Raw genomic sequence first — 229,513 nt, forward strand, 5'->3', positions numbered from 1 at the left:
GCCCGCAGCCAGCTGATGTACGGCTCGGTGTGCGCGGGCCTCGCGTTCGGCGCGGCGGGCACGGCGGCCGCGCACGCGATCCAGTATCCCGTGGGCGCGCTCACGCACACGCCGCACGGGCTCGGCGTGGCGGCGCTGCTGCCCTACGTCATGCGCTTCAACGCGAGCGCGTGCGAGGCGGAGCTCGCGCGCATCGGCGCAACGATCGGCGTGGCCGGATCGCCGCAGGCGCGCGCGCACGCTGCGATCGAGCGCACGCAAGCGTTGTGCGCGAGCATCGGCATTCCGCGCACGCTGGCCGATCTCGGTCTGCGCCGCGATCAGCTCGACTGGGTCGCGGAACAGTCGATGCTGGCCGCGCGCCTCATCAACAACAATCCGCGCCCGCTCACGCTCGACCACGTAAAAACGCTCGTGCGCGACGCCTTCGAAGGCGTGGCGACCGACACGCGCGCCCTTGCCTGATTCGTTTATCAACGGAGATCGACTCTCGTGCTGACCCCAACCCGCGAACCTCACGAAGTGCCGAACGAGCTGTTTATCGGCGGAAAATGGCTGCCGTCCACGTCCGGCAACCGTATCGACGTATTCGACCCGTCCATGGAAAAGCTGATCGCCACGGTGCCCGACGCCACGCTCGAAGACGCTGCCGCCGCGCTCGACGCGGCTCACGCCGCCGCCGCGTCCTGGGCCGCCACGCCGCCGCGCAAACGCAGCGACATCCTGCGCCGCGCCTACGAGCTGATGCTGCGCGACGCCGAAGCTATCGCCGTGCTGATCTCGCGCGAAAACGGCAAGGCGCTCGCCGACGCACGCGGCGAAGTGGCCTACGCCGCCGAGTTTTTCCGCTGGTATGCGGAAGAAGCCGTGCGCATCAACGGCGAGATCAGCGTCGCGCCGAGCGGCCAGGCCCGCACGCTGGTGCAGTATCAGCCGATCGGCATTGCGCTCCTCATCACGCCGTGGAATTTCCCCGCGGCGATGGCCACGCGCAAGATCGGCCCGGCGCTCGCGGCGGGCTGCACCTGCGTGCTCAAACCGGCCACGGAAACGCCGCTCACGGCGTTCTTGATCGCGCAACTGCTCGCCGAGGCGGGCGTGCCCGACGGCGTCGTTAACGTGCTCACCACGTCCACGGCGGGCAAACTCACCAACGCGATGCTCGACGACCCGCGCGTGCGCAAACTCTCGTTCACGGGCTCGACCGAAGTGGGCCGCGTGCTGCTGCGCAAGGCCGCCGACTCGATCGTGCATTGCTCGATGGAACTGGGCGGCAATGCGCCCTTCGTGGTGTTCGAAGACGCCGATCTCGACGCCGCCGTGGACGGCGCGATGATCGCCAAGATGCGCAACGGCGGCGAGGCGTGCACGGCGGCGAACCGCCTGTACGTGCATCGAAACGTGATCGGCGAATTCAGCGCGAGGCTCGCGCAACGCATGAGCGCGCTGGTGGTGGGCGACGGCGCGCACGCGACCACGCAATGCGGGCCGCTCGTGAATCGCGCCTCGCTGAACAAGGTCGCCGCGCTCGTGGACGACGCGCGCGAGAAAGGCGCGCGCGTGCTCACGGGCGGCGCAAGACTCGATCGCGCGGGCTACTTCTACGCGCCCACCGTGCTCGCCGACGTGCCCGCGAACGCCGCGTTGCTGTGCGAGGAAATCTTCGGGCCGGTCGCGCCGATCGTCGCGTTCGATCGCGAAGACGAAGCCGTGCGCCTCGCCAACGACACGGAATACGGCCTCGTCGCCTACGTCTACACGCGCGATCTCGCGCGCGGTCTGCGCGTATCCGAGCGTATCGAAAGCGGCATGATCGCGCTCAATCGCGGCCTCGTGTCCGATCCGGCCGCGCCGTTCGGCGGCGTGAAGCAGAGCGGCCTCGGGCGCGAAGGCGCGCATCACGGGCTGCTCGAATTCATGGAAGCCAAATACATCTCGACGAACTGGTGAGCGCAGCGGCGCGCGCCGCCGCATGGCATCGGGACAAGAAACTATGACGTTCAGTGCAAACACCTATTCGATGTCGGCGGGCAATTTGACGCCCGTAGACTCGGATTCAAATCGAACTGCCACCCAGAGGTCGGAATGATCGTATCGGTCGACACCGTGCGCGCCACGCTCGAAGCCGCGCTGCGTCATGCGGGCGCGAGCGCCCCGCACGCGGCGCTGCAGGCGGCGCTGCTGATCGAAGCGGAAATGCGCGGTCTCGCTTCGCACGGTTTGCTGCGCCTGCCGCGTGTCGTCGAGCGCATTCGCAACGGCGTGTGCGCGCCCAACGCCGAAGGCGCGCACACGTGGCGCGCTTCGCACGTGCTCGACGTGGACGGCCAGCAGGGTCTCGGTCCCGTGGTCGCCATGCGCGCGCTCGACGCCGTATGCGAACGCGCGGCCGAGGGCGGCGTGGCCGTCGCCTGCATTCGCAACAACAATCATCTGGGCATGCTCGCGTGGTACGCGCAAACCGTGGCCGAACGCGGCTATACGCTCATCGCGCTTTCGACCAGCGAGGCGCTCGTGCATCCCTGGGGCGGACGGCGCGCGATGCTCGGCACGAACCCCATCGCCATTGGCGTGCCGGCCGGCGGCCCGCACGCGCCGCGCCCGCTCGTGATGGACATGGCGACAAGTCTCGTGGCCATGGGCAAGATCCACGACTACGCTAGCCGCGGCGCGCCGCTCGAAGCGGGCTGGGCGCTCGATGCCGATGGCGAACCCACGCTCGACGCCCAGGCCGCGAAACACGGCGCGATTGCGCCGTTCGGCGGCGCGAAAGGCTACGCACTCGGCCTCGCGTTCGAAGTGCTGGTCACGGCGCTCACAGGCAGCGCGATCGGCACGGACGTCACCGGCACACTCGACTCGCACACGCCGTGCAACAAGGGCGACGTGTTCGTGGTGATCGCGCCGCAACGCGATCCGGCGTTGCACGCCCGCGTGGCCGCGTATCTGCGCGCCGTGCGCGCGTGCGAACCCGCCAACGCGCAGCGCCCCGTGAGCGTGCCGGGCGACCGCGCCGCCGCGAGCCGCGAGCACGCGCTCGCGCACGGCATCGACGTGAACGACGCGCTCTGGGACACGCTCGAGACGCTCGCCGCCGCGCACGCCGTGTGACCGCTCGTCGGCACGCGTTTCGCCGCACCGGTCGGCGCGCGCCGCCCGCCCGACCCGCCCATCGACATCGCTTCTCAACCCGGACTTAGCTCATCACCATGAACGCACCCGAGTTTGCCGCCACCGGTACGCCACGCCGCACGGGCATCGACAGTCCGCACCGGCTCAAGATCGGCCTTTTTTCCAGCAATCTTTCCGGCGGCCTCGCCGTGACGACCGTGCCCGAAAGCTGGTCGGGCAACTGGGCCGACAACCTCGCGCTCGCGCGCCTCGCCGATCAGGCGGGCCTCGACTTTCTGCTGCCGGTCGCGCGCTGGACCGGTTACGGTGGCGCGGGACACTACGCGCAGTCCGTGCTCGATCCGGTCACGTGGGCGGCGGGCGTGCTCGCGGCCACGCGCGACATTTCCGTGTTTTCGACGATCCACACGGCGTTTCATCATCCCGTGGCGGTCGCCAAGCAGATCGCCACGCTGCAGGAAATCGGCGCGGGCCGCGCGGGCCTGAACATCGTGTGCGGCTGGAACAAGCAGGAATACGAGATGTTCGGCATCACGCTGCCCGACGACCACGGCACGCGCTACGGGCTCGGCCAGGAATGGTGGGACGTGATCTCGAACCTCTGGTCGAGCGAGTCCCACTTCGACCACGCTGGCCCGCACTACACCTTGCGCGGCGTGGCAGGATTGCCGCGCCCGGCCGCCGACAAGCCCGTGCGCGTGCTCAACGCGGCGTCTTCGGCGCAGGGCCGCGAGTTCGCCGTGCGCAATGCCGACGTGCTGTTCACCGTACTCACCGAACTCGAAAAGGGCCGCGCCGACGTGGCCGCGATCAAGCAGGCGGGCACGGCCGCGCAGCGCGAGCTGGGCGTATTCACGCCGTGCTACGTGGTGTGCCGCCCCACGCGCGCCGAGGCCGAGGCGTATCACCGCCATTACGCCGATACCCACGCGGACCACGCCGCCGTCGAGCGCCTGATGGCGCTGCAAGGTGTGCATTCGCAGTCGTTTCCGCCCGACGTGTACGAGCGGTTTCGCATTCGCTTCGCGGGCGGTTCGGGCGTGTATCCGCTGATCGGCTCGCCCGACGACGTGGCCGCCGAACTCGCGCGCATCAGCGCGGCGGGCTTCGACGGCGTCACGCTGTCCTTCGTCGACTACCTTGCCGAACTGCCCTATTTCGCCGCTGAAGTGCTGCCGCGCCTCGCCCGGCTCGGCGTGCGCGAGGCGCTGGAGGTGGCGGCATGAACGCGCCGGAAGCCATTGCCGCTCCCGGCCTCGCCGCTGCCGAATTCAAGCGCGGCATGCGTCAGCTCGCGGCCTCGGTGAGCATCATCACCGCGCACCACGCGGGCCAGCGCGCCGGACTCACGGCCACCGCGGTCACCTCGGTATGCGCCGACCCGCCCACCTTGCTCGTCTGCGTGAACCGGTCGAGCCAAACCTTCCCGCTGATGCGCGCGGCGGGCCGCTTCAGCGTGAATCTGCTCGCCGCCGAACACAGCGACGTGGCCGCGCGTTTCGCCGATGCCGCCCTGCACGGCGAGGCGAAATTCGCGCACGGCGTGTGGCACGCCGGCGACAACGGCGCGCCGCGCCTGCATGCCGCGACGGCCACGTTCGAGTGCGAAACGCGCTCGCTCAGCGAGGTGGGCACGCACGGCATTTTCGTGGCCGCCGTCACGCGCATTCACGTGGATACGGGTCGCGCGCCGCTGCTCCATTTCGACGGTGCGCTCGTCACGCTGCCCCCCGCCGCGAGCGCGTCCGCGCGGGGCTGACACCGCCCGCGCGCGACGCGCGCTTCACGACCATCCCGAGCCCGTCCCGCCACGCTGTACCGTGGCGCGGACGGGCATTTCGCGTGGTTTCCGTTTGGCTTTCAATCATCAGGATTCCGATCTATTTTGTTACCCGGAACGCTGCGGGAAAACCCGCCTGGGGCTCGCTAGGTATTTGCATCTAGCTACTTAGATAGCCAACCCAGTTCGCTGCTTTTTTTTTCCGCAATACGCTTGCTCACATGCCACAAAAACGTCGATACAACGACGATCGAACGCAAAACGGCGCGCGAAAACCCATCCCCCGAACCGTACCAGGAGCAAGAGAGTGAAAGAAAGCGAAGACTTGTCCACCCAGATGGAAGACCACGCGCTCGAATCCGTGCCGGAAGGCGCGCGCCAGGGCTGGGTGAAGCTGTCGTGGAACACGGCGGGTATCGTCACGACGCTCGTGCAGATGTTCATCGGCGCGCTCATCAGCTTCGTCGCGGGGCTGAAGATCGCGCTGCTCGCAGGCGCGTTCGTGACCATCGTCGGCTCGCTGCTCGGTTGGGGCGTGGGTCACGTGGCGTATCGCACGGGCCTCTCCAGCACCGTGCTCACGCGCAAGCACGGCTTCGGCACGCGCGGCTCGGCCATCACCGCGTTCTCGTTCGCGTTCATGATCACGGGCCTCGCCGCGCTCGAAAACGTGCTGCTCTACAAAGGCTTTCGCTTCTGGTTCAACTTCGACGACACGCTCACGAACCGCACGCTCGTCTACGGCGTGCTGAGCCTCGCGTGGATCCTGCTCACGGCGTTCGGCTTCAAACTCGTGTCGAAAGTGTCGAGCGTCACGCTCGTCGCCATGCTCGCGCTGCTCGCCTTCATCGTGTTCCGGGTGGTGGACGGTTCGGGCATGAGCTGGGCGCAAGCCATGAGCTTCGGCTCGCAAATGCCCGCCGACGTGCTCAAGTCGATGGGTGCCGTGAGCGACTTCGGCAAGTTCACGTTCTGCGTGAACGTGCTGATCGGCACGGCGGGCGCGCTCGCCATGATCGACGCCGACCTCGGACGCTACGCGATTTCCTCGCGCGACGTGGGCATTTCGGCGCTGATCGGCAATCTGTTCCTCGACTTCATCATGATTGCGGTGGGCGGCATCGTCATGTATGCGGGCACGGGCCAGCTGGTCGCGCACTACGTGGCCAACGGCATGAGCCAGGCCGCCGCGAGCGCCGCCGTGCTGCACAGCCCGGACAGCGTGGCTTCCGCGTTCATCGTGTTCGGCGGCGTGCTGGGCGGCGTGCTGATGGTGCTCGCGCAGTCCAAGGCGCAGGTGCTCAACACCTATAGCTCCTCGCTCTCGCTCACGAGTTTCTTCGACTCGACCGTCAACTGGCGCCCGGGCCGCTTCACCTTCGTGGTGCTCGGCAACGTGATTTCGGCGCTGTTCCTGATCGGCTCGATCCTCGACTGGTTCAACGCCTTCATCACCGTGCTGGGCGTACTCATGACCTGCTACGCGGGCATCATTCTCGCCGATTACTTCATCGTCTCGCGCGGCCGCACCACGAGCACGCCCGCCGTCAACTGGCCCGGCGTGAGCGCCACGGTGGTGAGTTTCGTGCTCGCGCACTACGTGCTCAACACGCTCGTGCCGATCGAATTCTTCACTTCGCTGATCGGCGCGCTCGTGCTCTACCCGTTGTTCTGCCGCCTCATGCCGCGCCGCCAGCTCGATCTGCAGGCGCAGTCCTGAGCACACGCGCCCGGCGCGGCGGGTGCCGCCCCGGGTTCGCGTGCCGCATGGCTGGCTGTCTCGCTCGCAGCCTCGTCCGCTGTTCCTTTCGATAACGAAGCGCCGCCTTGTCACGCGGCGCTTCGCGGGGGGACGCGCGCGCCTGACGCCTAAAAGTCACGTCGTTTTTATTCTGCGCAGTTTTTGCCGACTCTTCGTCCACACATGAAAAAAACCGCCTTAGCCCTCGCCCTCATGGGCCTTTCCTATCCGGTGTTCGCGCAAAGCTCGGTCACGCTGTTCGGCCTGCTGGATGCGGGTATCACGTACACGAGCAACGTTGGCGGCCATAGCCAGGTGGCCGAACAAAGCGGGATTCAGGCGCCCGATCTGATTGGCGTGCGCGGCACCGAAGACCTCGGTGGCGGTTATGCCGCGATCTTCCTCATGGACGGCTCTTACTCGATCAACACGGGCGCGATGAGTGGCGGCGGCGTGTTCGGGCGCGAATCGTACGTGGGGCTGTCCTCGCCGTGGGGCGCGCTCACGTTCGGGCATCAGTTCGACTTCATGTACGACAACCTCTCGCTCGCGCGCTGGGGTCATCAGATTCCGTACGTCAGTCTTTACCAGTTGCCCGACGGCCCGTTCTCCGCGCTCGGCTCGCCGCTCGGCACCTTCGATTACAGCCGCATTGCGGGCGGCGCCGCTACGCCCAACACAGCCAAGTTCGTCTCGAAGGACTTCAACGGGCTGAATTTCGGCGCGATGTACGGCTTCTCCAACATCGCGGGCGCGGGCGGCAACAGCAACATGTCGAGCTTCGGCGCGAACTACGAGCACGGCCCGCTGCGCCTGAATGCGGCCTACACGTTCGCGCGCGATCCCTCGATCAACAACGGCGCGGACGGCATCCGCAACTTCGGTTTTGGCGGGCGTTACGACTTCGGGCGTTTCGCGCTGGACGCGCTCTACACCAACACGCACAACACGTTCAACGGTGCGCACGTGGATACGTATGAACTCGGCGGCCTCGTGACCTTCGCGCCGGATTTTTTCGTGTACGCGCAATACATCTACGCGAACGGCAACCAGGCCGTGACCAACAATCACGTGAATCAAGGCGGTGTGACGCTCGATTATCTGCTCTCGAAACGCACCGACGTGTATTTGAACTACATCTATCAGCACGCGAGCGGGAATGAAAATGTGTTCGCGTCGATTTCGGGATCGTCGGGGGCGTCGAGTAATGGCACACAGTCGATCGTGCGGCTGGCGATCCGGCATTTGTTCTGATTGCCGGCTCGCACCACCGAAATAAAAACGCCGCGGTATGCGGCGTTTTTATTTCGTCATCCCAACTATTTAACAACGATTCCATTCAATACACCGCCCGCACTCCCTCAAATACCGCATCGTTGCCGCGCTCCGGCCGCGCATACGCCAGTGCGCTCTGCACCAGTCCCATATCGAGCCAGTTCTCGAGCGCCTTGAACGCGCACCAGCCCGGATTCAGCACCGGACACGGCAGCGTCGAAGCGAGATGCGCGTGCGCCTGGTACATCGTCGTCGAGCCGAGCACGATCGTATCCGCGCCATCTTCGTCGATACAGCGCCGCGCCGCCGCTTCGAGCCTCGCGAACACGAACTCCTCCTTACCGGAAAGCAACTCGCTCGTATCGGGCCGCACGCCGATGTGCCGCACCGAAGCGAGCCGGTCCCGCATGCCGTATCGCGCCGCCATCTCCAGCATATGCGCGCGCCACGGTTCCCACATCGTCACGATCGAAAAGCGCTTGCCGATCAGGCACGCCTGCGCGAACGCCGCCTGCGCCGCGCCCATCACCGGAATCGTGAGGCGCGAGCGCAGCGCGGGCACGCCCGAATCGCTCATCGAAAAGCTGCATACGCCGTCGTAGCCTTCCGCTTGCGCGGCAATGCCCGCGTCGAGCACGAAGGCGTCGGCGAGCGTCCATTCGTACGGGCTGTCGAGCAGACTCGCGCCCGCGCGGCAACCGGCGAAGTCGATCTGCACGCCGGGTCGCCGCAATCCTTGCGGGATCTGCGCCGCAAAGTGCGCGAGCGCCGCCGCGGGCAAGGGCACCGGAAGAATCATCTTGATACGCGTCATGGCGATAAGCCTCGTAGAAGAAAACGTCGGACCAGCCTCAACGGCTGGCGCGAATCAGATCCGCCGCTTTTTCGCCGATCATGATCGTCGCCGCATTCGTGTTGCCGGAGACGAGCGTCGGCATGATCGAGGCGTCGGCCACCCGCAGTCCCGCCACGCCGCGCACGCGCAATTGCGCGTCGACCACGGCTTGGGCGTCGTTGCCCATGCGGCAAGTGCCGACCTGATGCGAGACGCAGCCGCCGTTTTCGCGAAAGTACCGTTCGATCTCCTGGTCGGAGTCGATGTCGATGCCGGGCAAATGTTCCGACTCGATGAAACCCGCGAGCGGTTCCGCTCGAGCGAGCTTGCGCGCGAGCTTGAGGCCGCGAACGAGCAGTTCGCGGTCGTGCGGATCGGCGAAATAATTCGGATGAATTTGCGGCGGCGCGGCTGGATCGGGCGATCGCAAGCCAAGCCAGCCACGGCTGCGCGGCCTGACCGGACAAATGAAGTTCGCGAAGCCCGAGAAGCGGTACAAACCGTTTTCGTAATAGCCGCCGCTGAACGTCTGAAACAGGAATTGCACGTCGGGTCGCGCCGCGTCAGGTCGGGCCGCGTCGGGCCGAGCGGCTTCGTCGCCGAGACTCGCGAACACGCCCGCTTGCCCCGCGGGCACCGAGAACGGGCCGTCGCGGCGCAATAGCCAGCGCAAGCCCGTGGCGTAGGTACGCCAGCGGCTCGCCATGATGTCGTTCATCGTGATGGGATAACGGCAGCGCCACGTGATCTGGCCGCCGTAGTGGTCCTGCAGATTTTGCCCGACGCCTGGCAAATCGACGTGCGGCTGCACGCCCGCTTCACGCAGCGCGTTGGCATTGCCGATGCCGGAGAGCATCAGCAGTTGCGGAGAATTCACGGTGCCGCCGCAGAGCACGACTTCGGCGCGCGCCTGCACGCGTTCGATCGTACCCGCGCGCGCGAATTCGAGTCCCGTCGCGCGGGCGCCTTCGAGTAGCACGCGTTGCGCAAGCGCGCCCGTCGCAACCTGCAGATTGGGCCGCGACATCGCCGGATGCAGATACGCACGCGCCGCCGAGACGCGTTCGCCGCGCCGGATCGTCGCCTGGTAGTAGCCCGCACCCGCCTGGCGCGCGCCGTTGAAGTCGTCGTTGCGCGCGAGACCCACGGCGCCCGCGCTTTCGATGAAGGCGTCGCAGAGCGGATTGCGCTCCACCAGATGACTCACGTGCAGCGGGCCGCCCGCGCCGTGATAGTCGCTCTCGCCATCGGCATGATCCTCGGCGCGGCGGAAGTACGGCAACACGTCGTCGTAACCCCAACCCGCGTTGCCCTGCGCGCGCCACGCGTCGTAATCCTCGGCCTGGCCGCGTATGTAGATGAGACCGTTGATCGCCGTCGAGCCGCCCAGCACCTTGCCGCGTGGCCAGAAGATGCGCCGGCCGCCGAGCGCTTCAACGGGATCGGTCTGATAGCACCAGTTCACGCGCGCGTCCGCGATCGTGCGCCCATAGCCCACCGGAATCTTGAGCCAGAACGAACGGTCCTCGCCGCCCGCCTCGATCAACAGCACACTCGTGCGCGGATCTTCCGAGAGCCGCGCCGCGACCACGCAACCGGCCGCGCCCGCGCCCACGACGATGTAATCGAAGGTCTTGCCATCGAGCGTCATAGGCGGATCACCGCGGACTTGATGCGCGTATGCGCGAGCACCGATTCCTCGCCGAGATCGTGGCCCACGCCCGAGTCCTTCACGCCGCCGAACGGCAGCGCGACGTCGAGCACGTTGTGCACGTTGACCCACACGTTGCCCACGTTCAGCCCTTTTACGAAACGATGCACGCGAGAGACGTCGCGCGTCCAGATGCTCGCGCCGAGACCGTAGTCGTTGCGGTTCGCGCGCGCGAGCGCTTCGGCTTCGTCGCGAAACGGCATGGCCACGAGCACCGGGCCGAAGATCTCCTCGCGCACCACGCGCATGCTTTCGTCGACGTTCGCGAGCACGGTCGGCTGCACGTAGCAGCCCGCGCTGTCGGGCGCGCCGCCGCCGGTGAGCACGCGCGCGCCAGCCGCGCGGCCGTCGTCGATATACGCAAGCACGCGGCGCTGCTGCGCGCGGCTCACGAGCGGCCCCATCTGGCTCGCGGGATCGAGGCCGGGACCGAGCCTGAGCGACGCGGCAATGGAGCACACGCCGTCGAGCACGCGGTCGAACACGCGCTCGTGCACGTAGAGACGCGACCCGGCGCAGCAGTTCTGGCCGTGATTGCCGAAGATGGCCAAGGCCGCGCCCGGAATCGCGGCGTCGAGATCGGCGTCGTCCATCACGATCACGGGGGACTTGCCACCGAGTTCGAGGTTGTACTGGCGAAAGCTGCCCGCGGCTTGCTGCGCGATCTTGCGGCCCACCGCGGTCGAGCCCGTGAACGAAATGCGCGCGACATCAGGGTGCGCCGCGAGCGCCGCGCCGGCCACCGCGCCCGTGCCCGTCACCACGTTCACGACGCCCGGCGGGAAACCCGCTTCGAGCGCGAGATCGGCGAGACGCAGCGCGGTGAGCGGCGTTTGCTCCGCGGGCTTGAGCACCACCGTGCAGCCCGCCGCGAGCGCGGGAGCCAGTTTCCACACGGCCTGGCACAGCGGCACGTTCCACGGCACGATGCCCGCGACCACGCCAATGGGTTCGCGCGTGGTGAACGAGAAGAACTCGCCGTCGGGCAGATAGGGCGCGGAAATGTCGACGGTGCGGCCGTCGAGCCGCGTGGCCCAGCCCGACATGTAGCGCAACACGTGGGCCGAAAATTCCACGTCGAATAACTGCGTGTTCGCGATCAGGCGGCCGCTGTTGATCGTTTCCAGCTCGGCGAGTTCGCGGCCATGCGTTTCGATCAGCAACGCGAGATTGAGCATGGCGTCGGCGCGTTGCGCGGGCCGCAGGTTGCGCCATGCCGGGTCGGTGAGCGCACGGCGCGCCGCCGCCACGGCGGCGTCCACGTCGGCGGGCGTGGCATCGGGTACGCGCGCGACCACCTCGTTGCTGCTCGGATCGACGATATCGAGCCAGCCGCCCGTGCCGTCACGCGCTTCGCCGTCGATGCGCAACGCGTGCGATGCGGTCAGAAATGCGCGGCTCGCTTCGCCGAGCCGGGAAAAATCGCTGCCTGCGGATAGGTTCAATCTCGTGCTCCTGTCATCGGCCAAATCTTCGTCGATGGTAGGGACACGCGCGCCGCCCAGGCATCCGGCACATCCGGTACGCGCGCCAGGTGTGAACACTTACCCGGGCCAGGTGTGCGCACGCATTTTTTTCGCACGAACACCGCGTTAGTTTCGACGTTCACGCCAACCCATCCCGACACGAACGACGGAGCCCACGCGCATGACCGAATCACTCGAAGCCACGACGATCGACACCGAACTCGCCGCGTTACGCCAACGGCTGGACGTGCTGGAAGCCCACGAGGCACTTCGCACGCTGGTCGCGCGCTACGCGGCCGCGGCCGACCGGCGCAACGATCCCGTGATGATGTCGGCGATCTACACCGACGATATTGTTTGGAGCGCGGAAGGATTCGGCACGTACGAAGGCAAGGAAACGGTCACGTCGTATGTGGCGAAGCTCGCGCAGGAGAGCATCGTCTGGACCGTGCATTACATGGTGAGTCCGACCTTCACGCTCTCGGCGGACACGCGCAGCGCCGAATGTCATTGGTATCTGTTCGAAATGGCGCAGATTCACACCGACGGCGCGCCGCTCTCCCACTGGATCGCCGCCGACTACGTGGCGCGCGCGGTGCGGGCCGAAGACGGCTGGCGCTTTTCGCGGGTTGAATTGCGGCCGATGCTCATCAGTCCGTATCGGGAAGGCTGGACGCTTTCGCCGCACGCGAACGCGCCCTCTCGTTAGCCACGCCTTCCCATTGATCGATCACGCAATCACGGAAAGCGCGAACGAAAAGCGTGTGCCGCCCGGCGCGGCGCGCGCGACCTGCAGCGTGCTGCCGTGCGATTCCACGATCGCGCGGCACAGCGACAAGCCCAATCCCACGCCATTCTTTTTCGTCGTGAAGAACGAGGCGGGCAACGACTCCAGGTTCTCGGCGGGAAAGCCCGCGCCGTTGTCCTCCACCGCGATTTCGATCTGCTTGCCGACGAGATTCGTCGAGATGGCGAGCCGCCGCGCATGCTCGGGCACATCGTCCATCGACTCGATGCCGTTCACCACCAGATTGCTGATGACCTGCTGAATCAGGATCTCGTCGCATTCGACCAAAGCGTCTTCCTGGGCGTCGATGCGAATATCCACGGCGTCCTGGCGCGCGCGAATCTCGAGAAAACTCGAAATGCCGTTGAGCACGCTGCAGAGCGAATGCACCTTGCGCGACGTTTCGTGATTGGCCGTGAACTGCCGCACCGATTGAATGATGCGGCCCGCACGTTCCAGTTCCTGCTGCGCGAGATCGAGCGCCGCGCTGATCTCGGCGGGCGCGGCGTTGCCCGTGTTGATGCGGCGGCGGCAACCCGCGAAAAAATTCACCGCGGCGCACAGCGGCTGATTGAGTTCGTGCGCGAGCGCCGCGGCCGTTTCGCCCGCAATCGACAAACGCGCATAGTGATTGAGCTGCTGCTCGCGCTCGCGCATCTGTTCTTCGTGACGCACGCGGATCGTCACGTCGCGGAAATTCACCAGCACCGCGCGGAACACGGGGTCATGCAGCAAGTTCTTGAACACGGCTTCGTGATGCCGCCACGTACCGTCGCGATGGCGAATGCGATACGTGAACGTGCCCGTGGCCACGCTGCGGCGGCGCGCCTTGGCGAGCACCGTGGACATGCGGCGCGCGTCGTCGGGGTGCATGTAGTTGAAGACATTCACGCCGTGCGCCACGCGCGCCGGCACGCCGAGTATGCCCACGAGCGATTCGCCCACGTACTCGATCACGCCGTTGCCCGCGATCAGCGCCACGCCGTCGGAAGAATTACGCAGCAACTCACTGAAATAGCGGCTGCGTTCTTTCAAACGCAATTCGGCGAGCTTGCGTTCGGAAATGTCGCGGGTGATCGCCAGCACCATTGGCCGCGCGCCGCCCACCATGCGCTTCAAGTTGCCTTCCACGGTCAATTCCACGCCGTCGCTGCGCCGGATCACCCACTCGAACGTGAAGAGACGCCCCGTGCGCGCCGCGATGTGGATATAGCGGATCGCCACTTCATGGCAATACTTGTCGGTGTTCACGGAAAGCGCGCCCACGGGCATCGCGCGCAATTCCTCCGCGCTGCGGCCGTAAAGGCGGCATGCGGCGTCGTTGGCCTCGAGTATTTCGCCCGTGTCGGCGGCGTGCAGGATCATCGCGTCGTTGGCGTAGCGGAACACTTCGCGATAGTCGAGTTGCACGGGCATGGTGGCTCCTTCAAGTGCGCCGAGGATCGCATCGCACGTGTGCCGCGTGCGATAGGTGGTAGTACCTAGCCGGTAGATAACCCGCCGGATACGCAGCCGGGCAGCGCTCTTCTACGATGACTTCCATCCTGCCGGCGATTCTGCGCCGACAAAATTCCAGTGAGGACATTGCATGGAAACGATGCTCGACACGCCCGCGTCCGCGCTCGCGACTTCGGCGGCCTCGCGCGTGGAAGTGGACCACTACACGCGCGGCACGATCGGCCCGTCCACGCCGATGGCGGGTCCGCTCGCCGACGGCGGCACGATCGTCGCGGGCACGCCGCCTGGCTGCTGGGGCCCGATGATCACGCCGCGCTTCGAAGGCGGCCACGAGTGCTCGCAGCCCGTGTACGTGGCAGGCGCGCAAGTGGGCGATGCCGTGGCGCTGCGCATCAAACGCTGCGAACCGACCTCGCTGGCCACTTCATCCGGCGTGATGAGCTTCGTGGAAGGCCGCTACACCGGCGACCCGTTCGTCGCCAAGAAATGCTCCGCATGCGGGACGGAAGCCCCGTTGAGCCATCTGGACGGCGTGGGCGAAGAAGCCGTGCGCTGCGACGTGTGCGGCAGCGAAGTGAACGCGTTCCGCTTCAGTAACGGCTATGTGATCGTGCTCGACAAGGCCAACAAGGTTTCGTTGACGGTGGACGCGTCCATCGCGCAAACGCTCGGCCGCATTCCCAACGAGCACGCGTTGATTCCGCCGAACTCCGAGCAGCATTCGATTCTCGCGCTCGCACGCGCCGACATCGCCGGACTCGCCGCGCACATGCAGCCGTTCCTCGGCAACATCGGCACGATGCCCGCCGCCGACATGCCCGACTCGCACAACGCGGGCGACTTCGGCGGCTTTCTGGTGGACGCGCCGCACCGCTTTGCGATGAGCGCCGAAACCTTGCAAGCCGCCAAGACCGACGGCCACATGGACACCAACACGGTGCGCGAAGGCGCCATTCTCGTGTGCCCCGTGAAGGTGGACGGCGCGGGCGTGTACATGGGCGACATGCACGCGCAGCAAGGCAACGGCGAGATTGCCGGCCACGCCACCGACATTTCCGGCATCGTGGAAGTGCAGGTGAACGTGCTCAAGCACTTGCCGATCGACGGGCCGATCCTGTTCCAGCGCCCCGACGACCTGCCGCCGATGGCGCGCCCCCTCACGCGCGAGCAACGCGCGCACGTGGAAGCGCTCGCGGCCAAATACGGCCAGAAGACCATCGAGGCCAACGCGCCCATCACCTTCATCGGCAGCGGCCCCACGCTCAACGACGCGACGAAGGTGGGCCTGCAACGCGCCGCCGACGTGACCGGTCTGCCCTACGACGAAATCCTCAACCGCGCGACCATCGCGGGCTCGATCGAAATCAGCCGCTTGCCCGGCGTGGTACGCGTGACGTTCATGTGCCCGCTCGCGGTGCTCGACCGCATTGGCCTCGGTCAGATCGCGCGCGAGCAATACGGCATCGACCAATAAACCCGCTTACTCCGACCACGGACCACCCGATGAAAGACGACATTCGCCCGCTGCGCTGGGCCAGCAAATATCCCGAACTCGGCATGGACCCGCTGCCGACCTCGCCTTGCGTCGACCCCGCGTATTTCGAACTCGAACGCGAAAAAGTGTTCATGAAAACGTGGCTCAAGGTGGGCCGCGTGGAAGAGATCGGCAATCCCGGCGACTACAAGGTGAAGAAGATCGCCGTGGCGAAAACCTCGGTCATTCTCATTCACGGCAAGGACGGCAAGATTCGCGGCTTTCACAATACCTGCTCGCATCGCGGCAATAAAGTGGTGGTGGAAACCGGCGAGGAAACCTTCGGCCGCAGCAAGGCCGCCGTGGTGTCATGCCGCTTTCACGGCTGGGTTTACGACGCGCGCGGCGCGCTCGTGGAAGTGCCCGAGGCCGAGCGTTTCGCGCCCTGCTTCGCGCGCGACGACCATGGCCTCGCGCCCGTGCACACGGAAGTGTGGGAAGGCTTTATCTTCGTGAATTTCGACAGCGGCACCCCGGCGCCGCTCGCCGATTATCTGGGCGAATTCGCGGAACATTTCGCGGGCTTTCCGTTCAACGAAATGACGCGCACGTTCTCGTACCACACCACGCTCAACTGCAACTGGAAGATCGCGCTCGACGCCTTCGCCGAGGCGTATCACGTGCCCACCATCCACGCGGGCTCGTTCCCCGGCGCATTCACGACCGGTCTCGCCGACGTCAAGCTGATGGGCGATCACCGCACCGCGGGCGTATGCCTCACGCGCACGGCCAATCTGTTGCCGGTGGCTCGCATGTCGGCGGAACGCACGATTGCTTCCACCGTGTTCACGCACGGCGCCTCCGCGCTCCCTCCCATGGTGAATCCGTCGCGCCGCGAGGACTTCGCGTTCGAGCTTTCGGTGTGCTTCCCGAACATTCTGGTGCACGTAGCCGAAGGCACCTGGTTCACGCACCAGTTCTGGCCGCTTTCGCACGATCGCACGCTGTGGGAAGGCAAATACTACGTGCGCGAGCCCAAGACCAACAGCGAGCGCTGGGCGATCGAGTACGCGCAATGCCTGCAACGCAATGCGTGGCTCGAAGACACGGGCACGATGGAAGACACGCATGAAGCGCTGGCCTCCGGCTCGAAGAAGTACATGGTGCTGCAAGACGAGGAAATTCTCGTGCGCCACGGCTATCACGTGCTCGATCAATACATCGAATCCTGAATCCGCACCGAACTTCTACGTCTTCCACCATGACTGCTACGTTACCCACCGAATTCGACTCACTCACGCCGTTCGTGGCCAAATGGGCGCTCCCCACCCAGGACGAACGCCAGTCCACGCGCCTGCATGCGAGCGCGGCCGAGTTGCGCACGTTCTACGAAGCCATCTTGCCCCACATGGAAAGCGCGCTCGCGCATGTGGACGCCTTCCCGCTCGGGCAATTGCCTGAAGAAAGCGCGGTGCTGTTTCGCCTCATGCTGAGCATGGCCGAGATCGCGCCGCACGTCGAGCTCTACCGCGGCGACCCGAAAGTGCCGCACAGCTTCGACGAGCGTCGTTTTATCGCCGATCACGGCACGCTCGTCGAATAAGCGGCTACTTCGATCGTCTCCACGTTGGTTTGTATTGGCTCGTACCATGCCGGCAGAAATTTCTGCCGGCATTTTTTTATTCGATGCGCGACGCGATGTTTCCATAGTCATATAATCAGGCACGTTCTGCTCATCACCGTGCCCACAATACTCACTGTCATGACTGAAGAACTTCACCCCACGGTCTATATCGTCGACGACGACCAGTCGGTGCGCAGCTCGCTCGAATGGCTGTTGCAGTCGGTCGGCTATCGCACCGCGAGCTTCGCGAGCGGCCGCGACTTTCTCGCCGCGATCAATGCGGATGTGCCCGGCTGTTTATTGCTCGACGTGCGCATGCCGCAGATCGGCGGCTTCGAATTGCAGGCGCGTTTGAACGAAATGCGCTTCTCGCTGCCGATCATCTTTCTCACCGCGCACGGCGACATTCCCATGACCGTGCGCGCGCTCAAAAGCGGCGCTTACGAATTCCTCGAGAAGCCGTACAACGATCAAACCCTGATCGACAAGGTCAACGAGGCGTTGCGCGTGAGTCTCGACGCCTACGAGTCGCGCCATTCGCGCATCAACGCCGATCAATTGCTCGCCACTCTTTCGCCGCGCGAACGCGAGGTGGTAAACAAGATGGTCGAAGGGAAGTCGAGCAAGCTCATCGCACGCGAACTCGACATCAGCTTCAAGACCGTGGAAGTGCATCGCGCGAACATCCGCGAAAAGCTCAAGATCGGCTCGGTGGCCGATCTCGTTCGCATGGTGCTCGGGACTTAGAAGAAGCGGTCGAAGTGAATCTGCGACGTCGGCACGCCGCGCTCCATGGCGAGCAGATTGAGCACGGCCGAGATCATCGGCGGCGGCCCCGAGACGTAGAACTCATAGGCGTCGAACGGTCCCGCGAGATCGCGCGCCACCACGTCGTGTATCAGGCCGGTTTCGCCTTGCCACGCGGCGGCGTCGGGGTCACGCTCGCTTTCGATCGAGATCGCTTCGACGCAGCGCATGCGTGCGTCGAAGCCGTCGAGTTCCGCGACGAACGCGCGGCTGCACGCGTCGGCGGCCGTGCGCGCGCCGTAGTAGAAGTGCAGGCGATGGTCGGTGGCCGAGGCCGCGCGCGCAATGGAGAGCATTGGCGCGAGCCCCGAACCGCCCGCAATGCAGACGATTTCGCGCGGCACGTCGTGGCGCAGCCACGCGCCGCCATAGGGGCCATCGAGTGCGATCGTCGCGCCGGTTTCGAGCGTGCCGAGCGCACGCGACCCGAGACCGTTCGGCACGTTGCGAATCACGAAGGTCCACTCGCCCTGCTCGTTCGCGACATTCGACATCGAATAGGCGCGCGCTTCGCCAAGGCCCGGCAACGTGAGCAACGCGTATTGCCCCGGCAGAAACTGCGCCGCGCTCGCAGTGCGAAAGCGATACTCGGTCATGTCGTGCGTGACGGCGCGCGCGCCCACGAACACGGCCGGCGCACGCCGCGGCACGATGGGCACGCTGGCGCCGTCCACACCGATTTTCGCGCTCACGCTGAGATCGCCGGCGGCCACGCACTGGCACGCGAGTTTGCGGTTCTTGCGCTTGTCCATGGCCGAAAGACCGGGAGGATCGTCGCGCAGCACGCGCGCCTCGCCCGCGTCGATCGTGAAGCGGCACGTGCCGCACGAACCTACCGAACATTCGTAAGGCCAGGGCACGCCCGCACGCAGGGCCGCTTGCAGCACGGTATCGCCGGGCGCCGCTTCGAAGCTGAGCGAGGTGCCGCTCACGGTGATGGTGGGCATCAGCGCGACTCCTCGTCGAGATAGACCTTGCCGTCGACGATCGAAATCGGCCAGACGCGCACCGGCAGAATGCACGGCGCGCTCACGGCCGCGCCGGTGCGAATGTCGAAGCAGCCTTCATGATACGGGCACGCGACGATGCCGTCTTCGGTGTCGATCTCGCCATCGCAGAGCGAGGCGTTGCCATGCGAACAGGTGTCGTCGATGGCGTGCAGCGCGCCGTCGAGATTGAACACGCCGATCGGCGGGCGGCCTGCGAGTTCGACGCGCTTCGCGCCGCCTTCGGGCACATCGGCCACTTCGCACAGGTACGTCTCGCCAGCGGCGATCAGTTCGCTAGTCTTCATCCATCGGTCCTCGTTGGTTCAGGTTCTGCGGCGCGCGCGTGAATGACACACAGCAACACAAAGCGCGAGCGCCGTGAGGCGATGGTAGCGAGCGGCGCGGCATGCACCTATTGGTGCGAGGGCTTAGGTCCATGCGGGCAAACACCTAGCGGCGCGCGCCAGGTGGTAACACTTATCCGCTTACCCGCTGCCCCCAATGGCCGCGGAAAATCGGCGTGCCTACGATGCGCTTCGAGCCGTTCCCACCCTTCAAAACCGGAGCCGTCATGAAGCGTCAAGCCCGTGCTGCTTTACGTGTGAGTTGTGTCGTTGCGATGTTTGCGTTGATGAGCGTGCCTGTCGATAGCGCCTTTGCCCAGGATGGCGCGAGCACACCGGCGGCCGTAAGCGCCGATAGCGCCTCGACCACGCCCGCGAAGCAGCGCGCCGCCGAACGCGCCAACCGGCGCGCGGAACGCAAGGCCGCACGCAAGGCGCGTCGCGCGAAAAAGAACGCCGAGCTGCAAAGTATCGAAAAGAACGACGCGCAAAGCCACAAGAGCGGCACGGTCGCGCCGCAAAGCGCGTTCAGCGGACAATACAAGAATGGCGCGCCCGCCTCGGCTCTCGCTCCGGCTTCCGCGCCTTGATCAACGATTAGCGCTCCGAACCGTGTGACGGTGCCGTATAGCGCCCCTGCCAGTACACGAGTGGGCGCGGCACCGATTCGTCGCGCAACACGGCGCGCACGCGCCCGATCACAAGTAAATGGCCGTGGCGCACGATGAGTTCGTCCACCTCGCAGTCCATCGCCACGGCGCTTTCCACGAGAAGCGGCGCCCCTTGCGTGGAAATGTGCACCCATTCGTCGTCGCCGTAACGCGCCTCGCCTTCCTCGCCGCGAAAGCCCGTGAAGCGCTCGGCGATCGCGCGTTGATCGGCTCTCAGCAGATTCACGCCGAAGCGCCGCGTGCGTTCGAGCAGCGCCGCCGACGAACTCGTGGCCTTCATCGAGGCCACCACCATGGGCGGCTGTGCCGAAAACGACGACACCGACGTGGCCGTGAAGCCGCTGCGTTGCTCGCCGTCGGCAACGGTCACGACGCACACCGCGCCCGCAAAGCCGCGCATCGCCTTGACGAAGTTGCAGCTCAGCGCGGCCGCGTCCTCGATGGCGTTCCTCGCTTCACGCTGCATGACGATGCTCGCGCGGACTGCGCAATCCATGCGCCTCGATAATAGGCAGTACGGTATCGCGGAAGTACGGAAACTCCGCCACGTAATCGACGAACGACAGCGTGGTGCCCTTGAAGCCCGCCTCGGCGAGCGAGATGATGCCCGCCGCCACCTGCTCCGGCGTGCCGACGAGCGGGAAACCGCCGTGCCCCGCCGCCATGCGGTCGCGTATCAGCGCGAGCAGGTCGTGCGGAAACGAGCGCGCATTGGCGAACTGCAACGCAACAAGATTGTCCACCGCCTGCCAGTCGGCGTTTTGTTGTCCGAAGTATTCCAGATACTGGCGCGCTTCCGCCTCGTTCGGGCGGCACACCACGTGCGAGAACGTCAGCACGTTCACGTGCTTGCCGGCCTTTTCGGCCTTCTGCCTGAGTTCCGCGACCTCGGTGCGCGAGCGTTCGAGATCGATCGCGGGCGTGAACAGAAAATTCGCATTGCCAATGGCGAAGTCGCGTCCTTCGCCCGAGCCCGCCGCGTTGAGAATGGGCGGCCGCGAGCCTTGCCACGGATGCGGCTTGCCATAGACATTCTTCAGCTGAAAATTCTCGCCTTGCCAGTCGAACGCGCCTTCGTGAGTCCAGAGCTTCTGCACCACGTCGAACCATTCCTGAGCGTACGCATAGCGCTTGTCGTGGCCTGTTGCGAGCGGCAAGCCCAGCGCCTCGTACTCGGGACGATTCCAGCCCGCGACGATATTCAGTCCCGCGCGGCCCTTGCCGATCTGGTCGAGCGTGGCGATCTGCTTCGCGACCACCACGGGATGATTGGCCGCCGTGTGGATCGTCGCGAACACAGTAAGGTCGCGCGTTTTCGCGAGCAGGCCGGCCGCCCACGTCATGGTTTCGAGCACGTCGCCGTGAAAGTCGGTTTCCCCGCCGTACCCAATCCAGCGCGCGATGGGCAGCATGAAGTCGATGCCCGCCTCGTCGAGCATGACCGCCAGCTTCTCGTTGTTGTCCCACGAATTGTCCCAACGCTCGGCGACTTTCGTCACCGACATGCCACCCGAGCAGTTCGTTGCGAACGTGCCGAGAATGAAGTCTTTGGTTTGTAGAATTCGTCTCATGTCAGTCCTGGCGCAGTAAAATTCCATCACCCGATGGGCCGCCACGCGGCGACCCGCTCTTTCACGCAATGCGAAGCGCAATGACCGAGCCATCACGCAAAGCCACGAAAAAAACCGCTGCCGCGAAGCACCGCTGGCATCTGGCACAAAGCGACTTCGGCGTCGAGATCACCGACCTCGAGTACGCCGTCATGCGGCTCGACCAGTCGTTCGAGCGCTGGCAATCCGAATGTATGGCCGCCGTGACCGGCATCGCGATGAGCGGCCAGGAAAACGCGCTCGTGCACGTGATTCACATGCACGAACAGCCCAAAACGATTCGCGATCTGCTACAGCTCACCAACCGGCAGGACGTGGCCAATATGCAGTACGAACTGCGCAAGCTCATCAAGGCCGGCCTGATCGACAAATCGGGCTCGGCGCGCACGGGCGTGTACTACGCCACCACGACCGAAGGCGCGCGCGTGTGCGAGCAATACGCGCTACTGCGCGAAGCCGTGCTGCTCAAGATGGCCGAGGCAACGGCGGGCATCAAGGTGGCCGCCGCGCGTGCGACGGCCTGCCTCGAACAACTCGAACGCGTGTACGAAACGTCCACGCGCGAGGTCGCCACGTTCCATCGGCAGCGCTAAACGTGCATCCGACTGGATCTCATTCGGTCATGATCGCGTTTTAAATTGAATTTCTATTTGATCGATCGTAGACCAGACGAATTTTGACTGCAACCGGTCAAAACTCAGGGAAAACACGGGCGTGGAAAGGGGCAAGAAAAGAATTCAGGCCATCGCGTCGCGATCGCCTGTGCAGCGAGGCCAGCGCTGAATCACCGCTCGGGCAGCAGTGCAAGCAGCAAACGGCGCAGCTCGAGCGTGTCCTTCTGCGCGAGCCTGGCCGTGAGAATGCGCTCGACTTCCTCCACGCGCGGCCGCAAGGTCGCCCATTGCTTCTTGCCGGCGGGCGTGAGAAAGAGCACGTAGCTGCGCTTGTCGGCGGGATCGTCGGTGCGCTCGATCAGGCCATTGCGCACCATGCGCGCCACGAGATCGGCGATGGTCGAGCGATCCACGTCGAGTTCGTCGCCAAGTTGCCGTTGATTCACCCCGGGCTGCGCATGCAGCACGTCGAGCGCGGCGTACTGCACGCTCGTGACCTCGGTGGACACCACTTCGAGCCAGATCGCCACGTGACGTTGCTGGGCGCGGCGCACGAGGCTGCCGGTGAAGCGGGAGAGCGCGGCGGATTCGTTTTTGTTCGGCAATTTGGCGACTTGCAGCGTTTAATCCATGCGGAACACCGGCCGGAAGAAGTCAGTGAGTTCCGCATAGGCATCGAGTGGAAGAACGTGCGCGACGAACTGGTCCGGGCGGACCACGACCAGCGCGCCCCGCTCGCGGTCGATGCCGCGCTCGCCGAAGATATCAGTCGCGGCGTCGCACGTAAATGCCTTCTCGTAGTCCACGAGACCCAACCGGCCTTTGCGCGGCAACAACAGCGCGGGCAAGTCCTCCAGTGGCATCTCGCGATGCGGTCGCTGGAACACGGCGCGCACGTCGAGCACGCTGTCGATGTCGGCGTCCTTCGGCGTCACGCGGCGCAGCACCGAATCGGGCGATGCCACGAGATGCTCGCAGAACGCGCGCAGCGCGATTTCGCGTGCATCGGCGAAGGCGTAGAGACGCCAGCGGCCGTCGGCGCTCGCCGTGTGGCCGAGATGCATGGGCTTGGCGTCGGCCACGCGCACCACCGGCGACGAATGAAAACGCGTGCCGATCGTGAAGCCGCGTGCGAGCGCCTGATGCGTGGGTTCGGCGGTGAGCACGGCGGGCGTGTAACGCGTGGCCACGCCCGCCGTGTAACGGCCCGCGCGCACGAAGTAGGCTTGCAGTTCCTCGGGGTCGACGCCGCCCGCCTCGGGCCGCTGCGGATCCTTCGGCGGCGCGGCCATCATCGCCGACCACTCCTTGTCGAAGTCGATCAGCTCCTGCGCAATGGGCTGGCGCTCGTCCGAATACGTGCGCAGCAAATCCACGGGACTGCGGCCTTGCAACACCGCGCCCAGTTTCCAGCCGAGGTTGAAGCCGTCCTGCATCGACACGTTCATACCCTGCCCGGCCTTCGCGCTATGCGTGTGGCACGCGTCGCCCGCGATGAACACGCGCGGCTCGCGCGAGCTGCCGTCGGCGGCGACGGCGTCGTCGAAACGATCGGTCAGGCGCTGGCCCACTTCGTACACCGAGAACCACGCGACTTCCTTCACGTCGAGCGTGTACGGTTGCAGAATGCGCTGCGCCGTTTCGATGATGCCCGCCGCCGTGGTCTGCTTGATGCGGTCGCGATTCGCGGGCGTGACCTCGCCGAGATCGACGTAGAAACGCACGAGATAGCCGCCTTCGCGCGGAATGATGATGATGTTGCCTTGCGTCGACTGCAACGCCACTTTGAGGCGGATGTCGGGGAAGTCGGTGACGGCGAGCACGTCCATCACGCCCCACGCGTGATTGGCCGCGTCGCCGCGCAGCGTCTGCCCGATGGCCGTACGCACACGGCTGCGCGAGCCGTCGCAACCCACCACGTAACGCGCGCGCACTGTTTGCGTTTCGCCGGCGTGTGCCGCGTCCGTGCGTTGCAGCGTGACCCGAACCGGATACTCACCGGTATCTTCGCGCTGCACGTCGATCACTTCGAGACCGTAGTCGGGTTCGACGCGCTGCGCCGAACGCTGCATCACGTCGAGCAGATAGTCCTGAATGCGCGCCTGATTGACGATCACATGCGGAAACTCCGACAAACCTGCTTCGGTGTCCTGAACACGACCGGTACGCTTGATCGCGCCACGGTCGTTCACGTCGGGCCGCCAGAACACGGTTTCGTTGACCCAATAAGCTTCGCGCAGCAGGCGTTCGCTCAGGCCGAATGCGTTGAACATCTCGACGGTGCGGCACGCAATGCCGTCGGCCTGGCCCATCAGCAAGGGGCCGTCGCGGCGCTCGATCACGCGCGTGGTGAGCGACGGAAATTGTGCGAGCTGCGCGGCCAGCACGAGCCCGGCGGGGCCGCTGCCGGCAATGAGTACGTCCACGGTCTCGGGCAATGCCGTGCGCGGCGCGCCTTCCGCCGCGGGTTGGATCGCCGGGTCGCCCGCGCGAAAACCGTTGAGATGAAACTGCATGGTGTCTTCCTCCAGTCATGTCTGTGACAACGTGAAGGGAAATATACTCCGTACACCAACTATTTTAAAGCACTTCGTGCGGGCCTGCTGTTTACCCTGGTTTGCCGATAACGTACCGGAAGAAACGCGTTAAGCCGCCGTCGTCCACGCCACGAACACGCCGCCCGCTTCGCGCAAGACGGCCTCGCGCGCGTCCATGCTCGTGCCGGGCGCGTCGTAGTACGCGGCCACCAGCAAGGGCGCGCGGCCGGGCGGCCGTACCAGTGCGTAGTCGTTGCTTTCGCGCGCTACGCTCGTGCCGGGACGGTCACCCGCATGCCAACCCGTGGGCAACGCGGCACGCAGACGATTGCGCCCTGGCTTGCACGCGACCATGCCCGCTTCGAGTTGCGCACGCGATGCCGCGCTCAATACATTGCCGAGCAGGATCGTACGCGCCGTGGTGGCGATCGCGCGCGGCGTGGTCGTGTCGAGTTCGCCGTCGTAATCGTTCGAAGCGAGTTCGTAGCGGTCGGAGCGCGTGACCGTATCGCCCAGATCGCGCAGAAATTGCGTGAGCGCCGCCGGTCCGCCCGCGCGCTTCATCAGCAGGATCGCGGCCGTGTTGTCGCTTTCCTCGAGTATTGCGCGGCACAGCGCGCCGACCGTCATCGCGCCGTGCGCGAGATTCGCCTTCGTGACCGGCGACGTGAAGATGAGGTCGCTGGCCGTGTAATGCACGAGATCGCCGGGCACGTCGTGGCCTGCGTCGACGCGCGCGAGCACTTGCGCCGCCAGCAGGCCCTTGAAGGTGCTGCACATGAGAAAGCGTTCGTCGGCGCGGTGCGCGAGCGTGCGGCCCGTGCCGGTGTCCAGGGCGAATACGCCAAGGCGGCCGCCGTGCCGGCGCTCGATCGCGGCCAGCGCATCGTGCGCGGTTTCCGCCGCGCGCAGCATCGACAAGGGGCTCAGCGCCAGCCATGTCGGTACGCCGAACATCACGGTACGGCGCAGGGGGGAAATCATCACTCGGGATCCTCGGGGTACAGGGCGTCGAAAGCATGCACGACCGCGATCATGTCGTCGTGGGCATAGCCCAGCGACTCGGTACGCGCATACAGCGTGCGACATCGTTCCATAAGCGGCACGGCAATGCGCGCCGCGTGCGCGGCCTCCACGACGAGCCGGCTGTTCTTCAGCACATCGGCAATGCCCGCCTGACGCGTGAAGTCGCGCGCGCAAAGCTTGTCGAGCTTGATGCGCGAGACCGCGCTCGCCATCGGTCCCGCATTGAGAATGGCCGCGAAGCGCGCCATGTCGAGATCGTGACGCGCGGCGAAGTGCGCGGCTTCCGCGAGCCCCGTGACCATGGTGATGAGAAACACGTTGACGGCAAGCTTCATGCGCAGCGCGCCGGGCACCGCACCGCATGTCACGCATTCGCGGCACAGGGGCGCGAGCAGATCACGCACCGCTTCGATGGCATCGGGCGCACCGGCGAGCATGGCGACGAGTTCGCCCGCCTCCGCTGGTTTGCGCGAGCCGGACACGGGCGCTTCCACATAGCGGCCGCCCGCCGCGTGAATGTCGGCGGCCAGCGCCTGCGAGTATTCCGGCTCCACGGTCGCCATGCTCACGATCGTGTGGCCGCGTACCCGCGCCGCGAAGGCGGCTGTGTGGCGCGCGAGCACCGCGTCCATGGCGGCGCCGTCTGCCATCATCAGGATCACGGTCGCGCAGCGCGCGAACACCTCGCCGGAATTGGCCGCGAGCGACGCGCCCGCTGCGACGAGCCGCTCGCACTTTTGCGGCGAGCGATTCCATACCACGAGCGCGTTGCCCGCGCGGCGCAGGTTCAGCGCCATCGGCTCGCCCATCGTGCCCAGTCCAATAAAGCCAATCGGCTCGCCGGTCGTCATGATCGAATGTCCTGTTGCGAAGTCGCGTCGATATGAGAATGCGCTGTGACGTCTGGGACTATAGTGCTGCATGAGACTTTCGACTATCGAATATTGATGAACCCATACTTCACTCGAACGGATAGGTCATGAGTACGCGATTCGACATCGACGCGCTGCGCACCATGGTGACGGGCGTCAACGCGGGCAGCTTCGCGCGCGCGGCCACGCAGCTCGGGCGCTCGCAATCGGCGGTGAGCATGCAGTTGAAGCGGCTGGAGGAACAGGCGGGGCAAACGCTGTTCGAGCGGCAAGGGCGCGGCCTCGCGCTCACCGAAGCCGGCGACGCGCTGCTGGCCTACGCACGCCAGATCGTCGCGTTGCACGATGAAGCGGCCGCCGCGCTCAACGCGCGTCCTGTCGCGGCCACGCTGCGGCTCGGGCTGCCGCAAGACTTCTTCGAAACCGTGATGCCGCGCGCCGTCACGCGCTTCGCGAAGCTGCGTCCCGACGTGCACGTGGAAGTGCGCGCGGGCCGCAACTACGCGCTCGAAGAGGAAGTGCAGGCGGGCAAGCTCGATCTCGCGCTCGCCTTCGCGCAGCCCGGTCAAAGCCGCTCCGGCACGCGGCTCGCCATGCTGCCGCTCGGCTGGTACGCGGGCAAGCGCGCGCCCGATCTCGCGGATCGCACAACGGACGTGCCGCTCGTGCTGTTCGATCACCCGTGCCTGTTCCGCCAGACGGCGTTGCGCGCGCTCGACCAGAAGCGCCGCGCGTGGCGGCTCGCGCTCACCACGCCGAGTCTGCCGGGCGTCTGGGCCGCGCTGCGATTCGGCCACGGCGTGACGGTGCGCACGGCGCACGCGGTGCCGCGCGGCGTGCAGGCGTTGCACGAGGCGGGCTTGCCGCGCCTGCCCGCGCTGGAACTGCGCTTGCATGAGCGCGCCCAGGCGGGCGGCGCGGCGGCGGAACTGCGCGACGTGCTCGTGGCGGCCGTGGGCGCGGAAGTGTCCTGAGCGAAGGCGCTCTAACTCTGCGCTAATTTACCGTCTTCAGACTGGCGTTCACGGTCGCACCAACCGATGCGGCCCATCCAACCGATGAAAGAGAACGCAACATGAACACGCTTATTACGATCCGCACGCCCCACACGATCAACACGATCAACACGATTCGAAACCTTCGCCGCAGCGCCGTCATGAGCCTGGTCAGCGCCGTTGCGGCTGCGTCGCTGGTGCTGGCTTCGGCGCCCGCGAATGCGCAAGCGCTGCCCGCGAATCCCATCGGCGATACGAGCAACGCAAACGGCGCGAGCGAGGCGCGCCCGCAGGCGATCGACATTCGCCAGTTGCACGACACGCTCAATCTCACGGCGACCCAGGAAGTGCAGTGGCAAGCCGCGCTCGACGCCATGCGCAACAGCCACGCGGCCGCGAAGATGAACGCCGATCAGATGCAGGTGAGCATGCAGCGGCTGATCGACCAGCCCGTTCTCGATCTCAACGCGATCCACGCCGCGCACATGAAGGCCGCACAAGCCGACGCCCTGCTGCCGGAACAATCGTCGAAGACATGGCTCGTGTTTTATAGCGGTCTGAACAACGACCAGAAGAAAGTGTTCAGCGACGCGCTGCGCCCACAACTCGCGTTCGTCGCGCATCATGCGGCGCGGCCCTTCGATCCGCGCACGGGTCTGTGAGTGCGCGGCGCGGTCGCGCGTAAGAAAGTAGAACCGGCGTGCCGAAGCCCTGCGCGACGGCACGCTCGTGCGCCGGCTAGCCGCCTTGGCGCATCCCGGCGTTCGAACTGCACGCGCGCTTCCCCGCCGTTCGCCCCGTGCCGGCCAAAACCCGCGCCGCCATCGACGAATAAAGCCCACGCAAGCACTCAGTCGAGCCCGCGCTTTCCCACGGCCCAGTACGCTTTCGTTTCGATCCGCGACGAAGGCACGCCACCGGCCCTCAACGCCTGCCGCAGCGGCTTGATCGACTGCGCCTTGCCGGTCAGCACGAGATGGGCGTGGCCGCGCGCGACCTCGCACAGGCGCGCCTCGATCGCCGCGAGATGCGTGCCATCGGCTTGCGCCGCCGTCAACGTCACGCCTTCCATGCCGAGCCGGTCGACGACGCGCGCCGCGCCCGCGAGATCGCGCACTTCGAGCAGCACGTCGAACGCGCCGCGCGCGTGGCGGCGCTGCAACGCGTGGGCCAGCCCGAGCGAGGTTTCGTCGCCGAACAACGCCGCGCGGGCGCTCGCGGGCGGCGCGTCGAGCGAAGCGCGCGGCCCGAACACGTCGCAGGAGTCGCCGGTTTGCAGCGCGCGGATCCAGGCGCTGCCCGGCCCTTCGCCGTGCGCATACGCGAGCACGCGCGTACGGCCTTCGGCGCGATCCCACTCGATCGGCGTATAGGTGCGATTCGTGAACGCGGAACCCATCGCGATCTGGATTTTCTGGCCCGGCGCCCACGCGTGCTCGCGAAACGCCGGGCTTTCCAGCGCGATCAGGCGAAAGTTCGCGGCGATCGTCTCGATGCCCGCCACGCGCGCCGGCTTCAGGAACGCGCGCATCAATGTCCGGCTCCAGTCCATGCTGCTCCTCTCGTTGAGGTCGGAAATCCTCCGACGAAGGCAGCAGCATAGCGAGCGACGCTTGTGGCGGCATTTGTTAATTGAGACAATCGATTCCGCAATCTCGCCAAATTTCAACGCCCAGCGCGTTTTTCACCTTCCGCCCGCACGCCATGCCGATTCTCGACGACGCCAGCAGCGACAAATTCGTCGAACCCGACGACGTCCCGCGGCCCGTGGTGACCTTCGGCGCAACCTTCGTCTCCAAGGGTTTCGAGCTGGAACCGCACGCGCATCGCAAGGCGCAGCTGATGATGTCGATGCGTGGCGTGCTGACCTGCGAGGCGGCGGGCGGCCTTTGGATCGTGCCGCCGCGCTGTGCGCTGTGGGTACCCGCGAACGTCGTGCACGGCATCAAGGTGTCGGGCACGCTCGAAGGCTATAGCGCGTTCGTCGACGCGGCGCTGGCCACGCCGTTGCCTGCCGCGTGCTGCGCGATTCCCGTTTCGCCACTGTTGCGCGAGCTGGTGATCCGCTCGGCGAGCTTCGAGGCATGCTATCCCGAAGGCGGCCTCGAATCGCATCTCGCGACGCTGCTGATCGACGAGATCGCCGCCGCGCCCATCGACACCATGCAGCACGTGCCGATGCCCGAAGACGCGCGCCTGCGCAAGGTCGCGACCGCGCTCATGGACCACCCCGCCGATCGCGGCACGCTCGAAACGTGGGCGAAACATGCGGGCTTGAGCGAACGGACGATGGCGCGCCTCGTGGTACGCGAGACCGGCATGAGCTTCGGCCGCTGGCGTCAGCAGATCCAGATCATGTACGCGCTGCAATGGCTCGCGGGCGGCATGTCGATCCAGCAGGTGGCGATCGATCTCGGCTACGAAAGCGCGGGGAGCTTCGTGACGATGTTCCGCAAGGCGCTGGGCAACTCGCCGGGACGTTATATGGCGGAGCGCGCCGCCGGGCAGCCGTGACAGCCGGGGCGGCGGCGGTTGCGTAAAAGCCCCTCGTGCGCGCGCTGACACGGCGCGTCGTGGCGCGGGCACGAACGCGCCGCGCGAGTCAACTCGCCGAAGCGTCGGGTTTGCGGGCGCGCGGCCTGGCGGCCGCGGGTTCGTCGGGGTTGCGCGACACGGTGATGGCTTCGTCGGCGCGGCGCCGGCCTTTGCCGTCCTTGCGCGCCATGCCGTCGAGCTGACCGTCGATCCGGCCGTCGCGATGGCCGTCGAGGCGACCATCGGCATGACCGTCGGCGTGGCCATCCACAATGGCGCCCGCATGACCGTCGGCGTGGCCGTCCACAATGGCGCCCGCAAAGCCATCCGCATGACCATCGATAAGCTCGCCGACACGGCTCGCGCCAACCGCCAGCGGCTCGTTGCGCAAGCGCGCCGCGAACACGTTCATCCACTCGATCAGCAACGCGCGGTCGGCGTGCGGCAAGCGGCTCAGCACGGCGGAGAGCGCGCGCGCCTGATCGTCCTCGCGCTCGGCGCTCTCGGTCACGAGCTGCGCGATATTGCACTGATAAATCTCCGCCAGCGTCGCGAGCCGCGCCACCGTGAGACTCGCCACGCCGCGCTCCATGCGCGAGACGGCCTCCTGCCCCACCCCCAGCCGTTCCGCAACCTGCTCCTGCGTGAGTCCGGCGATCGTCCTGCGGCGCGCGATCGCTTTACCGATCGTGCGCGCGACCGCTTTCTCGCTTTTTTTCATGCTTGATTCTCCGCGATTACAGGACCCGAATAGTGGCGATCACACCGCTTGACATGAAGGACGTTTCAAGATGTAATTAAACAACCTATTAGGTGGTACAGAACGCTCGTCTTATTTCGGCGCCATTCGCTTATTGCGTGCATGAGCGCGTGAAATTGGGTCGGCATTCTATCTCGCCTGATTCGGCGGCAAGCCCGAGAAACTCGCCGCCACGATCACGAAAACGGGTTATTAACTGACCGGTTTTAAAAAACGGACTTCCGAGCCGTGCGTGAAGTAGAACCTGAGAGAAAATATATGCATACGTTACCGACTTTTCACCGCGCTTCCTGCGTGGCGAAAACCCTTATTGGTACGCAAAAAAGTTCGCCGGAAACGGAAGCATCTACCCCCTGAGCCGCCTCAACGCCATGCCGGTTCAAGTCAACCGGTCATGGCGGCATAGGATTGATTGCCCCACCTACGCTCCCGGCACCATCCTGCGCCCGGGAGCTTGCGCCGGTCTCCCCCGTTCGGCGCCTTTTTGCGTTGTTTTTTTGCTTTTCGTTTGAGCTTCGTGTTTGCACTTCGCGTTTGGCTTTGCATCCGGCATTTCATTCGGTTTTGTTTGCCAGGCGCATTTAGCCGAATTCGGCATTGCACCGCTGCGCTTTCGCTTCCACCAATTTCCCCGCCTGCTTCATCCTGCCATCCTCGCCCGCTGCCGGGCTGGCATGCGCGCGCGACCTCGCGTTGCTACACTCGTTTTACGCGCCATCACCACGCGCCACCGGGAGATTCAATCATGCTGGACCGCGACCCTGCATCAGCGTCGTTCATGCGCGCCCGCGCCGTTGCGCCGCCGGCCGAAAGCGCGCTCGCCGCAAGTTTCGCCCGCGCGCATTTTGTCGATGCCTACGCCATCGCGTTGCCCACCGGCGCGCCCACGGATATCGACACGCTCGCCGAAGCCGTGCTGCGCGATCCGCCCGAGTGGTTTCGCGCGCTGCTGGCCATCCGCGATTCCGCCATGTCGAATTTCGGCGTGAAGACTTCCCGAGAATTGCGCGCGGCGGCGCAGCGTGACGGCGGCGATCACATCGACTTCTTTCGCGTGACCTCGCGCGGCGAGCACGAGATCCTGCTCGGCGAAGACGACCTGCACCTCGACTTCCAGCTGTCCTTGCTGCGCCGCGCGCGCGGTCATGGCGACACCCGCCACGCAGGCGATATCGCCGACACTCGCGCCGAACTCGTCGCCACGACCGCCGTGATGTGCCACAACCTGCTCGGTCGCGCGTATCTCAAGGCGATCATGCCGTTTCACCGGCTCGTCGTGCAGTCGAATCTGAATCGCGCGGCGCGGCGGCTCGCGGGCGAACATGCGTGATCGCCCGGACGCGGTTTCAGGGCGACGGACGATAACCCGCTCGACGTCGAACGCGAGCAGCGCGCAACGGGCGACCACGGCTCACGGGACGATCAAAGCACGCCCGAATGCGGAGCAACCGCGCGAAGGTGGGAGCAGCGAGATGACGACGCCGGCGTAATCAGGCGCAGGTGCAGAACGAGGCTGGACGCTCAGGCCGACGCCGCCGCTTCCCGCTCGAATTCGAACGCGGCGCGATGCGCTTCGACCGGCGCTTGCGCGGGCGCCGCGCGCCCCATCAGCACGGCGGCATAGCGCGTGTAGAGCCAGCACGAGCACGCCGCGCTCACGCAAACGCCGCACACGGCGGCGAGCGCGAGCACGCACGTCGTGGCGTCGGCGAAACCGTGGCGGCGCGCGGTATCGGCGAAATAGATCGCGAGACTGGCCACGACGATCACCGGCAGCAGCGCCGCCATCTGCGTGAACCAGATGCTCAGGCAATGGCCGCGCGTGTCGATCCACGCGTCGCGCAAACGCAGGCGGCCGCCCGCGGCCACATGCGTGGTGAGCAGGCTCAAGCGTCCGCAAACGAACAGCGCGACGACGACCGCCATGATCGCGCTCGCCACGATGAACTGCGTGACGTCGATCCACACGGCCGGCCAGAAGTGCGCCTGCACCAGCACCGCGCCCACGGCGAGGCTAATGCCCGCCGCAATGATCGCGAGGAACAGCACGACCATGCCGTAGGCCAGCACGCCATAGCGCAACGCGTGGCGATGGTCGGGCAACTCGGCGTGCGCGTCACGTTGCTCGATCAGCAGATAATGCACGGCCTGCACGACGAGCACCGGAAACATCGCAGCCCGAATCAACTCGAAGGCGCCGAGCGGCAACCACGTCATGAAGCGGAACGGCGGAATCGAATCCGGCGGCAACACCGTTTCGGCATACGGCGCCAGCCAGGCCATCGCGAACACGGCGAGCGTAAATACCGGCCGATGCATCGCGAAGCGCCAGCCATCGCGCCACGCGCCCTTCACGCACTGCCAGAACGTGACCGACTCCATTCCGCTTCCCCTGTGTGTTGACCGCGCGGCAGCATCCGCAGCGCAATGCACGTCGTGCACGCTACGTTGGCTGGCTGCGAATTGTGACACGCAGGGGCGCGCCGTTTATGCGTGACAGCGCACGTTTCAAGGCGGGTTGCGGAAGGCGCGCGCAACGTGTTTTGGCGCTAGTTTCAAGGGGTATTTCGATGCGGGGCGCGTCGATGGGCGGCCACCCGAGCGCAGCACGCGTGCCGCGTATTCCTCATACCCGCACGGTACGCGGCTTGCTTTTCGCGAGCATCCCCGTGCGCGCTGCGCTCGACATCCGCGCAGGCAATCCGCAGACGAAACGCGGACGAAACGCGGACAAAGCGGCGCGCACGGCCAAACGAAATCGACAGACGAAATCGACTTTTCGCAAGGAGATTCGCCGTGAAGATACGCTTTCCCAACGCCGCGCTTTTGTACATGGCCAACGGCGCCGTGGCGTTTCGCGCGCTCGTCGATGGCGAGGAAGTGGTGTGTGAAGTCTCGCCCGAAGCGCTCGAAGATCACTTCGGGGCGCGGCCCACGCGCGCGAGCCGTCTCGCGGCCTTCGAGGAACATCGCGCGCGCATCGAGACGGTTGCGCTGGCAACGATCCCGCAACGTCTGCGTGACAAGCGTTGCCAGCTGTTTTCGCGCGACTTCGGTCAGGCTTACGCCTGAACCTTTGCTTCTTCCAGTTCGAGGTTGCGCGTTTCCGGCAGGAACACGGCAACGATGAACACGACCACGTAAGACGCCGCCGCCCAGACGCCAATCGACTTAGCGAGGCCGACCGAGGCGCTCGTCATGCCCACGGCGGCCGGCACCAGCGAGCCGATGCCGCGGCCGAAGTTGTACGAGAAACCGCCTGCCGAGGCGCGAATCTGCACGGGGAACAACTCCGTGAAGCACGCGCCCATGCCCGAGACGATGCCCGACTGGAACAGCCCGAGCGGAAAGCCGAGCACGAGCAGCGCCGACATCGGCAATTGCAGGCGCGTATAGGCCAGCACGGTGAGCGTGGCGCCCGCCGCCGACAACGCGAAGGTCCAGCGCCGGCCGATCGCGTCGCTCAGATACGCCATGCCCACGTAGCCGCAGAACGAGCCGAAGATGTTGACGGCCAGATACATCGTCGTGAGATTGACCGTGAGGCTTTGCGTTTCGCGCAGATACGTCACGAGCCATGTGAGGATCGTGTAGTTGCCGCCGAGCGCGCCCGCCGCCATCGCCGAGGCGAGCAAGGTGCGCGACACCACGCCGGGCGCGAAAATGCGCGCGAAGGTCTGGAACGTGCCCGCTTCCTTGCGGAAGGCGGCGGCGGATTCGAAGGCCGCCGACTCGTCCACATTGCGACGCATCCACAGCACGAGCAGGCCCGGCAAGATGCCGACGAGAAACAGCACGCGCCACGCGAGATGCTCGGGCAGCACGCTATACAGCCCCCAATAGAACGCCGCCGCGAGCGCATAGCCCACCGGCCAGCCGGCTTGCACGCAACCCACCGCGCGGCCGCGAATGCGCTTGTCCACCACTTCGCCGATCAGGATCGCGCCCGCCGCCCATTCGCCGCCGAACCCGAGCCCTTGCAGGCTGCGCGTGATGAGCAGTTGATGGAAACCGTTGGTGAAGGCGGAAAGCCCCGTGAACAGCGAGAACCAGAGAATCGCGAGTTTGAGCACCCGGACGCGGCCGATGCGGTCGGCGAGCACGCCCGCGATCACCCCGCCAACCGCCGAAGCCACGAGCGCCGAAGTCCCGATGATGCCGGCCTGACCTTTGGTCATGTGCCACGCGGCAAGCAGAGTGGGAATCGTGAAAGCGAAGAACTGAACGTCCATCGCGTCGAGAACCCAGCCGAGGAAACACGCCCAGAAGGTGCGGCGTTGGGTGGGCGGCATGCCGCTGTACCACGATTGCATGAGGTCTATCTCCCGAGAGGCGTGTGGGCGCCTTATTAATGTGCTGATCGATGTGCTGACTGATCTGTTATCGACGGAGCGCGGGGTTTGGGTCCGCGCTTTCGTGCTTTATTCGTCATCGATTATGCGTGGCAAGCGCGAGCCTTAGCCTTGCGCGCCACGCATAGCAGCTATGCGCCGATTACCTCGGCCGGGTCAGGGAGAAAGCGGCAATTCGACGATCACGACCACGGTCGCGTCGCGTGCCGTCATGCGAATTTCATGCTCGCCGCGTAACGCGGCGCCGTCGCGTGGCGCGAGCCGCACGCCGTTCACGTCGATACGGCCGGTGGCCGGCACGAGATACGCGTCGGTATCGGCCGCGAGGGCGTGCGTGAGTGTAACGCCTTCGCGCAGAACGGCGGCGAGCAGGCGCGCAGGCGCGTCGATCGGCAAGGCGCCCGCCTCGATCTCGTCGCGCCGCGCGCTCGCCAGCACGACACAACGTTCGTCGTCCTGCGCGAGTTCGAAGCCGCGCGTGGCCCAGCGCGGTTCGCCGTCGAGCGCGCGCGGCCGCAGCCAGATCTGGAACAGCTGCGTGGCGACGCCCTCCTCGTTGCGCTCCGCGTGGCGAATGCCGCGCCCCGCGCTCATCGCCTGCACGCTGCCCGCCGCGATGCGGCCGCGATGCCCCGCGCTGTCCTCGTGCGTGATCGCGCCGCGCAACACCACTGTGAGGATTTCGACATTGCGATGCGCGTGCAGGCCGAAGCCCGAGTGCGGCGCGATCACGTCGTCGTTCCACACGAGCAGCGCGCGCTGCGGCGCGTGATCCGGGCACCCGAGCTCGCCATAGCGGCAATGCAGGCGCGTCTGGAGCCATGCGCGCTCCAGCGTGCCGAGCGCGTCGAAAGGTCGATGTTCGATCATCGTCGGTCTCCTGCGCGCAGGCGCGCGGCGGCGGTGGGCGCTGCCGCGCGCCTGTTTCGCGTGCCTCACACCTGCGCCTGACCGCCATCGACGAACAGTTCGATACCGTTCACGAAGCTCGATTCGTCGGAGGCAAGGAACAGCGCGGCATTGGCGATCTCGTTGGCTTCGCCCACGCGGCCGAGCGGAATGCGCGAGGCGAGGAAGTCGAGCAGACCTTGCTGCTGCGCGGCGTCGGGGCCCGCGAGATCGACGAGACCCGGCGTGCGCGTCGCGCCCGGCGCGATCGTGTTGACGCGGACGTGACGGTCCTTGAGGTCGAGAATCCAGTTGCGGGCGAACGAGCGCACGGCGGCCTTCGAGGCGGCGTAGACGCTGAACGCGGCCGTGCCTTCGCTGCCGGCGGTCGAGCCCGTGAGGATCACCGAGGCGCGCTCGGCGAGCAGCGGCAGCGCCTTTTGCACCGTGAACAGCGTGCCCTTCACGTTGCGGTCGAAGGTGTCGTAGTAATGCGCTTCGGTGATGTCGCCGAGCGGCACCATCGAGCCGCCGCCCGCGTTGGCGAACAGCACGTCGATATGGCCTTGTTCTTCGGCGATGCGGGCGTAGAGCGCGTCGAGCTGGTCGAGCTTCGACGAATCCACGCGCAGGCCCGTCACGCTGCCGACCTGGCCGATCGCGGCAACGGCCGCGTCGAGTTCGGCCTGGCGGCGGCCGGTGATGTACACGTGCGCGCCTTCCGCGGCGAAGCGCGTGGCGGTGGCGAGGCCGATGCCGCTGGTTGCGCCGGTAACGACTGCGATCTTGCCTGCAAGTTGCTTAGCCATGATGAAAGCTCCTTCGTTCTTCGGTTTCGGGTTTGTCGGGGTGATTTGCATCGCGTCGTGCGATGTAAGGAGAATATCGACAGCCCCATCTTTTCGAAATAGAATTGGTTGCAAACCATCATTGCAAAAATGAAATGACGAGACTGCCCGATTTCGAAGGTCTGGCGATGTTCGCGAAGGTCGCGGAAGAAGGTTCATTCGCGGCGGCGGCGCGCGCGCTGGGCGTTTCCGTGGCAACGGTGTCGCGCGGCGTGGCGCGGCTGGAGGAGCGGCTCGGCGCGCGGCTGCTCAACCGCACGTCGCGCCAGCTGGCGCTCACGGAGTTCGGCGCGGGGATCGCCGAAAAAGCGAGCGAGATTTTTCGGCAGGCGGAAGAAACGGAAAACGCCGCGCGCGAGCTTTCGGTGCAACCGCGCGGGCTGGTGCGGCTGGCCGTGCCGATGTCGTTCGGCTTGCGCTGGGTCGCGCCGCTGTTGCCGGAATTCCTGCAGCGCTATCCGGAAGTGCAGATCGATCTGCATCTCGCCGACGCCACCATCGACCTCGTGGCGCAAGGTTTCGACGCCGCGCTGCGCATCGCGGCGCTGCCCGATTCCTCGCTGGTGGCGCGGCGCCTGTGCGCGGTGTCGCAAATGGTGGTGGCTTCGCCGGGCTATCTGGCGCGGCACGGGCGGCCGCAGCATCCGTCGGAACTGACGAGCCGCGCGTGTCTCTCGTATGCGTATCGTGCGCGCAGCGACGTCTGGCGTTTCACCAACGACGCCGGCGACGAAGTGCCGGTCACGCCGGTGGGGCCGCTGCGCGTCACCAACTCCGACGCGCTGCTGCCCACGCTGCTCGCGGGCCTCGCGATCGCCGAGTTGCCCGAATTCATCGCGGGCGACTATCTCGCGGACGGCCGCCTCGAAGCGATCCTGCCCGGCTGGCATCTCACGCGCGGCGGCCTGTACTTCGTCACGCCTTCGGCACGCGCGCGGCCCGCGAAGGTGAGCGCGCTGAGCGATTTTTTCGCGGAGCGGCTTTCGACGCCCACGTGGCGGGTCGCAAGCTAATGCCGTAAGCCGATACCGCACGCCGCGCGGCATCGACTGGACATCGCGCGAACGTCACGCGAATTTCGCCTCGGCGAGATCGTCGAGCAACGTCGGGCCGCCCGGCCGCCAGCCCAGTTGCGCCTGCGTCTGCGCGCTCGAGGCCGGCATGTCGAGACCGGCGAACATGCCCATCCAGCCGAAATGCGCGGCGGCTTCGTCGGCGGAAATCGACACGACCGGCAACTTCAGGCCGCGGCCCAGCGACTCGGCGATGGCGCGGCTCGTGATGCCTTCCTCGCCCACCGCGTGATAGCGCGCGCCGCGTGCGCCCTTTTCGATCGCGAGCCGGTACACGCGCACCACGTCGGACAAGTGGCCGGCGGGCCAGCGGTTCGCGCCTTCGCCCACGTAGGCGACCTTGCCCTTCTCGCGCGCGATCTCGACCAGCGGAGAAATCAGCCCTTGCCGATACGGATTGTGGACTTGCGGCAGGCGCACCACGGACACGTTGACGCCCTGTTCGAGCAGCGCGTTCGCCGCGATCTCCGAAGCGATGCGCGGGTTCGGATGGCTCGTGTTGAACACGTCTTCGCGCGCCGGTTCGCCGTGCGCGCCGCTGCCAATGCCGGTGCCCGAGGTGATGACGAGCGGCCGCGCGGAGCCCGCGAGCGCCGCGCCCAGCGCCGCGATCACGCGCTGGTCTTTCTGGCAGTTGTCGATGAAACGCGAGAAGTCGTGATCGAACGCGAGATGGATAACGGCATCGGCTTGCGCCGCGCCTTCGCGCAAACCTTCGGGGTCTTCGAGCGTGCCGCGATACACCTGCGCGCCCGCGACGGCGAGCGCTTGCGCGCCGGCTTCGGAACGCGTGACGCCGATCACCTCGTGACCCGCGCCGATCAGTTCGGGAACGAGCGCCGAGCCGATAAAACCGGTCGCGCCAGTAACGAAAATACGCATCGTGAACTCTCCTGAGTGGGATGCGTTCACTATGCGGCGCGCGACGCGGTGCGTGAAGCCGGGACGTTATCGTAGGAAAGGGGTTAACAGGATGAGGCGTGGAGGATGGCGGGGCGCAGTGCTAATCCACGTTGGCGCGCCGTCTCCGCCGCCCTCACCCATGGTGCGCCTCGTCATCGTCGTCATGATGCGCGCTCATCGAGCCCATGCCGCCGCCCATTCCGCCGCCCGCGCCCATCGCTCCCAATCCGCCGCCGCCGCCGCCCTTTCCCTCGCCGCCGCCGTCCTTGCCCTTCGCGCCCGAGCCCGAGCCTGAACCCGATGGCCGCGCCGGCCCTTGCTCGGGAATCGCGAGATCGCCGGGCACCGCGTCGAGATCGAGCACCGAGCGAATGAAGGTGCGCAGCGACACCACCAGCGCGGCCGTATGCACCGGCCGTCCCTGCGTCATTTCCTGCGCGGCCTTCACGGCGAGCCGCACCTGCTCCTCGGTGCCGAGCAGCACGATATCGGCGAGCGCGCCTTCCACGGCGTCCCGAATGCGCCGCGCGCGATCCGTGCTGGCCGCTTCGCTCGACTCGGCGGGCGGCGGCGCGGGCGTGGCGACAACGGCGTCTTTCGCATCGAGCGCGACCTGCGCCTGCGGCGGCACCGCCATCGAGGCGCGCCGGAGATCGCGCAGATGCGTGGGATCGACGGCCAGGTTGCCCGTGAACGAGCCGCCCAGCGTTTTATATGCGGCGATCAGCGTACGCAGGCGTTCGTTGATCTGACGATTCTCGCGCTCGCGCCGTTGCTGCACCGTCTGCATCACGAGCAGGCGAATACCCACGCCGATCAACGTGATGACGGCGAGACCGAGCAGGGTCGAAAGCAGACTGGTCAGGGAACTGAAGTCGAGTGTGCGCATGGAAGCCCGAAGCCGGCGGCGTGCCGATACCAACCGGCAACGCCCAAGCAAACGCTGCGCCCAGCAAGGAGGCGTGCGGCGCGCGTCGAGCGCGTCGACTCAGGCTTCGCCGCCTTCGTGGCCCCTGGCGCCCGCGGCCATGACGAGCACGAGGGTTTGCAGCAGCCGCGCGGCCGCATAGGGTTTGTCGAGGATCGCCGCGAACAGGTTCGGATGCGCGCGCGCCGAAGCGCCTTGCGCCGCGCTCGACAGGATCACGGGAATGTGAGCGAGCGCGCCGTCGGCTTTCATGGCGCGCGCGAGGTCCAGCCCCGACATGGCCGGCATCATGTAGTCGGTGATGACGACGTCGGGCCGCACGCGCCCGATCAGTTCGAGCGCGTCCACGCCGTTGCGCGCGGCATGCACGATATACCCCGCGTCCTCGAGGAAGAAGGTGAGGAAGTCCGTGATCAGGGTTTCATCATCGACTACAACGATGGTCGTCATTCCGGCTCACTCTGGTGCGCTGCCGCGGGCGTCGCCAAACACGACGCCACTATCGCAACGCCGGTTTATCAGCAACCGTCACGCTGATATCTGCGCCCGATCGCAGGGCGCCGTCCGGAATCGTGAGCTTCGTAATGGAAGGCGCGAATGCACTGTCCCGAACCTTGATTACCTTGATCCCCTGGTACAGCGCGTCTTCCGTTTCTTCAAGCTGCATGCCGATGACGTTATCGAAGAGGCTGAGCGCCTCGGGTAGCGTGGTACTCGTGGGCACCGAACTGGACTCCTTCGTTTCCCACGTGCATAGCAGCGTCACGTCCATCACGCGAAGCTGGTTCGTGAGCGCGGCGAGAAACTCAGGAAAGCGCTGACGATCGACGGCCGCGCGCTCGAAACCCGCGAGACCGTCAATCACGAGTCTGCGCACACCACGTGCCTGCACGGCGTCGAGCAACTGATACGCGAGACTGTCGATCACGTTCTCGGTGAGCGGATTCCACATCACCGTCAACGCGCCCGACTCCACGAGCGCTTCCATGTCGATGCCGAGCGCGCGCGCCTTGCTCGCGAGCCGCGCGGGCGTTTCGTAGAAGCCGAAATGCAGCCCCGGTTCGTCCGGTGTGGCGAGGCGCAGGAAGTTGAGCCCGAAACTGGTCTTGCCGCTGCCGCCCGGCCCTACCACGGCCGTGGCCGAGACGGCCGGCAGGCCGCCCTTGATGCGCTTGTCCAGTTCCTCGAAGCCGCTCGACACGCGCTCGAGCGGCGCGTGATCGCGCCCGAGCGGATGCGCGTACAGCGCTTCGAGACGCGGATACACCGTCACGCCGTCGTCGCTGATGCGGTAGTGGTGCAGGCCGCCGAGCGCCTTGCTCCCGCGCGACTTCGACACGCGCAGGCGCCGCACCGTCTTCGAGCCGAACAGTTCTTCTTCCAGTTGCAGCACGCCGTCGACCATGGTGTGCTCGGGACTCGATTCGTCGATTCGCGCGCTCGTGAGGAACAGCACCGTGCAACCGCTGAAGGCGGCATGGCCTTGCAGCTCCGCCACGAACGCCTTCACGTCCAGCGAACTGTGCGTGCTCTCGCGCGCGTTGAGCAGGCCGTCGAGCACGAGCATGGTGGTGCCCTGACGCGCCATTTCCTTGCGCAGGAGTTCGACCAGCGCCGTGAGTCCTTCCACGCGCAAGGTGCGGAACAGGCTCAGATACGAGACTTCCTTGCCGACCACGTCCGGGTCGTAGAAGCCGAGCGTCGAAAGCGACTGGAACAGCCGGTCGTGCGCTTCGGCAAGCAGCGTGATGTAGAGCACCTTGCCGCCCTGCTTCGCCTGCGCGAACGCGATCTGGTTGGCGAGGATGGTCTTGCCCGCGCCCGGCCGCCCCTGAAGAATGTAGGCGGAACCCGCGATCAGGCCGCCGCCGAGAATGGGATCGAGGCCGGGAACATGGCTGTTCAGGCGCATCAAGGTCTGTTGCATCGCGTGCATAAATTCGGCGAGGAGAAGGACCGGAAGCCCGGCAAGAACCGCGGGCGCTACGCGCTCCGGTGCCGTGTGAATCGAAAAGCTCGCGCGGAGGGGATAAGTCCGCCGACGTCATTATGCGGCAAACGTCCAGTACTGGCGAATCGCCCGATTAAGCGGGGCGCTATCCGGAAGGCGCGCCGATAAAGGCCAGGCGCGAATTAACGATAGCGAACCTATGCGCTTTGAAAGCGCTTTATCCAGCGCTTCGAGTCGAGACTTCCCGATCGCGGCGAAGCGACCGTTTTATCCAATTGATTTCACGGGCATTGTTACCGGCTTCACGACTTCTTTAATACGGATCGGCACAATTTCAAATGCCTTTCGATTGCATTTCACTCACCCGGAGCGGTAACGATTCCGGGGCGCGCTTTCGAACTCGCCGGAATTCGCGCAAAGCCGTGTCCAGCGTTGCGATGCCGGTAAATAGACAGGGCATGAAGCCTGTTTGCCACACGCAAACGTTTGACTCATTTTGAATCGTCGCATGTAACGAAACCGACACAAAAGGGCTTTAGCGTGCTGGTTTCCTCATACGATGTGCCGCCACGTCATGCATCCAGCGCTTGCGCAGTTTCGTCGCCCCGGTGTTCCCCAGAGCCCCCGTTGCGCAGGCGATCTTTCCCAGGAAGTGCCGGCCGTCGATTCGGCGGATTCGAATTCGCTCGTGATGGAAATCTTCTATTCGCGACGCGACATGGTGAGCCTCGCCGTGATCGAAGGCGACCGCCCCATCGGCCTCATCAACCGCGACATCTTTCTTTCGCAGATGAGCAAGCCGTTCCATCGCGAGCTCTACGACAAGAAGAGCTGCATCGCGTTCATGGACAAGGAACCGCTCATCGTCGACGCCGACATGACGCTGGAAGCGCTCACCTTCAAGACCGTGGAAGTGGGCGAGAAAGCACTCGTCGACGGCTTCATCGTGACGAAGGAAGGCCGCTTCGCGGGCATCGGCAACGGCCTGCAACTGCTGGGCGCGGTGGCGGAAATGCAGGCCGAGCGCAATCGGCAGGTGATGCAGAGCATCGAATACGCGAGCGTGATCCAGCAGGCGATGCTGCGTGCCTCGCGCGACGCGCTCGCGGAAAAGTTGCCCGGCGCGGCGCTGCTGTGGGAACCGCGCGACGTGGTGGGCGGCGACTTCTATCACTTCGCCGCGTTCGCGGACGGCTGGTTCGGCGCGGTGGCGGACTGCACGGGGCACGGCGTGCCCGGCGCGTTCATGACGCTGCTCGCCTCCGCCTCGCTCACGCAGGCGCTCGAACAGTTGGGCCCGCGCGACCCGAGCGCGCTGCTCGCGGCAGTCAACCGCAACGTCAAGGGCCTGCTCGGCCAGGTGCACGGCGCGGGTGAGTCGCCGCAATCGAACGACGGCCTCGACGCCGCCTTTTTCTGGTTCGACAGCGCGAAGCAGCAACTCCATTTCGCGGGCGCGCGCATCGCGCTGCACGTGCTGCGCCCCGAGGCGGAGCACTTCGAGACCGTGGCGGGCGAACGCATGGGCGTGGGTTACGTGGACAGCCTCGCCGACCACGAATGGGCGCTGCACACGATCGACCTGCCCGCCGGCAGCCTGCTGTTCATCTCGACCGACGGGCTGATCGACCAGATCGGCGGCCCGAAGAAAATCGCTTTCGGCAAACGCCGCGCGCTCGACCTGATTCTCGAACGCCGCGCGCAAGCGCCCGCCTTCCTGTGTGACGCGCTGCGCGAAGCGCTCGTCGCGTGGCAAGGCGGTCAGTCGGACAAGGAAGCCGACAAACAATCGCGTCGCGACGACGTGACGCTATTCTTCACCCGCGTTTAAGGTAGTCCATGAACATGTCGGATTTCATCGATCAGGACGGTGCGTTCTTCGAACTCGCACAGCGCCGCAACCTGATCTTCTATCACAAGGGCTATTTCTCGCATAACATCGTCGCGGCGATGAGCGAGGTGGTGAAGCTGCAACTCGAAGTGGCGGGTGTGAGTACGCCCACGCGCCGCAAGCTCTTTTCGTCGTTTATCGAACTTTCGCAGAATATCGTGCATTATTCGGCCGACTCGCTCGTCGACGGCCTGGATAAGGGCGGCGCCGTGCGTGAAGGCGCCGTTTGCATCAGCACGGAAGGCGAACGTCACCTCATGATGTGCGCGAATCCGGTTGCTGCGGGCGCAGTGGACGATTTGCGCGAAAAGCTCGAGCCGTTGCGCAACATGACGCTCGAGGAAATCAAGGCGGCCTACAAGACCTCGCTGCGCGCGGAAACGCCGCCGGAAAGCAAGGGCGCGGGACTGGGCTTCCTGACGATGGCACGCGACGCGAGCGCACCGCTCGAATTCGCGTTTCATCCGCGCGCCGGCGATCCCGGCACTGTCCTTTTCTGCCTCAAGACCATCATCTGAGTAAAGTACGCGAACCAGCCATGGAAAATCTCTTCATTGCCGCCACGGCGACGTCGCCGGAGATCGATTTCCGGTTCGACCAGAACCTGCTTTCGCTCAGGGGCGAGTCGTATCCGGAGAACGCGGCCGCATTCTATTCGCCGATCATCGAGCGTCTGAATGCCTACCTCGAAAGCTGCTCGGACGCGGCGATCACCGTCGACGTGACCCTGACGTATTTCAATAGCTCCAGCACGAAGATGCTGTTCAGCATCTTCGATTCGCTCAACGAAACCGCCGCCGCGGGCAATCGCGTCCAGGTCAACTGGTATCGCGACGACGAGGACGAAACCATCCTCGAGTTCGGCGAAGAATTGCAAACCGACTTCACGGCGATCAAGTTCACCGATTGTCCCGTTTCGGTTTGAACACGGAGAGCAAGGTGCCGAACACCCCTGCGGACGCGTCGTCGAGCGACGCACCGGATCTGTTTCGCAATGAAAGCGACGCGCTGGAAAAGGCGCGCGCCACGCGTGCGGACGACCACGGCAGCGCCGAGCAATACCGCGCCGCGCTAGGCGACCTGATCGGGCATTTCGAGCGGCTGATGCGCGAAACGCGGCGGCTGATCGGCCGCAGCGATCGTGCCGAGCGCGAGATGCAGGCGCTCACGAATCAGCTCCAGTATCGCGCCACGCACGACGCGCTCACCGACGTGTTCAACCGCAGCGCCGTCATCGAGCGCACGGCGAAGGCGCTGCGCGCCGGCCGCGCGGTCATGATCCTGCTCGACATCGACGAGTTCAAGAAGGTCAACGACGACTTCGGCCATCCCGCTGGCGACGCCGTGATCATGGGGATCGTGAGCTGCCTGCGCCGGATCGTGGGCGACGAGGGGTTCATCGGCCGCGTGGGCGGCGAGGAATTCACGGTCGTGCTGCCGAAGTACGATCTTGCCGAAGCGCTGGAGATGGCCGACCGCATGCGTGTCGCCATCGCCACGCACGTGTTTCCCGCGCCGGTGCATCGCTGCATCACGGCGAGCTTCGGCATCAGCGCGAACGAGGCCGGCACCGACTTCGACACCGCCTACGGTCTCGCCGACTCCGCGCTCTATCGCGCGAAACGCGGCGGCCGCAACCGCGTGGTATCGGCCGACCCGCACGAAACTTCGGACCCGGCCCAGCCGCTTTAAGCGCCTGCTTTAAGCGCCTGCTTTAAGTGTCTTTTCCGCTCCGGCTACATCCCGGAGCGATCAAGTCTGCGGCCCGGCTGTGCTCAAGACGCGAGCCGCTCGTGCGCCTCGTGCTCGTGGCGCTGCGCGGTGAAGCGCAGCAGCGAGGTGTCGTAGCCGAGTTCGCGCGCGCGCCCGACGAGCTCCTTGGCGGTTCTCGCATCCGGTTCCGCGTCGCGCGTCAGGATCCACAGAAAACGCCCCGAGGGTTCGCCGACGATCGACCAGCGGTAGTCGTCGGCGTGATCGAGCACCCAGTAATGGCCCACGTAAAACGGGCCAAAAAACGACACCTTGAGCTTGGCGTTGCCGCTACCGGCCACGACCTTCGCGCGCCCGCGCGCCGCGCGGATCGGCCCGCTCGCCGAGCCTTCGCGGCACAGATTCAGCACGTCGATCAGACCGTCGCCACGCTTGGCGTATTGCGCCATCACGCCTTCGCAGCCGCGTTCGAAGCGATTGTCGTAGCGCGCGAATTCGAACCAGCGGCCCGCATACCGGTCGAGATCGACGGGCTTCAACGGCTCCGGGACCCGGCGATTACCGCGCGGGCCGCCCGCGAACGCACCAGACTTCTTGACCAGCACGGCGCCCACCGCGAGCGCGCCGAGGGCGAGCCATGCGGGGTGGATTCGATCTTCGTCTTTCATGCGGGATCCTCGTGGCACAAGTGGACGAGACCGGGACGCATGGTTCGTGCCCAGCGGCCCACGCGCGGCGGCGCGGTGGCCTTGCGCGACGAAACCGGCTGGCATGGCGCCGGCGGCATTTTGCAGGCTGCGCGCGGCGGGAACCCTTGCGCAGCGCGCGATGCGGGTCGAGCGCCGGATGGGCGCCAGCGTCTTCCAGGCGCCCCGTGCTCGCGCCTCGCCGTTGCGCACGCAACGGTTCGAGCGCATCGCAGCGCCAGCATCACGCCGATTCGTGCACGGGCCGCAACGCCGGCCGCCTCCTCGCGGCCCGCATCGCGCGCATCGACCTCAGTCGCCCCGCGTCGCGCTCAGCCGCCACGCAGCGGCCCGTTAGACGCAGTTCACTCGCTCGCGCCCGCCGCCTTCGAAGCCGCCGCAGCCGTCGAGGACACCGCCTTGCCCGCCGCGTCGACGATCTGCGCCGCGCCCTCGGCCGCCTGCGCCGGGCTGGGCACTTCCGCCGTAAGGATCGTGGCCTCGCCGCGTGCCGCGGATTGCTCCAGCGCGCCCGTCACCGCCATGAAGTTCTGATTCATGCGGCCTTCGGCGTCGGCTACGGCGTCGGTCAACGTGTCGAGCACGATTTCCGTGGCGTGGCGGAAGTACGCGACCGTCTTGGCCGTGCCCGCCAGCGAATAACTCGTTTGCAAACGCCACACGCCCAGCGGCGAGCGCTCTTCGGCGGCCGCCAACGCGATCGCGCGCTGCTCGTCGAGACTCGTGCGGATCGCCTGCGCCGTGAGATCGGCGAGACGCGTGGCCGCGCCGCCCCAGATGCCCATCCAGCTCGCCGCACCGGCATTCGCATGGAGGGCGGGGTTGACGCTCACATTCGTCACTTGAAGGTCGCTCATGATCTGACTCCTGTCTATATAGAGACGTGAAAGAGACGGCTAAAACCAGGGTTCGATGACAACAATGCAGCGCGACAATTGGGTGCGCCGCTTGAGGCTCGAATCACGCAACGGCCGTGCCTTCGCGGCGGCGTGCGGCGCAGCGAATTCACTTGCCGATACACCGCCGGGCCGACCATCGATCGCTACTGCGACGACCTTACGCCTCGAATAAGGCACCGAAACGAATCACACGAATGGAGCAACGGGTGAAAACTGCACTGACGTCACGCCCAAAGCTACACGAACGACCATGCGTAATTTCCCCGAGGCTACGCACTGCGCATCACGCCACGCGCCGCGCCTTACCAGGCGGACTTCAATTCGTCATACGGCAGGCGTTTTTGCATTGCGGCATGTCTGGAACGGAGCTTGCTTAAAGGGTTTCCAATTGCTCGATTACGCACATGCGGCCGCATCGAGCGATCCAGCGAATCGCCGATCCACACTGCACATCCGGGGAGTCACCCTTGTCGCTCAACGTCCTGATGGTTGCCGCCGAAGCCGCGCCGCTCGCCAAGAGCGGCGGCCTCGGGGACATGGTTAGTGCTTCCTCCGCGGCACTGCGTCAACGCGGCGCCGATGTTTCCATCCTCATGCCCGGCTACGAGTGCGCCTTCGATCGCGCCCGCGCCGCCACGCCGCTCGGCTATATCCGCGATCTGCCCGGCGGCGACGCGCGTTTGTGGCGCGCCGCGATGCCCGATTCCGACGTGCCGGTGCTGCTCCTGCAAATGGATCATCTCTATGCGGGCCGAGGCAGCGGTCTCTATCAGGACGCGACGGGCCGCGAATATATCGACAATTTCGCGCGTTTCGTCTCGCTCTCGGCCGCCGCTGCGCGTATCGCGACCGGCGTGCGCGGCGTGGTGCGGCCGCGCGTGGTGCATGCGCACGACTGGCACGCCGGGCTCACGCCGCTCTTCATGAAGCTCGCGGGCGCCTCGGCGAAAAGCGTGTTCACGATCCACAACCTCGCGTTCCAGGGCAACTATCCCACTGCGCTCGCCCCGTACGCGGGCATTCCTTCAGGATTGCTGAACGCTTCGCCGGACGACGCGCAGAGCATTGAGTTCTACGAAACGCTGAGCTTCATGAAAGCGGCCATCGTCTACGCGGACCGTGTGACGACGGTGAGCGAGCGCTATGCGCGCGAGATTCTCACGCCGCGCTTCGGCAATCGCATGGAAGGCGTGCTGGCCGCGCACACGGGCAAGCTCAGCGGCATCATCAACGGGATCGACGACGACACCTGGAATCCCGCCGACGATCCCGCACTCGCGCAGCCCTACGGTATCGACGATCTCGCGGGCAAGCACGCCTGCAAAAAGGCGCTGCAGCAGAGCTACGGCCTGCACGTCGATCCGTTCGCGCCGCTCGTGGCGATCGGCAGCCGCCTCACGGAACAGAAGCTCGCCGACGTGGTGTGCGAAGCCCTGCCCGCCGCGCTCGCGCGCTGGCCGCGCGTGCAGTTCGCGATCCTCGGCCAGGGCGACGCACGCATCGAAAACGCGTTGCGCCGGCTCGCGCGCGAATGGCCGGGCCGGCTCGGCGTGCATATCGGTTACGACGAAGATCGCGCGCACCGCCTGCACGCAGGCGCCGACATTCTGCTGCACGGCAGCCGCTTCGAGCCCTGCGGTCTCACGCAGCTTTACGCCATGCGTTACGGCACGATTCCGGTGGCGTCGCGCGTGGGCGGTCTCGCCGACACCATCGACGATTGCCCGGCCTCGGAAGACGGCACGCACACGACCCGCGCGAACGGTTTCCTGTTCACGGGCGAGCACGCGAGCGACGTGTTCCATGCGCTCGGCCGCGCGCTCGGCGCCTTCGCGCAACCCACGCTCTGGCGCGCGCTCCAGCGCAACGCGATGAAGCGCGATTCGAGCTGGCGCGTGCCGGTGGCGCGCTATCTGGACCTCTATCGCTCGCTCACGCAAGGGCAGATCGCGCCGGCCTCGCAGGTCGCGCGCGTGAGCGGCAATGCGGTGGCGCGCAAGACGAACCCGGCGCGACAACGCCGGGCGCAGGCGGAAGTGCGTCGCAGCGCCTGAGCGGCGTCGCGCAAAACGAAATTGCCGCGCGCCTCGTGACGCGCGGCAATGCGTTTAGACCGCCGCGAACGCGATATCCGAAGGACTGCCCACGGCCACGTAATTGCCCGTGAAGCGCAATTTCCCGCTGGCTTTGTCAGCGGAGAAAATGGCAATGTGATCGCTGCGCTGATTCAGCGAATACAAAAAGCGCCCCGAAGGATCGAAGCGAATCACGCGCGGGTAATCACCGCCCGTGGGCGTTTCCCCTATCCAGTGCACCTGCCCGTTCGCCCCGATGCCGAACTGCGCGATCGTGTCGTGCAACCGGTTCGCCACGTAGATAAAGCGGGCGTCGTGCGAAAGCATGATTTCCGAGGCGAAGCTCGTGCCCTGATAACCGGGCGGCAACGTGGACACCGACTGCATCTGCGTGAGCGTGCCGTGCTGCGCATCGTAGCCGTAGGCGACCAGCGTGGACGCTTCCTCGGTCACTTCGTAGAGCCAGCGCCCGTTCGGATGGAACGCCACGTGACGCGGCCCCGCGCCCGCCGAAGCGGCCACGAACGCCGGTTCGTTCGGCGCGAGCGCGCCCGAAGTCTCGTCGAATTTCCACAGGTAGGTTCGATCCACGCCCAGGTCGGTCGAGATCGCGAAACGCCCGTCCGGCGACGGCACGATCGTGTGCGCGTGCGGGCCGTCGTGGTCGCTGATCGCGAAGCTGCCCGGCACGCCCTCGGCAGCGTGCCCCGCGCCGGCGGGCGCTTGCGGCGCCTGCATCGAAACGGCGTCGCGCAGCGTGCCGTCCTCGCCCACGGGCAGCACCGCGACGCTGCCGCTGTTGTAGTTCGCCACCAGCAGATAGCGCCCGTTCGGATGCAGGCTCAGATACACCGGCCCCGCGCCCTGCGAGTTCACGGTGCTGACCGGATGCAGCGCGCCCGTGCCCGCCTCGATCGCGTACGAACTCACGGAGCCGTTGGTGGTGCCGTTGTAGTTCTTCACCTCGCTGGTGCTGAACAGAAAGCGCTGGGTTTTGTCGATGACGAGCGCGCTCGGGTTTTCGATGCCCTGCACCGGGTCGAGCGCGTCGAGCTTGCCCGTGGCGCGATCCACGCGAAAACGATGAATGCCGAGCCCGTGCGGCGTATAGGTGCCGACGAACGCGAACCACGCTTTGTCGTTCTGCGCGGCCGCGGCGGCCGCGCGCTTCGCGGGCTGCGCCGCACTTGCGGGGTTCGCGCCCGCGAGCGAGCCCATGGCCGAGACCGCCGCCATGGCGCTCACGCTCTTGAGCCACGCGCGCCGCGTCGCGAAGCCGGGGACTTCGAGTTGCCGATCCTTCGTCATCAGCCTGCCTCCTCGTGATGTTTCATGTCGTTTTGAGCGTGCCTATCCTAAACGGATCGGCGCCATCGCGCGCTGGCAGCGGCTTGCGGGCGATCGTCAAAAACGGGGAAGAGCAGCCGACCATGCGCGTTGCATGCGCCAATCAGGCGCGCGCGCTACCATGCGCGCAGGAGTGCGCACTCGCCGCCGCACTCGCTTGCTCATGCGGCGCCGCCTCTATCCGGCCCCGCTTTTATGCGCCACGAGAGGCCTTCAGGCGAGCCGCTTGCTGTTCGCGTGCGGTTGACTGCTTGCTCAAGCATCACCGCCGATCCGCTCTGGAGGTGTTCCATGGCCGCGCGTTCCCTGGCATCGCTGTCGTTGTCGTTCGGACTCGTCTCGATTCCCGTGAAGGTGTTCACGGCCACGGAAAGTCACGCGGGCGTGAGCTTCAATCTGCTGCACAAGGACTGCGGCTCGCGCCTGAAACAGCAGTATGTGTGTCCGCAGCATCAAACCGTGGTGCCGCGCGAGGACATGGTCAAGGGTTACGAGTTCGAGAAGGACCGCTACGTCGTGTTCGAGAAAGACGAACTCGAAGCCCTCGAAGCCACCGCGCAGCACACCGTCGACATCATCGCGTTCCTGCCCGCGAGCGCGATCGACCCGCTCTATCTCGACAAGCCCTACTATCTCGGCCCGGACAAACGCGGCGGCAAACCTTATTGGCTGCTGGCGAAGTCGATGCTGGAAACGGGCACCTGCGCGCTCGCCAAATGGGTGTGGAAAGGCAGCCAGCACATGGTGCAACTGCGCGCGACCGAGGACGGCATCATCCTCACGCAGTTGCTGTTTGCCGACGAGATTCGCGCGATGACGGGACTCGACGTCGAAAAGCCCGATCTTTCGGCCTCCGAAATGACACTCGCCGGGCAACTCATCGAGCAATACCGCGTGGATGCCTACGACGCGGCTGCCTTTCACGACGAAGAGAAGGAGCGCGTGCTCGCCGCCATCGACCAGAAGATCGCGGGCAAGAAGATCACCGTTGCGCCCGTCGCGCAGCAAGCGGGCGCCGAGATCATCGACCTCGCCGACGCGCTGCGCCGCAGTCTGCAGGGCCGCGGCAAACGCGCCGCGCCCGCCGCGGCGAAAACCGCACGCGCGGCGCAAGCGGCGCAATCCGCAGACGAAACGCCGGCCGCCACCGTCGCGGCGAAGCAGCGCAAGCCCGCGCGCCGCGCGAGCGGCAGCACGGCCACGCCCGCCGCCGTGCCCGTGAAGCGCACGGGCACGCGGAAGTCGTGATGTCGGTCGGCGGCTACAGCCTGCGCGACGTGCAGCGCATGCTGGGCGTGTCGCGCGGCGTGATCGAACGGCTGATCGCGGCGGGCTTCGTCACGCCCGCGGGCGGCGGCCGCGCGCGGCGCTTTTCGTACCGCGACGTGGTGATGCTGCGCACGGCGCATTCGCTGCGCGTGGCGGGCATCGCGCCGCGCCGGATCGTGCGCGCGCTCGAAGCGTTGCGGCGGCGTTGGCTGCGCGAAGGCGGCCCGGGCGATCTCACGGCCGCGCGGCTCACCGCCGTGGGCAATCACGTGGCCGTGCGCGCGCACGACGCCACGCTGCTCGCGGAAACGGGCCAGTTGCTGCTCGACCTCGAACCGCGCGCGGCGCCCGGCGACGTGCTCGACTGGTCGGCGGCCAGCTCGCTGCGCCAGCAGGACGCGGCGCTCGATGCGTACCGCGAAGGCGAGCGCCACGAAGGCGAAGGCGACGCGCGCGCCGCGCAGGAGGCGTACCGGCGCGCGCTGGCCGTCAACCCGCGGCATCTCGACGCCGCCTTGAATCTGGGCTACCTGCTCTGCGACGAAGGCCACTGCCGGCAGGCGGTGAACGTGTATCGCGCGGTGCTCGCGAGCGGCGCGGACTCGCCGCTGCTGCAATTCAACCTGGGCGTGGCGCTCGAGGACGCGGGCGATTTACGCGGCGCGCTCGGGGCCTATAACCGCTGCATCGACGAACAACCCGATTTCGCCGATGCGCATTTCAACGCGGCGCGCATTCACGAAGTGCTCGGCGACACGGCGCGCGCGATTCGCCATTTCAACCGCTACCGCATTCTGGATCGCGGCGGCGAGTAGGCATCGACAGGCCGAGTCGACAGACGGATGATCGGCGTCACCACCCGCGCGATGCTCGACGGCATCGCCATTTCAAGGAGCGAGTCATGAAGAAGAATCTGCTGCGAGCCGCGTGCGTCGTTTCGCTTTCGGCGTTTGCCCTGGGCGCGTATGCGCAAACGGCCAGCGACGCCACCAGCACGAACGATATGTCGATGTCGCAATCCGCGCCCGCCGCCTCGGGCAAGGCGACCAAGGCCGACCGCGCCCTCGGCCGCGCCGTGCGCAAGGCGCTCGCCAAAACCAATGGCTTCGACGTCTCGGGCGTGTTCGTGCGCGCGCGCGGCGGCGCCGTGACGCTGAGCGGTTCGGTGCGCAGCGGCGACCAGATCCAGAAGGCCGAGGACGTGGCGAAGTCGGTGCAAGGCGTGACTTCGGTGTCGAACAAGCTCACGCTGTTCCATGGCGGCAACGGCTGAGTTTCGGGCATCGATCGGGGTTTGATAGTGGGGCTTGCGGCGCTGCCATGGCGGCGTCGCGCCGCCCGCCGGCATCCGCGCGCGCATGCCGTGAAAGCGTTAGTCCGCGTGTATGAATGGGCGCGGCCGTTCAGCGCTTCCCAGCACCCTACGCGTCACCGTAGGCATCGAGATACGCGCGCAATTTCGCGGCGTACCAATCGGTGAAATGATTCAGCATGAATTCCGCCGGGGCATACGTTCCCGGCCGATACCCGCGCGAACTCACGCCCGCCTGGTTGTGCGCGACGAGCGCCGCGTCCTGCGCATTCGTGGCGCGCCATACCGCGGTCAGCGTCTCGATGTCGTAATCGACGCCTTCCACGGCGTCTTCGTGCACGAGCCACGTGGTCGTGAGCGCCGTGCGATTGGGCGCAAGCGGCAGCACGCGAAAGTGGAGGATGTGATCGGCGAGAAAATGATTCCAGTTGTTGGGCACGCGGAACATGCGCACCGACCCGAGATCGGGCTCGCGAAACTCGCCCAGTAACTTACGGCACGCGGCGCGCCCATCCATCGTGAACGAAAGCGCACCGCGACGCAGCGGCAGGCGAATGCAGCGGAACTCCGTGCCGCCGCTCGCGGGCAAGTGCGGTAAATCGAGCGCCTCCCAACGCGCCGTTTTCTCGCTCATGAGCGCCTGAAAATCCTGGGTGCCGCGCGGGTCGTCGGGCAATGCGAATTCGACCAGCGTTTCCAGCAATTCCGGATGACTGCCCGCGCAGTGATAACACTCGCGATTGTTTTCGATCACGAGCTTCCAGTTCGCCTCTTCGACGATGGTTTCCGACCACGCCACCCGCGTGCGTTCGGGCCGATGCGGCGCGATATACGGCGAGACCGCCGCCTTGAAGCGAGAGAAGTCAGGGGGCGTCTCGCCGAGGCAGAGATACACCATGCCGCACAGCGTTTCCACCGGTACGCGGCCGAGCCCATGCGCCGACCGGTCGAAACGGTCCGGCATCTGGCGCGCATGACGCAGCGAACCGTCGAGGTCGTAGACCCACTGGTGATACGGGCACACGAACTTCTTGACGTGCCCGTGCGCCTCGGTGCACAGCACCGAGCCGCGATGGCGGCAGGTATTGAAGAAGGCGGCCACGCCGCCGTCCTCGCCGCGCACCACCACCACCGACGTCGCGCCGATACGCAAGGTCACATAATCGCCCGCGCGCGGAATCTCGGCCACATTGCACGCGAAAAGCCACTCGTTCGAAAAGACCGCTTCGATATCGAGGTCGAATAACGCGGCGTCGGTATAAAACGCGCCTTCGAGACTGTGACCTTCACGGCGCGCTTCGAGCAGCGCCCGCACGGTGTTGATCGTCGCTTCCTGAATCATGCCGCTTCTCCTTGCTCCGTTTTCTTGAGCGACGGCGCGAATGCCTCTGCCAGCCACTCCACGCACACCTTGACTTTCGCCGACTGCGCGAGCCGCTCCGGATACACCGCCCAGACGTTCGCTGGCTGCGTGGCCTCGGGCAGCACGCGCCGCAGTTGCCCGCTTTCCAGTAATGGCTGCACGTCCCACACCGAGCGCAGCACGATGCCGCGCCCCGCCAGCGCCCATTGCACGGCGGCCTCGCCATGATTGGTCGAAAGCGGTCCCGTCACCTTCACGCACTGCGTTTCGCCGTTCACGTCGAGCTTCCACGCGCCGAACGGCCGGTCGCGCTCCTTGATGGCGAGGCACGCATGCGACGCGAGATCGGCCACCGTGCGCGGCGCGCCATGCCGCGCGAGATAGGCGGGCGACGCGCACAGCACGCGATGGTTCGCCGCCAGTTGCTTCGCGATGAGATGCGCGGCGATCTCGTCGCCGATGCGCACGTCGAGATCGAAGCCCTCCGCGGCCACGTCGACCACGCGATCGAACAGATCGAGCCGCACGGTCAGTTGCGGATAGCGGTCGGACAGCGCCGCCAGCGCGGGCGCGACGTACTGGCGCCCGAAGCCGAAGCTGCTCGAGATACGCAGCGTGCCGCGCGCGACGCGGCCCGTGCTCGCGACGTCGTCGACCATCTCGCCCACGTCGCCGAGTATCCTGTCGGCCCATGCGAGCACGCGCTGCCCGGCGCTGGTGAGCGTCACGCGCCGTGTCGAGCGATGCAGCAGCCGCGCGCCGAGCCGCGTTTCGAGCACGCCCACGCGCTTGCTCACATAGGCGGGCGACACCGCCATCGCCTGCGCGGCCGCGCTGAAACTCGCCTCGCGCGCAACGGCGCAGAACACGCGCAAATCGTCGAGTTCGGGAAACGCGGGTGCGGTCATGACAGGTTTCCTCGCGACGCGCCGCGCGCTCAGAACGAGTGACGCATGCCAACGCGCACGTCGGCTTGCGTCGTGGTGCGGGATGGCGCGAAGCTATAGCCGATCACCGCGTCGATGCCCTGCGACGCCTTCAGCCAGTCGCCCGACACGTAGAGGTCGGTGCGTTTGGACAGCAGGTAGTGCGCCCCCGCCGAAAGCTGGTTCCAGTGATGCGCGTCGAAATGCGTGTACTGATAGCCGCCCGCGAGACTCAATGCGGGCGCGATCTGCCAGTTCGCGCCGCCCTCGCCCACCTGCATGATCTGCGTTGCGCCCGACGCCTTGATCTGCGTGTGCGTGTAGGCGCCCATCAGCGTGACGTTGCCGATGGCGTAACTCGCGCCGAGTGCGAGCGCGCCTTGCCGGTCGACGGGAAACGGCGTGCCTGCGTAGAGATCGGTGACGGCGCCCGTCGTGGCGTCGACGCTGACCGTCGGTTGGCCGAAGAACGTTCGCGCGCCGATCATCGCGTACGGATCGAATGCGGCACTCCCCGAAGGCGTGTTCAACTGCGTATAGGCCGCGCCCATCGAAAGCGGCCCGCGTTGATACTGGCCGCCCACGCTCCACGCACTGCCCGCATGAAAGCTGCCGGGCGTATTGCTGAACGAATACACGCCACCAAAGCGAAATCCGCCGAACGGCTTCGAGACGAACTTGATCGCATTGGGCAGATGGTCGCCGTTCATGCGGTCGAAGTCGCCCTGATCGATCGCATAGCCGCTCGCCCACGCGGAAACGTTGTAGAGATAGACGAACTCCTGCGTCATGTCGAACTGGTTGCCGAACGCCAGCGTGCCCCAATCGTTCTGGAGTCCGACATAAGCATTGCGGCCGAACTCCGCGCCGCCGTTCGCGCTGCGCCCGTTGCCGAGGCGAAAGCCGCTCTCCAGCCGGAACACGGCCTGCCAGCCGCCGCCCAGGTCTTCCACGCCTTTCACGCCCCAGCGGTTCGCGTAGGACACGCCATCGTCGAATTCCACCAGCCGCGCGCCGCCCGCGTTGCTCACGTAGGTCACGCCCGCGTCGAGCACGCCGTAGAGCGTCACGCTGCCGTCGCTCGCGCGCGCGCCGGCGGAAAACAGGGCGAGCGCGCACGCGGCCGCGCACGGCGTCGCGCGCCGTGCCTGAGTCAGTATTGTCATGAGAGAAGTCGCGCGGGGAGGATCAGTTCAGGCCACGGTCGGCGTCACGCACGAAACGCCGTTCTTTTTCGATGTCGAGGGAGCGGCACGCCCACAGATACACCAGCCCCGAGACCGGCAGCCCCACGAGCATCGCCACGTCGGCACCGTCCAGCGCGCGCGCCACCGGCCCCATGTACAGCTCGGTCTTGAAGAACGGAATCATGGCGACGAACCCCACCGCGTAGGCGCTCAGACCGCGCCAGCTCCAGCGTCCGTAAATGCCGCGCGGATTGAAGATCTCGCGCACCGAATAATGCGAGTGCCGCACGATGAAGAAGTCGACGAGATTGATCGCGGTCCAGGGCGTGAAGAGGTAACCGAGGATGCCGAGGAAGTCGCCGAACTTGCCCATGAAATTGTCGGTGGCCGAGAACGCGAGCGCGGTGGCCACGCAGGCTACGATCACGAGACTCAGCACGCGCTTCAGCGCACTCGACTTGAGCGGCCGGAACGAATCGGCAATGCTCAGCAGCGTGAGGGATGCGCCGTAGAAGTTGAGTCCCGTGATGGCGAGCAGACCCAGCAGCGCCAGCAACAACGTGATCGCGCCGAAGCCGGGAAAGATCGCGTCGCCGGCGCGCTGCACGGCGTCGGTGATCTCGATCTGCGCGTTGAGCGCCGCTGCCGCCGTGCCGACCAGCATCATCCACACGCCGCCGATCAGCGCGCCCAGAAAGGTCCACCAGAACGTCGAACGCACGCCGGTGGTGGGCGGCAAATATCGCGAGTAATCCGAAACATAGATCGACCACGAGAGCTGATACGCCGCCGCCGCGAACAATTGCACGAGAAAGGGCGTGGACTTGAAGCCTGCGAAGCTGAGCTGCCCGGCGGGAAACTGCACCTTCACGCAAATGCCCACGCTGAACAGCGTGAGCACGACCAACAGCGCGAAAGCCAGCCAGCGCTGCGCCTTGTGGATCAGGTCATAACCGAAGATCGCGAGCGCGAGCGAGGCCAGCGTGAACACCACGTAGCTCACGTGCGGCTCGGTGCCGAGCAGATGATGCGCGGTCTGCCCCGCCATCAGCTGGTTGAACGAGTTGTAGCCGATATAGGTGACCAGCGCGACGACCCACACGAGCAACGCGCCCATATAGCCGAACTGCGGGCGCGACTGGATCATTTGCGGCAAGCCGAGTTGCGGCCCCTGGCTCGAATGAAACGCCATGAAGAAGGTGCCGAGCACGTTGCCGAGCACCACCGCGATCGCGCTCCACAGCAGATTGCCGCCCAAGCTCACGCCAATCGCGCCGGCGGCAATGGTGGCGAGATTGGCGTCGCCGGTAAACCAGACCGGCCACAAATGCCATGCCTTCCCTTTGCGCTCGGCGAGCGGCACGTAGTCGATGGAACGTGATTCGATGCGCGTTTTCGTGCGCGGCCGGTCGCCATCCAGCGGCTCGGCCCATGCGTCCTGAGACATGTCTCCTCCTGTGCGAGGTTATCTTTCGGTTAACGTAAAACTATTGGTTAACAATAGTACGCAACGATGACCTCACTCATGCACTAGCGAATTCGCCTATTGACGCGTCCCGCTTTGCTGATCTCAGGACTTGACTATCTGCCACACGCGCGGCCCAGCAAGGGATAACCCGAATCCCCTCTCCGTCCTGATTCTTCTATCCTTCCGTAAACCTTTGGTTTATTGTAAACCTGCGGTTACGTTAAATCTCTTTACTCCTTCGTCAACAGGCGGACGCCATGACCTATCTCCCCATCGAGTTCCACAAGCCGGAATCCTCTCCCAAACTGCCGGCGGACTTCTGCGCCAGGCACGAGAACGCCTGGACGATTCCCGCCAGCTTCTACACCTCGGAAACGGTGTATCGGCACGAAGAAAAGAAGATTTTCGAAGACACGTGGATCTGCGTCGCGCATCGCAGCGAAGTCGCCAACGCCAACGCGTACATCACGCGCGACGTGGTCGGCGAAAGCATTCTGGTCGTGCGCGGCAAGGACAAGGTGCTGCGAGCGTTCTATAACGTCTGCCCGCACCGCGGCCATCAACTGCTCGAAGGCAGCGGCCAGGCGAAAAACGTCATCACCTGCCCGTATCACGCGTGGGCGTTCAAGCTCGACGGCGCGCTCGCGCATGCGAACAATTGCGATCACGTGGAGTCGTTCGACAAGGACAAGTCGTCGCTCATGCCGGTAAGCGTGGAGGAATATGCGGGCTTCGTGTTCATCAACCTGAATCCGCAGGCGTCAAACGTGGAAGCGCAACTGCCGGGGCTCGAAGCGAGCCTGCGCAAGGCCTGCCCCGTGATCGACGACCTCAAGCTCGCGGCGCGCTTCGTGTCGGAAACGCCCGCGAACTGGAAGTCGATCGTCGACAATTATCTCGAGTGCTACCACTGCGGCCCCGCGCATCCCGGCTTTTCCGATTCGGTGCAGGTCGACCGCTACACGCATTCGCTGCACGGCAACTGGACGCTGCAATTCGGCCATGCGAAGTCGTCGGAGCGTTCGTTCAAGCTCGATCCCGCCATCAAGGACCCGAGCTTCCACGGCTACTGGGCATGGCCCTGCACCATGTTCAACGTGCCGCCGGGAAGCGACTTCATGACCGTGATCTACGAATTTCCGATGAGCGCGGAAGTCACTCTCCAGCACTACGACATCTATTTCCTCAACGAGGAACCCACGGCCGAGCAGCAAAAACTGATCGAGTGGTATCGCACCGTATTCCGTCCGGAAGACCTGCGCCTCGTCGAGAGCGTGCAGAAGGGCCTCAAGTCGCGCGGCTATCGCGGCCAGGGCCGCATCATGGTCGACGAGGCGCGCAGCGGCATCAGCGAGCACGGCATCGCGCATTTCCACCATCTGCTGGCGCAGCAGTATCAAGACTGACGCAAGCCACGCCTGCCCGGAGAACCGCATGACATCGCTCGAACAACCTCGCCTGCAGCATGAGCAGGCTCATATCGACGGCCGCTGGTGCGACGCCGCCGACGGCGCGACGCTCGACGTCGTCAATCCGTCCACGGGCGCGCATCTCGCTCGCGTGCCCAACATGGGCGCGGCCGAAACGCGCGCGGCCATCGAGGCGGCGCATCGCGCGTTGCCCGGCTGGCGCGCGACCACGGCGAAAGAACGCGCGCGGTTGTTGCGCGCCTGGTTCGATCTCGTGATGGCGCATCAGGACGAACTGGCCACGCTCATGACGCGCGAGCAAGGCAAGCCGCTCGCCGAGGCGCGCGGCGAGATCGCGTATGCCGCTTCGTTCATCGAATGGTTCGCCGAGCAGGCGAAGCGCGTCGACGGCGACGTGATTCCGGGCACCCACCCCGATCAGCGGCTCCTGGTCACACGCGAACCCATCGGCGTCTGCGCGGCGATCACGCCGTGGAATTTCCCCTCGGCGATGATCACGCGTAAGGTCGCGCCCGCGCTCGCGGCGGGCTGCACGATTGTCGTGAAGCCCGCGAACGAAACGCCGCTTTCGGCGCTGGCGCTGGCCGCGCTCGCCCAGCAGGCGGGCATTCCGGCGGGCGTGGTCAACGTCGTCACGGGCAAGTCGCGCGAGATCGGCCTCGAAATGACCTCGAATCCGCTCGTGAAAAAGCTCACGTTCACAGGCTCGACCGAAGTTGGCCGCCTGCTCATGCGGCAGTGCTCGGACACCGTCAAGAAAGTCTCGCTCGAACTGGGCGGCAACGCACCGTTCATCGTATTCGACGACGCCGATCTCGACGCCGCCCTCGAAGGCGCGCTGCTTTCGAAGTATCGCAACGCGGGCCAGACCTGCGTGTGCGCGAACCGCTTTTACGTGCACGATTCGCTCTACGCGGCATTCTGCGAGCGCTTCGCGGCGCGCGTGGCCGCGCTGCAAGTGGGCGACGGTTTCGCCGCGGGCGTGAACATCGGCCCGCTCATCAACGGCGCCGCGCGCGCCAAAGTCGACCAACTCGTGCGCGATGCGTTATCGCAAGGAGCACGCGTGCTCACGGGTGGCGCGCCGCACGCGCGTGGCGGCAACTTCTACGCGCCCACCGTGCTCGCCGACGCGAAACCCGGCATGGCCGTGCTCAGCGAGGAAATCTTCGGCCCGGTCGCGCCCATCGTGCGCTTTGCGAGCGACAGCGAAGTCGTGCAACTCGCCAACGACTCGATCTACGGGCTTGCCGCGTACTTCTACAGCCGCGACATCGGCCGCATCTGGCGCGTGGCCGAGCAGCTCGAATACGGCATCGTGGGGATCAACACCGGCCTGATCTCGAACGAAGTCGCGCCGTTCGGCGGCGTCAAGCAGTCGGGTGTCGGGCGCGAAGGCTCGAAGTACGGCATCGACGACTATCTCGCGCTCAAATATCTCTGCATGGGCGGCATCTCGGAGCGCGCCGCCGCGCCGGCCGGGAGCGCGAAATGAATGCGCGCGAATCGATGACCGTCGACGTCGTCGGCGTGGAAACGCTCACGCCGCTCATCAAGCGCTACACGCTCGCGCTGCCGGACGGCGCGCCGTTGCCGTCGTTCACTGGCGGCGCGCACGTGCTCGTGTCGATGCAGGACGGCGACGTGTGGCATCACAACGCATATTCGCTGCTCGGTTCGCCGCACGACACGCGCCGCTACCAGATCGCGGTGCGCCGCGAGGCAGTGTCGCGCGGCGGCTCGGCGTTCATGCACGAGCAGGTGCGGGTGGGCACGCGGCTCGCCATCGGCACGCCTGCGAATCTGTTCGAACTCGCGCGCGACGCAAGGGATCACGTGTTCATCGCAGGCGGGATCGGCATCACGCCGTTTCTCGCGCACCTCGCCGAGCACGCGACGAGCGATCTCGACCTCGAACTGCACTATGCCTACCGCAGCCCCGAGCATGGCGCGTTCGTGAGCGAACTGCGGGAGCACCCGCGCGCGGCACACGTGCATTGCTACGCGGACAGCGCGGGCCCGCGCCTCGATCTGCTCGAACTCTTCAAGCGCCTGCAACGCGAGCGCCCCGCGGCCCATGTGTACGTGTGCGGCCCGCAAGGGCTCAACGACGCGGTCTATGCGAACGCCGCGCTGCTCGGCTGGCCGAAGGCGCAGTTGCATTCCGAACAGTTCGCGGCCACGGATACGGCGGGCCAGGCGTTCACCGTGGTGCTGGCGAAGTCGGGCCTGGAAGTGACGGTGGGCGAGGACGAAACCATCCTCAAGGCCATCGAGCGGGCGGGCGTGAGCGTCGAATCGCTGTGCCGCGAGGGCGTGTGCGGCACCTGCGAAGTCCCGATCCTCGAGGGCCGCGCGGATCATCGCGACCAGTATCTCGACGAGGACGAAAAGGCCGCGCAGAAAACCGTTCTGCTGTGCGTCTCCCGCGCGCTCACGCCGCGGCTCGTGATCGATCTGTAGAGGCCTGCCCACGCCGATCCGTTACACTACGGGCTCGCCCAGCGAGCCGCGCCAGCGCGCCTCCGTGCGCCCTGGCCCGCCCCGGCGGCACACGCCTGGCCGACCCCGGCCCGCGGCGTCTGCCGTCTTTTTCGTTCGATCGCGCGTTCGACGCGCCCGCCATCAAGGGAAATGGATGTCCGAGGATACGTTCGCGTTCCGGCTCAAAGTGTTACTCGAACACAAGCAACTGAGCTTGCAGCAGGTCGCCGATGTGGTAGGCATCTCGCGCCCCGCCGTGCACAAGTGGACACGCGGCGGTGAGATCGACTATTCGAATCTGCGGCGCCTCGCCGCCTTTCTCGACGTGAACTGGGTCTGGCTGCGCTACGGCGACGAAGCCGTGAAAGATCTCGGCATCAACGGCAAGACCGAATTGCCCATGACCGATCTGCGCCGCCGGCATACCGCGGAAATCGTCTCGAACGAAGCGCGCATGAAGCAGGCGCAGGAAGCGGCCGGCATCGTCACCTGGGAATGGAATCTCGTCACCGACGAACTGTTCTATTCGAGCAATTGCGCGCGGCTCTACGGGCGCGAGATTCACACCAACGAGGCATTCTGGGAGATCCTGCATCCGGAGGACGCGCACTGGCTCAATGCCGAGACCATGCGCGCGGTGATCGCGAAGAAAGCGCCGCAGGTCTGGGACTTCCGCATCATCCTGCCCGACGGCCGGGTGCGCTGGATCGAATCACGTCTCGCCACGCTGCTCGACGACGCGGGCCGCGCCGTGCGCGTGGTGGGCACGACCATCGACATCAGCGCGCGCAAGGAAGCGGAGTCGGCGCTCCTGAGCCGCTTTCAGTTGCTCAACGACGCCGCGCGGCTTGCGGGTGTGGGCGCGTGGCGCTGGCTGCGCAACGCCGACGAACTCGTGGTGACCGAGGAATGGTGCCGGTTGTTCGGCGTGGACGCCGCCGCGCCGCCGCGACATTACGTGGATCTGTCGCGGCACATTCATGCGGAAGATCGCGCGGCGCGCGAAGCCGCCGTGAACGAGGCGCTCGCCCAGCGCGCCGACTACCGCGTGCTCTACCGCGCGGCGTTGCCCGACGACACCTGGCGCCTCGTGGTCGAGCACGGCCAGGCGCGCGTGTCGCCACACGGCGACGACGTATGGATCACGGCATTGTGCCGCGCCGCGCAACCGGCCGACATGAACGCCAGCGACTGACACGCCCATGAGGGCGTGAGGCGCGATTCAGAGCCCTCGCGCGATGGCTTCGCCCACGCCGGACGTACTCGCATTGCCGCCCATGTCCGGCGTACGCGGTCCTTCCACGAGCACCGTTTCGATGGCCTGCATGATGGCATCGTGCGCGGCTTGATACGCAGCATCGCCGTTGCCGAGAAACTCGAGCATCATCGCGCCCGACCAGATCATGGCGATGGGATTAGCGATCTGCTTGCCGAAGATGTCGGGCGCGGACCCGTGCACCGGCTCGAACAGCGAAGGAAACCTGCGCTCCGGATTCAGGTTCGCCGAAGCCGCCAGACCAATCGTGCCCGTGCAGGCCGGACCGAGGTCGGAAAGAATATCGCCGAACAGGTTCGACGCAACCACCACGTCGAAGCGATCCGGTTGCAGCACGAAGCGCGCGCACAGAATGTCGATATGCTGCTTGTCCCACTTCACCTCGGGATACGACCGGGCCATCTCCGCCACGCGCTCGTCCCAGTACGGCATGCTGATCGAAATACCGTTCGATTTCGTGGCCGCCGTGAGTTGCTTGCGCTTGCGCTGATTCGCGAGATCGAAGGCGTATTGCAGAATGCGATCCACGCCCTGACGCGTGAACACCGACTCCTGCAACACGAATTCGCGCTCGGTGCCTTCGAACATCTTGCCGCCCACCGAAGAATATTCGCCTTCGGTGTTCTCGCGCACCACGAGAAAGTCGATATCGCCCGGTTTGCGGTTGGCGAGCGGACACGGCACGCCCGGCAGCAGGCGCACGGGACGCAGATTCACGTATTGGTCGAATTCGCGGCGGAATTTGAGCAGCGAACCCCACAGTGAAATATGGTCGGGGACTTTCTCGGGCCAACCCACCGCGCCAAAGTAGATCGCGTCGAAGCCCTTGAGCGTGGCGAACCAGTCGTCGGGCATCATCTTGCCGTGCTGCAAATAATAGTCGCAGCTGGCCCAGTCGAAATGCGTGAATTCGATCTTCAGGCCGAACTTCGCGGCAGCGGCTTCGACCACGCGCACGCCCTCGGGCATCACTTCCTGGCCAATGCCGTCACCGGCAATGGCGGCGACCTTGAATATTTTTTGCGTCATAGCGGCTCCCGTTCAGGGTGATGAGTTGAACGACAGCATGTCACAACGGTGCGCGCGCATTAACGGCCCACGCGTGTTTCCCATGAACACGAAACGTGAAGAATCGATAGCCGACGTGCAGACTTCGAAGTCCTCGATCAGCAAGCGCGCCTCAGCACGCCGTGATGCGCTCGCGGGATCGCCGCGCCGCCCAGGCGAGCGCCAGGCACGACAAACCGTTATACGCGAAGATCCCCTTTGGACCCAGTACGGTCATGAATACGGAGGCAATCGCGGGCCCCGTCATGCCGCCCACCGAAAACAGCACCAGCAGCAGCGAGGCAATCGCCACGCGCAATGGCGGGTCGATCCGGTCGTTGGTATCGCCCGCCACGAGGCCGTATTGTGTGAACGTGACCGCGACATAGGCAATCGCGCCCAGCCACAAAAACGCGCCCTCGTGAAAGATCAGGAGCGCCGCGCTCAACGCCGCTGAGAGCAGCGCGATGCGGTACACCAGCACGCGCCGCGCGTAACGATCCGAGAGCCGCCCCATGGGCCGCTGCGTGAACAACGCGCCGAGCAGGCACACGCCCATGAAGAGCGAGAGATTCGCGGTGGCGAAGCCGGAGCGCACGAGAAACACCGGCATCAGCGAATAAAAGCCGCTGTAGAGAAAGCCCGCGATGATGCAGCCCGGCACCGCCAGCGAGGTCGCGCCGGTCAGCGCGCGCAGCACCTCGATCCAGCTATGCGGGCGCGCAGATGGATTCGCGTCGCCCGTGGCCATCCTGGGCCAGCCCGACAGCAGCGCCACGGGAATGATCGCGGCGGCGAACAACGCGGACGCGAGGCCAAACCCGGTCGTGCCGGCGGGACCGCCGACATTCAGCAGCAGTTGCCCCGTGCACAACGAAAAATAGTTGATGGTGGTGTAGGTGCCGAAGATGCGGCCGCGATTGGCATTGGACGCCGTGCCCTGAATCCAGCTTTCTATCGACGAAAACAGGCCCATGAACGCGAAGCCCGTGGCGAGCCGGATCAGTCCGAGCGTGGCGGCCAATTCGAATGCGCCGAACGCCTGCGTGAGAATCGTGGCGAGCGCGGCGAACGCGATGAACACGCGATGCTGACCGAACCGGTCGATCAGGCGTCGCGCGGTGAATGCGCCGAGCAGGAAGCCGAGGTAATAGCACGACTGAATGAAGCCCACCACCAGCGTGGATTCGCCGTGACGCACGAGGCGCAGCGGAATGAGCGTCTGGAACAGACCATTGCCGAGAATCAGAAACGCCGCGCCGAGCAGGAGACCCGCGAGCGTGCGGTACTCGCTGGGCGTTTGCACGGGCTTCGCCGCAAACGGCTGGGCAAGCGGGCCCTGAGCGCTTGCCGTGGCCGCACGCGCCGCGCCTTCATGCGCCGATGGGCCGTCTTGCACGCTCTGTTGCGCATGGTGGCGCGCGTCGTGCTGCACTGCTGCGCTCTCGTCTCCTCGTGCTTCCGTCATTCTCGCCGTCCGTCGAACCGTTGCCGGTGAGCGTGGTCCAGAATGCGGCCGCGCGCGAAATCCATCATCAAACGTGATAGAAAAATTAAGCGCACGTGATGCTCGTTTCCGTCGATATGAAACCGAAGTGAAGCCGCGCAAGTGAACCGGCATCGACTGCTCGCATGGCGCGAAACTCACTCCCGCGAGCCCGTTGTCAAGCGAATATCACACACGCTTATTTTCAGAATAAGTTGCGCCGTCCTCTATACGGCCGACTATTTTGACTTCCCTACTCTGCGAGCGGCTGACGTCGCCCATTGCTTCGCCGGCGTCCTTTTCATTTCAACCGCAGAGACCAACACATGCAAAAACATCTTTTTGCAGCGGCAATTTCGCTCGCATTCGCCACGGCCGCCCACGCCCAAAGCTCCGTCACGCTGTACGGCTTGATCGACGTCGGCGTGATCTACGCCAACAACGCCGGCGGCCATAGCCAGTATCAAATGGGCAGCGGCAATATCCAGGGTAGCCGTTGGGGCCTGCGCGGCACGGAAGATCTCGGCGGCGGACTCAAGGCGTTGTTCGTGCTCGAAAACGGCTTCAGCGTGACGAACGGCAAGCTCGGCCAGGGCGGCGACGAATTCGGCCGCCAGGCGTACGTGGGACTGTCTTCCGCGAATCTCGGCACGGTCACGCTCGGCCGCCAGTACGATTCGGTCACCGACTTCACCTACATGTTCGAAGCGGCCAACGTGTGGTCGCCGTATTTCGGCGCGCATCCGGGCGACCTCGACAACCTGAACGGCACCAATCGCGTCAACAACGCGATCAAGTACAAGAGCCTCTCGTACGGCGGCTTCACGTTCGGCGGCCTCTACAGCCTGGGCGGCGTGGCGGGCCAGTTCAATCGCAACCAGATCTGGTCGCTCGGCGCGAACTACGCGCATGGCCCGTTCGTGCTGGGGGTGTCGTACCTCAACGCGAAGGACCCGAACTACTCGTACTTCGGCAATAACTCGACCTCGAGCACCACGGCGTCGAACATGACGTCGAGCCGCGTGTACTCCGGGTATGCCTCGGCGAAGACGCAGCAGGTCATTGTCGCGGGCGCGCAATACACGTGGCAGGCGGCGACGTTCGGTCTGACGTACAGCAACACGCAGTTCAAGGACATCGGCACGCTTGCGGGTCTGCCCGCCACGGGCGCGGGCGGCGACGCGAAGTTCCACAACGTCGAAGCGAACTTCCGCTACCAGCTCACGCCTGCGCTGCTGCTGGGCGCGGCCTACGACTACACCAAGGGCTATGGCGTGAACAGCGCGAAATACCACCAGGGGGTGATCGGCGCCGACTACTTCCTCTCGAAGCGCACCGACGTGTACGCCGACGCGGTGTATCAGCATGCATCCGGCACCGACTCGACGGGCGCGAAGGCGGTGGCGAACATCAACTTCCTTTCGGCATCGACCACGCAGAACCAGGTCATGGCGATCGTCGGGATGCGTCACCGTTTCTAATATCGCTTCCCGTACCGCTTCCATACCGTTGCGCCTCCGGGCGAACGCCGGTTGCTTTGCGTAAGCGGCGCTTATGGTTAGAAACAGCGCCGCTTAGGCACCAGCGTTTCGCCACGGGTTCGGCTACCGTAGGGCAACGCACGCCGCGCCCCCGGCCGGCGTGCCGCCGCCCGCGAATCACGCGCGCAAGCGAACCCGAGGTATTGAACATGCAGAGCCTGGCTTTCGGGCACGTTTTTCGTGCCGATTCACCGCTGGTCCTCGTCACGCCGCATAGCGGCAGCCGTATTCCCGGCGAGTTGCTGGACCACGCGTCATGGGCCGCGATCGAAGGGCGGATGGCCGATCCGGCGGGTCTCGCGCTCGAAGCCCTCGCCGAAAAGCGCGGTATCACCACGATCGGCGCGCGCTACCACCCGTGCGTGATCGACTTCAATGTGGCGACGGAAAGCCGTCCGCTATCGCTGCGCCTGAGCCGCAGCGGCCTGTGCCGCACGCATACGTCGCGCGGCGAGCCGCTTTACGACGACTCGCATCCGCCCTCGGAGCGCGAAGTCGAAGGTCGCGTCGATCAGTACTGGCGGCCCTTTCATGCGGCCGTGGCGGCGGAACTCGCGCGCCTGCGCGGCCTGCACGCCAACGTGCTGCTGCTGGTCTCGCACGCGAGCTACTGGCTCTCGCCGTATCGCAACCAGAGCGGTGCGCTCGACTGCAACATCGGCAGCAACCGCGGCCGCTCGTGCGACCGCCAGCTCGTCTCCGCACTCACCGACACCGTGGGCGAACACGGCCGCTCGTGGGTCGTGAACGGCAAGGTCGCCGACATGTTCGCGGCGCAGCACTACGGCGCGCCGGGCCTGGGCGTGCATGCCGTGGAAATGGAGATCGCGGGCCGCTGGCGCAGCGCGCTCGAATACGAACGCGAGCAGCAGGAAGGCGCCGAAGCCACGGCCACGCTCGGCGCGCTGTTCGATGCGCTCGAAGGCGCGCTCGCGCGGTTGCCCGCGGCATCGGCATCCGCAGCGGCATCGGCATCGGCATCGGCATCGGCTTCGCTCCATTCAGCCACGACGGCCGCCCACGCCGACCGTTCGCCGAAGTAAGCGCCATGCGTTTTTTCCCAATATGTGCGCCCGGACAACCGTGTTAACATTTTGGCTGTCACGTCGCAGGCGACCATGAAAGAAAGCGCACCTGAACATTATCCAGACTGGGATCTGCTCGCGAGTTGGGTTGCCGTGGTCGAGTCGGGGTCGATCTCGGACGCGGCCAGCCGCCTCGCCATTTCGCAGGCGGGCGTCTCGCAGCGCATCAAGGCGCTCGAAACCATTCTCGACACCACGCTGCTCGACCGCGCCACGCGTCCCGCGCGCCCCACGGCCGCCGGTCAGCGTCTGTTCGAACACGCCACGGTGCTGCTGCAAGGCGCCGACCAGATGGTCGAAGCCGTGCGCAACGTCACGCGCGCGAAGCGTGTGGTCGTGCGGCTCGGTTGCGTGGACTCGTTCGCGGCCACCATCGGCCCGATCATCATCAAGGCGCTCGCGGGCACCTCGCATCAAATCCGTTTGTGGTCGGGCATCACGCCCACGCTCGACGCGCAGCTCGAAGCGCGCCAGCTCGACATGGCCGTGACCACCACCGAACTCTCGCAGGCGCCCGGCATTCGCCGCCAGAAGCTCTTTTCGGAGCCCTACGTGGTCGTGCTGCCGCGCAGCTTCGAAGTGGACCGCTTCACCACGCTCACCGAACTGAGCCGCCAGCTGCAATTGATCCGTTATAGCGCGCGCTCGGTGATCGGCCAGCATATCGACGCCTATCTCGCGGCCAACGCCGAGAACATCGAACGCACCTGCGAATTCGACGCCACCGACCCCATGCTGAGTCTCGTGGCGGCCGGGCTCGGCTTCGCGGTGACTACGCCGCTATGCCTGTGGCAGTCGCGTCATTACGTTCCCGACCTGCGCGTGGTCGCGCTCTCCTCGTTCTCGCGCCATGGCCGGCCATACCAGGGCCTGAGCCGTTCGTTCTTCCTCGCCTCGCGCGAGAACGAACTCGGCCATCTGCCCGCCGACCTCTACGATCTGCTCAAGCGCGCGTTCGAGCGCCAGGTGTCGCGCGACATTGCCAAGGCGCTCGCGCTCGCGCCCGAAGAAGTCTGTATCGCCGACGAGGAATGACGCGCGCGCCGCCAACGCGGCGTGCGCCGTCCCGCAGGCGGCCCCTTCCATAACGCCCGCCGATCCAAAGCATAAGTCGAGGTTTAGCAACGCCCCGCGTGCGGCCTTGCCGCTAGTCTGGACACTGAGCCTCGCCCCCGGCGGCGAACGGCGCGCCACGCGGCGGCGCCGTTCACGAACCGCAACGCCGGCGGTGTTTTCGAATCCCCTTCCCTAAGGAGCCAGTGTGATTTCAGGTCCTCAATTCCCGCTGCCCGCGAACGAACCCGAACTGCATTTCGGCACGGGCACGCAGGCGCAAGCGGAGCTGCGCAAGGCGCTCGAACAGCGCGACGTGGTGGACATTCCCACCGTGATCGACGGCCAGCGCTACTTCTCCAACGACGTGGTCGAAGTGCGCGCGCCGCACGACACGCAGCGCCTGCTCGCCCGCATTCACCGCCCGACCGAAGCGCAGATCCAGCAAGCGGTCGCGAGCGGCAAGCGTGTGGCGAAGGACTGGGCCAAACTCACGCACGCGAGCCGCGCCACGATCCTGCATCGCGCCGCCGACATCATCGCGACGCGTTCGCGCATGAAGATCAACGCCGCCACCATGCTCGGCCAGAGCAAGACCGTGGAAGAAGCCGAGCCGGACAGCGCCTGCGAACTGATCGACTTCCTGCGCTTCAATGCCTATAACGCGCAACGCGTGTACGCCGAGCAACCCATGTCGGTGGCCACGGCCGCGAACCGCGCCGACTGGCGTCCGCTCGAAGGTTTCGTCTATGCCGTGTCGCCGTTCAACTTCACGGCTATCGGCGGCAATCTGACCACGGCGCCCGCCATCATGGGCAACACCGTGCTGTGGAAGCCCTCGGAAAAGTCGGCGCTCGCCAACTACATCTTCTTCGAAGCGCTCGAAGAAGCGGGCCTGCCGCCGGGCGTCATCAACTTCGTGCCGGGCGAGGCCGAACTCACCACGCGCGTGGCGCTCGCCTCGCCCGATCTCGCCGGCATCCACTTCACGGGTTCTTCGGCCGTGTTCCAGTCGCTCTGGAAAGGCGTGGCTTCGAAGGTCGACTCGTTCCGCACCATTCCGCGCCTCGTGGGCGAAACGGGCGGCAAGGACTTCGTACTCGCGCATGCCTCGGCGCATCCGTCCGAAGTGGCCATCGCGCTGATTCGCGGCGCGTTCGGCTATCAAGGCCAGAAGTGCAGCGCCGCCTCGCGCGCCTACATTCCGCGCAGCCTGTGGTCGCAAGTGCGCGACGAACTGCGCGCGCGTCTCGCCGAGCTGAAAGTGGGCGACGTGGCCGACTTCAGCACGTTCATGGGCGCCGTGATTTCCGAAGCCTCGCACCAGAAGCTGAGCCGCGTGCTGGCCGCGGCGAAGGACGACTCGGCCGTGACCTTCGTGAGCGGCGGCAAGACGTGGTCGGAGCCGGGCTATTTCGTCGAGCCGACCGTGCTCGAAGTGAGCAACCCGAAGCACGCGCTCATGACCGAGGAACTGTTCGGGCCGATCCTCTCGGTGTTCGTCTACGAAGACAACGCATGGGATGACACGCTCACGCTGATCGACTCGACGAGCCCCTATGCCCTCACCGGCTCGATCTTCTGCACGGACCGCTTCGCGCTGCATCAAGCCGAAGACGTGCTCGTCAACGCAGCGGGCAACCTCTACCTCAACGACAAGCCCACGGGCGCGATGATCGGCCAGCAACCGTTCGGCGGCGGCCGCGCGAGCGGCACCAACGACAAGGCCGGTTCGTATCTGAACCTGCTGCGCTGGGCCTCGCCGCGCGTCGTGAAGGAAACCTATCTGCCCACGCGCGAGTGGCGCTTCGGCGCTTGAATGCGCGCTTGATTGCGCGTTGGAATGCGCGCCTGCATGAACGCATGAGCGCGCGGTGGAGATCGCATCCCGGCATCGTCGGGATGCCTTGAAAAAAGGGCTCATCGTACGATGAGCCCTTTTTCTTTTACATGTTCGGATAGTTCGGTCCGCCGCCGCCTTCGGGCGTGACCCAGACGATATTCTGCGTCGGGTCCTTGATATCGCAGGTCTTGCAGTGAATGCAGTTCTGCGCGTTGATGACGAGCGCGCTCTCTCCCGCCGGTGCTTCCGTGAACTCATACACGCCCGCCGGGCAGAAGCGCGCTTCCGGTCCCGCGTACCGCCCGAGATTCACGCGCACGGGCACGCTCGCGTCCTTGAGTGTGAGATGCACGGGCTGGTTTTCTTCGTGATTCGTGTTCGAGAGGAACACCGAGGAAAGCCGGTCGAACGTGAGCTTGCCGTCCGGTTTCGGATACACAATGGGCTTACACTGCGCCGCTGGCTGCAATGTTTCGTGATCCGAATGATGATGATGCAGCGTCCAGGGCACCCGGCCGCCCAGCACCTTCTGCTCCAGCCCCACCATCATGCTGCCCACATACAGGCCTTTGCTCATCCACTGCTTGAAATTGCGCGCGCGATGCAGTTCTTCCTTGAGCCACGACTGCTCGAAGGCCTGCGGATAGGCATCGAGCGTGTCGTTGCCACGTCCCGCTTGCAGCGCCTCGAACGCGGCTTGCGCGGCCATCTTGCCCGAAGCGATTGCCGCATGGCTGCCCTTGATGCGCGAGGCGTTGAGCATGCCCGCCTCGCAGCCGATCAGCGCGCCGCCCGCGAACGCGAGCTTCGGCATCGACATGATTCCGCCCGCCGCAATCGCGCGCGCGCCGTACGACAAACGCCGGCCACCTTCGAGGAAACGCCGGATCGCGGGGTGCGTCTTGTAGCGCTGGAATTCCTCGAACGGCGAGAGATACGGATTGGTATAACCGAGCCCGACGACGAAACCCACCACCACCTGGTTGTCGTTCAGGTGATAGAGAAACGAGCCGCCATACGTGTCGCTTTCGAGCGGCCAGCCCGCCGTGTGGATCACGAGTCCGGGCTTGTGCAGCGCCGGGTCGATCTCCCAGAGTTCCTTGATGCCGAGGCCGTACACCTGCGGGTCCGCGCCTTCGTCGAGCTTGAAACGCGCGATGAGTTCGCGCCCGAGATGGCCGCGCGCGCCTTCGGCGAACAGCGTGTAGCGCGCATGCAGTTCCATGCCCAGCTGGAAGTTGGCGGTGGGTTCGCCGTCCTTGCCCACGCCCATGTTGCCCGTGGCCACGCCGCGCACTTCGCCGTGTTCGCCGTACAGCACTTCGGCCGCCGCGAAACCCGCGAAGATCTCCACGCCCAGCGCTTCGGCCTGTTCCGCGAGCCAGCGCGTGACGTTGCCGAGACTCACCACGTAATTGCCGTGGTTCTTGAAGTTGTCGGGGAGCAGCCAGTTGGGCACCGGCTTCGCGCCGCTTTCGGAGAGAAACAGAAAGCGGTCTTCGGTCACGGGCACGTCGAGCGGCGCGCCGCGCTCCTTCCAGTCGGGAATCAGTTCGTCGAGCGCGCGCGGGTCCGTGACCGCGCCCGAGAGCGTGTGTGCGCCAACCGCCGAGCCCTTTTCGAGCACACACACGCTCACTTCGGCGTTGCGTTCCTGCGCCATCTGCTTGAGACGAATGGCGGCGGATAAACCGGCCGGCCCTCCGCCGACGATGACGACGTCGTATTCCATCGATTCGCGCGGGCCAAACTGCGCTGCGAAGTTATTCGTGTTCATTTCGACCGATATGTGACTGTGCGGGACGGCCGCGAAGCACGCATCGAGACGTGCGTCGCGGCCTCGTGGATATTCCGGCGCGCGCCATACGAAGCGGCGCGGCCGGACTGCAAGCCATCCTACGTCGCCAGATACCGGAAGCGCGCGACATCACCCGCGCTTATGCAGCATTCAAGCCCGCGTTAGTCTTGCGGGCCGCCATGCCGCGCCGCTCAACGCGAAGTCGGTACGGCCGCCGACGCCGCCAGCGCGTCCCAGCAGTCGTCGATCCGCTTCGAAAGCGACGGCTTCTGGATACGCTGCGTGGGCGTTTTCGGAAACTCGTCGACGATCGCGATGAAGCGCGGCACCTGGAACTTCGCCATGTTCGCCTCGCACCACGCCACGAACGCCTCGGGCGTGAATGCATCCGCGCCCGGACGCAGCTTGACGAACAGCTTCAGGTCTTCGTCGGCGAATTCGTTGGTCACGCCAATCAGCGCGCTCTCTTCCACGTCGGGATGGCCGTTGGCGACATTCTCGACTTCCCACGCCGAGATGTTTTCGCCGCGCCGCCGCACGCTGTCCTTCTTGCGGCCGAGAAAGTACAAATAGCCCTGCGCGTCCGCGCGACCGAGATCGCCCGTATAGAGCCAGCCGTTGCGCAGCGTTTCGCGCGTTTTCTCCGGATTGCGGAAATAGCCTTCGGTGATGGTGCCGGGCTCGCGCGCCTTCACGCGAATTTCGCCCACCGATCCGTGCGGCAGCGGCACGTCGTCATCGCCCACGATCTCCACGTCGAAATAGTCCACGGCCTTGCCGATGGAGCCGATCGGGCCGTCGAGATTCACCACGCTGAAACTCGACGTTTCCGTCATGCCGTAACCCTCGCGCACGGGAATGCCGAAGCGCTGCTCGAACGCCTGCCACACTTCCACCGGCGCGCCGCCGCCCCACGCAATGCGCACCGTGTGCTCGCGGTCGCGTGGCGAAGGCGGCTGCTTGAGCAGCAGTTGCAGCACGCCGCCCACGAAATGCAGATGCGTGGCGCCATAACGCGCGACTTCGTCCCAGAACCCGGAGGCGCTGAAGCGCGGCACGAACGCGAGCGTGATGGGTTGCATCAGCGCCATCACGAGCACTTCGCTGCCGAACACGTGATAGATCGGGTCCCAGAAGTGCAGCACGCTGCCCGGCGTGATCGAGCCGATCCACGACGAACCCAGCGCCGCCGCGCGCACCATGCGGTCGCTCATCAGCACGCCTTTGGCGGGACCGCTCGTGCCCGAGGTGTAGAGAATCGCGCGCAAGTCCGTGTCGTGCGCCGCGAAAGCGGGTTCGGCTTCGTTCGGCTCGTCGCGCCATTGCGCGAACTCGCCGCCGCCTTCCGCGCTGCGCCAGATCGTGCGCAAGCCGGCCACACGCGCGGCCGCCGGTTCGAGCGCGGGCGCGAACACGTCGTCGGCCAGCGCGAACGCGGGCTCGGAGTCCGTCAACACGTGTTCGAGCGCCGCGCCCTTCAGATGCACGTTGACCGGCACCTGCACCGCGCCGAGCTTGCACAGCGCGAAGTAGGCGAGCGCATGATCGACATGATGCGACAGCATCACGGCCACGCGGGTGTGCGCGCGCACGCCGGCCCGCGCGAGTCCGTTGGCCAGCCGGTTCACGCGCGCGTTGAGTTCGGCGTAAGTGAGCGACGTGTCGCCGGAGCGGCAGAACACGTGGCCCGGATTGCCTGCCGCGCAGTCGCGCAACAGCTTGGGGATATTGTCATCCGCCGAAAAATGCACCGTCGATTGCGACATCGATCGTATCCTCGTTGCGTGGGCGGGGCCGCTTACCAGAGCCACGTTTTCGTGTCGGTGAAGGTCCAGCGCTCGAAACCGCTCGCCGGATCGTAGTGACGTTCGAGGCGCACGTGACCGTTGAGCGTGCGCACGCTCATGTCGAAGAACGCGAACACGGCCGCGCGCATGGCGGCCGAATGCGGATACGGAAACGGCTCGAAGGTTTCGAAGCTCAGTTCGGCCACGTCGTCGCTCAGCGACTTCCACTGCGGTGCATTCTTGAACGCGCCGATGATGGTCGCGTAAGTCTGCGCGAGCGCCGCCGGGCTGTTGCCTTCGACTTCCGTCGCGGCCTTCAGCGAAGGCGTGAATTGCACCGCCAGCAACTTCATGGCCGAGGCGACCAGATGGCTCGCCGTGTGCATGCCGAACTGCGCCACGATCACTTCGATCGCGTGCTTCACATAGTCGGCCGCGTAGTTCGCGCTGCCCTTCATGATGCGCGCCTCCGGCCATTGCGCCGGGTCGAGCCTGGGCGCCTTCGCCGCGTCGAACTCGGGCGAGCGGTCCACATGCTCCACGCGGAACCGCTCTTCCGGCCGCAAATCGCGGTCGTACTCCAGGAAATAGCCTTCGTCGTACGGGTGGCCTTCCGCCACGAACTTGGTCGCCACCCAGCCGAGCCGCGGGCAGCCCAGCAGTTCGCCATTACGCGGATGCCAGGTGGACAGGATGGTGCGGCGCACCGACGAAGGCACCGCCAGCGCGGAAATGCCGGGGAACGTGCCCCACGGCGGCATATAGCGAATCCAGACTTTCTTCGGCGATTCCTCGACGTACTGCAACGTGAGACCGCCGATGGTATTGCTGAAATAGTGATACTTCGCGGCCGTGACAGCGGGCGGATCGTTGCGGATGCCGAGCTTCTCCAGCGCCTCCACGAAGCGCTGCGATTGCTCCGCCGCCATCAGCGTGCGCCAGACGTTATTGAGCGCGGCTTCGCCCTTCTCGCGCAGGACGATCGCCGTCACACCCGAAACCACCGACCAGCCGAACGCGCCCGAGAGATCCACGCGTTTTTGCAGCGCCGTCATGTCTTCATTGCCGAACTGCTTTGCTTCCATGCTGCCTCCTGTTTCCCTGTTCACCACGTTTTCACTGCATTGCACCGGCATCACGACATCGTCCATTCCTTGAAGCGGCGCGTGACTTCGTCAAAATTTTTCGCCCACCACGAATCGTCCATCAACACGCTGTTTTCCGATTGCAGGTCGGGGATCCACTTGCGGCTTTCCGGGCTCATCAGCGTGAGCGCCTTTTTGCTGCCGGGCGTATTGCCGATCAATTCCATGAAGGCCGCCTGACGGTCGGGGCGCGCGGCGAAGGCGAGAAATTTCATCGCGTTGGCCTTGTTCGGCGCGTTCTTCACCACGGCGAGATATTCGAAACCGTTGACCGTCTGTTCGAACGAAAAGTCGACCGATTGCCCCGAGGCCTTCGCGGGCTTCACACGCGACGCATAGGTGTAGCTGAAGTCGGTTTCGCCGGTTTGCAGCAGCGTGAGCGTTTGCGGCGTCTGGTCGATCCACTTCACCACGTTCGGCTTGATGCGCTCCAGCACGCGAAACGCGCGGTCCACGTCGAGCGGATAGAGGTGCTTCGGCGAGACGCCGTCGGCGAGTAACGCGGCTTCGAAGGTTTCGCTCGGCCGGTTGCGGAAGGTGCGGCGGCCCGGAAACGCCTTGACGTCGAAATACTCGCGGAAATTGCGCGGATGTTTGCCCGCCGGATACTTCGCCGGGTCCCACGCAATGCCGCCCACGAACACGTACCAGGGCAGCAGATTGTTCTTGATGTCGATGACGAGATCGCCGCGGTCGAACATCGCGAGATCGAGCGGTTCCCAGAAGCCCGCGTTCGCGCCCGCCACGCCGAGTGCATTGGGCGCGTCGAACACGTCCCACTGCACGTTGTTGGTCTGGATCTGCGCTTTGAGCTTGGCGAGGTCGGGCGTGTCGATAATCGTGACCTGCACGCCCGTTTCTTTCATGAACGGCTTGACGACCGACTCTTCCACGGCCTGCCGGTACGCCCCGCCCCAACTCACGAGCGTCATCTGGCCACCCGCGGCATGGGCTTTTTTCGAGGTGAGAATGGCCGGGGCGGCGGCCGCCGCGATTGCGATACTGGAGACACCCGAGACGAATTGCCTACGTCCCGTTGAAACGCCTTCCTTTCGAAGCTTTGACATAGCGGGTCTTCTCACACTGTGGTTGGAATGACATGCCCGGCGAGTCACGGCGAGTTCGCCGGTTCTGGGTGCGGCGTGGAGCGAGCCGTGACAGTCACGCTATGCAGCCAGAATTCGGCAGGCCATATCGAGTACGAATGCTTATTTAATGAATAAGGCGCGGTGATCCTGTGGCGCGCCGCCGCGAAAGCGGAATTCCCGAGGCAACAGGCGCGCAACGACCCGTCTGAATGCGGCAAATACCCCGCATTCCACTCGTCATCCGCATCGAAACCCGTGCAAAACCGCCCCGCGCGGCGTGCCAGTGCGACAGCCGCTTTTACTAATCATCTGTCCTGCTTATATTGGCGCGCCCCGGTTTATGGCGTTTCACACTTCGCCCCATACCCTTTGCTCAGGAAAGGACGCGAAACCGTGAACAAATATGATGTGGTCGTGATTGGCGCTGGCGTGATCGGCAGCTCCGTCGCATTTCAACTGGCGAAGCTCGGCGCGAAGAACGTGCTCGTGCTCGACCGCGGCACGATAGGCGCCGGAACGACCTCGCAGTCGTCGGGCATCTTGCGCACCCACTATTCCGTGAAGGAAAACGTGGAACTCGCGCTCAAGAGCTGGGACGTGTTCAACGACTTCCCGGCGTATCTCGGCGACGAAGAAGCGTCGTGCGGGCTCGTGAAGTGCGGCTACATGATCGTGGCGAGCGAAGGCGACAAGCTCGAACCGCTGCGCGCCTCGCTCGAGCAGCAAAAGGCCCAGGGCGTGCCGCTCGAACTGCTCGACGCGAAAGCCGCGCACGAGTTGCTGCCGATCGCCCGCTTCGACGACGCCGCGCTGATCGGCTACGAGCCCGAAGCCGGTTTCGCCGACGCCTACCTCGTCGCCACCAGCTTCGCGCGCGCCGCGCGCCGTGGCGGCGTGACGATCCGCGAGAACGTTTCCGTCAACCAGATCCTGTTCGAAGGCAACCGCGTGGTGGGCGTTTCGACCAGTGCGGGCGACTTCGCGGCGGGCACCGTCATCAGCACGCAAAACATCTGGACGCCCGAGCTTGCGGGCTGGACCGGCCGCAACCTGCCCGTCATGCCCGAGCGCCACGCGGTGCTCGCGCTCGAATGCGAAGCGGCGAAATACACGTTCTCGATGCCGGTGTTCAAGGACCTGGCCTCGCCCGGCATGCTCTATTACCGCAGCTACGGCGGCAGCCAGATGCTAGTGAGCGAAGGCATCGTGGGCGAAAAGCTCGGCGCCGCCGAGACCGAGCAAGGCGACATTCCCATGGACTACGTGGTGGAAGTGGGCGCGCAGGTCGCCGAGCGCTTCCCCGAGTACGAAACGGCGGGCATCGCTTCGTCGTGGACCGGCGTGTACGACGTCACGCCCGACTGGAACCCGGTGCTGGGCCGCCTGCCCGGTATCGAAGGTCTCGTGGTCGGTTACGGCTTCTCGGGCCACGGCTTCAAGCTCTCGCCCACCGTGGGCCGCGTGCTCGCCCAGGAGGCGCTGGGTCTGCCGACCGACGTCTCGCTCGCCCCGTACTCGATCGAACGTTTCGAAACCGGCGCGCTGCTCACGGGCAAGTACGGCCTCGGCGCGGTGTCGTGACGTCATGGCGATGAAGCCGCCCGAAGCCCGCGCGCTCGCCGCGCTGCCGCCCGAAGCATGGCGCAACGGCGGCGGCGTCACGCGCACGCTGGCGATGCACGACAGCGGTGGCAATAGCGGCGACGCCTGGCGCATCAGCATTGCCGAAGTCGAGCGCGACGGCCCGTACTCGCGTTTCACCGGCATGACGCGCGTGTCGTTCGTGTTGCGCGGCGCGGGCGTCGTGTTGCGCGAAGGCGCGCTCGACGTTTCGCTCGCGCCCGACGAAGCCGTGGAATACACGGGCAATGCGGCGTGGGACGCGCGTCTCGTGAACGGGCCTGTCACGGTGCTCAACGTGATGAGCGCGGCGCAGCGATATGGCGTGAAAGTGCGCGCGCTCGCCGCGCCCGCAACGGTTGCCGCCGGCAGCATCGCCCTCGTGCTCGCGCTCGAAGGCGCCTGCGAGATCGCCACGCACGGCGCCGCGAGCGTGCGGCTCGAAGCGGGCCACTACGCCGCGTTCGACGGTTTGCGCGCCTCGTTGCGCGTCACGCCGCATGCAGCGAATGCTGCAAACGCGCGCATCGTGCTCGTCACGTTGTCGCCGGCTGCGCCGTTGGTATCGGCATGAACGAATGGATTTGAGCGCTTTTTAGTATTCCGAGGAAACCAGCATGAAAGTGATTACCGCAGTCAAGCGCGTCGTCGATTACAACGTGAAGGTCCGCGCGAAAGCGGACGGCAGCGGCGTGGATATCGGCAACGTCAAGATGTCGATGAACCCCTTCGACGAAATCGCCACCGAAGCGGCCACGCGCCTCAAGGAAGCGGGCCACGCGAGCGAAGTCGTGGCGGTGTCGTGCGGCGTGGCGCAAAGCCAGGAAACGCTGCGCACGGCACTCGCCATTGGCGCGGACCGCGGCATTCTCGTGGAAACCGCCGTGGAATTGCAGCCGCTCGCCGTGGCGAAGCTGCTCAAGGCCGTCATCGACAAAGAACAGCCGCAACTGGTGATCCTCGGCAAGCAGGCCATCGACGACGACGCGGGCCAGACCGGACAGTTGCTCGCCGCCCTGCTCGACTGGCCGCAGGCGACCTTCGCGAGCGCGATCGAGATCGGCGACGGCACGGCCACCGTCACGCGCGAAGTGGACGGCGGCCTCGAAGTGATTTCGCTGCGCCTGCCCGCCATCGTCACGACCGACTTGCGTCTGAACGAGCCGCGCTACGTCACGCTGCCCAATATCATGAAGGCGAAGAAAAAGCCTCTCGAGACGCTCACGCCCGAGCAGCTCGGCGTCGATCCGGCGCCGCGCCTGAAGACGCTCAAGGTGGTGGAGCCGCCCGTGCGCCAGGCGGGCGTGATCGTGCCGGACGTGGCCGCGCTGGTCGAAAAACTCAAGAACGAAGCGAAGGTGATTTGAATGACAACTCTCGTGATCGCCGAACACGGCGAAGGTCAACTGAAGCCCGCGACGCTGCACACGATCGCCGCCGCACAGCGGGTGGGCAACGGCGTACACGTGCTCGTGACGGGACATGACGCGAGCGCCGTGGCGCAGGCCGCGAGCCGCGTGGCGGGCGTCGACAAAGTGGTGCTGATCGACGCGCCGCATCTCGCCGACGCGCTCGCGGAAAACGTGGCGGCACAAGTGCTCGCGCTCGCCTCCGACTACACGCATCTGCTCTTTCCCGCCACCGCGTTCGGCAAGAACGTCGCGCCGCGCGTGGCCGCGAAGCTCGACGCCTCGCAGGTCTCCGACGTGATCGCCATCGACGCGCCCGACACGTTCCAACGCCCGATCTACGCGGGCAACGCCATCGCCACCGTGCAATCGGCCGACGCCGTGAAGGTCGCGACGATCCGCACGACCGCGTTCGAAGCGGCCGCCACGCAAGGCGGCAATGCCGCGATCAGCGAAGCGCCGGCCGTACCCGACACGGGTCTCGCGACCTTCGTGCGCCGCGAGATCGCCACGAGCGACCGGCCCGACCTGACTTCGGCGCGCGTGGTGGTCTCGGGCGGCCGTGGTCTTGGCAGCGCGGAAGACTTCGCGCGCCTCGATCCGCTCGCCGAAAAGCTGGGCGCGGCGATTGGCGCCTCGCGCGCGGCTGTCGATTCGGGCTATGCGCCGAACGATCTGCAAGTGGGCCAGACGGGCAAGATCGTCGCGCCGGAGCTGTATGTGGCCGTTGGCATTTCGGGCGCCATCCAGCATCTCGCGGGCATGAAGGACTCGAAGGTGATCGTCGCCATCAACAAGGATGCCGATGCGCCGATCTTCGGCGTGGCCGACTACGGTCTCGTCGCCGATCTGTTCGAAGCGGTGCCCGCCCTCGCGCAAGCGCTGTGATGCCACGCGCGGCGTGCGCGCCGCGCGTTGTATCGTTGCACCGCGTTGTACCGCGTTGTACCGAATCCTCACGCAGTAGCAGGTTCGCCGTCTTCCCGCGCATCGTTCCGATGCCTTCGTGAAGACGGCTTTTTTTCGCCTGCCGATGTCTGCCGATAGGTGCCACGGACGTAAAAAAAGCGGGCATTGCCCGCTTTTCGTCGACACCCGACGCTCGCGATGACTTAGCGCGGCAACGCGCGCACCGCGTCGAACGCCGCCTTCACCATGCGCTCGACCACGGGCTCGACCTTGCTCGCCACTTCAGGCAGATACGCGAACGGCGCGGTCTCGCTCATATACGTGGACTGGCACATTTCGAGCTGCACCGCGTGCACGCCCTTGTGCGGCTCGCCATAAAAGCGCGTGTTGTAGCCGCCCTTGAAGCGGCCATTGGCGATCCACGTGAACGGCTGGTCGCCGAGCGTGGCCGTGACGGCCTCGAGCACGCTGGCGTCGCAACTGAGTCCGCCGTTCGTGCCGAGATTGAGGTCGGGCAGCTTGCCTTCGAACAGACGCGGCAGCACGCTCGCGATCGAATGCGCTTCCCACAGCAGCACGGTGCCGAACTCGGCCACGAGGCGATCGAGTTCCGCGCGCAACTGCGCGTGATACGGGCGCCAGTACTGCTCGAGACGCCGCGCGACTTCGGCGGCATCCGCGCCCGTGCCATGACGATACAAAGGCTCGCCGCGAAACGTCTCCGTCGGGCACAAGCCGGTGGTCGTCTGGCCCGGGTACAGACTCTCGCCCGAAGGCGGCCGGTTCAGGTCGATCACGTAACGCGAGACGCGCGCGCCCAGCACCGAGGCGCCCATCTCGCGCGCGAAGGCGTAAAGGCGATCGAGATGCCAGTCGGTATCGGCAACTTCGCTCGCGACGTCGGTGAGTTGGGGGCGCACGTCGTCGGGAAGCGCGGTGCCCAGATGCGGAATGGAGATGAGCAACGGCACCGTGCCGCGCTGAAAATCGTAGATCGGGGAAGTCATGCGAGTCATGTCGAGGTGACGTTGAGGGGAGCGGCCTGCGGAGCGCGGGCGGCACGCATCGTGCCCGCCCTGTGCGCGGCGAGCGCGGCCAATGACGCCAATGCCCCGCCATGCGCGGCGAGCCGGTCGGGCCCGAGCGACGCAATGCTCGTACAGCCGAGCAAACGCATGCAGGTGTCGAATTCCTTGTGCAGCAACGCGAGCACGCCCTGCGCACCGGCCTCGCCCGCCGCGGCGAGACCATAGAGCGGCGCGCGGCCGAGCAGCACGCCTTTCGCGCCCAGCGCGACGGCCTTGGCGATGTCGCTGCCGCGCCGGATCCCGCCATCGACGAGAATTTCCGCGCCGCGCGGCGCCATGGCGGCTGTGTGCGCGAGGATGTCGATGGGGCTCAGCGCGCCGTCCAGTTGGCGGCCGCCGTGATTCGAGAGCACCACGCCGTCGGCTTCATGTTGAAACGCGCGCGCGGCGTCGGCGGCCGTCTGGATACCCTTGATGAAAATCTTGCCGGGCCAATGGCGGCGCAGCCATGCAATGTCGCGCCAGTCGAGCGAGGTATCCATCTGACGCCCGAGCGCGGCCGCCTGGGCTTCGATGCTCGCGCCGAGCCGCGCGCTGCGCGCAAGATTCACGAGTTGCGGCACGCCGTGCACGCCCACCTTCGCGAGCCAGCGCGGATGCGTGGCGATGTCCCACAGCAGGCGCGGCGTCCAGCGCAGCGGCAAGGTGAAGCCCGTGCGCGCGTAGTGATCGCGCTGGCCGGTCACCGGGGTATCGACGGTCAGCAGCAGCGTGGAAAAGCGCGCGGCACGCGCTCGCGCCATGATGTCCTCGGCGATACGGCGATCCTGCTGCACGTAAAGCTGCAGCCAGAGTTCGCCGTCGGTGGCCGCGCGCACGTCTTCGAGCAGGCTCGTGGAAGCGGTCGAAAGCGCGAACGGCAAACCCACCGCATGCGCCGCGCGCGCGAGCGCTTCCTCCGCGCCGCGACAATAGAGGCCGTTCAAACCGGTTGGGCCGACCACGGCGGGCCACGCGGCCGGGCCACCCGCGAGCGTGGTGTGCGTGCTCACGTTCGAGACGTCGACCAGCACTTGCGGCGCGAAAGCGATCGACTCGTAAGCCGCGCGATTGCGCCGCATCGTGATCGATTCTTCCGCGCCGCCTTCCAGATACGACCATGCGAAGTCGGGCAGATAACGCCGGGCCGCTGCGCGGTAATCGGCGACGTTGGAGTACACCATCGCGCGCCTAAGCGGCAGCCGACGCCGACGAAGCGGGCACCACGCGGCCCGGATTCATCGTGTCGTTCGGATCGAGCAACTGCTTCATCTGCCGCATCAAGGCAATTTCGTTCGCGTCCTTGTACAGCGACATTTCGGGCACATGCAACGCGCCAATGCCGTGTTCCGCGCTGAACGTGCCGCCCATGCTCGCGGCGATGTCGTAAAGCCGGTGGCTCAGCGCGAGTTGCGTGCCGACCTTGTCCGCCACGCTCGCCCAGTATTCATGGGAGAACATGGCGATGTAATGCAGATTGCCGTCGCCCATATGGCCGACCACGACCTGCGTGGCTTGCGGATAATGCGCCGCGAGCGTCTGTTCCGCGGCGGCCATGAAGTCGGGAATGCGATACGTGGGCACGGCGATATCGTGCGTCAAGCCCATGCCTTCGCGGCCGTTCGCCTCGGTCACGTGATGGCGGATATGCCAGAGGTCGGCGCGCTGCTGGGCGCTCGCGGCCACGATCGCGTCGACGATCACGCCCGCTTCGAACGAGGGCGCGAGCGCGTCGGTGAGGCGCGCGGCAATGGCTTCGTCGTTACCGGAGGACGCCGCGAGTTCGACCAGCACCATCCACGCCGGTGTTTCGCCGAACGGGTTGCGTGCCTTCGCGGCATGGCGCAGCGAGATTTCGAATTCGCTGCGCGAGATGAGTTCGAGCCCGACCAGTTCGCCCGGAAACGCCGCCTGAAGCTTGAGCCCTTCCTGCACGGCGTCGTTCACGGTGGCCACGCCGAGCATGGCCGTGGCGGTGGCGCGCGGGCGCGGATAGAGTTTGAGCGCGGCTTGCGTGACCACGCCGAGCGTGCCTTCCGCGCCCACGAACAGGTTCTTGAGATCGTAGCCGCTGTTGTTCTTGCGCAGCGTGCGGATGCCGTTCCAGATGCGGCCATCGGCGAGCACGACTTCGAGGCCGAGCACGAGATCGCGCGTGTTGCCGAAGCGCAGCACGTTGGTGCCGCCGGCATTCGTGGCGATATTGCCGCCGATCTGGCACGAGCCTTCGGCGCCGAGCGTGAGCGGGAAAATGCGGTCCGCGTCGAGTGCGGCCTGTTGCAGGTCGGCGAGGATGCAGCCCGCTTCGACCGTCATCGAGTTGTTGTCGGCGTTGATCTCGACAATGCGGTTCATCTTCGCGAGATTCAGCAGAATGCTGTTACCCGAGGCGTCCGGCACCGAACCGCCGCACACGCTCGTGTTGCCGCCTTGCGGAAACACCTTCACGCCGCGCGCGTCGCACCAAGCGAGCACTTTCGAGACCTGCGCGGTGTCGCGCGGGAACACCACGCACGCGGCGCGGCCCGAATGGCGCTTGCGCCAGTCGATCAGATGCGGCGCCATGTCGGCATCGCTTTCCAGCACGTTGGCGACGCCCGCGAGTTCGCGCATCGCATCGATAATCGTCGTTTGATTCATCGCTTGATTCATAAGTCGATCACTTCCTCAACACCACGGCGTCGCGCGCGGCCCAGCGCACGGCCAGTTGCTGCCCCACGTTCGCGCGCTCCGCGGCACGCGCCGAAATGCCCTTCACGAGCAGCGTGGCGCCGTCGGCGAGCGTCAATTCGAAGCGCGTCATGCCGCCCACGAACGAGACCTGCGCGATCGTGCCGGTGCAGGTGTTGTCGTCTTCCGCACGCATCTGCTCGACGATGTCGATTTTCTCGGGGCGCACCAGCACCTTCACCTTCGCGCCGATCGCGTGCCCTTGCGTGCTGCGCACCTTGAGCACGCGATTCGCGGAAACGCGCACCACGCCTTCGTCCTGCACCACGCCCTCGATCAGGTTCGATTCGCCCACGAAGTCCGCGACGAACTCGTTGACGGGCTCGAAGTACAGTTCGTCCGGCGTGCCCAGTTGCGCGATGCGGCCGCCGTTCATCAGGCACACGCGGTCGGAGAGATTGAGCGCCTCCTCCTGATCGTGCGTGACGTACACGAGCGTGGTGCCGAGATCGCGATGCAGACGCTTGATCTCGCCCTGCAACTGGTCGCGCAACTTCTTGTCGAGCGCGCCGAGCGGTTCGTCCATCAGGATCACCGAAGGCGAATACACGATGCAGCGCGCGATCCCCACGCGTTGCTGCTGGCCGCCCGACATCTCGCGCGGCTTGCGATGCTCGTAGCCGGTGAGACCGACGCGCTCCAGCGCATTGCGCACGCGTTGCTGAATCTCCGACTTCGCCACGCCGCGAATGCGCAGCGGAAACGCCACGTTGTCGAATACGTTCAGATGCGGCAGCAGCGCGTAGTTCTGGAACACCATGCCGAGACCGCGTTCGCGCGGCGGCACGGTGGACACGTCCTTGCCGTCGAGCACGATGATGCCTTCGGTGGGCGCCACGGCACCCGCGATGATGTTGAGGATCGTGCTCTTGCCCGAACCGCTCGGCCCGAGCAAGCTCAGGAATTCGCCTTTGCGGATCGAAAAGTCGGTGGCGTGCAGCGCGACCGCGCTGCCGTACTGCTTGCTCACGCCGCGAAAGACGATCATGTCTTCCGTGTTGCGCTGCGTCGCCGCGACGCTCGCGGCATCCTTGCCCGTGGGAGCGGCTGCGGCCTGCGGACGGCCGTCGTTATCCAGTAGAACGTGTGACATGTTTTTCTCCAACCTCAATGCGACGACTCGGGCGCAGCCGGCTGAAGCCAAACCGACACGCAACAGAAAATCAGCGAAAGCAACGTGAGCAGCGCGGAAACCGCCGCGATCACGGGTGAAATATCCCACTGGATGCTGCTGTACATCCGCACCGGCAGCGTGGTCGTGGCCGGGCTCGTGAGAAACCATGCGATCACGACCTCGTCGAACGACACCAGGAACGCGAACAGCGCGCCCGCGAGAATCGACGGACGAAGCTGCGGCAGCACCACCTTGAAGAACACCGTGCTGCGTTTCGCGCCCATGATGGTGGTGGCGAACTCGAGCGCGGGATCGAGTTTCTTCACGCCGGCCATCACCGTCATCATCATGAAGGGCGTGACGTAGGCCACGTGGCTCATGACGAGACCGAGCGTCGAGCCGACCAGATGCAAGCGCGACAGATACAGATACAGACCGAGCGACATTACGATCACGGGCACGAGGATCGGGCTCATGAGCAACAGCAGCACAAAGCGCTTGCCGGGAAACTCGTGACGCACGAGACCGTAGGCGGCCGGCACGCCCAGCAGCACGGAAACCAGCATGGTTAGACTCGCCACCTTCAGGCTTTGCAGGATCGGGCCGACCCAACTGTCCGAGGTGAACAGATGCACGTAGAGCGAGGTGGACCACACGCGCGGCGGGAACGTCAGCTCGCCGTCGCCGCCGAACGAGATCGGAATGACGATGAGTGTGGGCACCAGAATGAACACGTACACCAGAATGGCGATCACATTGCGCAGGCGCGCATAGCGGCGCGCGAGACCGTCGACCACCACACCGCGCCGGACCGCCGGCAGACTTGCTTGCATCGACGTGCTCATGCCATCACCTTTTTCGAATCGCGCTTCTGGAAACGCTCCGCGCCGAGCGCCGCGAGCGTGACGATGCCGAGCAGGATCACGCCGATGGCGGACGCCATGTTCCAGTCCATCGTTTCGCGCGTATAAAAGTCCACGAGATTGGACATCATCGCGTCCTTGCGGCCACCCAGCAGGGCCGGAATCACGAAGAAGCCCATCGACATGACCGTGGTGCTCAACGCGGCCGCGGCCACGCCCGGCATCGACAAAGGCAGCGTGATACGGAAGAAAATGCGCGGCGGCTTCGCGCCCATGATTTCGGAAGCGCGGTACAAGGACTGGTCGATGGCGAGCAAGCTGGCGAGCACGGGAAACACGATGAACGGAATCAGATAGTTCGTCATGCCGACCATTACGCCGAAGCGGTTGAACAGCATCGGCAATTGCACCTGGGTGGCGAACAGCACCGAGAGCATTTTGTTGACGAGGCCGTCACGGCCGAGCAGGACCGTGAACGCGTAGCTCTTCACGAGAATGCTGGTCCAGAACGGCACCAGCACGAGCACCATGTAGAGCGCGCGTTTTTTGGGCGTCTGTTTCGCGAGATGCATGGCAATGGGATAACCGAGCAGCAGGCTGCACAGCGACGCGCAAATGCTGATCTGGAACGTCGACCACAAGGTGCGCAGAAAAAGCTCACTGCCGAACAGGCGCCGATAAGCCGAAAGCGACAGGCCGTCATTCACCCAGACACTCGTGTAGACCACGTACATCAGCGGTACGAACACCACGAGAAATAAAAATACCGTTGCCGGGCCGACGTACAGCAACCCATCTTTTCTGCCTTTCATCACTCCTCCCACTGCTGAATTGCCCCACTGCCCACCGCGCGGCCGCCGCTTGCGCGACGGCCGGTTGTTCCCGCTTCGTTACGACAGCACCCACTCCTTGAAGCGCAGCGTGAGTTCGTCGTAATGCTCGGCCCACCAGATGTCGTTGCTGATGAGGTTCATCTTGTTGCCCGGGTCCGAGAGCCACTTGCGCACATCGGGCTTGACGAGCGGCAGCGCCTTCTTGCTGGCCGGCGTGTTGCCGAGGTAGTCCATGAGCGCGGCCTGGCGGTCGGGGCGCATCGCGAACTGCACGAACTTCATCGCGTTGGCCTTGTTCGGCGCGTTCTTCAGGACCACGAGATATTCGAGGCCGGTGAGCGTCTGCTTGAACGAGAAGTCGATCGGCTTGCCCGAATCCTGCGCGGCCTTCACGCGCGTGGAGTACGTATAGCTGTAATCGACCTGGCCGGTTTCCACGAGCGAGACCGTCTGCGGCGTCTGGTCGACCCATTTGCCGATAAACGGCTTGATGCGGTTCAGCGAGCGGAACGCGCGTTCCACGTCGAGCGGATAAATCTTTTCCGGCGGCACGCCGTCGGCGAGCAAGGCGATCTCGAGCGTTTCACTCGCGCGGTTGCGCAGCGTGCGCTGGCCGGGAAACTTCTTCACGTCGAAGTAATCGGCGAACGTTTCCGGGTGCTTGCCCGCCGGATACTTGCTGTTGTCCCAGCAAATGCCGCCCGTGAAGCCGTAGAACGGCACGGCGAATTTCGTCATCGGCGCGATCAGGTCGTGCTGATCGAACAGCGCCGGGTCGAGCGGCTCCCAGTAACCGTTCTTCGCGCCCGTCATTGCCATCGGGCCCACGGCGTCGAACACGTCCCATTGCACGTTGTTCGTCATCACCTGCGCCTTGACGCGCGCGAGGTCGGGCGTGTCGACGAGCGTCACGTGCACGCCGAATTCCTTTTCGAACGGCTTCGCGAGCGCTTCCTCCACGCCCTGATGATAATTGCCGCCCCAGCTCACCACCGTGAGATTGCTCGCGGCCGCCGCCTTGCGCGACGTGACGATCATCGGTGCGGCAACGGCCCCCGTGAGTAGCGTGGCGCCCGCCGCCTGAAGAAAGCGGCGACGCGGAAGAATGATGTTGTTATCGGATGACATGGGCTTCTCTCTTTTCGTATCGATGCGTGCAGAAGGTCTTCTCGGCGCGTTTCAAACGGCTGCCGCGGTGGTGGAATACGCGGCCTCGCGTGCGACGAGCGGCGCCATCACGTCGGCGAGACGCTGGCGCAGCGCGGCCGATGCGGGCTTGAGCGGCGGCAGCACGTCGCCGAACGGCAAGCCTTGCAACGTGAGCGCGGCCTTGATGGGCGCGGGATTCGGTTCGGCGAAGATGGCGTCGATCAGCGGGCGCAGCGTGGCGTGCAGCGCGACCGCCTGGTCGAGCTGACCACCGGACGCGAGCGAGAGCACGCGCGCCCATTGCTTCGGCACAAGATTCGAGCTGGAGATGATGCCGCCCACGGCGCCCATGGCCACGTGCAGCGGGAGCACGTCTTCCTCGCCGCTCAGGATCGCGATCTTCGAGGCGCAGAGTTCGGCCGCGCGCATCTGCGTGGCGAGATCCGGGTTGCACGCCTTGATGCCGACGACGCGCGTGAGCGCGGCGAGCTTCGCGACGGTTTCGTAGTGCAGCGAGACGCCCGTGCGATACGGGATTTCGTAGAGGATGATGTCCGCGTCGACTTCGTCGGCGAAGCGACGGTAGTAATCGACGATCCCTTCCTGGGTGGGCCGGAAATAGTACGGCGTAACGACCATGAGCGCCTTCGCGCCGGCCTTGACGAAGGCCTGGGCGTTGTCGATGGCGTCGCCCAGACCCGGCGAGAGGATGCCCGGCACGACAGGCAGCGCGCCCGCCGCCGCTTCGAGCGAGGTCTCCACCACGCGCATACGCTCGGCGAACGTCAACGCCGTGTATTCGCCGGTGCCGCCGAGCGGCACCACGCCGTCCGCGCCAGCCTCGACGAGTTTCCCGATCTGCGCCGCGAGCGGTGCGGCGACGAAGCGGCCGTCCGCGTCGAGAGGAGTGGGAACCGCCGTCAAAATGCCTGCATAGGGGTGCAACTTGCTCATCAGTACGCTCTTCGAGATTGGGCCGGTCAACGTCGCCGGAAATTTGAATGAGACTCCATGGCTTGAACGATAAGGAGGCAAAAAAACCGCGCCTGCACCATCAGTGCCAGTTACCCTCTTTATAAGGCCTCGTTATTCAATGCTGGAACTGGCTTGCGTAAAAAGGTGCCGCGCCGGGTTGCGTCGGCGAAAAGCTTGGGGAGGCACGATGAATCGACGCGAATTGCGGGTATTCCCTGATTTGCCCCTGTATTTTTATCGAGTAGCCCGGCGGTTGATGGAATTGTCGCCTCACAAAAAACTGTTGCAAACGTTTGTGATCGCGGGTGGGCGGTATGGGGCGCGGGCAATGGCGGGGTTGACGCGGGCGGTTGTGGGACGCAGAGATCGAGGGCTCGTCCTAGCCGTCACACTTCGATTCGCCGGGATGAAGCTTTGGAGATGGTGGATGCCTGCTTGAACATGCAGTTGTCGTGCAAGCGATCGATGGGGCGGTACATCCCCGCATAGACAAGCTGGGGTATTTTTCCACTCGGTCAGTAACGTGCTTTGGGTTCGACACCACCGCGGCGAATTAAGCAAATGGGCTTACTCAAACAAACATGGAGTGTTGAGGCCGCAATCTTTTAGGTAGTTTTTTGCTTAAGCCAAATATTAGTTGGGTTGTAAACCGTAGTGTTCCCACTCCGCTTCCATCTCGAAGCAGGCGACCGGCGACCCGACGTCGAGTGTACGTCCGTTCGCCAGCGTACATTACGTTCCGCTTTCCTCCGCCAATATTTCCGTCATTGATCCACGTCCAGATGCAACAGGGGGCAATATGGCCAAATGGCTGGCAGCGCTTTCGGTAGTATTCAACAAAGATCATCAGCACATCGCAACGTGGATACAAACGCTCGTGGTCGTACTGGGAGTAATCATTGCAAACTTTCAACTGGCGGCAATGGTTGAACAAAATGATATTACTCGTAACACGAAGCTCCATGACTTGCTCGAAGAATATCGCAGGGACATCGCACAACCCATCTTTCTCCTCGAGGGTGCGATTATTCGTGCTGGACGTCCGGAGACAAGCGACCAAGAAATGAAAGACGATTTTGCAACCGTTCTCCCCCAACAAACTCTCGCGAAGTACATCGATTTCCTGAAGCGCATGGAGACTTGTGGAGAAGACCATGTATGCAATCGATCACAAACCTCTGCGTTTGTTTGCAAGAAAGCCAAGACCACATGGCAAGCCCTGAACTATTATTCGAAGGACGTTCGCTTCGCACCATGGAAGAGCATGGAGATGATGAAATACAGCTCGCAACTGGATGATCTAATCGCACGCGAATGCGACTATTTCAGCGCGGTCTGGCTTCGCATGAAGACAGATATTTTCTGATCTACGGATTATCCCAACCTTACGCGGAACGCAGGGCGATAAGACCATTCGCCGTGCGCTATTCTCGCGATGCTTAACCATGTCGGGGACTCGATCGGAGCGAATCGATCACTGGTGCCGGCCACCTCTAACGGCGCCGCCTCTCCCGGCTACGTCGACGCGCGTAGAAGTCATGCAAACGCATCGACCTTCGGCCGGTACGGCAAGAATTCTCCGCTATGCTCACAATGGTTCGGATTCCTTTAAAACTAATCTGATAGATAACTACCGAAGCAGCACTTCGAAAAACGCCGTCAACAATCGCCTTACTTTCGCGCCGCTTCGCTGTCTCTTACCATCTCGTCCCAGACACTGCACACGCCTGAATCACAGAGATTCTTCAGCGTATATGCTTATCGGAAATCGCTAAATCGCTCTGTTATCCCAAGTTATCGAACGAACGGAGATAGCTATGTCCGAATCGAATGACGCGACAAAAACAACGGGTAGAAGGGCCTTCTTGAAGAACGTAGCGGTCGTTGGGGCGGCTTCGGGGTTCTCCGGCGTGGTGGGCGATTCGTTCGCGCAATCCGGCTCGGCTTTGCCCCCGACCACGCCGGCCGCAAAGCCGGCCACCGCGTCGACGATTGCCCTGAACAAGCAATACGCAGACTTCCTCAGTTTCGCCGATGCGCAGGACTTCGAGGACGCGCGCCGGGGACTCGTCGCAACGCTGCCCGAACCGGTCGTCATACCCGGACCAGGAGGCACGCCAGCATGGGATCTGGCGCAGTTCGCATTCGTCAGCGGCGGCCCCGAGAACAACGCACCGCCCACCGTCAACCCGAGCCTCTGGCGTAACGCCAAGCTCAACATGAACCACGGACTCTTCGAGGTAGTCGACGGCATATGGCAGGTACGCGGCTATGATCTATCGGTCATGAGCATCATTCGCGGCGACACCGGTTATATCGTCGTCGACCCGTTCATCACGACCGAAGTCGCCTCGACAGTTTGGAAACAACTGGTTATTCCGCATCTGGGCGATAAACCGATCACGCATGTGATCTATACGCACAGCCATGTCGACCACTACGGCGGGGTGCGCGGCCTGGCAAGCGACGAAGACCTGAACTCCGGCAAGGTGCAGATCGTGGCGCCCGTCGGCTTCACCGAGGCCGCCGTAGGCGAGAACGTCATTGCGGGAAACGCAATGGGACGCCGGGCGAGTTTCATGTACGGGTCTCTGCTTCCGCGTAGCGCTGCTGGCATCGTGGATGGAGGTCTGGGTAAAACCACGTCGGTCGGCACGATCACGCTGGCTGTGCCGACCCTGTTCGCCGAAAAGACCGGACAGAAGATGACGCTCGACGGCGTCGAGGTCGTGGTGCTGATGGCGCCGGAGTCGGAAGCGCCCTCGGAGTTCATGTTCTATCTGCCGAAATACAAGGCTTTCTGCGCGGCCGAAGACGCCACGCACACTCTGCACAATCTGTACACGCTTCGTGGCGCCAAAATGCGCGATGGTCTGCTGTGGTCGAAGTATCTGCAGACGGCGCTCGATATGTTCGGCGGCGACGCACAGGTTCTATTCGCTTCGCACTACTGGCCAACCTGGGGCAACGACCGGATCGTTCCTTTCCTGCGCGCGCAGCGCGACATGTTCCGCTACCTGCACGACCAAACCTTGCGCATGGCCAACCAGGGCTTGACGCCGCTGGAAATCGGCGAGGCGATGCGGCTGCCAGACAGTCTCGCCAAACACTGGTATTGCCGCAGCTATTACGGCACGGTCTATCACGACGCCGTGGCGCAATACAACCTGCGTCTCGGCTTTTTCGACGGGGTGCCGGCCAATCTTCACCGTCTGCCGCCAACCGAAGCCGGAAAGCGTTACGTCGAGTTCATGGGCGGCGCCCCCGCCGTGCTCAGCAAGGCGCGCGCCTATTTCAACAAGGGCGACTACCGCTGGGTGGCCGAGGTCGTCAATCAGGTCGTATTCGCCGAACCACAAAACATAGCAGCCCGACAGCTTCTGGCGGACACTTATGAGCAGTTGGGCTATCAGTCCGAATCCGCTCCCTGGCGCAACTTTTATCTCACCGGCGCGATGGAACTGCGCGACGGCGTGAGGAAGCTGCCGGCGCCTAATCCGCAGAGCCCCGACACCATTCAGGCGATGCCGCTGCCCATGTTCCTCGACTACCTCGGCATCCGGCTGAACGGCGATCGCGCGGCCGGCAAAACGGCGTCGTTCAATCTCTCGCTCACCGACACGAAGGAGCATTACGTCCTCGGCGTCGAAAACAGTGCCCTGCACTATTCACGAGACACGAACGCGCAGAGTGCCGATGCGACCGTAACGATGTCGCGCGCCGATCTCAACGACATCATGATGGGCAAGACCAATATGCAAAAGCTCGTGATGGCAGGAAACGTGAAGATCGACGGCAATAGCCAGAAGTTGGGGGAGTTCGTATCGTGGCTCGATACGTTCGACTTCTGGTTCAACATCGTTACGCCCTGAGGTGAAATCATGTGCGCGATCTGCGAATTCAGGATCGAGTTCGGCATAGGCCATCCGCTCGCGCTCAGCGTGGCCGTCGCCACGCGCAAAGCGATCGAATCGGGCCTGGTCGACGAAATGGAAGCTGACAACGGCGCACTGTCTGCGGCACGCAAACGCTTGTCCGCAGTCGATGCGCTCAATCGTTTGCAAGCGAGTATCGAGGCGGCCCATTCGACCGACGATCTGCTCGCGCTCCCCGACTTCTATGTTCTGCTGATCGAGAACGACACGTGGGGATTTTTTCACGCGACCACGGATGGCTTTGCCCCGGACATCGTGCCCGCCATGCCGGACACGACGACAACCGACGATGCCAGGCGCAGCAATATCATTGTGACCTCCGAGGCCGCGTTGCGTGCGTGGCTTGCCGGTCGTTTCGACACGACGCATGCGCTCGACACCGGGCTGATCCTGGCCGATGCGCCCGCGATGTCTGCGTCTGATCTTGCACGGATGCTTCACAGCGCGAGCATGCAGGTCGTCTAGGTCACACGCCCTGAATGCGACCATTCTCTGCCGCTCTTGCCGAATGGCCGCTTTTGGGTTGCGCTCAGGCTGTCGCGCTACTTCGATGCTACCTTGACCTTTGCGGAACGAATGAGTTACGGGTCAGCCCATTCTCGTCATTCGCCTCACGCGCGGCGGTGAGTGACAGCGCAAAGGCGAACGCCTGGATATCCCGAAGGTGTAGCTGCTGGATGACAACGCCTTCCTCAGGAGCCTGAATGACACAGCTTGTCCATCACCCTGCGTATCTTTTCATCGCGCTGATTATTCTAATGTCGGTCGCAGCCTTGATCGGAACCGCGGGGTTATCGCGTTGGGTGCCGCTTTCTGACGATGCGCGCGACAATTACAACGTTGTGCAGGGGGCGACGCTCACGCTATTGGCCCTGCTGATCGGCTTTACCCTCTCGATGTCCGTGAGTCGTTACGACCAGCGCAAGAACTTCGAGGAGGAGGAAGCTAACGCCATAGGCACGGAATATTTACGCGTCGAACTGCTTGGCGATTCGCAATCTTCGCCCATCAAACGTTTATTGCGTGACTATGTCGTCGTGCGCATTGAATACTACAAGACACGCGACGCGCAGGAACTGGAGATCATCAACAGAAAGACCGCCGAAATCCAGAATCAGCTTTGGACGCCGGTGCGCGAATCCGCACAAGCCCAGCCGAATCCCGTTACAGCGTTAGTTGTGGCGGGCATGAACGACGTCATCAATACCCAAGGTTACACACAGGCCGCGTGGCTTAACCGCATTCCCATCTCGGCGTGGATACTGATGATCGCGATAGCGTTTTTCAGCAATGTCATGCAAGGGTATGGCGCTCGTGGCGTGACCGGAAGGCGCGTTTTACTTTTTGTACTGCCGATCACCGTGTCGCTATCCCTTTCCCTGATCGCCGACGTCGATAGTCCGCGAGGCGGCCTTATCCGCGTGGCGCCCCTTAACCTCATCAGCCTGCAGCAATCAATGCCGGTAAATTGATCTTTCCGGGAACAAAGCGGCTGGCGATGCTCGCTCATCTTCACCCAGCCTTCCGGGCGCAATACAATCCCCACCCTAATCCGGCACATCCCGCGACGAACGAACCGAGCAGCACACCCAGCTTTGCCGCATCGAGCGCTCCGGCCCCGGCGAATGCGAGCGTCGCAATGAAAATCGACATCGTGAAGCCGATGCCCGCTAGCAGCGCGACAAGGCTGACGCCGCGCCAGGACATCTCCGTGGGCAGTCGGCACAGCCCAAGCTTGACCAGAATCCAGCTGGTAAAAAACACGCCAACAGGCTTACCGACCACCAGCGCCAGCGCGACGCCTAGCATGACCCACGTTGTTTCGTCATTCGCGAAATTGACGCCATCGAGCGGCACGCCGGCGTTGGCGAGCGCGAAGAGCGGCATGATCCCGTACGCGACCCACGGATGCAGTGCCCACTGCACTCTCACGACCGGCGGCAAGAGATCGCGCTGTGCGACACGCAGCGTGTGCAGCGGCTTTTCCAGCCGGTCGAATTCCTGCGCATTCCCAACATCGACTTCGCTCACGTGTTGTGCGGCTTCCGAGAGTTCGACCAGCACGCGCTCATGCCCGCGCGAAGACACAACCGGCGTCATCAGCCCGAGCACGACACCGGCGAGCGTCGGGTGCACGCCGCTGACGAACAAACCCGCCCAGATGACCGCGCCGGGAACGATATAGGCCGTCGCGCGACTGATGTCGAGGCGCTGCATGATGACGACGGCCACGATGCCTGCGCCTGCGAGCGCAAAGCCGCTGTAGTTCAGTCCCGACGAATAGAACACCGCGATAATCAGCACGGCGATGATGTCGTCGACGATCGCGAGCGTCAGCAGGAATACGCGCACATTGCCGGGAATCGAGCGTCCGAGAAGCGCAAGCACGCCGACGGCGAACGCGATGTCGGTGGCAGTGGGCACGGCCCAACCCTGAGCCGCGTCCGAGCCGTGATTCACCGCCAGATAGATGAGCGCCGGCACCGTCACACCGCCCGCCGCCGCAGCGAGAGGCAACGCCGCCTGCCTGAAATCGCTCAACGATCCCGCATGGATTTCCCGGCGGATTTCCATTCCCACGACCAGAAAAAAGACGGTCATCAGCGCGTCGTTGATCCAGAAATGCAGGGGCTTCGAGAACTCGAATGCGCCCGCGCCGATCGTCACCGACGCTTCGAAGAGCTCGTGGTACTCCGATGCAAAGGGGGAGTTGGCCCAGATGAGCGCGATCGCGGCCGCAAGAAGCAGGATGATGCCGCTCGCCGCTTCGACATGGAGGAAGTGTTCGAGCGCGGTGAACGCTTTCTTTGCGATGTGCGTGGGACGGGCGAGCGGGCGTGAGAAGTCGTTTGGTCGCATGGGCGTGTCAGGTCCCGCGTGGCGGCCCGACCAGCGCGATGTACCTGTCCCGCTGCCGCATGCAGCTAACACCCTGCCTGTATTTTACACAGTGCTTTCCAAACACCGTGCCTCTGCGCATACGCTGCGTAGCAGGCCGGTGCTGGAAGACGGGAATCAATCAACGTGCGTCCGGGAAAGGTTGCCTTTGCCGGCAATCGACGTGATCGGCCGGCAGGCGCGGCTGCTTTCGATATGGGCGGAAGGGCCGCGGCTGAAGGAGGACACACAAGCGCGCTTCGGTCACGTCCATGTCGTCGCGCTGACTTCGCATGATCTGTTCGACGGCGCGTTTCGGGTCATCGCCCGTGACGGCGCCGCGTTGATCCAAATACAGTTGCGCTTGCAAAAGACATTCCGTGCGCTACCCGGCATGGGCGACAGCGTATTTCAGGAAGCGGCTCGTCACCAGGCGCAGCTTGCCATGACGCAAGCCGAAGATGCGATGGTGCTCGAGGACGACAAAGAACGGGTCAGAGCGGTAGCTCGGCACTCGCTGTAATGCTTCGCCTCGTCAGCAGCTATTGACCACCATGACGATGTGCACGTGTAATCGCTTCTGCCACTCAAGCGGGGATTCGACAGATCGGGGCGATGGAAGAGCGCCCAGTGTTGATCGCGTGCCAGCACGAGTCGGAGCGAACAAGGCAAAGCAACTGGCGGGAAAGCGCTCCATAGCGGACGTATTGCCAACGTTGATCGAACGGCGGCGTTGGGTCGGGCTGAGTCCATCGGTGCCTTGATTTCATCGCCGCGAAGCGGTCATTGGTGTTTCGCTTCCCAAAAGCGGCCGGTCGCGTCAACGCGTACTCCCGACCCAATGCCGACGGTCGCGCCAGCGCGGCATATAGGACGGCTTCCAAGGCAGAACGGACATTCGTTTAGGCGTATCGGAAGACCGGAGTTCGGCCGAAGCCGTCGTTCGCGATCCACCTAGGGATCGCACCTAGTTACTTCGCAAATCGAGCTTTTCGCCAAAATAAAAGTAGCCGAAGGCAGCGAAGACACGGATATTGGCAATCCATTATGCATATATTTCGCGAGCAGTAGCACCTGAATGCATAGGCCCCTGGCGACTCGGCCGTGCCGCCTCGTCGCTCCTCAGATAAAAAACGGACGTCACCGAGATCGCTGCGGTGGTCGCATTGGACGACATGCATGTTCGTCCGATACTATTGCTTGAACAACAATCCACTGCACGGGCCAAGGAACCAAGTGAAAAACAAGAAACAAGTGAATTCGGACGATAAACTTGAAAAGCTTATGGAAGTTGCGGAATTTGCAAGAGCTCGCGACATCAATGAGGCGGAAACGAGGCACAAAGTGATTGATTTCGTGCTGCACGATTTTCTGTCCTGGCCCAAGAATCGCGTAGCTGTCGAGGAGTACATCTCGCCCGGATTTGCAGATTATGTCTTGAAGAAAAGCAATGGCGATGATTTATTATTTATTGAAGCAAAACGCGCCGGAGTTTTTTTTGATCTACCGATCCCCCATTCCAACACTGAAACTTCATGTTATATCGGAATTGCAAAATTATTGACCAATGAGAATATAAAGCTGGCGATGCAACAGGTTCGGGCATATTGTTTTGATACAGGGTGCGAATACGCGTGCATTACAAATGGCTTGGAGTGGATTTTCTTCAAAACATTTGAAAAAGGAAAGCGCTGGGAAACGCTGCAAGCGTTCGTTGTAAGAAGCCTCGATTTTTTTAAAACTGAATACACTAAATCTATTAATAATCTATCGTTCATTGCAATCACTGAACGAATGTCGTTGCCGACGCTGCTGAGCAGCGCGCCTCCCAAGGATCGGAGCGTTTTTTATCCAAAGGAAAAAATATCATCCTATTCGCATACGATTACTGCGAATCGACTCGCAACGCAATTGCGCCCGATTGTGAACAGGTATTTTGGCGTAATTAAGGATGATGACACTGAATTCATGGAGCGCTGCTATGTTTCCCAGCGAGAATATCAAGGAACATCCGATGGTATGCGATCTCTCATTCAGGATTCTCTATCTCCATATTTTCAAGGTTATGGCGTTCAGCAGCTTGAAGATACCGGTAAAGGTGGTCGTCTTGGAGGGCGTCTCACAAAAAACATTAAAGATAAGAGGAAAGGTGAAGTCTTGGTTTTGTTCGGTGGTAAAGGAGCAGGAAAGTCGACTTTTATCAAGCGACTCTTGCATCACAATGCGCCAAGGTGGTTAAGAGACCATGCCGCAATAGCAATTATTGATCTCCTTAAAATCCCGGAGGATGTCGGGGTTATCAGATCAACAATTTGGCAAGGGCTCGTTTCGCATCTTGACAAGGAAGATCTTTTGCGAGCGGATCGCGATCTTCTATTGAAAGAGCTTTTTTATGACCGATTTGCCGTTGCACGCAAGCAGGACCTCGCAGGCTTATCGCCCACTTCGGAGAGCTATAATATTAAGCTCAATTCGCTCATCGCAAGTTGGAAGGCGGACTTACCATATTGTGCCGAGAGATTGGTAGAGCGTCTCGCGGGGCAAGATCGCGGGGCAATTGTCGTCATTGACAACACCGATCAGTATTCTTCGGACGTCCAGGATTTTTGCTTTTCCTCTGCACAAGAAATATCGAACAAATTGCAGTGTGTCACGCTAATCTCAATGCGAGAGGAGCGATTTTACGATTCAAAAATACACGGCGTTCTTGACGCGTTCCAAAATTCTGGATTTCATATTAGCTCTCCCAAGCCCGCTGAGGTTTTCAAGAGACGCCTGGACTATACCGTATCAGTACTATCCGGAAGGCAGTCGAGCGACGAAGATGATTTTGATATGGGCGGCGTAGATTTTATACAAGAGAGCGCTAAATATCTGCGGATACTTAGTCGAGAGTTTTCGAATGATCAGTCTCCTTTGAATAAATTTTTGACAGCCTGTGCTCATGGAGATATCCGCCTTTCGCTTGATCTTTTTCGTAGTTTTCTCCTTTCAGGCTATACCAACGTTGAGGAGATGATTGCCTATGGAACCTGGAATTTTCAGATTCACCAAGTGATCAAACCCGTGATGATCCCGAACCGGTACTTTTATGATGAATCGTTAAGCGACATACCTAACATATATCAGCTCCGCTCCATTCGGCACGGGTCGCATTTTACCGCACTTCGCATCCTCAGAAAGCTGTCCAAAGGCATCGACCCAAGCGCGCCATCCTATTTTTCTGTCGCCGAATTGAGGGCGTATTTTTCCGAAACATTCGGAATGCTTGATGATTTCGAGCAGAACTTGGATGTTCTGCTTCGCCATGGTTTTGTCGAGTCAAACAACCGATTGGATGCATATTCAGAGTCAGTTGATAGCGTGAAAATAACCAGCTACGGCATGTACATGCTCGGTGAGTTGGCCTATTATTTTACCTATTTGGACCTTGTATGCACCGACTGCGGCATATTTAGCGAGACAACAAGCAATTACCTCACGGAGGCCGCTCGCATAGAATATAACTATTTCACTCGTGGCGAACGAGTTGAGCGAGTGAAGGTCAGACTTGAGCGCGTCGAAGAATTCATTAAATATATAAAATCTGAAGAATCCCGCGAACGAGAGTTGTACTCGTTGGGGATGCCTGAAGAAGAAATGTTCACTGCAAAAGCAGCGTTGAGCTTTGATAGTGAAAAATCACGAGTGATTAAAAGCGCTAAAAAGCAAGGCTTTAGATCAGGCGCAAATTCTGGACGACGTTCAAACGGACAGCGTTGAATCGAGGGGGCGATTGACAGAGATCGGTCAGCTGCAAGTGATTGGCAGGCTGAAGCTGGCCGTCCGTTAAGAAAAGTTGAGAGGAGAGGCTTCGGAAAGCTCGTCGGCCGTTCTCAATTGTGACGCGAGCGAACGGCTCGACCTAAGATTGAGCGCCAGTCCTTGACAATTGAATGGCCGATTACTGAACGGAGCCGACGCTTGGCCGTTCGAGTAACGACGCGTGTGGGTGTCTGCTCTTGGCCGATTGGGTGAGGTCGCCACCGTCCGCTTTCCGGCGCTCCTGTTCGCAAAACATGAATTTGGCCGACTGACCGGTCAGGAAAAAGTTATCTGACCGCTTCAAGTCGGGAGTGCGCGTTGACGACCGGCCGCTTCGGGAAGCGAGATACAAATGACCGCTTTGCGGCGATGAATTCGAAGCGCGGACGGACTCCGACCCGTTGCAGCCAGTCGACCCGGCGTGACAATTTGGGCAGCTTTCAAGGTACAACGGACGCTCGTTGGGTCGCAGTGGAAGACGGAAGTTCGGGGCGGATTCAACCGGTCGCTCAGAACCTCAGCGGCCGATGACTAAAATGAACCAAGAAGCAGACGTAGCCGGGCGAAAAATCGGGAGTTCGATCTCATAGTCGGCCGTCGACCCATTGCCGTCGGGCGCGTAGCTCTCGGATTCACGATCAATTACCGCTATTTTGAATAGGCTTTCACGATTGTCGCTCCTTGACCATAAACTATTGTTTTACGTGAACTAAAAAATGAGCGGAAACGAGCCAGGAGTTATCGATGCGTTCAATGACTACATGCGGGAGACTGCCGCAGACAATGGAGTCACCTACCAACCGTTTGCCTTTGGATCAGGAGATAGGGATCTCGCAGATTACTTACTTTCTAGCGAGAGCCGATACGTACTCGTCGAATTCAAAGACTCGGAAGATGACTTGAACTCTGAGAGAAAGAAGCCTAAACGACTAAAGCTCTGCAAGGCTTTAGAGCACGAGCCTTCGATAGCAAAACTCCATGACAGATGTCATTTCATCTCGTGGGCTGACGATCGTCTATGGTTGAATATCTACCGACACGAAGTATGCAACTGCAAGCGAATGGGCAAAGAGTGTGGGTTGGCAAAGAAAGAACCGAACAAAGATGAGCGAATTGGAGCTGACACCTTCGCTCAAAGCTTCTTCGCCAAGATAAGCACCAGAGGTGTGGAATTTGCGACCCTTCGTAGTTATGTAGATTGGGTTATCAAACAGCAAGGCGGACAGGAAGACGTAAGTCTTGTCATGCGAGACAAGGGCGTCGCGACGATCAAGAGAGTTGGATTAGATGAGTTGCATCGTGCGCTTCAACAAACACCGCCGCCTAGTCCTCCGGTTGCGTCGAAGCACCCAAATGTAAAGCATTGATCGACGAGGCGTCGGCTCTATGCCGTGTGGAGCAAGGGCTCTTCGGGTCGAGCATCGGGCATCGCTGTTGCGACTGCTAAGACTGACCATCCCCGTTCGCGCCAGAGCGCAAACGGGGACATAGCTTCGTGAAACTGCCTGACGAACTTCCGATGCTGAACGACTTCAAAGGCCAATGATTAAGTGCTCGCAGTGACATTCAGATGGCCGGTTACGAAGCAGAGCAGACACGTAAGCGACTTGCCGGCAACGTATGTGACCGGCAGTTTGTGGCCGGGGTGAGGCATTGCCCTCCACAATTTGCTCGCCGGAGACCGGCCATTGAGCGAGGGCTGACGGGACCTCGGCTAGCCAAACTGGACGATTACCTCGAGTGGCCGCTGATGGCCGATTGGGTGAGGTCGCCACCATCCGCTTTCCGGCGCCCCCGTTCGCAAATGAATTTGGCTGAGTGGCCGGTCAGGAGACAGTTATCTGACCGCTTCGGGTCGACACCGCTCCACCCGAACGTAGGGCCAAAATCCGCGCAACGCGCGAACTTTGAAGGCATTACCGGCGACGCCGAGATCCCAGCAAAAGTGGGTGCGCGGGCTCGCCCGAGATCGGATCACCCACGTCGATCCCGGCACCATAGCGGCGAGCCCCCGCAACGCGGTATCGACGATATGCACCGATACCGGCCCGATCGCGCTTGTGCTCACTGTTAAAATGGTGGCCTTTTTCTGGAGATGCAAATGTCCTGGTTCATCTACGAAGTGCCCGAATACAACGAAGACGGGGCGCGCATCGAACCCTTCAGCGACCTGCGCAGCCGCGTCGTGAAACTAAGCGGGCAGGCAATGGCTGACGAACTGGAAAGCGTGCGAGAGAACGCCGCAGCGACGGCAAATACGCCCACGCGCCCGTTGCGCGCGGCGGAAAACCCTCACGTTTTTCCGATCCCCTATGCCGACTCCATGATCCTCGTTGGGTTCATCTTCGAATTGATGCGCGAGTCCCGGCAGTTGGTGGTGTCGCCCGTGGAAATGCCCTGGCTCGAGAACGCGTAAACAACGAGCAAGCCCTCGTATCGCCCGGGTGCTTCGACCAACACACCACGACTTGCCGTCGCCGACATCAAGCCGGGGACCGTTACTTTGCATCGGGAATCGAGCGCCCAAAAATCAGAAGGCAGCCTTAGTTCTGGATATTTTCTTCACAATCCTTCCAGTACAGCAGCGGATCCAGATGTCGCGGGTAGTGTGAGTCAAGCCACGCTGTCAGCCTGCCCCAATCCGGATGATTGGTACCCGATTTGGCCGACCAAGTCGATGATCTCTCGAGAATCTGGTTATTTGCTCGATCCCGCACCACCAGGCTGCCCAGTCCGGTGGAGCTGTTCGCCTGCGACTCAACCAGATACCGCGGCAGAATCCTGACTTCAGCGTCTTCGGCCCACCCGTACACGGCTCGAACCACACCCGAGGAATCACGCAACTCGATTGGGCCACTTTGCGGACGAACGGCGGTCCATCCCTCGGGAAATTCGGCGACAACCTCGTTTTTCCCCTCCCGCACCCACTTCATGCGCCATGCCCGCGCCATCGCCTCGCGCATGCGAGATACCGACTCGTAGCCAGCCGGCAACTCGATCGCTACCGGAAGCGTGATGAGATTGTCTTTCCAGAGTTTGGCTTCGTCGGAGACACGCTCGACCGCCGCAAACGCCCCCGGTTCGAATGGGTTCTCAGGCCGGCTCGACGTTCTAACGCTCCCACTGGGAAGTCCTTCGAAAAGTCGTTCAGCATCCTGGCGCGAAAGTTTCGCCTTTCCTTTCTTCATTGTTCCCTCTTCAGCATGATTGTTTCGACCAGTCACCGCTTCGATAAGCCAACTCAGGGCGTCTGAACAGGCTGCGATCTCATTTTGCGCGATTCGCTTGATCGCGCCTTCCCTGCCGCCGGATATCGGATGAGTCAATCCACGGAGCCCGGACAGTGCCAAGCCCCATCTCGTGAGATGACCTCTGCGAATTGACGATGGGTGCCGGTTGCGGCCCGTGCGCGGTCTACTGAGCCTCTCGCCCGCCGCACACCGACGAAATTAGCCTCCGGCCCGCTTCGCGCTATGGCCGGACTTTTTGAGTTCTTCGATGACGCGGTCGCAATGGTCGCCCTGCACTTCGATCACACCATCCTTGACCGTTCCACCCGAGCCGCAAGCCGTGCGCAACTGCTTACCCAACAAGGCAAGGGCAGCCGGGTCCAGCGCCAATCCCCTGACGATCGTCACGCTCTTTCCGCCCCGCCCCTTGGTCTCGCGAACCACCCGTGCAACGCCGTCGCCGACTTGTCGAGGACTGGCGATCGTCCCGCAAACACATTGCGCGAGCACCCGCCTGCAGTCGGGACACATTCTCCCGCCGTCGGTGGAATAAACGAGGCCACCCCTCGCACTGCTCTTCATGATTGGCTTACCAAAATATTCAGGTCGACAAATCGTGAGTCTAGCAGGTGACATCTGTCCCTTTCCTGCTGCGTCCACGTACCGCCCAATGCCAGTCTTCCCCGCTCCGGCTGTGTGCGCATGGCAACCGGGCGCTGGATAGGTGAATCGCCACCGCCAGGCATTTCCAGAAAAAACAGCCCTACCTCTCCGGTCGGCTATCATGCCAATCCCATCCGAAGTCGCTTCTTATGATCTCCGTACGTAATCTCACACTGCGCCGTGGCGTCAAGGTCGTGCTCGACAGCGCGTCGGTCACCTTCGCCCCCGGCGAGAAAATTGGTCTTGTCGGCCGGAATGGCGCGGGCAAGTCGTCCTTCTTCGGCCTTCTCAACGGCACGCTGCACGAAGATAGCGGCGAGTTCTCGATTCCTTCCGCGTGGAAGATGGGCCAGGTCGCACAGGACATGCCGGAGACCGCGCAAGGCGCGACCGACTTCGTGGTCGAGGGCGACACCGTCCTGCTGGCTGCCCAGACCGAAGTGGCCGCCGCAGAGGCCAGCGACGACGGCATGCGCATGGCGCACGCCTATATGGCCTTGCACGACGCCGGAGCGCACGACGCACCCGCGCGTGCCCAGGCACTGATCCTCGGGCTCGGCTTTACCGCCGAGCAGCTCGACCAGCCGGTCAACAGCTTCTCCGGCGGCTGGCGCATGCGACTGCAACTGGCGCGCGCGCTGATGTGTCCGTCCGATCTGCTGTTGCTCGACGAACCCACCAATCACCTGGACCTGGACGCACTCGTCTGGCTCGAAGCCTGGCTCAAGCGCTATCAGGGAACGCTGGTCGTGATCAGCCACGACCGTGAATTCCTCGACGCCGTGACCCAGGTGACGGTGCACGTCGACAATACCAAACTCGTGCGCTACGGCGGCAATTACAGCAAGTTCGAAGACATGCGCGCCGAGCAACTCGAGTTGCAGCAGGCGGCCGTGGCGAGGCAGGCGGACAAGATCGCTCACCTGCAAAAGTTCATCGACCGCTTCAAGGCCAAGGCCTCGAAGGCCAAACAGGCGCAGAGCCGCGTCAAGGCGCTCGAGCGCATGGAGAAGATCGCGCCGGTGCTGGCGGAAGCCGAATTCAACTTCGAATTCAAGGAACCGCTCAACGTCCCGAACCCGCTTCTCTCCATGCTGGATGCGAGCTTCGGTTATCCCGCGCCGGAAAACGCTCAACCTGGCACGCCGCCTACGGTCATCGTGCGGGGCATCAACCGTTCCGTGCTGGCTGGGCAGCGCATCGGCATTCTCGGTGCCAACGGCCAGGGCAAATCCACGCTGGTGAAGACGGTCGCGCACGCGCTCAAGCCAATTGCGGGCGAAATCAGCGAGGGCAAAGGCCTGAACATCGGCTACTTCGCCCAGCAGGAACTCGACGTGCTGCGCCCGCAAGACACGCCGATGGAACACATGATCCGCCTTGCCAAAGACACGCCCGCGCACATGCGCGCGCCGGGTCAAAGCGGTACTGAGCAATCGCTGCGCACCTTCCTCGGCACCTTCAACTTCAGTGGCGACACGGTCCATCAAGCCGTGAGCACGATGAGCGGCGGGGAAAAGGCGCGACTCGTGTTGTGCATGATCGTGTGGCAGCGCCCCAACCTGCTGCTGCTCGACGAGCCGACCAACCACCTGGATCTGGCGACACGCGAAGCGCTCGCCGTGGCGCTCAACGAATTCGAGGGCACGGTGATGCTGGTTAGCCATGACCGGGCGCTGCTGCGTGCCGTGTGCGACGAGTTCTGGCTGGTCACCAAAGGCGGCGTCGAACCCTTCGACGGCGATCTGGACGATTATCAGCAGTTCCTGCGTGACGAAGCGCGCCGCATGCGGGAAGAGGCGGCTGGCCAGTAGAGGAGCGTCGCGAGAAAGCGGCAACCGTGCAACGCCCGCTTGCTCGATCACGAGCGGCAACGGCATGCCGCCGTGCATGGCGTCCCGCCGTCTTCGAATGTTGCGGGGACGGCGACGTGTTTGGGCCGCTCGTCGCCGATTGAGAAACGAACAATGCGGTGTCTGTATGGATAGAGCAGCCCGAAAAACGAGCTTCCCGAGTCAGCGTGGGCGAACGCTTGCCATCATCGGAGCCGCCGTGTCCAGTTCCTACTGCGTGGTCTTTGGTCTCAAAGCGCGATGGTACGGAGGCTCGACAGCCTTGATCGTCGAGACGATCGTGGTTGCTGGCTATCTGATTGCGCTGGTTTCCCGCGAGTGTTATGTCGTCGACGCGGACACGAACTCTTTGCGCCGTGAACGCCGCATTGCCGGGAAACGGGTTTCGTCACACGCTCTTGAAGTGCCGTGTAGCTGGTGGATCCAATGTCGCCGCACGGGGAGCAGCGCTGTGCTCGAACTCTGCAAGGGAAAAGCATGGGACTGTCTGGTCCTGCAGGAGGTTTTTCTCGGGAAGGGCGGCATGGTCAGCAACTCACTCAGGGTTGAGATCGACGCCTTGCGAAGCCGTGTCGCGACAGACCTGAAAATCGAAGATCGGGGCTGGGAAAAATACTCGCTCTAACGTTGCCTCCCGCTACTCACCGCTTTTCATTATTGGCTCGATCGCGCGCACATACAGCGTCACCGCACGCCGCACCACCTTGAGCCCGTTTTCCTCCGCCACCGCCGCGCAGCACGCATCCATCGCGGGCGCGGGCAAATGACTGATCTCACCGGTATCGACATTCACGAGATGATCGTGCGACTGCCCGGCGTCCAGTTCGTAGACCTTGCGCAAGCCGGCGAACGCGTGAACCTGAATCAGCCCGAGTTGTTCGAAGTCGGCGAGCGCGCGATAAACCGACGACAACGAGATGGACCACCCAGCCTGGAGCGCGCGCCGATAAAACGCCTCGGCTCCGAGATGCGTGTCTTCGCGCAGCGCGGCGTACAACAACGCGAGCACGACTTCCCGCGAGCGCGTTCGCTTGAGTTCCGGAGCCGGCCAGCGGCCCATGAAGCGGCCCGTGTGGGGATGTAAATCACTCATGGCATTCCCCTGCGCTCGAACAATTTGCCTCGCTCCTATCGACACCGCCCTCGTGATTCACGGCGGCGGTCTGCGCGCCGCCCCGGTTCGCCTGCCAGCCGCCGCCGAGCGCCTTGAACAGCGCCACCGCCGCCTGCAATCTGGCGAGCTTGAGTTGCACGGCCCCGTCGCGCGCGGCGTAGAGCGTGCGCTGCGCATCGAGCACGCTCAGCAACGTTTCGGCGCCCGCGCGATAACGCGATTCGGCCTGGTTCAGTGCCACGCTCGCCTGCGCGAGCGCTTCATCCTGCGCGCGCTGACGCGCTTCGATCCCGTCGATCGCGTTCAACGCCGCTTCCACATCGCCCAGCGCCGCGACGATCGCCGAGCGGTAGTTCGCCAGCCGTTCCTCGCGCTGCGCGAGTGCAAGATCGCGATTCGCCGCCAGGCGGCCCGCGTTGAATATCGGCGCGCTCAGGCCGGCCGCGAGATCGTAGATCGGGTGATCGAAGAGATTCGCCAGATGCGTATTGCCCGCGCCGAATTGGGCCGTCAAGGTGATCGACGGCAGCATCGCGGCGCGCGCGACCGTGACGTTGGCGTTGGCGGCGGCGAGCTGGCGTTCGGCGGCGGCGATGTCCGGGCGGCGCGTCAGGACGTCGACCGGCAAGCCTGCGTCGATCACGGGCGCGGTCACGTCGTCGATCGATACGCCGCTCACCGCCAGCGACTGCGGCGCACGCCCGCTCAATACGGCCAGCGCGATGCGGCTGTCGTGCGCCTGTTGCACGTATTGCGCGACGCTCTGGCGAAGCTGCGCGACGAGCGCCGTCTGCTGCGCCACGTCGCCGGGCGTGGCCGCACCGGCGCGATACTGGCTCTGGATAAAGCCGAGCAACTGCTGCCCCGCGGCGAGATCCTCGCGCGCGATGGCGGCCCGCTCGCGCAACGCCAGCACCTGCCAGTAAGTATCGGCAATATCGCCCGTCAACGTGAGTACGACAGCATCGCGCGCGGCCGCGGTCGCGCCCAGCGTGTCGATGGCGCCCTGCCGCGCCGAGCGGTTCGCGCCCCACAGGTCCAGTTCGTAGCTCGCCGCGAAATAACCCGAATAATCGTTGACGACCGGATAACCCACGGCCTTCACGCGCTCCGCCGCGGCACCTGCCGTGATCTCGGGCACCAGCGACGCCCCGCTGATGCGCACCAGCGCGTCGGCCTGACGCACGCGGGCGACGGCCGCCGCGACATCGAAACTGTCCCGTTGCGCCGATTCCACCAGCGCAGCGAGTTCGACGCTGCCGAACGATCGCCACCATTGCGCGTTCACGGCGCCCGCGTCGCGACTCGCCGGCGACTGCCACTGCGCAGGCAGCGCGACGCCGGCGTCGGTCTGCGCGACTGGCAACGCGCATGCCGCCAACGCGCTCGTCAGGGCAAGCGCAGCGGCACAGCGTGCGGATTTGAAACCCTCGAAAGTCGTCCGCATCTCAGTCGCTCCCCAATGCCACGACGGGGTCGAGACGCGCCGCCTGGCGCGCGGGCATGAAGCCGAACACCAGGCCCGTCGCCAGCGCACAGGCGAATGCGCCCACTATCGCGCGTACCGAGAAAATCATCGGCACGTCCCAGCCGATCAACGCGCCGCCTGTCGCGAGTCCCACGACCACGCCCGCACTGCCGCCCACCAGCGAGACCATCACGGCTTCCGTCAGGAACTGACGCTGGATATCGCGCTGCCGCGCGCCCGTCGCCATGCGAATGCCGATCTCGCGCGTGCGCTCCTTCACCGTCATCAGCATGATGTTCATGACGCCGATACCGCCCACCAGCAGCGAGATCGCCGCGATCAACCCGAGCATGAGCGTCATGGTCCGTTGCGTATCTTCCTGCGCCTGGATGGCGGCCGCCGCGTTGTAGATCTGGAAATCGCGCACATGATGCGCGGCCTGCAACTGATCGGTGAGCGCCTTCACGGTCTGGTCGCTGCGCGAAACGTCGTCGAGCAACACCGAAATCCACGAGAGATTCGTCTTGCCCAGCACGCGGCGGCTGCCGGTCGAGAACGGCATCATGACCACGTCGTCGTCATCCGAATCGCCCGTGACCGCGCCCTTCTCCGCCAGCTCGCCGATCACCTGAAACGGCACGTTGTTCACGAGCACGTACTTGCCGAGCGCATCCGCACTGCCGAACAGCCGCTCGCGCACTTTCTTGCCGAGCAGCACGACCGTCGCGAGATCGCGCTCGTCGCTCCACGTAAAGAATTGCCCGCGCACGGGTTGCCAGTTGAGGATGCGCGGCGCGTCCGGCGTGACCGCCCAGATCGTTGCGCCCGCATCGACATGGCCCGCACGCAACGTCACTTGCCCGCGCAGAAACGGCATGGCGGCAGCCACGTTCGGCACTTCGCGCACGAGCGGCACGTCCTGCTCCGAAAGCGTGCCGCCTAGCCCGCGCGCCTCGTCCGAACCGGGCACGACATACATGCGGTTGGTGCCGAACAGCGCCATCTTCTGCGCGACCTTCGCCTGCGTGCCCGTGCCGATCGCGAGCATGACGATCACCGACGCCACGCCAATCACGATCCCCAGCAACGTGAGCAGCGTGCGAAAGCGGTTCACGCCGAACGTGCGCCATGCCGATGTCACGGCCTCGCGCGTGTCGGTCCAGAGACTCGCGGCGCGGGCGACGCCTTCGTTCATGCGCGCGGCGAATCCGGCGGGCTCCAGCAGCGGCTTGGCCAATACTTCGGATTGCCGATTATCTGCGATGATCCGCCCATCGCGGATTTCGATGATGCGGCGCGCCTGCGCAGCCACGTCGCGGTCATGCGTGATGAGAATGACGGTGTGCCCCGACGCTGCCAGCTCTTTCAGCAGCGCCATGACCTCGGCGCCGCTCTGGCTGTCGAGCGCGCCGGTGGGTTCGTCGGCGAGAATGATGTGGCCGCCGTTCATCAGCGCGCGCGCAATCGAGACGCGCTGCTGCTGGCCGCCCGAGAGTTGCCCCGGCCGATGGTCGGTTCGCGTTTCCAGACCCAGACGCGTCAGCAACGCACGCGCGCGCGCTTCGCGCTGCGCGACGGGTTCGCCCGCATAGACAGCCGGAACCTCGACGTTCTGCAGCGCGTCGAGCGTGCGAATCAGGTGATAGCCCTGAAATACGAAGCCGAACGCCTCGCGGCGCAGCCACGCGAGCGCGTCGGCGGAGAACGCCGCGATCTCCTGGCCCGCGAAGCGATACGTGCCCGCCGAAGGGCGGTCGAGGCAGCCGAGTATGTGCATGAGCGTCGATTTTCCCGAGCCCGACGCGCCCATGATCGCGACGAATTCACCGGCATGGATCGACAGACTGATGCCGCGCAGCACGTCCACGGCCGGACTGCCGTCCGTGCCGCCGTATGCGCGCCGCACCTCCACCAGTTCGATCAGCGGCAAGGATGCCGGAATGTCTTTCACCACTGGAACCGCCCCGCCGCCGCGCGTTCGTGACGAATGCCGGTCACGAGCCGCTCGCCCGGCGCGAGCCCCGCAAGCACCTGCGCCTGAATCCGGTCGCGCACGCCGGTGCGCACCTCGCGCGTGACGATCTCGTTGGCGGGCGTTTGCACTTTCGCGGTGTAATCGCCCGGCTTGCCGGCCACGGCCTGCAACGCCGTGAGCGGCGCGAGCGTCACGCCGTGCGCCGCGGCTTCGACGAAGAACACCTGGGCGCTCATTTGCGGCATCAACGCATGGTCGGCGTTGCGCACGTCGAACAGCACGGTGTAGAGCACGACCTTGCCCGCGCTCGTCGCGCCGCCGCTCTTTTGCCCCTCCGCGGACGAAGTGGAAGCCCCGTCGCCCGTCACGTTCGGCGGCGCGGGCAGGATCTGGCGCACCGTGCCGGTCCAGCGCCGGTCGTCGCCGAGCGTCGTGAAGTACACGGGCATGCCGGGATGCACGCGGCGCACGTCGGCCTCCGACACTTCGGTCCATACGGTCATGGTCGAAAGATCGGCGAGACGCAAAATCTTCGGCGTCTGGTAGGTCGCGTTGAGCGTCTGGCCTTCGCGTGCGTCGAGCGTGATGACGGTGCCCGACATCGGCGCGTAGATGCGCGTGTAGCCCAGTTGCGCCTGATCGCCCTTGAGCGTGGACGAAGCGCCCTCGATCTGCGCGCGCAGGTCGGCCACATGCGCGACGGCCGCGCGCAACGTGGCCTGCGCGGACTGCACGTCCTGCTGCCGCGTCGCGCCGTCCGCATTCATCGTGCGTTGCCGCTCGTTCTCCTCACGCGCGAGCACCGCGCTCGCCTCGGCGCCGTCGAGTTGCGCACGCAGGCTCTCGAGCGCGGCGCGGTCCGTATCGACCTTGGCCTGCTGCACCGACGGGTCGATCTCCACCAGCAGGTCGCCCTTGCGAACCACGCTACCGGGCTGCACGGCGATGCGGCGAATTTCCCCCGACGCCTGCGCGCCGACATCGACGTAACTTTGCGGCTGCAACGTGCCGAGCGCGGTGACGCTCACTTCGATATCGCCGTGGCCAACCGGCGTGGTTTCGATTACGGTGCGCGTGCGCAGCAGCGTGTACCAGACGATGAACGCGGCCAGCGCGAGCACGGCAAGCATGACGACGCGGCGACGCGCCGCGCGGGAAAGCACAGGCATAAATTATTTTCCGGGCGAATCGAAAGTGAGGCTGTCTTCACGGCGCGTCATGACGCGAGACCCGCAAAGCGCAAAACACGTTGAATCACACAGTTTGCATTCCTGATTAAGGTCGATCGCGCAGGATGGATCGAAGCCCGCCTCATGACCATCTTTGCGTCCTCGTCGGGACGAACCGGTCCGTCGATCGGCGGGAGCGGCACCGTCCGGCGTCAATCGGAAACAATGAGAAGCATTTACAATATTGCCGCTGTGCGCGCGTTTCCTCGACAGGCAAGAAGCTTAATGGCTCGCATGCTTTAAAGGGCGACAGCCGATAACGAATTTGCGACAAATGTTGTCGGATTCTCGACATCGCCGGCTCTGCGCTTTGTTGGGCGATCACTCCGCTTGCTTCGAACTTCTGCATGAACACTCTCTCGTTACGCCGTCACCCGCAGCCTCGCAACACACTGGCTCGTCCCGCGGTCGGCATGTTGATCCAATATGGCCACGGCGAGCGCGAAAGCTGGCATCAGCACCCGCATGGGCAACTCACCTTTGCTGCGCGCGGCGTCGTTCGCGTGCTGACTCCGTCGCGCACGTGGACGTTGCCACCCTCGCGCGCGGCATGGCTGCCGTCCCATGTCGACCATGAACTGCATGCCGTCGGCGACTCGGAATTCTGCAGCGTGTGGGTGGAATCCAATGCGTTCCCTTGGCCATGGCGCGAACCGGCAGTGATCGCCGCCACGCCGCTCGTACGGGAACTCGCGCTGATGCTGGGCGAAGGCGGCGAGAAGTACGCACCGGATAGCCGCGCCGCGCTCACGGCGCCACTCCTCCTCGACGTGCTTGCCGGCATGCCCGCGCTCCCCGAGGCTGGCGTGCCGCTACCGCGCGACGAACGCCTCGCAAAAATCTGCGAGCACATGATGAACGACCCGGGCAGTACCTTGACGCTGGAATTCTGGGGCGAGCAGTTTGGCGCGAGCGGCCGCACGCTCGAACGACGCTTCAAGTCGGAAACGGGCCTCTCGTTCGGCGTGTGGCGGCAACAGATGCGAGTGGCCGAGTCGATCACGCGGCTCGCACTGGGGGAGTCCGTTCAACGCATTGCGAAGGAATTCGGCTACAGCACGGCCAGCGCGTTTATCGCCATGTTCCGGCAAATCACGGGTGAGTCGCCGCAGCGTTATGTCGCTTCGAAATGACTCGGTCATCGTCGTAGTAGCCCGCCGATGTTTCGATGACCGCGCGGGCGCGCGGCCACGTTCACCCCAGCATGAACATGGCCCGCGCGAGCACGGCACATCGCCGGAATCGGCGTTGGAACCTCGACGGCAACGGACTCAGATTTTCGCGCGCAAGGTGAACAGCACCTGCGCCGGATTGCCGTAGTAGTCTCCGTTGCCCGCCGCCACCGCCGACCAGTATTTGCGGTTGAAGATATTCGTCCCGCTCAGCGTGGCGGAAAGATTCTTCGAGATCTGATAGCCCACTTGCGCATTGAAAATGGCGTAGCCGCCCGCAACGTCATGGTGTCCGCTATCGAGCGAATACATGCTGCTCTGAACCAGCGCACCGCCGCCGATATTCCATTTGTGCCACTGCCCCGGCAACTGGTAATTGGCCCATGCCTTGAACTGATGCTTTGGCTGCCACGAGAAGTTACCACCCGACGTCAGACTGTCGTCTAGCGAATGGACATTGACGTAGGTATAGCCGGTTTGCAAGGTCAAGCCCGGCAGCAGCTCACCGCTCGCCGAAAGCTCGACGCCCTGACTGCGCGCCTTGCCCGAAGCGAGATAGAAGTTCGGGTGGTCGGGATCGCCGAAAGCGCGATTGCGCTCGTCGATCTGGAACAGCGCAATCGCGGTATTAAGCTTGCCGCCAAAATACTCGCCCTTGATGCCAACTTCGTACTGGCTGCCGGTAACGGGCTTGAGTATCTGACCGTTGAACGTGTTGTAAGAGACTTGGGGCTTGTAGATCGACGTGTAACTCGCATACGCGGTGTAAGTGTCGTTGATGTCGTAGACAAGACCGACAAATGGCGTAAATTTCGGCTTCGATGAAACGTGCGCGTAGGTGGTGCCGAAATAGTTGTAGTACGGGTCTGCCTCCGGCGTCACCGTGGAGTTCCACCATGTTGCCTGGCCACCCAGCACCAGCGTCAGCGGGTCCAGAATGCTGATGCGCGCGTTCCCGTAAAGCGAGTACTGATTCGACGTGGTCGTATAGTTGCTTTGCGGACCGCCGGCAAACGCGTTCGAATAAATCGAATTATCCAGAATGCTCGCCGTGAAGTCGCCGAAGACATCCAGACCGCTATCGGGATTGATCAGATATTCATACGATTCGTCCCGCTGATGCAAATAGCTCGCACCGATCGTCAACTTATGCTCGCGGCCGAGTAGCTTGAATGGGCCACTCACGTTGACATCCAGCGCATTCTGCGAATTTTTGTCGGCGTAGCTCAGGCTGTACGGGTTCCCGATCATCGTGACGGGATCGACATACGAGTTTGGGATCCCGTACGCGACGAACTGATTGTATTGGACGTGGTTATAGGCGAACTTGGCTTTCCAGTCGGCGGGGAGTTTCTGTTCGACTTCGACAAACTCACTCGACTTTTCCAGTTGCACGTAATTCCAGTCCGCGCCGAGAAAAAGACTTCGCGGCACCGAGATAGGCGTGTACTCCGTGGAAATGGGCAGCCCGTACATCACGTGGCCGAACTGCTTGGTATAACTCGCGCCGATGCGCGCCGTGGTCGTCGAAGTCAGATCGGCTTCCAGGGTGCCATACACCTGCTGGTCCCGTTGCCAGGTGCCGTCCTGCATCATATGCCGGTCGTGTTGCGCCGCGACCAGACGCCCGCGCAAAGTGCCGGCCTGGTTCAACGGCCCGCCAATGTCCAGTTCCTCGCGATGATCGGCGTAATTCCCGACGCTGACCGCCGCCGACGCCTGGAAAGTCGAAGGCGCGCGCTTGCGCACCATGTTGATCGTGCCACCGTCGCCGCCGAAACCATTGAACAACCCGGCCGGTCCGCGCAGCACCTCGACACGGTCGTACATCGAGATGTCCTCGTCAGGTGCGCCAACACTGCTCGAATTCAACGCCGTGGGTACGCCGTCCAGTTGAAATGTCGTGATCGGGAAGCCGCGCGCGATATAAGAGTTAGTGTTCGAACTCACCGGCAGCACTTCAACGCCAGGCGCGTACCGCATCACATCCGCAAGGCTCGACGCGTTCTGCGCCTGAATCTGCTGCTGCGTAATCACACTCACCGACTGCGGAATTTCCCGCTGCGCCAGCGGAATTTTCGATCCCACCGTGCTCGGCGGATTCAACGCTTCCGCCTGTGCCTGCGCCGTGCCCGCACTCCCGACCACCGTCAACGTCGGCAAGACGCTCTCGCCGCTAGCCGTCGTTATCGGCACCAGCGAATAACTGCCGTCTTCCTGGCGCACGGCCTGCAGGCCCGTGCCGCCGAGCAGCGCGGCAAACGCGCCGTTCACCGTGTAACTGCCGTGCACGCCCGCAGTCGATTTCCCCGCCGTGGTCGCGCCAGGCACGCTCAACAGCACGTTGGCCTGATCCGCCAGCCGGTTCAGGGCGGCCGAAAGCGGCCCCGCCGGCACGTCGAAACGCGTGAGCGCGCCGCCCGAAGTCTGGGCCGCGGCGGCTTGCGCAAAGGCCGGCGTTCCCGCAACGGCAACGATCGACACGGCGCTCATCAACAGACACTGCACCGCGACCGCAATGGGGCGGCGGGCAATGCGCGTGATCGCGGGGTTCATGGGCTTCGGCGAAGCGAGGCGAATTTCAGCACGATTCTCAGCACGAATCTCAGCAAGACGCTCGGCACGATTTTCAGCACGGTTGGCGGAGCGCGACAGCGGGCAGCGCATAGGACAGCATTCCTTTGAGTTCGATTGGACACGTTAGAGGTCCATTCGCTCATCCCGGCCGCTCAGGCATGGGCGGTCGAGCGCCCGATGTCATGCACGTTACGGAGTGCGGAATGCGGGCCGCGCAAGCGGCGTTCGATCCCGAATGGTCCTCTTTCACATACGGAATCGAACGAGCGCGGAAAATGCGAACCGGTTTTGAAAATATTTTTCGCGGCCCGGGTTCAGCGCGGTTCGAGCGTGGTCCACCAGGGCAAGGTGCGCTGCACGCGCACTGGCAGATCGCGCTCGAGCATGGCGAGCGCGTGGTCGCTCTCGATAGCGGGGAAACGGCCGACCACCTTGAGCGAAGCGATCTCGGGCGCCACGCCCAGATGACCGTGCCGGTAGCGGCCCAGTTCCGCCACGAGTTGCGCGAGCGGAATGTCTTCGGCGAGCACGACGCCGCGGATCCACGCTTCGTGTGCGGGATCGGCCAGTTCCCGGGCGGAGATCGTGTCGATGGTGAAGCGGCGCTGCTCGCCGCTCGCGACGATGGCTTCCGTACCGTTGGCGGTGCGAATCCGCACACGGCCCTCGTAGACGGCGAGCAGCGTCGATTCCGGCTCCAGCCGCACGGTGAAACGCGTGCCGAGCGCCTGCATGCTGCCATTGCGGGTGGCGGCGTAGAACGGCCGGCCGAGCGCGTCCTTCGCCGTATCGACGAACATCTCGCCGAGCTGCAGCGCGACGCGGCGCTCGCTGCCGTCGTAATGCACGTCGAGCGCGCTTTGCGTGTTGAGCCAGACGTGCGTGCCGTCGGCCAGTACGATATCGCGCTGCTCGCCCGTGCCGGTCCGGTAGTCGGCGCGCCACGCAGCGACGGTGTCCGCCAGCGGCGTGTAGCGCCAGCCCAGCCAGCCGAGCGCACCGCTTCCGGCCAGCGTGGCGACGGCGGCCAGCGCGCGGCGGCGCCCCATGCCGCCGCGCGAAGCCACCTGCACCGCGGCCGCGGCGGCGTCGCGCTGGTCTTCGGCGCGCATCGGCTCGAAGCGGCGGCTCACCGCCTCGATATGCCGCCACGCCTGGCGATGTTCGGGACGCGCGTCGAGCCACGCGAGCCATGCCGCGCGCTGCGCGTCGCTGGTGCCGCCCACGCCAGCCGTGTGCAGCGAGGCGTACCACTGCGCCGCCTGCTCCAGGCTCGCGTAGTCGGCGCGCACTTCTTCTTCGGTGACTAGCATGATGGGGCGCGTGCCCGGTCAGGGCTGCGTCAAACCGGCGTCGACGAGCGCAAGCTGAAGCATCGCGCTGGCGAGATACTTCTGCACCATGCGCGCCGACACCGCGAGTTCAGCGGCAATCTCCGGCGTGGAAAAGCCGTAGATCTGCGCGAGCACGAACGCACGCTGCGCCTTGTCGGACAGTCTCGCGAGCAAGGTGCCGATTTCGAGAATCGTCTCGATGACCATCGCGCGAAACTCCGGCGAAGGCTCGATGGGTTCCGGCTGCGCGGCCAGCGTATCGAGCCAGGCTTGCTCGATCTCGCGGCGGCGCCAGTGGTCGGTGCATAGCCCCTTCGCCATCACGCGCAGATAGGCGCGCGCCTCCGCCGGCGTGGCGAAACCGCGCGAAGCCGGCTTGACGATCAGGCGCAGGAACACGTCATGGGCGAGGTCGCCCGCGTCGGCCGCATTGCCGAGGCGCCGTTGCAGCCAGCTCTTGAGCCAGCCGTGGTGGTCGCCGTACAGCGTGTGCAGATCCTGCTGCACCGGAAATTCTAGAGTCGGCATGAAACGGCCCCGTCTGGCCCGAACGCACGGTATTCTTGAATGGGAATGATTACTATTTATAACTTAATTTATCGGGTTTCGGCAACTGCTCTGTCTCTTTGAAACCACCCGGGGAGCCGCGGGCGGGTCAGGCCGGGACGCTGGCGGGATCGCGCCACGGGTTGATGACGATGCTTCTGGCCACGGCAAACGCCAGGGTCGCGCGCGCCGGTTTTTGGGTTATCGAGGGAATTCGCGCATCGTTTGCCCGGCGACGCCGTGGCCGTGGCCGCGGTCGTAGCCGCAGCCGTAGCCGTCGCCGTCGCCGTCGCCGTAGCCGTAGCCGTAGCCGTAGCCGTAGCCGTGGCCGTGGCCGTGGTCGCGGTCGCGGTCGCGGTCGTATTCATGTTGGTGATGCCCGGCGCCGTATTGGCCGGTTTCGCGAGCCCGGTCCGGCTCGAGCAGCCGCTCACACGCGGCGCGGCGCGCTGGCTCGTCCGGCGCGGCAACCCCTCGCGCGCGCGAACCGGCGCCTCAATACGACTCGCTGAACCGCATCATGCCGATCGAAGCGCCGATCGCCCCGCCGATGAACGCGCCGCAATCAGCCCGCCGTCGGGTCCTCCAGCGCGCGCGCCAGCGCCGCCACGCCCGCTTCGATCGCGGCACGGTCGATCGAAGCAAAGCCGAGCACGAGGCCCGGCGGCGCGGCGCGCTCGACCGCGTAGAACGACAGCGGGCGCGTCTCCAGCCCCGCGCGCGCCGCGCGCCGCGCCATCTCCACGTCGTCGGTGCCGGGCGCGAAGAACGCGGGCGCGTCGAGGCCCGCGCTGAGGCGCGGCACGTGCAACAGGCCCGCCAGATGCCGCTGCGCCGCCGCCTCGAGCGCCGCTGCGCGCTCGCCGTAGAGCACGCGCATGCGCCGCACGTGCCGCCCGAAATGCCCCTCGGCGATGAAGGCGTGCAGCACCGACTGCGGATCGAGCGGCACGTGCCGCGCCGTCAGCGACCAGGCCGCGGCGAACGGGTCGACGAGCGCGTCGGGGACGATCGCGTAGGCAATGCGCAGCGCCGGGAACAGCAGCTTGCTGAAGGTGCCGCAATAGATCACGTGGCCCGCCGTGTCGAGACTTTTGAGCGCCGCGAGCGGGGGGTCGGCGAAACGGTATTCGCTGTCGTAATCGTCCTCGACGATCACCGCGCCCGCGCCGCGCGCCCAGTCGAGCAGCGCGAGCCGCCGCTCGAGCGAGAGCGCGGGCCCGAGCGGCGCCTGGCGCCCCGCCGTCACGTAGGCGAAGCGCGCGCCGGGCGCATGCTCGCGCGCCCAGTCGACGTCGAAACCGTGCGCGTCCACCGGCACGCCGCGCACGCGCGCGCCCGCCGCTTCGAGCACCCGGCGCGCGCCCGCATAGCCGGGGTCCTCGACCCACGCGCTGTCGCCGGGATCGAGCGTGAGCCGCGCGGCAAGGTCGATAGCCTGCTGCACGCTGCCGAGTATCGCGACGTGCGCGGCCGTGCAGGCGATGCCGCGCGAAACGCCCACGTACGCGGCAATCGCCTCGCGCAACGGCCGATAGCCGAGCGCTTCGCCGTCGCCGAGCAGGTCGCGGCGCGTGCGGCGCGCGCGTCTTGCGGCAATGCGCGTCCAGAGTTCGAACGGAAACGCGTCGAGGTCGGGCTGACTCGCGCGAAACGCGCGCGCGGGCGCGCCGCGTCCGTCGAGCGCGAACGGGCTGCGCGCGAGCAGGCGGCCGCGCGTGGACAGCGCGATGGACGGCGCGATGGACGGCGCGATGGACGGCGCCATGCGCGGTTCCGGCACGGGCGTCACGCCGCGCAGTGGCGCGCCGTCGGTCAGCCGCTCCGGCAACTCGCGCGTGACGAAGCTGCCGCGCCCGACCGCGCCCGTCAGATAGCCTTCCGCTTCGAGCTGCGCGAATACGCCCAGCACGGTGCCGCGCGAAACGTTCGCGCGCGCGGCCAGGTCGCGCGTGGACGGCAAGCGCGCGCCCGGCGCGAGGCTGCCGCCGAGGATCGCGGCACGCAGCGATTCGTAAAGCCAGCGTTGCAGCGGCACGCCTGGCTGGCGCGGCCCGAGGGCGAGTTCGATGTGTCCGGCCCGGCGCATTGTCGGTTCCAAAATGGCTTAGTCAGAATCGCCATAATGGATCTTTTTTCGGACCATTTACAACCCTAAGCTTCTCCTCGACGCGAATCGACAGGAAGCGTCGATTCACCCAAACGGAGAAGCCATCATGAAAGACGCCATCTGGCTGGCCGGCGCGGCTGGCGCGATCGGCACGGCGCTCGTGCCCTTGCTGATCGACGCGGGCTACGCGGTATTCGGCAGCACGCGCAAGCCCGAACGCGCGCGGGCGCTCGAGGCGGCGGGCGTCACGCCCGTGATCGTGGATGTTTTCGATGCCGATGCGCTGCGCGCAGCCCTCGTGCGCGTCGCGCCGCGCGCGGTCATCCATCAGCTCACCGACCTGCCCTTCGCGCTCGACGCCGCGAAGATGGCGCAGGCCACGGCCGCGAACGCGCGCCTGCGCGACGAAGGCACGCGCCATCTCGTCGCGGCCGCCGTCGCGGCGGGCAGCGCGCGGCTGATTGCGCAGAGCATCGCGTGGGCGTATCGCGACACGCCCGCGAAGCCGTATGACGAAACGCAACCGCTGGACGTGGAAGCCGAGGGCGCGCGCGGCATCAGCGTGCGCGGCGTGGCGTCGCTCGAACGGCAGACGCTGCACACGCCCGCGCTCGCGGGCACGGTGTTGCGCTACGGGCAGATCTGGGGGCCGCGCACGGGTTTCGATGCGCCGGTCGGCGCGAGTCCCGTACACGTGGAAGCCGCGGCGTTCGCGGCGTTTTATGCGCTGGAACGTGGCGCGAGCGGCGCTTTCAACATCGCCGACGATCACGCCGATGCAGATAACGCCAAGGCCAAACGCGAACTCGGCTGGTCGCCGGCTTTGCGCCTGGCGCGAGACGAAGTCCGCCGATGAAAACCCCCGCGAGCTTCGAGCGGATCGACCCGCGTTTGACGTTCGCCGGACTAATCGCGCTCACGTTGGCGCTCGGGCCGGCAGCACGCCCCGATGCCATCGCCTGGCTCGACGCGATCTGCGGTGGCGGGTTGTTCGCGAGCGGCGGCAAGGCGCAAGCGGCCTCCCATTCGCCAGCCGCGTCGCGCCCCGCCACGACGGTCACCGTGCTGTCGTGCGAGGCCTTGCCGAACGTGCCCGGCAAGTCGGTGACGACGGCACTCGTCGCGTTTCCTCCGCTGGGCTTCACGCCCGCGCACCGGCATCCGGGTTCGGTCACGGCGGTCGTGCTCGAAGGCACGATCCGCTCGCAACTAGCGGGCGCGCCGCCCGCGAACTACACGCGCGGTCAGACGTGGTTCGAGCCGCCCGGCACGCTGCACGTGTTCGCGGAGAATCCCGATCCCGCGCGCCCGGCCAGACTGCTTGCCACATTCGTCGCCGATACGAACTGCGGGCCGCTCACGATTCCCGAGCGATAAACGCGAGCGGCGCGCCGCTGGCCGCGCGCCACTCGCCGCTCGCCGCTCGCGCCATCGACGGACACGTTCAGAAGCGCCACGCGAGCCGCCCGCCGATCGCGTTGTCGTGCGAGCCGCCGCCGTACTGACCGCTGTACGCCACGCCGAACGTGAGGTTCTTCGCGAGATTCGCGTCCACGCCCAGTTCGAGCACTGCGGTGTCGCGCGCGATCGGCACGCCCGTCACGGAGAACGTCGAGCCGCCGTCCACGAAGGCGAGCGTCGAAGCCGGTTCGGTGTTGCCGAACGCATGACGCCAGCCGACCATCGCGTGCGCGCTCATGCTCGCGAGCGGCAGTTCGCCCAGACGCGTCGCGACGCGCAAGCCCAAGGTCGAGAAGCCCACATTGTCGCTGTCGCCCTGGCTGCGCAACGCGCTCGCGCCGCCGCTTTCCGTGAAGCCGTCGGTGTGCAGGTTCACGTAGGCGAGCCCGGCGAACGGTTCGACCGCGAAGCGGTTGACCGGGATCGCGTAGCCCACTTCGCCGAACACCTGCGCGGCGCGGGCGTCGTAGTCGGCGCTGCTGTGGTCGCTGAAGCCCTGGAACGCCGGGTAGCGGTTTTCCGTCACGTCGTTCCACGTGTACGACGCGCCCAGCCGCACGCCCACCGGACCCCACTGCGCGCCGCCGTACAGCGCGAGGTGATAGGTATCCACGGAAGCCGACGAGTTCAGACCGTTCTCCAGCGAGCTATGCGCGAAGCCGCCCGCCGCGCCCACGCGCCAGCGGTCGTTCAGCGCCATGTCCGCGCCGCCGATCACGCCCGCCGTGGTGCGGTCGAGCCCCGCCGTGTCGTTCTGCCCCGCGAGGCGGCTGTCCGCGCCGTAGGCCTGCGCCCACACCACGGGCTGATACGGACGCTGATCGACGCACGCTTCCTGCGAGCCGCCGGCCTGGCCGTTCGTCGTGTGGCGATCGCACAGCGCGGGACCCGAGGAAAGCGCCGCGAGCGGTCCGCTCGTGGGTCCGAGACCCTGGCGCAGACGATCGGTCACGGCGTCGCGCAGGTAACGCGTATCGAGCAGGAACACGCTCTTCGCGTCGGCCACGATCTGGCCGTCGATCATGTTGAAGGCCGCGCGCGCCGTGTTCGCATCGGTCGAAGACAGCACCGCGCTGGTGAGCGTGGTGGTCGGCATGCTGCCCACCACCGTCGCCACGCTCGACTCGTTCGGCGTGGTCGCCACCGAGGTCAGCGCCGCCGTGTTCGCCGAGAACGACAGATACACGTGCGTCGGGTCGTAGGTCAGCGAAGGCGTGAGGAACGGCAGGTTGGCCGTGGCCGCCGTGTAGGTGCCGGTCACGCCGCCCGTCGAGGTGAGAATCGGATATTGCGTCGAAGGCGTGTAGATGCCCTGCGCCGCCGTCACCGCCACCGTGCCGCCGCCCAGCGTGGTCGTGCCCGTCGCCGCGATCGAACCCGTCTGGGTCGGATTCACGCCCACCGAGAACGTCGAGCCCGGATCGAACGTCACGTTGCCCGCCACGTTCAGGCTCGAACCCGGCGTGAGCGCCGCCGCCGTGCCGCCGCTATGCACGATCAGTCCGCCGACCGTGCCGCTGCCGCCGAGCGTGCCGCCCGCGTTCACCGAGGCAATGGAGCTGGCCACCGAGCCATCCACGTTGAGCGTGCCGCCCGAGACCGTGGTGGGACCGCTGTAGGTGTTGGTGCCGGTGAGGTCGAGCGTGGTATCGGCGCCCGTCTTGGTCAGCGAACCGGTGCCCGCGAGCGTGCCGCCGTAGGTGCCGCCGCCGTTCACGTTCAGGTTCGAGCTGCCGAGATTGACCGTCGATCCGGCCGCGCCGTCGAGCGAACCGACGCTCACGTCGAGCGGCGCCCCACCCGCCGTGCCCAGCGCGAGCGAGCCGCCGTTGAGCGTGAGCGCACCCGTGCCGAGCGCCGTGTTCGAGCCCACCGTGAGCGTGCCCGCGTTGAGCGTCGTGCCGCCCGTGTAGCCGTTGTTGCCGGTGAGCGTGAGATCGGCGGCGCCGTTCTTGACGATCGCGCCCGTGCCCGCGACCACGCCCGAGAGCGTGGTGTCGGCGCTGCCGCCAAGGGTGGCCGTGGAGTCGAGTTCGACGTTGTTGGCGAGGTTCACGGCCGTGGCGGCGTCGAGCGTGGCCGGTGCGCTCACCGTGAGCGTGCCGGTGCCGAGCGCCGTGTTGCTGCCCGCGACCAGCGTGCCGCCCGAGAGCGTCGTGCCGCCGCTGTAGGTGTTGGCGCCGGAGAGCGTTTGCGTGCCCGCGCCCGCCTTGACGATGCCGCCCGTGCCCGCGATCGTGCCCGCGTAGCTGCCGTCCGAACCGCCGCCGAGCGTGAGCGTGCTGCCGCCCAGGTTCACGTTGCTGCCCGCCACGCCCGAGAGCGAGCCCACCGTGGGCGTGGCGCCCGTGGCGGCGCCGCTCGTGTCGAGCGTCGTGCCCGCGTTGGCGAGATTCACGTTGGTCGAATCGGAGAGCGTGCCGTTGCCCGCGAGCGCGAGCGTGCCCGCATCGACCGTGGTCGCGCCCGTGTAGGTGTTCGCGCCCGTGAGCGTTTCGCTGCCGCCGCCTGCCTTGGTGATGCCGCCGCTGCCCTGGATCGTGCCGCCGAACGTGCCGTTATCGGCCGGATTGGCGGTGTTGCCGAGGGTGAGCGTGGTGCCGCCCAGGTTCACCGTGCTGCCGCCCACGCCGTTCAATGCGCCGATGGCCGGTGCGCCCGCCGTGCTCGACGCGGCGCCGCTCACGTCGAGCGCCGTGCCCGCGTTCGCGAGGTCCACGTCGCTCGTGCCCGAGAGCGTGCCGTTGCCCGCGAGCGCCAGCGTGCCGCCGTTCACCTGCGTCGGTCCCGTGAAGGTGTCGGTGCCGCCGAGCGTGAGTGTGGCCGCGCCGTTCTTCGTCAGACCGCCCGCGCCCGTGACCGCGCCGTTGAGCGTGAGGTCGTTGGTGCCGCCCACGGTGAGGCCGCTGGTCAAGCCCACGTTGTTCGCGAGCGTGGTCGCGGTCGTGCTGTCGAGCGTGCCGCCCGTGACCGTGAGCGCGCCCGTGCCGAGCGCCGCGTCGTTGCCCACGTCGAGCGTGCCGGACGCGAGCGTCGTGCCGCCGCTATAGGTGTTCGCGCCCGTGAGCGTTTCCGAACCCGTGCCTTGCTTGACGATGCCGCCCGTGCCGCCGATCGTGCCCGCGTAGGTCGCGTCGCTGGCGTCGCCGAGCGCGAGCGTGTTGCCGCCGAGATTCACGGTCGCGCCGCCCACGCCATTCAATGCGCCGATCGTCTGCGGCGTGGTCGCGCCGCTGATGTCGAAGCTCGTGCCGGCGCCCGCCACGTTCACGCCGCCGGTGGGTGCGAGCGAACCGCCCGCGCCAATGGCGAGCGTGCCGCCGTCGATGGTCGTGCCGCCCGTGAAGGTGTTCGCGCCCGTGAGCGTTTCCGTGCCGCCGCCCGCTTTCACGATGCCGCCCGTGCCTTGCAGCGTGCCGCCGAAGGTTTCGTTGCCGCCGTCGCCGAACGTCAGCGCGTTGCCGCCGAGATTCACGGTGCTGCCGCCCACGCCGGACAGCGCGCCAATCGTCTGCGCGCCGCTCGACGGGCCGATGTCGAACGTCGTGCCCGCGTTGGCGAGATCGACGCTGCCCGTGGGCGAAAGCGAGCCACCGGGGCCAAGCGCGAGCGTGCCCGTGTCGATGGTCGTGCCGCCCGTGTAGGTGTTCGCGCCCGTGAGCGTCTCCGTACCCGTGCCGACCTTGGTGAGGCTGCCGCTGCCGCCGATCGCGCCCGAGTAGGTGCCGTCGGTGGCGCTGCCGAGCGTGAGGTCGTTGCTGCCGAGGATCACGTTGCCGCTGCCCACGAGCGTGCCGAACTGCTGCTGCCCGTTACCCGCCGAAAGATCGAACGTCGCGCCCTGGTTCACATCGACGATCCCCGTGGAGGCGAGGCTCGCGTTGGCGCCCAGCGCGAGCGTGCCCGCGTCGATGGTCGTGCCGCCCGTGTACGTATTCGCGCCGTTGAGCGTGAGCGTGGCCGCGCCTTCCTTGGTGAGCGAACCCGTGCCGGAAAGCACGCCGTCGAGCGTGAGGTCGTTGGTGCCCGCGACCGTGAGGCCGTTGTTGAGCGTGAAGTTGTTGCCGAGCGTGGTGGCGGTCGAACTGTCGAGCGTCGCCGGACCGTTCACCGTGACCGCGCCGGTGCCGAGCGCCGCATTGTTGCCGACGACGATGCCGCCCGCGTTGAGCGTCGTGCCGCCGCTATACGTGCTCGCGCCCGAGAGCGTTTCCGTGCCCGTGCCGTTCTTGACGATGCCGCCCGTGCCGCCGATGGTGCCCGCGTACGCGCCGTCGCTGGCGTCGCCGAACGCGAGCGTGTTGCCGCCGAGATTCACCGTGCTGCCGCCCGCGCCGTTCAACGCGCCGATCGTCTGCGGCGTGGTCGCGCCGCTGATGTCGAGGCCCGCGCCCGCGCCCGCCACGTTCACGCCGCCGGTGGGCGCGAGCGAGCCGCCCGCGCCGATCGCGAGCGTGCCCGCGTTGATGGTCGTGCCGCCCGTGAACGTGTTCGCGCCCGTGAGCGTTTCCGTGCCCGTGCCTTGCTTGACGAGACCGCCCGTGCCGCCGATCGTCCCGCCGAAGCTGCCGTTGCTGGCGCTGCCGAGCGCGAGCGTCGTGTCGCCGAGATCGACGGTCGTGCCGCCCACGCCGTTCAGCGCGCCAATGGTGGGCACCGTGCCCGCGGTCGCCCCGCTCACGTCGAGCGCCGCGCCCGCATTGGCGAGCGTGACGTCGCTGGAGGAAAGCGAGCCGTCGGCGGCAAGCGCGAGCGTGCCCGCGTTCACCGTGGTCGCGCCGGTGAGCGTGTTCGCGCCCGTGAGCGTGGCCGTGCCGCTGCCTTGTTTGACGATACCGCCCGTGCCGTCGATCGAGCCGCCGAAGGTTTCGTTGGCCGCGTCGCCGAACGTGAGCGTGTTGGCGCCCAGCGCCACCGTGCTGCCCGCCACGCCGCTCAGGCCCGCGATGGTCTGCGCGTTGGTCGCGCCGCTGACGTCGAGCGCCGCGCCCGCGTTCGCGAGATTCACGCCGCCGCTGGCCGCGAGCGAACCGCCCGCGCCAATCGCGAGCGTGCCCGCATCGACAGTCGTGCCGCCCGTGTAGGTGTTCACGCCCGTGAGCGTGGCGATGCCGCTGCCCGCCTTGACGATGCCGCCCGTGCCCGTGAGCGCGCCGCCGAAGGTTTCGTTGCCCGCATCGCCGAACGTCAGGCCGTTGCCGCCCAGCGCGACCGTGGTACCGGCCACGCCGCTCAGTCCCGCGATGGTCTGCGGACCGCTGGCCGCGCCGAGGTCGAGCATCGCGCCCGCGTTCGCGAGATTCACGCCGCCGTCCGCCGCCAGCGAACCGCCCGCGCCAAGCGCGAGCGTGCCCGCATCGACGGTCGTGCCGCCCGTGTAGGTGTTCGCGCCCGTGAGCGTGGCCGTGCCCGTGCCTTGTTTGACGAGACCGCCCGTGCCGTCGATCGAACCGCCGAAGGTTTCGTTGGCCGCATCGCCGAACGCGAGCGTGTTGCCGCCCAACGCCACCGTGCTGCCCGCCACGCCGCTCAACCCGGCAATGGTTTGCGGATTGCTCGCGCCGCTGAGATCGAGCGCCGCGCCCGCGTTCGCGAGATTCACACCGCCGGTGGCCGCGAGCGAACCGCCCGCGCCAATCGCGAGCGTGCCCGCGCTGACGGTCGTACCGCCCGTGTAGGTGTTCGCGCCCGTGAGCGTGGCGATGCCGCTGCCCGCCTTGACGATGCCGCCCGTGCCCGTGAGCGCGCCGCCGAAGGTTTCGTCGCCCGCGTCGCCGAACGTGAGACCGTTGCCGCCCAGCGCGACCGTCGTGCCCGCCACGCCGCTCAGGCCCGCGAGGGTTTGCGGACCGCTGGCACCGCTCAGGTCGAGCGCCGCGCCCGCATTGGCGAGATTCACGCCGCCGTCCGCCGCCAGTGAACCGCCCGCGCCAAGCGCGAGCGTGCCCGCATCGACGGTCGTGCCGCCCGTGTAGGTGTTCGCGCCCGTGAGCGTGGCCGTGCCCGTGCCTTGTTTGACGAGACCGCCCGTGCCGTCGATCGAACCGCCGAAGGTTTCGTTGGCCGCATCGCCGAACGCGAGCGTGTTGCCGCCCAACGCCACCGTGCTGCCCGCCACGCCGCTCAACCCGGCAATGGTTTGCGGATTGCTCGCGCCGCTGAGATCGAGCGCCGCGCCCGCGTTCGCGAGATTCACACCGCCGGTGGCCGCGAGCGAACCGCCCGCGCCAATCGCGAGCGTGCCCGCGCTGACGGTCGTACCGCCCGTGTAGGTGTTCGCGCCCGTGAGCGTGGCCGTACCGCTGCCCGCCTTGACCACGCCGCCCGTGCCCGTGATCGCGCCGCCGAAGGTTTCGTTGCCTGCATCGCCGAACGTCAGGCCGTTGCCGCCCAGCGCGACCGTGGTCCCTGCCACGCCGCTCAGGCCCGCGATGGTCTGCGGACCGCTGGCCGCGCCGAGGTCGAACGTCGTGCCCGCGTTGGCGAGATTCACGCCGCCCGCCGCCGCGAGCGAACCGCCTGCGCCGAGCGCGAGCGTGCCCGCGTCGATGGTCGTGCCACCCGTGTAGGTGTTCGCGCCCGTGAGCGTTTCCGTACCCGTACCGGCCTTGACGATACCCGCCGTGCCCGTGAGCGTGCCGCCGAAGGTTTCGTTGCCCGCGTCGCCGAACGTCAGGCCGTTGCCGCCCAGCGCCACGGTGCTGCCCGCCACGCCGCTCAAGCCGCCAATGGTCTGCGCGCCGCTTGCGCCGCTGATATCGAACGCCGTGCCCGCGTTCGGCAGATTGACGGCGCCCGTGGGCGAGAGCGAGCCGCCCGCGCCAAGCGCCAGGGTGCCCGCGTTGATGGTCGTGCCGCCCGTATAGGTGTTCGCGCCCGTGAGCGTTTCCGTGCCCGTGCCGATTTTCGTGAGACTGCCCGTGCCGCCGATCGCGCCCGAGAACGTGCCATCCGCCGCGCTGCCGAGCGTGAGGTTGTTGCCGCCGAGCAGCACCGTGCCGCCGCCCACGAGCGTGCCGAACTGCTGCTGCCCGTTACCCGCGGAAAGGTCGAACACGGCCCCCTGGTTCACATCGACGATACCCGTGGCCGCGAGGCTCGCGTTCGCGCCGAGCGCCAGCGTGCCCGCGTTGATGTTCGTGCCGCCCGTGTAGGTGTTCGCGCCGTTGAGCGTGAGCGTGGCCGCGCCGTCCTTGGTCAGCGAGCCGGTGCCCGCGAGCACGCCGTTGAGCACGACGTCGTTGCTGCCCGCCACCGTCAAGCCGCTGTTGAGCGTGAAGTTGTTGCCGAGCGTGACGGCCTTGTCGCTGTCGAGCGTGGCCGCGCCCGCGACCGTGACCGCGCCCGTGCCGAGCGCCGCGTCGCTGCCCGCCACGAGACCGCCGCCGTTCAGCGTGGTGCCGCCCGAATAGCTGTTGGTGCCGTCGAGCGTGAGCGTGGCCGCGCCGTTCTTGGTGAGCGCGCCCGTGCCCGTGATCGCGCCGCCGAGCGTGAGGTCGTTGTTGCCCGCAACCGTCAGGCCGTTGTTGAGCGCGACCGCGTTGCCGAGCGTGACGGGCGCGCTGTTGTCGAGCGTCGCCGCGCCCGCGACGTTGAGCGCGCCCGTGCCGAGCGCCGCGCTGTTGCCCACGACGAGACCGCCGCCGTTGAGCGTCGTGCCGCCGCTGTAGGTGTTGGCGCCGTCGAGCGTGAGCGTGGTCGCGCCGTTCTTCACGAGCGCGCCCGTGCCCGAGACCACGCCGTTCAGCGTCACGTTGTTGCTGCCGGGCAGCGTGAGCGTATTGCCGAGCACGACGTTGTTGGCGAGCGTCGCGGCCGCGGCCGTGTCGAGCGTCGCGGGTCCGTTCAACGTGAGCGTGCCGGTGCCGAGCGCCGAATCGTTGCCGAGCACGAGGCCGCCCGCGTTGAGCTGCGTGCCGCCGCTATAGGTGTTCACGCCGTTGAGCGTCTCCACGCCCGTGCCGTTCTTGACGATACCGCCCGTGCCGGCGAGCGTGCCCGCGAAGGTGCCGTTCGCCGCGTCGCCGAAGCCCAGCGTGGTCGCGCCGAGATTGATCGCGCTGCCCGCCGCGCCGTTCAACGCGCCGACAGTCTGGTTCGCGCCCGCGCCGCTGATGTCGAACGTCGTGCCCGTGTTGGCGAGCGTCAGCGCGCCCGTGGAGGCGAGCGAGCCGCCCGCGCCCAGCGCGAGCGTGCCCGCGTTGACGGTCGTGCCGCCCGTGAACGTGTTCGCGCCCGTGAGCGTTTCCGTGCCCGTCCCCGCCTTGACGATGCCGCCCGTGCCGCCGATCGCGCCGCCGAACGTGTTGGCGTTCGCATCGCCGAAAGTCAGCCCGTTCGCGCCGAGATTCACCGCGCTGCCCGCCACGCCGTTCAGTCCGGCGATGGTGCGGGCGCCGTTCGCGCCGCTCAGGTCGAGCGTGGCGCCCGTGCCCGCGAGATTCACGCCGCCCGTGGCCGCCAGCGCGCCGTTGCCCGCGAGCGCGACCGTGCCGCCGTTGACGAGCGTGCCGCCCGTGTAGGTGTCGGCGGCGCCGAGCGTGAGCGTCGAGGCGCCCGACTTGGTGAGACCGCCCGTGCCCGAGAGCACGCCGTTCAGGGTGAGCGGGTTGGTGCCGAGCACGCTCAGGCCGCTGCCCAGCGTGAACGCGTTGGCGAGCGTCGTGGCCGTGCTGCTGTCGAGCGCCGCCGGGCCCGTCACGTTGACCGCGCCCGTGCCGAGCGCCGCGTTGTTGCCCACGCTCAAGGTGCCGCCCGCGAGCGTGGTGCCGCCGCTGTAGGTGTTCGCGCCCGTGAGCGTTTCCGCGCCCGTGCCCATCTTGACGATGCCGCCCGTGCCGCCGATCGTGCCCGCGAACACGCCGTTCGCCGCGTTGCCGAACGTGAGCGCGTTGCCGCCGAGTGCGATCGTGCTGCCCGCCACGCCGTTCAACGTGCCGATCGTCTGGTTCGCGCCCGCGCCGCTGATGTCGAAGCCCGCGCCCACGCCCGCGAGCGTGACGCCGCCCGCCGCCGCGAGCGAGCCGCCCGCGCCCAGTGCGAGCGTGCCCGCGTTGACGGTCGTGCCGCCCGTGAACGTGTTCGCGCCGGTGAGCGTTTGCGTGCCCGTGCCTTGCTTGACGATACCGCCCGTGCCGCCGATCGCGCCCGCGAAGGTCTGGTTCGTCGCCGTGCCGAAAGTGAGGCCGTTGGCGCCGAGATTGAGCGCGCTGCCCGCCACGCCGCTCAACGCGCCGATGGTCTGCGGGCCGCTGGCACCGCTGAGATCGAGCGCCGAGCCCGCGTTCGCGAGCGTGACGTTGCCGGTCGAGGCGAGCGAACCGCCCGCGCCCAGCGCGAGCGTGCCCGCGTTGACGGTCGTGCCGCCCGTGTAGGTGTTCGCGCCCGTGAGCGTGGCCGTGCCCGTGCCCGCCTTGACGATGCCCGCCGTGCCGCTAATCGCACCCGCGAACGTTTCGTTGCCCGCATCGCCGAAAGTCAGCGGATTCGCACCGAGCAGCACGCTCGTGCCGCTCACGCCCGAAAGTCCGGCGATGGTGCGCGCGCCCGAGGCCGCGCTCAGGTCGAGGCTCGCGCCGGTGCCCGCGAGATTCACGCCGCCGGTCGCGGCCAGCGCGCCCGCGCCCGTGAGTGCGAGCTTGCCCGCGTTGACGGTGGTGCCGCCCGTGTAGGTGTTCGCGCCCGTGAGCGTCTGCGTGCCCGCGCCTTGCTTGACGAGGCCGCCCGTGCCGCCCACCACGCCCGCGAAGGTCTGGTTCGTCGCATCGCCGAACGTCAACGCGTTGGCGCCCAGATTGACCGTGCTGCCCGCCACGCCCGCCAGCGCGCCGATGGTCTTGCCCGCGCCCGCATTGCTGATGTCAAGCGCCGTGCCCGTGTTGGCGAGATTCACGGCGCCCGTGGCCGCGAGCGAGCCGCCCGTGCCGAGCGCGAGCGTACCCGCGTTGACGGTCGTGCCGCCCGTGTAGGTGTTCGCGCCCGTGAGCGTTTCCGTGCCCGTGCCCGCCTTGACCACGCCGCCCGTGCCATTGATCGCGCCGCCGAAGGTCTGGTTCGTCGTATCGCCGAACGTCAACGCGTTGGCGCCCAGATTGACCGTGCTGCCCGCCACGCCGCTCAGCGCACCGATGGTCCTGGCCGCGCCCGCATTGCTGAGGTCGAACGCCGAACCCGCGCCCGCGAGATTCACGGCGCCCGTGGCCGCCAGCGAGCCGCCCGCGCCTAGCGCGAGCGTGCCCGCGTTGACGGTCGTGCCGCCCGTGTAGGTGTTCGCGCCCGTGAGCGTGGCCGTGCCCGTGCCCTGCTTGACCGTGCCGCCCGTGCCGCTGATCGCGCCCGCGAAGGTTTCGTTGCCCGCATCGCCGAACGTCAATGCGTTCGCGCCGAGCAGCACGCTCGTGCCGCTCACGCCCGAGAGTCCGGCGATCGTGCGCGCACCCGAGGCCGCGCTCAGGTCGAGATTCGCGCCCGCGCCCGCGAGATTCACGCCGCCGGTCGCGGCCAGCGCGCCCGCGCCCGTGAGCGCGAGCTTGCCGGCGTTGACGGTGGTGCCGCCCGTGTAGGTGTCGGCGGCGCCCAGCGTGAGCGTCGAAGCGCCCGACTTCGTCAGGCCGCCCGCTCCGGAAAGCACGCCGTTCAGCGTGAGCGCGTTCGAGCCCAGCACGCTCAGGCCGCTGCCCAGCGTGAACGCGTTGGCGAGCGTCGTGGCCGCGCTGCTGTCGAGCGCCGCCGGACCGGTCACGTTGACGGCGCCCGTGCCGAGCGCCGCGTTGTTGCCCACGCTCAGCGTGCCCGCCGTGAGCGTGGTGCCGCCGCTGAACGTGTTGGCGCCCGTGAGCGATTCCGTGCCGGTGCCCGCCTTGGTGATGCCGCCCGTGCCCGAGATCGTGCCCGCGTAGGTGTTGGCGTTGGCATCGCCGAACGTGAGCCCGCGCGCGCCCAGCGCGACCGTGCTGCCCGCCACGCCGTTCAGCGCGCCGATGGTCTGGTTCGCGCTCGCGCCGCTGATATCGAGGCCCGCGCCCGTGTTGGCGAGCGTCACCGCGCCCGCGGGCGCAAGCGAGCCGCCCGCGCCGAGCGCGAGCGTGCCCGCATTGATCGTCGTGCCGCCCGTGTAACCGTCGACACCCGTGAGCGTGACCGTCGCCGCGCCGTTCTTCACGAGCGCGCCCGTGCCGCTGATCGCACCGGCCAGCGTGGCCGCGTTGCTGCCGCCGAGCGTGAGCGTGTTCGCGCCGAGATTCACCGCGTTGCCGAGCGTCACGCCGGGCGTGCTCGTGTCGAGCGTGCCCGCGCCGCTGAGCGTGAGCGCGCCGGTGCCGAGCGCCGCGTTGTTGCCCGCGACGATCGTGCCGCCATTGAGCACGGTGCCGCCGGTGTAGGTATTCGCGCCCGAGAGCGTAAGCGCGTTGGTGCCGGTCTTGGTGAGCGCGCCCGCGCCCGAGACCACGCCCGCGAGCGTGAACGCGTTGGTGCCCGAGGCGGTGAGCCCGCTGCCCGCGCCGAGCGTGACCGCATTGCCGATCGCGAGGCCCGCGACGCTGCTCTGCAACGCGCCGCCCGTGGCCGTGAGCGGCCCCACGCCGAGGCTGTTCGCGTTGTCGATCAAGGCGGTCGCGCCCGCGGCGAGCGTGGCGTCGGCCGCGCTGGACGCGCCGCTCAGCGTCCAGCTGCCGCTGTCGATCGCGAGATGGTTGAAGTTGATGTAGTTGCTCATGGTGATCGTGCCCGTGGCCTGACCACCCGAAGCCTGCTGCAGATGCAGCGTGTTGTTGCCGCCCGCGCCGCCGTCGACGATCCCGGCCTGCGCGAACGCGACCGAGAGCCCGACCACGCCCAGCACGTTCAGCGAAGCGCCCGCGCCCGGCGTGACCGAGGAACCCGTGAGCGCGTTGAACGTATTGGCGCTGTTCGCGCCCATCGACACGCTGCCCACGATGGTGCCCGCGTTCGTGAACGTGTTGCCGGTGCCCGCCGTGCCCGACGCCTGCAAGCCGACACGGCCCGTGATCGAGCCGTTGTTGGTGAAATTGGTCTGGCCGCCGCCATACACCGCGACGCTGGTGCGGTCGCCGGGCGCGACCGTGAGGCCGACCAGCGCCGCCGAGCCGATCGTGCCGTTATTGACGATATTGGTGGTGCCGCCCACGCCGTTCTGCACGGCGAGCGCCATGCCCGTGAGGTTGTTCAGATTGACCGTGACGAGGCCCGTGGTGCCGTTCATCGTGCCGTTGTTGGTCACGTTGACGGTGCTGGCATTGCCGTTGCCGATCACGGTGCCGCTCGAGAGCAGGCTCACCGCGCCGAGCAGCGAAGGATCGATCAAGCCGTTATTGTTGAGCGTGACGTTGTTGCCGGTGAGCGAGAGCGCGGTGCCCGCGAGACCCAGCAAGACACCCAGATTGGAATCGGAATTGACCGTGGCGACGACGTTATTCGTCGTGCTCGAAAAACTGGGGGTAAGAAGCGGCGCCGCACCCGCGCACGTGACGACCGCGCCGGTTTGCGTACAGGTTGCATAAGCCGTGCCGGTTATTCCCGCCGAACCGCCAATTACGATAATCGTCCCAACCCAGCGAACCGCCGCTGCCCGAAACTGCCCGCGTACCCCGATCGAATGGCCCACGGCAATCCCCCAATTCAAGAGAAAATCCAACCGCTTTTAAATCGACTTTTAAACGCGCTTAAAACCGCGTATTAAAATGGCAGCACTCGACCCGCCCCGTCCCGGCGGGACAGGCGTTGCAGGCGCTCGTTGCAGACGCTGCGCGGGCGCAATCGCCGCCCGCGTGGCGGTTCGCCGCGCGGGCCGCTTCGGCCGCGCGTCGAGCGCGCACGCATTCCCGGCGCGGTTTCAGGCGCCGTCAGCGAGCAGGACGAGTGATAAAAACCGGGGAGCCGGGATCCGGCTCGTTACGGTTCAGGCTGGAGAATCAGGCGATTCCATCATTAACGCCTCCCTGGTATTTCTTTGGAATAAATTGTTAGGAACATTCGCATTCGTTCCGAGCATAGCCAAATATCGGATTACTGCAAGCTTAAAATGCAGAATCGTTATTTATTTTGCTCAATGCATACGTCCCCGGTAAATCTAACGTTTCAATTGGCGTTCCCGGCACGAATGACTTCCCGATTAATGCGTTATTAATCGGTCAATAAGAAAAAAGCATGACGAATGGCACGCGCGAATCGGCAAAAAATGCAGATCGACGGCAACACGCGGGAAAGCTTTCGAAATAGCGGGAAAGGCGGAGCCGGGAGCGGTCACGGCGGAAAAAAAGACGCCGGGCTCGAGGCCCGGCGCGGAATTCGCAGGAGAGGCAAGCATGCCCGGCACTCCTACGACGTGTTGAGCGCCTATTCTGATTGTTTTCGCGATAGCGGCCGTGATTGAGATCAAGGCCAGTGCCGGGCTTGCGAGGTTTATTTGATCTGATACAGATTTGCGCGGTACGCGGCGGCCCGTTGCCGGGCGAACCCGCCGCGCGCAGCGCGCTGCGCCGTTCGCTCAGTGCGCGGCGGCCTTCAGCGGCAGCAACCGGCCTTCCACCAGCAGCGCGAGCGTCTTGACGATCAGCACGGCGAACACGGCGTTCGAGGCGAGGAACAGCGCGAAGGCGAGTTCGTGCATCCAGGCCGGTGCGCCGCCGCGTTGCGCGATCAGCATGGCGAGCGTCGGCAGAGCAGCCGTGCCGAAGCTGAAGGCCCAGTACGACGGCGTGAAGCTTTGCGAACGAATCCACGGCAGCAGACGCGCCAGCAGCAGTGCCTGATAGAGACCGTAGCCGAGCAACGCGTAGCCGATCAGGCTCGCGGCGCCCGAGCCCACGGGAGGAAAGCCCGTGCCCGTGATCGCCATCCACGCCACGCCGCCCACCACGGGCGGCGCGAGCTGCACGCCCAGCGTCGGGCGCAGCGCGGGGGCCAGCGGTGCGCCGAGCGCCGCGCGGTTGAGCAGCTTCGACTCGATCGCGAGCCACGAGAGCACGCCCGCGCCGAAGAACAGCGCGGCCAGTTGCGGAAAGCCGAACGCGGCGGCCGAGGTGGCGGAAACGAAGCCAGCGGCGACCGTCGGCAGATAGATGGCGGGCGTCACGAGTTCCGCGTTGCGCGCGCCCTGCCAGAGGCGGCCATGCAACGCGACGCCCACGGCGAGTTGCGCCACCGTGCCGGCCGCGAACAGCGCGAGACCGAGTTCGTGCGACCAGGCGTTGAGGGCCTGCGCCGCGAGCATCGTCGAAACCGGGCCGAGCGCCACGAACGACGACTGCACTTCGTGGCGCCATTCGTCGCGCGCGGCGTCACGGTGCGCGACCCACTTGAGCGCATAAAGGGCCATGACCACGACCCACACGGCGAGCGCCGCGACGGTCGCGAGCGTGGCCGCGCCCGCGGGCACTTGCCAGAGTTTTGCGGCCACGCGCCAGGCACCCGCCAGCGCGAGCATGCCCACGGCAATGCCGAAGAACCCGGCGGGCATCGGCGCGAGTCTTGCCAACTGTCTTGCCAAACGTGCATTCATGATGTCACTCCTCGAAATCGGAGACGGCGCATGCCGCCTGTCGCTGGGAGTGACTTTAGGCGCGTGACGCCCGCGTGCGAATGCCGCACGGGCTCAACGCTATGCCCGATCGTCTCATCGACGAAAACCGTTGTTCCATGGCGCGCCGGCGCCGCGCCGAAGCCAGACGCCGAGCGCGCTCAAAACGCCCCGCGCGCCTCGCGCCGCACGGCCTGCGGCGGCACGCCAAAGCCGCGCTGGAACGCCTCGCGCATGTGGCGGCGGTCGCGAAAGCCGGTCTCGCGCGCGATCACGTCGAGCGGGTGCGTGCTGCGCTCGATCATGAGCCGCGCCGCTTCCAGCCGCAGCCCTTCCACGGCGCGCGCGGGCGACTGACCGGTTTCGGCCGTGAACACGCGGCTGAACTGGCGCGGGCTCAGATGCACGGCCTCGGCCAGTTCTTCCACCGTGAGCGCGCGGCCCAGGTTGCGCCGCGCATAGTCGAGCGCGTTCTGGATGCGGTCCGACTTCGGCGCGAGATCGAGCATTTCCGAATGCTGCGACTGGCCGCCCGAACGCCGTTGATGCATGACGAGCTTGTGCGCGACCGAGCGCGCGGCATCCGCGCCCAGATCGCGCTCCACCATGGCGAGCGCGAGATCGAGCCCCGCCGTCATGCCCGCCGAGGTCCACACGCCGCTGTCTTCCACATAGATGCGATCGTCTTCCACGCGCACGTCCGGAAAGCGCATCTGCATCTCGCGAGCGAAAAACCAGTGCGTGCTGGCGCGCCGCCCTGCGAGCAGCCCCGCCTCGGCAAGCACGAAACCGCCGGTGCAGATGCCCGCCATGCGCCGCGCGTGCGCGCTGGCCTCGCGCAGGAACGCGAGCGTTTGCGGCGACGCGGGCGAGCTGAGCGGATCGTTCACGCCCGGCACGATCCACGTGTCGATGCCGCTTTGCGCAGGCGGCGGCGCGGGTTGCGTGCTCACGCTCATGCCGAGCGAGGAGCGCACCTCGCCACCTTCGATCGAATAGTTCTCGATCGAATAGAACGGCGCGCTCGCGCCGAGGTTCGTATGTTCGAAAACGCTTTGCGTGGCGATCGTCATCACCTGAAAGCCTTCGTTCAGCAAGTAGCCGATGCGATGCATGCGCCGCTCTCCTTTTGCTTCGATCGCCAATGCGCCCGTTGTCCGAAATCGGTCGATGGCATGAAACATGACCCTATACGTCATTTGAGACATCGTCAACCGCGACCACAATGGCTTCACCCGGACGTCGTCGCGACGTTCCGACAACCCTTCGAGGACACACGCATCATGAAAACCAGCGGCAACACTATCTTCATCACGGGCGGCACGTCGGGCATCGGACGCGGGCTCGCCGAAGCGTTCCACCAGCGCGGCAACACGGTGATCGTCGCGGGCCGCCGCCGCGCGCTGCTCGACGAGATCGCCCGGGCGAATCCCGGCATCGACACGGTCGAACTCGACATCACCAACGCCGACGACATTCGCCGCGTGGCGCAGGACGTGATCGCGCGCCATCCGTCGCTCAATGTCGTCATCAACAACGCGGGCATCATGCCGTTCGACGACGCCGCCAGCGGCGCGCTCGACGACGCGCTGGCCGTGCATCTGGTCGAAACGAATCTGCTCGGCCCGGTGCGCGTGAGCGCCGCGTTCGTGGAGCACCTCAAGCGCCAGTCCGCCGCGACGATCGTCAACAACAGTTCCGTGCTCGCCTACGTGCCGCTCGCGCAAACCGCGCTCTACTCGGCGACCAAGGCCGCGATTCACTCGTATTCGCTCTCGCAGCGCTTCATGCTGCGCAACACGAGCGTGCGCGTGCTCGAAATCGCGCCGCCGTGGGTGGACACCGACCTGATCCGCAAGAGCGGCGACCCGCGCGCGATGCCACTCGAACCGTTCATTGCCGAGACGATGGCCGCGTTCGAAGGCGCGAGCACCGAAGTGCTGGTGAGCGCCGCGCGCATGTTCCGCGACAACGCGGGGCCGAACGAGCACGCGTTTATCGACCAGTTCAATCAGATGATCGAGAGCGAACCGTTGCCCGTGGCGTAAAAGCGCGAGCAAATGGCGGGCGGCGCGAGCGCGTCGTTCGCTTTTTCAACAAAAGGTTCCCTATTTTTTTGCACGGAAACGGCGCTGCCATTCCGAAAGAAATGCGATCGTAATAAATCGTAATTGAAAGCTTATCGTTATTTTATTTAAAGCTTGAACCGCTCGCCTGGGCGCGATCGCGCCGGAATGGCTCGATCAATTCTCCTTCCGCATCAACTCACAGCGCCGAAAAACCGCGCTTCTCCCACTCCCCCGCGCTGTAAGCCTTCCTCCCTGTCTCACCCCACACACACCTTTCAATTCACTATTTTCCATTCCGACATTTTCATTTCATTTACGCCCAGCGAATGAAAATGACAGGTTTTAGAAAGCATTTCGCCGGAATTCTTTATAAAACTTTCACATGGAAATGGTCCAATTCGGCCGCCTGAAGAGGCACACCGAACATTCGGAAAGTATGCAAGTTCCCCGACCGGCTTCTTTCTTATTAATAAACGGAAGCGCCTTAAAAAAACCTGGAGCGCGCGATATGCATTTGAAAAAAGCTCTGTTGCCCATTCCGTTCGCTGCCGCTCTGGCAGTGATCGCGGCCTGCGGCAGCAGCAACCACAACACGCCGGCCCCGACCGCTTCCGTGTCCGCCCAGGACGCGTTGACGACTGTCACGCCGATCAAGCACCTTGTCGTGATCTACGGTGAGAACGTTTCGTTCGACCACTACTTCGCGACCTACCCGAATTCGACGAACCCCGCGGGCGAGCCGCAGGTTCTGCCGACCGGCACGACGCAAACCGACATCAACACGCTGGTTCACGCCGGCCTCGTTTCGCCGAACAACCCGAACGGCGCGTCGACCTCGCCGAACCTCGTGGCTTCGACGATCAACGGCGTCGCCACGCTGCCCCCGAACATCGGCGGTGTGACGCTGACCTCGGCGCTGGCCCAGCCGTTCCGCCTCGACCGCACGCAGGCCAACACGAAGTCGCAGAACCACTCGTACGCGCCGGAACAGCTCGGCGACGACGGCGGCAAGATGGACGCCACGCCGCTCTTCACGTCGGCGACCAGCACGACCAACGGCAGCACGGGCTCGTTCGGCTCGGCAGCCCAGGTGCTCGGCTACTTCGACGGCAACACCGTCACGGGCATGTGGAACTACGCGCAGCACTTCGCGCTGAACGACAACTCGTGGACCGACACGTTCGGCCCGTCGACGCCTGGCGCGGTTGAAGTGGTGTCCGGTCAGAACAACGGCATCCAGATGTACACGACGACGGCTACGTCGGGCACGACGCTCGGCACGCCGGTGACGACCACGACCTCGCCGAGCGGCAACGCGATCCCCGACGGTCAAGGCGGCTTCACGATGATCGGCGACCTGGATCCGGCCGGCGACGTCTGTACCAACACGCTCGACTCGGCTGGCTCGGTGGTGGCGCAGTACGCACCGCAAGTCAAGAACATCGGCGACCTGCTGAACGCCAAGGGCATCACGTGGGGCGGCTTCATGGGCGGCTTCAACCTGTCGACCGTGAACCCGAACGGCACGACCGGTTGCTCGCGCACGACGTTCTCGTCGGTGCTGAACTCGGCTTCGTCGGACTACATCCAGCATCACGCCTGGTTCCAGTACTTCGCTTCGACCGCCAACCCGACGCACCAACGCCCGTCGTCGACGGCGATGATCGGCTACACGGACTCGACGCTCGACAGCTCGGCCACGCCGGTTCACCACCAGTACGACACGGATGACTTCTTCACGGCCGTTTCGGCGGGCAACTTCCCGTCGGTCAGCTTCCTGAAGGCACCGTCGGTCAGCGATGCTCACCCGGGCAACTCGGACCCGCTCGACGAGCAGCAATTCGTCGTGAAGGTCATCAACTTCCTCCAGCAGCAACCGGACTGGAAGAACACGGCAGTCGTGATCGCCTACGACGACTCGGACGGCTGGTATGACCACCAGGCTCCGACGATCCTGAACTCGTCGTTCGACACGACGGCGACGACCAAGATCTCGACGAACACGACGAAGTCGGTCACGTTCACGGGCGCCGACCAGCTTAGCGGCAACGGTTCGTGTACCGGCCCGAGCGCCAAGCAGCCGCTGGGCGTGAACGGCGGTGCAGTGAACGGCCGTTGCGGCCCGGGCACGCGCACGCCGTTCCTGCTGATCTCGCCGTATGCGAAGTCGAACTTCGTCGACCATACGCTGATCACGCAAGCTTCGGTCGTGAAGTTCATCGAAGACAACTGGCTTGGCGGCCAGCGTCTCGGCAACGCGTCGTTCGACGCGACGGCCGGCGACATCCGCAACATGCTGAACACGACCGGCGACTCGGCGAACCTGTACCTCGACCAGACCTTCGGTACGAAGCTGGCCGCGGCGCCGACGACGACGAACTAATCGTTCTCGTGTAATGCAACACACTTCCCGACCCGCGCGGTGCGCCACACCGCCAACTCCGGCCTGCGCGCCGCCGCGCGGTGGGAAGCGCTGTCTGTCGTAATCGTGTCGAGCCAGTACGCCACGCGTGCTGGCTCGACATTTTTTTTGCCTGAACCCTCGTTGCCATTATCGCCATGAGTCTTCCGAACACCCTGCCGCCTACCCTGCCCGCGGGCAAAGACGCGAACCCCGAAGCCACGAAGCGCACGCTCAAGCGCGTGGCGGGCTGGACCGTCGCCGTCGTCGCCGCCGCGGCGGCCGCCCTTGCCGCCTACGCCGTGATCTATCCCGAGCGCATGCCGTTGTCGGTCGGCACGATCGTCGAAGACTACACGGGCGCGAACCCGCAGCCGATTCAGCTGACCGTGCCGCCGCAGCAACCGCTGAGCGCCGTCGCGATACTCGGCCGCCAGATTTTCTTCGATACCTCGCTGTCCGCTTCGGGCAAGCAGTCGTGCGCGTCCTGTCATAGCCCCGACCATGCCTACGGCCCGCCGAACAATCTGTCCGTGCAAATGGGCGGACCGCAGCTCACGCAGGCCGGCTATCGCCCGCCGCCTTCGCTCACTTATCTGTATCGCCAGGCGCCGTTCAGCATCGGCCCGGATCAAGCCGACATGGACACCGCGCCCATTTCGCTGCAAACGCTCGCGGCCAGCGCCGCCAGCGTGACGCGCGCGGTCAAGACGGCCGGCGTCGCGCCCGCCGCGCCCGCGATGGTGCCGCAAGGCGGCCTGTTCTGGGACGGCCGCGCGAGCACGCTGCAAGACCAGGCGATCGGCCCGATGCTCAATCCGGTGGAAATGGCCAACGCCAATCTCGCCGATGTCGCGCACAAGCTGCTCGCCACCAAATACGTCGACCAGTTCCAGGCGCTGTTCGGCAAGCAGATCGTGAACCGTCCCGAACTGATGGTGGAAGAAGCCATGTTCGCGGTTGGCCGCTATGAATTCGAGGACACCTCGTTCCACGCCTTCACGAGCAAGTACGACTACTGGCTCCAGGGCAAGGCGCGTCTGACGCAAGCCGAATTGCACGGCCTGCGCCTCTTCAACGACCCGGACAAGGCGAACTGCGCGGGCTGCCACTTGAGCAAGCCTTCCGCCGACGGCCTGCCGCCGCTCTTCACCGACACGCAGTACGAAGCGCTGGGCGTGCCGCGTAACCCGGATCTGCCGCTCAACAAGGACCCGAAGTTCTACGACATGGGCGTGTGCGGCCCGTTCCGCACCGACGTGACGGACCTCACGCAATACTGCGGCATGTTCCTCACGCCGACGCTGCGCAACACCGCCACGCGCCACGCGTTCTTCCACAACGGCGTCTATCACAACCTGCAGCAGGTGATGGACTTCTACAACCTGCGCAACACCAACCCGGACAAGATCTATCCGCGCGATGCTTCGGGCAAGGTGCAGCAGTTCAACGATCTGCCGAAGGCGTACCAGAAGAACATCGATTTCGCCGATGCGCCGTTCGACCGCAAGCCGAACGACAAGCCCGCCATGTCGGATCAGGACATCAAGGACATCATCGCGTTCATCGGTACGCTGAACGACGGGTATAAGCCGTAAGTCGCAGGTCACGCGCTGTCAGTTGTTGTGATATGCGCCCGACGCCGGGAAGCTGGCGTCGGGCGCTTTGTTTTTTGTTCTCCGCTCCTCCTTCTTCTCCCTTCGCGTTCATCGCTCCCCTGCCCCAGACCACGTTTTCTAACCTGAAGAGATAGCAGGATTCAATTTGAATGCGCGCGGTCATCATCCTGTAATAAGGAAAAAGAACGAACCGGAGACCGCTCGTGAAACCCTCCTGCCTTTGGCTCGCCAGCCTGCTCTGCGGCGCGTGCACGTTCGGTCCGGTCGCGGCGCATGCCGACGACGTCACCGGCGCGGGCAGCACCTTCGCCGCGCCGCTCTACACCAAATGGGCCGACGATTACCGTAAATCCGGCGGCGGCAAGGTGAACTACCACGGCACGGGCTCCACCGACGGCATCAAGCAGGTGAGCGCGCATCAAGTCGATTTCGCGGGCTCCGACGCGCCCCTGAACGCCGGGCAACTCGACAAGGCCGGCCTGCGCCAATTCCCCACGGCGATCGGCGGCGTGGTGCCGGTGGTGAATCTGCCGGGCATCAAGGCGGGCGAGTTGATGCTGACAGGCGCGGTGCTGGGCGACATCTTTCTCGGCAAGATCCTGTACTGGGACGACCCCGCCATCCGCGCGCTCAATCCCAAACTGAAAATGCCCGACACGCCTATCGCCGTGGTGCGCCGCCAGGACGGCTCGGGCACCACGCTGATCTGGACGCACTATCTCGCGCAGGTCAGCCCCGAATGGAAGCGGCGCGTGGGCGAAGGCACGAGCGTGCACTGGCCGCTCGGCATCGGCGGTAAAGGCAACGAGGGCGTGGCCACGTACGTGGGCTATCTGCCCGGCGCGATCGGTTATATCGCGTGGGACTTCACCAAGCAGAATCATCTGACCTACACGGCGATGACGAACGCGGCCGGCGCGGTGGTCGAGCCCGGCGCTCCGGCCTTCACGGCGGCCGCCGCCAACGCCGACTGGTCGGGCTCGCTGTTCCAGCTGCTCACCAACGAGCCCGGCAAGGACGCGTGGCCCGTGATGGGCGCGACCTACGTGCTGCTGCCGGCCGGCGCGGGCGCCGCCGCGTCCGCGCCGGGTGTCTCGCCGGCTGCGGCGCATGCCGAGGCCACGCTGCGCTTTTTCGACTGGGCCTTCACGCACGGTTCGCCGAGCCTCGCCGCGCTCGACTACATCGCGCTGCCCGACGCCGTGGTGGCGAAAATCCGCGCGCAGTGGCGCGACGACAAACGCCTCGCCGGGCAGTGAGCGTCAACGCCGCGGCGTCGGCATCGGAGCGTCTCAAGCCAACGCGCCGGCGGTCTGCGCAACGGCCGGCGCGGCAAGCCCCCCTGCCTCGCCGTCGCCGTCACCCGCGCTCACGCGGAACGTCGCCACGGCTTCTGCCATCTGCGCGGCCTGCTGTTCGAGCGACTCCGCCGCCGCGGCCGCCTCCTCGACCAGCGCCGCATTCTGCTGCGTCACCTGATCCATCTGGCTCACCGCCGTCTCCACCTGCTCGATGCCTGCGCTCTGCTGCACCGTGGCCGAGGCGATCTCCTTCATGAGCCCCGAGACTTTGTCCACGGAAGCGACGATCTCCGCCATGGTCGCGCCCGCGTCGCTCACCAGCGCGCGGCCGTTGCGCACGTCGTGCACGGAATTTTCGATAAGCGATTTGATCTCGCGCGCCGCCGCCGCGCTGCGTTGCGCCAGGTTGCGCACTTCGCCCGCGACCACGGCGAAACCGCGCCCCTGCTCGCCCGCGCGCGCGGCCTCGACCGAGGCGTTGAGCGCGAGGATATTGGTCTGAAACGCAATGCCGTCGATGATGCCCGTGATGTCCGCGATCTTGCCCGAACTGCGGCTGATCACTTCCATCGTCTCGATCATCTGCTCGACCACGCGCCCGCCGCGCTGCGCGACGTCGGCGGCATTGCTCGCGAGCGCGCTCGCGTCGTTGGCGTGCTGCGCGTTCTGGCGCACGCTCGAGGTGAGCTGCTCCATGCTCGACGCCGTCTGTTCCAGCGAAGCCGACTGCTGCTCGGTGCGGCTCGACAGATCGAGATTGCCCGCCGCGATCTCGCGCGCGCCCGTGTTGATCGCATCGCAACTCGCGCGCACGCTGCGCACCGTGTGCGAGAGACCGCGCTGCATGCGCCGCATCGCGCCCAGCAATTGCCCGACTTCGTTGCGGCCGCCGCCTTCGATGCTCACGGAAAGATCGTTCGCGGCGATCTGGTTCAGCACGTCCACGGCTTCGGCGAGCGGCGCCGTCACGAGGCGGCGCAGCGCGAGATGCGTGGCGACGACGAGCGCGAGCGCGCCCGCGAGGCCCACCGCGACCATCGCCATGACCCAGTCGTGCTCGCGGCGCCCCTGGTCGAGCACGGCGCGCGTGGCGGCATCGGCGCTGGCGCGGAAGGTGGCGACGGCGCCCGCGAACCGGTTATCGGCGCTCGCCATCGCGCCGTTCGTCGCGCTCGCGTACGCCGCGGTGTCGCCGTTCGCGAGCGCCGTGGCCGCACTTTGCAGCGCCTGCGCGAGTGCGCCCGAAGCGTCGAGCAACGCCGCGCGCTGCGCGGCCGTTTGCGCGTCGAACGCGGCGGCGGAACGGCTCGCGCGCAGCGCGTCGGCGTGCGCCGCCGCCTGGTCGAGCCACGTGCGCGCGTCGTGCCGCGCGGTATCGGCAGACGCCTTTTGCGCGGCGGCGTCGCCCGTTTCCTTCGCCGCCTGATAAGCGCGCGCCAGCGCCGTTTGCGCGAGCGCCGTGTCCTCGCGCAACGCGAGCGCGAGCGCGTCTTCGCGCGCGACCTCGTGGATTTCACGCGCGGCGTCGTCGGCGCGGCCGATCATCAGCACGCCCACCACGGCGCCCACCACCAGCATGGCCGCGAACGTGCAGAGCACGACCAGCAGGCCGCGTCGAATCGTCAGATTACCCATCACAGGTCCCGCCTCAGTGCGAGGAAGTCGAAGCCGGCGGCGCATTGCCGCCGAGCCGGTTGAGCAGCACGTTCGACTGCTCGATCAGCGTGGCGCGGTACTCGCCGGGCAGCACGCCCGCATCGGCGTCGGCCACCGCCATCGCCTCGCCGATCTGCGCGCGAAACGCCTGCACGGTGCGCTCGATCTGCGCGCCGGACAGTTGCGGCAGCACCGCCTCCAGGAATTTCGTCATCACGACCACGTTCGCGCCGAAGCGCGAAATAGCCTTGCTGTGGGCGCTCACGAGCGCGGTCATCGAGCGCAGCAGCATCTCGTCGTTGGTGGTCACGGGCTTCTCCGGAAGAGTCGCAAAGCGAATGAGGTCGATAGAGGATCAAAACGCCGCGCGGCGATCGCGCGTGCGCGGCATGGTCTCGGCGGGCGCGGGCCGCGCGAGCAGGAAACCCTGCGCGCGGTGACAGCCGATCTCGCGCAGGAACGCGAGCTGGCGCGGCGTTTCCACGCCTTCGGCCACGACCGTCACGCCGAGCGAGCGTCCCATCGCCACGATCGCGCGCACGATCGAACGGTCGCGCGCCGTGTGTTCGTGCTCGTCGTCGGCGGGCGCGGTCTCGGGCATCTGCGCGAGAAACGAGCGGTCGACCTTGAGCGTGTCCACGGGCAGCGACTGCAGATACTTGAACGACGAATAGCCGGTGCCGAAATCGTCGATGGCGAGACTGATGCCGCGCGCGGCCAGTTCGTGCAGCAGCGCCTCGACCCCGCCGCGGCTCGACGTCATCGCCATGCTCTCGACGAGTTCGAGCTGCAGCCGCGCGGCGGGCAGGCAGGTTTCGCTCAGGATTGTCGTGAGCTGATGCAGAAAGCCGTCGTGCAGGCATTGGCGCGCCGAAAGATTCACGCTGATGCGCCCGAAGTCGAAGCCTTCGTCGAGCCACGCGCGCGCCTGGCGGCACGCCTCGCGCAACACCCACGCGCCGAGCGGGACGATCAATGAGGATTCCTCGGCAATCGGAATGAACTGGTCGGGCGGCACGAGGCCGCGGCGCGGATGCTGCCAGCGCACCAGCGCCTCGATGTTGGTGAGCGCGCCGCTCGCCACGTCGAATTCGGGTTGATAGTGCAGCACGAGTTCGCCGGCTTCGAGCGCGTGATGCAGCTCGCTTTCGAGCACGATGCGCTCCATCGCCGAGGACGTCATGGGCGCCGCGAAAAAGCGGAAGTTGTTCTTGCCCGCGTCCTTCGCCTCGTACATCGCGCGGTCGGCCTGCATGAGCAGCGCGCGCGGATCCACGGCATCGTCGGGATACATGCTGATGCCGATGCTCGGCGTGACGAACAGCAATTGCTCGCCGATATGCATGGCCGCGCCCACGCGCGCGAGCAGCGACTGCGCGATCTGCCCCACATGGCGGATGTCCTCGATATCCTCGATCAGCAGCGTGAATTCGTCGCCGCCCAGCCGCGCCACGGTATCGGTTTCGCGCACCGCTTCGCCCAGGCGCCGCGCGATCACCGTGAGCGCTTCGTCGCCCACGCCGTGGCCCATCGTGTCGTTGATGAGCTTGAAGCGGTCGAGGTCGAGAAACAGCACCGCCACGCGCTTGCCCGACCGGCGCGCCCGCGCGAGCGACAGCGAGAGACGCTCGGTGAAAAGCGTGCGGTTGGGCAGACCGGTGAGCGCGTCGTGGGTGGCGAGATAGCTCAGGCGCTCCTCGGTTTCGCGGCGCTGCGTGATGTCGGCGAAGATCGCGGCGTAGTGCGTGCGGCGCCCGGCCGGATCGCAAATGCTGGAGATCGTCAGGTATTCGAGGTAGAGCGTGCCGTCCTTGCGGCGATTCCAGATTTCGCCTTTCCAGTGGCCCTGCTGATGCAGGCTGCGCCACAGCGCCTGATAGAACGCGCGGTTCTGGCGCCCGGAACCGAGCAGGCTCGCGTTGCGGCCCACGGCGTCTTGCGGGGTGTAGCCGGTGAGGCGCGTGAAGGCGGGATTCACGCGCTCGATCATGCCGTCGAGGTCGGTGATCATCACGCCGTCGAGCGTGGATTCGACTACCTGATCGGCGAGCCGCAGGTTCGCGCGCGAGGCGTTCAGCGCGTCGTCGCGTTCGCGCAGCGCGCTCTGCAATTCGCGCACGAATTCGTCTTCGATGTCGTGCAGGATGTGCGAGAGATCGAGCAGGCCGACAAGGCTGCCGTCATCGGCGATCACCCCCACGTGGCGCATACGATGCTCGACCAGATACTGGCGCGCGGCGTACAGGCTTTGCGCCTGCGCGAGCGAGCGCAGCGGCCGGCTCGCGCGCGCCCCCACCGCGCCGTCGAGCGCGCCCGCCGCCGCGTGGCGCACCACGTCGCGCTCGGTCACGATGCCGTAGTCGCCTTCGGCATAACGCACGACGAGCGCCGTGAGCCGCCGCGCGCGCATGCGCCGCATGGCGTCGCGCATGGGCGTGTGCGCCGCCACCACGAGCGGCATGGCCGCGTTCACCGAGCCGACCGTCTTGAGCCGCAGAAAGCATTCGAGGCCCTGATTCATGACGAGATCGGTTTGCGTGACGATGCCGAGCGCGCGGCCCGCGCCATCCACGACGAGACAGTGGCGGATGCCCTCGCGCTTGAAACGCAGCGCCGCGTCGCGCAGCCGCGTCGTGGCGGGCATGGCGCGCACGGGCTGGCTCATGGCCGCGCGAATGGGGCGCGCGAGCGCCGCGCCGTCTTCGCCGAGCGCGAGCGCGTCGTGCTCCGTCCAGATGCCGACAGGCCGCCCCTGCTCCGTCACGACGATGGCGCTGTAGCGCCGCTCCGCCATGAGTCGCGCGGCTTCGCGGATGGGCACGTCGGGGCCGCACGCGAGCGGCGGCCCGGAAAGGAGCTGACCGATTTCCAGGTCAAGCGTGTGGTGTTGCATGTTGCGCCCCGAACCGCACTGCTAGTCGCACGGCAATCGCTTTATGAGATAGCGAAACCGTAGCAGTGCGCGCTCACTATTCGCATGACCTAGATCAAGTTTACGGCGCTTGGCGCGGGGCAATCGTTTGCGAAACCACAACCCGGGTGCGCGACAAATCGCGCGTTGACGGAACTCGTTCGACGCGGAATCAAATGCCGGTTTTGGCCCATTCCGCCGCCAGCCAGTCGACCAGCGCCTTCACGCGCGCGAGCTTCATGCGGCGGCGCGGAATGTAGGCCTTGAACCAGTTTTCCTGCGCCGCGAACTCGGGCAGCAGCGTGACGAGCTCGCCGGTTTCGAGGCTCGGCGCGGCCACGTAGCGCGGCAGCAGCGCGACGCCCAGCCCGGCGCGCGTGGCCGTGAGCAGCGTGAGGTTGTCGTCGGCGAGCAGGCGCGGCGCGACATCGACGGAAACCATGCCGCGGCTCGACTCGAAATTCCAGTTCGTGCCCGTGGCCGCGAACACGAGACACGGATGCGCGACGAGTTCGCGCGGATGCGTGAGCGGCTTGTTCGCGGCAACCCAGGCGGGCGCGGCGCACAACAGCGGCTCGACGGGCCGCAGCGGCACGTCGAGCACGCCTTCGTAGCTCGAAAGCCGCCCGCTGATCGCGAGGTCGAAGCCGCTTTCGGCGGGGTTCGCCGAATGATCGACGAGCGAAATCTCCATCGTGATGCGCGGATGCTGCTCGAGAAACGAGCAGAACGCGGGCGCGAGCGAGCGGATCGCGAGCGTGGTGGGCGCCATCACGCGCAAGTGGCCTTCGAGCTTGACCGAATCGCGTTCCACCGACGCCACGAGTTCCTCGAAGTCGCCGACGAGATCGGCCGCGCGGCCATAAAAGCGCTCGCCCGCCTCGGTCAGCACGACGCGCCGCGTGCTGCGGTCGAACAGTTTCGTGTTGAGTTCGCGCTCCAGTTGCGCGATGCGCTTCGCGACCACCGAAGGCACGACATCGAGCTGATGCGCGGCCTCCGTGAAACTGCCGCAGCGCACCACGGCGACCAGCGTGCGCACGTGCGTGATGACGTCCACGTCTCCTCCTCGTTGTGTTGTTCGGTGCGACATCGCCTGCTGCGTCGCCCGCTGGGTTGTCCGCTGCGTCGCCCGTCGATTGATGCAAAAAATCGATCTCAGATACGCCGGATTTGCGTCAATCGTTCTTGATTTGCCTCAATACAATACCAGACATCCAATGCCGCGACGGCCGCCGGGGAAGCTCCGAACGCCCACATCGGCACATGCGTCGGCAAATCCGTCGGCAAAAAAACATCGCAATGGCACACGGCCCCACGAACCGACCGTGCCGCAGGAGACAGCATGGCAAGAAGCAATTTCCCGGTCGAAGTCACGCGCGTGCGGCAACTCACGCCGCGCGTGCGCGAATATCTGCTGACTTCCGTCGATGGCCGGCCGTTGCCCGAATACGGTCCTGGCGCGCACGTCGCCGTGCACACGGTGTCGCCCGAGCGCGGTTTGATCGTGCGCCACTACTCGCTCGTGGGCGGCGGCGGGATTGGTGAAAGCGGCCAGCGCGGCGAAGACGGCGACGATCCGCGCCACACGTATCGCATCGCCGTGCAGAAAGACAGCGAACGGCGCGGCTCCGCGCATATCCACCGCAGCTTCGAGCCCGGCTTGCGCATCGAGATCGGGCCGCCCACCAACAACTTTCCGCTCGAACGCACGAGCGCGCCCGTGCTGCTGCTCGCGGGCGGGATCGGCATCACGCCGATTTTTTCGATGGCGCGCAGTCTCGCGCGGCGGCACCGGCCCTTTCGCGTGGTCTACGCGGGCCGCAACCGCCACGAGATGGCGTATCACGACGAACTCGCGCGGCTCGCCGGCAACGCCACGACGAACGCCGCCACGTTCCACTACAGCGACACGGCCGGTCAGCTCGACCTCGCGGCGCTGCTGGGCGCGCAAGCGGCCGGCACGCTCGTCTACGTGTGCGGTCCGGCGGGCATGGTCGACGCCACGCACGCGGCGGGCAGCGCGCTCGGCTGGGACGCCGCGCGCATTCGCAGCGAGCGGTTCGGCGCGCAACGCCCCGCCGCGGCCCGCGCCTTCGACGTGCATCTGCGCCGCAGCGGCCGCACGGTGCACGTGAGCGAGGACGCCAGCATTCTCGACGCGCTCAACGCCGCGGGCGTGCCCGTGCTGTGGGATTGCCGGCGCGGCGAATGCGGGCTGTGCCCGCTCGCCGTGGTGGAACGCGACGGCCCGCTCGAGCATCACGACCGCTATCTCACCGACGAAGACAAGGCCGCGGGCGACACGCTGTGCATCTGCGTTTCGCGCACCTGCGGCACGGCGCTCACGCTCGACGCCTGACCCGCCACGACACGCCGCGACACGCCGCCCCCTGCCCGCACCCCACTCAAACGGAGACCTCGATGACCGCCACTCCCGCCATCGCCCGCGCCGAATCGCTGCACGACTACGACGTGCCCGGCTTCACGCCCGGCGGTTTCGCCGACCACGCCACGCCGCTCGTGCGCGACTGCTGGTACGTGGCCGCCACGGGCGGCGAAGTCACGCGCGAGATCATGAGCCGCCGCTTGCTGGGCGTCGATGTCGCGCTCTACCGCACGCTCGCGGGCAACGTCGCGGCGGTGCGCAACCGCTGCCCGCACCGCTCGTTTCCGCTCGCGAAGGGCAAGCTCGTGGGCGACATTCTCATGTGCGGCTATCACGGCATGCAGTTCGATCCTGCGGGGCGCTGCGTGAACATGCCCGCCATGCCGATCGTGCCGACCAACGCCAGCGTGCGCAGCTTTCCCACCGCCGAACGCGGGCCGCTCGTGTGGATCTGGATGGGCGACCCCGAACGCGCCGACGAGCAACTCATCCCCGACACGGGCTGGCTCAGCGACCCCGCGTGGAAGAGCGTGGGCGACACGTTTCATCTGCGCTCGGACTATGTGTCCATGCACGAAAACCTGCTCGACCAGACGCACTTTCCGTTTCTGCATCCGGGCGCGATCGGCACGCCCGAGTACGCGCGCTCGCGCCTGAAGGTGCGCGTGGAGGGCAACGCCGTGGTGATCGACCGCGAGTTGCGCAACTCGCCGCCGCCCGCCGTCTACGGCGTGCCCACGGGACTGATGGGCCAGCCCGTCGACCGCTTCTCGGACGCGCGCTTCGTTTCGCCCGCGCTGCACACGGCCTACGCGCGCATCGTGGACAACGCGGATGCGAGCGGCACGCCGCGCACGTATCGCTTCAACATCACGCACGTGTTCACGCCCGAGACAAACGGCAGCATCCACTACTGGTGGTTCAACAGCCGCAACTTCAATCTCGACGACACGGCCGCCGACGACTGGCTCTACGCGGCCTCGACGAAGGCCTACCAGGAAGACGTGGACGCGCTCGAATGGATCTTGTCGACAGTGCAATCGGACACCGAACCGCAGTTCGACCTGAACTTCGCGCCCGACAAACCCGGCTTGCTGATGCGGCAGATTCTGTACCGGCTCGCGGCGCAAGAAACAGGCGCCACCGCCTCGACTCACGCCGATGCGCCCGCCGCGACGCCGGATTGCGACGCGGCCGCGGCGGCCGCCTGCGCGCGCAAGGCTTGAGGTCGCGGCAGCGTCAGGCTTCGTCGATGGCGGGCGCGCCGGCGTTGACGGCGGCACGCTCGCCCACGGTGCGCGTGCGCAGGTCGATACGCCCCTGTTCGCCGAGCCAGAGAATGTTCTTTTTGGCCACGTTGGCGTGCTCCTGCATGAGCGCCTCGGCACGGCCGCTTTGTCCCGCCTCGATCGCCTCGACGATCAAACGGTGCTGCATATGCGCGAGAAAGTAGAACTGGTACTGCGAGGGCGAAAGCTGGCCCGGCCGCGTTTCCACCGCGACCGCGCCCGCCGCCGCGAACGGCAGGCGGTCGTTGGTGGCGATGGCGGCGGCGAGCGCGCCGTTGCCCGCGCCTTCGATGATGAGCGTGTGGAACTTGCGGTTCATCGCCTCGAAAAGCTGGTCGTCGCCGGCCGCGATATGGCCTTTTTCGAGCAGCGCGTCGCCGGCCGCGAGACAGTCGGCGAAACCGCGCCGCACCGCCTCGCCGGGGCGATTTTCGGCCAGCGTGCGCGCCGCCACGCCTTCGAGCGCGCCGCGCACGGCAATGGCATCGGTGATGTCCTTCATCGTGAAGTTGCGCACGTGGTAACCGCGTTTCTGCCCGCCCACGATCAGCCCCTCGGCCGCCAGCACCGCGAGCGCGAAGCGCACCGGCGTGCGCGAGATGCCGAGCTGTTCCGAAAGTGGCACTTCGAGGATGCGCTGCCCGGCCTCCAGCTTGCCCGCGAGGATCATCTCGCGCAGCGTCGAAACGACTTTCGATTCCTGACTCATGTTCGCCTGTCTCCGTTGCGTGGATACATTTTACCTGCGCGCGGATCGTATAAATGTATCCATCGTAGAAAATCTCCACGTGGAGACACGGGTTAACCACCATGAAATCAACGTGTACAGCCGTCCCATCAAGTTTTATGATTTCTTCATGGATACATTATCGCTGAAGCGAAATGATCCGGACCTCGAATTGACGGAGTGGAAATGGCAAAGATAGTGGGAGGCATCGGCACGTCGCATGTGCCGACGATCGGCGCGGCGTACGACGCGCGGCGGCAGCAGGACCCGGCGTGGGCGCCGCTGTTCGAAGGCTACGTGCCGGTGGCCGAGTGGCTCGCGCGCGTGCAGCCCGACGTGCTCGTGATGTTCTACAACGATCACGCGAACAGCTTCTTCTTCGACTGCTACCCGACCTTCGCGATCGGCGTGTCGCCCGAGTTCGAAATGGCCGACGAAGGCGCGGGCCGCCGCCCGCTGCCGAACATCCAGGGCCATCCGGCGCTGGCCGCGCACATGGTGGACAGCCTCGTCACCGACGAATTCGACATGTGCACCTTCCAGGAGCGCGCGCTCGATCACGGCTGCAACTCGCCGCTCGCGCTGATGTGGCCGCACGTGCCCGCGTGGCCCGGCGCGATCGTGCCGATCGAGATCAACGTGCTCCAGCATCCGCTGCCCACGCCCGCGCGCTGCTTCAAGCTCGGCCAGGCGGTGCGCCGCGCGATCGAGTCGTATCCCGACGCGAACCTCAAGGTCGCGGTGATCGGCACGGGCGGCCTCTCGCACCAGATTCACGGCGAACGCACCGGCTTCAACAACACGGAATGGGACCACGAATTCCTGCGCCTGATCGCGGAGGATCCGCAGCAACTCGTGGCCATGCGGCACGCCGACTTCATGCGCCTCGGCGGCTCGGAAAGCGTGGAGGTCATCATGTGGCTCGCCATGCGCGCGGCGCTCGGCGAACGCGTGACCTGCATTCACCAGAACTACTATCTGCCGACCACGACCGCGATGGCCGTGACGGTGTACGAGCCAGCCGAAGCCACGCTGAACGAAGCCGCAGACGTGGAAAACGAGACGGCAAGCCCGCTGGCGAACACGGAGGTACACGCATGAATCCGCAACTGGCCGGCACCGAAGACCTGGGCGGCACCTATGTCTTCGACGTCACGCAAAGCGTGAAGACGATCCGCCTCAACCGCTTCTTCTGGATGCACCGCGAGCCCGCGTTCCGCGAGTTCGTGACGCGCGACCCGGAAGCCGCCTTCGCGCAACTCAAGCTCAGCGAGGAAGAACGCACGTTGATTCGCGAGCGCGACTGGCTCGGTCTGATCCGCTACGGCGTGACGTTCTTCGTGCTCGAAAAATTCGCGCGCGTGGTGAAAGTGTCGAACCTGCACGTGTACGCGTCGATGCGCGGCGAATCGCTCGAAGCGTTTCTGAAGACGCGGCGCGTGCCGGAATCGGCCTGATGTATCTAACGTAGCGAACCTGTCGAACGCTATCGAAAGCGTCGCCGCTTCGTGCATCGTTAGGAATATTAATTAAATCGAATGACCCCAAGGAGACGACCGTGAACCCCTCAATCCGCCCGAATGCGCCCGATCCTGTCGACGTGCAGGCCATCATCGACGGACGCAAGATGTCGGCGTATCAAATCGCCGTGATCGCCATCTGCGTGCTGGTGCTGGTCCTCGACGGCTTCGACGCCGTGATGATCGCCTACGTCGCGCCCTTCCTCGCCGGCTCGCTGCACCTCGCGCCCAGGGAACTCGGGCCGCTGTTCGCCTCGGGCATGCTCGGGCTGACGGTGGGCGCCTTCGGCTGCGGCGCGCTCGCCGACAAGCTCGGCCGCAAGCGCGTGCTGATCGCCTCGGTGGCGATCTTCGGCGGCTTCACGCTGGTGGCCGCGTCGTTCCACGAACTCGGCTGGCTCGTCACGCTGCGCTTTCTCGCGGGCATCGGCCTGGGTGGCGCGGGACCGAGCGCGATGGCGCTGATCGCGGAAATGTGTCCGAGCGGACGGCGCTCCTCGCAACTCGCGTGGCTCGGTTGCGGCATTCCGTTCGGCGGCGGCGTGGCGGGCCTGGTAGCGACCCGGCTGATTCCCGCGTACGGCTGGTCGTCGATGTTCGTGGTCGGCGGATTGCTGCCGCTGCTGCTGCTCGCCGCCATCGCGCTGCGCGTGCCCGACTCCGTGCGCTTCCTGCTGCTGCATCACGCGGGCCAGGAGAAGGTGCGCCGCATCATGACGAAGATCGCGCCCGAGCTGGACTTTGCCAACGCGCGTTTCGTCTCGCGCAACGAGGCGGACCAGGGCGAGCGCCGTGCGTTCGTGCTCGACCTGTTTCGCGGCGGCCTCGCCACCTCAACGCTGCTGCTGTGGCTCGCCTCGTTCTGCATCCTGATGGTCACGTACTTCCTCACCAACTGGCTGCCGATCCTGCTGCATTCCACGCAACACACGCTGCCGCAGATCTCGCTGCTGCTCGGGCTGTTCCTCGTGGGCTCGCCGGTGGGCAGCCTGATCGTCGGCTTCCTGATGGATCGTTACAGCAAGCCGCTGTGCATGGGCGCGTGCGCGCTGCTCGCGGCCGTGTGCCTGCTCGTGGTGGGCCAGGTCGTGAGCGACATCCGCATGGCCGCCGTGGTGATCGCGCTGGTGGGCGCCGCGTGCGGTGCGTGCGTGACGGGCGCGAGCATCATCGCGAGTTTCCTCTACCCGACCGCCGCGCGCGCCACGGGCATTGGCTGGACAGCGGGCTGCGGACGGCTCGGCTCGGTGTTCGGCACGCTGATCGGCGGCATGCTGCTCGCCACCGGCATGCAGGTGCCCGAGTTGCTGAAGCTCGCCGCCGCGCCCTGTGCGCTCGCGAGCGTGAGCTTCCTCGCGCTGCGCTATGCGGCCCGGCGACGTTCGACCGGCGTCGCGGCCACGGCCGTGAAAGCGGGCGTCTGACGCACGCTCACGGCCACGCCGCCCGCCTCGCCTCAGCGCATTGATTTCGACGATGAACCTCGCCCGCCTCAAAGTCCTGCTCGCCGTGATCGAGACCGGCAGCATCTCGGCCGCCGCGCGCGTGCTGGGCCGCGCGCAATCGCGTGTCACCGCGACGATCCAGGAACTCGAAGCCGAACTCGGTTTCGCGCTCGTCGTGAGAACTGCGGCGGGATCGTTCGCGACCACGGCGGCCGCGCGCATGCTGCCGCGTCTGCGCGCCGTGTTCGCGGCGCTCGATGCGTGGCGCGGGTGGCGGCGCGTGGCCATCGACGTCAACATCGCCCCTGCCGGCGGCGTGAACGCCGCTGCCGCCGGCTTGCGCCTCGGCTGGTGCGCGCTGCCCGACGCGGCGCTCAAGACGCGGCGGCTCGACATCTTTCGCAGCCTCGTGCACGCGGGATCGATGACGCGCGTCGCCTGCGAGATGAACATCACGCAGCCCGCCGTGAGCGCCTCGGTGGCGGCGCTCGAGCGCTGCACGCGGCGCGCGCTGTTCGAGCGCACGCCGGGCGGTTTGATCGCCGCGCCGCAGGCGCGCGAACTGGCCGAAATCGTCGATGGCGTGCTCGCGGAGGTCGGGCGGCTCGTGAACGACGCCGCGCGCGTACCACCGCGCAGCGCGCCGCGCGCCGCCGGTTTCATCGACGGAAAACATCGGCAAAAGACCGCAGTACTGCGATGACGGTTGCGCACGAGGCGCATTGATCCGCGATGACGTGACGCAGCCGCATCGACATAAAACCCGCAAGACCTGGCGGCAGCCCGCCGACCATAACAACGATTGGAGATCCAGCTTGAAAGCCAAAACCCTCATGATGACGGCGGCCGCCCTGAGCGGCGCTGTTTCGCTGCACGCGGCCGCGCAGAGCAGCGTCACGCTGTTCGGCACGATCGACACCGGCATCAGCTACGTGAGCAATCACGGCGGCCACAGCGCGTGGCAAACCGACGACGGCATCAACGGCCCGAACCTCTGGGGCATGACGGGCAAGGAAGACATTGGCGGCGGCACGAAGGTCGTGTTCAACCTCGTCAACCAGTTCGCGCTGAATTCGGGCGGCTTCATGCCGGGGCAAAGCCTGTTTTCGCGTAACGCGTACGTTGGCCTGACGAATCTCGACTACGGCTCGCTCACGCTCGGCAATCAGTACGACTTCATGTCGGACGTGCTCTACAGCAGCAAGGACGATCCGGCGATCTACACGAGCCATCTCTATGGCCAGGGCGCGGGGCCGTTCCAGAAACTCGCGCTGCCCTCGAATCCGACCGGCGACTTCGACTGGTATCGCGCGGCCGGACGCATCGCGAATTCCGTGAAATACGTGACGCCCGTGTTCGGCGGCCTGAGCGCGGGCGCGATGTACGGCTTCGGCAACGTGGCGGGATCGATGGGCACCGGCGACGGCATGAGCTTCGCGCTCTCGTACGCGCGAGGCAATTTCGGCGCGGACGCGGCCTACACCTTCGTCAAATATCCGGCGACGGCGGGCGTGATCGGCCCGCAAACCGGCGTGCGCAACTGGGGCGTGGGCACGCGCTACCAGGCCGGCCCGGTGCTGATGAGCGCGCTGTTCGTGACGGTGCGCAATACGGCGAACGGCGCGGATGTCTATCAAGGCTCGGTGGGCGCGAACTGGATGGTGCGCCCCGACCTGGGCCTCGACGCGAGCTACGCGTACATGAAGGGCAACGAGGTCGTCACCAACAATCACGCGCATCAATTCGGCCTCACCGCCGAATACTTCCTTTCGAAGCGCACGAGCGTGTACGCGCTCACGGTGTATCAGCGGGCGAGTTCGGGCGCCGATGCGCTCATCATGGGCTTCACGGGCAGCACGGCGGCGTCGAGCGGACAGAACCAGCTCGTTGCGCGCGTGGGCGTGAAGACGAAGTTCTGACGAAGGGCTTCGTCGGGCCGCTTCGGTGCGAAGCCGAAGCGGCGGTTTCCTGTCTCGATCGCGTGACTTCTCTAAACAGGCGTTTCTCATGGCTTTACAAATCGTTTTACTGCCCGGTCTGCTTTGCGACGATGCCGTGTGGTCCGATCAGCGCGCGGCGTTCGGCGCATTCGCGAATTCCGGGCCCGGCGCTGATGTGACGGCCGATCGCTTCATTGCCGATCGCTTCATTGCCGATCGCGTCGTTCCTGGATGCGTCGTTCCCGATTACGCGATGCGCGACTCGATCGGCGCAATGGCCGATCACGCGCTCGACTGCGCGCACGGCGAGCGCCTGCTCGTGGCCGGTCATTCGATGGGCGGACGCGTCGCGCTCGAAATGTTCCGCCGCGCGCCGCAACGCGTGGCCGGTCTCGCCCTGCTCGACACGGGCTTTCAGGCGCGCGCGGCGGGCGACGCCGGCGAACATGAACGCGCGCAGCGTGCCGCACTGCTCGAACTCGCGCGTATGCAGGGCATGCGCGCGATGGGCGAGCAGTGGGCACCGGGCATGGTGCATCCGGATCGGCTCGACTCGGCGGTGTATCGCGCGATCCTCGACATGATCGCGCGCAGCACGCCCGCGAAATTCGAAGCGCAGATTCGCGCGCTGCTCGACCGGCCCGACGCCGGCGCGTTACTCGAAACCATCGATTGCCCGACGCTGCTCGTGTGCGGACGCGAAGATCGCTGGAGCCCGCTCGCACGGCACGAGGCAATGCAGGCGCGGATTCGCGGCTCGGTGCTGCGCGTGATCGAACATAGCGGGCATATGTCGACGATGGAGCAGCCGCAAGCGGTCAGCGAGGCGCTGGTGGAGTGGGTGAAGGCCGTGGTGGAGCGTGAGACGCGGGAGCGCGCGCGGTGAACGGAACGGCGAGGTATGACGGCGAGGAACTCGATCGATGCGAGCCGTGTAGCGTTTGCCATGGATCGGCGGGTTCGGGCTTGACGGCAAACGCTGATGACGTCACGAACGAAGCGCGAAGGCTGCGGTTCGGGGCGAGAGAGGCGGTGGATGCGGTGGATGCGATGGATGCGATGGGCGCGGTGGATGCGGTGGATGCGGTGGATGCGGTGGATGCGGTGGATGCGGTGGATGCGGTGGACGCGGTGGACGCGGTGGACGCGGTGAGAGCAATGAACGTTACGTACATCCTCCGTGCAATAAACGCGAAGCCCGCGACCGAACTATTCGGCGAGCCACGCGCGACCGACGCGGGAACGCGACCGCCATGGCGAACGCCACCTCTGCGCCGCACTCGATCAACGCATCCAGCACGATGACCACCATGCCTACGACTGCAACGACCGCCACGACCACTCCGCCACTGGCACCGGACCCGATCGCTCGCCTGGTCATCGAGCACGAATGCCGCGCGCGGGTTCTGCTGGCCGCCGAACTGATCGACGGCGGCCGCAGCGCCGAGCTTGCCCGCGTCTTTTGCGCCGACGCGCGCCTCGTTCGACCGAACGGCGCCGCACTCGACGGCTGCGACGCCATCGTGGCGTCCTACGCCGCGCGGCCCGCCGATCGCATCAGCCGTCATCTCGTGCTCGCGACGCATTTCCATTCGGTCACGCCCGATGCCGCAACCGCCGTGACGCAGGTATTGCTCTGGAGCGGCAGCCAAAGCGATGCGCCCGGCCCGTTCGGTCGGCCCGCACGCGGCCAGCAGATCGTCGGGCGCTTCGACGATACCTTCGCGCGCACCGCACACGGCTGGCGAATTGCGACACGGCACGCCTCGTTCGAGCTTTACGTCGACGGAAGTTGATGCCGACTTTGCGCCGCGATGCTTCATACGATCGACGAACCCGGCCCGCTTGACACGTTCGCCCAGAAATTCTAGTTTACTGGAAACCAAATCCACCAAACTGGAACGCATGGATATTCACGCCAACATCGCGCGACGCCTGCGCGACCTGCGCGACGCCAAAGGCTGGTCGCTCGACGCGCTCGCCGAGCGCAGCGCCGTGAGCCGTTCGAACATCTCGCTCATCGAGCGCGGCGAAAGCAGCCCGACCGCCGTCGTGCTCGACAAACTCGCGACGGCGCTGGGCGTCTCGCTCGCCTCGCTGTTCGAGAGCGCCAGCAGCGTGGCGGCTACTCCGCCCTCGCCGCACATTGCCGCGCGCGACCAGGCGCGCTGGACCGATCCGGCCTCCGGCTATGTGCGGCGCAATCTCTCGCCGCCCGCGTGGTCGCCCATTCAGCTCGTGGAGGTGCAGTTTCCACCCGGCGAGCGCGTGGCCTACGACACGAGCCTGCGCGATGCGGAAATTCATCAGCAGGTCTGGGTGATCGAAGGCGCGATGGAGATGAGCGTAGGCGAGACGACATGGCGGCTCGCCACCGGCGATTGTCTCTCGATGCGGCTCGATTGCCCGATCGTGTATCGCAACCCCACGCGCAAGCCCGCGCGCTACCTCGTCGCGCTATGCAGAACCGCCCGCTAATGTTCACCGACAATTCGCCCATGACCGACGCCATCACCGTGCGCGCACTGAGCGCCGCTGAAGCCCACGCGCACGCCGATGCGCTCGCCGACGTGCTTATCGATTGCGTCGAAGGCGGCGCCTCCGTGAGCTTCATGCTGCCGATCTCGCGCGCCACGGCGCTCGCATTCTGGCGCAGTGTGGCCGAAGGCGTGGCGCACGGCGAGCGCGTGCTGCTCGCGGCATTCGATAACAACGCGCGGCTCGCAGGCACCGCACAACTCGTCGTGGCACAGCCCGAAAACCAGCCGCATCGCGCCGATGTCGCGAAAGTGCTCGTCTGTCGCGCCGCACGCGGACGCGGCGTGGGCCAGCGCCTCATGCAAGCGGTGGAAGCGGCGGCATACGCGGCCGGAAAAACCGTGCTGGTACTCGACACCGTCACGGGCGGCGCGGCCGAACGCCTCTATACGCGCGCAGGCTGGCAACGCGTGGGCGCCGTACCCAACTACGCGCTCATGCCCGATGGCGCGCTGTGCGGCACGACGTTCTATCACAAGCAACTCGCGGCATTCGACGCAAACCCGGCTCAGGACGCGCGCAACGCCTCCGAAGGCCGCATGCCGAACATGCGCCGATAATCCGCCGAAAACTGGCTCAAATGCCAGAAGCCCCAGGCGGCGGCCACGTCCTGTACGGACCCCGCCTGCGTGCACAGATCACGCCGCGCGCCGTTCAGACGTAGCGCACGCAGATACGTGGCAGGCGCCATGCCGAGCACGTCCTGGAAGCAGTACTGCAATGTGCGCCGGCTCACGAGCAACTGCTCGCATAGCTCGGGCACGCCAACGGCCCGCGCGCGATGCGCAAGCACGTACTCGCGCGCTTGATCCACAATCCAGCGCCGCCGCGCGCCTGATTCCGCCATGACGCGCGCGTCGCCCTCGACGCCTCCCCCGCATGCGGGGTTGGCGTCGCGCCCGTCGCCCGCGCAGGCGTCGAACAACGCCGCCAGCACCTCGGCCTGTATATCGGCCTGTATATCGGCCTGTGACCCGCAGCGTTCGGCTTCGGCAAGCGATGCGAGCCGGGTTCCCGCGCTGGCCCGGTCGCTCTCGCCGCCGTGCCTGCCTTCGACGTCTTCGCGCGCAACATCGAGTTGTCTCGCGAGCAGCGCGCATAACCGTTCGATGCGCACCGGGCTCGCGCGCACGATGGGCGCATGGGGCACGCAGGCGTCGAAATCCTTGTGCTCCACGGAAGCCGCATAGTGACGCAGCACGTCGCCGCGCACGACCACGCCGTAGATCGAAAACTGCGCGGGCGTGAGCAGCTCGAATTCGACGTTGCCGGGCCGCAGCGCGAAGGCATTCGCATCGACCCACTGCGCGTCGATCCGCATGTCGCCCTGGCCGCGCACGGGGATGCCGAACCAGTACGCGTCGCCGCGTACTTCGCATGCCTGGCGCAACGTATGGCTCGTGGTTTCGCGGAACACCTTCATGGTGTCCAGCGGCATTTCGGTCAGCGTTCCGACGAAGCGCCCCGCCGCCAGTTGGTCATAGGTTTGCCGCCAGCCGACCAGATTGCGCGCCTGTTCATCGGCGTCATGCGCCACGCTCACGACCGGCCGCCCCGCCAGTACCGCCGCGCCTTGCGCATTGCGCTGCGTGTCTTCAGCGGCGGTGGCTGCGGTGGGGTCTGCCAAGATAACCGCTGAGTTGCCTGCCGTAGTGCGTGCGATAGTGGCCGCAACGGGGGCGCGCATTGCGCCCGCTGTGTTCGCCTGCGCTGCATTCGCCTGCGCGGTGTTCGCGTTCGCGCCAGTCGCACCCGCCGCGGTGTTGGCGGCCACTACCCTGTTTGGCGCCGTGTCATTCATCCTTGCCCCCTGCGCGCTCGCATCGAATCGATGGATCGATGATGCAAGAGCCGCGCCAGCGGCGACAGTCGGCCGAACGGCTAACGTAAGCGCGAGAAGACGCGATGACGCCTCAAGCGCGTTGCTCCACGATGGCGCAACGCACCGGCACCGGCGTGCTCAATGCCTGCGCACATGGCGCAGCGCACCTTCGCGGTGCGGTCCGCTGCGGCCCATTCCATACGCACCAACATTTACGGCGGGGCGATCGCCCCCGGCACTTCGCGGTTTGTGCCCGGCAACGCGTCGCTGTCGTCCTTGAGGCCCACGCCCGTGAGCTTGAGCCGCCGCGCCTGCGTGAGCAGATAGTGAAGCTTGTGCGCGGCTGCCTCGTGTGGCAGCCCTTCGGGCCGCACATTCGAGATGCAGTTGCGCTGCGCGTCGTGGCAGCCGACCTTCGGCGCCCATGTGAGATAGATACCCAGGCTGTCGGGCGAACTGAGCCCCGGCCGCTCGCCGATCAACATGGCCACGAGCGACGCACCCAGCAGTTCGCCGATCTCGTCGCCGAGCGCCACGCGCGCCTGGCGCGCGATGACCACCGGCCCAATACGCCAGCCGTCTAGCCGCGTGCGCGCCGCCTTGAGCAACGGCACGGCCTGCTTCGCGGCAGCGAAAGCGGACAAGCCGTCGCCGACCACGAACACGACTTCGGGCGCAGCCTCGGCCGAGGCCGCTGGTTGCGCTGCGAGCACCGCGCGACTCGCCTCCGACAAACAGCGCCCGAGGTCCGGCCTGCGCAAATAATGCTGACGATCGGGCGCCGCGCTCGCTACTTCGAGCGTTGCGAAACCTTCGGCTTCGAGCGCGCGGCGCAGGGCTTCCGTATCGAGCGGTTGGTGCACGGCGTCACGCGCCTGCGCGTGCGACAGGTTGAACGCGAGCAACGGCGCCGTGGGCAAAGCATTGCCCGCGCGCCCGAGCGCGATGCGCGCGTTCGTGAACGCCTTGAGTCCGTCCCACGGATTCTTTTCGACGGCGTCGCTCATGCGTCGATCCCTATCCACTCGTGCGCGCCCGCAAGCAATGGCACGCGCGGCGAGGCGCGCAGCAACGCGCCTTTCGAGTCGGCGATTTCCATGGTTTCCAGCCACTCTTCGAACTCGGGCGCGCGCCGCAAACCGAGTAGTTCACGCACATACAGCGCGTCGTGGAACGACGTGCTTTGGTAGTTGAGCATCACGTCGTCGGCGCCGGGAATGCCCATGATGAAGTTGATGCCCGCCGTGCCCAGCAACGTGAGCAACGTGTCCATGTCGTCCTGGTCGGCTTCCGCATGATTCGTGTAGCAGATGTCGCAGCCCATGGGTACGCCGAGCAGCTTGCCGCAGAAGTGATCTTCGAGCCCCGCGCGAATGATCTGCTTGCCGTCGTAAAGATATTCGGGGCCGATGAATCCCACCACCGTGTTGACGAGGAAGGGCTCGAACTGGCGCGCCACCGCGTAGGCGCGCACTTCGCAGGTTTGCTGGTCGACACCGTGATGCGCGTTGGCCGATAGCGCGCTACCCTGCCCCGTTTCGAAATACATGAGGTTGTTGCCGACCGTGCCGCGCTTGAGCGAGAGCGCCGCCTCGCGCGCTTCCGCGAGCAACGCGAGGGAAATGCCGAAGCTCGCGTTGGCCTTTTCCGTACCCGCAATGGACTGAAACACGAGGTCCACGGGTGCGCCCTTTTCGATGGCCGCGATCGTGTTGGTCACATGCGTGAGCACGCATGACTGCGTGGGCACGCGGTAACGCTCGCGAAACCCGTCGATCATGGCGAGCAGCTTCGTGATGGCAGCGAGGCTATCCGTAGCGGGATTGATGCCGATCATTGCGTCGCCACTGCCGTACATCAGGCCGTCGAGCATGGAAGCGGCAATGCCCTTCACGTCGTCGGTTGCGTGATTGGGCTGTAGACGCACCGACATATGGCCCGGCAAACCCACGGTGTTGCGAAACCGCGTGACCACAGGGCGTTTTTTGGCCACCGCGATCAGGTCCTGGTTACGCATGAGCTTGGAAACCGCCGCGACCATTTCCGGCGTCAGGCCGGGCCCGACACACACGAGGGCTTCGGTATCCGTCGTGCCGGAAAGCAGCCAGTCGCGGAAGTCGCCCACGGTGAGATGCGAAACCGCGGAAAACGCCGCCGCGTCGTGCGTATCGACGATCAGGCGCGTGACCTCGTCGCACTCGTACGGGACGAGCACCTCGGCAAGAAACGCTTTGAGCGGCACGGCGGCGAGCGCCATTTTCGCCGCCACGCGCTCTTCTTCGCTGGCCGCCGCCACGCCCGCGAGCTGGTCGCCAGAGCGTGGCGGGCTGGCCTTCGCGAGCAGCGTTTTCAGGTCCGCGAAACGATAACTGCGCGCGCCGATCGTCTCCGTGTAGTTCATGCCCGGCACTCCTGCAAAGCCTTCACTCTTCGAGCAATCCTTCGGCGCCTCGCACCTCCGGTGCGGCCTCGCGCTGCGCTCGCGTGGCAAGAAAATAAGCGTAGCCGAGCGCGAGAATCACGACGAACACACCGGCGACCAACGCGTTGAAATACACCATCGTGCCAAGGCACACGAGCGCAGCGATCAACGCGAAGGCCGGAAAGACCGGGTAAAGCGGCGCGCGGAACGGGCGCTCCATGGCAGGCTGCGCGCGGCGCAGCTTGAAGAGCGCCGCCATGCTCACAATGTACATCACGATCGCGCCGAACACCGACATGGTGACGATATTGGCCGTGAGCGTCTGGCCGCCGAACTGGATCAGTTCGTCGCTGTAAATGGCGGCGATGCCGACCACGCCGCCAGCGAGAATTGCGCGATACGGCGTCTTGAAGCGCGGATGCACCTTGGCGAGCCACGCGGGTAGATAGCCCTCGCGGGCGAGCGCGAAAATCTGCCGTGAATAGCCGAGGATGATGCCGTGAAACGACGCCACCAGACCGAACAGGCCGAGCCACACGAGCATGTGCATCCAGCCGCTATGTTCGCCCACGATGTATTTCATGGCTTGCGGCAGCGGGTCGTTGATATTGGAGAGCTGGGTCCAGTCGCCCGCGCCGCCCGCGAATACCATCACGCCCACGGCCAGCGCCACGAGCGTGAGAATGCCGGCCACGTAGGCGATGGGAATGGAGCGGCGCGGATTCTTCGCTTCTTCCGCGGCCATGGCCACGCCTTCGATGGCGAGGAAAAACCAGATCGCGAACGGAATGGCCGCGAACATGCCGTGGAACGCCCCCAGCGAGAAGTGATCGTTACCCGACCAGCCGCCCTTGAGGAAGTGGCTCCATGCGAAACCCGGCGACACCACGCCCATGAACACGAGCAGTTCGAAGATGGCGAGCAGCGTGACGATCAGCTCGAACGTGGCCGCGATCTGCACGCCCACGATATTGAGCGCCATGAACACCAGGTAAGCGCCCATGGCCGCGTGCTTCGGCTCCAGCCCCGGAAACTGCACGTGCAGATACGCGCCGATCGCGAGTGCGATGGCGGGCGGCGCGAACACGAATTCCACGAGCGTGGCCATGCCCGCGAGATAGCCGCCCGCCGGCCCGAACGCGCGCCGCGCGTAGGCGAACGGGCCGCCCGCGTGCGGAATGGACGTGGTGAGTTCCGTGAAACTGAAGATGAAGGTGGTGTACATCGCCGCGATGAAGAGCGCGGTGACGACAAAACCGAGCGTGCCCGCGCTGGCCCAGCCGTAGCTCCAGCCGAAGTATTCGCCCGATATGACGAGCCCGACGGCAATGCCCCACAACTGCCAGGTGCCGAGCGTTTGCTGGAGCGCGGGCGCCCCGGCTCCGCCGGCGGCGGCGGGACGGGCGTTCGACTCGCTTTGCATGGTGTTCCCCCTCTGGAAGGCCCGCGCGGCCGCCGTTGGCCGCGCCGGGTGAGTGGAACCATGCTATTGAGTCATTAATCGGTGCGTTATCGAAAATCGGCAAAACGGCGCAGCCTGCGCACGCCGCGTTCAGAGCAGCGCGTCGAGCCGCTCGACCTGCTGCGCGAAACGCTGTTTGTCCGCGCCCCTCAGCGGATCGCGATGCGGCAGGTCGACGGTCAGCGGGTCCTGCGCGACCTGATCCACGTGCACTTCGTAATGCAGATGCGGCCCGGTCGCCCAGCCGGTCGCGCCGACGTAGCCGATCACCTGCCCCTGGCGCACGCTGTCGCCGGCCTTCAGATGCTTCGCGTAGCGCGACAGATGCGCGAAGGTCGTCGAATACGGGCCGAAGTTATCGAGCATCACGACCTTGCCGTAGCCCGTTTTCCAGCCGACCCACGTGACCGTACCGCGCGCCGTGGCATGCACGGGCGTGCCGACGGGCGCCGCGAGATCGACACCCTCGTGCGGCTGGATGCGATGCGTGACCGGATCGAGGCGCCGCAGCGCGAAGTGCGACGAGATACGCGTGAACTTCACCGGATAGCGCAGGAACGACGGCGCGGCCGAATGACCGTCGGCGGAATAGTAGAACGCCTTGCCCGCGAGATTGCGATAAAGAAAGAGGTCGTGCGAGGCCGTGCCCGTTGAGATGCGCACCGCCACCGGCGTGCGGGATGCCGCGCCTGCGGATGTCGCGGGTTGCGTCGGTGTCGATGTCGATGCGGCGGCCCGCGCGTCGCTCGCCGGGGCATTCGTTTGCGTATCCGCTTGCGGATTCGTTTGCGCATTCGTCTGCGGATTCGCGGAACCCGCCGCGTTGCGGAACACGAAGCTCACTTCGCTGCCGCGCTGCAGATCGCGACGAAAATCCACGCGTCCTGCGAAGGCTTTCGTGAGTTGCGCCGTCGTGGCGGCGTCGAGGCCCAAACGTTGCGCCGCTTCGCTGAAACTATGTTCGACGACGGCCGTTTTAACGCGATACGGCGGCGGTTCCGCAGCCGCCTTCGCGACCGCGGGCCCGGACGCCGCATCGCTCGCGCTTGCGCCCGCATTCGAACGAACGCCGGCACTCGCGGGCAACGCGGCCGACACATTGGCCCCCTCGCCGAGCGCATCGTCGTTCGCGTGCAGCGACGCCCGGTGCAGGTGCCACGCGGCGCTCGTCATACCGATTGCGCACACAATGAAAAGAGTTCCCGCGAGGCCAGGGGACGCCGCAATTGCACGAAATACCATGAAATGAAATGCCGGATTGTCGGGCGACAGCCCACGCGTGAACGGCGCGGCTGCGCTGGTGATATCGGTGCAACAGCGAAATATCGCGCGCAGCCACGCGGTCAAATCGCCCTGCATCGATCAGGAAAATGGACGGAACGACCGAAAATAAAGACGCTTCCTTAAACGAAACTTAAAGCCCGCGAATCGCACAGCAGAAATTGCCGGAGCGCGGAAGGCCATTGCGGGAACGCCGCTTGCTTTATGCATTGCATAGAAAATGAACACCTGTATGGCACTTTTTGTTTGGGGAAATTGCTACCGATAAATATTCATACGGATAACTGATCAATTTCCGGAAATGACCACAAACATGAAAACTCACTGCCCACGCACGCTACACCGATCGGTCCCCATGGTAGACATGCCTAATCGATTGGGTTATGCTCGTCCCGCTTCATTCACAACGAGATACATCTCTTACAACTGCGAATACGCTGCGCACCTTAACAACGCGCCTTAGTGGAGTGATCCGCGTATTCGTCCCTAAGCGGGCTTTCAGCCCCTGCGTACCGGCTCAAAGCCATTCGTACGCATCCATGCCGTTATTAATACGGCCCCTGCTCCAGCGCGTAGCGACCTGCTCGTTACCGCCGAGCTGAACACGACACCGTCACGAACGCGCACGCGTTCTTGCGTCTGCCGCCACGCGTCTTCGTGCGCGAAACGGCGGGGTGTTTTCGTTAGTTCTATCGCGGCCATGCCGGGATGACGAACTTGCTTTCGCGGCGCTCCGCTGGTGAGCGTCCCCGCTGCGCGGCCTCGTGCCCGCGGCTTCGAAACAAGGAGGCGTACCTTCATGACTCGACGCTCTGCCCTATTCGCGGGCAGCCTCATCGCTCTCGCCGTACTCGCGTGGTTGCTCTCGCGCGCGATCGGCGCCGATACGTGGCGCAGCCACGGTGGCGATCTCGCGTACTACACCGGCCAGCATCTGCTGCTCGTTGCCTGGTCGATGGTGCTCGCCATCGTCGTGGGCGTGCCCGCGGGCGTGCTGCTCAGCCGGCCGCAGTTCGCGCGCCAGGCCGAACGCTTCATGCAGATCTTCAACGTGGGCAACACCATTCCGTCGCTTGCCGTGCTCGCCATCGCGCTCGGCATCTTCGGCATTGGCGACATGCCCGCGATCGTCGCGCTCTTTCTCGCGTCGCTGCTGCCCATCACGCGCAACACCTACGAAGGCGTGAAAAACGTGCCCGGCTCGCTGCGCGAAGCCGCGCGCGGCATCGGCATGACGAACTGGCAATCGCTCACGCGCGTCGAATTGCCCCATGCGGTGCCCATCATCGTGGGCGGCATTCGCACGGCGCTCGCGATCAACGTGGGCACCGCGCCGCTCGCTTATCTGATTGGCGCGGACAGCCTCGGCTCGCTGATCTTCCCCGGCATCTATCTGAACGATCAGCCCTTGCTGCTGCTCGGCGCGGCCTTCACCGCCGCGCTCGCGCTGGTGCTCGACGGCGTGGTCGCGGCAGGCAGCCGTCAATGGCAATCGCGCCACGGAGGGCTCGCATGACGACGCTATTCGCAACCCTCAAACGTCTCGCGCGCACCTGCGTGATCGGCGTCACGCTGATCGCGGCAAGCTCCAGCGCATTCGCGCAGCAAAAGCTCGTGCTCGGCGCGAAGAACTTCACCGAGCAATACGTGCTCGCCGAAGTCACCGCGCAGTACTTGCGCTCGCTCGGCTACACCGTGGAAGTGCGCTCGGGGCTCGGCAGCACGCTCATGCGCAGCGCGCTCGAAAACGGCCAGTTCGATCTGGTCTGGGACTACACCGGCACGGCCGCGCTCGTCTACGACAAGATCAACGACAAGCTCGATCCGCAAGCCATGTACGAACGCGTGAAGGCGCTCGACGCGCCGCGCGGGCTCGTGTGGCTCAACGCCTCCACGCTCAACGACACCTATGCATTAGGATTGCCAAGCAAATTCGCAGAGGAAACCGGCATCAAGACGATCTCGGAACTCGCCGCGAAACTGAAGAGCGATCCCAAGGCGCGCCACTACGTGTTCGGCATGGACGCGGAATTCGCGAATCGTCCCGACGGCCTGAAGCCGCTGCTCGCGACCTACGGCATCACGCTGCGCCGCTCGCAGATGAAGCAGATGGACCCGGGTCTCGTCTACACGGCGCTGCATAACAACCAGCTGACCATCGGTCTCGTGTACACCACGGACGGCCGCGTGAAAGGCTTCGGCATCACGCCGCTCGAAGACGACAAGCATTTCTTCCCGCCGTACAACGCGGTGCCGGTCGTGCGCAAGTCGGTGCTCGACCACAATCCGAAGCTCGCCGCGCAGCTCAACGCGCTTTCGGCGGCGCTCAACAACGACGTGATCCAGGACATGAACAAGGCCGTCGACCTGGACGGCACGCCGCCGCAGGACGTGGCGAAGCAGTTCCTGCAATCGCATCATCTGGAATAAGGAGGCGACATGAGCGTATTCGACTATCTCGCCGCGAGCTGGCCCGAGCTGTTGCAGCTCACCTTGCAGCACATCTATCTCGTCGGCATTGCGGTGGGTTGCGCGATTGTCGCGGGCGTGCCGCTGGGCGTGCTCATCAACCGGCATCAATGGCTGGCGGGCCCGCTGCTCGGCGTCGCGACCATCGTGCTCACGCTGCCGTCCATCGCGCTGTTCGGCCTGATGATTCCGGTGTTCTCGCGCTTCGGCCAGGGCATCGGTCCGGTGCCCGCGATCACGGCTGTGTTTCTCTACTCGCTCCTGCCGATCATGCGCAACACGTACCTCGCGTTGCACAACGTCGACGCCGGCATCAAGGAAGCCGGCACCGGCATCGGCATGACCTCGTGGCAACGTCTGCGTCTCGTGGACCTGCCGCTCGCCGTGCCCGTGATTCTCGCGGGCGTGCGGACCGCCGTCGTGATGAACATCGGCGTGATGACCATTGCCGCCGTGATCGGCGCGGGCGGCCTCGGCACGCTGATCGTTCGCGCGATCGGCCAGAGCAGCATGATGAAGCTGCTCGTGGGCGCCGTGCTCGTCAGCATCGTCGCCATCGTCGCGGACTTGCTGTTGCAGTGGCTGCAACGCGCATTGACACCGAAAGGAGTGCAAAAGACATGATCGAACTCGACCAACTCACCAAGACCTTCACGCAAAAAGACGGCCAGAGCGTGCGCGCCGTGGATTCGGTGAGCCTTTCGGTGGCCGAAGGCGAAATCTGCGTGTTCCTCGGTCCCTCGGGCTGCGGCAAGACCACCACGCTCAAGATGATCAACCGGCTGATCCAGCCCACCTCGGGCCGCGTGCTCATCAACGGCGAAGATACGACGGGTCTGAACGAAGTCGACCTGCGCCGCCATATCGGCTATGTGATCCAGCAGATCGGCCTGTTCCCGAACATGACGATCGAGGAAAACATCACGGTCGTGCCGCGTCTGCTCGGCTGGGACAAGAAGCGCTGCGCCGAGCGCGCGGCCGAACTCATGTCGATGGTGGCGCTCGACCCGAAGCTGTATTTGAAGCGCTATCCGCGTGAATTGTCGGGTGGCCAGCAACAGCGTATCGGCGTGATTCGCGCGCTGGCCGCGGACCCGCCCGTGCTGCTGATGGACGAACCGTTCGGCGCCGTCGACCCGATCAACCGCGAGACCATCCAGAACGAGTTCTTCCAGATGCAGCGGCAACTGAAGAAGACCGTGATCATGGTGAGCCACGACATCGACGAAGCCATCAAGCTCGGCGACCGCATTGCCGTGTTCCGGCGCGGCAAGCTCGTGCAATACGATCATCCCGACACGCTGCTCGCGCGCCCGAAGGACGACTTCGTCGCGCAGTTCGTGGGTCAGGACAGCACGCTCAAGCGCCTGCTGCTCGTGAAGGCCGGCGACGCCGCCACGCAGCCCGAAACGGCGCGCGTGGACACGCCGCTCGCGCAGGCGTTCTCGATGATGGACGAAAGCGACTCGCGCTATCTCACCGTGCTCGACGGCGACAAACATGCGCTCGGTTTCGTGGGGCGACGCGCGGCACGCGGCGCGGAAGGCGTGTGCGGGGACCGCATCACGCCCTTCCCGGCCACCGTCGGCGTGGACGATCACTTGCGCGTCGTGCTTTCGAAGATGTACCAGTTCCGCGCTTCGTGGATGCCGGTACTCGACGCGGAAGGTCACTACATCGGCGAAATCACCCAGGATTCGATCGCCGATTACCTCAGCTCGGGCCGCTCGCGCATGCAAACGGGTCAACCGCCGAGCGCCATCGTGAGCCCGGCGGCCAGTGCGGCGTAAGCGGCCGCATAAGCGCACGACGTAAAAAAAAGCCGCGTGATACGCGGCTTGAAGCAACCGAAGGCAAGCGCGAAGCCATGCGCTTGCCTTTTTTGTCATCAGAAGTCGCCGCGCATGCCGATCATCACGCTGCGTCCGCCTTCGGGCGCGATGTCACGCACCACCGAACTCGCGAAGCGCACGTCCTGGTTCGTGAGGTTGTCGCCGCGCACGTAGGCGAGCCAGTTGGTCTTGCCCACGTGGAACTTGTACGAGAGCGCGACCGCGAGCGTGGTGTAGCTCGCCGTGGGCAGATCGTCTTCGGGCACGCGGTGCTGCGCCCACGCATGCACGAGTTCCGCGTGTGCGCCGAACGGGCCGTAGCCGTAGTCCGCGTCGAGCGTCGTGCGCAGCGGCGAGATGCGCGGCAGCGGCGAACCCGTGTCCACGTTGCGCGCGTGCGTGTAGTCGGCCGTCAAGCCGAGGCTCACGCGGTGCGGGCCATGCTCGTACACGCGCCAGTGGCCGTCGAGTTCGATGCCGTAGAACTCGGCGGGCACGCCGCGATAGACCGCTTCGTTGAGCGCGTCGTCGGTGCCGGCGGGCACGGGCGTGTCGCTGTCGTCCACGAGCCGGCCGGTGTTGTACTCGGTCAGGTAATTGCGGAAGCGGCTGTAGAACACGCCCGCGCTCGCCTTGTTCGGACCATTCTCGTAACGCAGCGAGAGATCGGTCGAAATCGCCTTTTCCTTCTGCGCGTTCGGGTTGCCGATCAGATACTGGCCCGTTGCGTCGTGCGGTCCGTTCGCGTACAGCTCGTAGAACGTGGGCGCGCGCTCCGTGTAGGCCACGTTGGCGCTCACCGCCCACACCGGCGTGAGCTTGTAGATCGCGCCCGCCGAAAGGCTGCCCGCGTTGAAATCGCGCGCGCTCGAACCGTCGAACTTCGTGCCGCTCGAGTCCACCGGATCGAGCTTCACGTGTTCGAGCCGGCCGCCCAGGCTCAGCTTGAGCGCCGGCGTCACCTTCCACTCTTCCAGGCCGAACAGCGCGACGTTGGTGGTCGTGGTGGTGGGCACGAGCGCTTCGTCGCCGAGCGCCGAAAACGTGTTCTGGCTCACCTGCACGCCGAACGCGCCTTCGAACGGGCCGATCTTCTTGTGACGCGCTTCGAGACGCGCTTCGTAGCCGTGATTGCGGAACGTCGTGCTGGTCTCGCCGTTGTCGATCTCGCGATGTTCGTAGTCCGTATAACCGAAGTCGAACTTCAACTGGCTGATCGGGCCTTGCAGATTGCGCACTTCCGACGCGATCGCCACGTGATCCTGATGCATGCGCAGACGCACGTCGTCTTCGGCGACCGAGCCGTAGTTCGCGTCATAGCCGTTGTACGAAATGCCCGCGTAGCCGTCGGCCCACGTGTACGAAGTGCCGACCGCGCCGCCGTGCCAGCGGCCGTCGCTGTTCGGAATGCTGCCGTAGGGCTGGTCGGCGTCGGGGCCGTCGGCCGCGCGCTGCTGCGCCGAATGCGCGTAGCCGGGAATGCGCTGGTTGCTCGTGTCGCGGTCGAAGGCGTCCACGTGGAATGCGAACTGGCCGTTACCGCCTTCCACCTGCGCCGCGCCCGCGCGCGCGTCGTTCGCGCCGCCGTAGCTCGCGTCGATCGCGCCCGTCACGCCCGTAATGGCTTCGCGCGGAATGCGGTTGTCGATGGTGTTGACCACGCCGCCGATCGCGTTGCCGCCGTACAGCAGCGCCGCCGGGCCACGCACGATTTCCACGCGCTCGATCGACAGCGGGTCCTGCGGCACCGCGTGGTCGTACGACAGCGACGAGGCGTCGTAAGCGGCCACGCCGTTTTGCAGCAGACGGATGCGGTCGCCGTCCATGCCGCGAATGATCGGGCGGCCGACCAGCGGGCCGTAAGTCGTGGTCGAAACGCCGGGCAAGCCGTTGAGCGTTTCGCCGAGCGAGTTGGCGCTGCGCATGACGAGCGCGTCGCCGCTCACCGACGTCGTGGGCGAGGAGAGATCGGTTTCGCCGAGCGGATTGGCCGTGACGAACACGGGGGCGAGCGTCGCGCCCGTCGTGCCGCTCGAGGCACTGGCCGAAACGTTGCTCGATGCGGCGCTCGACGCGCCAGCGGGCGCGAGCGTCGATTGCGCATGGGCGAACGCGCCGAAGAGCGCGAGCGGCAGGGGCGCGAGCGGCAGCGCGCGCGCGAGGCGGCGCGCCGCGCCGCGTGCGGTCGGTCGGAGGAAGAAGGTGGTCGCCACGATGGTTTCTGTGCGTTCGTTGTGACGGCGGCGCGCATCCGGGGCCCAATGTGGACGCGCGCCGCCTCGGTTGGTCTGGTCGCAAGCCTGCGTGGCGTTGATGTTACGTTATAACATTACTGACAGTAAAGTAAATTTTGAAGGCAATTTCGAAGGAACCCGTGATCGAAAATTTTTCTGGCCGAAAGCCACGCGCAATACGTGCGTTAGCCCACTGCGAATCGGACAAAACGTCGCCATGCTCAACTTTCGCGGCCGCGTGCCGACAAACATGACGAATACTGAATAAGACGCCGGCGTCGCGCCTCCCGCGGCGCACGCTCCCGAACCAATCAAGAACAAGATGCGCGCCCTTAATTTCCGGCGGCTGGTGCTCGTGCTCGCCGTCCCGCTCCTCGCATTCGCGTTGCCTTATGGCGACGCGGCCGAGCCCGCCACGATGCTCGTGAGCCTCGTGGTGCAGCAAAGTTGTGTCGTGAGTTCGAACGGCGGAACCGCGATCGCGCCCGTCGTCAATTGCGCGCACGGCGAACCGTGGCTCCTGAGCCAGACCGACACCACGACCGGCAGCGCGCCGTCACGGCTGCGCGCGGCGGCGGATTCGGTCTGGACGGTGGTGTTTTAACCTCAGAACGCGATCGTCGCGGTGATCGTGTCGCTGTAACTGCCGGGCGTGGGCCCGCTTTGCGCCGGCACGCGCCCGTACACCGTGAAGGTCTGGCTCGTGCCAGTGCCGGTTCCCGTCGCCATGACGGTGCCGTTGGTGCCGTCGCCCCACGCGCTGCCCAACGCGGCATCGAGATACAGCTGATAACTCACGGTCGTGCCGCCGCCCGAGCGCTGCATCGTGCGCGCAGCCACATTGCCGCTGCTGCCACCGTTCAGCGAGATGCGATAGGCGTCGCCGTTGGTGCATTGCGCCGTGATCGTGCCATTCGCCTGCACCGCCGACTGCAACACGCCCCGCGAGCCGAACGCCACCGGCGTGGCCGAGATGTTGCAGTTGTTGATCACGTTCGCACTCACGGAAAACGGAAACGTGCCGCCGATCGTCGTGACCGAGGGACACGTGGGCGAGAGCAGCAGGAAGAACGCATAGTTGAGCGACGTCTGGTCCGCGCCGAAGTTTTGCGTGTACGTGGTTGTCGCGTTGTTGACGGTGGGCACCGTGGGCTGAGACCCCGCTATCTGCCCGTAGAACGTCACGGTTTGCGTGAGCGTCGTGCCCGTGGGTTTGTTCAGCGTGATCGAGATGGGTGTGGACCCCGTGTAGATCGAGCCCCAGCGCTGCGCATACGCGCCGTCCTGATAGAGGTCGTAGTTCAGCGTATTGGTGCCGTTGCTCATCGTGCGCGGCGTCGTGCCGCCCAGGTTCAGGCACACGAGCACCGAAGGCGTGAGCGTCACCGCGGACCACGTGCAGGTGATGCTCACGCTGCCCGTGGCCGTCACGGGCGCGCCCGAGATCGGGCTCACGTTGCCGAACGAAACGGTCGATGCCGAAGCCGAGCAGGTTTCCGCGTGCGCGCTGTTGGCCGCCAACAGCAGCGCGAGACACACGCCCGCCAGCACGCACGCGCGCCTGAATGCGCCCATGAAGGCGCCCATGCGCGTGAAACTCGCCGCCCGGTTCATCGTCGACGAAAAAGCCGGCGTCATGGCGCACCGCCTTGCGTGCTCTGGGCGTTCTGCGCGACCGGCTTGCACATCAGCGGGCCGAGCGTTTGCAGCCCCTCGCCTTCGCGATGCCACGAGAAGGTGACTTCGCAGTGCAGATTGCCGCTGTCGATCAGCAGATGGTTTTCCGCCGCGAGGTCGTCGATGAACGTGATGCCGTCGTAGCCCACGATGGTGTCGTGGCCGCTTTCCACGTGATGCACGCGCCCGCCCGCGGGCAGGCGCTGGCCGTCCGGCCCCGTCACGATCACCGATGCCGCGCGGTAACGCGTCACGCCGAAATGCGCGAGCACGCCCGACTGCGCCTGCGGCACGAGGTCGAGCGAGGTGCTGGCGAGGCGCGCGTCGGCGGGCAGTTTCATCGCGTCGATGGCGACCTGGTTGTGCTGGTACGCGTTGAGGTCGGGGATCAGCAGATGGCCGCCGCCATCCGTTTCGCCAATCACGCGATTCTCGTGCAGCACGGGAATGCCCGCCACGCCGTCCGTCGAAACGAGCGCGAAACCGTCGTCGATACGCCGCGCGAGTTCCACCGAATGATCCATGAACACGAGCGCGCCCGTCATGTCGAGCGAGCCGATCGTCTGCGTGCCCACCTGCTGCACCGAGGCCGTGGCCTCGCCGTAATTGCCGAGATACTGCAGTTGCGCCTGGCGGAACGGCGTCGAACCCGAGCCGCCGTCCTGCACACCGTAGCCCCAGCCGCCCGAGTAGTCGGGCGGGCGCAGCGCGTTGGCGTTCCAGGTGGACTGGCCCGCCTGGCGGCCCACGGTCGCGTTGACCGAGGTGTTGTGGCCGAGGCCGAGACTCGCGCTCAGCAGCACGCCGCGCGAATCGTGCTGACGAAAATCCTGGTACGCGCTCAGATTCACCGAAACGAGATTGCCGAAATTGAAGGTCCACGCGAGCGAGCCGATCTGCGAGACGGGCGCGCCCGGAATCTTGTAGCCGATATAGCTCGCCGAAACCGTCTGGTTGCGCAGGAACGGCACCGCGACCGTGACGCGATCCGTGATGGTGGGCACGGGCGTGCCGTCGCGCGCGGCCAGATCGCCGTAATCGCGGTATGCGCGTATCGTCTGCGCGTCGATCGACACGCGCGGCGAGACGAACTGATAGCCGAGGCTCACCTGGGCGCCGTTGAGCCGCCCCGTGCTCAGGGAAAGCGCGCCGTTCACCACGCCCGCCGTGCCGAGTCCGAACAACGCGCCGCCGCCCGCGTTCACGAGCCCGCCCGTGACTTCGCCGTGCGCTTCGAGCGTGAGATGGCTGCTCACGCCGTGCCGCCACGAGGCGCTCGCGGCCGGGCGCGGGTCGTAGTCGAACGAATCGAGCCCGTAATTGCGGCGCAGGAAACCGGCCTCGAACGAATAGCTCGACAGGCCCGGCGCCACGAGGCGCGTATCCACGTAGAGCGGCAACGAGGTGGCGATGGTGCGGCCGAGCGCATCGTGCGTGATGACGGTGGCATTGCCCGCGCCCGTGATGCCCGGCACGTCGTTGATGATGAACGGCCCGGTCGGCACGTTGCCGCTGTACTGGCGCACGCTGTTGATGTACAGATCGACCGAGGTGGGCACGACCGCGCTGCCCGGCAGCGCGGGCACGGGGAACGTCACGAGGTCGGGGCGCAGCGAGAAGTTGCTGCGATACTGCACGCCGCCCATGCGGATCGAGCGCGTCCACGCGAGCGAAGAAGAAATCGTGTCGCCGATCTGCGTGGTCGCGAGCGTGGCCGGATTCGAGGTGCTGAACGAACTGTCGTAGCGCACGTAGCCGTCGTGGCCGCGATAGACGTTGGCCACGCCCGTGTTGCTGAACACGCCCAGTGGATCGAAGTAGCGTTCCTCGCTATAGAGCGCGAATTCCGAGGCCGCGCCCGACTGCGCGTAGGCGTCGTAGTTGAAGACGAAGCCGCGATCCGAGTGCGCGGGCGGAATGGCCGAAACACCGCGCGTGTCGAACTGGAACGGTTTGCGCAAGGCGTCGGGCAATTGCAGGTCGATGCGCTGGTTGGCCGCGTCGTAGCGATAACGCAGACCCGGAATCGAGCCCAGTTCGACGTTTTGCGCGTCGTTCAGATGCAGCCGCTCGGTGGCGAGACCCACGGCGTTGAGGTCCGCGCCGGCCGCGAAGAGGCGTCCGCCCAACTGGCGGAAGTGCACGATGCGCGACGTGCGTTCCCCGTTCACGTCGACTTCGAGATAGAGATCACGCGCGTTCATCGTGCCGGCGTCAACGGGCGGCTGCGTTTGCGCGCGTGCGCTCGCCGCCCACGCTGCGAGCAGCGAGGCAAGCAGCGCCGCTGCCGCGAGCTGCCGGCAGGCGCGGCGACACCGGCGAGACGCGCGTCGGGTTCGTTTCATGCGTGTTCTGGTGGTTCATGCGCCTCTCGTGCGCCCGCTGCCTGCGGCACGCGCACGATCCTCCTTGTCATCGGCCTCGCTGCTCTCCGATTCGCCCGTCCTCCCTCGTTGCGCGCCTCGTGAGTGCGGCGCGTTCATCCACCGCTCGCGTCGATCGTCACCGGCGCCTCGAGCGGCTGCGTATTCACGGTCGCGCGCACCGTGAGGCGAGCGGGTTTCGTCGACGGGGGCAAGTTGACGTGCCATTGCCGACCTTGCCCCGCGAGCGCGTAGCCGAGCAGCCCCTTGGTCACGTCGTGCGTCTGGCCGAGATCGTCGACGAGTTGCACCGCCGCGATCTGCGCGCGCCGCGCGCCCGTGTTGTCGGCGCGCAGCGCCCAGCCGTTCGGCGCGTGCACGAGATGCCACGCGAGCACGGGGCGCGCGGCCGTATTCGCGGCGTCGACGAACACCGGCACCGAATAGCGCAGGCGGATCGTCACGCCCTCGGCCGCGGCCGAACCCGGCGGCGGCAATTCGTCGATCAGCAAGCGGTAGCTTTCCTCGCCCGCGGGCGGCGCGCTCGCGGTACGCACGAGGCGCACGAGCTGATCCGCATGCGGCGCGATTTCGATCAGCGGCGGGCTCGCGATCACGTCGGTGGCGGGCGTGAGCACGTCGTCGCCATTCGCCTGGCTCCAGCGGAACACGCGCACCTGACCGTACACCGGCGTTTCGCCGGGATTGCGCAGCGTGAGGCCGGTGGCCACTTCGCCGGGCGAGAACTCGATCGTCACCGGCGAGATTTGCAGCGTGGCCGCCTGCGCGTCGCGCACGCCGAACGCCGCCAGCGCACCGAGCGCAAGCGCGGCGACGAACAGACACCGCGCGGCGATCCGCGACGGCATTGCCGTCAGCTGCCCACAGGGGCTCGCATGCGTAGTCGAAAACCCGCCCACACGCCGAACGGCGCGCGAATCAAGACACCGATTCGAGCGCCGTATCAAGCGCCGTATCAAACGCTGTATCAAGCGCAGATCCACGCGCGGATTCGGGAGCGAATTCAAGCGCGCGAACCCGTGCACGATCGAACGGGTGGCCAGAGGCGAAACCGACCGTGCCGTCAAAAGTAGACCGTGGCGGTAACGGTGGTCTGGTACGTGTCCGGGCGCGGCGTGGTCTGCGCGGGCACCTGACCGTAGACGTTGATCGTTTGCGCCGAGCCCGTACCCGTGCCCGCCACGGTGTTGGTGCCTTGCGTGTTGCCCCAGATGGTCGTGCGGCCCGCGTCCTGGTACAGCTGGAAGCCGACCGTGGTGGTCGTGTTGCCGGTGGCCGTACCCGCCATCAGCCGCGCGGTCACGCTCGAACCGGTCACGGAGCCCGCGTCGAGCCCGACGTTATACGGCGTCGTGTTCGTGCAGGTGACCGCGAGCGTGGTCTGCTGATTGATGGCGGTGGCGAGCACACCGTTCGTGCCGAACGCGAGCGGATTCGCGGAAATCGCGCAATTCGCCTGCAGCGTGAGCGTGACGTTGAAGGTGGCCGTGGCCGTTCCGTTCGAGTAGACGGCCGCGTTCGCGACCTCCACGACCGGTAAAACCGGCATGAACGCAATAGACAAACCAGTGACGACGGCAAGGGCGTGTTGGCGTTTCATCGACCTGACTCCTGCATGTGCCGCGTTCACGACGACCGGCGGAAATTGGGGAAATGAAAGGGACTAGCCTCATTTATACGAATAATCGGCACACTCGACTGAGAGAAATTACATTCTGTTACATGATCCCTAGATCCTTGATGCATAACGAGTTACGGGATTTCCCGGATATTTTTCCGGCATCGAAAAGCGGAAAAAATGTCTGATAACCACTAAATTGAGTAACAATTACAATTGTCGGTTTTTAGCGAATTCTTAAAAAATTCTTGCGTGGCCCTAAATTCCCGCAAACGTTTGTCGATATGTAAGGGGACGCCCGCGCCGCTGGCTGCGGCGGCGTCGTTTTCGGCTCCCCACGGTACAGACGCATGACACTCACCATTCGCGCGCGAATCGCCCTGACGTTCGCGCTGCTCGCTCTTTTGCTGACGATTTCCGGCGTGCTCGGCTTCGTCAGCACGGAAATGGCCAATAGCGCCAATCGCGACACCTATCGCAACAAGCTCGCCGAATCCACGGCCATCGACAACGCCGAGATCTACATCGCGCGCACGCGCCTCGTGCTCGACCGCGTCGCGCTGCATCCGGAAGCGGCCAACGTCAACGACCAGTTGCAGCGCGCCGCGGGCTTCTTCAAGAATTCCGACGAGTGGTGGACGAAGTTCACGCAGATGCCGCACGAAGCCGACGAGCTGCCGCTCATCGCCAGGACCACGGAGCGCCGCTCGGCCATGCGCGACGCCGTGGCGGGCTTTACGAAGGCGCTCGAGTCGGGCGACCGCGCGAGCGCCGACAACATCGCCATGACGCAGCTGTCGGACCTCTATAGCGCGATGAGCGCCGCGAACAACGAGGTCAAGAAACATCTCTACGAAAACGCGCGCCTGCGTTACGAGGCGGCCGAAGCGAATTTCCATCTGTTTTCCGGCCTGAGCGCGGCCATGGTCGTGCTCGGCCTCGTCGGCGCGGGCATCGGCTGGATCGCGCTGCGCCGCGCGATCATGGCGCCGCTCAACTACGCGCTCACGAGCCTCGACGAGATTTCGTCGGGCAATCTGAGCCGCCCCGTGCGCGCCGAACGCCGCGACGAAATGGGCCTGCTGCTCGACAACATCGAGAAAACCCGCGCGGAACTCGGCTCGGTCACGGGCGCGGTGCGCACGGGCAGCGAGTCGGTGTCGGTGGCCACGCGCCAGATCGCGGCGGGCATGATCGACCTGTCCGCGCGCACGGAAGAACAGGCGGCCTCGCTGCAGGAAACCGCCGCCAGCATGAACGAGCTGACCGCGACCGTGAAGCAGAACAGCGACAACGCGCGCCAGGGCAGCGCGCTCGCGCACGAAGCGGCCAACGTGGCCTCGCGCGGCTCGGACGTGGTGCGCGACGTGGTGAGCACGATGAGCGAGATCGAAGGCAGCTCGAAGCAGATTTCCGAGATCACGGCGATCATCGAGGGCATTGCGTTCCAGACCAATATCCTCGCGCTCAACGCGGCCGTGGAAGCGGCCCGCGCGGGCGAGCAAGGGCGCGGCTTCGCCGTGGTCGCGAGCGAAGTGCGTTCGCTGGCGCAACGCTCGGCCGCGGCGGCGAAAGAGATCAAGGACCTGATCGCGAATTCGGTGGCAACCGTCGCGCACGGCACCGATCTCGTCTCCACGGCGGGCACGACGATGGCCGAACTGCATACGGCCGTCGAACGCGTGACCACGATCATGAACGAGATCGCCTCGGCCTCGGCGCAGCAGCAGACCGGCATCGAGCAGGTCGATACGGCCGTCACGCAGATGGACGAAGTCACCCAGCAGAACGCGGCGCTCGTCGAGCAGGTCACGGCGGCCGCGCAGGCGCTCGACACGCAGTCGTCGAAACTCGCGGGCACGGTGCAGGTGTTCCGCGTGGCGTGACATTGCGCGATACGACGTGCCGATGCGCGCGCCTCTTATAGAATCGGGCGTGTCCACGCCGGACGTATCAACGCTCGCCATGAGGAACGCCGCATGTATATCGCCATGAATCGCTTCAAGGTCGCGCCGGGCTCCGAGTCCGCATTCGAGGAAGTCTGGGCGAAGCGCGACACGCATTTGCGAGAAGTGCCCGGCTTTATCGAGTTTCATCTGCTCAAAGGGCCGCAGCGCGACGATCACGTGCTCTACGCGAGCCATACGATCTGGGCGAGCCACGCCGACTTCGAGGCGTGGACGCGCTCCGAGCAGTTTCGCGCGGCGCATCGTAACGCGGGCAACACGGGCGAAAATCGCCCCGTGTATCTGAGCCATCCCGAGTTCGAAGGCTTCGAGGTCGTGCAGACGGTCAAATGACCCCGCCGGTCGCCGCTCCCCCGGCGATCGGTAAAACTGCCACCCCCGCCGCGCCAAAGCTACATTTCGCGCGGCGCGCCGCGGCACACCCGAGGCGGCGCGCCCGTGCCGCCGCACGCACGACGCCCGCGCGGCGCCCCTTTCTCCCCTTCCGCCTTCCGCAAACGCCAGCTTCGCCCTACGGGCCCGAAGCTTGCTTTCTTGCCCGTCACGTCTTCGTTGCCGCACTGCCGCGCCGGGTCGCCGACCCGCCGCGCGCGCAGCCGCGTCGTCTCTCCACGCCTACCCAACCGTCGAGCTTCGAGCCCATGAACAACAAAACCGCCAGCCGTATCGCAGAAGGTCAGCCGTATCCGCTCGGCGCCACCTGGAACGGACGCGGCGTGAATTTCGCGCTGTTTTCCGCGAACGCCACCAAGGTCGAGCTGTGTCTCTTCGACGAGACCGGCGAGCACGAAATCGAGCGCATCGAACTGCCCGAATACACCGACGAGGTCTGGCACGTCTTCCTGCCCGATCTTCAGCCCGGCGCGATCTACGGCTATCGCGTGCATGGACCGTACGACCCGCAGGCGGGCCATCGTTTCAATCCGAACAAGCTGCTGCTCGACCCGTATGCGAAGGCGCACGTGGGCGAACTCAAGTGGGACCCGGCCGTGTTCGGCTACACGATCGGCCACCCCGACGGCGACCTCTCGTTCGACGAGCGTGACAGCGCGCCGTTCGTGCCGCGCTGCCGCGTGGTCGACCAGTCGTTCAGCTGGCATCACCCGTTGCGCGAACGCGTGCCGCGCGAACGCACCATCTTCTACGAGACGCACGTGCGCGGTTTCACGATCCGCCATCCGGAAGTGCCGGAAGACGAGCGCGGCACCTTCGCGGGCCTCGGCAACACGGCCGTGCTCGATCACATCCGCAAGCTCGGCGTGACTTCCGTGGAATTGCTGCCGATCCACACCTTCGTCAACGACTCGCACCTGCTCGAGCGCGGCCTCACGAACTACTGGGGCTACAACACGATCGGCTTTTTCGCGCCCGATCCGCGTTATTCGGTGGGCGCGCACGGTTCGATCGACGAATTCAAGAACATGGTGGACCGCTTTCACGCGGCCGGGCTCGAAGTGATTCTCGACGTGGTCTACAACCACACCGCCGAAGGCAGCGAACTCGGGCCGACGCTGTCGTTTCGCGGCATCGACAACGCCTCGTACTATCGCCTGCCCGAAGACCCGCGCTATTACATCAACGACACGGGCACGGGCAACACGCTCAATCTCTCGCACCCGCGCGTGCTGCAGATGGTGACGGACAGCCTGCGCTACTGGGTGCTCGAAATGGGCGTGGACGGCTTCCGCTTCGACCTCGCGACCATTCTGGGCCGCGAACCGTATGGCTTCGACGAAGGCGGCGGTTTTCTCGACAGCTGCCGCCAGGACCCGATCCTCTCCAGCGTGAAGCTGATCGCCGAACCGTGGGACTGCGGCCCCGGCGGCTACCAGGTGGGCGGCTTTCCGCCGGGCTGGTCCGAGTGGAACGACCGTTTCCGCGACACCGTGCGCGGCTGGTGGAAAGGCGACGAAGGCAAGGCCGCCGACCTCGCCACGCGCCTGTGCGCTTCGGGCGACCGCTTCAACCGGCGCGGCCGCCGGCCGTGGTCGAGCGTGAACTTCGTCACCGCGCACGACGGCTTCACGTTGAACGATCTCGTGTCGTACAACGAGCGGCACAACGAGGAAAACGGCGAGGACAACCGCGACGGCCACGGCGACAACCTCTCGTGGAACTGCGGCGCGGAAGGCCCGTCCGACGACGCCGAGATCGTCGCGCTGCGCGAACGCCAGAAACGCAACTTCCTCGCCACGCTGCTGCTCTCGCAAGGCACGCCCATGCTGCTCGCCGGCGACGAATTCGGCCGCACGCAACGCGGCAACAACAACGCCTATTGCCAGGACAACGAGATCAGCTGGGTGGACTGGGAAGGTATCGACGACGACGGTCGCGCGCTCAACGAGTTCGTGCGCAAGCTCACCACGCTGCGCCATGCGCTGCCGGTGCTGCGCCGTAATCGCTTTTTGATCGGCGAACACAACGAAACGCTCGACGTGACCGACGTCGAATGGCTCTCGCCCGCGGGCGTGCCGCTCAACGGCGACCAGTGGGGCGACGCGCAGATGCGCTGCTTCGGCATGCTGGTCGACGGCCGGTCGCAGACGAGCGGCATCAAGCGGCTTGCCTCGGACGCGACCATGCTGATCGTGCTCAACGCGTATCACGACGTGGTGGATTTCACGCTGCCATCGGTGCCGGGCACCGATCAGTGGAGCTGCCTCATCGACACCAACATGCCTGTGCGCGAAGAGCTGCCGGAGTTCGAGGCCGGCGACGTGTATCAGGTGACGGGCCGTTCGCTGCTGCTGTTCGCGCTGCACGCGCGCGGCGCGACGCAGCGCGTGTTCGACCGGCTCGAGGAGAACCTCACGGGCTAAAAAGCTAAGCGGCTAAGCGGCCAGGGCCGGGGGCGGCGAACCGCAGTTCACTCGCGCGCCCACGGCTTGGGCCTGCCGTTCAGGAGCGCTTCGACGTGCGCGTTGCCGCCCACGAACGACGCTTCGCTCGCCGAGCCCGGGTTGCCGCCCAGCCGGTAGCAGACCGTGTAGCGGCCCGTGCCCGCGAAGCAGTCCGAGCCGTGCGCCTGCACGACGCGCAGCAGGAACTGGCGGTCGCCGCCCCAGCCCCACAGCCAGAAGTGCGTGATCTTGAGCAGGAAGTCGGTGCGAAAAAAATAGCAGCTCGTGTCGATGAGCGGGCCGCACACGCCGTTGTAGAGCCCGAGACTGTGGGCGTCGTCGCGGCAAAGGAACGTGCCGTCCTTGCGATGCACGGTGCGCAGGGCAAACGCCATGCCGTAGGGCGCCTGCGGCCGCGATTCGAGGGTGGCGATGCACGACTCGACGTGATCGGCGCGCAGCCAGTTGTCCTGGTCGAGCATCATCGCGTAGTCGTTGTTGACGAGATAGCCCGCCGCGCACATCACGCGCGCGCCGTACCAGTGCTGGCGTTGCTCGGGCGGAATGCGCGCGGTGCGCTGGCCGCCCGTGTTGAATGGCAGCACGAGTGTGCGCACGCGCTCGCGATGCGGCAGACCGGGCGGCAGGTCGAGCGGGCGGGCGAACTGCGCGCCGTCGAACACGACCAGCACGTCGGTGGGCACCGTCTGCGCGAGTACCGAACGCACGGCGGCTTCGAGTTCGGGCGCGCCCGTGGTGGGAATGATGACGATGGCGGGATTCAAGACGGACTCCGTGAATGGGCTGGCGAGCCGCCCATGCTCGCGGCGCGCGGCGCCGGGATGAATCGGAGAACTCCGAAAGCCCGCGGCAGGGGCCGGATTCACACGAACTTACGCGCTACCCGGCGCAAGCCGTCGGCAATCTCGAAGCATCCGGCCAGATCGCACGCGGGCCGCCGCGCAAACGTGCGAGAATTCGCGGCTGGCCCCGAACCGGAGGATGCATGACGAATGACGCGCAGATTCACGCAGAGACCGTGCAGGCGGAATGCGCCCGGGAACCGATTCATGTTCCGGGCAGCATCCAGCCGCACGGCTTTCTCGTGAGTCTCGACGAGACCGGGCGCATCGTGCAGGCCAGCGCGAACGCGGGCGCCCTCGCGGGCACGAGCACCGAGGCCTTGCTCGGCCAGCCGCTCGCGCGCCTCGTGGGCGAAGCAGCGGCGCGCGCCGCGCTCGAAGCGCTGGCCGTGCCCGGCTCGGACGGCACGCCACGTTTCGTGGGCGCGATCGCCGACCCGCGCGGCGGCCAGCCGCTCAATCGTCATGCCGAAGGCGCCGCGCCCGACTTGCCGCTGCATACGCACACGCACGAACACGCGCCGCTCGCGATCGTCGCGCATCGTTTCGACGGCATCGCGATCGTCGAACTCGAACCCGCGCTGGGCGCCGCCGACGTGTTCTCCTCGCTGTATCCGCTCGTGCGCACCTTCCTGCGCGGCCTGCAGGAAAGCGAAAGCGTGGACGACCTCGCGCGCCTCGCCGCGAACGAAATCAAGCGCATCACGGGCTACGGCCGCACGCTCGTCTATAACTTCGACGAAGCGGGCAACGGCCACGTGATCGCCGAAGCCGTGGACGAGGGCTATCACTCGTATCTCGACCAGCACTTCCCCGCCGCCGACATTCCGGCTCAGGCGCGCGCGCTGTATCTGCAGAACCGCATCCGTCTGATCGCCGACGCCGACTACGAGCGCGTGCCGCTGGTGCCGCCGCGGCATCCGGCCACGGGCCGGCCCACCGACCTCACGTGGGCCTCGTTGCGCAGCGTCTCGCCCGTGCACGTGCAGTACATGAAGAACATGGGCACATGGTCGTCCATGTCGATGTCGATCGTGGTGCGCGGCAAGCTCTGGGGCCTGATCTCGTGCCATCACGCCACGGCGCGGCTGCCCGCCTTCGAGGTGCGTGCCGCGTGCGAGCACATCGCGCAGATGCTCTCGCTGCAGATCGAGGCGCGCGAGGACCGCGCCGGGGCCGAGTATCGGCTGGAACTGCGGCGCCGCCTCTCGCGGCTGCTCGCGACCATGGCGAACAGCGATCACTTCGTGGGCGCGCTCGCCGACGAACCGCGCGATCTGCTCGGTCTCGCCGACGCGAGCGGTGTCGCGATCGTCTTCGACGGCCGCGTGGTCACGGTCGGCACGACGCCCGAGCCCGCGCAGATCGACACGCTGCTCACGTGGCTCGACGCGCAGACCGGCGAGATCCACGCCACCGAAGCCCTCGCGCAGGAAACCGGCGAGCGCTTCGATCAGGACGCGGCGGGCATGCTTGCCGTCTCCATCTCGAAGCTGTTTCGCAATTACGTGATCTGGTTCCGGCCCGAGGTCGTGCGCGCGCTCAAGTGGGCCGGCGACCCGCGCGCGAAGCTCGCCGCGCAATCCGCGTCGCTCTCGCCGCGCGCGAGCTTCGACGTGTGGACCGAAGTCGTGCGCGAGCGCTCGCTGCCGTGGCGCCCCGCCGAACTCGAGATCGCCATGGAGTTTCGCGCCGCGCTGCTCGACATCGTGCTGCGCCGCGCCGAGGAAGTCGCGCAACTCGCGCTCGAACTCGGCCGCGCGAACGAGGAACTCGAAGGCTTCTCGTACACCGTCTCGCACGACCTGCGCGCGCCGCTGCGCCATATCGCCGGTTTCGCCGACCTGCTCGCGCAAACCGACGCCGCCAACCTGTCCACGCGCGGCCGCCATTTCGTCGAGCGCATCGCCTCCTCGGCGCGGTTCGGCGGCAAACTCGTGGACGACCTGCTGGCGTTTTCGCAGATGGGGCGCGCGGCGCTCCACAAGCAGCGCGTCGACCTCGGGCGCCTCGTGAACGAGCTCGTGGCCGACCAGCAGCGCGACGCGCCCGAACGGCCGATCGACTGGCGCGTGGGCCCGCTCTGCACGCTCACCGCCGACCCCGTGCTGCTCCACGTGGTGCTGCGCAACCTCATCGACAATGCCGCGAAATTCACGCGCAATCATGCGGAAGCCAGCGACCCTGCGATAATCGAGGTCGGCTGCGAGGCGGGAACCGGCGATCTCGCCGACCACGACGTGGTCTATGTGCGCGACAATGGCGTCGGTTTCGACGCGCGTTACGTCGACAAGCTGTTCGGCGTGTTCCAGCGCCTGCACCGCTTCGAAGACTTCGAAGGCACGGGCATCGGCCTTGCTTCCGTCAAGCGCATCGTCGAGCGCCACGGCGGCCGCGCGTGGGCCGAAGGCGCGCTGGACGTGGGCACGACGGTGTCGTTCGCGATCCCGCGCTCGATGGACGCGCCGCCCGCGCAGCCCGGCGAAACCGCCGCGGCGGCCGTCGCACGACTCGCCTCGGTTTCGCCGGAAGCACAGCCGTTCAGAAATGTGCGCAAGCCCGAATGACAGTTATAAGGTAGTGGAGGAAGGAACCGCCGTGCTCAGACCCATCTTGCTGGTCGAAGACAATCCCAACGACATCGAACTCACGTTGATCGCGCTGGAAAAGGCGCGCCTCGCGAATCCGGTGGTGTCGTTGCGCGACGGCGCCGAAGCGCTCGATTACCTGCGCCGCGAAGGCCAGTGGTCGGAGCGCGCGGCGGAGAATCCGGCCGTGATTCTCCTCGACAAGAAACTCCCGAAGATCGACGGCCACGAGGTGCTCAAGGCCGTGCGCGAGGACGACTCGCTCAAGCGTATTCCCATCGTCATGCTCACTTCCTCGCGCGAGGAAAAAGACCTGCTGCGCAGCTACGACCTGGGCGTGAACGCCTACGTGGTGAAGCCCGTGGAATTCGACGACTTCATGGACGCGATCAACGATCTGGGCGTGTTCTGGGCCGTGCTCAACGAGCCGCCGCCGGCGCGCTAAGCTCCCGCGTATCGCGTCGCCCGCGCGACAAAGCGGTCGAAAGCCGCCGCCGTCTCAGCGATATCGCGGCAGTTGCACCGTGAAGGTCGCGCCCAGCCCCTTGCCCGCGCTCTGCGCGCGGATCGTCCCGCCGTGCAGCCGCACGATGCTGCGCGCGAGCCACAGACCCAGCCCGAGCCCCGCCGCGCGCGGCCCCTGCCCGTCGTCGCTGGCCTGATAAAAGCGCTCGAAAATGCGCTCGACCACGTCGGGCGCGATGCCGCGTCCCGTGTCGCGCACCCGCAGTTCCGCATGCTCGCCCGCCTCGCGCACGCTCACTTCGATCAAACCTGCCTCGCAGAACTTGAGCGCGTTCGTCATGAGATTCCAGATCACCTGACGCAGGCGTTTTTCGTCGGCCATGACGATGCACGAGTTCAGGTCGTCCGCGACGAGGCGCACGCCCTTCTCCTCGATCCGCATGCGCATGTCTTCGGCGATATTGCCCGCGAGCGCGCCCAGATCCACGGGCGCGAGGTCGATGGAGAGCTTGCCCGTGGCGATCGCGCCGCTGTCGAGCAGGTCGTCCACCATCAGCGCGAGCTGGCGCGCGTTGCGCTCGATCACCGTGCCCGCCCGCGCCATGTGCGCGAGGTCGCCCGAGCGTTGCAGCAGCGTGGCCCACGACTGGATCGCGCCCAGCGGCGAACGCAATTCGTGGCTCACGGCGGCCACGAAATGATCCATGGCGCGCGTGGCTTCTTCGCTGCGTTCGCGCGCGCGGCGTTCGGCTTCGGCGTTCGCCTGGTGTTCGAGCTCCGACTCCTTGCGCATGGAGATGTCGAGCGCGAGCCCGATGAGCGATGCAGGGCGCGTGTCGGCAGGCGCGGCGGCTTGCGGCGCGGCTTCGATGCGGTCGCCGGTGCCGGTCGCCTCCATCGCGCCGGGCCCGGCCGTTTCGCCGTGACGCGTGCGCGTGGCGCGCAGCAGGATCCAGCGCCGCCGCCGGTTGGGCGACGTGATGCGGAAGTCGACTTCCACGGGCGCTTCGGCCACGCGCGCTTCGTCGAACGCGGCACGCACGCGCTCGCGATATTCCTCGTCGATCAACTCGTCGAACAGCCGGTTTTCGGTGATAGTCGCCGCCACCGGCAAGCCGAGCAAAGCCTTGAACTGGTCGTTGCAGATGAACGTGCGCGTGTGCGGCTCCAGTTCCCACGCACCGACGCTCGCAAACGCGAGCGCGTGCTGAAGCTGTTCGTGCTGCTGTCGCAACTGTTCGTTGGCCTCTTCCACCAGCACCTGGCGCAAGCGCGCCTGCGAGCGCAGCTTGGCGCGCTCACGCTGCCCACGCGCTTCCTCTTCCATACGCTGCGTGACGTCGTGCACGCACAGGCCGATCAGCGGCTCTCCGCGCGCCGTGCGCAGCGGCGTTGCGTTGGCCTGCCAGTAGCGCGGCGCGCGGTGCGCTTCGCCCTCGCGCGCCATGTCGTAGCGGATCACCGGCGACTGACGGCTTTCGCTCGCGGCGATGCCTTCGAGCATGCCGTCGAGCCAGCGGCGGCGGTCGTTGCGCTGGCCCACCGAACCGGTTTGATTGACCTCGTAGATCGAGCGGCCGACGAGTTCGGCGCGCTCCGTGGCCACCAGCGAGAGATAGGCGCGATTGACGGCGACCACGCGGGCGCCGGCGTCGAGGATCAGCCAGGCGTCGGGCAACGCGTCGAACACCTCGGCGAGATCGAACAACGCGGGCGCCTCGGAGATCGGCTCGGACATGCGGCTTGCCGTCACGCGGTGTGTCCGGCGTGTCCGGTGTGTTCGTCTTGCGCGTCGTGCTCGCGCGGTTGCGCGGCCAGCACGGCGATCAGACGATCGAACGCATCGCAGGCGCCGGCGCACGCACGCGCCACCTCTTGCGGCGAGCGCACGGCCTCGCGCAACGCGGCGATGAACGCATGCCAGCGCGGCCCCGGTCCGGCGCCTTCGCCGCCGAGGTAATGGAGCGGATGCGGCGCGAGCGGTTCGCGCAACCGGCGCAGCAGCACCGCGCCGCCGAGTTGCGAGCCTTCGATCACGTAGCTTGCACCCCAGCGCCAGGCGGCATCGGTTTGCAGCGGCGGCAGCGTGGCGGCGGCAGCCACGGCGTTCGCGTTGTCAGCATGAACATCGGCATGAATACCGGCATCAAGCGCACGCATGGCGGGATGCGCGAGATCGCGCTCGATGAGCGGCTCGCGCGTGATGCGCGACACGCGCGCGGCGTCCTGCGGGCCGTCGTCGAACGCGGCGAACGCGTGCTCGAACGGTGCGAGCCAGGCGCGGATCAGCAACAGGTGACGCCGGTAGGCATCGAGCGTGGACGAGGCCGCGAGCGGCATGGCGCCTTCGACGGCGTCGTGGCGCGCCGCGGTGGCGGTGCGCAGTGCCGCGAGCACGTCGGGCGCTCGATCGGCAGCATCAACCGGTGCGGGCGAGACGAACGAGGATGCGGCAGGCGTTGGCAGAGTGGTCACAAGTACGTCCAGGCAAAATACGCAGGCAGATAACGCAAGCCGATCACAACGCGGCAAACCGGCTCGCATGCCGCGCTCAAAACATCGCGAGCACCAATGCGCGAGCGCGCCACGCTCTCTGGCTTCACGGTGCGCGAGGGAGTTCCCGCCGGGTAGGCTAACCAAGCCGCCGAGCCCGCGCCGTGCGAGGCCAAGCCTGAACGATACGCGCTTTGCCCGGACTTGTGCCCGGGCGTCGCAGCCGCAACGCGTCGTGCTGCCGGCGCTCAGGCGCGAGTCGAGATTCATGGCAGGATTGGCGGCGAAGGCGGTAGGAACCGCCTCGCGGAAGGTCGGAAAGACCCGCGAGCGGCGAATTACAGCACGTTACGTGCCTGTCGGACGAATTACATTGCGCGGCGTACGGCTATTGCGCGGCGATCGCGCACGCTGTTCGAAGAGACCACAACACGTTATGACGACGTCGCGAGCCGTGACGTTCGCCGCAACGCGAAAAGCGACGCTCAAACGTCGAGCGCGGCCAACGCTTCCGCGCGCGGTGCCACGCGCCACGTATTGCGGCCCGCGCGCTTGGCCTCGTACATGGCGGCATCGGCGAGACACAGCGGATCGTCGGCGAGCGCGTGGCCTTCGGCTTCGACCGACAAGGCGGCGCTTGCGTTCGGCGCGGCGCCGCTGGCAACGGTCCCAGCGTTCGCAGGGTTCGCGCCAATCGCACCATTCGCGCCCGTGGCCCCTGTCGCGCCGCGCTGGCCCGCGAGCACGACGCCCACGCTCGCGCTCATTTCGATCAGCTTGCCGTTCATCGCGAGCGGTTTCGACACGGCCAGGCAGATCGCCGCCGCGATACGCTCGCCCGTGCGCGCGTCGTCCACGCCGCGGCTCGCCACCACGAATTCGTCGCCGCCCAGACGGCACACGATATCGTCGGTGCGCACCGTCGCCGCCAACCTGCGCGCGACTTCGCGCAGCAGCACGTCGCCGGTATCGTGGCCGTAGCGGTCGTTGATCGCCTTGAAGCCGTCCATGTCGATAAAGAACAGCGCATAGGGCTTGCCGCTCGCACGCAACGCGCCGAGCGAGTCCTGCAACGCGCGCCGGTTCGCGAGGCCGGTGAGCGGATCGAGCAACGCGCTCTCGCGCAGGCGCTGCTCGGTGCGGCGCTGCTCGGTCACGTCGTGCGACATCACGTAGAAGCCCGTGACCTTGCCGTCGCGTTCGGCCGGGATATAGGTCGCGCACCAGACGCGCTCGGGCGCGGCCGCATAGCGCACGTTCTCGCAGGTCACGCGTTCGCCCGCGAGCGCGCGCGCGAAGAACGGCTGCAATGCCTCGAAGGTCTCCGTGCCGAGCGTCTCGCGCAGGCTATGGCCGCGCAGCAGCGAGGGATCGGCGGCGAACACGCGGCGGAAGGTTTCGTTGTTGAACTGATAGCAGAGATTGCGATCGACCACGGCGATCAGCGCGGGCAGATTGTCGGTGATGGTCTGCATGGCGTCGCGGCTGCGGCGCAGTTCCACGGTGCGTTCGCGCACGCGCTCTTCGAGTTCGACGTGATAGTTGCGCAGCGCCTCTTCGCTCTTCTTGCGGCTGCTGATGTCCTGCACGGCCGCGATGAAATGCAGCGGCGCGCCCGAGACGTCGCGCACGAGCGAGACGGCGAGGCTCACCCACACCGGCGTGCCGTCGGGGCGCAGATAGCGCTTCTCCATCGCGTACGTGGCCTGCCGACCCGCGAGCAGTTCCGAAGCCAGCGCGACGTCGCCGGCAACATCGGCGGGATGGGTGACGGAGGCGAACGTGCGCTTGCGCAACGTCGCTTCGTCATAGCCGACGATCTCCGTGAACTTCTTGTTCACGTCGAGGAAACGACCGTCGAGATCGACCACGGCCTTGCCGATGGGCGTCTGTTCGAACACGGTGCGAAAGCGCGCCTCGCTGATCGCGAGCGAGCGGCGGTCGCGCTCGTGCGCGGTGCGCGAGCGCAGCAACTGGCGGCGCGTTTCCAGTTCGCGCTCGACCAGCTGCGCGAACTCGTCGAGCATGGCGGCCTGGTTCGCGTCGAAGCTGCGCGGCGCGGCGTCGATCAGGCACAACGTGCCGATCACCTGGCCGTTGGCGAGCTTCAGCGGCGCGCCCGCATAGAAGCGGATATGCGGTTCGCCCGTCACGAGCGGGTTGTCGGCGAAGCGCTCGTCGTCGAGCGCGTCTTCCACCACCAGCAGCCGTTTGCTCAGCACCGCGTGCGCGCAGAACGACATGCTGCGCGGCGTCTCGCAGGCGGCAAGACCGTGATGCGACTTGAACCACTGGCGGTCTTCGTCGACGAGTGAAATCAGCACGATCGGCACGCCGAACGCGAACGCCGCGAGCCGCGCGATGCGATCGAACGCCTCCTCGGGATCGGTGTCCAGGATATCGAGCTGCCGCAGCGCGTGCAGACGTACGTCCTCGTCGAGAGGCAGGGGTGCCGTGATCATTGCGTGGGGTTCGCCAGATTCGCCAGTACAAAACGGTTACGGGGCGTGGATGCCGCAACTTCGCGCTACCGCCTCGAGGCGCTTTTGCATGGTCAACCGCACTGACGCGCCTCAGTGGTTATCGGCAGCGCGCAGCAAAACCTGAAGCGCGGGTAAGTCCCGAGGCGCCGCCGCGCCGGGGCGCGCGGCGGCGCGGCGAAGCGCACGACCGTTCCATACCGCGGGCGTTTCGAGTCTGCGCGCCGGCTCACGCGGCCGTGGCGCGTCATGGCGAACGCGTGCATTCACGGGCGATTGACGCGATTCGAACGGCTTCAATTCACCACCCGGTTAATTCGCCATCCCAACTATCTACCCAATTTGGCCACGCCTGTTCGGCCTTGATGCAACGTTCCAGCCCTTTAAAAAAACCGTGCCAGTGGCTTAAGCAACGCGGGGGCGCCGCCGTAAAGAGGGCAAAGTTCACTTGCATTCACCGGTCACATGAGATCCCTGGCGTCAACCCTGCGATTGATCACCCTTCGCCCCGCTACCTCGGCGCGCAGCACCGGCACGCGCACGCGCGCCGTGTTGCACAGCCGTCGTGCATCGCTGTCGCCTTCGCTGCCGCAAGCTTCGCGTTCGACCGCGGCAATCCGTCAACCCGCTACGTCGCGCCACTACGCCGCGCGCCGTCTCGCGGCGCTGTCGCGCACGCGTCGCATTTAATGAACGGGATACGGGAGATGAATCAGGAAGCTTTCGCCACGCTGCATCACGGCGACGCCGCAGTGCCCGCGGGCGCCTGGTATGCGCGCGCCCGTGCCGCCTTGCGCGCCTCGCTGCGCAAGCGCACCAAGCTGTTCATCAGCATGTTCTTCGCGTTGTTCGCCATGCAAACGGCGCTGCTCGCGAGCCAGCTCGTCGCGATCGGTCATGCGCTCGAACGTGCCGATACGCTCTGGAACGATCGCCCCGCCAACGCCGCGAACGAGATGCCGACGTTGCCCGCGCAACCGTCGACGTCCGCTGTGCCTGCCCTGACCGCGTCGCGCGCCGCCGGGCAAACGTGGCATCGCGAAGCCGACGACGTGCGCTCGCGCCTGCATCGCACGCTCGAATCGGCGTTCGCCATCGCGCTCACGACGCTCGCGTTCGGCCTGCTGCTGCTGCGCCATCTCGAACTCACGCTGCTGCGCCCGCTCAAGACACTCACCGACTCGCTCGTGCGTCTCGCGCACGGCGAGGACATGCGCGCGCTGCCCCCGCTGAATCGCTCCGACGAGATCGGCGCGCTGGCTCGCGCGTTCGATACGTTGTGCGAAAAATCGCATGAGCTGAAGATGGCGCACGAAGCCACGCGCGCCGCCGAAGCGCAGGCGCAAACGCTGGCCCGCCACGATCCGCTCACCGGCTTGCCGAACCGCCGCCTGCTGGCCGCCGAACTCGCCACGGCGCTCGAGGCCACACAGCGCCATTCGACCGACTATCTCGTGCTGGTGATCGACCTCGACCGCTTCAAGCCCGTGAACGACTTCCACGGCCACGCGGCGGGCGACACGGTGCTGTGCGAAATCGCGGCGCGCCTGCGCCGCGTGGTGCGCGACGGCGACACGGTCGCGCGGCTGGGCGGCGACGAATTCGCGGTGCTCGTGCGCGTGCATCGCGACGATCATGTCGAAGCCGCGAGCGAACTCGCGCAGCGTCTGCTCGCCGCGATCCGCGCGCCCATCGACATCGGCAAGGTGCGCATCAACGTGGACGCGAGCATCGGCATCGCGTGCATTCCGCGCGACGGCGGCGACCCCGACGCGCTGCTGCGCGCTGCCGACATCGCCATGTATCGCGCGAAGTGCGAAGGCAAAAGCACGTATCGCTTCTTCGAACAGAAGATGGACGACGAGCTGCGCCTGCAAGCCTCGCTCGAATCGGACCTGCGCCGCGCGCTCGCGGGCGGCGAGATTCGCCCGTTCTATCAACCGCTCGTGCGTCTCGCCGATGGCCAGACCACCGGCTTCGAAGTGCTCGCGCGCTGGCACCACGAGCAGCGCGGCTGGATTTCGCCCGACGTGTTCGTACCGCTCATCGAGCAGATGGGCATTTCGCCCGCCTTCACGGCCTCGATCCTGCGCCGCGCCTGCCGCGACGCGCTGCGCTGGCCGCAGCGCTATCACCTCGCGCTGAACCTGTCGCCCGCGCAGTTCAAGGACACGCAACTGGCCGCGCTCCTGCTCACGATTCTCGCGGACGAAGGCATGCCGCCCGAGCGCCTCGAGATCGAAATCACCGAGTCGGCGCTGATGCACAACTTCGACGTCGCACGCGCCGTGCTCGCCGACTTCCGCCGCGCGGGGCTGCGCATGGCGCTCGACGACTTCGGCACCGGCTATTCGAGCCTGCAGCGGCTGCGCGAGCTGAAGGTCGACAAGGTGAAGATCGACCGCTCGTTCGTCCTTTCCATGGCGACGTGCAATGAAAGCGCGAAGATCGTCGATGCGATCATCGCGCTCTCGTCGAGCCTCGGCATGGCCACGGTCGCCGAAGGGGTGGAAACCGCGGAGATCGCCCGCACGCTCGCGGCCAAGGGCTGCGATTACGCGCAAGGCTATTTCTTCGGCAAGGCGATGGCGGCGCGCGAGATCGACGCCCTGCTGGACATCGATCTTTCGCAATCCGAATCACATCACAAGTGGCTCATAGAAGCCGCGTAAATACTCCATTCTGGGAAGAAGGTACATATCATGTTTGTCGCAATCGGCTGGGTCCTCGTGCTGGGATCGGTGATCGGAAGCTTCGTGGGCGTGGGGGGCCACCTGCCCGCACTCGTGCAACCGTTCGAACTCCTTTGTATTTTTGGCGCGGCGATCGGCGCGTTCGTGGTGAGCAACCCGCGCTCCACGCTCGGCAAGACGCTCAAGGCCATCCCCACCTGTTTCAAGGGCGGCGGCTATAGCAAGGCGCAATATCTGGAACTCATCGCGCTGCTGTACGAATTGCTCAACAAGGCGCGCAAGGAAGGCATGATGGCGCTCGAAGCGGATATCGAAGCGCCCGAAAGCAGCCCGCTGTTCCAGAAGTACGCACGCGTGCTCTCCGACCATCATCTGCTCGACTTCATCGTCGACTACCTGCGCATGATGTCGAGCGGCAACGTCAATCCGATGGAAATGCAGGACCTGATGGACGAAGAGCTTGAAACCCACCATCACGAAGTGTCCGTGGCGCCCAACGCGATCCAGAAGATGGCCGACGGCCTGCCCGCGTTCGGCATCGTCGCGGCGGTGATGGGCGTGGTCCACACGATGGGTTCCGTGGGCCAGCCGCCCGCCGTGCTCGGCGAGATGATCGCGGGCGCGCTCGTGGGCACCTTCCTCGGCATTCTGCTCGCCTACGGTTTTGTCGGCCCGCTCGCCGATCTGCTCAACGCCAAGGGCAAGGCCGCCAGCAAGCCGTTCCAGTGCGTGAAGGCCGTGCTGCTCGCCTCGCTCGCGGGCTATGCGCCGCCGGTGGCCGTGGAATTCGGCCGCAAAGTGCTGTTCACGGCCGACCGCCCGAGCTTCCAGGAGCTGGACGAAGCCGTGCGCGCGACCAAGGCGCCGAAGGCTGCTTAGGAGTTCGAACATGGCGGAACGTAATTCCGGCGGGCGCGGCTCGCAAGACGGCGCGGCGGCCACCACGACCATCGTGCGTCGCGTAAAGAAAGGCGGCGGGCACGAAGGTCATCATGGCGGCGCGTGGAAGATCGCCTATGCCGACTTCGTGACGGCGATGATGGCGTTCTTTCTGCTGATGTGGCTGCTCGGCTCGACCTCGCAGTACGACCGCGACGGCATCGAAAAGTACTTCAACACGCCGCTCTCCAGCATGATGGGCGGCAAGCCGAATTCGGCGAACCCGAACCCGAGCGTCGTGCAGGGCGGCGGTCGCGATCTGTCGTCGAAAACGCCGGCCGTGGGCGGTCCGACCGCGAAGAACACGGCCGCGCACGGCGTGCCCGTCGCCGTGCCCGTGACGGACACCGACAAGGCCAAACTCTCCGAGTTGAAGCAGAAGCTCACGGCGCTCATCGAGCAGAAGCCGGAGTTGAAGGCGTACAAGGACCAGATTCGCATGTCGATCACGGACGAAGGCTTGCGGATCGAACTCGTCGATTCGCTCAAGCGGCCGATGTTCGCGACCGGTAGCGCGAAGCTCGAAGACTACGCGTACCAGATCCTCGTGCAGATCGGCAGCGCGCTCAACGACGTCGACAACGGCGTGTCGATCGCGGGCCATACGGATTCCGTGCAGTATTCGGGCGGTCTCGCGGGCTATTCGAACTGGGAGCTGTCGAGCGATCGCGCGAACGCGGCGCGGCGCGCGCTGGTCGCGGGTCATCTGCGCGAAGAGAAGCTGCTGCAGGTGCGCGGTCTCGCGGATGTGCTTCCGCTCGACAAGGACACGGCCGACAGCCCGCTCAACCGGCGTATCAGCATTCTCGTGCTGAACAAGGCCGCCGAGCGCGCGTTCTTCGAGCAGGCGGGGCACTTCAATGCCGCCGCACCCGAGAAAACCGCCGCTCCATCGCCGGCGCCGACATCAACGACGGCGCGCGCGACCGCCACGGCAACGCCCGCGGTGCCCGCGACGCCGAAGGCGTCGTAGTCGGACACGGACACCTCGCTTTCCCGCTCGATGAGCCGCATGACGTTCGCGAACGTCATGCGGTTTTTTTTGCATTGCGGCATGGCGTACGGCCCTTTTGGCGTTTAAGGGCGAATGGAGGGCACGCGGCTTGCGCTCCCGCACGATATGAATCGCATCCAGACGCGCTGGCGCGGTTCACATCCCAATGTAGCTCCTCAGGAGACCATCATGCCTACCTTCACTCCTCCTCCGATGCCCACCTCGGCCAGCCACGGCGCCCGTATCGTCGGCAAGGGCCAGTTGAGCGCAGCCGGTCCCGGCCCGAACGTCATGGCGGCGAGCACGCTCGACAGCGACCGCGTGATTAGTTCGGATGGCCAGGAAGTCGGCAAGATCAAGGAAATCATGCTCGACGTGCAAAGCGGCCGCGTGGCGTATGCGGTGCTATCGACGGGCGGTTTTCTCGGTATCGGCGACAAGCTGCTCGCCATTCCCTGGAACGCACTCGTGCTCGATACGAGCCGCAAGTGCTTCCTGCTCAACGTGTCGTCGGAGCGCGTGAAGGATGCGCCGGGCTTCGACAAGGACAGCTGGCCCACCATGGCCGATGCGCGCTGGGGCAGCACACTGCACGCGTACTACGGCGCTGAACCGTATTGGGCCGCCGTCGAACCGGTCACGCCGGCACGCGACGACCTGCATTGACAGTCCCAGCACTCATGGTGGCCCCAGACGCGGCGTACGCGTCTGGGGCCACCTTGTTTTTTAACGTTTTGCCCGGCCAGCGAGCGAATGATCGAACTGGAGGCTTTATGGCGTCTTTCTCGCCCGATTGCCCGCGGCGCGCGCGCTTTAAACTGGTTTCACGGTCGGACGAGACAAGCCGGCGCGAAGAGACCAAAGCAGGACGCAGCAAGCTCGGATCGAGTGAGTATCAAGCGAACAGGCGGGGACGGTGATGGGAATTTCGAACTGGATTCTGGTGCTGGAGTGCGCCTATATGGAGTTCTCCAGCTGGCGTGGGAAGAACGTCTATCGACGTACCGTGGCTTACGATCGTGTGGTTTGGTGTTGAAGTGAAGCGGGGGGGTTGGTGTAGTGCTGTAGATGTGCTGCTGTAGATGTGCTGCTGTAGATGTACTGCTGTAGATGTACTGCTGTAGATGTACTGCTGTAGATGTACTGCTGTAGATGTACTGCTGTAGATGTACCGCCGTAGATGTACCGCTGTAGATGTACCGCTGTAGATGTACCGCTGTAGATGTACCGCTGTAGATGTACTGCTGTCGATGTACTGCTGTCGATGTACTGCTGTCGATGTACTGCTGTCGATGTACTGCTGTCGATGTACTGCTGTTGATGTACCGCCGTAGATGTACCGCCGTAGATGTACCGCCGTAGATGTACCGCCGTAGATGTACCGCCGTAGATGTACCGCCGTAGATGTACCGCCGTAGATGTACCGCCGTAGATGTACCGATGAATACGTACCCCGTAAACGTATTGCCGTAGATATACCGCTGTAGACATTCCGCCGTAGAAGTACTGTTTAAGCTGTATCGCCGTAGAGGTATCGCCGTAAATGCAAACCTGTAGCAACCAACGAACAAGGCCCGACCTCCTGAGAGGCCGGGCCAAGTTTTTTGCGCAGTTGGCTAACGTATCGACCGACGTAATTTAGTCGATGTAGCGCAGGCCCAGTTTCTCCAGCGGCTCGCGCATCTTGTACATATCCAGCCCGAGCACGCCCGACGCCAGCTTCGCGCGCTTCTCGGCTTCGAGCGACTCGCGCGCGCTCGCCTTGTCGAGCGTTTCGGCGGCCTTCGCGGCCGGCACGATCACGACGCCGTCGCTGTCGGCGACCACCACGTCGCCCGGATTCACCAGCGCGCCCGCGCACACCACCGGAATGTTCACCGAGCCGAGCGTCGCCTTGATGGTGCCCTTCGACGAAATCGCCTTGCTCCACACCGGGAAGCCCATTTCCTGCAGCACGCTCACGTCGCGCACGCCACCGTCGATGATCAACGCACGCGCGCCGCGCGCCTTGAAGCTCGTCGCGAGCAGGTCACCGAAGTAACCGTCGGTGCAATCGGCGGTAATGGCGGCCACCACCACGTCGCCCGGTTGAATCTGTTCGGCCGCCACGTGCAGCATCCAGTTGTCGCCGGGGTGAAGCAGCACCGTCACCGCCGTGCCCGACGCCTGCGCGCCCGCATAAATCGGCCGCATATACGGCTTCATGAGACCCACGCGCCCCATGGCTTCGTGCACGGTCGCGCTGCCCAGCGCGCCCAGTTGTTCCGCCACGCGCGCATCCGCGCGCACGATGTTGCGATACACCACTCCGAGTTCGTACATGATCAGCGTCCTTGTGCCTTGAGTGCCGCGTCGAGGCGCGGATACACGCGCCGTGCGTTGCCTTCGTAAATCTTGAAGCGTTGTTCAGGGTCGATGCTCGCGGCTTCGACATAGCGCTTCGTGTCGTCGAAATAATGACCCGTTTCCGGATCCACGCCGCGCACCGCGCCGATCATTTCGCTCGCGAACAGAATGTTGTCGACGGGAATCACGCGCGTGAGCAAGTCGATGCCCGGCTGGTGATACACGCAGGTGTCGAAGAAGATGTTGTTGAGCAAATGATCCTTCAACAAGGGCTTTTTCATTTCCTGCGCGAGACCGCGGAAACGGCCCCAGTGATACGGCACCGCGCCGCCGCCATGCGGAATCACGAACTTGAGTGTCGGGAAATCGCGGAACAGGTCCGAGGTCAGGCATTGCATGAACGCGGTCGTGTCGGCGTTCAGGTAGTGCGCGCCCGTGGTGTGGAAGCAGGCGTTGCAGCTCGTGCTCACGTGCACCATCGCCGGAATGTCGTACTCGACCATTTTCTCGTAGATGGGATACCACGAGCGGTCCGAAAGCGGCGGGCTCGTCCAGTGGCCGCCCGAAGGATCGGGATTCAGGTTGATCGCCACGTTGCCGTATTGCTCGACGCATTTGACGAGCTCGGGAATGCAGGTGGCGACGTCCACGCCGGGGCTCTGCGGCAGCATCGCGGCCGGGATGAAATGCTCGGGAAACAGCTGGCTCACGCGGTAGCACAGCTCGTTGCAGATGGCGGCCCACGTGCTCGAGACGTTGAAGTCGCCGATGTGATGCGCCATGAAGCTCGCGCGCGGGCTGAACACGGTGAGATCGAGACCGCGCTCGCGCATCAGGCGCAGCTGGTTCTGCTCGATCGATTCGCGGAGTTCGTCGTCGCTGATCTGCAGTTCGGAGACTTTCGGCATTTCCGCCGGATTGCCGAGTGCCGCGACCTGGCGGTTGCGCCACGTTTCCAGCGCCTTGGGAGCGGTCGTGTAATGACCGTGAATATCGATGATCATGCTTTCCTCTTATGGCGCGTGCAAAGCTCGCTTGCCGTGCCGGTTCGTTGGCTGACCGCGGACGATAAGGGAAATGTATTGTCCGCCCGCGCGCTTGACCGGCTGATCGATGGCGTCTCCCCCGAATCAGCCGCATACCCTTTCTAGCGGCAAAGTATGGACGAAAAAGCCCTGGAAAAACGTGTCGATAACTATATTAGATGGACTATGAAGGGATTCGAATTGGGCGCCCGGAGGGCTACGCACAGCGGCGCGGGAGGCACGCGCGGCCCGGCCGCCGTGCGCGGCGCCAGCACGCATGGCGTACCCTTTTTTGACGATGTCGATAAGCGCGCGGCGAGCACGGCGGCCGCCCATGAGCCGATGACCGCAATCCGTGCCCGCGACTTACGCGCGCATTACGGTAACGCCCGCGGCTTCGATCGGTTCGAGCAGCTGCGCGCTGGTCGAGCGTTCGACCACGAGCGTTTGTGCCATCTCGATGGGCCCGATGCGATACGGCGACGCCGCGTTGAGTTTCGCCGCCGAAGCCAGCACGACGGTTTCCGCCGCGCGCGCCGCGAGCGCGCGCTTCACGTACGACTCCTCGAAATCGCCCGTGCTCAAACCGGCCTGCGCGTGCACGCCCGTGACGCCCATGAAGTACAGGTCGGCATGAATGTGCGCGATGGCTTCCACCGCCGCCGCGCCCACCGTCACCACCGAATGCTTGTAGAGCTTCCCGCCGATCAGCACGACGTCGATGGTGGCGTGCTCCGCGAGCGCCACCGCGATCGCCGGGCTATGCGTGACGATGGTCGCCGCCAGGGTTGGCGCCAGGCATTCGACCAGCAGCGCCGAGGTCGTCCCGCCATCGACGATCACGACCTGCCCCGGCTCGATCATGGCTGCCGCCTGCTGCGCAATGCGCCGCTTGGCCGCCACTTCCATGCCGCGCCGCTGCGCGATGGGCGCGACCGCGGGCGAAGCGGGCAATGCGCCACCGTGCACGCGTTGCAGCAACCCCTCCGCCGCGAGTTCACGCAGATCGCGCCGCACGGTGTCTTCGGACACGCCGAAGCGCGTGCTCAGTTCGCCCGCCAGCACCTGGCCTTCGCGTTTCAGGGCTTCGAGAATCGCCTTCTTCCGTTGATCGGTCAGCATCGTTCTTTCGAGATATCGAAATTCGTGGGTGCGATATCCGTCGAGTCCCGTCGATTTCGCCGGAATGCGTTTGCACGAATTTTCTTGATTTTGCACGAAACTGCACGATACCATGAATTATCGACATTCACGATGAGGAAGCGTCATGACCGCCCCCAACTCCGGCACCGACCAGCCCGCTACGCGGGACCGTGTACGCGTGATCGACACCGCCGTGCTCTCCGACGACTGGTATGTGCTGCGCAAAGTCACGTTCGACTTCCAGCGCCGCGACGGTAGCTGGCAGCGCCAAAGCCGGGAAACCTACGACCGCGGCAACGGCGCGACCATCCTGCTGCAGGACCCGCACAGCGGCAAGGTCGTGCTCACGCGGCAATTCCGCATGCCCACATTCGTGAACGGCCACGACGGCATGATGGTGGAAGCACCCGGCGGTCTGCTCGACAATGCCGCGCCCGACGAACGCATCCGCGCCGAGGTGGAAGAGGAAACGGGCTATCGCGTGCGCAATCTGCGCAAGGTGTTCGAGGCGTACATGAGCCCCGGATCGGTCACGGAGAAGCTCTACTTCTATCTCGGCGAGTACGATCCGCGCGACCCGAACGGGCGCCCCGGCGCGGGCGGCGGCGTGGCCGAGGAAGGCGAGGATCTCGAAGTACTCGAAGTGCCGCTGGAAGACGCGTTGCGCATGATCGAGCGCGGCGAGATCTGCGACGGCAAGACCATCATGCTGCTGCAGCACCTCGCGCTGCATCGTCTGTCGCAAGGGGCCATCGCATGAAAGCCCGGCTCATCCTGATTGCCGGCCCGTACCGGGGCGGCACCGGCGGCGACCCCGCGCGCATCGCCGACAATCTGCGCCGGCTCGAAGGCGCGGCACTCGCCGTGTACGAGCGCGGCCATCTTCCCGTGGTGGGCGAGTGGGTATCGCTGCCGCTGGCTCGCGCGGCCGGTTCCGCACAGATCGGCGACGACATCAGCGAGCGCTTTCTCTACCCGGCCGCCCGCAGGCTGATCGAGCGATGCGACGCGGTGCTGCGCATTCCGGGCGAATCAAAAGGCGCGGACGGCGATGTCGATCTCGCGCGCACCCTCGGCATACCGGTTTATCTCGACATCGACGACTTGCCCGAGGTCGTGTGATGCGAGCGCGGCCCAATGCGCCACCCTGCCGTGGGCCAATGAATCGATAAAAGATCGATCGGTTCCGGCGCGGGGCCATGCCGATATACGCATTCCCGCGCTTGCCGCTTCGTGCGATTCGGATCGCGGCGGGTGAACGCCAGCCGATTGCCGGTGCTCGTCGCGGCGCCGCTTCTCGCGATGCGCTCTCTTGCGCCCTCGGCACTTCTCCTTGCCCGCACGCTGCCGATTCGCTCGGCAAACGCGCTTCGCGGGCGCAAATCGTCCCGTACAAATTTGTGCAAGAGGCTTGCAGAAGAATTCGGGACAGAATCCAATATTTATACAATATCCACAGACACAACGCACATTCACCCAAAAATCCCAAGCCGCCAGCCACTGATAAGTTCAATTTATCCAATACATTTCAATCACTTAACAACTTATCGATCCCATCCTGCGTTAACGTTTTGTATAAAATATTCATTTGATGTAGGATTTCTGCGCGTGACGTTTGCCCGCGACGAACGCCCGGATCGACTGACCGACGCGCCCGCGTCGCACCACCCGATTCCGCCGACGGCCTCGCACCACCGCCCCGAACCCTTCACGAATGTTTAAGGAAATACGATGAGCGACTCGATCTTCACCGGCACCATCCCCGCCCTCATGACGCCTTGCACGGCCGACCGCCAACCCGACTACGACGCACTGGTCGCCAAAGGGCGCGAACTCGTCGATCTCGGCATGAGCGCCGTGGTGTACTGCGGTTCGATGGGCGACTGGCCGCTGCTTTCCGAAGCGCAGCGCCAGGAAGGTGTCGCGCGTCTCGTCGCGGCCGGTATCCCGACCATCGTCGGCACGGGCGCGGTCAATTCGAAGGAAGCGGTGTCTCACGCCGCGCACGCGGCCAAGGTCGGCGCGGGCGGCCTGATGGTGATTCCGCGCGTGCTGTCGCGCGGCGCGTCGCCGGCCGCGCAAAAGGCGCACTTCTCCGCCATCCTCGAAGCCGCGCCCAAGCTGCCGGCCGTCATCTACAACAGCCCGTATTACGGCTTCGCCACGCGTGCGGACCTGTTCTTCGAACTGCGTGCGAAGTATCCGAACCTGATCGGCTTCAAGGAATTCGGCGGCGCCGCCGACATGCGCTACGCGGCGGAGCACATCACGAGTCAGGACGACGAAGTCACGCTGATGGCGGGCGTCGACACGCAGGTGTTCCATGGCTTCGTCAACTGCGGCGCCACGGGTGCGATCACCGGCATCGGCAACGCCCTGCCGCGTGAAGTGCTGCAACTGGTCGACCTGTGCGGCAAGGCCGCCAGGGGCGACGTGACGGCGCGACGCCTCGCGCGCGAACTCGAGTCGGCGCTCGCCGTGCTGTCCTCGTTCGACGAAGGCACCGACCTCGTGCTGTACTACAAGTACTTGATGGTCCTGAACGGCGAAAAGGAATACACGCTGCACTTCAACGAAACGGACGTGCTCAGCGACGCCCAGCGCCGCTACGCCGAAACGCAGTACGCGCTGTTCCGCAACTGGTACGCGGAATGGTCGAAGACCGTCAACGCGTGAGGAAGGAAGGGTCGCGCGGCCACGCGCGATAACGGGCGCCCGCGGCAATGCCATTCGATTGCCGCGGGCGCGGCGAAGCGGACATCATCGGTCGGTTCATAATTTATACAATCGATGACGCTGGTAGGTTCGCAGTCGACTGGACACAGACTGCCTACCCGCTTTGGCCGAGTGATGCGTCGATCGCTATTGATATAATTTATACATCCAGAAACGCCCACACGCATCGACTCCACACGGTAATTCGCAATGAACTCACCCGCCACCGGCAGCCGCCTGTCCTCCGTTACGGTTGCCGAACGCGCCGCCGACGAGCTGCGCCGCAAGATCGTGTCGGGCGAGTTGCCCGAGGGTTTCCAGCTTCGGCAGGACGCGCTCGCGGCGGAGTTCGGCATCAGCCGTATCCCCGTGCGCGAGGCGCTGGTGCAGCTCGAAGGCGAAGGTCTGGTCCGGATCGTGCCGCACAAGGGCGCGGTGGTCTCGGAACTGTCGATCGCCGAGATCAGCGAACTGTTCACGCTGCGCGGCTTGCTGGAACCGTTGCTGCTGAAAAAGTCGGCGCCAAAGCTCACGGCGCAAGACTTCGCCGAACTCGACGTCATTCTCGCGGAGTACCGGCAGGAACTGCAGGCGCAGCATCAGGCCCGCTGGGGCGAATTGAACACACGGCTGCACGACGTGCTCCTCTCGCGCGCCGAGCAGCCGCGCACGGCGGCGATCGTCGCCAGCCTGTTGCAGCAGACCGACCGGTACACGCGCTTACAGCTGTCGCTGAGCGCGGAGAGTTGCCAGCGCGCGGAAGAGGAACACGGCGAACTCGTGCGCCTGTGCCGGACCGGCGACGTGCGGGGCGCCGCAGCCTTGTTGAAGCGCCACATCGAACACGCGTGCAAGGAACTCGAGCAATTCGTTCTGTCGCGCAGGCGGCTCTGAAGCGGCTTGCGCCAGGCATCACGACGTACCGCGCGTGGCCGCGGCTACGTCTGCGCCTCGCTTGCTTCCTTCGCTGCCAACCCGGTCGCTCATCCGCCGCCGCGCCAACGCAAAAAAAAATGGCGCATGCTGTAACCCATCGCGCTTTCGCAACGAACTAACTGGCATGTCGGCTCTTTCCTGAGCAGCGCCTGTGCTGCTCGCGGGCTCGACGTATTTCCAGCCAATCATCTTTGCGAGGAGCCTCACCATGAAGTCACTGATCAACGCCGCCATTGCCGCCGCACTCACGCTCGGCGCGGGTGCCGCCTTCGCGCAGGCCAGCGGGGCCATGAGCAACAACGCCATGTCGCACGACGCGATGAAAGGCAACGGCATGTCGAAGAGCGATGCCATGTCCCACGGCAAGATGAAGAAGCACGACGCCATGGGCAAGATGCATCCGGCTTCCGACGCGATGGCCAAGTAAGCGTTCCCGCCTTCTCGCCCTCCGCGTTCGGGCATTCGCGCCCGAAGCCTCCTGCGGTTCCGTCGGCATCGGCGGAGCCGCATCGACATCGCCTTGCTCATGACTCGTCTTCGCTCGTTGCTCTGCATTTTCGAACCGTCGTGGCTGGCCGCGCGACTCTCCACCTACGCGCCCCTGCCGGTTCGCCTGATCGTCGGTTATGGTTTCATCGCGCACGGCTACGCAAAAATCCTCAAGAACCCCGACCAGTTCGCCGCCATTCTCCATGCGCTCGGCGTTCCCCTCCCGCACGTGATGGCGTGGGCCACGATCGCCATCGAACTGCTCGGCGGACTGGCCATGCTGCTCGGTGCGTTCGTTCCGCTGATTGCCGTGCCGATGATCGCCGTGTTGATGGTCGCGACATTGACAGTGCATTTGCCGTTCGGATTCACGTCGATCAAGCTGATGGCGGTCGTCAACGGCGTGCCGCAATTCGGGCCGCCCGGTTACGAAACCGATGCGCTCTATGTTGCGGGAATCGTCAGCCTGCTATTCAGCGGCGCGGGCCCTCTTGCCGTCGACTCCCTGCTCAAACCGTTCTACGCGCGCCTTTTGAAAATCGCTTCGTAACCCTTATGGTTTCTCGGGCAACCCGGCGCTCGCGCGCTGTTGCTCGCGCCATTCCGGCGTGGTAACGCCGCCCACGCCCCAGCTATCGAGTTCGACTTCGTCGATCACTACAAACGTTGTGTGATGCGGCTTACCCAGCACGTCGAACAGCAGATCGCTCACGCCCTTGATCAAGGCTTTCTTTTGTTCGGGCGTGGTGGCCGTGGCGCCGGGCGCGGTGCCCTCGCGGGTCACCTTGATGTTCACGAAAGGCATGGTGTTTCTCCATCCAGATAGCATTGGGCGGACTTCGCTTTGCCACGTGGCGAAGCGAAGTCCGCCCCGCCCCTTCGCCACGTGCCGATCCGCTTACCAGCGGCCCGCGTGCTGGCCGCCGTCCACGTTGAGCGTTTCGCCGGTCACGAACGCGGCGTGTTCGAGGTACATGGCCGCCTCGGCAATCTCGGAGATTTCGCCCATGCGGCCCATGGGATGCATCGTGCCCAGCAGCTCGTGCGTTTGTGCCGGGTGCATCGGCGTCTTGATGATGCCGGGCGCGATAGCGTTCACGCGCACGCCGCTTTTCGCGTATTCGATCGCGAGACCGCGCGTGACCGCGTCGAGACCGCCCTTCGTCAACGTGGCGAGGCCCGTGGGCGCGCCCGCGATCGCCTGACGCACGAGCGTCGTCGTGATCTGGACGATGTGGCCGTGGCGCTGCGCGAGCATCGGCTCGAGCGCGAGTTGCGTGATATGGAAGAAGCCGCCGAGATTCACGTTCAGCACGTTCGTGAAGTCTTCCACGGTGTACTCGGTGAACGGCTTGCCGATGAAAATGCCGGCGTTGTTGATCAGCGTGTCGATGCGGCCGAAGCGCCCGAGCGCCGTCTGCACGACCTGCTTTGCCACGCCGCGCTCGCTGATGTTGCCGGGCACGGCGATCACGCCGTCGTCCGGGCCTGGCTCGATATTGCGCGAGTTCGCGACAACCACGAAACCGGCCTTGCGATACGCCTCGACGAGACCTGCGCCAATGCCTTGCGACGCGCCCGTGACAATGGCGACTTTCTGCGGATGATTCATCACCTGCTCCATTTCGATTCGATTCAATGAGGATCACTTCTCTCGTGCGCTGGCATCGAGAGACATGTCGACCGCAATGCTGTCTTGTGCGCCTGGCCGCTCGCGTTGTGCCGCGATCGCGACCGTGCGCCGAATTGCGTTGAAGAGAAGCGTATGCCGATTGGCGCTGGCGAAAAATCCGCTATCCTCTCTCAATGGCTGAGAAAAAACGCACAGAGGTGGATTGGCAGGACGTTCGCGTGTTCCTGGCGTTGGGGCGACACGGGAGCCTGTCGGCGGCGGCGCGCGCGCTCGGTGTGAATCACGCCACCATTTCGCGCCGCATGCAGTCGCTCGAAGCGACGCTCGGCGAAAAGCTCGCGGAGCGGCGGCCGGAAGGCTATGTCCTCACGCCTGCCGGCGCGCGTGCGCTCGCGGTGGCGGGCGACATGGAGGCTTCGGTGCAAACGCTCGGGCGCGGCGGCGCGGACGACGCGCCAAGGGGCGTCGTGCGGGTCAATGCGCCGCCCGCGCTCTCGCAAGGCTTTCTGATTCGCCAGTTGGCGGAATTGCCGATCCTCCACGAGGGACTCGACATCGAACTCGCAACGGATCTGCGTTCGATCAGTCTCGAGCGCCACGAGGCGGACATCGCGGTGCGCGTCGATCGCCCGGACGACGGCGATTTCATCGCGAAGCCTGTGGGCACGATGGCGTTCGGGCTCTACGGCACGCCAGCGGTATGCGAGCGCGTCGAGGCCGGCGCGGCGCCGACCTTCGTCAGCTTCGACGAAGCGGGCGCCTGGCTCCCCGACGCCAGCTGGCTCGCGCAGCACTACCCGCAAGCACGCGTGGCGTTCCGCGCGGGCAACCACGTCGCGCAAGCCGCCGCCGCGCGCGCAGGCGTGGGACTCGCGCTGTTGCCGCACTACGTCGGGCGTCAGGAGCCCGAACTTCGTCTGTGCCGGACCGGGCCCGAAAGACCGCCGCGCGAGATCTGGTTGCTGATCCGGCGCCAGGACCGCAAGAATCTGGCGGTCCGCACCGTTGTCGCGCATCTGACCGAGGTGTTCGAGAAGGCACGCGCGCTGTTCGAATCGTGATGACGCGCGCGCGCCGCACGCCCGCTCAATCGGCGGAAAACGACACGGGCGGCAGAGGCAACGTGTTGACGCTCAGGTGAAAGATGTCGGGGCGCGAGTCGTGGCCCGTCACGAACGTCGTCATTCGCGCGAAGTTTGCGTTCCGCGTCTTCATGGGGTGAAAAGCGTCACGCAACGAAGACCCGCAAAGCGCGTGGCTGCGCAATTTCATTCTCGACACTACGCGCGAATTGCCATACGAAAGCGCGTGTGCGGCGGCCAGGACGCGTGCGCCAACGGGAGCACGATCGCGCGGAAAGGCATTCGAAAACAGCGAGTGAGTTTTTGCCGCGAGCCACAACGCAGACACCGCAAAGACCGTCAATGCAACGTCGTCCTCCGGTAGACTTCGCTTCTCGTCTTTCCTCGCTTCGACGACATGGACACCCAGTTACTGGTTATCTGCGGGCTGACATTCATCATCCATGTGATCGCAACGCTCGCATATGCCGTTCGCATTGCAGGCGTTCGCACGCGCCGAATTGCCGTGTCGTTCTCGCTGTTCGGCATCATCGCGCTGGTTTCGCGCACCGCCAATTCCTTTCAGGGTCCCTTCATTGCGAAACGCGTGGAGATGGATATCGCCCATCACCTCGGGCGCGGTCTGCTCGGCGACTTTCGGCTGTTTCTGTTGACGGCCACGGTGGCGAGTATCGTCGGTACGTTGCTCATTCCCACGTTTCAGCGCTATTTCAGCCGCGCGGTGAATCATTTTCAGGCTCATCGTTCGGTGCCCCGGCTGCTGCTCCATGTCTTCAGTCGCGGCGGTGTCAGTTCAATCCGGCTCGGCGCGCGGCTGCCTTCGCGGCACAACGTCACGCAACTGACAAGCGGCGCGGGCGTTTCCTGGAAGGTCATCGCCCTCAACGTCATGGCGATGTCGATCTGGACGGTGGGTGTTTTCGCATCGCTTTACGCGGGATATCTGAAGCCCGATCTGCGCGTGACGTGCGCGAATCTCTCTTCCGTCATCAACGGCTTCGCAACGGTGGTGTTGGCGGTCGTGATCGACCCGCAAGTTTCGGTAATGACCGACGACGTGATCGAAGGCCGCATTTCGGAAAACCGTTTCAGACGGGCCATTACCACGCTCGCGGGGGCACGCGTGCTCGGAACCTTGTGCGCGCAGGCCGCGCTCGTTCCGGCGGCGTTGATCATCGTTCGTCTGGCCGAATCGATCTAATCATCGATCTCATGCACGAATACCAGGGCCTTCGAAACTCACTATGAAAATCAACGCTCGCCGACCGAAAACTTTTGCCCTTTCGATTCGCAGCGCCATGCTGGGCACGTCATTCTGCATTCTGGCCGCCTGCGCCCCCACCACCGACGGCACGCAACCGCTCGCCGCCGATCTGCATGAAACCGTCGTCAAGATTCCCGTGCACGAGCATGGCCTGCTCGGCGACTCGCAACGCGACATCGTGGCGACCACCTACATGCCCGACGGCCCCGGCCCGTTCCCGCTGATCGTTCTGAGTCACGGCAGTCCGCCCGAGCCGCGCGACCGGCCGAAGGTGGGACGCTACCGTGAATTGCCGCAGATCCGAGCCTTCGTGCAGCTCGGCTTTGCCGTGATCGTGCCGATTCGCCGCGGCTACGGCGCCACGGGCGGCGTCGACGAGGAAGACGCCGGATCGTGCCAGAACCCCGACTACCTGGCGGCCGGCGAGCAAGCCGCGAAAGACGTGCTCGCGGCCGTCACGTATGCGCAGAGCCTGCCTCAGGTCGACGGCTCGCATGTCGTTCTGGTCGGTCAGTCGGCGGGCGGTTTCGCCTCGCTCGCCGCGGCCAGCTACGCACCGAAGGGGCTGGTCGCTGTTATCAATTTTTCGGGCGGCCGGGGCGGCAACCCGGCGAAGCATCCGGGCATGCCGTGCGCGCCGCAGCAAATGGCGAACACGATCGCGCACTTCGCGGCCACCACGCGCGTGCCGGTACTCTGGCATTACGTGCAAAACGACAAGTTCTTCGCGCCGGACGTCGTGGCCACCTGGTTCGCGGCGTTTCAGGCGGCGGGCGGCCAGGGTCAGTTGATCGTGGAGCCGCCTTTCGGCAGGAACGGTCACGGCATGTTCGCCGTCAAGCAGTCCATACCCATCTGGCTGCCCCACGTCGAGCAATTCCTCGGGCCGCTGGTGTCGATGAAACACCCGGATCGCGCCAACCGTTCGCTGTAACGCGCGAGGAAGGCGGGGCAAGCGCCCCGCCCGTGCTCATTCGCGCTTGCCGGACGTCTGCGCATAGGTCAGTTTGCGCGTCCAGCCCGTGTAGCGCTTGCCGTCCACTTCCACATACAAGGTGGCGAGCGAGTTGACCGGGCCGTCCTGCTGCGGCGGCTGCATCATGAGATCGCGCCCCGTCGACCATGAAAAGCGACGGTCATCGAGATTGCCGAAGTAGTAATCGATCTTGCTCTTGTCGAGGCCGTGATAGCCGGTGGCCGTCGTGCGCTCGACCAGCGTCTTGTTCTGGTCGGTGATCGGAAACTCCTTGCCGTAGACATTCGCGAGTGAAACGTCGAGCGGAATCCAGCCGTAGTTCGGTGCGTAGAACTCGATCCAGCAGTGATAGCTCGCATCGACTTTCACGCCGTCGAGCGTCGGCTTGAGCAGCGAGCCGTACACCATGCGCGTGGGAATGCCGTCGGCCATCGCCAGCGACGAAAACAGCGAGTGGAAATCCGTGCAGTTGCCGCTCTTCGTCTGCAGACAAAAGTCCGTGCTGCCGAAGTCCGAAGGCTTCATACGATCCGGGTACTCGACCCAGTAGGTCACGTGGTCGAGCGTCCAGTCGTAAAGCTTGCGCGCGGCGAGTATGGGGTTCTGTTCGTCGCCCACGATCTGCTTTGCGAGACCCTTGATCTGGTCGTCGACGATCACGTAGCTCGTCGGCAGCAGATAGCGCTGGAGCGCGGTGCGTTCCGCGTCGGTGAGCGGCCGCGTTCGGGCGGGATCGAGCGCGGTCTTGCGCTCGGTAAGCGTTTGGTCGAAATGCTCGGTGATCTCGATCGTGGCCGCGGCCGGTCGCTCGACCTCGAGATAGCCGATACGATTGCCCCAGGAGTCCTGGTGATACTCGACGGGATACGCCGAGTCCACGCTGAACGATTTCACCTGATTCCAAGGCGTTTGCTGCGGCACCGGGAACCAGACGCGCACCTGCTTCGCTCCGGGCGGCACCTTCACGATCAACTGGTTTTCCGTGCGAAACGAGGCCTGCTGGGCCGGTGCGGAATCGGCCGCGTGCGCGGCCAGCGGGACCAGCAGAGCCAGCGCCGCACCGAGGCGGAAGCCGGTTTCGCGCCAGCGGCGGCGCTGTGTTTCCCGCTGTGTTTCTCTGTGTTGACCGAGCGCCTGCGGCACTGCCATGCCGGCCGATCCTGCTTTGGCGCTGTCGTTCTTGGCTCGAGTCAGACTGACCACGAAGTTTCCAGACACGATGTTCTCCCGGTACGCTTGCGCGGTGGATCCATGAAGACGGACGCCGCTCCACCACCGACGGCGTCAGCCTGTCGCTTCGATAACCCTTCCTTTGCAGAGATCCGGCCTCGGCACGCGGCAACAGGGCTGCCGCCTGTTCCGGCGAGACGCGGAGAAACCTGTCGACGTCTTCCGTCGGTAGAGTAAGGCACACGCGGGAAATCGCGCTTTCAGCGTGCTCGTACGCAAAAAATGCGGCGCACGGATACGGGTATTTCGATGGGAAAGACTCGCTGCATTCGAGCCCGCTTCCTGCCAGGCACGCGAAGCGGTTCCGCTCGCGCTACCATAAGCGGCTTCGCCACCCGCAACGCCAATTCCATGTACATCGTCTCGCTGATCTACACCGCTTCGCTCGACCGCATCGACGACGCCTTGCCCGCCCATCGCACGTATCTGGACGCGCAGTTCGCGGCAGGCAACTTCATCGCGGCGGGACCGAAGCTGCCGCGCGACGGCGGCGTGATCGTCGCGTCGCACATGGCGCGCGACACGCTCGACGCGATCCTCGCCGCCGATCCCTTCGCGCAACACGGCGTGGCGCGCTACGAAGTCACCGAGTTCAAGGCCACGCGGCTCGCGCCCGGGCTGAATCTGCCGCGCCCCGAATCGGCATGATGGTGGGCATCGAGGCTGGTATCTCGCGTCGCATCGATCGATGCGACGGGCGCATCACTGGCCGGTCGTGGCCATGCCCGACCAGACGATTTCCAGCTCCACGGCAATCGAGCGCGCGAGCCCGTCGAGGCCCGGAAACAGCGACGCATTCGTGATGTTCATACGATAAAGCCACTTCATCGCGTCCATGCGAATGCGCGCGGGCAGCACGATCTTGTGCAGCAGTTCCTCGTTGCTCTCGTAGCCGTCGAGAATCGCGCCGAGCGGCTTGTCGATCACGCCCGGCACCACGAACGTGCCCGACTGCGCGACAAGCCGGTCGTCCATTTCGGTCGGTTCGCCGGACCAGAGAATTTCGTTGGTATTGCTAAAGAAGTAATGCTCGAAGTTGTCGCGCACGCGCGGGTCGATCACGTCGCGCGTGAGCGAGGGATTCACGCGCGGCAGCGCGCGGCTGTTCCAGAGCGCGGGCGTGTTCAACGCATACACGGCGGCGTCGCCGGTCGCGCGTTCCAGCGCGAAAAATGCCGCAACGAAGGGACTTTTCGTGAAATCGAGCAGGCGCGTGGGCGCGCCGTGATGCTGCATCAGCGCGAGACAACGCAGGTCGTCCGCGAGCATGTCGGGGTGCGCGAGAAAGTTGTGCGCCTTGCGGCGAAACACGCGTATCGCGCGTTCCTCGCGCGCGCGCCACTGGAGCCGGTCCCCCACATAGTCGCGCATATAACGCGTGAGCGAACTCTCCAGATGCCACTGCGCGTTTTGCTGACCGCGAAACGCCCAGCCGTCGAGGCGCGTCGTGAGGTCCATGAATTGTTGCCAGTCGGATAGTGCCGTGGTCTGCATCGTGGGTCCGTTGCATGAGCGTTGTTATCTGGCGCGCATACCGCAATCGTGCGGCACGCGCGCTGTTTCGAACACGCTAACACATCGGCGATGACAGCTCCGCGAAGCAAAAAATTCCCGGCCAGGCTAGCCTTTCGTGGCGCCGAACGTGAGACCTGCCACGAAATGCTTCTGCATTGCGAAGAACATCGCCACGGAAGGCAGGGCAGCAAGGATCGAACCCGCCGAGACGAGATTCCAGGCCGTGGTCCACTGACCCTTGAGCGCGGCCACGCCCACGGTGATCGGGGCGGCGTCGTCGCCTTGCGTGAGACAGAGCGCCCAGAAGTAATCGTTCCAGACGAACGTGAACACGAGGATGGCGAGCGCAGCGAGCGCCGGGCGGATCAGCGGCAGCACGATGCGCGCGAACACGGTCCACTCGTTCGCGCCTTCGATCCGCGCGGCCTCCACCAGTTCGAACGGCAGTTGTTTGATGAAGTTGCGCAGAAAAAGCGCGCAAAAGCCGGTCTGAAACGAGAGATGAAACAGGATCAGGCCGCCCACGCTGTTATAGAGCCCGAGTTTGAGCGTGAGGTCGCGCACGGGAATCATCAGCACTTGAATGGGCACGAAATTGCCGGCCACGAAGGTCGCGAACAACGCCGAATTGCCCGGAAAGCGATAGATCGCGAGCGCATAGCCGGCGAGCGCCGCGAGCGCGATCGCGCCCGCCACGGCGGGCAGCGTGATCTGCACGCTGTTCCAGAAGTAATGCAGCATGGGCGAGGTGGTGAGGGCCTCGCGATAGTTGTCGATCAGCGTCAGATGCTTCGGCCAGCCCCAGTAATTGCCCTCGCTGAGCTCTTCGGTCGAGCGCACGGAGGTCACGAGCACGGCGATCATCGGCAGCAGCCAGATCACGAGCGCGACCGGTAGCGAGAGCTTGTACAGGCGACGCGAAGCGGGCTTCCACTTGTCGATGGGAATCGGAAACATGAGCGGCTCCTCGCGGCGGTTCAGTGCTCGCTGCGCAACAGGCGGCGCAGGTGATAGACGATATAGAGCAGCATGATCGCGAACAGCACCACGGCGATCGCCGCCGAATAACCGAGCCGGTAGTACTTCACGGCCTGGTCGTACATGTAGTACGCGAGCACGGTCGAGCTTTCGAACGGTCCGCCGCCCGTCATCACGGCGATCAGGTCGAAGCTGCGCAACGCGCCGATGATGGTGACCACCACGGCCATGAACGTCACCGGGCGCAGTTGCGGCAGGATCACGTGCCAGAGCATGGTCCAGCCCTTCGCGCCTTCCATGCGCGCGGCTTCGATCTGCTCGCTGTTGAGCGTGGTGAGGCCGGTGAGGTAAAGGATCATGCAGTACGCGGTTTGCGGCCACAGCGCCGCGAAAATGATGCCGGCCGTGGCGTAACGCGGGTCGCCGAGCACCGGAATGCCGTGGCCCAGCAACAGCGCGAGCAGGCCGAACGTGGGATCGTAAAACCACGAGTAGATAAGCCCCACCACCACGCCGGAGAGCACGAAGGGCGCGAAGAACAGCGACTTCACGAAGCGTATGCCGCGCACGGCCTGGTTCAGATACAGCGCGATCGCCAGCCCCAAGGGCGGCGCGAGCAGGAACAACGCCAGCCAGATCACGTTGTTCTTGAGCGCCGTGTAGAACGTGGGCGCCTCGAACAGTTCGACGTAATTCGCGAACCCCACGAAGGTCGCGTCGCTCATGCCATCCCAGTTATAGAGCGAAAGCCGCAGCGTGGAGAGAATCGGCCAGATCACATACACCGCGAACATGATGCACGCGGGCGCCAGAAACAGGCACGCGGCGCGGCGCTGCCGGCGTGCCGTGGGCGAGGCGCGCCGCTTTTTGGGCGCGTGCGTGCCGCTCGCGCGCATGCCGCCCGGCCCCGGATTCGCGCCGGGCGGCACGGCGCCTTCCACGCGCTGCGCAACGGCCTGCGCCGTGGGTGGCGTCATTGCCTGCGTCACTGCCTGTCTCACGGGCAACCTCCTCTCTGGACTGCGCGGCGAGCGCCGCCATTCGCAGCACTCGCCTTTCCTCAGGATGACTTATTTCTTGTAGATACGCTGACGCGCCTGCTCGAGCTGGGCGAGAATCGCGTCGATCTTGCTGGGATCGGACATGAACTGCTGCATGCCCTTCATGCCTTCGTCGGCCATTTCCTTCGTCATGTCGCGGTCGTAGAACTGCGCAATGCCGCCCTTGGTGTTGGCGAGAATCTGGAAGCCGATCTTCGAAATGGGATCGTCGGGTTCCGGCGACTTGCTGTTCGCCGAAAGCGAGCCCAGACCCTTCGCCAGTTGCGCACCCACCGCCGGCGTTTCCGCGAAGGCGAGGAACGCGTGCGCGTCGGCCTTGTTCTTCGCCTTCGCCGGAATATGCAGCGACTCCACCGGACCGTCTTCGGCGGTAGGCACGTTCGCGTCGATGATCGGGAACTGGAAGTAGCCCATTTGCTGCTTCACCGTGGGGCTGAAACCGCCCGTGATGAAGGTGCCCATCAGCATCATCGCCGCCTTGCCCTGGAACAGGAACGGCTGCGCCGCATCGAGATCGTAGGACAACGAATTGTCGATGAAGTACCCCGCGTCGAGCAGTTGCTTCCACGTGGTGTAGACCTTTTTCACGCGCGCGTCCGTGTACGGCACTTCGCCCGCCATCAGCTTCTGGTGGAACGCGTTGCCGTTCAGGCGCAGGTCGAGATAATCGAACCAGCCCGCCAGCGTCCAGGCGTCGCGGCCGCCCACGGCGATCGGCGTGATGCCCGCAGCCTTGAGCTTCTTGCAGTCGTCGAGAAACTCATTCCACGTTTTCGGCTCGTTCGCAATGCCGGCCTTCTGGAACAGGTCCTTGCGATAGAACATGCCCCACGAGTAATACACCGTGGGCGCTGCGTACTGTTTGCCCTGGAACGACGACGCTTCCTTCGTGGAGGCGTACATGCTGTCCCAGTTGTTCTTCTGCCAGTCGCCCGACAGGTCTTCGAACAGGCCGCGCTTCGCGTAATACGCCATGCGCTCGCCGTCGTGCCAGTTCACGATATCGGGCGGCGCGGTCGTGAGCCAGTTGGGCAGTTGCACCTTATAGGCTTCTTCGTCGACGAACGACACTTTCACGTCGGTGCCGGGGTGCGTTTTCTTGAACTCGTCGATCACCTGCTGCCACACGGCGCGCTGGCTCGCGCCCTTGAACGCGATGTTCACTTCGAGCGTGGCGGCCTGCGCGACGCCCGCGATCGCACTCGCCGCGAGCGCCACGGCAACGAGCATCGTGCGCGGTCTGAAGGTCTTGCCGATCATGCATGTCTCCTGGTTTTACGTCGTTGTCGGTGCTGCATCGGTTGCGAAGGAACGCGTTCAGGACGCGCGGTACGCGGCCACGCCCTGCGGTTCTATGGTACGCGCGCCGATCACGAATGCCTCGTCGGGAATGTCCGCAGGCACGACGTGTTCGCGCGGGCCGTAGTTGAACACCCACGTGATGCCACCGCGGCGGCTCGTGCGCACGGCGTCGCCGAGCGCGCGCGGGGCGAGACCCGCTTCGCGCGCGATGCGGGCGAACAGCGCCTCGGTCGTGGCGTCGTCGAACAGGCTCGCAAAGTAATGGGTCGCGCCGCTCTTCACGTACGCGGGATGGCCGTCGCCGAATGTCGCGCGTACTTCGGGCACCACGTAGTCGCCGTGCGCCGTGTGGGCGCCCAGTTCGATCAGATCGCGCCAATGCCGCGCATGGCCTTCGTGCGTGCCGTTCGCGGCGCGTTTATCGTCAGCGACCCCATCGGCATCGAAGCGCACCGGCTCCGTCACGTTCGGCCGCATCGACTCCACGCGCCACACGCGCAACGGCAGCAGCGCGGCGAGCGGGCCCGGCGGCAGGTTGCCGGGAATCTGCAGGTCGACCGTCTTCGAACCCGTGCGCGGACCGATCACCACCTGCGCGCCCGAATCGGCGAGACGCTGTGCGAAATCGTCGGGGACGACCGGCAACGGCGGCACGACCACGAGTTGATAACCATCGAGCGGCGCATGCACCGGAACGATATCGACGTCGAACCCGAGCGCACGCAGCGCGGAATAGTATTCGACGGCAAAGCGCGGGTAATGAAAGTCCGCGCCTTGCGGATGAATCTCGAACAGCCACTTCGCCTCGTAGTCGAACACGAGCGCAACCCGTGTCTTCACGTCGAAGTCGCCATCGCCCTGCGCCGCCAGCACCGCTTCGATTTCCTCGGCCACGCGCGCCGCTTCGGCCGCGCCGATATCGGGGCGATTGTCGGGCGTATTGAGGCCCGCGTGCATCTGCTCCTGCGCGAACGGCGCCTGCCGCCAGCGGAAATACGACACGCAGCCCGCGCCATGCGCGAACGCTTCCCAGCTCCACAGGCGCACCATGCCGGGCAGCGGCGCCGGATTCCAGTGCGCCCAGTTCACGGGACCGGGCTGCTGCTCCATCACCCAGAACGGCAGCTTCGACATGCCGCGATACACGTCGTGATTGAACGAGGCGAAGTCGGGGTGACCCGTGCGCAGGAAGCGCGCTTTCACCTCGGGTGCATACCACTGCTCTTCGAGCGCGCCGAGCGGATAACTGTCCCACGTCGCGACGTCGAGATCGGCGGCCACCTTGTAGTGATCGAACTCCGTGAAAAGCTGCATGAAGTTGTGCGCGATGGGCCGCCCCGGCGAATGCGCGCGCAGGATATCGACCTGCATGCGGTTGTAGCGCTGCACTTCGTCGGAAGCGAAGCGGCGATAGTCGAGCCGGTGCGAAGGATGCGCTTCAGTCACCGTGCCGATGGGCGCGTCGACTTCGTCGAAGCTGCGGTACTCCATGCTCCAGAACACCGTGCCCCATGCGGTATTCAGCGCGTCGATGCTGCCGTAACGCGCCTTGAGCCATGCCCGGAAGCGTTGCACGGCGGCGGCCGAATAACTGACCACGGTTTGATGGCAGCCGTATTCGTTATCGGTTTGCCAGTACGCCACCGCGGGGTGCTTGCCGTAGCGCGCGGCCACCGCCTCGCAAATCTTTTTCGATGCCTCGAAATACGACGGCGACGAAAAATCGTAATGACGCCGCGAGCCGAACGCGCGCACTCGGCCATCGGCGCCCACCGGCAGAATGTCGGGATGCAGGTCGATCAGCCACTTCGGCGGCGTGGCCGTGGGCGTGCACATCACCACTTGCAGTCCCGCCGCGCCCAGCGTGTCGATCGCGCGATCGAGCCAGCCCCAGTCGTATTCGCCCGGCGTTGGCTCGATGCGGCTCCACGCGAATTCGGCGATCCGCACCTGCTCGATGCCCAGCGCCTTCATGCGCGCGGCGTCGTCTTGCCACATCGCTTCGGGCCAATGCTCGGGGTAATAACAGACTCCAAGGCGCATGCCAGTGTCTCCGGTTTTCGTGTTTGTGTGTACGTTCGGGTCTTGCGTGGTTACCGTGCCTAAGCCGCGCACGCTCAAAGCGCAGGCTGGGCGGCGGCCACGAGCGGCGCGACGGCGAAACCGTCCTCCGCGAACAGATGGCACGCCGCTGCATTGGCCCGAAACTGCGCAGGCTCGCCGCTTTGCAGACGCGCGTCGCCGGGCGCCTTGGCGATGAGCGCAGCGCCGCCGGGCTGTTCGAGATGCACGTAGCTGTGCTCGCCGAGTTCTTCGATCAGCGTGACGGCCCGGCGAATTACCAGGGAATCCTGATGATCGAGCGATGCTGCTGGCGCCGCGCCTTGCAGTTCGAGATGCTCGGGCCGCACGCCCAGCGTGACGCTCGCGCCCACGGCAAGCCCGTCGCCCCGCACCGCGAGGCGCACGCTTTCGCCGCTGCCTTCGAGCGTGACGCTCACGCCATTCGCCTCGACGGCATGCACGCGCGCGGGCAGGAAGTTCATGCGCGGCGAACCGATGAAGCCGGCCACGAAGCGACTCGCGGGGCGGTGATACAACTCGAGCGGCGCGCCCACCTGCGCGATGCTGCCGTATCGTTCGGTATCCTGACCGCTATGCAGCAGCACGATCTTGTCGGCGAGCGTCATCGCCTCGATCTGATCGTGCGTGACGTACACCACGCTCGCCTGGGCGAATTGCCGGTGCAAACGCGCGATTTCGATACGGGTCTGGCCACGCAACGTGGCGTCGAGGTTCGAAAGCGGTTCGTCGAACAGAAACACGCCGGGCTCGCGCACGATCGCCCGGCCAATGGCCACGCGCTGGCGCTGGCCGCCCGAGAGCGCCTTGGGATGGCGGTCCAGCAGCGCTTCGAGTTGCAGCACGCGCGCCGCCTCGCGCACCTTGCGGTCGATGTCGGCTTTCGGCAGCTTCGCGAGCTTGAGACCGAACGCCATGTTCTCGTACACGGTCATGTGCGGAAACAGCGCGTAGCTCTGGAACACCATCGCCACGCCGCGCTGTGCCGCGCCCACGTCGTTCACGAGCTTGCCGCCGATCGAGACGTCGCCGTCGGTCACGTCTTCGAGACCCGCGATCAACCGCAGCAGCGTGGACTTGCCGCAACCCGAGGGGCCGAGAAACACGCAGAACTCGTTATTGCCGATTTCCAGATCGACGTTGCGAATCACCGGCGGGTTGTCGCCGAATGCCTTCTGCACGCCGCGTAACGAAATACTCGCCATCGCTCCGGTCTCCATGTTCTAATCGCCACGACACGGAGATTAAGCGCTTAACCAGCAGGCCTGAAAAAAACGATCGCGATGCGATCAGCCTGCTGCGTCTCCATGATCGTTCTGATTGTGCGGCTTATGGTGCAGCGTTCTGTCACGATCAGGCAAATGTTGAATGACCTTCCCACATTTTGAGATCAAGCTCGTCGAATTCGAGATATCGAAATGGGGATATCGATTACGGACCGCATGGCCACCCTGAACGAAGTCGCGCAGCGCGCCGGCGTCACGCCCGCCACCGTCTCCAACGTGCTGCGCAATCGCGGCCGCGTGGGCGAAGCAACGCGCCAGCGCGTGCTCGAAGCCGTCGCGGCGCTCGGTTACCGGCCGCATCTACCGGCGCGCGCGCTCGCCGAAGGCCGCGCGCCCACCATCGCGTTGATGGTCTCGAGCATCGCCAATCCGTTTTATCCGGAGTTCGCGCTCGCCGTGGAAAACGCGCTGCGGCGCAGCGGCCAGTTCCTCATCATCTGCAATACCGACGGCGACCCGCAAACGGGCCGTGCCTATCTCGACCAGATCGCCGGCACGCTCTCGGCGGGCGTGCTCGTCATGAACGCGAATCTCGATTTCGCCGACCTGCGGGCCACCGAGCGGCGCGGCGCGCCCGTGGTGCTGTGCATGTGGGAGCGGCCGCACGACCCGCCCGGGTTACCCTGCGTGGCCGTCGACTTCGGGCTCGCGGGCATGCTCGCGGCGCGGCATCTGCTCGAACTCGGGCATCGGCGCATTGGCGCGATCGTCGGCAGCAAGATCTCGGGCATTCACGCGGCGCGCTACGAAGGCTTCCTCGCGGCAATGAATGCGGCCGGGCTCGACGGCGCGCGCGCGCCCGTGCTCTACGCGCCGGACACCACGCAAGGCGGCTACGCGGCCACGCGCGAATTGCTGGCGCGGCATCCCGACCTCACCGCCGTCTTCACGACCAACGACCTGCCCGCGCTGGGCGCGATGCAGGCGGCCGCCGACCTCGGGTTGCCCGTGCCCGCGGCGCTCTCGGTAATCGGCATTACGGATATTCAGCTGGCGCGCGAGTCGCGCCCGGCGTTGACGACCGTGGCGGTGCCCACGGTGGAAGCGGCGGAACTGGCGGTGGCGTTGTTGCAGGAACTGGTCGAGCAGCCCGCGAAGGCGGCCGGGCGCGTGTGCGTGACCTCGGCGCCGGAGCTGGTGGTGCGCGGTTCGACGGCGCGGCCGCGAGCGTGAGGCTGCGCCCGGGTGTGTGCCCGAGCGCCGTGGCGGCTACAGTCGCGATCTCCGCGCGAACAACGCTCAAGCGATGCCGTCGCGCATCGCGTTGGTGTCCTGCGTCGAGCGCCACGCGGCGAAAGTGACGAGGCCGGAAGGCAAACCCGCGTCGCCAATGCGAGTCCAGCTCGTGAATGTGTCGTCGAGGCCGGGCACGGGTTCGGGCGTTGCGAATTCCACGCGCGACATGCCGGGCCGGTAAGCCTCGTTCGGCCAGTACACGGGCATGATGCGTCGCGCGGCCATTTCTTCGCGCAACGCGGCCGGGCCGCCTTCGTCGGTGACCACGTCGCATTGCGCGGCCCAGTCGTGGCTGTCCCACGCGAGAAACACGCCGGCGCTGCCTTCGGCGTCGAACGTGAGCACCGCGTTCTGCTCGGGCCGCCAGTAGTATTCGACGATACGCTCGCGCTGCACGACCTCGTGCAACGCCTCGGCGACATGGCGGTTCGCGTAGATCGCGCCCACGTCATGCACGCCGATATGGCCGCGCCGCGCGCAGAACTTGCGCTTGGCGTCGGCGATCGCGCCGCTCAGCTTGCGCGGCATCTCGGGATCGGACTTCTTCACGTAAAAGTCGATCAGACCCGCGTTGAAGGCATCCACGGCGTGCGATTCGTTGGCCGTGGCCGTGAGCAGAATGCGTGCGCACGCAACGTCTTTGACTGCCGTGAGAAATTCGATGCCGTTCATCTCCGGCATTTCGTAGTCCACCACGATCGCGGCGATGTCGTTGAAGCGCGCCGTGTCGGTCATCACGTCCTGGCCGAGCGCGTTGCCCCCCTTCTTCTCGAACTCCGACCATGCCTCGCCCGAGGTGGGGTTGTGCACCCGTTGACGCGGCTCGTGCGAGCGCACATAACCCAGCGCCTCGGAGGCGTGCGTGAAATAGCGGTCGGTGCCCGCGCCGGGAAACAATCCGCGCAGCGCATAGAGAAAATCCGGACTGTCGTCGAGAAACACGACGGACACGGGATGAAAGACCGGCTGTCTGACGATGGTACTCATAAATGTCTCGATAAGCGGGTGGCGCCCCTGGCGGGCCCGGCTTGCGGCCCTCCGGCGGCTCCGCGCCCGCGCGACCTCCTGCGGCCGCGGCGCGCCCTGCCGGGATACGTCGATTCAACGATGCAAAAGCGCTTCACGCGCGACGATCAAGCACATTTGAGGCCCGCCGCGGGAAAACCCTTCGATTATGGGGCTTCACGGCGTAGCGCAGCAACTTTGCGGGCATGCCATGCGCATATTCCCTACGCGCAAACGTTATCGTATTTACCGCGCATAACTCAATTCGCCTATGTGGGCTATGCGGTATTTGGCGTGCGGGAACGCGAAGAGAATGCAGGCAGGTCGTCCCTTTTTACGACGACCCGCGCGGCTGCCGCCTGCAGCCTTCATCTGGAGTCAACTGATGTACGCACGCGAATCCATTCCCGCCGTATTTTCCCGTGGCACCGCCGGCTTCACCGGCGAAATCATGGAAGCGACGCCGAGCAAGACGTTCCATCACGTCATCGACATCTATTTGAAGGACTCGAACGCTTTCATGAACACCTATTTCGCACGGTATTTCGAATGGCAGGGCATTTGCCGCGAGCGCTGGTTTCATGAGTGCATCCACAACAATCTGCTCGCCGCGGGCGGCGTGTTCGTGACCAAGCGCGCGCACCAGGAATATGTGCAGGAGACGTTCCCGTTCCAGCGCGTGGATTGCTACCTCAACACGTACCAGGTGCGCCAGTGCTCCGCGTACCTCGTATTCCGCTTTTGCGTGGACGGCCGCCCCGTCTCGCTCGGCTATCAGCAGATCCTGTTCGCGGGCACCGACAAGCGCATCCGCCGCTTTCCGCCCGGCATACTCGAACGCGTGAAGGAATATGAACTGATCCTGCCGGCGGGCTCGAACTAAGCCGCCGCGCGCCTCGAAGCAGGTCGCATTTATCCCGCGAAGTCCTGTCCCGCTGTCCAGCGGCGGGGCTTCGCCGGCGCCTCGTGCAACGCGCGGTCGGCGGCGGAACCGGGCTCCGGCAGGCAGATCGTGAAGGTCGTGCGCATGTGGGGCACCGACTCGCAGGCGATCGTGCCGCCCAGCGCCTCGGCCACGCGGCGGCAGAATGTGAGACCCATGCCCGCGCCGCGCCCGTGCGACTTGGTCGAGTAGAACGGGTCGAAGATGCGCGGCAGGATTTCGGCGTCGATGCCGGGGCCGTTGTCGGAGAAACGCAGCACGCAATAGCCGTTTTCACGGCTCGCGGCGATCTCCACGCGGCCTTTTGCGGCGCGCCGGTTGTCGCCGCCAGGCGCGCCTTCGAGCGAATAGAGCGCGTTCTTCAACAGATTGAACAGCATGAACACGACGAGCGAATCGGACCCGGAAAAGCTCAACAGCGGGTCGATGGGCGCGACCTCCACGCGCTCGCGCTCACCCGGCCGGAACGGAAAGCGCTCCAGTGCCGCGTTCACGCACGAACGCACCGGGTAGCTCTCGAAGCTGCGCCGGTCGAGCCGGTCGAGCGTGAACGACGCGAGCGACATCTCCACCACGGTGCTGGTGCTGTCCACCTGCCGCCGGATCGAGGTGGCGAGCGACGAGAGGCGCTCCGATTGCCCCGGATACAGCCCGTCGACGCATAACTGATGCTGCACGGCCAGCTGATAGCCGCGCATGAGTTCGGGCAGCACGTTGCCGATCTCCTCCGCATGCATGCCGATCGCGGCAAGCGGCGTGGCCACTTCGTGCGCGACCGTCGCCGCGATCAGATACGGACGCATCAGGCCGAAGCGCACGATCGTCACGGCGAGAATGCCGAGGCTGACGGCGATGAACACCGCGCCCACGGGATAAAACGCCACGCCGTAATTCACGGCGTAATCGCTCGCCGCCACCGAATAGAGACACAGGCTCAGGAGGCACAGATCGAGCAGCCGGCGCCGGTCGTGCGCCGGGCTCTGGCGGCGCGCGGCGATCAGCAGCCAGGCGCTGCGGCAGGTCAAGAGCACCGTTTGCAGCACGTGCACCGGATGCAGCAGGCCCGCCCTGGGGTAACGGCCGAAGAAGAACGTGCCGTAGCCGTCGACGACCTTGTCGGTCATCAGCAGCAGCGCCGCGAGCGCGAGGCTCAGCGCATACGAGAGCATGAGCGGCACGCGCTCGCCGCGCCGCCCGCTCACCTCGATCATGAAGTGGTAGACCGTGGTTGGCAGAAACAGGATGAACAGATACCCAAGCTTGACGAGCGCGGCCGCCAGTTCGGGATCGGGCGTCTGGAACAGGAAAGCCCATGTGCCCTGCCAGATGAAGGTGGTCGCGCACATCAGGGCGAACGGCACCGAAAGGCGCGTGAAGCCTTCGGTCAGCAGCACATACACGCCGAATCCGAGGAACTGCGCGGACACGAACGCAGGCAGGATCGAATACATGATTGATCGCGTGGTTTTTGTTGTTCTGCGGCGTGAGGCCGTGGCGAGGTTCGCAAGCGCGCGCCGGTCGAATCGAATGCCGCGATTATCGCCGCGAACGGCGCGCCGTGGCGAAAAAATGACGCACTGCGGCGCACTTGATGCCGCGCGCGTATTGATGCTTCACGCGTGCTTCATTTACACGCCGCGCGAATGCCGCTTCCCGTTCACGCCGATACGGCCGCACCCTCGCGCACGAAGCGCCGCCGGTATTCGGCCGGCGTCACGCCCACGTGCTTGAGAAAGGCGCGCCGCAAGGTGTCCGCATTGGCGAAACCGCAGCGTGTGGCCACGCGTTTGGGCGCCTCGGCCTCGGTTTCGAGCAGGTCGCGCGCCGCGGCCACCCGCACCGTCTCGACCCACGCGGCCGGCGTCACGCCCACTTCCGACTGAAACAGCCGTGCGAAGTGGCGCGGACTCAAGCCCACGCGCGCGGCCAGTTCGCCCACGCGGTGGCTCTGCGCGGGGTTCGCGGCCACCCAGCGCTGTACTTCCTGCAACGCCGAGCGCCCCGCTGGCCGCGTCTCGCCCATGCGGCTGAACTGCAACTGGCCGCCGGGACGTTTGAAGAACATCACGAGCTGGCTTGCCACGCGCATGGCCAGTTCGCGGCCCAGGTCCTCTTCCACGAGCGCCAGTGCGAGGTCGAGCCCGGCCGTGACGCCCGCCGCCGTGCGCAGCTTGCCGTCGCGCACGTAGAGCGAATCGGCTTCGATCGTCACACCGGGGCACGCCAGCGCGAGCGCGTCCACGGCGGACCAGTGGGTGGTGAGGCGGCGCTTGTGGAGCAGACCGCTCGCGGCGAGCGCGAACGCGCCCGTGCACACCGAGCCGAAGCGGCGGCTGCGTGCGGCTTGCGCGCGCAGCCATTCGCGCACGCGCGGCGACAGTTGCGCCGTGGCGGCGTCGGGGGCGCCCGCGACCAGCAAGGTGTCGATGCGATCCTCTGGCGCGTCCGACGACCCCGAGGAGTTTGGCGCACCGGCCACGGCGTCGGCGAGCAGGCGCACCCCGGAGGAGCTGCGGATCGGGCCCGCGCGCGTTGCGATCACGCGCAGGTCGTAGACGAGCCGGCCCGCCTCGATGTTGGCTTGCGCGAACACGTCGAGCGGACCGCTCACGTCGAGCAGTTGAACGCCGGGCAAGGCAAGAATAGCGACGATTCGGGCCATGATATGCAGACGAAAATGCGCCGGAGCGCGAACGGAACGCCAGGAAAAGCAGCGAGTTTGCCACGCTGAAACCGCCTCCCAATGCCGGTGTTCCGCCGATCTCGCGCCTGTGTCCGATAAGCGCGCGAAATGGCAGAAAATGACGGTTTGCGTCGATTGAGGACAATGGTCGCACAATCCAGAATGAAAGCCAACCCAACCGAAGGAGTCACACCATGGCTTTCGATCTCTCCGGCGTCGCCATTCCCGACAGCCGCCTCGCGCGTGAAATCACCGAACTCGTGCGCGATACCGAGTCGCCGTTGCTGTTCCATCATTCGAGCCGCGTCTATTACTTCGGCGCGCTCGCGGGCCACAAGCGCGGCCTCAAGTTCGACCGCGAACTGCTCTACGCGGGCGCCATGTTTCATGACATGGGCCTCATGCACTCGCATAGCAGCGAGCACGAGCGTTTCGAGGTGGACGGCGCGAACGCCGCGCGCGACTTCCTGCGCGGCCACGGCATTTCGCAGCACGACATCGACCTCGTGTGGACCGCCATTGCGCTGCACACCACGCCGGGCATTCCGCAGCACATGCATCCGGTGATCGCGCTCGTGACGGCAGGCGTGGAAATGGACGTGCTGGGCCTCACGTATCAGCAGTACAGCGACGCCGAACGCGAGGCCGTGGTGCATGCGCACCCGCGCAGCGAGCACTTCAAGGAAGACATCATCCAGGCGTTCTACAACGGCATCCAGCACAAGCCCGACACCACCTTCGGCAATGTCAAGGCCGACGTGCTCGCCGACAAGGACCCGCACTTCCACGCAGGCAACTTCTGCAGCGTGATCCGCCACTCGGCATGGCGCGCTTGACGGGGCGCTGGCGCGCAGAAGGCGCCCGGTTTCACGCGGCGCGGTGCGGTGTGGCCATGCCGATGGCAAGCGCGCCAGGCGCGGCCGCGTGAACCCGCCGCGCCGCCCCTCGAGCGATATCCACGCCGACGCGAGCGGGGCTACGCCGCGAAGGCAGACGTGCAATGCATGCGCGAACCCGAACCCGCCATGGCATCGCGCGCGACCGCCTTGCTCAGCACCGCGCTGTCGTACTCGCGGCCGCCAAACCGCACGACATCGACGAGCGCGAAGCCCTGCGCCCGATAGAACGCGATCAGATGCGCGGCGGGAAACGGCGTGTCGAGCGCGAGGTACGTCAGGCCGCGCGTAGCGGCCCATTGCGCGGCGAACGCGAGCAACGCGCGACCGATGCCGCGCTTTTGCCAGCCCGGTTCGATGCCGAACTGATGCACCGAAGCCACCGCCTCGCGCCGATACACTTCGCAGGCCGAACGAGTATCGCTTTGCTCCATCGTCAACGTGCCCACGATGCGGCCGTTGCACACCGCCACGAAGCAATCGCCCGCGAGCGCGCGCTCGCGTGTGGAGGCCGCGTCCTGATCCGCGCAGGCGCAATGCAGGCCGAGCGCCGCGAGAGGCGCGAATGCGCGATGCAGCAAGCGCGTGAGCGCTTCCCACGAGTCGTGGCGCGGATCGAAGCGCCGCAGCACGAGCCGGCCAAGGCCGGGCCGCACGCTCGTGAGCGTGTCGTTCCGATACAGCGAGCTACGCGGGATCGTCATGACCGGTCCAGAAGTTTCGATCTGCCGAGTCTAGATTTGCGCGCCCGGGGTCACAAGAAAAAATCCCGTAAAAAAACGGGCCGCCGCAAGATCCACGAACCCCTGTGAAACGCGCGAACGCCCGGCGCGCCCGCGCGAGCGGCGTCACGCGCCGCGCTGTCATAATGTCGGTCTGGACATCGGAGAATCGACATGGCGCATGGCGAACACACCTACCGCGTGACGGTGCAGTGGACCGGCAATCGCGGCAGCGGCACCTCGGGCTATCGCGACTACGACCGCGACCATCTGATCCGCGCGAGCGGCAAACCCGACATTGCCGGCTCGTCGGACCCGGCGTTTCGCGGGGACGCCGCGCGCTGGAACCCCGAGGAACTGCTGGTGGCGTCCACCTCGGCGTGCCACAAGCTCTGGTATCTGCACCTGTGCGCCGACGCGGGCATTCACGTGCTCGCCTACGAGGACGAAGCCGAAGGCACCATGGCCGACACGCCCGAGCGCACCGCGTTCACGCAGATCGTGCTGCACCCGCGCGTGACGATCCGCGCCACCGACGACCGCGATCTCGCGCTGCATCTGCATCACATGGCGCACGCGCAGTGCTATATCGCCAATTCGGTGAATTTCCCGATTCTCTGCGACGCGGTCATCGAACTGGCCGCGCCCGCGGCCTGACGCGGAGCGCGCATCGTCATGTCGACCCACACGCTGCAGGAACCCGTGGAAACGCTCGGCAGCTTCCTGCGCGAACGCCGCTCGCGTCTGCAACCCGAAGACGCCGAAGGCGCGAGCCGCCGCCGCACGCCGGGCCTGCGCCGCGAGGAAGTGGCCGCACGCGCGAACGTGAGCGTCGCCTGGTACACGTGGCTCGAACAGAATCGCGGCGGTCCGCCTTCCGCCGACGTGCTGGAGCGGCTGGCGCGCGCGCTCGAACTCGACGAGACCGGCCGCGAAATGCTGTTCCTGCTCGGCCAGCAGCGCCCGCCGCCGCTCACGCCGCCGCATCGCTCGCTCTCGGCGGCCGCCAATGCCGCGCCGTTCGAGGTCTCGCGGGCGTTGCAGGCGGTGCTCGACGGCCAGCCCTTGCATCCCGCCATCGTCAAGACGCCCGCCTGGGATATCGTCGCGTGGAACGAGGCCGCGAGCGCCGTGCTCGCCGACTACGAGGCCACGCCGCCCGAGCAGCGCAACGTGATGCGCCGCCTCTTCAGCGACCCGGCCGTGAAGGCGGCGCTGCCCGACTGGGAGCAGATCGTACGCTGGTCCGTGGCCGTGTTCCGCGTGGATATCGCGCGCTCGGGCACCACGCCCGAAGTGGCCGCGCTCACGGCCGAACTGCAGGCCGGCAACGCCGACTTCGCGCGCATCTGGGCCGAAAGCGAGGTGCGCAATCACGGCTCGGGCACGAAGCGCCTCATGCACGAGATCGCCGGGCCGCTTCAGCTCGACTATTCGGCGTTCGCGGTGGCCGACACGAATGCACTCACCATGATCGTATTCACGCCGGTCACGCCCGCCGACGCCCGCGCGATCGAATCGCTGATTTTGCAGCGTCGGGCGCGCAAGCACGCTGCCAACCCCGCCCAGTAATTCTGAAAGCGCGAATTGCCGGCATTCGCGCTGCTGCTTTAATCAGCGCCGTTATTACCCTCATTCGTCTTTTACCACGCGTTATTGCGGCTTTACCAGGAAGCCGCACGTCCGTTCGATTTAAATCCCTATTGGCTTCCGGGTTGACGATGGGCTTGCAAGTCCGGGAAACTGGCGATCGCCATTCATTAAATGGTTGCAAGCACAACTGATCGACCCACTCACTGGAACGACCGAGAAAATATTTTTCGCATTCATCGTGCCGCAAAATGGCACCGTCAAAATAAATAGCCGGTCATGCAA

Annotated in this window: 190 protein-coding genes (1 of these 190 cut by a window edge); 98 read left to right on the forward strand and 92 right to left on the reverse strand. The window is 65.5% G+C overall.

The genetic code is table 11. From position 1 onward, the window contains the following. The 7 genes from FAZ98_RS33445 to FAZ98_RS33475 all read left to right on the forward strand — a co-directional run. On the forward strand, positions 1–465 hold the final stretch of the coding sequence (locus FAZ98_RS33445) for an iron-containing alcohol dehydrogenase (protein WP_233272983.1). It extends 783 nt beyond the left edge of the window; the window shows 465 of its 1,248 coding nt (coding positions 784–1,248); the start codon falls outside the window, past its left edge; its stop codon occupies positions 463–465. A gap of 30 nt (positions 466–495) precedes the next feature. Then, positions 496–1,950, forward strand: coding sequence for an NAD-dependent succinate-semialdehyde dehydrogenase (locus FAZ98_RS33450; RefSeq protein WP_199272506.1), 1,455 nt, complete (start codon positions 496–498; stop codon positions 1,948–1,950). Positions 1,951–2,085: 135 nt separating this feature from the next. Beyond that, positions 2,086–3,111 carry an Ldh family oxidoreductase gene (locus FAZ98_RS33455; protein WP_158958210.1) on the forward strand — a complete coding sequence of 342 codons (1,026 nt, stop codon included), beginning with the start codon at positions 2,086–2,088 and terminating at the stop codon, positions 3,109–3,111. A gap of 98 nt (positions 3,112–3,209) precedes the next feature. Then, positions 3,210–4,358, forward strand: a complete 1,149-nt coding sequence (locus tag FAZ98_RS33460) for an LLM class flavin-dependent oxidoreductase (protein WP_158958212.1) — start codon at positions 3,210–3,212, stop codon at positions 4,356–4,358. Then, complete coding sequence (locus FAZ98_RS33465; RefSeq protein ID WP_158958214.1) at positions 4,355–4,891, forward strand: flavin reductase family protein; 537 nt, start codon at positions 4,355–4,357, stop codon at positions 4,889–4,891. The genes FAZ98_RS33460 and FAZ98_RS33465 overlap by 4 nt, the downstream gene beginning before the upstream one ends. Positions 4,892–5,219: 328 nt before the next feature. Beyond that, positions 5,220–6,632 carry a purine-cytosine permease family protein gene (locus tag FAZ98_RS33470; RefSeq protein WP_233272984.1) on the forward strand — a complete coding sequence of 471 codons (1,413 nt, stop codon included), beginning with the start codon at positions 5,220–5,222 and terminating at the stop codon, positions 6,630–6,632. Positions 6,633–6,866: 234 nt separating this feature from the next. Continuing rightward, on the forward strand, positions 6,867–7,907 hold the full coding sequence (locus FAZ98_RS33475) for a porin (RefSeq protein ID WP_233272985.1): 1,041 nt from the start codon (positions 6,867–6,869) through the stop codon (positions 7,905–7,907). A gap of 85 nt (positions 7,908–7,992) precedes the next feature. On the opposite strand, the gene FAZ98_RS33480 is transcribed toward FAZ98_RS33475, so the two are convergent. The 3 genes from FAZ98_RS33480 to FAZ98_RS33490 are packed head-to-tail and all read right to left on the reverse strand — an operon-like array spanning position 7,993 to position 11,919. Further along, on the reverse strand, positions 7,993–8,742 hold the full coding sequence (locus FAZ98_RS33480) for an aspartate/glutamate racemase family protein (RefSeq protein WP_158958218.1): 750 nt from the start codon (positions 8,740–8,742) through the stop codon (positions 7,993–7,995). A gap of 37 nt (positions 8,743–8,779) precedes the next feature. After that, on the reverse strand, positions 8,780–10,414 hold the full coding sequence (locus FAZ98_RS33485) for a GMC family oxidoreductase (protein WP_158958220.1): 1,635 nt from the start codon (positions 10,412–10,414) through the stop codon (positions 8,780–8,782). Next, positions 10,411–11,919 (reverse strand): aldehyde dehydrogenase family protein, encoded by a 1,509-nt coding sequence (locus tag FAZ98_RS33490; RefSeq protein WP_158958222.1) that lies wholly within the window; start codon positions 11,917–11,919, stop codon positions 10,411–10,413. Before FAZ98_RS33490 ends, FAZ98_RS33485 begins: the two co-directional genes overlap by 4 nt. 202 nt (positions 11,920–12,121) lie before the next feature. Here FAZ98_RS33490 and FAZ98_RS33495 point away from each other — a divergent pair, with 202 nt between their 5' ends. Continuing rightward, the gene (locus FAZ98_RS33495) at positions 12,122–12,649 is read left to right on the forward strand and encodes a nuclear transport factor 2 family protein (protein ID WP_158958224.1); all 528 of its coding nucleotides are present in this window, start codon (positions 12,122–12,124) and stop codon (positions 12,647–12,649) included. 21 nt (positions 12,650–12,670) lie between these two features. On the opposite strand, the gene FAZ98_RS33500 is transcribed toward FAZ98_RS33495, so the two are convergent. After that, entirely contained in the window at positions 12,671–14,143 is a 1,473-nt protein-coding gene (locus tag FAZ98_RS33500) for a PAS domain S-box protein (protein WP_158958226.1), read from the reverse strand. Between the two features lie 172 nt (positions 14,144–14,315). Here FAZ98_RS33500 and FAZ98_RS33505 point away from each other — a divergent pair, with 172 nt between their 5' ends. From FAZ98_RS33505 to FAZ98_RS33520, 4 genes are all read left to right on the forward strand, one after another. Further along, entirely contained in the window at positions 14,316–15,659 is a 1,344-nt protein-coding gene (locus tag FAZ98_RS33505; RefSeq protein WP_158958228.1) for an acetamidase/formamidase family protein, read from the forward strand. Between the two features lie 29 nt (positions 15,660–15,688). Then, positions 15,689–16,891: an aromatic ring-hydroxylating oxygenase subunit alpha gene (locus tag FAZ98_RS33510; RefSeq protein ID WP_158958230.1), complete on the forward strand. Its 1,203-nt coding sequence runs from the start codon at positions 15,689–15,691 to the stop codon at positions 16,889–16,891. A 29-nt stretch (positions 16,892–16,920) separates the two neighbouring features. Continuing rightward, positions 16,921–17,262, forward strand: a complete 342-nt coding sequence (locus tag FAZ98_RS33515) for a hypothetical protein (protein ID WP_158958232.1) — start codon at positions 16,921–16,923, stop codon at positions 17,260–17,262. Between the two features lie 159 nt (positions 17,263–17,421). Further along, the gene (locus tag FAZ98_RS33520) at positions 17,422–18,030 is read left to right on the forward strand and encodes a response regulator transcription factor (protein WP_158958234.1); all 609 of its coding nucleotides are present in this window, start codon (positions 17,422–17,424) and stop codon (positions 18,028–18,030) included. On the opposite strand, the gene FAZ98_RS33525 is transcribed toward FAZ98_RS33520, so the two are convergent. Beyond that, positions 18,027–19,037 carry a 2Fe-2S iron-sulfur cluster-binding protein gene (locus tag FAZ98_RS33525; protein WP_158958236.1) on the reverse strand — a complete coding sequence of 337 codons (1,011 nt, stop codon included), beginning with the start codon at positions 19,035–19,037 and terminating at the stop codon, positions 18,027–18,029. The two genes, FAZ98_RS33520 and FAZ98_RS33525, sit on opposite strands and share 4 nt — an antisense overlap. Further along, a complete protein-coding gene (locus FAZ98_RS33530; RefSeq protein WP_158958238.1) occupies positions 19,037–19,384 on the reverse strand; it encodes a non-heme iron oxygenase ferredoxin subunit in 348 nt (115 codons plus the stop codon). The genes FAZ98_RS33525 and FAZ98_RS33530 overlap by 1 nt, the downstream gene beginning before the upstream one ends. A 326-nt stretch (positions 19,385–19,710) precedes the next feature. Here FAZ98_RS33530 and FAZ98_RS33535 point away from each other — a divergent pair, with 326 nt between their 5' ends. Next, on the forward strand, positions 19,711–20,013 hold the full coding sequence (locus tag FAZ98_RS33535) for a DUF4148 domain-containing protein (protein ID WP_158958240.1): 303 nt from the start codon (positions 19,711–19,713) through the stop codon (positions 20,011–20,013). A 7-nt stretch (positions 20,014–20,020) separates the two neighbouring features. Here FAZ98_RS33535 and FAZ98_RS33540 read toward each other — a convergent pair whose 3' ends face one another. Together FAZ98_RS33540 and FAZ98_RS33545 are read right to left on the reverse strand one after the other, a co-directional pair. Beyond that, positions 20,021–20,590, reverse strand: coding sequence for a flavin reductase family protein (locus tag FAZ98_RS33540; protein ID WP_233272986.1), 570 nt, complete (start codon positions 20,588–20,590; stop codon positions 20,021–20,023). Then, a complete protein-coding gene (locus FAZ98_RS33545) occupies positions 20,550–21,665 on the reverse strand; it encodes an LLM class flavin-dependent oxidoreductase (RefSeq protein WP_158958242.1) in 1,116 nt (371 codons plus the stop codon). Before FAZ98_RS33545 ends, FAZ98_RS33540 begins: the two co-directional genes overlap by 41 nt. A gap of 80 nt (positions 21,666–21,745) precedes the next feature. Here FAZ98_RS33545 and FAZ98_RS33550 point away from each other — a divergent pair, with 80 nt between their 5' ends. Further along, entirely contained in the window at positions 21,746–22,297 is a 552-nt protein-coding gene (locus tag FAZ98_RS33550) for a winged helix DNA-binding protein (protein ID WP_158958244.1), read from the forward strand. Positions 22,298–22,488: 191 nt separating this feature from the next. Here FAZ98_RS33550 and FAZ98_RS33555 read toward each other — a convergent pair whose 3' ends face one another. From FAZ98_RS33555 to FAZ98_RS33570, 4 genes are all read right to left on the reverse strand, one after another. Continuing rightward, complete coding sequence (locus tag FAZ98_RS33555; protein WP_158958246.1) at positions 22,489–22,923, reverse strand: MarR family winged helix-turn-helix transcriptional regulator; 435 nt, start codon at positions 22,921–22,923, stop codon at positions 22,489–22,491. A gap of 18 nt (positions 22,924–22,941) precedes the next feature. After that, positions 22,942–24,834: an FAD-binding monooxygenase gene (locus FAZ98_RS33560; RefSeq protein ID WP_158958247.1), complete on the reverse strand. Its 1,893-nt coding sequence runs from the start codon at positions 24,832–24,834 to the stop codon at positions 22,942–22,944. A gap of 129 nt (positions 24,835–24,963) precedes the next feature. Beyond that, a complete protein-coding gene (bla, locus tag FAZ98_RS33565) occupies positions 24,964–25,839 on the reverse strand; it encodes a class A beta-lactamase (RefSeq protein ID WP_158958249.1) in 876 nt (291 codons plus the stop codon). After that, complete coding sequence (locus FAZ98_RS33570; protein ID WP_158958251.1) at positions 25,839–26,732, reverse strand: NAD(P)-dependent oxidoreductase; 894 nt, start codon at positions 26,730–26,732, stop codon at positions 25,839–25,841. Before FAZ98_RS33570 ends, bla begins: the two co-directional genes overlap by 1 nt. 128 nt (positions 26,733–26,860) lie before the next feature. On the opposite strand from FAZ98_RS33570, the gene FAZ98_RS33575 reads away from it, so the two are divergent. Next, positions 26,861–27,727 (forward strand): LysR family transcriptional regulator, encoded by an 867-nt coding sequence (locus tag FAZ98_RS33575; RefSeq protein ID WP_158958253.1) that lies wholly within the window; start codon positions 26,861–26,863, stop codon positions 27,725–27,727. Positions 27,728–27,828: 101 nt separating this feature from the next. Continuing rightward, positions 27,829–28,410, forward strand: coding sequence for a Spy/CpxP family protein refolding chaperone (locus FAZ98_RS33580; RefSeq protein ID WP_158958255.1), 582 nt, complete (start codon positions 27,829–27,831; stop codon positions 28,408–28,410). Between the two features lie 188 nt (positions 28,411–28,598). Here FAZ98_RS33580 and FAZ98_RS33585 read toward each other — a convergent pair whose 3' ends face one another. After that, positions 28,599–29,300 carry a siderophore-interacting protein gene (locus FAZ98_RS33585; RefSeq protein ID WP_158958257.1) on the reverse strand — a complete coding sequence of 234 codons (702 nt, stop codon included), beginning with the start codon at positions 29,298–29,300 and terminating at the stop codon, positions 28,599–28,601. A gap of 152 nt (positions 29,301–29,452) precedes the next feature. On the opposite strand from FAZ98_RS33585, the gene FAZ98_RS33590 reads away from it, so the two are divergent. Next, complete coding sequence (locus FAZ98_RS33590) at positions 29,453–30,262, forward strand: AraC family transcriptional regulator (RefSeq protein ID WP_158958259.1); 810 nt, start codon at positions 29,453–29,455, stop codon at positions 30,260–30,262. 88 nt (positions 30,263–30,350) lie between these two features. Here FAZ98_RS33590 and FAZ98_RS36125 read toward each other — a convergent pair whose 3' ends face one another. Further along, on the reverse strand, positions 30,351–31,004 hold the full coding sequence (locus tag FAZ98_RS36125; protein WP_199272468.1) for a helix-turn-helix domain-containing protein: 654 nt from the start codon (positions 31,002–31,004) through the stop codon (positions 30,351–30,353). A gap of 784 nt (positions 31,005–31,788) precedes the next feature. Here FAZ98_RS36125 and FAZ98_RS33600 point away from each other — a divergent pair. Next, complete coding sequence (locus FAZ98_RS33600) at positions 31,789–32,373, forward strand: DUF2867 domain-containing protein (RefSeq protein WP_233272987.1); 585 nt, start codon at positions 31,789–31,791, stop codon at positions 32,371–32,373. A 191-nt stretch (positions 32,374–32,564) separates the two neighbouring features. Here the strand turns inward: FAZ98_RS33600 and FAZ98_RS33605 are convergent, their stop codons facing one another. Continuing rightward, positions 32,565–33,425, reverse strand: a complete 861-nt coding sequence (locus FAZ98_RS33605) for a hypothetical protein (protein WP_158958261.1) — start codon at positions 33,423–33,425, stop codon at positions 32,565–32,567. Positions 33,426–33,839: 414 nt separating this feature from the next. Between FAZ98_RS33605 and FAZ98_RS33610 the strand changes: the two genes are divergently transcribed. Then, positions 33,840–34,115 carry a DUF1488 family protein gene (locus tag FAZ98_RS33610; protein ID WP_233272988.1) on the forward strand — a complete coding sequence of 92 codons (276 nt, stop codon included), beginning with the start codon at positions 33,840–33,842 and terminating at the stop codon, positions 34,113–34,115. Here the strand turns inward: FAZ98_RS33610 and FAZ98_RS33615 are convergent. From FAZ98_RS33615 to FAZ98_RS33625, 3 genes are all read right to left on the reverse strand, one after another. Next, positions 34,106–35,356 (reverse strand): MFS transporter, encoded by a 1,251-nt coding sequence (locus tag FAZ98_RS33615; protein ID WP_158958263.1) that lies wholly within the window; start codon positions 35,354–35,356, stop codon positions 34,106–34,108. The two genes, FAZ98_RS33610 and FAZ98_RS33615, sit on opposite strands and share 10 nt — an antisense overlap. A gap of 195 nt (positions 35,357–35,551) precedes the next feature. Continuing rightward, positions 35,552–36,265 carry a pirin family protein gene (locus FAZ98_RS33620; protein WP_158958265.1) on the reverse strand — a complete coding sequence of 238 codons (714 nt, stop codon included), beginning with the start codon at positions 36,263–36,265 and terminating at the stop codon, positions 35,552–35,554. Between the two features lie 65 nt (positions 36,266–36,330). Next, positions 36,331–37,092 (reverse strand): SDR family NAD(P)-dependent oxidoreductase, encoded by a 762-nt coding sequence (locus FAZ98_RS33625; protein ID WP_158958267.1) that lies wholly within the window; start codon positions 37,090–37,092, stop codon positions 36,331–36,333. A gap of 134 nt (positions 37,093–37,226) precedes the next feature. Between FAZ98_RS33625 and FAZ98_RS33630 the strand changes: the two genes are divergently transcribed. Continuing rightward, positions 37,227–38,144, forward strand: a complete 918-nt coding sequence (locus FAZ98_RS33630) for a LysR family transcriptional regulator (protein WP_158958269.1) — start codon at positions 37,227–37,229, stop codon at positions 38,142–38,144. 54 nt (positions 38,145–38,198) lie between these two features. Here FAZ98_RS33630 and FAZ98_RS33635 read toward each other — a convergent pair whose 3' ends face one another. The 4 genes from FAZ98_RS33635 to FAZ98_RS33650 all read right to left on the reverse strand — a co-directional run bounded on the left by FAZ98_RS33635 (position 38,199) and on the right by FAZ98_RS33650 (position 41,962). After that, a complete protein-coding gene (locus tag FAZ98_RS33635) occupies positions 38,199–39,086 on the reverse strand; it encodes an SDR family oxidoreductase (RefSeq protein WP_158958271.1) in 888 nt (295 codons plus the stop codon). 154 nt (positions 39,087–39,240) lie between these two features. Continuing rightward, the gene (locus tag FAZ98_RS33640; RefSeq protein WP_158958273.1) at positions 39,241–39,996 is read right to left on the reverse strand and encodes a hypothetical protein; all 756 of its coding nucleotides are present in this window, start codon (positions 39,994–39,996) and stop codon (positions 39,241–39,243) included. A 99-nt stretch (positions 39,997–40,095) separates the two neighbouring features. Further along, positions 40,096–40,485: a response regulator gene (locus FAZ98_RS33645; RefSeq protein ID WP_158958275.1), complete on the reverse strand. Its 390-nt coding sequence runs from the start codon at positions 40,483–40,485 to the stop codon at positions 40,096–40,098. 49 nt (positions 40,486–40,534) lie between these two features. Next, positions 40,535–41,962, reverse strand: coding sequence for an RAD55 family ATPase (locus tag FAZ98_RS33650; RefSeq protein ID WP_158958277.1), 1,428 nt, complete (start codon positions 41,960–41,962; stop codon positions 40,535–40,537). 598 nt (positions 41,963–42,560) lie between these two features. Between FAZ98_RS33650 and FAZ98_RS33655 the strand changes: the two genes are divergently transcribed. Genes FAZ98_RS33655 through FAZ98_RS33670 form a run of 4 tightly spaced genes read left to right on the forward strand, consistent with a single transcriptional unit; the run spans position 42,561 to position 45,569 of the window. After that, the gene (locus FAZ98_RS33655; protein ID WP_158958279.1) at positions 42,561–43,817 is read left to right on the forward strand and encodes a SpoIIE family protein phosphatase; all 1,257 of its coding nucleotides are present in this window, start codon (positions 42,561–42,563) and stop codon (positions 43,815–43,817) included. A 14-nt stretch (positions 43,818–43,831) separates the two neighbouring features. Next, positions 43,832–44,395: a SiaB family protein kinase gene (locus FAZ98_RS33660; protein ID WP_158958281.1), complete on the forward strand. Its 564-nt coding sequence runs from the start codon at positions 43,832–43,834 to the stop codon at positions 44,393–44,395. A gap of 20 nt (positions 44,396–44,415) precedes the next feature. After that, on the forward strand, positions 44,416–44,802 hold the full coding sequence (locus FAZ98_RS33665) for a DUF1987 domain-containing protein (protein WP_158958283.1): 387 nt from the start codon (positions 44,416–44,418) through the stop codon (positions 44,800–44,802). A 14-nt stretch (positions 44,803–44,816) separates the two neighbouring features. Further along, complete coding sequence (locus FAZ98_RS33670; protein ID WP_158958285.1) at positions 44,817–45,569, forward strand: GGDEF domain-containing protein; 753 nt, start codon at positions 44,817–44,819, stop codon at positions 45,567–45,569. 83 nt (positions 45,570–45,652) lie between these two features. Here FAZ98_RS33670 and FAZ98_RS33675 read toward each other — a convergent pair whose 3' ends face one another. Both FAZ98_RS33675 and phaP read right to left on the reverse strand, forming a co-directional pair. Beyond that, positions 45,653–46,258, reverse strand: coding sequence for a lipocalin family protein (locus FAZ98_RS33675; RefSeq protein WP_158958287.1), 606 nt, complete (start codon positions 46,256–46,258; stop codon positions 45,653–45,655). 383 nt (positions 46,259–46,641) lie between these two features. Next, the gene (gene phaP / locus FAZ98_RS33680) at positions 46,642–47,154 is read right to left on the reverse strand and encodes a TIGR01841 family phasin (protein ID WP_158958289.1); all 513 of its coding nucleotides are present in this window, start codon (positions 47,152–47,154) and stop codon (positions 46,642–46,644) included. A gap of 509 nt (positions 47,155–47,663) precedes the next feature. Between phaP and glgA the strand changes: the two genes are divergently transcribed. Beyond that, the gene (glgA, locus tag FAZ98_RS33685; RefSeq protein WP_158958291.1) at positions 47,664–49,250 is read left to right on the forward strand and encodes a glycogen synthase GlgA; all 1,587 of its coding nucleotides are present in this window, start codon (positions 47,664–47,666) and stop codon (positions 49,248–49,250) included. A gap of 54 nt (positions 49,251–49,304) precedes the next feature. Here the strand turns inward: glgA and FAZ98_RS33690 are convergent, their stop codons facing one another. Next, the gene (locus FAZ98_RS33690; RefSeq protein WP_199272469.1) at positions 49,305–50,579 is read right to left on the reverse strand and encodes a lactonase family protein; all 1,275 of its coding nucleotides are present in this window, start codon (positions 50,577–50,579) and stop codon (positions 49,305–49,307) included. A 330-nt stretch (positions 50,580–50,909) separates the two neighbouring features. Here FAZ98_RS33690 and ku point away from each other — a divergent pair, with 330 nt between their 5' ends. The 3 genes from ku (at position 50,910) to FAZ98_RS33705 (ending at position 53,160) form a co-directional block, all read left to right on the forward strand. Then, the gene (ku, locus tag FAZ98_RS33695; protein WP_158958293.1) at positions 50,910–51,866 is read left to right on the forward strand and encodes a non-homologous end joining protein Ku; all 957 of its coding nucleotides are present in this window, start codon (positions 50,910–50,912) and stop codon (positions 51,864–51,866) included. Next, the gene (locus FAZ98_RS33700) at positions 51,866–52,702 is read left to right on the forward strand and encodes a tetratricopeptide repeat protein (RefSeq protein ID WP_158958735.1); all 837 of its coding nucleotides are present in this window, start codon (positions 51,866–51,868) and stop codon (positions 52,700–52,702) included. The genes ku and FAZ98_RS33700 overlap by 1 nt, the downstream gene beginning before the upstream one ends. An 86-nt stretch (positions 52,703–52,788) precedes the next feature. Beyond that, positions 52,789–53,160, forward strand: coding sequence for a BON domain-containing protein (locus tag FAZ98_RS33705; protein WP_158958295.1), 372 nt, complete (start codon positions 52,789–52,791; stop codon positions 53,158–53,160). Between the two features lie 148 nt (positions 53,161–53,308). Here FAZ98_RS33705 and FAZ98_RS33710 read toward each other — a convergent pair whose 3' ends face one another. From FAZ98_RS33710 to FAZ98_RS33725, 4 genes are read right to left on the reverse strand one after another with little or no spacing between them, the layout of a single operon-like run. Beyond that, positions 53,309–54,541, reverse strand: coding sequence for an aromatic ring-hydroxylating oxygenase subunit alpha (locus FAZ98_RS33710; protein WP_158958297.1), 1,233 nt, complete (start codon positions 54,539–54,541; stop codon positions 53,309–53,311). Next, complete coding sequence (locus tag FAZ98_RS33715) at positions 54,538–55,470, reverse strand: LysR substrate-binding domain-containing protein (RefSeq protein WP_158958299.1); 933 nt, start codon at positions 55,468–55,470, stop codon at positions 54,538–54,540. Before FAZ98_RS33715 ends, FAZ98_RS33710 begins: the two co-directional genes overlap by 4 nt. 29 nt (positions 55,471–55,499) lie before the next feature. Beyond that, the gene (locus FAZ98_RS33720; RefSeq protein WP_158958301.1) at positions 55,500–56,654 is read right to left on the reverse strand and encodes a porin; all 1,155 of its coding nucleotides are present in this window, start codon (positions 56,652–56,654) and stop codon (positions 55,500–55,502) included. Between the two features lie 22 nt (positions 56,655–56,676). After that, entirely contained in the window at positions 56,677–58,122 is a 1,446-nt protein-coding gene (locus FAZ98_RS33725) for a purine-cytosine permease family protein (protein WP_158958303.1), read from the reverse strand. 278 nt (positions 58,123–58,400) lie between these two features. On the opposite strand from FAZ98_RS33725, the gene FAZ98_RS33730 reads away from it, so the two are divergent. From FAZ98_RS33730 to FAZ98_RS33745, 4 genes are all read left to right on the forward strand, one after another. After that, positions 58,401–59,549, forward strand: a complete 1,149-nt coding sequence (locus tag FAZ98_RS33730; protein WP_158958305.1) for an aromatic ring-hydroxylating oxygenase subunit alpha — start codon at positions 58,401–58,403, stop codon at positions 59,547–59,549. A 28-nt stretch (positions 59,550–59,577) separates the two neighbouring features. Then, positions 59,578–61,068 carry an NAD-dependent succinate-semialdehyde dehydrogenase gene (locus FAZ98_RS33735; protein WP_158958307.1) on the forward strand — a complete coding sequence of 497 codons (1,491 nt, stop codon included), beginning with the start codon at positions 59,578–59,580 and terminating at the stop codon, positions 61,066–61,068. After that, positions 61,065–62,036, forward strand: a complete 972-nt coding sequence (locus FAZ98_RS33740; protein WP_158958309.1) for a PDR/VanB family oxidoreductase — start codon at positions 61,065–61,067, stop codon at positions 62,034–62,036. Before FAZ98_RS33735 ends, FAZ98_RS33740 begins: the two co-directional genes overlap by 4 nt. Positions 62,037–62,211: 175 nt before the next feature. After that, a complete protein-coding gene (locus tag FAZ98_RS33745) occupies positions 62,212–63,252 on the forward strand; it encodes a PAS domain-containing protein (RefSeq protein ID WP_158958311.1) in 1,041 nt (346 codons plus the stop codon). A gap of 27 nt (positions 63,253–63,279) precedes the next feature. Here the strand turns inward: FAZ98_RS33745 and FAZ98_RS33750 are convergent, their stop codons facing one another. Then, the gene (locus FAZ98_RS33750; RefSeq protein WP_158958312.1) at positions 63,280–64,362 is read right to left on the reverse strand and encodes a tartrate dehydrogenase; all 1,083 of its coding nucleotides are present in this window, start codon (positions 64,360–64,362) and stop codon (positions 63,280–63,282) included. A gap of 151 nt (positions 64,363–64,513) precedes the next feature. Continuing rightward, positions 64,514–65,848, reverse strand: coding sequence for an MFS transporter (locus FAZ98_RS33755; RefSeq protein ID WP_158958314.1), 1,335 nt, complete (start codon positions 65,846–65,848; stop codon positions 64,514–64,516). A gap of 344 nt (positions 65,849–66,192) precedes the next feature. On the opposite strand from FAZ98_RS33755, the gene FAZ98_RS33760 reads away from it, so the two are divergent. From FAZ98_RS33760 to pruA, 4 genes are all read left to right on the forward strand, one after another. Next, positions 66,193–67,347: a porin gene (locus tag FAZ98_RS33760; RefSeq protein ID WP_158958316.1), complete on the forward strand. Its 1,155-nt coding sequence runs from the start codon at positions 66,193–66,195 to the stop codon at positions 67,345–67,347. A gap of 209 nt (positions 67,348–67,556) precedes the next feature. Then, entirely contained in the window at positions 67,557–68,450 is an 894-nt protein-coding gene (locus FAZ98_RS33765; RefSeq protein ID WP_158958318.1) for an N-formylglutamate amidohydrolase, read from the forward strand. Between the two features lie 75 nt (positions 68,451–68,525). Beyond that, positions 68,526–69,527: a LysR family transcriptional regulator gene (locus FAZ98_RS33770; RefSeq protein ID WP_158958320.1), complete on the forward strand. Its 1,002-nt coding sequence runs from the start codon at positions 68,526–68,528 to the stop codon at positions 69,525–69,527. Positions 69,528–69,753: 226 nt separating this feature from the next. Beyond that, complete coding sequence (gene pruA / locus FAZ98_RS33775; protein WP_158958322.1) at positions 69,754–71,364, forward strand: L-glutamate gamma-semialdehyde dehydrogenase; 1,611 nt, start codon at positions 69,754–69,756, stop codon at positions 71,362–71,364. Between the two features lie 127 nt (positions 71,365–71,491). Here the strand turns inward: pruA and FAZ98_RS33780 are convergent, their stop codons facing one another. The 4 genes from FAZ98_RS33780 to FAZ98_RS33795 all read right to left on the reverse strand — a co-directional run bounded on the left by FAZ98_RS33780 (position 71,492) and on the right by FAZ98_RS33795 (position 77,185). Continuing rightward, positions 71,492–73,165 (reverse strand): electron transfer flavoprotein-ubiquinone oxidoreductase, encoded by a 1,674-nt coding sequence (locus tag FAZ98_RS33780; RefSeq protein ID WP_233272989.1) that lies wholly within the window; start codon positions 73,163–73,165, stop codon positions 71,492–71,494. A gap of 212 nt (positions 73,166–73,377) precedes the next feature. Continuing rightward, positions 73,378–74,952, reverse strand: coding sequence for an AMP-binding protein (locus FAZ98_RS33785; RefSeq protein ID WP_158958326.1), 1,575 nt, complete (start codon positions 74,950–74,952; stop codon positions 73,378–73,380). A 32-nt stretch (positions 74,953–74,984) separates the two neighbouring features. After that, positions 74,985–76,058 carry a hypothetical protein gene (locus FAZ98_RS33790; protein ID WP_158958328.1) on the reverse strand — a complete coding sequence of 358 codons (1,074 nt, stop codon included), beginning with the start codon at positions 76,056–76,058 and terminating at the stop codon, positions 74,985–74,987. Positions 76,059–76,108: 50 nt separating this feature from the next. Continuing rightward, the gene (locus tag FAZ98_RS33795) at positions 76,109–77,185 is read right to left on the reverse strand and encodes an ABC transporter substrate-binding protein (RefSeq protein WP_158958330.1); all 1,077 of its coding nucleotides are present in this window, start codon (positions 77,183–77,185) and stop codon (positions 76,109–76,111) included. 414 nt (positions 77,186–77,599) lie between these two features. Here FAZ98_RS33795 and FAZ98_RS33800 point away from each other — a divergent pair, with 414 nt between their 5' ends. Genes FAZ98_RS33800 through FAZ98_RS33815 form a run of 4 tightly spaced genes read left to right on the forward strand, consistent with a single transcriptional unit; the run spans position 77,600 to position 81,123 of the window. Continuing rightward, complete coding sequence (locus FAZ98_RS33800; RefSeq protein ID WP_158958332.1) at positions 77,600–78,787, forward strand: NAD(P)/FAD-dependent oxidoreductase; 1,188 nt, start codon at positions 77,600–77,602, stop codon at positions 78,785–78,787. A 4-nt stretch (positions 78,788–78,791) separates the two neighbouring features. Beyond that, the gene (locus FAZ98_RS33805) at positions 78,792–79,400 is read left to right on the forward strand and encodes a HutD/Ves family protein (RefSeq protein WP_158958334.1); all 609 of its coding nucleotides are present in this window, start codon (positions 78,792–78,794) and stop codon (positions 79,398–79,400) included. Positions 79,401–79,443: 43 nt separating this feature from the next. Then, a complete protein-coding gene (locus tag FAZ98_RS33810; RefSeq protein WP_158958336.1) occupies positions 79,444–80,193 on the forward strand; it encodes an electron transfer flavoprotein subunit beta/FixA family protein in 750 nt (249 codons plus the stop codon). Further along, positions 80,194–81,123: an electron transfer flavoprotein subunit alpha/FixB family protein gene (locus tag FAZ98_RS33815; protein ID WP_158958338.1), complete on the forward strand. Its 930-nt coding sequence runs from the start codon at positions 80,194–80,196 to the stop codon at positions 81,121–81,123. Positions 81,124–81,347: 224 nt separating this feature from the next. On the opposite strand, the gene hutG is transcribed toward FAZ98_RS33815, so the two are convergent. From hutG to dapA, 8 genes are all read right to left on the reverse strand, one after another. Further along, the gene (gene hutG / locus FAZ98_RS33820; protein WP_158958340.1) at positions 81,348–82,151 is read right to left on the reverse strand and encodes an N-formylglutamate deformylase; all 804 of its coding nucleotides are present in this window, start codon (positions 82,149–82,151) and stop codon (positions 81,348–81,350) included. 5 nt (positions 82,152–82,156) lie between these two features. Further along, on the reverse strand, positions 82,157–83,395 hold the full coding sequence (locus tag FAZ98_RS33825) for an alpha-hydroxy acid oxidase (RefSeq protein ID WP_325073081.1): 1,239 nt from the start codon (positions 83,393–83,395) through the stop codon (positions 82,157–82,159). A 7-nt stretch (positions 83,396–83,402) separates the two neighbouring features. Continuing rightward, positions 83,403–84,851, reverse strand: coding sequence for an FAD-binding oxidoreductase (locus FAZ98_RS33830; protein ID WP_158958342.1), 1,449 nt, complete (start codon positions 84,849–84,851; stop codon positions 83,403–83,405). A 19-nt stretch (positions 84,852–84,870) separates the two neighbouring features. Further along, complete coding sequence (locus FAZ98_RS33835) at positions 84,871–85,929, reverse strand: ABC transporter ATP-binding protein (protein WP_407672173.1); 1,059 nt, start codon at positions 85,927–85,929, stop codon at positions 84,871–84,873. Between the two features lie 119 nt (positions 85,930–86,048). Next, positions 86,049–86,900 (reverse strand): ABC transporter permease, encoded by an 852-nt coding sequence (locus FAZ98_RS33840; RefSeq protein ID WP_158958346.1) that lies wholly within the window; start codon positions 86,898–86,900, stop codon positions 86,049–86,051. After that, complete coding sequence (locus FAZ98_RS33845; protein WP_158958349.1) at positions 86,897–87,730, reverse strand: ABC transporter permease; 834 nt, start codon at positions 87,728–87,730, stop codon at positions 86,897–86,899. The genes FAZ98_RS33840 and FAZ98_RS33845 overlap by 4 nt, the downstream gene beginning before the upstream one ends. Positions 87,731–87,808: 78 nt before the next feature. Then, positions 87,809–88,879: an ABC transporter substrate-binding protein gene (locus FAZ98_RS33850; protein WP_158958351.1), complete on the reverse strand. Its 1,071-nt coding sequence runs from the start codon at positions 88,877–88,879 to the stop codon at positions 87,809–87,811. Between the two features lie 51 nt (positions 88,880–88,930). After that, positions 88,931–89,854: a 4-hydroxy-tetrahydrodipicolinate synthase gene (gene dapA, locus FAZ98_RS33855; protein ID WP_158958353.1), complete on the reverse strand. Its 924-nt coding sequence runs from the start codon at positions 89,852–89,854 to the stop codon at positions 88,931–88,933. A gap of 820 nt (positions 89,855–90,674) precedes the next feature. Between dapA and FAZ98_RS33860 the strand changes: the two genes are divergently transcribed. From FAZ98_RS33860 to FAZ98_RS33875, 4 genes are all read left to right on the forward strand, one after another. After that, positions 90,675–91,241 carry a hypothetical protein gene (locus tag FAZ98_RS33860; protein WP_158958355.1) on the forward strand — a complete coding sequence of 189 codons (567 nt, stop codon included), beginning with the start codon at positions 90,675–90,677 and terminating at the stop codon, positions 91,239–91,241. A gap of 451 nt (positions 91,242–91,692) precedes the next feature. Then, the gene (locus tag FAZ98_RS33865) at positions 91,693–93,747 is read left to right on the forward strand and encodes an alkyl/aryl-sulfatase (RefSeq protein WP_158958357.1); all 2,055 of its coding nucleotides are present in this window, start codon (positions 91,693–91,695) and stop codon (positions 93,745–93,747) included. Positions 93,748–93,756: 9 nt separating this feature from the next. After that, positions 93,757–94,275 (forward strand): hypothetical protein, encoded by a 519-nt coding sequence (locus FAZ98_RS33870; protein ID WP_233272990.1) that lies wholly within the window; start codon positions 93,757–93,759, stop codon positions 94,273–94,275. Positions 94,276–94,514: 239 nt separating this feature from the next. Next, positions 94,515–95,282: a bestrophin-like domain gene (locus FAZ98_RS33875; protein ID WP_158958359.1), complete on the forward strand. Its 768-nt coding sequence runs from the start codon at positions 94,515–94,517 to the stop codon at positions 95,280–95,282. A gap of 40 nt (positions 95,283–95,322) precedes the next feature. On the opposite strand, the gene nhaA is transcribed toward FAZ98_RS33875, so the two are convergent. After that, positions 95,323–96,669, reverse strand: coding sequence for a Na+/H+ antiporter NhaA (nhaA, locus tag FAZ98_RS33880; RefSeq protein ID WP_158958361.1), 1,347 nt, complete (start codon positions 96,667–96,669; stop codon positions 95,323–95,325). Positions 96,670–96,856: 187 nt separating this feature from the next. Here nhaA and FAZ98_RS33885 point away from each other — a divergent pair, with 187 nt between their 5' ends. From FAZ98_RS33885 to FAZ98_RS33900, 4 genes are all read left to right on the forward strand, one after another. Then, positions 96,857–97,210: a DUF2254 family protein gene (locus tag FAZ98_RS33885; protein ID WP_158958363.1), complete on the forward strand. Its 354-nt coding sequence runs from the start codon at positions 96,857–96,859 to the stop codon at positions 97,208–97,210. A gap of 713 nt (positions 97,211–97,923) precedes the next feature. After that, positions 97,924–100,449 (forward strand): hypothetical protein, encoded by a 2,526-nt coding sequence (locus FAZ98_RS33890; RefSeq protein WP_158958365.1) that lies wholly within the window; start codon positions 97,924–97,926, stop codon positions 100,447–100,449. Between the two features lie 758 nt (positions 100,450–101,207). Beyond that, complete coding sequence (locus FAZ98_RS33895) at positions 101,208–101,858, forward strand: hypothetical protein (protein ID WP_158958367.1); 651 nt, start codon at positions 101,208–101,210, stop codon at positions 101,856–101,858. A gap of 734 nt (positions 101,859–102,592) precedes the next feature. After that, positions 102,593–102,907, forward strand: a complete 315-nt coding sequence (locus FAZ98_RS33900; protein WP_158958369.1) for a helicase — start codon at positions 102,593–102,595, stop codon at positions 102,905–102,907. Between the two features lie 127 nt (positions 102,908–103,034). On the opposite strand, the gene FAZ98_RS33905 is transcribed toward FAZ98_RS33900, so the two are convergent. Beyond that, a complete protein-coding gene (locus tag FAZ98_RS33905; RefSeq protein WP_158958739.1) occupies positions 103,035–103,679 on the reverse strand; it encodes a hypothetical protein in 645 nt (214 codons plus the stop codon). A gap of 261 nt (positions 103,680–103,940) precedes the next feature. Then, on the reverse strand, positions 103,941–104,303 hold the full coding sequence (locus FAZ98_RS33910; RefSeq protein WP_158958371.1) for a translation initiation factor Sui1: 363 nt from the start codon (positions 104,301–104,303) through the stop codon (positions 103,941–103,943). A 230-nt stretch (positions 104,304–104,533) separates the two neighbouring features. Between FAZ98_RS33910 and FAZ98_RS33915 the strand changes: the two genes are divergently transcribed. Both FAZ98_RS33915 and FAZ98_RS33920 read left to right on the forward strand, forming a co-directional pair. Beyond that, positions 104,534–106,198, forward strand: a complete 1,665-nt coding sequence (locus FAZ98_RS33915) for an ABC-F family ATP-binding cassette domain-containing protein (protein WP_158958373.1) — start codon at positions 104,534–104,536, stop codon at positions 106,196–106,198. A gap of 238 nt (positions 106,199–106,436) precedes the next feature. Beyond that, the gene (locus FAZ98_RS33920) at positions 106,437–106,862 is read left to right on the forward strand and encodes a hypothetical protein (RefSeq protein WP_158958375.1); all 426 of its coding nucleotides are present in this window, start codon (positions 106,437–106,439) and stop codon (positions 106,860–106,862) included. A 12-nt stretch (positions 106,863–106,874) separates the two neighbouring features. Here the strand turns inward: FAZ98_RS33920 and FAZ98_RS33925 are convergent, their stop codons facing one another. The 4 genes from FAZ98_RS33925 to FAZ98_RS33940 form a co-directional block, all read right to left on the reverse strand. Beyond that, positions 106,875–107,330, reverse strand: coding sequence for a Fur family transcriptional regulator (locus FAZ98_RS33925; protein ID WP_158958377.1), 456 nt, complete (start codon positions 107,328–107,330; stop codon positions 106,875–106,877). Next, the gene (locus tag FAZ98_RS33930; protein ID WP_407672174.1) at positions 107,323–108,732 is read right to left on the reverse strand and encodes an efflux transporter outer membrane subunit; all 1,410 of its coding nucleotides are present in this window, start codon (positions 108,730–108,732) and stop codon (positions 107,323–107,325) included. The genes FAZ98_RS33925 and FAZ98_RS33930 overlap by 8 nt, the downstream gene beginning before the upstream one ends. A gap of 67 nt (positions 108,733–108,799) precedes the next feature. Next, complete coding sequence (locus FAZ98_RS33935; protein WP_233272991.1) at positions 108,800–110,770, reverse strand: MacB family efflux pump subunit; 1,971 nt, start codon at positions 110,768–110,770, stop codon at positions 108,800–108,802. Beyond that, a complete protein-coding gene (locus tag FAZ98_RS33940; RefSeq protein WP_199272471.1) occupies positions 110,767–111,963 on the reverse strand; it encodes an efflux RND transporter periplasmic adaptor subunit in 1,197 nt (398 codons plus the stop codon). Before FAZ98_RS33940 ends, FAZ98_RS33935 begins: the two co-directional genes overlap by 4 nt. Before the next feature lie 473 nt (positions 111,964–112,436). Here FAZ98_RS33940 and FAZ98_RS33945 point away from each other — a divergent pair, with 473 nt between their 5' ends. Then, positions 112,437–113,156, forward strand: a complete 720-nt coding sequence (locus FAZ98_RS33945; RefSeq protein ID WP_233272992.1) for an AraC family transcriptional regulator — start codon at positions 112,437–112,439, stop codon at positions 113,154–113,156. 138 nt (positions 113,157–113,294) lie between these two features. Here the strand turns inward: FAZ98_RS33945 and FAZ98_RS33950 are convergent, their stop codons facing one another. From FAZ98_RS33950 to pdxR, 4 genes are all read right to left on the reverse strand, one after another. After that, a complete protein-coding gene (locus FAZ98_RS33950) occupies positions 113,295–115,862 on the reverse strand; it encodes a TonB-dependent siderophore receptor (protein ID WP_158958383.1) in 2,568 nt (855 codons plus the stop codon). A 224-nt stretch (positions 115,863–116,086) separates the two neighbouring features. Next, positions 116,087–117,085, reverse strand: coding sequence for a FecR domain-containing protein (locus FAZ98_RS33955; RefSeq protein ID WP_158958385.1), 999 nt, complete (start codon positions 117,083–117,085; stop codon positions 116,087–116,089). Positions 117,086–117,103: 18 nt separating this feature from the next. Beyond that, positions 117,104–117,634, reverse strand: a complete 531-nt coding sequence (locus FAZ98_RS33960) for a sigma-70 family RNA polymerase sigma factor (protein ID WP_158958387.1) — start codon at positions 117,632–117,634, stop codon at positions 117,104–117,106. A 583-nt stretch (positions 117,635–118,217) separates the two neighbouring features. Next, on the reverse strand, positions 118,218–119,741 hold the full coding sequence (gene pdxR, locus FAZ98_RS33965) for a MocR-like pyridoxine biosynthesis transcription factor PdxR (protein WP_158958389.1): 1,524 nt from the start codon (positions 119,739–119,741) through the stop codon (positions 118,218–118,220). Between the two features lie 127 nt (positions 119,742–119,868). On the opposite strand from pdxR, the gene FAZ98_RS33970 reads away from it, so the two are divergent. Both FAZ98_RS33970 and FAZ98_RS33975 read left to right on the forward strand, forming a co-directional pair. Next, positions 119,869–120,618 (forward strand): NAD(P)H-binding protein, encoded by a 750-nt coding sequence (locus FAZ98_RS33970; RefSeq protein WP_158958391.1) that lies wholly within the window; start codon positions 119,869–119,871, stop codon positions 120,616–120,618. Next, positions 120,615–121,139, forward strand: a complete 525-nt coding sequence (locus FAZ98_RS33975) for a cupin domain-containing protein (RefSeq protein WP_158958393.1) — start codon at positions 120,615–120,617, stop codon at positions 121,137–121,139. The genes FAZ98_RS33970 and FAZ98_RS33975 overlap by 4 nt, the downstream gene beginning before the upstream one ends. Positions 121,140–121,206: 67 nt before the next feature. On the opposite strand, the gene FAZ98_RS36130 is transcribed toward FAZ98_RS33975, so the two are convergent. The 3 genes from FAZ98_RS36130 to FAZ98_RS33990 all read right to left on the reverse strand — a co-directional run bounded on the left by FAZ98_RS36130 (position 121,207) and on the right by FAZ98_RS33990 (position 136,877). Further along, the gene (locus tag FAZ98_RS36130; protein WP_325073082.1) at positions 121,207–133,614 is read right to left on the reverse strand and encodes an autotransporter-associated beta strand repeat-containing protein; all 12,408 of its coding nucleotides are present in this window, start codon (positions 133,612–133,614) and stop codon (positions 121,207–121,209) included. Positions 133,615–134,730: 1,116 nt separating this feature from the next. After that, positions 134,731–135,744 carry a dicarboxylate transporter/tellurite-resistance protein TehA gene (gene tehA / locus FAZ98_RS33985; RefSeq protein WP_199272472.1) on the reverse strand — a complete coding sequence of 338 codons (1,014 nt, stop codon included), beginning with the start codon at positions 135,742–135,744 and terminating at the stop codon, positions 134,731–134,733. A 179-nt stretch (positions 135,745–135,923) separates the two neighbouring features. Then, on the reverse strand, positions 135,924–136,877 hold the full coding sequence (locus tag FAZ98_RS33990; protein ID WP_158958395.1) for a GlxA family transcriptional regulator: 954 nt from the start codon (positions 136,875–136,877) through the stop codon (positions 135,924–135,926). A 168-nt stretch (positions 136,878–137,045) separates the two neighbouring features. Between FAZ98_RS33990 and FAZ98_RS33995 the strand changes: the two genes are divergently transcribed. The 4 genes from FAZ98_RS33995 (at position 137,046) to pstS (ending at position 143,110) form a co-directional block, all read left to right on the forward strand. After that, complete coding sequence (locus FAZ98_RS33995; RefSeq protein WP_158958397.1) at positions 137,046–137,810, forward strand: SDR family oxidoreductase; 765 nt, start codon at positions 137,046–137,048, stop codon at positions 137,808–137,810. Between the two features lie 529 nt (positions 137,811–138,339). Continuing rightward, complete coding sequence (locus tag FAZ98_RS34000) at positions 138,340–140,214, forward strand: phospholipase C (protein WP_158958399.1); 1,875 nt, start codon at positions 138,340–138,342, stop codon at positions 140,212–140,214. A 176-nt stretch (positions 140,215–140,390) separates the two neighbouring features. Next, entirely contained in the window at positions 140,391–141,830 is a 1,440-nt protein-coding gene (locus FAZ98_RS34005) for a cytochrome-c peroxidase (protein WP_158958401.1), read from the forward strand. Between the two features lie 224 nt (positions 141,831–142,054). Beyond that, positions 142,055–143,110: a phosphate ABC transporter substrate-binding protein PstS gene (gene pstS / locus FAZ98_RS34010; protein WP_158958403.1), complete on the forward strand. Its 1,056-nt coding sequence runs from the start codon at positions 142,055–142,057 to the stop codon at positions 143,108–143,110. 33 nt (positions 143,111–143,143) lie between these two features. Here the strand turns inward: pstS and FAZ98_RS34015 are convergent, their stop codons facing one another. The 4 genes from FAZ98_RS34015 to FAZ98_RS34030 all read right to left on the reverse strand — a co-directional run bounded on the left by FAZ98_RS34015 (position 143,144) and on the right by FAZ98_RS34030 (position 148,779). Next, entirely contained in the window at positions 143,144–144,787 is a 1,644-nt protein-coding gene (locus FAZ98_RS34015) for a methyl-accepting chemotaxis protein (protein ID WP_158958405.1), read from the reverse strand. 13 nt (positions 144,788–144,800) lie between these two features. Continuing rightward, complete coding sequence (locus FAZ98_RS34020) at positions 144,801–145,118, reverse strand: hypothetical protein (protein WP_158958407.1); 318 nt, start codon at positions 145,116–145,118, stop codon at positions 144,801–144,803. Between the two features lie 45 nt (positions 145,119–145,163). Next, positions 145,164–147,701 (reverse strand): EAL domain-containing protein, encoded by a 2,538-nt coding sequence (locus FAZ98_RS34025; protein ID WP_158958409.1) that lies wholly within the window; start codon positions 147,699–147,701, stop codon positions 145,164–145,166. A gap of 190 nt (positions 147,702–147,891) precedes the next feature. Next, complete coding sequence (locus FAZ98_RS34030) at positions 147,892–148,779, reverse strand: LysR family transcriptional regulator (protein ID WP_158958411.1); 888 nt, start codon at positions 148,777–148,779, stop codon at positions 147,892–147,894. Positions 148,780–149,064: 285 nt separating this feature from the next. Here FAZ98_RS34030 and FAZ98_RS34035 point away from each other — a divergent pair, with 285 nt between their 5' ends. Both FAZ98_RS34035 and FAZ98_RS34040 read left to right on the forward strand, forming a co-directional pair. Beyond that, positions 149,065–150,081, forward strand: a complete 1,017-nt coding sequence (locus tag FAZ98_RS34035) for a PDR/VanB family oxidoreductase (protein ID WP_158958413.1) — start codon at positions 149,065–149,067, stop codon at positions 150,079–150,081. A 62-nt stretch (positions 150,082–150,143) separates the two neighbouring features. Next, a complete protein-coding gene (locus tag FAZ98_RS34040; RefSeq protein ID WP_158958415.1) occupies positions 150,144–151,334 on the forward strand; it encodes an aromatic ring-hydroxylating dioxygenase subunit alpha in 1,191 nt (396 codons plus the stop codon). A 13-nt stretch (positions 151,335–151,347) separates the two neighbouring features. On the opposite strand, the gene FAZ98_RS34045 is transcribed toward FAZ98_RS34040, so the two are convergent. Beyond that, complete coding sequence (locus FAZ98_RS34045; protein WP_158958417.1) at positions 151,348–152,106, reverse strand: GntR family transcriptional regulator; 759 nt, start codon at positions 152,104–152,106, stop codon at positions 151,348–151,350. A 204-nt stretch (positions 152,107–152,310) separates the two neighbouring features. On the opposite strand from FAZ98_RS34045, the gene FAZ98_RS34050 reads away from it, so the two are divergent. From FAZ98_RS34050 to FAZ98_RS34095, 10 genes are all read left to right on the forward strand, one after another. Continuing rightward, entirely contained in the window at positions 152,311–153,225 is a 915-nt protein-coding gene (locus FAZ98_RS34050) for a gallate dioxygenase (RefSeq protein ID WP_158958419.1), read from the forward strand. Then, positions 153,222–153,581: a protocatechuate 3,4-dioxygenase gene (locus FAZ98_RS34055; protein WP_158958420.1), complete on the forward strand. Its 360-nt coding sequence runs from the start codon at positions 153,222–153,224 to the stop codon at positions 153,579–153,581. The genes FAZ98_RS34050 and FAZ98_RS34055 overlap by 4 nt, the downstream gene beginning before the upstream one ends. A gap of 101 nt (positions 153,582–153,682) precedes the next feature. Then, positions 153,683–155,068 (forward strand): MFS transporter, encoded by a 1,386-nt coding sequence (locus FAZ98_RS34060; protein WP_158958422.1) that lies wholly within the window; start codon positions 153,683–153,685, stop codon positions 155,066–155,068. Positions 155,069–155,120: 52 nt separating this feature from the next. Further along, positions 155,121–155,792, forward strand: a complete 672-nt coding sequence (locus FAZ98_RS34065) for a helix-turn-helix domain-containing protein (RefSeq protein ID WP_158958424.1) — start codon at positions 155,121–155,123, stop codon at positions 155,790–155,792. Positions 155,793–155,904: 112 nt separating this feature from the next. Then, positions 155,905–157,008 (forward strand): porin, encoded by a 1,104-nt coding sequence (locus FAZ98_RS34070; protein WP_325073084.1) that lies wholly within the window; start codon positions 155,905–155,907, stop codon positions 157,006–157,008. An 88-nt stretch (positions 157,009–157,096) separates the two neighbouring features. Further along, complete coding sequence (locus FAZ98_RS34075; RefSeq protein WP_158958426.1) at positions 157,097–157,915, forward strand: alpha/beta fold hydrolase; 819 nt, start codon at positions 157,097–157,099, stop codon at positions 157,913–157,915. A gap of 80 nt (positions 157,916–157,995) precedes the next feature. Beyond that, positions 157,996–158,334: a hypothetical protein gene (locus FAZ98_RS35510; RefSeq protein ID WP_199272473.1), complete on the forward strand. Its 339-nt coding sequence runs from the start codon at positions 157,996–157,998 to the stop codon at positions 158,332–158,334. After that, on the forward strand, positions 158,283–158,825 hold the full coding sequence (locus tag FAZ98_RS34085; protein WP_158958428.1) for a nuclear transport factor 2 family protein: 543 nt from the start codon (positions 158,283–158,285) through the stop codon (positions 158,823–158,825). The genes FAZ98_RS35510 and FAZ98_RS34085 overlap by 52 nt, the downstream gene beginning before the upstream one ends. Positions 158,826–158,934: 109 nt before the next feature. Further along, a complete protein-coding gene (locus FAZ98_RS34090) occupies positions 158,935–159,507 on the forward strand; it encodes a helix-turn-helix domain-containing protein (RefSeq protein ID WP_158958430.1) in 573 nt (190 codons plus the stop codon). Between the two features lie 20 nt (positions 159,508–159,527). Continuing rightward, positions 159,528–160,127, forward strand: a complete 600-nt coding sequence (locus FAZ98_RS34095; RefSeq protein ID WP_158958431.1) for a GNAT family N-acetyltransferase — start codon at positions 159,528–159,530, stop codon at positions 160,125–160,127. Here FAZ98_RS34095 and FAZ98_RS34100 read toward each other — a convergent pair. From FAZ98_RS34100 to FAZ98_RS34120, 5 genes are all read right to left on the reverse strand, one after another. Further along, a complete protein-coding gene (locus FAZ98_RS34100) occupies positions 160,076–161,254 on the reverse strand; it encodes a helix-turn-helix domain-containing protein (RefSeq protein ID WP_158958433.1) in 1,179 nt (392 codons plus the stop codon). The two genes, FAZ98_RS34095 and FAZ98_RS34100, sit on opposite strands and share 52 nt — an antisense overlap. A 347-nt stretch (positions 161,255–161,601) precedes the next feature. Then, complete coding sequence (gene eutC, locus FAZ98_RS34105) at positions 161,602–162,396, reverse strand: ethanolamine ammonia-lyase subunit EutC (RefSeq protein ID WP_158958435.1); 795 nt, start codon at positions 162,394–162,396, stop codon at positions 161,602–161,604. After that, positions 162,393–163,790: an ethanolamine ammonia-lyase subunit EutB gene (locus FAZ98_RS34110; RefSeq protein WP_158958437.1), complete on the reverse strand. Its 1,398-nt coding sequence runs from the start codon at positions 163,788–163,790 to the stop codon at positions 162,393–162,395. The genes eutC and FAZ98_RS34110 overlap by 4 nt, the downstream gene beginning before the upstream one ends. Positions 163,791–163,812: 22 nt before the next feature. Next, positions 163,813–165,234: an ethanolamine permease gene (gene eat / locus FAZ98_RS34115; RefSeq protein WP_158958439.1), complete on the reverse strand. Its 1,422-nt coding sequence runs from the start codon at positions 165,232–165,234 to the stop codon at positions 163,813–163,815. 129 nt (positions 165,235–165,363) lie between these two features. Then, complete coding sequence (locus FAZ98_RS34120; protein WP_158958441.1) at positions 165,364–166,446, reverse strand: peptidoglycan DD-metalloendopeptidase family protein; 1,083 nt, start codon at positions 166,444–166,446, stop codon at positions 165,364–165,366. Between the two features lie 907 nt (positions 166,447–167,353). Between FAZ98_RS34120 and FAZ98_RS34125 the strand changes: the two genes are divergently transcribed. From FAZ98_RS34125 to FAZ98_RS34140, 4 genes are read left to right on the forward strand one after another with little or no spacing between them, the layout of a single operon-like run. Beyond that, positions 167,354–168,070 carry an ABC transporter permease gene (locus FAZ98_RS34125; protein WP_158958443.1) on the forward strand — a complete coding sequence of 239 codons (717 nt, stop codon included), beginning with the start codon at positions 167,354–167,356 and terminating at the stop codon, positions 168,068–168,070. Then, positions 168,067–168,984 (forward strand): glycine betaine ABC transporter substrate-binding protein, encoded by a 918-nt coding sequence (locus FAZ98_RS34130; RefSeq protein ID WP_233272995.1) that lies wholly within the window; start codon positions 168,067–168,069, stop codon positions 168,982–168,984. The genes FAZ98_RS34125 and FAZ98_RS34130 overlap by 4 nt, the downstream gene beginning before the upstream one ends. A gap of 9 nt (positions 168,985–168,993) precedes the next feature. Further along, entirely contained in the window at positions 168,994–169,647 is a 654-nt protein-coding gene (locus tag FAZ98_RS34135; protein ID WP_158958447.1) for an ABC transporter permease, read from the forward strand. Then, positions 169,644–170,813 carry an osmoprotectant ABC transporter ATP-binding protein OsmV gene (locus FAZ98_RS34140; protein WP_158958449.1) on the forward strand — a complete coding sequence of 390 codons (1,170 nt, stop codon included), beginning with the start codon at positions 169,644–169,646 and terminating at the stop codon, positions 170,811–170,813. Before FAZ98_RS34135 ends, FAZ98_RS34140 begins: the two co-directional genes overlap by 4 nt. Before the next feature lie 98 nt (positions 170,814–170,911). On the opposite strand, the gene FAZ98_RS34145 is transcribed toward FAZ98_RS34140, so the two are convergent. After that, positions 170,912–173,005, reverse strand: a complete 2,094-nt coding sequence (locus tag FAZ98_RS34145) for a TonB-dependent receptor (protein ID WP_158958751.1) — start codon at positions 173,003–173,005, stop codon at positions 170,912–170,914. Between the two features lie 406 nt (positions 173,006–173,411). On the opposite strand from FAZ98_RS34145, the gene FAZ98_RS34150 reads away from it, so the two are divergent. Further along, positions 173,412–173,693 carry a hypothetical protein gene (locus FAZ98_RS34150; RefSeq protein ID WP_158958451.1) on the forward strand — a complete coding sequence of 94 codons (282 nt, stop codon included), beginning with the start codon at positions 173,412–173,414 and terminating at the stop codon, positions 173,691–173,693. 2 nt (positions 173,694–173,695) lie between these two features. On the opposite strand, the gene FAZ98_RS34155 is transcribed toward FAZ98_RS34150, so the two are convergent. The 4 genes from FAZ98_RS34155 to FAZ98_RS34170 form a co-directional block, all read right to left on the reverse strand. Continuing rightward, positions 173,696–174,676 carry a Csu type fimbrial protein gene (locus tag FAZ98_RS34155; RefSeq protein WP_158958753.1) on the reverse strand — a complete coding sequence of 327 codons (981 nt, stop codon included), beginning with the start codon at positions 174,674–174,676 and terminating at the stop codon, positions 173,696–173,698. 47 nt (positions 174,677–174,723) lie between these two features. Then, on the reverse strand, positions 174,724–177,111 hold the full coding sequence (locus FAZ98_RS34160) for a fimbria/pilus outer membrane usher protein (RefSeq protein ID WP_158958453.1): 2,388 nt from the start codon (positions 177,109–177,111) through the stop codon (positions 174,724–174,726). 134 nt (positions 177,112–177,245) lie between these two features. Further along, on the reverse strand, positions 177,246–177,998 hold the full coding sequence (locus FAZ98_RS34165) for a fimbrial biogenesis chaperone (protein ID WP_158958455.1): 753 nt from the start codon (positions 177,996–177,998) through the stop codon (positions 177,246–177,248). A gap of 215 nt (positions 177,999–178,213) precedes the next feature. Further along, positions 178,214–178,699, reverse strand: a complete 486-nt coding sequence (locus FAZ98_RS34170; protein WP_233273045.1) for a Csu type fimbrial protein — start codon at positions 178,697–178,699, stop codon at positions 178,214–178,216. Positions 178,700–179,118: 419 nt separating this feature from the next. Between FAZ98_RS34170 and FAZ98_RS36135 the strand changes: the two genes are divergently transcribed. The 3 genes from FAZ98_RS36135 (at position 179,119) to glgX (ending at position 183,554) form a co-directional block, all read left to right on the forward strand. Continuing rightward, a complete protein-coding gene (locus tag FAZ98_RS36135) occupies positions 179,119–180,654 on the forward strand; it encodes a methyl-accepting chemotaxis protein (RefSeq protein WP_158958459.1) in 1,536 nt (511 codons plus the stop codon). A 93-nt stretch (positions 180,655–180,747) separates the two neighbouring features. Beyond that, positions 180,748–181,068, forward strand: a complete 321-nt coding sequence (locus FAZ98_RS34180) for an antibiotic biosynthesis monooxygenase family protein (RefSeq protein WP_158958461.1) — start codon at positions 180,748–180,750, stop codon at positions 181,066–181,068. A gap of 308 nt (positions 181,069–181,376) precedes the next feature. Then, positions 181,377–183,554, forward strand: coding sequence for a glycogen debranching protein GlgX (gene glgX / locus FAZ98_RS34185; RefSeq protein WP_158958463.1), 2,178 nt, complete (start codon positions 181,377–181,379; stop codon positions 183,552–183,554). Positions 183,555–183,601: 47 nt separating this feature from the next. On the opposite strand, the gene FAZ98_RS34190 is transcribed toward glgX, so the two are convergent. Continuing rightward, positions 183,602–184,360 (reverse strand): glycosyltransferase family A protein, encoded by a 759-nt coding sequence (locus tag FAZ98_RS34190; protein WP_158958465.1) that lies wholly within the window; start codon positions 184,358–184,360, stop codon positions 183,602–183,604. Between the two features lie 221 nt (positions 184,361–184,581). Between FAZ98_RS34190 and FAZ98_RS34195 the strand changes: the two genes are divergently transcribed. Both FAZ98_RS34195 and FAZ98_RS34200 read left to right on the forward strand, forming a co-directional pair. Next, the gene (locus FAZ98_RS34195) at positions 184,582–187,005 is read left to right on the forward strand and encodes an ATP-binding protein (RefSeq protein WP_158958467.1); all 2,424 of its coding nucleotides are present in this window, start codon (positions 184,582–184,584) and stop codon (positions 187,003–187,005) included. A 31-nt stretch (positions 187,006–187,036) separates the two neighbouring features. Further along, positions 187,037–187,471, forward strand: coding sequence for a response regulator (locus FAZ98_RS34200; RefSeq protein ID WP_158958470.1), 435 nt, complete (start codon positions 187,037–187,039; stop codon positions 187,469–187,471). Between the two features lie 54 nt (positions 187,472–187,525). Here FAZ98_RS34200 and FAZ98_RS34205 read toward each other — a convergent pair whose 3' ends face one another. The 3 genes from FAZ98_RS34205 to FAZ98_RS34215 all read right to left on the reverse strand — a co-directional run bounded on the left by FAZ98_RS34205 (position 187,526) and on the right by FAZ98_RS34215 (position 192,446). Beyond that, positions 187,526–189,229 (reverse strand): sensor histidine kinase, encoded by a 1,704-nt coding sequence (locus tag FAZ98_RS34205; RefSeq protein WP_158958472.1) that lies wholly within the window; start codon positions 189,227–189,229, stop codon positions 187,526–187,528. A gap of 11 nt (positions 189,230–189,240) precedes the next feature. Then, on the reverse strand, positions 189,241–189,966 hold the full coding sequence (locus FAZ98_RS34210; protein WP_233272996.1) for a biliverdin-producing heme oxygenase: 726 nt from the start codon (positions 189,964–189,966) through the stop codon (positions 189,241–189,243). Positions 189,967–190,469: 503 nt separating this feature from the next. Further along, positions 190,470–192,446: a PAS domain S-box protein gene (locus tag FAZ98_RS34215; protein WP_158958476.1), complete on the reverse strand. Its 1,977-nt coding sequence runs from the start codon at positions 192,444–192,446 to the stop codon at positions 190,470–190,472. A gap of 725 nt (positions 192,447–193,171) precedes the next feature. Between FAZ98_RS34215 and FAZ98_RS34220 the strand changes: the two genes are divergently transcribed. The 4 genes from FAZ98_RS34220 (at position 193,172) to FAZ98_RS34235 (ending at position 197,756) form a co-directional block, all read left to right on the forward strand. Then, a complete protein-coding gene (locus tag FAZ98_RS34220; protein ID WP_158958478.1) occupies positions 193,172–195,136 on the forward strand; it encodes a putative bifunctional diguanylate cyclase/phosphodiesterase in 1,965 nt (654 codons plus the stop codon). Positions 195,137–195,166: 30 nt separating this feature from the next. Further along, positions 195,167–196,036, forward strand: a complete 870-nt coding sequence (gene motA, locus FAZ98_RS34225) for a flagellar motor stator protein MotA (protein WP_158958480.1) — start codon at positions 195,167–195,169, stop codon at positions 196,034–196,036. Positions 196,037–196,046: 10 nt separating this feature from the next. Then, on the forward strand, positions 196,047–197,069 hold the full coding sequence (gene motB / locus FAZ98_RS34230; protein WP_158958482.1) for a flagellar motor protein MotB: 1,023 nt from the start codon (positions 196,047–196,049) through the stop codon (positions 197,067–197,069). A gap of 234 nt (positions 197,070–197,303) precedes the next feature. Further along, positions 197,304–197,756: a PRC-barrel domain-containing protein gene (locus FAZ98_RS34235; protein ID WP_158958755.1), complete on the forward strand. Its 453-nt coding sequence runs from the start codon at positions 197,304–197,306 to the stop codon at positions 197,754–197,756. A gap of 972 nt (positions 197,757–198,728) precedes the next feature. Here FAZ98_RS34235 and ligK read toward each other — a convergent pair. The 3 genes from ligK to FAZ98_RS34250 all read right to left on the reverse strand — a co-directional run bounded on the left by ligK (position 198,729) and on the right by FAZ98_RS34250 (position 201,583). Further along, entirely contained in the window at positions 198,729–199,412 is a 684-nt protein-coding gene (gene ligK / locus FAZ98_RS34240) for a 4-carboxy-4-hydroxy-2-oxoadipate aldolase/oxaloacetate decarboxylase (RefSeq protein WP_158958484.1), read from the reverse strand. Between the two features lie 2 nt (positions 199,413–199,414). Then, positions 199,415–200,440, reverse strand: a complete 1,026-nt coding sequence (locus FAZ98_RS34245) for an amidohydrolase family protein (protein WP_158958486.1) — start codon at positions 200,438–200,440, stop codon at positions 199,415–199,417. A gap of 387 nt (positions 200,441–200,827) precedes the next feature. Beyond that, entirely contained in the window at positions 200,828–201,583 is a 756-nt protein-coding gene (locus FAZ98_RS34250; protein ID WP_158958488.1) for a DeoR/GlpR family DNA-binding transcription regulator, read from the reverse strand. A 145-nt stretch (positions 201,584–201,728) separates the two neighbouring features. Between FAZ98_RS34250 and FAZ98_RS34255 the strand changes: the two genes are divergently transcribed. The 6 genes from FAZ98_RS34255 (at position 201,729) to FAZ98_RS34280 (ending at position 206,294) form a co-directional block, all read left to right on the forward strand. Then, positions 201,729–202,364: an NUDIX domain-containing protein gene (locus FAZ98_RS34255; protein ID WP_158958490.1), complete on the forward strand. Its 636-nt coding sequence runs from the start codon at positions 201,729–201,731 to the stop codon at positions 202,362–202,364. Continuing rightward, positions 202,361–202,726: a DUF4406 domain-containing protein gene (locus tag FAZ98_RS34260; protein ID WP_158958492.1), complete on the forward strand. Its 366-nt coding sequence runs from the start codon at positions 202,361–202,363 to the stop codon at positions 202,724–202,726. The genes FAZ98_RS34255 and FAZ98_RS34260 overlap by 4 nt, the downstream gene beginning before the upstream one ends. A gap of 609 nt (positions 202,727–203,335) precedes the next feature. Beyond that, positions 203,336–204,280: a dihydrodipicolinate synthase family protein gene (locus FAZ98_RS34265; protein ID WP_158958494.1), complete on the forward strand. Its 945-nt coding sequence runs from the start codon at positions 203,336–203,338 to the stop codon at positions 204,278–204,280. A 249-nt stretch (positions 204,281–204,529) separates the two neighbouring features. Continuing rightward, on the forward strand, positions 204,530–205,213 hold the full coding sequence (locus FAZ98_RS34270) for a GntR family transcriptional regulator (protein ID WP_158958496.1): 684 nt from the start codon (positions 204,530–204,532) through the stop codon (positions 205,211–205,213). Positions 205,214–205,463: 250 nt separating this feature from the next. Next, a complete protein-coding gene (locus tag FAZ98_RS34275; RefSeq protein WP_158958498.1) occupies positions 205,464–205,682 on the forward strand; it encodes a pentapeptide MXKDX repeat protein in 219 nt (72 codons plus the stop codon). A gap of 99 nt (positions 205,683–205,781) precedes the next feature. Further along, positions 205,782–206,294 carry a DoxX family protein gene (locus FAZ98_RS34280; protein ID WP_158958500.1) on the forward strand — a complete coding sequence of 171 codons (513 nt, stop codon included), beginning with the start codon at positions 205,782–205,784 and terminating at the stop codon, positions 206,292–206,294. 3 nt (positions 206,295–206,297) lie between these two features. On the opposite strand, the gene FAZ98_RS34285 is transcribed toward FAZ98_RS34280, so the two are convergent. Beyond that, a complete protein-coding gene (locus FAZ98_RS34285; protein WP_158958502.1) occupies positions 206,298–206,549 on the reverse strand; it encodes a tautomerase family protein in 252 nt (83 codons plus the stop codon). 93 nt (positions 206,550–206,642) lie between these two features. Beyond that, entirely contained in the window at positions 206,643–207,356 is a 714-nt protein-coding gene (locus FAZ98_RS34290) for an SDR family NAD(P)-dependent oxidoreductase (protein WP_158958504.1), read from the reverse strand. 194 nt (positions 207,357–207,550) lie between these two features. On the opposite strand from FAZ98_RS34290, the gene FAZ98_RS34295 reads away from it, so the two are divergent. From FAZ98_RS34295 to FAZ98_RS34305, 3 genes are all read left to right on the forward strand, one after another. Further along, positions 207,551–208,438, forward strand: a complete 888-nt coding sequence (locus FAZ98_RS34295) for a LysR family transcriptional regulator (protein ID WP_158958506.1) — start codon at positions 207,551–207,553, stop codon at positions 208,436–208,438. A gap of 418 nt (positions 208,439–208,856) precedes the next feature. Next, positions 208,857–209,660: a lipid II flippase Amj family protein gene (locus FAZ98_RS34300; protein ID WP_158958508.1), complete on the forward strand. Its 804-nt coding sequence runs from the start codon at positions 208,857–208,859 to the stop codon at positions 209,658–209,660. Positions 209,661–209,757: 97 nt separating this feature from the next. Then, positions 209,758–210,657, forward strand: coding sequence for an alpha/beta hydrolase family protein (locus FAZ98_RS34305; RefSeq protein WP_158958510.1), 900 nt, complete (start codon positions 209,758–209,760; stop codon positions 210,655–210,657). A 36-nt stretch (positions 210,658–210,693) separates the two neighbouring features. Here FAZ98_RS34305 and FAZ98_RS34310 read toward each other — a convergent pair whose 3' ends face one another. Beyond that, complete coding sequence (locus FAZ98_RS34310) at positions 210,694–211,848, reverse strand: transglutaminase-like domain-containing protein (protein ID WP_158958512.1); 1,155 nt, start codon at positions 211,846–211,848, stop codon at positions 210,694–210,696. A gap of 432 nt (positions 211,849–212,280) precedes the next feature. Between FAZ98_RS34310 and FAZ98_RS34315 the strand changes: the two genes are divergently transcribed. Then, entirely contained in the window at positions 212,281–212,577 is a 297-nt protein-coding gene (locus FAZ98_RS34315) for a YciI family protein (protein WP_158958514.1), read from the forward strand. A 54-nt stretch (positions 212,578–212,631) separates the two neighbouring features. Here the strand turns inward: FAZ98_RS34315 and FAZ98_RS34320 are convergent, their stop codons facing one another. The 6 genes from FAZ98_RS34320 to FAZ98_RS34345 all read right to left on the reverse strand — a co-directional run bounded on the left by FAZ98_RS34320 (position 212,632) and on the right by FAZ98_RS34345 (position 220,072). Continuing rightward, positions 212,632–213,423 carry an FRG domain-containing protein gene (locus tag FAZ98_RS34320; RefSeq protein WP_158958516.1) on the reverse strand — a complete coding sequence of 264 codons (792 nt, stop codon included), beginning with the start codon at positions 213,421–213,423 and terminating at the stop codon, positions 212,632–212,634. A gap of 126 nt (positions 213,424–213,549) precedes the next feature. Beyond that, positions 213,550–214,401 (reverse strand): carbohydrate ABC transporter permease, encoded by an 852-nt coding sequence (locus FAZ98_RS34325; RefSeq protein WP_158958518.1) that lies wholly within the window; start codon positions 214,399–214,401, stop codon positions 213,550–213,552. A gap of 20 nt (positions 214,402–214,421) precedes the next feature. Next, a complete protein-coding gene (locus tag FAZ98_RS34330) occupies positions 214,422–215,318 on the reverse strand; it encodes a carbohydrate ABC transporter permease (protein WP_233273046.1) in 897 nt (298 codons plus the stop codon). Positions 215,319–215,492: 174 nt separating this feature from the next. Beyond that, positions 215,493–216,743, reverse strand: coding sequence for an ABC transporter substrate-binding protein (locus FAZ98_RS34335; protein ID WP_158958520.1), 1,251 nt, complete (start codon positions 216,741–216,743; stop codon positions 215,493–215,495). 57 nt (positions 216,744–216,800) lie between these two features. Then, the gene (locus tag FAZ98_RS34340; RefSeq protein ID WP_158958522.1) at positions 216,801–218,828 is read right to left on the reverse strand and encodes a beta-galactosidase; all 2,028 of its coding nucleotides are present in this window, start codon (positions 218,826–218,828) and stop codon (positions 216,801–216,803) included. Between the two features lie 74 nt (positions 218,829–218,902). Beyond that, on the reverse strand, positions 218,903–220,072 hold the full coding sequence (locus tag FAZ98_RS34345) for an ABC transporter ATP-binding protein (protein ID WP_158958524.1): 1,170 nt from the start codon (positions 220,070–220,072) through the stop codon (positions 218,903–218,905). Between the two features lie 237 nt (positions 220,073–220,309). Here FAZ98_RS34345 and FAZ98_RS34350 point away from each other — a divergent pair, with 237 nt between their 5' ends. Further along, a complete protein-coding gene (locus FAZ98_RS34350) occupies positions 220,310–221,326 on the forward strand; it encodes a LacI family DNA-binding transcriptional regulator (protein ID WP_158958526.1) in 1,017 nt (338 codons plus the stop codon). 66 nt (positions 221,327–221,392) lie between these two features. Here FAZ98_RS34350 and FAZ98_RS34355 read toward each other — a convergent pair whose 3' ends face one another. Then, a complete protein-coding gene (locus FAZ98_RS34355) occupies positions 221,393–222,376 on the reverse strand; it encodes a response regulator (protein ID WP_158958528.1) in 984 nt (327 codons plus the stop codon). A 403-nt stretch (positions 222,377–222,779) separates the two neighbouring features. Here FAZ98_RS34355 and FAZ98_RS34360 point away from each other — a divergent pair, with 403 nt between their 5' ends. Beyond that, positions 222,780–223,277 (forward strand): acyl-CoA thioesterase, encoded by a 498-nt coding sequence (locus FAZ98_RS34360; protein WP_158958530.1) that lies wholly within the window; start codon positions 222,780–222,782, stop codon positions 223,275–223,277. A 29-nt stretch (positions 223,278–223,306) separates the two neighbouring features. Here FAZ98_RS34360 and FAZ98_RS34365 read toward each other — a convergent pair whose 3' ends face one another. Together FAZ98_RS34365 and FAZ98_RS34370 are read right to left on the reverse strand one after the other, a co-directional pair. Further along, complete coding sequence (locus tag FAZ98_RS34365) at positions 223,307–224,788, reverse strand: sensor histidine kinase (protein ID WP_158958532.1); 1,482 nt, start codon at positions 224,786–224,788, stop codon at positions 223,307–223,309. Between the two features lie 206 nt (positions 224,789–224,994). Next, on the reverse strand, positions 224,995–225,999 hold the full coding sequence (locus tag FAZ98_RS34370; protein ID WP_158958534.1) for a GlxA family transcriptional regulator: 1,005 nt from the start codon (positions 225,997–225,999) through the stop codon (positions 224,995–224,997). A 215-nt stretch (positions 226,000–226,214) separates the two neighbouring features. Here FAZ98_RS34370 and FAZ98_RS34375 point away from each other — a divergent pair, with 215 nt between their 5' ends. Further along, entirely contained in the window at positions 226,215–226,856 is a 642-nt protein-coding gene (locus FAZ98_RS34375; RefSeq protein ID WP_158958536.1) for an HD domain-containing protein, read from the forward strand. Positions 226,857–226,996: 140 nt separating this feature from the next. Here the strand turns inward: FAZ98_RS34375 and FAZ98_RS34380 are convergent, their stop codons facing one another. Continuing rightward, positions 226,997–227,620 (reverse strand): GNAT family N-acetyltransferase, encoded by a 624-nt coding sequence (locus tag FAZ98_RS34380; RefSeq protein WP_158958538.1) that lies wholly within the window; start codon positions 227,618–227,620, stop codon positions 226,997–226,999. A 192-nt stretch (positions 227,621–227,812) separates the two neighbouring features. Here FAZ98_RS34380 and FAZ98_RS34385 point away from each other — a divergent pair, with 192 nt between their 5' ends. Beyond that, on the forward strand, positions 227,813–228,295 hold the full coding sequence (locus FAZ98_RS34385; RefSeq protein WP_158958540.1) for an OsmC family protein: 483 nt from the start codon (positions 227,813–227,815) through the stop codon (positions 228,293–228,295). 18 nt (positions 228,296–228,313) lie between these two features. Further along, positions 228,314–229,210 (forward strand): helix-turn-helix transcriptional regulator, encoded by an 897-nt coding sequence (locus FAZ98_RS34390; protein ID WP_158958542.1) that lies wholly within the window; start codon positions 228,314–228,316, stop codon positions 229,208–229,210. Positions 229,211–229,513: the final 303 nt, after the last annotated feature.

It is taken from the genome of Paraburkholderia acidisoli (assembly GCF_009789675.1).
GTDB classification, from domain to species: Bacteria; Pseudomonadota; Gammaproteobacteria; order Burkholderiales; family Burkholderiaceae; genus Paraburkholderia; species Paraburkholderia acidisoli.

Excerpts from the sequence above, each read along its gene's own strand:
- FAZ98_RS33455 (WP_158958210.1), top strand. The coding sequence starts at position 2,086 with ATGATCGTATCGGTCGACACCGTGCGCGCCACGCTCGAAGCCGCGCTG.
- FAZ98_RS33460 (WP_158958212.1), top strand. The coding sequence starts at position 3,210 with ATGAACGCACCCGAGTTTGCCGCCACCGGTACGCCACGCCGCACGGGC.
- FAZ98_RS33465 (WP_158958214.1), top strand. The coding sequence starts at position 4,355 with ATGAACGCGCCGGAAGCCATTGCCGCTCCCGGCCTCGCCGCTGCCGAA.
- FAZ98_RS33475 (WP_233272985.1), top strand. The coding sequence starts at position 6,867 with ATGGGCCTTTCCTATCCGGTGTTCGCGCAAAGCTCGGTCACGCTGTTC.
- FAZ98_RS33480 (WP_158958218.1), bottom strand. The coding sequence starts at position 8,742 with ATGACGCGTATCAAGATGATTCTTCCGGTGCCCTTGCCCGCGGCGGCG.
- FAZ98_RS33485 (WP_158958220.1), bottom strand. The coding sequence starts at position 10,414 with ATGACGCTCGATGGCAAGACCTTCGATTACATCGTCGTGGGCGCGGGC.
- FAZ98_RS33495 (WP_158958224.1), top strand. The coding sequence starts at position 12,122 with ATGACCGAATCACTCGAAGCCACGACGATCGACACCGAACTCGCCGCG.
- FAZ98_RS33500 (WP_158958226.1), bottom strand. The coding sequence starts at position 14,143 with ATGCCCGTGCAACTCGACTATCGCGAAGTGTTCCGCTACGCCAACGAC.
- FAZ98_RS33505 (WP_158958228.1), top strand. The coding sequence starts at position 14,316 with ATGGAAACGATGCTCGACACGCCCGCGTCCGCGCTCGCGACTTCGGCG.
- FAZ98_RS33510 (WP_158958230.1), top strand. The coding sequence starts at position 15,689 with ATGAAAGACGACATTCGCCCGCTGCGCTGGGCCAGCAAATATCCCGAA.
- FAZ98_RS33515 (WP_158958232.1), top strand. The coding sequence starts at position 16,921 with ATGACTGCTACGTTACCCACCGAATTCGACTCACTCACGCCGTTCGTG.
- FAZ98_RS33520 (WP_158958234.1), top strand. The coding sequence starts at position 17,422 with ATGACTGAAGAACTTCACCCCACGGTCTATATCGTCGACGACGACCAG.
- FAZ98_RS33525 (WP_158958236.1), bottom strand. The coding sequence starts at position 19,037 with ATGCCCACCATCACCGTGAGCGGCACCTCGCTCAGCTTCGAAGCGGCG.
- FAZ98_RS33530 (WP_158958238.1), bottom strand. The coding sequence starts at position 19,384 with ATGAAGACTAGCGAACTGATCGCCGCTGGCGAGACGTACCTGTGCGAA.
- FAZ98_RS33535 (WP_158958240.1), top strand. The coding sequence starts at position 19,711 with ATGAGCGTGCCTGTCGATAGCGCCTTTGCCCAGGATGGCGCGAGCACA.
- FAZ98_RS33540 (WP_233272986.1), bottom strand. The coding sequence starts at position 20,590 with ATGGATTGCGCAGTCCGCGCGAGCATCGTCATGCAGCGTGAAGCGAGG.
- FAZ98_RS33545 (WP_158958242.1), bottom strand. The coding sequence starts at position 21,665 with ATGAGACGAATTCTACAAACCAAAGACTTCATTCTCGGCACGTTCGCA.
- FAZ98_RS33550 (WP_158958244.1), top strand. The coding sequence starts at position 21,746 with ATGACCGAGCCATCACGCAAAGCCACGAAAAAAACCGCTGCCGCGAAG.
- FAZ98_RS33560 (WP_158958247.1), bottom strand. The coding sequence starts at position 24,834 with ATGCAGTTTCATCTCAACGGTTTTCGCGCGGGCGACCCGGCGATCCAA.
- bla (WP_158958249.1), bottom strand. The coding sequence starts at position 25,839 with ATGATTTCCCCCCTGCGCCGTACCGTGATGTTCGGCGTACCGACATGG.
- FAZ98_RS33570 (WP_158958251.1), bottom strand. The coding sequence starts at position 26,732 with ATGACGACCGGCGAGCCGATTGGCTTTATTGGACTGGGCACGATGGGC.
- FAZ98_RS33575 (WP_158958253.1), top strand. The coding sequence starts at position 26,861 with ATGAGTACGCGATTCGACATCGACGCGCTGCGCACCATGGTGACGGGC.
- FAZ98_RS33580 (WP_158958255.1), top strand. The coding sequence starts at position 27,829 with ATGAACACGCTTATTACGATCCGCACGCCCCACACGATCAACACGATC.
- FAZ98_RS33585 (WP_158958257.1), bottom strand. The coding sequence starts at position 29,300 with ATGGACTGGAGCCGGACATTGATGCGCGCGTTCCTGAAGCCGGCGCGC.
- FAZ98_RS33590 (WP_158958259.1), top strand. The coding sequence starts at position 29,453 with ATGCCGATTCTCGACGACGCCAGCAGCGACAAATTCGTCGAACCCGAC.
- FAZ98_RS36125 (WP_199272468.1), bottom strand. The coding sequence starts at position 31,004 with ATGAAAAAAAGCGAGAAAGCGGTCGCGCGCACGATCGGTAAAGCGATC.
- FAZ98_RS33600 (WP_233272987.1), top strand. The coding sequence starts at position 31,789 with ATGCTGGACCGCGACCCTGCATCAGCGTCGTTCATGCGCGCCCGCGCC.
- FAZ98_RS33605 (WP_158958261.1), bottom strand. The coding sequence starts at position 33,425 with ATGGAGTCGGTCACGTTCTGGCAGTGCGTGAAGGGCGCGTGGCGCGAT.
- FAZ98_RS33615 (WP_158958263.1), bottom strand. The coding sequence starts at position 35,356 with ATGCAATCGTGGTACAGCGGCATGCCGCCCACCCAACGCCGCACCTTC.
- FAZ98_RS33620 (WP_158958265.1), bottom strand. The coding sequence starts at position 36,265 with ATGATCGAACATCGACCTTTCGACGCGCTCGGCACGCTGGAGCGCGCA.
- FAZ98_RS33625 (WP_158958267.1), bottom strand. The coding sequence starts at position 37,092 with ATGGCTAAGCAACTTGCAGGCAAGATCGCAGTCGTTACCGGCGCAACC.
- FAZ98_RS33630 (WP_158958269.1), top strand. The coding sequence starts at position 37,227 with ATGACGAGACTGCCCGATTTCGAAGGTCTGGCGATGTTCGCGAAGGTC.
- FAZ98_RS33635 (WP_158958271.1), bottom strand. The coding sequence starts at position 39,086 with ATGCGTATTTTCGTTACTGGCGCGACCGGTTTTATCGGCTCGGCGCTC.
- FAZ98_RS33640 (WP_158958273.1), bottom strand. The coding sequence starts at position 39,996 with ATGCGCACACTCGACTTCAGTTCCCTGACCAGTCTGCTTTCGACCCTG.
- FAZ98_RS33645 (WP_158958275.1), bottom strand. The coding sequence starts at position 40,485 with ATGACGACCATCGTTGTAGTCGATGATGAAACCCTGATCACGGACTTC.
- FAZ98_RS33650 (WP_158958277.1), bottom strand. The coding sequence starts at position 41,962 with ATGCAACAGACCTTGATGCGCCTGAACAGCCATGTTCCCGGCCTCGAT.
- FAZ98_RS33655 (WP_158958279.1), top strand. The coding sequence starts at position 42,561 with ATGCATCCAGCGCTTGCGCAGTTTCGTCGCCCCGGTGTTCCCCAGAGC.
- FAZ98_RS33660 (WP_158958281.1), top strand. The coding sequence starts at position 43,832 with ATGTCGGATTTCATCGATCAGGACGGTGCGTTCTTCGAACTCGCACAG.
- FAZ98_RS33665 (WP_158958283.1), top strand. The coding sequence starts at position 44,416 with ATGGAAAATCTCTTCATTGCCGCCACGGCGACGTCGCCGGAGATCGAT.
- FAZ98_RS33675 (WP_158958287.1), bottom strand. The coding sequence starts at position 46,258 with ATGAAAGACGAAGATCGAATCCACCCCGCATGGCTCGCCCTCGGCGCG.
- phaP (WP_158958289.1), bottom strand. The coding sequence starts at position 47,154 with ATGAGCGACCTTCAAGTGACGAATGTGAGCGTCAACCCCGCCCTCCAT.
- FAZ98_RS33690 (WP_199272469.1), bottom strand. The coding sequence starts at position 50,579 with ATGACGAAGGATCGGCAACTCGAAGTCCCCGGCTTCGCGACGCGGCGC.
- ku (WP_158958293.1), top strand. The coding sequence starts at position 50,910 with ATGGCCGCGCGTTCCCTGGCATCGCTGTCGTTGTCGTTCGGACTCGTC.
- FAZ98_RS33700 (WP_158958735.1), top strand. The coding sequence starts at position 51,866 with ATGTCGGTCGGCGGCTACAGCCTGCGCGACGTGCAGCGCATGCTGGGC.
- FAZ98_RS33705 (WP_158958295.1), top strand. The coding sequence starts at position 52,789 with ATGAAGAAGAATCTGCTGCGAGCCGCGTGCGTCGTTTCGCTTTCGGCG.
- FAZ98_RS33710 (WP_158958297.1), bottom strand. The coding sequence starts at position 54,541 with ATGATTCAGGAAGCGACGATCAACACCGTGCGGGCGCTGCTCGAAGCG.
- FAZ98_RS33715 (WP_158958299.1), bottom strand. The coding sequence starts at position 55,470 with ATGACCGCACCCGCGTTTCCCGAACTCGACGATTTGCGCGTGTTCTGC.
- FAZ98_RS33720 (WP_158958301.1), bottom strand. The coding sequence starts at position 56,654 with ATGACAATACTGACTCAGGCACGGCGCGCGACGCCGTGCGCGGCCGCG.
- FAZ98_RS33725 (WP_158958303.1), bottom strand. The coding sequence starts at position 58,122 with ATGTCTCAGGACGCATGGGCCGAGCCGCTGGATGGCGACCGGCCGCGC.
- FAZ98_RS33730 (WP_158958305.1), top strand. The coding sequence starts at position 58,401 with ATGACCTATCTCCCCATCGAGTTCCACAAGCCGGAATCCTCTCCCAAA.
- FAZ98_RS33735 (WP_158958307.1), top strand. The coding sequence starts at position 59,578 with ATGACATCGCTCGAACAACCTCGCCTGCAGCATGAGCAGGCTCATATC.
- FAZ98_RS33740 (WP_158958309.1), top strand. The coding sequence starts at position 61,065 with ATGAATGCGCGCGAATCGATGACCGTCGACGTCGTCGGCGTGGAAACG.
- FAZ98_RS33745 (WP_158958311.1), top strand. The coding sequence starts at position 62,212 with ATGTCCGAGGATACGTTCGCGTTCCGGCTCAAAGTGTTACTCGAACAC.
- FAZ98_RS33750 (WP_158958312.1), bottom strand. The coding sequence starts at position 64,362 with ATGACGCAAAAAATATTCAAGGTCGCCGCCATTGCCGGTGACGGCATT.
- FAZ98_RS33755 (WP_158958314.1), bottom strand. The coding sequence starts at position 65,848 with ATGACGGAAGCACGAGGAGACGAGAGCGCAGCAGTGCAGCACGACGCG.
- FAZ98_RS33760 (WP_158958316.1), top strand. The coding sequence starts at position 66,193 with ATGCAAAAACATCTTTTTGCAGCGGCAATTTCGCTCGCATTCGCCACG.
- FAZ98_RS33765 (WP_158958318.1), top strand. The coding sequence starts at position 67,557 with ATGCAGAGCCTGGCTTTCGGGCACGTTTTTCGTGCCGATTCACCGCTG.
- FAZ98_RS33770 (WP_158958320.1), top strand. The coding sequence starts at position 68,526 with ATGAAAGAAAGCGCACCTGAACATTATCCAGACTGGGATCTGCTCGCG.
- FAZ98_RS33780 (WP_233272989.1), bottom strand. The coding sequence starts at position 73,165 with ATGAACACGAATAACTTCGCAGCGCAGTTTGGCCCGCGCGAATCGATG.
- FAZ98_RS33785 (WP_158958326.1), bottom strand. The coding sequence starts at position 74,952 with ATGTCGCAATCGACGGTGCATTTTTCGGCGGATGACAATATCCCCAAG.
- FAZ98_RS33790 (WP_158958328.1), bottom strand. The coding sequence starts at position 76,058 with ATGGAAGCAAAGCAGTTCGGCAATGAAGACATGACGGCGCTGCAAAAA.
- FAZ98_RS33795 (WP_158958330.1), bottom strand. The coding sequence starts at position 77,185 with ATGTCAAAGCTTCGAAAGGAAGGCGTTTCAACGGGACGTAGGCAATTC.
- FAZ98_RS33805 (WP_158958334.1), top strand. The coding sequence starts at position 78,792 with ATGGCGATGAAGCCGCCCGAAGCCCGCGCGCTCGCCGCGCTGCCGCCC.
- FAZ98_RS33810 (WP_158958336.1), top strand. The coding sequence starts at position 79,444 with ATGAAAGTGATTACCGCAGTCAAGCGCGTCGTCGATTACAACGTGAAG.
- FAZ98_RS33815 (WP_158958338.1), top strand. The coding sequence starts at position 80,194 with ATGACAACTCTCGTGATCGCCGAACACGGCGAAGGTCAACTGAAGCCC.
- hutG (WP_158958340.1), bottom strand. The coding sequence starts at position 82,151 with ATGACTTCCCCGATCTACGATTTTCAGCGCGGCACGGTGCCGTTGCTC.
- FAZ98_RS33825 (WP_325073081.1), bottom strand. The coding sequence starts at position 83,395 with ATGGTGTACTCCAACGTCGCCGATTACCGCGCAGCGGCCCGGCGTTAT.
- FAZ98_RS33830 (WP_158958342.1), bottom strand. The coding sequence starts at position 84,851 with ATGAATCAAACGACGATTATCGATGCGATGCGCGAACTCGCGGGCGTC.
- FAZ98_RS33835 (WP_407672173.1), bottom strand. The coding sequence starts at position 85,929 with ATGATCGTCTTTCGCGGCGTGAGCAAGCAGTACGGCAGCGCGGTCGCG.
- FAZ98_RS33840 (WP_158958346.1), bottom strand. The coding sequence starts at position 86,900 with ATGAGCACGTCGATGCAAGCAAGTCTGCCGGCGGTCCGGCGCGGTGTG.
- FAZ98_RS33845 (WP_158958349.1), bottom strand. The coding sequence starts at position 87,730 with ATGAAAGGCAGAAAAGATGGGTTGCTGTACGTCGGCCCGGCAACGGTA.
- FAZ98_RS33850 (WP_158958351.1), bottom strand. The coding sequence starts at position 88,879 with ATGTCATCCGATAACAACATCATTCTTCCGCGTCGCCGCTTTCTTCAG.
- dapA (WP_158958353.1), bottom strand. The coding sequence starts at position 89,854 with ATGAGCAAGTTGCACCCCTATGCAGGCATTTTGACGGCGGTTCCCACT.
- FAZ98_RS33860 (WP_158958355.1), top strand. The coding sequence starts at position 90,675 with ATGGCCAAATGGCTGGCAGCGCTTTCGGTAGTATTCAACAAAGATCAT.
- FAZ98_RS33865 (WP_158958357.1), top strand. The coding sequence starts at position 91,693 with ATGTCCGAATCGAATGACGCGACAAAAACAACGGGTAGAAGGGCCTTC.
- FAZ98_RS33870 (WP_233272990.1), top strand. The coding sequence starts at position 93,757 with ATGTGCGCGATCTGCGAATTCAGGATCGAGTTCGGCATAGGCCATCCG.
- FAZ98_RS33875 (WP_158958359.1), top strand. The coding sequence starts at position 94,515 with ATGACACAGCTTGTCCATCACCCTGCGTATCTTTTCATCGCGCTGATT.
- nhaA (WP_158958361.1), bottom strand. The coding sequence starts at position 96,669 with ATGCGACCAAACGACTTCTCACGCCCGCTCGCCCGTCCCACGCACATC.
- FAZ98_RS33895 (WP_158958367.1), top strand. The coding sequence starts at position 101,208 with ATGAGCGGAAACGAGCCAGGAGTTATCGATGCGTTCAATGACTACATG.
- FAZ98_RS33900 (WP_158958369.1), top strand. The coding sequence starts at position 102,593 with ATGTCCTGGTTCATCTACGAAGTGCCCGAATACAACGAAGACGGGGCG.
- FAZ98_RS33905 (WP_158958739.1), bottom strand. The coding sequence starts at position 103,679 with ATGAAGAAAGGAAAGGCGAAACTTTCGCGCCAGGATGCTGAACGACTT.
- FAZ98_RS33910 (WP_158958371.1), bottom strand. The coding sequence starts at position 104,303 with ATGAAGAGCAGTGCGAGGGGTGGCCTCGTTTATTCCACCGACGGCGGG.
- FAZ98_RS33915 (WP_158958373.1), top strand. The coding sequence starts at position 104,534 with ATGATCTCCGTACGTAATCTCACACTGCGCCGTGGCGTCAAGGTCGTG.
- FAZ98_RS33925 (WP_158958377.1), bottom strand. The coding sequence starts at position 107,330 with ATGAGTGATTTACATCCCCACACGGGCCGCTTCATGGGCCGCTGGCCG.
- FAZ98_RS33940 (WP_199272471.1), bottom strand. The coding sequence starts at position 111,963 with ATGCCTGTGCTTTCCCGCGCGGCGCGTCGCCGCGTCGTCATGCTTGCC.
- FAZ98_RS33945 (WP_233272992.1), top strand. The coding sequence starts at position 112,437 with ATGTTGATCCAATATGGCCACGGCGAGCGCGAAAGCTGGCATCAGCAC.
- FAZ98_RS33950 (WP_158958383.1), bottom strand. The coding sequence starts at position 115,862 with ATGCGCTGCCCGCTGTCGCGCTCCGCCAACCGTGCTGAAAATCGTGCC.
- FAZ98_RS33955 (WP_158958385.1), bottom strand. The coding sequence starts at position 117,085 with ATGCTAGTCACCGAAGAAGAAGTGCGCGCCGACTACGCGAGCCTGGAG.
- FAZ98_RS33960 (WP_158958387.1), bottom strand. The coding sequence starts at position 117,634 with ATGCCGACTCTAGAATTTCCGGTGCAGCAGGATCTGCACACGCTGTAC.
- pdxR (WP_158958389.1), bottom strand. The coding sequence starts at position 119,741 with ATGCGCCGGGCCGGACACATCGAACTCGCCCTCGGGCCGCGCCAGCCA.
- FAZ98_RS33970 (WP_158958391.1), top strand. The coding sequence starts at position 119,869 with ATGAAAGACGCCATCTGGCTGGCCGGCGCGGCTGGCGCGATCGGCACG.
- FAZ98_RS33975 (WP_158958393.1), top strand. The coding sequence starts at position 120,615 with ATGAAAACCCCCGCGAGCTTCGAGCGGATCGACCCGCGTTTGACGTTC.
- tehA (WP_199272472.1), bottom strand. The coding sequence starts at position 135,744 with ATGAATGCACGTTTGGCAAGACAGTTGGCAAGACTCGCGCCGATGCCC.
- FAZ98_RS33990 (WP_158958395.1), bottom strand. The coding sequence starts at position 136,877 with ATGCATCGCATCGGCTACTTGCTGAACGAAGGCTTTCAGGTGATGACG.
- FAZ98_RS33995 (WP_158958397.1), top strand. The coding sequence starts at position 137,046 with ATGAAAACCAGCGGCAACACTATCTTCATCACGGGCGGCACGTCGGGC.
- FAZ98_RS34000 (WP_158958399.1), top strand. The coding sequence starts at position 138,340 with ATGCATTTGAAAAAAGCTCTGTTGCCCATTCCGTTCGCTGCCGCTCTG.
- FAZ98_RS34005 (WP_158958401.1), top strand. The coding sequence starts at position 140,391 with ATGAGTCTTCCGAACACCCTGCCGCCTACCCTGCCCGCGGGCAAAGAC.
- FAZ98_RS34015 (WP_158958405.1), bottom strand. The coding sequence starts at position 144,787 with ATGGGTAATCTGACGATTCGACGCGGCCTGCTGGTCGTGCTCTGCACG.
- FAZ98_RS34025 (WP_158958409.1), bottom strand. The coding sequence starts at position 147,701 with ATGCAACACCACACGCTTGACCTGGAAATCGGTCAGCTCCTTTCCGGG.
- FAZ98_RS34035 (WP_158958413.1), top strand. The coding sequence starts at position 149,065 with ATGGCAAGAAGCAATTTCCCGGTCGAAGTCACGCGCGTGCGGCAACTC.
- FAZ98_RS34040 (WP_158958415.1), top strand. The coding sequence starts at position 150,144 with ATGACCGCCACTCCCGCCATCGCCCGCGCCGAATCGCTGCACGACTAC.
- FAZ98_RS34045 (WP_158958417.1), bottom strand. The coding sequence starts at position 152,106 with ATGAGTCAGGAATCGAAAGTCGTTTCGACGCTGCGCGAGATGATCCTC.
- FAZ98_RS34050 (WP_158958419.1), top strand. The coding sequence starts at position 152,311 with ATGGCAAAGATAGTGGGAGGCATCGGCACGTCGCATGTGCCGACGATC.
- FAZ98_RS34055 (WP_158958420.1), top strand. The coding sequence starts at position 153,222 with ATGAATCCGCAACTGGCCGGCACCGAAGACCTGGGCGGCACCTATGTC.
- FAZ98_RS34065 (WP_158958424.1), top strand. The coding sequence starts at position 155,121 with ATGAACCTCGCCCGCCTCAAAGTCCTGCTCGCCGTGATCGAGACCGGC.
- FAZ98_RS34075 (WP_158958426.1), top strand. The coding sequence starts at position 157,097 with ATGGCTTTACAAATCGTTTTACTGCCCGGTCTGCTTTGCGACGATGCC.
- FAZ98_RS34085 (WP_158958428.1), top strand. The coding sequence starts at position 158,283 with ATGGCGAACGCCACCTCTGCGCCGCACTCGATCAACGCATCCAGCACG.
- FAZ98_RS34090 (WP_158958430.1), top strand. The coding sequence starts at position 158,935 with ATGGATATTCACGCCAACATCGCGCGACGCCTGCGCGACCTGCGCGAC.
- FAZ98_RS34095 (WP_158958431.1), top strand. The coding sequence starts at position 159,528 with ATGACCGACGCCATCACCGTGCGCGCACTGAGCGCCGCTGAAGCCCAC.
- FAZ98_RS34100 (WP_158958433.1), bottom strand. The coding sequence starts at position 161,254 with ATGCGCGCCCCCGTTGCGGCCACTATCGCACGCACTACGGCAGGCAAC.
- eutC (WP_158958435.1), bottom strand. The coding sequence starts at position 162,396 with ATGAGCGACGCCGTCGAAAAGAATCCGTGGGACGGACTCAAGGCGTTC.
- FAZ98_RS34110 (WP_158958437.1), bottom strand. The coding sequence starts at position 163,790 with ATGAACTACACGGAGACGATCGGCGCGCGCAGTTATCGTTTCGCGGAC.
- eat (WP_158958439.1), bottom strand. The coding sequence starts at position 165,234 with ATGCAAAGCGAGTCGAACGCCCGTCCCGCCGCCGCCGGCGGAGCCGGG.
- FAZ98_RS34120 (WP_158958441.1), bottom strand. The coding sequence starts at position 166,446 with ATGACGAGCGCCGCGTGGCACCTGCACCGGGCGTCGCTGCACGCGAAC.
- FAZ98_RS34125 (WP_158958443.1), top strand. The coding sequence starts at position 167,354 with ATGACTCGACGCTCTGCCCTATTCGCGGGCAGCCTCATCGCTCTCGCC.
- FAZ98_RS34130 (WP_233272995.1), top strand. The coding sequence starts at position 168,067 with ATGACGACGCTATTCGCAACCCTCAAACGTCTCGCGCGCACCTGCGTG.
- FAZ98_RS34135 (WP_158958447.1), top strand. The coding sequence starts at position 168,994 with ATGAGCGTATTCGACTATCTCGCCGCGAGCTGGCCCGAGCTGTTGCAG.
- FAZ98_RS34140 (WP_158958449.1), top strand. The coding sequence starts at position 169,644 with ATGATCGAACTCGACCAACTCACCAAGACCTTCACGCAAAAAGACGGC.
- FAZ98_RS34150 (WP_158958451.1), top strand. The coding sequence starts at position 173,412 with ATGCGCGCCCTTAATTTCCGGCGGCTGGTGCTCGTGCTCGCCGTCCCG.
- FAZ98_RS34155 (WP_158958753.1), bottom strand. The coding sequence starts at position 174,676 with ATGGGCGCCTTCATGGGCGCATTCAGGCGCGCGTGCGTGCTGGCGGGC.
- FAZ98_RS34160 (WP_158958453.1), bottom strand. The coding sequence starts at position 177,111 with ATGAAACGAACCCGACGCGCGTCTCGCCGGTGTCGCCGCGCCTGCCGG.
- FAZ98_RS34165 (WP_158958455.1), bottom strand. The coding sequence starts at position 177,998 with ATGCCGTCGCGGATCGCCGCGCGGTGTCTGTTCGTCGCCGCGCTTGCG.
- FAZ98_RS34170 (WP_233273045.1), bottom strand. The coding sequence starts at position 178,699 with ATGCCGGTTTTACCGGTCGTGGAGGTCGCGAACGCGGCCGTCTACTCG.
- FAZ98_RS36135 (WP_158958459.1), top strand. The coding sequence starts at position 179,119 with ATGACACTCACCATTCGCGCGCGAATCGCCCTGACGTTCGCGCTGCTC.
- FAZ98_RS34180 (WP_158958461.1), top strand. The coding sequence starts at position 180,748 with ATGTATATCGCCATGAATCGCTTCAAGGTCGCGCCGGGCTCCGAGTCC.
- glgX (WP_158958463.1), top strand. The coding sequence starts at position 181,377 with ATGAACAACAAAACCGCCAGCCGTATCGCAGAAGGTCAGCCGTATCCG.
- FAZ98_RS34195 (WP_158958467.1), top strand. The coding sequence starts at position 184,582 with ATGACGAATGACGCGCAGATTCACGCAGAGACCGTGCAGGCGGAATGC.
- FAZ98_RS34205 (WP_158958472.1), bottom strand. The coding sequence starts at position 189,229 with ATGTCCGAGCCGATCTCCGAGGCGCCCGCGTTGTTCGATCTCGCCGAG.
- FAZ98_RS34215 (WP_158958476.1), bottom strand. The coding sequence starts at position 192,446 with ATGATCACGGCACCCCTGCCTCTCGACGAGGACGTACGTCTGCACGCG.
- FAZ98_RS34220 (WP_158958478.1), top strand. The coding sequence starts at position 193,172 with ATGAATCAGGAAGCTTTCGCCACGCTGCATCACGGCGACGCCGCAGTG.
- motA (WP_158958480.1), top strand. The coding sequence starts at position 195,167 with ATGTTTGTCGCAATCGGCTGGGTCCTCGTGCTGGGATCGGTGATCGGA.
- motB (WP_158958482.1), top strand. The coding sequence starts at position 196,047 with ATGGCGGAACGTAATTCCGGCGGGCGCGGCTCGCAAGACGGCGCGGCG.
- FAZ98_RS34235 (WP_158958755.1), top strand. The coding sequence starts at position 197,304 with ATGCCCACCTCGGCCAGCCACGGCGCCCGTATCGTCGGCAAGGGCCAG.
- ligK (WP_158958484.1), bottom strand. The coding sequence starts at position 199,412 with ATGTACGAACTCGGAGTGGTGTATCGCAACATCGTGCGCGCGGATGCG.
- FAZ98_RS34245 (WP_158958486.1), bottom strand. The coding sequence starts at position 200,440 with ATGATCATCGATATTCACGGTCATTACACGACCGCTCCCAAGGCGCTG.
- FAZ98_RS34250 (WP_158958488.1), bottom strand. The coding sequence starts at position 201,583 with ATGCTGACCGATCAACGGAAGAAGGCGATTCTCGAAGCCCTGAAACGC.
- FAZ98_RS34255 (WP_158958490.1), top strand. The coding sequence starts at position 201,729 with ATGACCGCCCCCAACTCCGGCACCGACCAGCCCGCTACGCGGGACCGT.
- FAZ98_RS34260 (WP_158958492.1), top strand. The coding sequence starts at position 202,361 with ATGAAAGCCCGGCTCATCCTGATTGCCGGCCCGTACCGGGGCGGCACC.
- FAZ98_RS34265 (WP_158958494.1), top strand. The coding sequence starts at position 203,336 with ATGAGCGACTCGATCTTCACCGGCACCATCCCCGCCCTCATGACGCCT.
- FAZ98_RS34270 (WP_158958496.1), top strand. The coding sequence starts at position 204,530 with ATGAACTCACCCGCCACCGGCAGCCGCCTGTCCTCCGTTACGGTTGCC.
- FAZ98_RS34275 (WP_158958498.1), top strand. The coding sequence starts at position 205,464 with ATGAAGTCACTGATCAACGCCGCCATTGCCGCCGCACTCACGCTCGGC.
- FAZ98_RS34280 (WP_158958500.1), top strand. The coding sequence starts at position 205,782 with ATGACTCGTCTTCGCTCGTTGCTCTGCATTTTCGAACCGTCGTGGCTG.
- FAZ98_RS34285 (WP_158958502.1), bottom strand. The coding sequence starts at position 206,549 with ATGCCTTTCGTGAACATCAAGGTGACCCGCGAGGGCACCGCGCCCGGC.
- FAZ98_RS34290 (WP_158958504.1), bottom strand. The coding sequence starts at position 207,356 with ATGAATCATCCGCAGAAAGTCGCCATTGTCACGGGCGCGTCGCAAGGC.
- FAZ98_RS34295 (WP_158958506.1), top strand. The coding sequence starts at position 207,551 with ATGGCTGAGAAAAAACGCACAGAGGTGGATTGGCAGGACGTTCGCGTG.
- FAZ98_RS34300 (WP_158958508.1), top strand. The coding sequence starts at position 208,857 with ATGGACACCCAGTTACTGGTTATCTGCGGGCTGACATTCATCATCCAT.
- FAZ98_RS34305 (WP_158958510.1), top strand. The coding sequence starts at position 209,758 with ATGCTGGGCACGTCATTCTGCATTCTGGCCGCCTGCGCCCCCACCACC.
- FAZ98_RS34310 (WP_158958512.1), bottom strand. The coding sequence starts at position 211,848 with ATGGCAGTGCCGCAGGCGCTCGGTCAACACAGAGAAACACAGCGGGAA.
- FAZ98_RS34315 (WP_158958514.1), top strand. The coding sequence starts at position 212,281 with ATGTACATCGTCTCGCTGATCTACACCGCTTCGCTCGACCGCATCGAC.
- FAZ98_RS34320 (WP_158958516.1), bottom strand. The coding sequence starts at position 213,423 with ATGCAGACCACGGCACTATCCGACTGGCAACAATTCATGGACCTCACG.
- FAZ98_RS34325 (WP_158958518.1), bottom strand. The coding sequence starts at position 214,401 with ATGTTTCCGATTCCCATCGACAAGTGGAAGCCCGCTTCGCGTCGCCTG.
- FAZ98_RS34330 (WP_233273046.1), bottom strand. The coding sequence starts at position 215,318 with ATGCGCGCGAGCGGCACGCACGCGCCCAAAAAGCGGCGCGCCTCGCCC.
- FAZ98_RS34335 (WP_158958520.1), bottom strand. The coding sequence starts at position 216,743 with ATGATCGGCAAGACCTTCAGACCGCGCACGATGCTCGTTGCCGTGGCG.
- FAZ98_RS34340 (WP_158958522.1), bottom strand. The coding sequence starts at position 218,828 with ATGCGCCTTGGAGTCTGTTATTACCCCGAGCATTGGCCCGAAGCGATG.
- FAZ98_RS34345 (WP_158958524.1), bottom strand. The coding sequence starts at position 220,072 with ATGGCGAGTATTTCGTTACGCGGCGTGCAGAAGGCATTCGGCGACAAC.
- FAZ98_RS34350 (WP_158958526.1), top strand. The coding sequence starts at position 220,310 with ATGGCCACCCTGAACGAAGTCGCGCAGCGCGCCGGCGTCACGCCCGCC.
- FAZ98_RS34355 (WP_158958528.1), bottom strand. The coding sequence starts at position 222,376 with ATGAGTACCATCGTCAGACAGCCGGTCTTTCATCCCGTGTCCGTCGTG.
- FAZ98_RS34360 (WP_158958530.1), top strand. The coding sequence starts at position 222,780 with ATGTACGCACGCGAATCCATTCCCGCCGTATTTTCCCGTGGCACCGCC.
- FAZ98_RS34365 (WP_158958532.1), bottom strand. The coding sequence starts at position 224,788 with ATGTATTCGATCCTGCCTGCGTTCGTGTCCGCGCAGTTCCTCGGATTC.
- FAZ98_RS34370 (WP_158958534.1), bottom strand. The coding sequence starts at position 225,999 with ATGGCCCGAATCGTCGCTATTCTTGCCTTGCCCGGCGTTCAACTGCTC.
- FAZ98_RS34375 (WP_158958536.1), top strand. The coding sequence starts at position 226,215 with ATGGCTTTCGATCTCTCCGGCGTCGCCATTCCCGACAGCCGCCTCGCG.
- FAZ98_RS34380 (WP_158958538.1), bottom strand. The coding sequence starts at position 227,620 with ATGACGATCCCGCGTAGCTCGCTGTATCGGAACGACACGCTCACGAGC.
- FAZ98_RS34385 (WP_158958540.1), top strand. The coding sequence starts at position 227,813 with ATGGCGCATGGCGAACACACCTACCGCGTGACGGTGCAGTGGACCGGC.
- FAZ98_RS34390 (WP_158958542.1), top strand. The coding sequence starts at position 228,314 with ATGTCGACCCACACGCTGCAGGAACCCGTGGAAACGCTCGGCAGCTTC.